This is a genomic window from Reyranella sp. GW821-FHT12G01 (assembly GCF_058806575.1).
The window spans coordinates 3,219,392-3,439,888 of sequence record NZ_JBXAPV010000001.1; the positions used below are offsets into that span (position 1 = coordinate 3,219,392).

At 66.5% G+C, this 220,497-nt stretch carries 230 protein-coding genes and 1 pseudogene (2 of these 231 only partly in view); 123 read left to right on the plus strand and 108 right to left on the minus strand.

Annotated elements, in window-relative coordinates; genetic code table 11:
* From AC1RP5_RS15495 to AC1RP5_RS15530, 8 genes are all read right to left on the minus strand, one after another.
* Positions 1 to 760, minus strand: the 5' portion of a protein-coding gene (locus AC1RP5_RS15495; protein ID WP_493111911.1) for an electron transfer flavoprotein subunit alpha/FixB family protein. It extends 176 nt beyond the left edge of the window; only the first 760 of its 936 coding nucleotides appear in the window; it begins with the start codon at positions 758 to 760; its stop codon lies beyond the left edge, outside the window.
* 1 nt (position 761) lies between these two features.
* Positions 762 to 1,511 carry an electron transfer flavoprotein subunit beta/FixA family protein gene (locus tag AC1RP5_RS15500; RefSeq protein WP_493111912.1) on the minus strand — a complete coding sequence of 250 codons (750 nt, stop codon included), beginning with the start codon at positions 1,509 to 1,511 and terminating at the stop codon, positions 762 to 764.
* A gap of 156 nt (positions 1,512 to 1,667) precedes the next feature.
* The gene (locus AC1RP5_RS15505; protein WP_493111914.1) at positions 1,668 to 2,264 is read right to left on the minus strand and encodes a cob(I)yrinic acid a,c-diamide adenosyltransferase; all 597 of its coding nucleotides are present in this window, start codon (positions 2,262 to 2,264) and stop codon (positions 1,668 to 1,670) included.
* A 3-nt stretch (positions 2,265 to 2,267) separates the two neighbouring features.
* Positions 2,268 to 2,480: a twin transmembrane helix small protein gene (locus AC1RP5_RS15510; protein ID WP_493111915.1), complete on the minus strand. Its 213-nt coding sequence runs from the start codon at positions 2,478 to 2,480 to the stop codon at positions 2,268 to 2,270.
* Between the two features lie 6 nt (positions 2,481 to 2,486).
* A complete protein-coding gene (locus AC1RP5_RS15515) occupies positions 2,487 to 3,908 on the minus strand; it encodes a flavin monoamine oxidase family protein (protein WP_493111917.1) in 1,422 nt (473 codons plus the stop codon).
* 2 nt (positions 3,909 to 3,910) lie between these two features.
* The gene (locus tag AC1RP5_RS15520) at positions 3,911 to 4,567 is read right to left on the minus strand and encodes an HAD family hydrolase (protein ID WP_493111919.1); all 657 of its coding nucleotides are present in this window, start codon (positions 4,565 to 4,567) and stop codon (positions 3,911 to 3,913) included.
* 13 nt (positions 4,568 to 4,580) lie between these two features.
* A complete protein-coding gene (locus tag AC1RP5_RS15525; protein ID WP_493111920.1) occupies positions 4,581 to 5,465 on the minus strand; it encodes a TauD/TfdA dioxygenase family protein in 885 nt (294 codons plus the stop codon).
* Between the two features lie 9 nt (positions 5,466 to 5,474).
* Positions 5,475 to 6,443, minus strand: a complete 969-nt coding sequence (locus tag AC1RP5_RS15530; RefSeq protein WP_493111922.1) for a Bug family tripartite tricarboxylate transporter substrate binding protein — start codon at positions 6,441 to 6,443, stop codon at positions 5,475 to 5,477.
* A 101-nt stretch (positions 6,444 to 6,544) separates the two neighbouring features.
* Here AC1RP5_RS15530 and AC1RP5_RS15535 point away from each other — a divergent pair, with 101 nt between their 5' ends.
* From AC1RP5_RS15535 to AC1RP5_RS15545, 3 genes are read left to right on the plus strand one after another with little or no spacing between them, the layout of a single operon-like run.
* Positions 6,545 to 7,270 (plus strand): helix-turn-helix domain-containing protein, encoded by a 726-nt coding sequence (locus AC1RP5_RS15535; RefSeq protein ID WP_493111924.1) that lies wholly within the window; start codon positions 6,545 to 6,547, stop codon positions 7,268 to 7,270.
* Between the two features lie 41 nt (positions 7,271 to 7,311).
* The gene (locus AC1RP5_RS15540) at positions 7,312 to 8,841 is read left to right on the plus strand and encodes an arylsulfatase (protein ID WP_493111926.1); all 1,530 of its coding nucleotides are present in this window, start codon (positions 7,312 to 7,314) and stop codon (positions 8,839 to 8,841) included.
* Positions 8,842 to 8,854: 13 nt separating this feature from the next.
* Positions 8,855 to 9,238, plus strand: a complete 384-nt coding sequence (locus AC1RP5_RS15545; protein ID WP_493111928.1) for a DUF1801 domain-containing protein — start codon at positions 8,855 to 8,857, stop codon at positions 9,236 to 9,238.
* Between the two features lie 113 nt (positions 9,239 to 9,351).
* On the opposite strand, the gene AC1RP5_RS15550 is transcribed toward AC1RP5_RS15545, so the two are convergent.
* Positions 9,352 to 9,783 (minus strand): hypothetical protein, encoded by a 432-nt coding sequence (locus AC1RP5_RS15550; RefSeq protein WP_493111930.1) that lies wholly within the window; start codon positions 9,781 to 9,783, stop codon positions 9,352 to 9,354.
* Between the two features lie 168 nt (positions 9,784 to 9,951).
* Here AC1RP5_RS15550 and AC1RP5_RS15555 point away from each other — a divergent pair, with 168 nt between their 5' ends.
* The 3 genes from AC1RP5_RS15555 to AC1RP5_RS15565 all read left to right on the plus strand — a co-directional run bounded on the left by AC1RP5_RS15555 (position 9,952) and on the right by AC1RP5_RS15565 (position 12,689).
* The gene (locus AC1RP5_RS15555; protein ID WP_493111931.1) at positions 9,952 to 11,226 is read left to right on the plus strand and encodes an LLM class flavin-dependent oxidoreductase; all 1,275 of its coding nucleotides are present in this window, start codon (positions 9,952 to 9,954) and stop codon (positions 11,224 to 11,226) included.
* 4 nt (positions 11,227 to 11,230) lie between these two features.
* On the plus strand, positions 11,231 to 12,010 hold the full coding sequence (locus tag AC1RP5_RS15560; protein WP_493111933.1) for an alpha/beta fold hydrolase: 780 nt from the start codon (positions 11,231 to 11,233) through the stop codon (positions 12,008 to 12,010).
* A 97-nt stretch (positions 12,011 to 12,107) separates the two neighbouring features.
* The gene (locus tag AC1RP5_RS15565; protein ID WP_493111935.1) at positions 12,108 to 12,689 is read left to right on the plus strand and encodes a hypothetical protein; all 582 of its coding nucleotides are present in this window, start codon (positions 12,108 to 12,110) and stop codon (positions 12,687 to 12,689) included.
* A gap of 58 nt (positions 12,690 to 12,747) precedes the next feature.
* Here AC1RP5_RS15565 and AC1RP5_RS15570 read toward each other — a convergent pair whose 3' ends face one another.
* The 4 genes from AC1RP5_RS15570 to AC1RP5_RS15585 are packed head-to-tail and all read right to left on the minus strand — an operon-like array spanning position 12,748 to position 14,560.
* A complete protein-coding gene (locus AC1RP5_RS15570) occupies positions 12,748 to 13,029 on the minus strand; it encodes a DUF427 domain-containing protein (protein WP_493111937.1) in 282 nt (93 codons plus the stop codon).
* 28 nt (positions 13,030 to 13,057) lie between these two features.
* Complete coding sequence (locus tag AC1RP5_RS15575) at positions 13,058 to 13,750, minus strand: DUF899 domain-containing protein (protein WP_493111938.1); 693 nt, start codon at positions 13,748 to 13,750, stop codon at positions 13,058 to 13,060.
* Positions 13,747 to 14,211: an SRPBCC family protein gene (locus AC1RP5_RS15580; protein WP_493111940.1), complete on the minus strand. Its 465-nt coding sequence runs from the start codon at positions 14,209 to 14,211 to the stop codon at positions 13,747 to 13,749. The genes AC1RP5_RS15575 and AC1RP5_RS15580 overlap by 4 nt, the downstream gene beginning before the upstream one ends.
* A complete protein-coding gene (locus AC1RP5_RS15585) occupies positions 14,189 to 14,560 on the minus strand; it encodes an ArsR/SmtB family transcription factor (RefSeq protein WP_493111942.1) in 372 nt (123 codons plus the stop codon). Before AC1RP5_RS15585 ends, AC1RP5_RS15580 begins: the two co-directional genes overlap by 23 nt.
* Before the next feature lie 151 nt (positions 14,561 to 14,711).
* Here AC1RP5_RS15585 and AC1RP5_RS15590 point away from each other — a divergent pair, with 151 nt between their 5' ends.
* Together AC1RP5_RS15590 and AC1RP5_RS15595 are read left to right on the plus strand one after the other, a co-directional pair.
* Complete coding sequence (locus tag AC1RP5_RS15590) at positions 14,712 to 15,485, plus strand: thioesterase family protein (protein WP_493111944.1); 774 nt, start codon at positions 14,712 to 14,714, stop codon at positions 15,483 to 15,485.
* An 11-nt stretch (positions 15,486 to 15,496) separates the two neighbouring features.
* Positions 15,497 to 15,805 carry a putative quinol monooxygenase gene (locus AC1RP5_RS15595; protein ID WP_493111946.1) on the plus strand — a complete coding sequence of 103 codons (309 nt, stop codon included), beginning with the start codon at positions 15,497 to 15,499 and terminating at the stop codon, positions 15,803 to 15,805.
* A gap of 35 nt (positions 15,806 to 15,840) precedes the next feature.
* Here AC1RP5_RS15595 and cysS read toward each other — a convergent pair whose 3' ends face one another.
* Positions 15,841 to 17,172, minus strand: a complete 1,332-nt coding sequence (gene cysS, locus AC1RP5_RS15600) for a cysteine--tRNA ligase (RefSeq protein ID WP_493111948.1) — start codon at positions 17,170 to 17,172, stop codon at positions 15,841 to 15,843.
* A gap of 271 nt (positions 17,173 to 17,443) precedes the next feature.
* On the opposite strand from cysS, the gene AC1RP5_RS15605 reads away from it, so the two are divergent.
* A complete protein-coding gene (locus AC1RP5_RS15605) occupies positions 17,444 to 18,418 on the plus strand; it encodes a Bug family tripartite tricarboxylate transporter substrate binding protein (RefSeq protein ID WP_493111950.1) in 975 nt (324 codons plus the stop codon).
* A 21-nt stretch (positions 18,419 to 18,439) separates the two neighbouring features.
* Here AC1RP5_RS15605 and AC1RP5_RS15610 read toward each other — a convergent pair whose 3' ends face one another.
* The 4 genes from AC1RP5_RS15610 to AC1RP5_RS15625 all read right to left on the minus strand — a co-directional run bounded on the left by AC1RP5_RS15610 (position 18,440) and on the right by AC1RP5_RS15625 (position 21,800).
* Complete coding sequence (locus AC1RP5_RS15610; protein ID WP_493111952.1) at positions 18,440 to 18,865, minus strand: hypothetical protein; 426 nt, start codon at positions 18,863 to 18,865, stop codon at positions 18,440 to 18,442.
* Between the two features lie 9 nt (positions 18,866 to 18,874).
* Complete coding sequence (locus AC1RP5_RS15615; protein WP_493111954.1) at positions 18,875 to 19,489, minus strand: hypothetical protein; 615 nt, start codon at positions 19,487 to 19,489, stop codon at positions 18,875 to 18,877.
* A 68-nt stretch (positions 19,490 to 19,557) separates the two neighbouring features.
* On the minus strand, positions 19,558 to 21,249 hold the full coding sequence (locus tag AC1RP5_RS15620; protein WP_493111955.1) for a long-chain-fatty-acid--CoA ligase: 1,692 nt from the start codon (positions 21,247 to 21,249) through the stop codon (positions 19,558 to 19,560).
* Positions 21,250 to 21,350: 101 nt separating this feature from the next.
* Positions 21,351 to 21,800 (minus strand): phasin family protein, encoded by a 450-nt coding sequence (locus AC1RP5_RS15625; protein WP_493111957.1) that lies wholly within the window; start codon positions 21,798 to 21,800, stop codon positions 21,351 to 21,353.
* 231 nt (positions 21,801 to 22,031) lie between these two features.
* On the opposite strand from AC1RP5_RS15625, the gene AC1RP5_RS15630 reads away from it, so the two are divergent.
* On the plus strand, positions 22,032 to 23,486 hold the full coding sequence (locus tag AC1RP5_RS15630) for a WS/DGAT/MGAT family O-acyltransferase (protein ID WP_493111958.1): 1,455 nt from the start codon (positions 22,032 to 22,034) through the stop codon (positions 23,484 to 23,486).
* 58 nt (positions 23,487 to 23,544) lie between these two features.
* Positions 23,545 to 24,321, plus strand: coding sequence for an esterase/lipase family protein (locus AC1RP5_RS15635; protein WP_493111960.1), 777 nt, complete (start codon positions 23,545 to 23,547; stop codon positions 24,319 to 24,321).
* 126 nt (positions 24,322 to 24,447) lie between these two features.
* Here the strand turns inward: AC1RP5_RS15635 and AC1RP5_RS15640 are convergent, their stop codons facing one another.
* The 3 genes from AC1RP5_RS15640 to AC1RP5_RS15650 are packed head-to-tail and all read right to left on the minus strand — an operon-like array spanning position 24,448 to position 29,344.
* A complete protein-coding gene (locus tag AC1RP5_RS15640) occupies positions 24,448 to 24,873 on the minus strand; it encodes a phasin family protein (protein ID WP_493111962.1) in 426 nt (141 codons plus the stop codon).
* A 17-nt stretch (positions 24,874 to 24,890) separates the two neighbouring features.
* The gene (locus AC1RP5_RS15645; protein ID WP_493111964.1) at positions 24,891 to 26,162 is read right to left on the minus strand and encodes a DUF445 domain-containing protein; all 1,272 of its coding nucleotides are present in this window, start codon (positions 26,160 to 26,162) and stop codon (positions 24,891 to 24,893) included.
* Complete coding sequence (locus tag AC1RP5_RS15650) at positions 26,147 to 29,344, minus strand: bifunctional cytochrome P450/NADPH--P450 reductase (RefSeq protein WP_493111966.1); 3,198 nt, start codon at positions 29,342 to 29,344, stop codon at positions 26,147 to 26,149. The genes AC1RP5_RS15645 and AC1RP5_RS15650 overlap by 16 nt, the downstream gene beginning before the upstream one ends.
* Before the next feature lie 95 nt (positions 29,345 to 29,439).
* Here AC1RP5_RS15650 and AC1RP5_RS15655 point away from each other — a divergent pair, with 95 nt between their 5' ends.
* On the plus strand, positions 29,440 to 30,330 hold the full coding sequence (locus AC1RP5_RS15655; protein ID WP_493111967.1) for an NAD(P)-dependent oxidoreductase: 891 nt from the start codon (positions 29,440 to 29,442) through the stop codon (positions 30,328 to 30,330).
* Here the strand turns inward: AC1RP5_RS15655 and AC1RP5_RS15660 are convergent.
* From AC1RP5_RS15660 to AC1RP5_RS15675, 4 genes are all read right to left on the minus strand, one after another.
* On the minus strand, positions 30,327 to 30,929 hold the full coding sequence (locus AC1RP5_RS15660) for an alpha/beta fold hydrolase (RefSeq protein WP_493111968.1): 603 nt from the start codon (positions 30,927 to 30,929) through the stop codon (positions 30,327 to 30,329). The two genes, AC1RP5_RS15655 and AC1RP5_RS15660, sit on opposite strands and share 4 nt — an antisense overlap.
* 2 nt (positions 30,930 to 30,931) lie before the next feature.
* Positions 30,932 to 31,579 carry a glutathione S-transferase family protein gene (locus tag AC1RP5_RS15665; protein ID WP_493111969.1) on the minus strand — a complete coding sequence of 216 codons (648 nt, stop codon included), beginning with the start codon at positions 31,577 to 31,579 and terminating at the stop codon, positions 30,932 to 30,934.
* Positions 31,580 to 31,604: 25 nt separating this feature from the next.
* Positions 31,605 to 32,864: an Nramp family divalent metal transporter gene (locus AC1RP5_RS15670; RefSeq protein WP_493111971.1), complete on the minus strand. Its 1,260-nt coding sequence runs from the start codon at positions 32,862 to 32,864 to the stop codon at positions 31,605 to 31,607.
* A gap of 113 nt (positions 32,865 to 32,977) precedes the next feature.
* Entirely contained in the window at positions 32,978 to 33,772 is a 795-nt protein-coding gene (locus AC1RP5_RS15675; RefSeq protein ID WP_493111972.1) for a phosphodiesterase, read from the minus strand.
* A 126-nt stretch (positions 33,773 to 33,898) separates the two neighbouring features.
* Between AC1RP5_RS15675 and AC1RP5_RS15680 the strand changes: the two genes are divergently transcribed.
* The gene (locus AC1RP5_RS15680) at positions 33,899 to 34,186 is read left to right on the plus strand and encodes a cell wall-binding protein (RefSeq protein WP_493111974.1); all 288 of its coding nucleotides are present in this window, start codon (positions 33,899 to 33,901) and stop codon (positions 34,184 to 34,186) included.
* Here the strand turns inward: AC1RP5_RS15680 and AC1RP5_RS15685 are convergent.
* Entirely contained in the window at positions 34,183 to 34,554 is a 372-nt protein-coding gene (locus tag AC1RP5_RS15685; RefSeq protein WP_493111976.1) for a hypothetical protein, read from the minus strand. The two genes, AC1RP5_RS15680 and AC1RP5_RS15685, sit on opposite strands and share 4 nt — an antisense overlap.
* Positions 34,555 to 34,569: 15 nt before the next feature.
* Entirely contained in the window at positions 34,570 to 36,225 is a 1,656-nt protein-coding gene (locus AC1RP5_RS15690; protein ID WP_493111977.1) for an NAD+ synthase, read from the minus strand.
* A 157-nt stretch (positions 36,226 to 36,382) separates the two neighbouring features.
* Here AC1RP5_RS15690 and AC1RP5_RS15695 point away from each other — a divergent pair, with 157 nt between their 5' ends.
* Complete coding sequence (locus AC1RP5_RS15695; RefSeq protein ID WP_493111979.1) at positions 36,383 to 37,366, plus strand: D-2-hydroxyacid dehydrogenase family protein; 984 nt, start codon at positions 36,383 to 36,385, stop codon at positions 37,364 to 37,366.
* Here AC1RP5_RS15695 and AC1RP5_RS15700 read toward each other — a convergent pair whose 3' ends face one another.
* Positions 37,367 to 38,143, minus strand: a complete 777-nt coding sequence (locus AC1RP5_RS15700; protein WP_493113375.1) for a gamma-glutamyl-gamma-aminobutyrate hydrolase family protein — start codon at positions 38,141 to 38,143, stop codon at positions 37,367 to 37,369.
* 329 nt (positions 38,144 to 38,472) lie between these two features.
* Positions 38,473 to 38,859 (minus strand): RidA family protein, encoded by a 387-nt coding sequence (locus AC1RP5_RS15705; protein WP_493111981.1) that lies wholly within the window; start codon positions 38,857 to 38,859, stop codon positions 38,473 to 38,475.
* A 48-nt stretch (positions 38,860 to 38,907) separates the two neighbouring features.
* Between AC1RP5_RS15705 and trmFO the strand changes: the two genes are divergently transcribed.
* Positions 38,908 to 40,281 carry a methylenetetrahydrofolate--tRNA-(uracil(54)-C(5))-methyltransferase (FADH(2)-oxidizing) TrmFO gene (trmFO, locus tag AC1RP5_RS15710; RefSeq protein ID WP_493111982.1) on the plus strand — a complete coding sequence of 458 codons (1,374 nt, stop codon included), beginning with the start codon at positions 38,908 to 38,910 and terminating at the stop codon, positions 40,279 to 40,281.
* Between the two features lie 6 nt (positions 40,282 to 40,287).
* On the opposite strand, the gene AC1RP5_RS15715 is transcribed toward trmFO, so the two are convergent.
* Positions 40,288 to 40,863, minus strand: coding sequence for a TetR/AcrR family transcriptional regulator (locus AC1RP5_RS15715; RefSeq protein WP_493111984.1), 576 nt, complete (start codon positions 40,861 to 40,863; stop codon positions 40,288 to 40,290).
* A 94-nt stretch (positions 40,864 to 40,957) separates the two neighbouring features.
* Between AC1RP5_RS15715 and AC1RP5_RS15720 the strand changes: the two genes are divergently transcribed.
* From AC1RP5_RS15720 to AC1RP5_RS15735, 4 genes are all read left to right on the plus strand, one after another.
* Positions 40,958 to 41,713: a hypothetical protein gene (locus AC1RP5_RS15720; RefSeq protein WP_493111986.1), complete on the plus strand. Its 756-nt coding sequence runs from the start codon at positions 40,958 to 40,960 to the stop codon at positions 41,711 to 41,713.
* A gap of 17 nt (positions 41,714 to 41,730) precedes the next feature.
* Positions 41,731 to 42,696 carry a hypothetical protein gene (locus tag AC1RP5_RS15725; protein WP_493111988.1) on the plus strand — a complete coding sequence of 322 codons (966 nt, stop codon included), beginning with the start codon at positions 41,731 to 41,733 and terminating at the stop codon, positions 42,694 to 42,696.
* A gap of 107 nt (positions 42,697 to 42,803) precedes the next feature.
* Entirely contained in the window at positions 42,804 to 43,100 is a 297-nt protein-coding gene (locus tag AC1RP5_RS15730) for an acyl carrier protein (protein ID WP_493111989.1), read from the plus strand.
* A 64-nt stretch (positions 43,101 to 43,164) separates the two neighbouring features.
* Positions 43,165 to 44,526: an MATE family efflux transporter gene (locus tag AC1RP5_RS15735; protein ID WP_493111991.1), complete on the plus strand. Its 1,362-nt coding sequence runs from the start codon at positions 43,165 to 43,167 to the stop codon at positions 44,524 to 44,526.
* Here the strand turns inward: AC1RP5_RS15735 and AC1RP5_RS15740 are convergent.
* Positions 44,518 to 45,186 (minus strand): O-methyltransferase, encoded by a 669-nt coding sequence (locus tag AC1RP5_RS15740; RefSeq protein WP_493113377.1) that lies wholly within the window; start codon positions 45,184 to 45,186, stop codon positions 44,518 to 44,520. The two genes, AC1RP5_RS15735 and AC1RP5_RS15740, sit on opposite strands and share 9 nt — an antisense overlap.
* A gap of 80 nt (positions 45,187 to 45,266) precedes the next feature.
* Here AC1RP5_RS15740 and AC1RP5_RS15745 point away from each other — a divergent pair, with 80 nt between their 5' ends.
* From AC1RP5_RS15745 to AC1RP5_RS15770, 6 genes are all read left to right on the plus strand, one after another.
* On the plus strand, positions 45,267 to 45,911 hold the full coding sequence (locus AC1RP5_RS15745; RefSeq protein WP_493111992.1) for a TetR/AcrR family transcriptional regulator: 645 nt from the start codon (positions 45,267 to 45,269) through the stop codon (positions 45,909 to 45,911).
* Positions 45,912 to 45,999: 88 nt separating this feature from the next.
* Entirely contained in the window at positions 46,000 to 47,142 is a 1,143-nt protein-coding gene (locus AC1RP5_RS15750) for a zinc-binding dehydrogenase (protein WP_493111993.1), read from the plus strand.
* Positions 47,143 to 47,148: 6 nt separating this feature from the next.
* A complete protein-coding gene (locus tag AC1RP5_RS15755; protein WP_493111995.1) occupies positions 47,149 to 48,045 on the plus strand; it encodes a polysaccharide deacetylase family protein in 897 nt (298 codons plus the stop codon).
* Between the two features lie 284 nt (positions 48,046 to 48,329).
* Positions 48,330 to 49,496, plus strand: coding sequence for an efflux RND transporter periplasmic adaptor subunit (locus AC1RP5_RS15760; protein WP_493111997.1), 1,167 nt, complete (start codon positions 48,330 to 48,332; stop codon positions 49,494 to 49,496).
* A gap of 4 nt (positions 49,497 to 49,500) precedes the next feature.
* Positions 49,501 to 52,632: a multidrug efflux RND transporter permease subunit gene (locus AC1RP5_RS15765; RefSeq protein WP_493111999.1), complete on the plus strand. Its 3,132-nt coding sequence runs from the start codon at positions 49,501 to 49,503 to the stop codon at positions 52,630 to 52,632.
* Between the two features lie 7 nt (positions 52,633 to 52,639).
* Positions 52,640 to 52,861: a hypothetical protein gene (locus AC1RP5_RS15770; RefSeq protein WP_493112000.1), complete on the plus strand. Its 222-nt coding sequence runs from the start codon at positions 52,640 to 52,642 to the stop codon at positions 52,859 to 52,861.
* Positions 52,862 to 52,872: 11 nt separating this feature from the next.
* Here AC1RP5_RS15770 and AC1RP5_RS15775 read toward each other — a convergent pair whose 3' ends face one another.
* The 4 genes from AC1RP5_RS15775 to AC1RP5_RS15790 are packed head-to-tail and all read right to left on the minus strand — an operon-like array spanning position 52,873 to position 56,864.
* Entirely contained in the window at positions 52,873 to 54,057 is a 1,185-nt protein-coding gene (locus AC1RP5_RS15775; RefSeq protein ID WP_493112002.1) for an FAD-dependent monooxygenase, read from the minus strand.
* Positions 54,054 to 55,286 (minus strand): LLM class flavin-dependent oxidoreductase, encoded by a 1,233-nt coding sequence (locus AC1RP5_RS15780; protein ID WP_493112004.1) that lies wholly within the window; start codon positions 55,284 to 55,286, stop codon positions 54,054 to 54,056. Before AC1RP5_RS15780 ends, AC1RP5_RS15775 begins: the two co-directional genes overlap by 4 nt.
* 13 nt (positions 55,287 to 55,299) lie before the next feature.
* Positions 55,300 to 56,184: an alpha/beta fold hydrolase gene (locus AC1RP5_RS15785; protein WP_493112006.1), complete on the minus strand. Its 885-nt coding sequence runs from the start codon at positions 56,182 to 56,184 to the stop codon at positions 55,300 to 55,302.
* A 20-nt stretch (positions 56,185 to 56,204) separates the two neighbouring features.
* Positions 56,205 to 56,864 (minus strand): squalene/phytoene synthase family protein, encoded by a 660-nt coding sequence (locus AC1RP5_RS15790; protein WP_493112007.1) that lies wholly within the window; start codon positions 56,862 to 56,864, stop codon positions 56,205 to 56,207.
* 159 nt (positions 56,865 to 57,023) lie between these two features.
* Here AC1RP5_RS15790 and AC1RP5_RS15795 point away from each other — a divergent pair, with 159 nt between their 5' ends.
* Positions 57,024 to 57,572, plus strand: coding sequence for a urate hydroxylase PuuD (locus tag AC1RP5_RS15795; protein ID WP_493112009.1), 549 nt, complete (start codon positions 57,024 to 57,026; stop codon positions 57,570 to 57,572).
* A 153-nt stretch (positions 57,573 to 57,725) separates the two neighbouring features.
* On the opposite strand, the gene AC1RP5_RS15800 is transcribed toward AC1RP5_RS15795, so the two are convergent.
* On the minus strand, positions 57,726 to 58,682 hold the full coding sequence (locus AC1RP5_RS15800; protein ID WP_493112011.1) for a cation diffusion facilitator family transporter: 957 nt from the start codon (positions 58,680 to 58,682) through the stop codon (positions 57,726 to 57,728).
* Positions 58,683 to 58,766: 84 nt separating this feature from the next.
* On the minus strand, positions 58,767 to 59,549 hold the full coding sequence (locus AC1RP5_RS15805) for an alpha/beta fold hydrolase (protein ID WP_493112013.1): 783 nt from the start codon (positions 59,547 to 59,549) through the stop codon (positions 58,767 to 58,769).
* Between the two features lie 39 nt (positions 59,550 to 59,588).
* Here AC1RP5_RS15805 and AC1RP5_RS15810 point away from each other — a divergent pair, with 39 nt between their 5' ends.
* Positions 59,589 to 60,335, plus strand: coding sequence for an SDR family NAD(P)-dependent oxidoreductase (locus tag AC1RP5_RS15810; protein WP_493112015.1), 747 nt, complete (start codon positions 59,589 to 59,591; stop codon positions 60,333 to 60,335).
* A gap of 129 nt (positions 60,336 to 60,464) precedes the next feature.
* On the opposite strand, the gene AC1RP5_RS15815 is transcribed toward AC1RP5_RS15810, so the two are convergent.
* From AC1RP5_RS15815 to uraD, 6 genes are all read right to left on the minus strand, one after another.
* Positions 60,465 to 61,439, minus strand: a complete 975-nt coding sequence (locus AC1RP5_RS15815) for a Bug family tripartite tricarboxylate transporter substrate binding protein (protein WP_493112017.1) — start codon at positions 61,437 to 61,439, stop codon at positions 60,465 to 60,467.
* A gap of 5 nt (positions 61,440 to 61,444) precedes the next feature.
* A complete protein-coding gene (locus AC1RP5_RS15820) occupies positions 61,445 to 62,425 on the minus strand; it encodes a Bug family tripartite tricarboxylate transporter substrate binding protein (RefSeq protein ID WP_493112019.1) in 981 nt (326 codons plus the stop codon).
* On the minus strand, positions 62,422 to 63,396 hold the full coding sequence (locus AC1RP5_RS15825; protein ID WP_493112021.1) for a Bug family tripartite tricarboxylate transporter substrate binding protein: 975 nt from the start codon (positions 63,394 to 63,396) through the stop codon (positions 62,422 to 62,424). Before AC1RP5_RS15825 ends, AC1RP5_RS15820 begins: the two co-directional genes overlap by 4 nt.
* A 58-nt stretch (positions 63,397 to 63,454) precedes the next feature.
* The gene (locus AC1RP5_RS15830) at positions 63,455 to 64,429 is read right to left on the minus strand and encodes a Bug family tripartite tricarboxylate transporter substrate binding protein (RefSeq protein ID WP_493112023.1); all 975 of its coding nucleotides are present in this window, start codon (positions 64,427 to 64,429) and stop codon (positions 63,455 to 63,457) included.
* 154 nt (positions 64,430 to 64,583) lie between these two features.
* Positions 64,584 to 66,023: an NAD-dependent succinate-semialdehyde dehydrogenase gene (locus tag AC1RP5_RS15835; protein WP_493112025.1), complete on the minus strand. Its 1,440-nt coding sequence runs from the start codon at positions 66,021 to 66,023 to the stop codon at positions 64,584 to 64,586.
* A gap of 22 nt (positions 66,024 to 66,045) precedes the next feature.
* Positions 66,046 to 66,927: a 2-oxo-4-hydroxy-4-carboxy-5-ureidoimidazoline decarboxylase gene (uraD, locus tag AC1RP5_RS15840; protein ID WP_493112027.1), complete on the minus strand. Its 882-nt coding sequence runs from the start codon at positions 66,925 to 66,927 to the stop codon at positions 66,046 to 66,048.
* Positions 66,928 to 67,000: 73 nt separating this feature from the next.
* Between uraD and AC1RP5_RS15845 the strand changes: the two genes are divergently transcribed.
* From AC1RP5_RS15845 to acdA, 9 genes are all read left to right on the plus strand, one after another.
* A complete protein-coding gene (locus AC1RP5_RS15845; RefSeq protein WP_493112029.1) occupies positions 67,001 to 68,251 on the plus strand; it encodes an ABC transporter substrate-binding protein in 1,251 nt (416 codons plus the stop codon).
* A 189-nt stretch (positions 68,252 to 68,440) separates the two neighbouring features.
* Positions 68,441 to 69,322, plus strand: coding sequence for a branched-chain amino acid ABC transporter permease (locus tag AC1RP5_RS15850; RefSeq protein WP_493112031.1), 882 nt, complete (start codon positions 68,441 to 68,443; stop codon positions 69,320 to 69,322).
* Positions 69,319 to 70,317: a branched-chain amino acid ABC transporter permease gene (locus AC1RP5_RS15855; protein ID WP_493112033.1), complete on the plus strand. Its 999-nt coding sequence runs from the start codon at positions 69,319 to 69,321 to the stop codon at positions 70,315 to 70,317. The genes AC1RP5_RS15850 and AC1RP5_RS15855 overlap by 4 nt, the downstream gene beginning before the upstream one ends.
* A complete protein-coding gene (locus tag AC1RP5_RS15860) occupies positions 70,314 to 71,045 on the plus strand; it encodes an ABC transporter ATP-binding protein (protein WP_493112034.1) in 732 nt (243 codons plus the stop codon). The genes AC1RP5_RS15855 and AC1RP5_RS15860 overlap by 4 nt, the downstream gene beginning before the upstream one ends.
* Entirely contained in the window at positions 71,042 to 71,758 is a 717-nt protein-coding gene (locus AC1RP5_RS15865; protein ID WP_493112036.1) for an ABC transporter ATP-binding protein, read from the plus strand. The genes AC1RP5_RS15860 and AC1RP5_RS15865 overlap by 4 nt, the downstream gene beginning before the upstream one ends.
* A gap of 160 nt (positions 71,759 to 71,918) precedes the next feature.
* Entirely contained in the window at positions 71,919 to 73,010 is a 1,092-nt protein-coding gene (locus AC1RP5_RS15870; protein WP_493112039.1) for a transglutaminase-like domain-containing protein, read from the plus strand.
* A gap of 61 nt (positions 73,011 to 73,071) precedes the next feature.
* Complete coding sequence (locus AC1RP5_RS15875; RefSeq protein ID WP_493112045.1) at positions 73,072 to 74,607, plus strand: adenylate/guanylate cyclase domain-containing protein; 1,536 nt, start codon at positions 73,072 to 73,074, stop codon at positions 74,605 to 74,607.
* Positions 74,604 to 76,130, plus strand: a complete 1,527-nt coding sequence (locus AC1RP5_RS15880; protein WP_493112046.1) for an adenylate/guanylate cyclase domain-containing protein — start codon at positions 74,604 to 74,606, stop codon at positions 76,128 to 76,130. Before AC1RP5_RS15875 ends, AC1RP5_RS15880 begins: the two co-directional genes overlap by 4 nt.
* A complete protein-coding gene (gene acdA / locus AC1RP5_RS15885) occupies positions 76,127 to 77,320 on the plus strand; it encodes a 3-sulfinopropanoyl-CoA desulfinase (RefSeq protein WP_493112048.1) in 1,194 nt (397 codons plus the stop codon). Before AC1RP5_RS15880 ends, acdA begins: the two co-directional genes overlap by 4 nt.
* 117 nt (positions 77,321 to 77,437) lie before the next feature.
* On the opposite strand, the gene AC1RP5_RS15890 is transcribed toward acdA, so the two are convergent.
* From AC1RP5_RS15890 to AC1RP5_RS15905, 4 genes are all read right to left on the minus strand, one after another.
* Entirely contained in the window at positions 77,438 to 78,112 is a 675-nt protein-coding gene (locus AC1RP5_RS15890; RefSeq protein WP_493112049.1) for a hypothetical protein, read from the minus strand.
* A 98-nt stretch (positions 78,113 to 78,210) separates the two neighbouring features.
* On the minus strand, positions 78,211 to 78,699 hold the full coding sequence (locus tag AC1RP5_RS15895) for a tetratricopeptide repeat protein (RefSeq protein ID WP_493112051.1): 489 nt from the start codon (positions 78,697 to 78,699) through the stop codon (positions 78,211 to 78,213).
* Positions 78,700 to 78,777: 78 nt separating this feature from the next.
* On the minus strand, positions 78,778 to 79,179 hold the full coding sequence (locus AC1RP5_RS15900; RefSeq protein WP_493112052.1) for an Rrf2 family transcriptional regulator: 402 nt from the start codon (positions 79,177 to 79,179) through the stop codon (positions 78,778 to 78,780).
* Positions 79,176 to 79,595 carry a GNAT family N-acetyltransferase gene (locus AC1RP5_RS15905; protein WP_493112053.1) on the minus strand — a complete coding sequence of 140 codons (420 nt, stop codon included), beginning with the start codon at positions 79,593 to 79,595 and terminating at the stop codon, positions 79,176 to 79,178. Before AC1RP5_RS15905 ends, AC1RP5_RS15900 begins: the two co-directional genes overlap by 4 nt.
* A 78-nt stretch (positions 79,596 to 79,673) precedes the next feature.
* Here AC1RP5_RS15905 and boxC point away from each other — a divergent pair, with 78 nt between their 5' ends.
* The 4 genes from boxC (at position 79,674) to AC1RP5_RS15925 (ending at position 84,389) form a co-directional block, all read left to right on the plus strand.
* Positions 79,674 to 81,332, plus strand: coding sequence for a 2,3-epoxybenzoyl-CoA dihydrolase (gene boxC / locus AC1RP5_RS15910; RefSeq protein WP_493112055.1), 1,659 nt, complete (start codon positions 79,674 to 79,676; stop codon positions 81,330 to 81,332).
* 18 nt (positions 81,333 to 81,350) lie between these two features.
* Positions 81,351 to 82,769, plus strand: coding sequence for a benzoyl-CoA 2,3-epoxidase subunit BoxB (boxB, locus tag AC1RP5_RS15915; RefSeq protein WP_493112057.1), 1,419 nt, complete (start codon positions 81,351 to 81,353; stop codon positions 82,767 to 82,769).
* A 69-nt stretch (positions 82,770 to 82,838) separates the two neighbouring features.
* Positions 82,839 to 83,363, plus strand: coding sequence for a hypothetical protein (locus AC1RP5_RS15920; protein WP_493112059.1), 525 nt, complete (start codon positions 82,839 to 82,841; stop codon positions 83,361 to 83,363).
* A 270-nt stretch (positions 83,364 to 83,633) separates the two neighbouring features.
* Entirely contained in the window at positions 83,634 to 84,389 is a 756-nt protein-coding gene (locus AC1RP5_RS15925; protein WP_493112060.1) for a bestrophin-like domain, read from the plus strand.
* 12 nt (positions 84,390 to 84,401) lie between these two features.
* On the opposite strand, the gene dctP is transcribed toward AC1RP5_RS15925, so the two are convergent.
* Together dctP and AC1RP5_RS15935 are read right to left on the minus strand one after the other, a co-directional pair.
* On the minus strand, positions 84,402 to 85,337 hold the full coding sequence (gene dctP, locus AC1RP5_RS15930) for a TRAP transporter substrate-binding protein DctP (RefSeq protein ID WP_493112062.1): 936 nt from the start codon (positions 85,335 to 85,337) through the stop codon (positions 84,402 to 84,404).
* A 135-nt stretch (positions 85,338 to 85,472) separates the two neighbouring features.
* Positions 85,473 to 85,934 carry a hypothetical protein gene (locus AC1RP5_RS15935; protein ID WP_493112064.1) on the minus strand — a complete coding sequence of 154 codons (462 nt, stop codon included), beginning with the start codon at positions 85,932 to 85,934 and terminating at the stop codon, positions 85,473 to 85,475.
* A 143-nt stretch (positions 85,935 to 86,077) separates the two neighbouring features.
* Here AC1RP5_RS15935 and AC1RP5_RS15940 point away from each other — a divergent pair, with 143 nt between their 5' ends.
* Positions 86,078 to 86,686, plus strand: a complete 609-nt coding sequence (locus AC1RP5_RS15940; RefSeq protein ID WP_493112066.1) for a hypothetical protein — start codon at positions 86,078 to 86,080, stop codon at positions 86,684 to 86,686.
* On the opposite strand, the gene AC1RP5_RS15945 is transcribed toward AC1RP5_RS15940, so the two are convergent.
* Both AC1RP5_RS15945 and AC1RP5_RS15950 read right to left on the minus strand, forming a co-directional pair.
* Positions 86,687 to 86,962: a hypothetical protein gene (locus AC1RP5_RS15945; RefSeq protein ID WP_493112067.1), complete on the minus strand. Its 276-nt coding sequence runs from the start codon at positions 86,960 to 86,962 to the stop codon at positions 86,687 to 86,689.
* 78 nt (positions 86,963 to 87,040) lie between these two features.
* Positions 87,041 to 87,295 (minus strand): hypothetical protein, encoded by a 255-nt coding sequence (locus tag AC1RP5_RS15950; protein ID WP_493112069.1) that lies wholly within the window; start codon positions 87,293 to 87,295, stop codon positions 87,041 to 87,043.
* 316 nt (positions 87,296 to 87,611) lie between these two features.
* Between AC1RP5_RS15950 and AC1RP5_RS15955 the strand changes: the two genes are divergently transcribed.
* On the plus strand, positions 87,612 to 87,983 hold the full coding sequence (locus AC1RP5_RS15955) for an OmpA family protein (RefSeq protein WP_493112071.1): 372 nt from the start codon (positions 87,612 to 87,614) through the stop codon (positions 87,981 to 87,983).
* 206 nt (positions 87,984 to 88,189) lie between these two features.
* On the opposite strand, the gene AC1RP5_RS15960 is transcribed toward AC1RP5_RS15955, so the two are convergent.
* Complete coding sequence (locus AC1RP5_RS15960; RefSeq protein WP_493112073.1) at positions 88,190 to 88,318, minus strand: hypothetical protein; 129 nt, start codon at positions 88,316 to 88,318, stop codon at positions 88,190 to 88,192.
* A 12-nt stretch (positions 88,319 to 88,330) separates the two neighbouring features.
* Positions 88,331 to 88,807, minus strand: a complete 477-nt coding sequence (locus AC1RP5_RS15965) for a hypothetical protein (RefSeq protein WP_493112075.1) — start codon at positions 88,805 to 88,807, stop codon at positions 88,331 to 88,333.
* A gap of 117 nt (positions 88,808 to 88,924) precedes the next feature.
* Between AC1RP5_RS15965 and AC1RP5_RS15970 the strand changes: the two genes are divergently transcribed.
* The 14 genes from AC1RP5_RS15970 (at position 88,925) to AC1RP5_RS16035 (ending at position 101,978) form a co-directional block, all read left to right on the plus strand.
* On the plus strand, positions 88,925 to 90,484 hold the full coding sequence (locus AC1RP5_RS15970; RefSeq protein WP_493112077.1) for a benzoate-CoA ligase family protein: 1,560 nt from the start codon (positions 88,925 to 88,927) through the stop codon (positions 90,482 to 90,484).
* A 155-nt stretch (positions 90,485 to 90,639) separates the two neighbouring features.
* Positions 90,640 to 91,269, plus strand: a complete 630-nt coding sequence (locus AC1RP5_RS15975) for a GNAT family N-acetyltransferase (RefSeq protein WP_493112078.1) — start codon at positions 90,640 to 90,642, stop codon at positions 91,267 to 91,269.
* A gap of 64 nt (positions 91,270 to 91,333) precedes the next feature.
* Positions 91,334 to 92,512 carry an ABC transporter substrate-binding protein gene (locus AC1RP5_RS15980; RefSeq protein WP_493112080.1) on the plus strand — a complete coding sequence of 393 codons (1,179 nt, stop codon included), beginning with the start codon at positions 91,334 to 91,336 and terminating at the stop codon, positions 92,510 to 92,512.
* A 62-nt stretch (positions 92,513 to 92,574) separates the two neighbouring features.
* Positions 92,575 to 93,489 (plus strand): branched-chain amino acid ABC transporter permease, encoded by a 915-nt coding sequence (locus tag AC1RP5_RS15985; RefSeq protein ID WP_493112082.1) that lies wholly within the window; start codon positions 92,575 to 92,577, stop codon positions 93,487 to 93,489.
* Positions 93,489 to 94,454: a branched-chain amino acid ABC transporter permease gene (locus AC1RP5_RS15990; RefSeq protein WP_493113379.1), complete on the plus strand. Its 966-nt coding sequence runs from the start codon at positions 93,489 to 93,491 to the stop codon at positions 94,452 to 94,454. Before AC1RP5_RS15985 ends, AC1RP5_RS15990 begins: the two co-directional genes overlap by 1 nt.
* Entirely contained in the window at positions 94,447 to 95,199 is a 753-nt protein-coding gene (locus AC1RP5_RS15995) for an ABC transporter ATP-binding protein (RefSeq protein ID WP_493112084.1), read from the plus strand. The genes AC1RP5_RS15990 and AC1RP5_RS15995 overlap by 8 nt, the downstream gene beginning before the upstream one ends.
* Positions 95,199 to 95,900: an ABC transporter ATP-binding protein gene (locus tag AC1RP5_RS16000; protein ID WP_493112085.1), complete on the plus strand. Its 702-nt coding sequence runs from the start codon at positions 95,199 to 95,201 to the stop codon at positions 95,898 to 95,900. The genes AC1RP5_RS15995 and AC1RP5_RS16000 overlap by 1 nt, the downstream gene beginning before the upstream one ends.
* 16 nt (positions 95,901 to 95,916) lie before the next feature.
* Complete coding sequence (locus AC1RP5_RS16005) at positions 95,917 to 97,014, plus strand: polyamine ABC transporter substrate-binding protein (RefSeq protein ID WP_493112087.1); 1,098 nt, start codon at positions 95,917 to 95,919, stop codon at positions 97,012 to 97,014.
* Between the two features lie 2 nt (positions 97,015 to 97,016).
* On the plus strand, positions 97,017 to 98,015 hold the full coding sequence (locus tag AC1RP5_RS16010) for an ABC transporter ATP-binding protein (protein WP_493112088.1): 999 nt from the start codon (positions 97,017 to 97,019) through the stop codon (positions 98,013 to 98,015).
* Between the two features lie 3 nt (positions 98,016 to 98,018).
* Positions 98,019 to 98,858 carry an ABC transporter permease gene (locus tag AC1RP5_RS16015; RefSeq protein WP_493112090.1) on the plus strand — a complete coding sequence of 280 codons (840 nt, stop codon included), beginning with the start codon at positions 98,019 to 98,021 and terminating at the stop codon, positions 98,856 to 98,858.
* A 10-nt stretch (positions 98,859 to 98,868) separates the two neighbouring features.
* Complete coding sequence (locus tag AC1RP5_RS16020) at positions 98,869 to 99,663, plus strand: ABC transporter permease (protein ID WP_493112092.1); 795 nt, start codon at positions 98,869 to 98,871, stop codon at positions 99,661 to 99,663.
* Positions 99,664 to 99,674: 11 nt separating this feature from the next.
* Positions 99,675 to 100,205, plus strand: coding sequence for a hypothetical protein (locus AC1RP5_RS16025; RefSeq protein WP_493112094.1), 531 nt, complete (start codon positions 99,675 to 99,677; stop codon positions 100,203 to 100,205).
* Between the two features lie 151 nt (positions 100,206 to 100,356).
* Entirely contained in the window at positions 100,357 to 101,541 is a 1,185-nt protein-coding gene (locus AC1RP5_RS16030) for a sulfite oxidase (RefSeq protein ID WP_493112095.1), read from the plus strand.
* On the plus strand, positions 101,538 to 101,978 hold the full coding sequence (locus AC1RP5_RS16035) for a hypothetical protein (protein ID WP_493112097.1): 441 nt from the start codon (positions 101,538 to 101,540) through the stop codon (positions 101,976 to 101,978). The genes AC1RP5_RS16030 and AC1RP5_RS16035 overlap by 4 nt, the downstream gene beginning before the upstream one ends.
* Positions 101,979 to 102,017: 39 nt before the next feature.
* On the opposite strand, the gene AC1RP5_RS16040 is transcribed toward AC1RP5_RS16035, so the two are convergent.
* Positions 102,018 to 102,344, minus strand: coding sequence for a winged helix-turn-helix transcriptional regulator (locus AC1RP5_RS16040; protein ID WP_493112099.1), 327 nt, complete (start codon positions 102,342 to 102,344; stop codon positions 102,018 to 102,020).
* Positions 102,345 to 102,430: 86 nt separating this feature from the next.
* Here AC1RP5_RS16040 and AC1RP5_RS16045 point away from each other — a divergent pair, with 86 nt between their 5' ends.
* Positions 102,431 to 102,985: a carboxymuconolactone decarboxylase family protein gene (locus AC1RP5_RS16045; protein WP_493112101.1), complete on the plus strand. Its 555-nt coding sequence runs from the start codon at positions 102,431 to 102,433 to the stop codon at positions 102,983 to 102,985.
* Here the strand turns inward: AC1RP5_RS16045 and AC1RP5_RS16050 are convergent.
* Positions 102,966 to 104,129: a benzoate/H(+) symporter BenE family transporter gene (locus AC1RP5_RS16050; protein ID WP_493112103.1), complete on the minus strand. Its 1,164-nt coding sequence runs from the start codon at positions 104,127 to 104,129 to the stop codon at positions 102,966 to 102,968. The two genes, AC1RP5_RS16045 and AC1RP5_RS16050, sit on opposite strands and share 20 nt — an antisense overlap.
* Entirely contained in the window at positions 104,130 to 105,371 is a 1,242-nt protein-coding gene (locus AC1RP5_RS16055) for a Zn-dependent hydrolase (protein ID WP_493112105.1), read from the minus strand.
* 121 nt (positions 105,372 to 105,492) lie between these two features.
* On the opposite strand from AC1RP5_RS16055, the gene AC1RP5_RS16060 reads away from it, so the two are divergent.
* Both AC1RP5_RS16060 and AC1RP5_RS16065 read left to right on the plus strand, forming a co-directional pair.
* On the plus strand, positions 105,493 to 106,665 hold the full coding sequence (locus tag AC1RP5_RS16060) for a CaiB/BaiF CoA transferase family protein (RefSeq protein WP_493112107.1): 1,173 nt from the start codon (positions 105,493 to 105,495) through the stop codon (positions 106,663 to 106,665).
* Between the two features lie 25 nt (positions 106,666 to 106,690).
* Entirely contained in the window at positions 106,691 to 107,719 is a 1,029-nt protein-coding gene (locus tag AC1RP5_RS16065; protein WP_493112109.1) for a histone deacetylase family protein, read from the plus strand.
* Positions 107,720 to 107,863: 144 nt separating this feature from the next.
* Here the strand turns inward: AC1RP5_RS16065 and AC1RP5_RS16070 are convergent, their stop codons facing one another.
* Genes AC1RP5_RS16070 through AC1RP5_RS16080 form a run of 3 tightly spaced genes read right to left on the minus strand, consistent with a single transcriptional unit; the run spans position 107,864 to position 110,914 of the window.
* The gene (locus AC1RP5_RS16070) at positions 107,864 to 108,832 is read right to left on the minus strand and encodes a Bug family tripartite tricarboxylate transporter substrate binding protein (protein WP_493112111.1); all 969 of its coding nucleotides are present in this window, start codon (positions 108,830 to 108,832) and stop codon (positions 107,864 to 107,866) included.
* A gap of 1 nt (position 108,833) precedes the next feature.
* Complete coding sequence (locus AC1RP5_RS16075) at positions 108,834 to 109,805, minus strand: Bug family tripartite tricarboxylate transporter substrate binding protein (protein ID WP_493112113.1); 972 nt, start codon at positions 109,803 to 109,805, stop codon at positions 108,834 to 108,836.
* Positions 109,806 to 109,855: 50 nt separating this feature from the next.
* Positions 109,856 to 110,914 (minus strand): TauD/TfdA family dioxygenase, encoded by a 1,059-nt coding sequence (locus AC1RP5_RS16080; RefSeq protein WP_493112114.1) that lies wholly within the window; start codon positions 110,912 to 110,914, stop codon positions 109,856 to 109,858.
* 100 nt (positions 110,915 to 111,014) lie between these two features.
* Here AC1RP5_RS16080 and AC1RP5_RS16085 point away from each other — a divergent pair, with 100 nt between their 5' ends.
* Positions 111,015 to 111,704 carry a GntR family transcriptional regulator gene (locus AC1RP5_RS16085; RefSeq protein WP_493112116.1) on the plus strand — a complete coding sequence of 230 codons (690 nt, stop codon included), beginning with the start codon at positions 111,015 to 111,017 and terminating at the stop codon, positions 111,702 to 111,704.
* Positions 111,705 to 111,798: 94 nt separating this feature from the next.
* The gene (gene poxB, locus AC1RP5_RS16090) at positions 111,799 to 113,520 is read left to right on the plus strand and encodes a ubiquinone-dependent pyruvate dehydrogenase (protein WP_493112118.1); all 1,722 of its coding nucleotides are present in this window, start codon (positions 111,799 to 111,801) and stop codon (positions 113,518 to 113,520) included.
* On the opposite strand, the gene AC1RP5_RS16095 is transcribed toward poxB, so the two are convergent.
* Entirely contained in the window at positions 113,510 to 114,328 is an 819-nt protein-coding gene (locus tag AC1RP5_RS16095; protein WP_493112120.1) for an aminoglycoside phosphotransferase family protein, read from the minus strand. The genes poxB and AC1RP5_RS16095 overlap by 11 nt on opposite strands.
* Positions 114,315 to 115,157 carry an MBL fold metallo-hydrolase gene (locus tag AC1RP5_RS16100; protein ID WP_493112122.1) on the minus strand — a complete coding sequence of 281 codons (843 nt, stop codon included), beginning with the start codon at positions 115,155 to 115,157 and terminating at the stop codon, positions 114,315 to 114,317. The genes AC1RP5_RS16095 and AC1RP5_RS16100 overlap by 14 nt, the downstream gene beginning before the upstream one ends.
* A gap of 144 nt (positions 115,158 to 115,301) precedes the next feature.
* On the opposite strand from AC1RP5_RS16100, the gene AC1RP5_RS16105 reads away from it, so the two are divergent.
* Genes AC1RP5_RS16105 through AC1RP5_RS16125 form a run of 5 tightly spaced genes read left to right on the plus strand, consistent with a single transcriptional unit; the run spans position 115,302 to position 121,736 of the window.
* The gene (locus AC1RP5_RS16105) at positions 115,302 to 116,132 is read left to right on the plus strand and encodes an ImuA family protein (RefSeq protein WP_493112124.1); all 831 of its coding nucleotides are present in this window, start codon (positions 115,302 to 115,304) and stop codon (positions 116,130 to 116,132) included.
* Positions 116,050 to 117,699, plus strand: a complete 1,650-nt coding sequence (locus AC1RP5_RS16110; RefSeq protein ID WP_493112126.1) for a Y-family DNA polymerase — start codon at positions 116,050 to 116,052, stop codon at positions 117,697 to 117,699. Before AC1RP5_RS16105 ends, AC1RP5_RS16110 begins: the two co-directional genes overlap by 83 nt.
* Before the next feature lie 14 nt (positions 117,700 to 117,713).
* Entirely contained in the window at positions 117,714 to 117,986 is a 273-nt protein-coding gene (locus AC1RP5_RS16115) for a FitA-like ribbon-helix-helix domain-containing protein (protein WP_493112128.1), read from the plus strand.
* Complete coding sequence (locus AC1RP5_RS16120; protein WP_493112130.1) at positions 117,983 to 118,423, plus strand: type II toxin-antitoxin system VapC family toxin; 441 nt, start codon at positions 117,983 to 117,985, stop codon at positions 118,421 to 118,423. Before AC1RP5_RS16115 ends, AC1RP5_RS16120 begins: the two co-directional genes overlap by 4 nt.
* 4 nt (positions 118,424 to 118,427) lie before the next feature.
* Positions 118,428 to 121,736, plus strand: coding sequence for an error-prone DNA polymerase (locus tag AC1RP5_RS16125; protein ID WP_493112132.1), 3,309 nt, complete (start codon positions 118,428 to 118,430; stop codon positions 121,734 to 121,736).
* A gap of 33 nt (positions 121,737 to 121,769) precedes the next feature.
* On the opposite strand, the gene AC1RP5_RS16130 is transcribed toward AC1RP5_RS16125, so the two are convergent.
* A complete protein-coding gene (locus AC1RP5_RS16130) occupies positions 121,770 to 122,330 on the minus strand; it encodes a dihydrofolate reductase family protein (protein WP_493112133.1) in 561 nt (186 codons plus the stop codon).
* Positions 122,331 to 122,458: 128 nt separating this feature from the next.
* Complete coding sequence (locus tag AC1RP5_RS16135; RefSeq protein ID WP_493113380.1) at positions 122,459 to 122,968, minus strand: fasciclin domain-containing protein; 510 nt, start codon at positions 122,966 to 122,968, stop codon at positions 122,459 to 122,461.
* A 271-nt stretch (positions 122,969 to 123,239) separates the two neighbouring features.
* Here AC1RP5_RS16135 and AC1RP5_RS16140 point away from each other — a divergent pair, with 271 nt between their 5' ends.
* Both AC1RP5_RS16140 and AC1RP5_RS16145 read left to right on the plus strand, forming a co-directional pair.
* Complete coding sequence (locus tag AC1RP5_RS16140) at positions 123,240 to 124,328, plus strand: mandelate racemase/muconate lactonizing enzyme family protein (RefSeq protein WP_493112135.1); 1,089 nt, start codon at positions 123,240 to 123,242, stop codon at positions 124,326 to 124,328.
* Positions 124,329 to 124,373: 45 nt separating this feature from the next.
* The gene (locus tag AC1RP5_RS16145; RefSeq protein WP_493112137.1) at positions 124,374 to 125,759 is read left to right on the plus strand and encodes an amidase; all 1,386 of its coding nucleotides are present in this window, start codon (positions 124,374 to 124,376) and stop codon (positions 125,757 to 125,759) included.
* 162 nt (positions 125,760 to 125,921) lie between these two features.
* On the opposite strand, the gene AC1RP5_RS16150 is transcribed toward AC1RP5_RS16145, so the two are convergent.
* On the minus strand, positions 125,922 to 126,926 hold the full coding sequence (locus tag AC1RP5_RS16150) for a Bug family tripartite tricarboxylate transporter substrate binding protein (RefSeq protein ID WP_493112139.1): 1,005 nt from the start codon (positions 126,924 to 126,926) through the stop codon (positions 125,922 to 125,924).
* A gap of 181 nt (positions 126,927 to 127,107) precedes the next feature.
* Between AC1RP5_RS16150 and AC1RP5_RS16155 the strand changes: the two genes are divergently transcribed.
* Entirely contained in the window at positions 127,108 to 129,204 is a 2,097-nt protein-coding gene (locus AC1RP5_RS16155; protein WP_493112141.1) for a 3-hydroxyacyl-CoA dehydrogenase NAD-binding domain-containing protein, read from the plus strand.
* A 78-nt stretch (positions 129,205 to 129,282) separates the two neighbouring features.
* Positions 129,283 to 130,473, plus strand: coding sequence for an acetyl-CoA C-acyltransferase (locus AC1RP5_RS16160; protein ID WP_493112142.1), 1,191 nt, complete (start codon positions 129,283 to 129,285; stop codon positions 130,471 to 130,473).
* Positions 130,474 to 130,539: 66 nt separating this feature from the next.
* Here AC1RP5_RS16160 and AC1RP5_RS16165 read toward each other — a convergent pair whose 3' ends face one another.
* Both AC1RP5_RS16165 and AC1RP5_RS16170 read right to left on the minus strand, forming a co-directional pair.
* Positions 130,540 to 131,334, minus strand: coding sequence for a ZIP family metal transporter (locus AC1RP5_RS16165; RefSeq protein WP_493112144.1), 795 nt, complete (start codon positions 131,332 to 131,334; stop codon positions 130,540 to 130,542).
* Between the two features lie 85 nt (positions 131,335 to 131,419).
* Positions 131,420 to 132,589, minus strand: coding sequence for an alpha-hydroxy acid oxidase (locus tag AC1RP5_RS16170; RefSeq protein WP_493112146.1), 1,170 nt, complete (start codon positions 132,587 to 132,589; stop codon positions 131,420 to 131,422).
* A gap of 74 nt (positions 132,590 to 132,663) precedes the next feature.
* Here AC1RP5_RS16170 and AC1RP5_RS16175 point away from each other — a divergent pair, with 74 nt between their 5' ends.
* The 4 genes from AC1RP5_RS16175 to AC1RP5_RS16190 are packed head-to-tail and all read left to right on the plus strand — an operon-like array spanning position 132,664 to position 136,796.
* Positions 132,664 to 133,107 (plus strand): GNAT family N-acetyltransferase, encoded by a 444-nt coding sequence (locus tag AC1RP5_RS16175; protein WP_493112148.1) that lies wholly within the window; start codon positions 132,664 to 132,666, stop codon positions 133,105 to 133,107.
* Positions 133,108 to 133,146: 39 nt separating this feature from the next.
* Positions 133,147 to 133,944 carry a phytanoyl-CoA dioxygenase family protein gene (locus tag AC1RP5_RS16180; RefSeq protein ID WP_493112150.1) on the plus strand — a complete coding sequence of 266 codons (798 nt, stop codon included), beginning with the start codon at positions 133,147 to 133,149 and terminating at the stop codon, positions 133,942 to 133,944.
* 34 nt (positions 133,945 to 133,978) lie between these two features.
* The gene (locus AC1RP5_RS16185; RefSeq protein ID WP_493112152.1) at positions 133,979 to 135,871 is read left to right on the plus strand and encodes an acyltransferase family protein; all 1,893 of its coding nucleotides are present in this window, start codon (positions 133,979 to 133,981) and stop codon (positions 135,869 to 135,871) included.
* Positions 135,852 to 136,796: a glutathione S-transferase family protein gene (locus AC1RP5_RS16190; protein WP_493112154.1), complete on the plus strand. Its 945-nt coding sequence runs from the start codon at positions 135,852 to 135,854 to the stop codon at positions 136,794 to 136,796. The genes AC1RP5_RS16185 and AC1RP5_RS16190 overlap by 20 nt, the downstream gene beginning before the upstream one ends.
* A 45-nt stretch (positions 136,797 to 136,841) precedes the next feature.
* Here the strand turns inward: AC1RP5_RS16190 and AC1RP5_RS16195 are convergent, their stop codons facing one another.
* The 10 genes from AC1RP5_RS16195 to AC1RP5_RS16240 are packed head-to-tail and all read right to left on the minus strand — an operon-like array spanning position 136,842 to position 145,954.
* Positions 136,842 to 137,963, minus strand: coding sequence for an NAD(P)/FAD-dependent oxidoreductase (locus AC1RP5_RS16195; protein ID WP_493112155.1), 1,122 nt, complete (start codon positions 137,961 to 137,963; stop codon positions 136,842 to 136,844).
* 1 nt (position 137,964) lies between these two features.
* Positions 137,965 to 139,374 (minus strand): FAD/NAD(P)-dependent oxidoreductase, encoded by a 1,410-nt coding sequence (locus tag AC1RP5_RS16200; protein ID WP_493112157.1) that lies wholly within the window; start codon positions 139,372 to 139,374, stop codon positions 137,965 to 137,967.
* On the minus strand, positions 139,371 to 139,664 hold the full coding sequence (locus tag AC1RP5_RS16205; protein WP_493112159.1) for a (2Fe-2S)-binding protein: 294 nt from the start codon (positions 139,662 to 139,664) through the stop codon (positions 139,371 to 139,373). Before AC1RP5_RS16205 ends, AC1RP5_RS16200 begins: the two co-directional genes overlap by 4 nt.
* Positions 139,645 to 140,784: an NAD(P)/FAD-dependent oxidoreductase gene (locus tag AC1RP5_RS16210; RefSeq protein WP_493112161.1), complete on the minus strand. Its 1,140-nt coding sequence runs from the start codon at positions 140,782 to 140,784 to the stop codon at positions 139,645 to 139,647. Before AC1RP5_RS16210 ends, AC1RP5_RS16205 begins: the two co-directional genes overlap by 20 nt.
* A complete protein-coding gene (locus AC1RP5_RS16215) occupies positions 140,774 to 141,583 on the minus strand; it encodes an ABC transporter permease (protein ID WP_493112163.1) in 810 nt (269 codons plus the stop codon). Before AC1RP5_RS16215 ends, AC1RP5_RS16210 begins: the two co-directional genes overlap by 11 nt.
* A complete protein-coding gene (locus tag AC1RP5_RS16220; RefSeq protein ID WP_493112165.1) occupies positions 141,580 to 142,431 on the minus strand; it encodes an ABC transporter permease in 852 nt (283 codons plus the stop codon). The genes AC1RP5_RS16215 and AC1RP5_RS16220 overlap by 4 nt, the downstream gene beginning before the upstream one ends.
* Positions 142,428 to 143,354 carry an ABC transporter ATP-binding protein gene (locus tag AC1RP5_RS16225; RefSeq protein ID WP_493112167.1) on the minus strand — a complete coding sequence of 309 codons (927 nt, stop codon included), beginning with the start codon at positions 143,352 to 143,354 and terminating at the stop codon, positions 142,428 to 142,430. Before AC1RP5_RS16225 ends, AC1RP5_RS16220 begins: the two co-directional genes overlap by 4 nt.
* Positions 143,355 to 143,981: a histidine phosphatase family protein gene (locus AC1RP5_RS16230; RefSeq protein WP_493112169.1), complete on the minus strand. Its 627-nt coding sequence runs from the start codon at positions 143,979 to 143,981 to the stop codon at positions 143,355 to 143,357.
* 18 nt (positions 143,982 to 143,999) lie between these two features.
* The gene (locus AC1RP5_RS16235) at positions 144,000 to 145,022 is read right to left on the minus strand and encodes an ABC transporter substrate-binding protein (protein WP_493113382.1); all 1,023 of its coding nucleotides are present in this window, start codon (positions 145,020 to 145,022) and stop codon (positions 144,000 to 144,002) included.
* Positions 145,023 to 145,036: 14 nt separating this feature from the next.
* Positions 145,037 to 145,954 carry an SAM-dependent methyltransferase gene (locus AC1RP5_RS16240; protein ID WP_493112170.1) on the minus strand — a complete coding sequence of 306 codons (918 nt, stop codon included), beginning with the start codon at positions 145,952 to 145,954 and terminating at the stop codon, positions 145,037 to 145,039.
* A gap of 106 nt (positions 145,955 to 146,060) precedes the next feature.
* Between AC1RP5_RS16240 and AC1RP5_RS16245 the strand changes: the two genes are divergently transcribed.
* A complete protein-coding gene (locus AC1RP5_RS16245) occupies positions 146,061 to 146,642 on the plus strand; it encodes a hypothetical protein (protein ID WP_493112172.1) in 582 nt (193 codons plus the stop codon).
* Positions 146,643 to 146,692: 50 nt separating this feature from the next.
* Here AC1RP5_RS16245 and AC1RP5_RS16250 read toward each other — a convergent pair whose 3' ends face one another.
* Complete coding sequence (locus AC1RP5_RS16250; protein ID WP_493112174.1) at positions 146,693 to 148,543, minus strand: serine/threonine protein kinase; 1,851 nt, start codon at positions 148,541 to 148,543, stop codon at positions 146,693 to 146,695.
* A gap of 84 nt (positions 148,544 to 148,627) precedes the next feature.
* On the opposite strand from AC1RP5_RS16250, the gene AC1RP5_RS16255 reads away from it, so the two are divergent.
* The 4 genes from AC1RP5_RS16255 to AC1RP5_RS16270 are packed head-to-tail and all read left to right on the plus strand — an operon-like array spanning position 148,628 to position 152,060.
* A complete protein-coding gene (locus AC1RP5_RS16255; protein WP_493112176.1) occupies positions 148,628 to 148,774 on the plus strand; it encodes a hypothetical protein in 147 nt (48 codons plus the stop codon).
* Between the two features lie 48 nt (positions 148,775 to 148,822).
* Positions 148,823 to 151,165 (plus strand): xanthine dehydrogenase family protein molybdopterin-binding subunit, encoded by a 2,343-nt coding sequence (locus tag AC1RP5_RS16260; RefSeq protein WP_493112178.1) that lies wholly within the window; start codon positions 148,823 to 148,825, stop codon positions 151,163 to 151,165.
* Positions 151,166 to 151,171: 6 nt separating this feature from the next.
* Entirely contained in the window at positions 151,172 to 151,435 is a 264-nt protein-coding gene (locus AC1RP5_RS16265) for a hypothetical protein (RefSeq protein WP_493112179.1), read from the plus strand.
* Between the two features lie 13 nt (positions 151,436 to 151,448).
* A complete protein-coding gene (locus tag AC1RP5_RS16270; protein ID WP_493112181.1) occupies positions 151,449 to 152,060 on the plus strand; it encodes a LysE family translocator in 612 nt (203 codons plus the stop codon).
* On the opposite strand, the gene AC1RP5_RS16275 is transcribed toward AC1RP5_RS16270, so the two are convergent.
* Entirely contained in the window at positions 152,028 to 152,411 is a 384-nt protein-coding gene (locus tag AC1RP5_RS16275) for a hypothetical protein (RefSeq protein WP_493112183.1), read from the minus strand. The two genes, AC1RP5_RS16270 and AC1RP5_RS16275, sit on opposite strands and share 33 nt — an antisense overlap.
* A 237-nt stretch (positions 152,412 to 152,648) precedes the next feature.
* Here AC1RP5_RS16275 and AC1RP5_RS16280 point away from each other — a divergent pair, with 237 nt between their 5' ends.
* The 3 genes from AC1RP5_RS16280 to AC1RP5_RS16290 all read left to right on the plus strand — a co-directional run bounded on the left by AC1RP5_RS16280 (position 152,649) and on the right by AC1RP5_RS16290 (position 155,230).
* A complete protein-coding gene (locus tag AC1RP5_RS16280) occupies positions 152,649 to 153,536 on the plus strand; it encodes a hypothetical protein (protein ID WP_493112185.1) in 888 nt (295 codons plus the stop codon).
* A gap of 26 nt (positions 153,537 to 153,562) precedes the next feature.
* Positions 153,563 to 154,675, plus strand: a complete 1,113-nt coding sequence (locus AC1RP5_RS16285; RefSeq protein WP_493112187.1) for a hypothetical protein — start codon at positions 153,563 to 153,565, stop codon at positions 154,673 to 154,675.
* Between the two features lie 72 nt (positions 154,676 to 154,747).
* Positions 154,748 to 155,230 (plus strand): SRPBCC family protein, encoded by a 483-nt coding sequence (locus AC1RP5_RS16290; protein WP_493112189.1) that lies wholly within the window; start codon positions 154,748 to 154,750, stop codon positions 155,228 to 155,230.
* A 37-nt stretch (positions 155,231 to 155,267) separates the two neighbouring features.
* Here the strand turns inward: AC1RP5_RS16290 and AC1RP5_RS16295 are convergent, their stop codons facing one another.
* The 3 genes from AC1RP5_RS16295 to AC1RP5_RS16305 all read right to left on the minus strand — a co-directional run bounded on the left by AC1RP5_RS16295 (position 155,268) and on the right by AC1RP5_RS16305 (position 157,504).
* On the minus strand, positions 155,268 to 155,534 hold the full coding sequence (locus tag AC1RP5_RS16295) for a hypothetical protein (RefSeq protein WP_493112191.1): 267 nt from the start codon (positions 155,532 to 155,534) through the stop codon (positions 155,268 to 155,270).
* Positions 155,535 to 155,678: 144 nt separating this feature from the next.
* Entirely contained in the window at positions 155,679 to 156,656 is a 978-nt protein-coding gene (locus AC1RP5_RS16300) for a tripartite tricarboxylate transporter substrate binding protein (protein ID WP_493112192.1), read from the minus strand.
* Positions 156,653 to 157,504 (minus strand): TauD/TfdA dioxygenase family protein, encoded by an 852-nt coding sequence (locus tag AC1RP5_RS16305; RefSeq protein ID WP_493112194.1) that lies wholly within the window; start codon positions 157,502 to 157,504, stop codon positions 156,653 to 156,655. The genes AC1RP5_RS16300 and AC1RP5_RS16305 overlap by 4 nt, the downstream gene beginning before the upstream one ends.
* A 118-nt stretch (positions 157,505 to 157,622) precedes the next feature.
* Here AC1RP5_RS16305 and AC1RP5_RS16310 point away from each other — a divergent pair, with 118 nt between their 5' ends.
* Positions 157,623 to 158,495 carry an FkbM family methyltransferase gene (locus tag AC1RP5_RS16310; protein WP_493112196.1) on the plus strand — a complete coding sequence of 291 codons (873 nt, stop codon included), beginning with the start codon at positions 157,623 to 157,625 and terminating at the stop codon, positions 158,493 to 158,495.
* Here the strand turns inward: AC1RP5_RS16310 and AC1RP5_RS16315 are convergent.
* Complete coding sequence (locus tag AC1RP5_RS16315) at positions 158,492 to 159,538, minus strand: serine hydrolase domain-containing protein (RefSeq protein ID WP_493112197.1); 1,047 nt, start codon at positions 159,536 to 159,538, stop codon at positions 158,492 to 158,494. The genes AC1RP5_RS16310 and AC1RP5_RS16315 overlap by 4 nt on opposite strands.
* 415 nt (positions 159,539 to 159,953) lie before the next feature.
* Here AC1RP5_RS16315 and AC1RP5_RS16320 point away from each other — a divergent pair, with 415 nt between their 5' ends.
* On the plus strand, positions 159,954 to 161,120 hold the full coding sequence (locus tag AC1RP5_RS16320) for a tetratricopeptide repeat protein (RefSeq protein WP_493112199.1): 1,167 nt from the start codon (positions 159,954 to 159,956) through the stop codon (positions 161,118 to 161,120).
* 10 nt (positions 161,121 to 161,130) lie between these two features.
* On the opposite strand, the gene AC1RP5_RS16325 is transcribed toward AC1RP5_RS16320, so the two are convergent.
* Positions 161,131 to 161,649, minus strand: coding sequence for a cupin (locus AC1RP5_RS16325; protein WP_493112200.1), 519 nt, complete (start codon positions 161,647 to 161,649; stop codon positions 161,131 to 161,133).
* A gap of 84 nt (positions 161,650 to 161,733) precedes the next feature.
* On the opposite strand from AC1RP5_RS16325, the gene AC1RP5_RS16330 reads away from it, so the two are divergent.
* From AC1RP5_RS16330 to AC1RP5_RS16355, 6 genes are all read left to right on the plus strand, one after another.
* Complete coding sequence (locus AC1RP5_RS16330) at positions 161,734 to 162,246, plus strand: hypothetical protein (protein WP_493112202.1); 513 nt, start codon at positions 161,734 to 161,736, stop codon at positions 162,244 to 162,246.
* A gap of 250 nt (positions 162,247 to 162,496) precedes the next feature.
* The gene (gene grrA, locus AC1RP5_RS16335; RefSeq protein WP_493112204.1) at positions 162,497 to 162,826 is read left to right on the plus strand and encodes a GrrA/OscA1 family cyclophane-containing rSAM-modified RiPP; all 330 of its coding nucleotides are present in this window, start codon (positions 162,497 to 162,499) and stop codon (positions 162,824 to 162,826) included.
* 2 nt (positions 162,827 to 162,828) lie between these two features.
* Complete coding sequence (gene grrM, locus AC1RP5_RS16340) at positions 162,829 to 164,022, plus strand: cyclophane-forming radical SAM/SPASM peptide maturase GrrM/OscB (protein WP_493112206.1); 1,194 nt, start codon at positions 162,829 to 162,831, stop codon at positions 164,020 to 164,022.
* Between the two features lie 14 nt (positions 164,023 to 164,036).
* Entirely contained in the window at positions 164,037 to 164,786 is a 750-nt protein-coding gene (locus AC1RP5_RS16345) for a hypothetical protein (RefSeq protein WP_493112208.1), read from the plus strand.
* Positions 164,787 to 164,881: 95 nt separating this feature from the next.
* A complete protein-coding gene (gene grrA / locus AC1RP5_RS16350) occupies positions 164,882 to 165,265 on the plus strand; it encodes a GrrA/OscA1 family cyclophane-containing rSAM-modified RiPP (protein ID WP_493112210.1) in 384 nt (127 codons plus the stop codon).
* Between the two features lie 56 nt (positions 165,266 to 165,321).
* The gene (locus AC1RP5_RS16355) at positions 165,322 to 166,050 is read left to right on the plus strand and encodes a hypothetical protein (protein WP_493112211.1); all 729 of its coding nucleotides are present in this window, start codon (positions 165,322 to 165,324) and stop codon (positions 166,048 to 166,050) included.
* Between the two features lie 143 nt (positions 166,051 to 166,193).
* Here the strand turns inward: AC1RP5_RS16355 and AC1RP5_RS16360 are convergent, their stop codons facing one another.
* Entirely contained in the window at positions 166,194 to 166,943 is a 750-nt protein-coding gene (locus tag AC1RP5_RS16360; RefSeq protein WP_493112212.1) for a bestrophin-like domain, read from the minus strand.
* Between the two features lie 46 nt (positions 166,944 to 166,989).
* Here AC1RP5_RS16360 and AC1RP5_RS16365 point away from each other — a divergent pair, with 46 nt between their 5' ends.
* Positions 166,990 to 168,477, plus strand: a complete 1,488-nt coding sequence (locus AC1RP5_RS16365; RefSeq protein WP_493112214.1) for an amino acid permease — start codon at positions 166,990 to 166,992, stop codon at positions 168,475 to 168,477.
* Here the strand turns inward: AC1RP5_RS16365 and AC1RP5_RS16370 are convergent.
* Both AC1RP5_RS16370 and AC1RP5_RS16375 read right to left on the minus strand, forming a co-directional pair.
* Positions 168,463 to 169,881, minus strand: coding sequence for a M23 family metallopeptidase (locus tag AC1RP5_RS16370; protein ID WP_493112215.1), 1,419 nt, complete (start codon positions 169,879 to 169,881; stop codon positions 168,463 to 168,465). The two genes, AC1RP5_RS16365 and AC1RP5_RS16370, sit on opposite strands and share 15 nt — an antisense overlap.
* Positions 169,882 to 169,998: 117 nt before the next feature.
* A complete protein-coding gene (locus tag AC1RP5_RS16375) occupies positions 169,999 to 170,616 on the minus strand; it encodes a tetratricopeptide repeat protein (RefSeq protein ID WP_493112216.1) in 618 nt (205 codons plus the stop codon).
* Here AC1RP5_RS16375 and AC1RP5_RS16380 point away from each other — a divergent pair.
* Positions 170,615 to 170,839, plus strand: a complete 225-nt coding sequence (locus AC1RP5_RS16380; protein ID WP_493112218.1) for a hypothetical protein — start codon at positions 170,615 to 170,617, stop codon at positions 170,837 to 170,839. The two genes, AC1RP5_RS16375 and AC1RP5_RS16380, sit on opposite strands and share 2 nt — an antisense overlap.
* On the opposite strand, the gene AC1RP5_RS16385 is transcribed toward AC1RP5_RS16380, so the two are convergent.
* Both AC1RP5_RS16385 and AC1RP5_RS16390 read right to left on the minus strand, forming a co-directional pair.
* Positions 170,836 to 171,027 carry a hypothetical protein gene (locus AC1RP5_RS16385; RefSeq protein WP_493112219.1) on the minus strand — a complete coding sequence of 64 codons (192 nt, stop codon included), beginning with the start codon at positions 171,025 to 171,027 and terminating at the stop codon, positions 170,836 to 170,838. The two genes, AC1RP5_RS16380 and AC1RP5_RS16385, sit on opposite strands and share 4 nt — an antisense overlap.
* Positions 171,028 to 171,035: 8 nt before the next feature.
* Positions 171,036 to 171,908 (minus strand): YihY/virulence factor BrkB family protein, encoded by an 873-nt coding sequence (locus AC1RP5_RS16390; RefSeq protein WP_493112220.1) that lies wholly within the window; start codon positions 171,906 to 171,908, stop codon positions 171,036 to 171,038.
* A gap of 102 nt (positions 171,909 to 172,010) precedes the next feature.
* On the opposite strand from AC1RP5_RS16390, the gene AC1RP5_RS16395 reads away from it, so the two are divergent.
* Positions 172,011 to 172,982, plus strand: a complete 972-nt coding sequence (locus AC1RP5_RS16395; RefSeq protein WP_493112221.1) for an ABC transporter substrate-binding protein — start codon at positions 172,011 to 172,013, stop codon at positions 172,980 to 172,982.
* Between the two features lie 111 nt (positions 172,983 to 173,093).
* Here AC1RP5_RS16395 and AC1RP5_RS16400 read toward each other — a convergent pair whose 3' ends face one another.
* The 4 genes from AC1RP5_RS16400 to AC1RP5_RS16415 are packed head-to-tail and all read right to left on the minus strand — an operon-like array spanning position 173,094 to position 177,961.
* Entirely contained in the window at positions 173,094 to 174,776 is a 1,683-nt protein-coding gene (locus AC1RP5_RS16400) for an ABC transporter permease (protein ID WP_493112223.1), read from the minus strand.
* A complete protein-coding gene (locus AC1RP5_RS16405) occupies positions 174,773 to 175,825 on the minus strand; it encodes an ABC transporter substrate-binding protein (protein WP_493112224.1) in 1,053 nt (350 codons plus the stop codon). The genes AC1RP5_RS16400 and AC1RP5_RS16405 overlap by 4 nt, the downstream gene beginning before the upstream one ends.
* Before the next feature lie 3 nt (positions 175,826 to 175,828).
* Entirely contained in the window at positions 175,829 to 176,890 is a 1,062-nt protein-coding gene (locus tag AC1RP5_RS16410; RefSeq protein ID WP_493112226.1) for an extracellular solute-binding protein, read from the minus strand.
* A 3-nt stretch (positions 176,891 to 176,893) separates the two neighbouring features.
* Positions 176,894 to 177,961, minus strand: a complete 1,068-nt coding sequence (locus tag AC1RP5_RS16415) for an ABC transporter ATP-binding protein (RefSeq protein WP_493112228.1) — start codon at positions 177,959 to 177,961, stop codon at positions 176,894 to 176,896.
* A gap of 80 nt (positions 177,962 to 178,041) precedes the next feature.
* Between AC1RP5_RS16415 and AC1RP5_RS16420 the strand changes: the two genes are divergently transcribed.
* Together AC1RP5_RS16420 and AC1RP5_RS16425 are read left to right on the plus strand one after the other, a co-directional pair.
* Positions 178,042 to 178,830, plus strand: coding sequence for an enoyl-CoA hydratase (locus tag AC1RP5_RS16420; RefSeq protein WP_493112230.1), 789 nt, complete (start codon positions 178,042 to 178,044; stop codon positions 178,828 to 178,830).
* A 111-nt stretch (positions 178,831 to 178,941) separates the two neighbouring features.
* A complete protein-coding gene (locus AC1RP5_RS16425; RefSeq protein ID WP_493112232.1) occupies positions 178,942 to 180,129 on the plus strand; it encodes a CaiB/BaiF CoA transferase family protein in 1,188 nt (395 codons plus the stop codon).
* Between the two features lie 146 nt (positions 180,130 to 180,275).
* Here AC1RP5_RS16425 and AC1RP5_RS16430 read toward each other — a convergent pair whose 3' ends face one another.
* The 4 genes and pseudogenes from AC1RP5_RS16430 to yajC form a co-directional block, all read right to left on the minus strand.
* Entirely contained in the window at positions 180,276 to 180,680 is a 405-nt protein-coding gene (locus AC1RP5_RS16430) for an Mth938-like domain-containing protein (RefSeq protein WP_493112233.1), read from the minus strand.
* On the minus strand, positions 180,677 to 181,870 hold the full coding sequence (gene secF / locus AC1RP5_RS16435) for a protein translocase subunit SecF (RefSeq protein WP_493112235.1): 1,194 nt from the start codon (positions 181,868 to 181,870) through the stop codon (positions 180,677 to 180,679). The genes AC1RP5_RS16430 and secF overlap by 4 nt, the downstream gene beginning before the upstream one ends.
* A gap of 10 nt (positions 181,871 to 181,880) precedes the next feature.
* Positions 181,881 to 183,551 (minus strand): protein translocase subunit SecD, encoded by a 1,671-nt coding sequence (secD, locus tag AC1RP5_RS16440; protein WP_493112236.1) that lies wholly within the window; start codon positions 183,549 to 183,551, stop codon positions 181,881 to 181,883.
* A gap of 124 nt (positions 183,552 to 183,675) precedes the next feature.
* A pseudogene (yajC, locus tag AC1RP5_RS16445) lies at positions 183,676 to 184,005 on the minus strand (preprotein translocase subunit YajC); the annotation flags it as partial.
* Positions 184,006 to 184,123: 118 nt separating this feature from the next.
* On the opposite strand from yajC, the gene AC1RP5_RS16450 reads away from it, so the two are divergent.
* The 8 genes from AC1RP5_RS16450 to AC1RP5_RS16485 all read left to right on the plus strand — a co-directional run bounded on the left by AC1RP5_RS16450 (position 184,124) and on the right by AC1RP5_RS16485 (position 191,189).
* On the plus strand, positions 184,124 to 184,987 hold the full coding sequence (locus AC1RP5_RS16450) for an ATP-binding protein (RefSeq protein WP_493112238.1): 864 nt from the start codon (positions 184,124 to 184,126) through the stop codon (positions 184,985 to 184,987).
* Positions 184,988 to 185,003: 16 nt separating this feature from the next.
* A complete protein-coding gene (locus AC1RP5_RS16455; RefSeq protein ID WP_493112239.1) occupies positions 185,004 to 185,594 on the plus strand; it encodes a pyridoxamine 5'-phosphate oxidase family protein in 591 nt (196 codons plus the stop codon).
* A 149-nt stretch (positions 185,595 to 185,743) separates the two neighbouring features.
* Positions 185,744 to 186,811 carry an ABC transporter substrate-binding protein gene (locus AC1RP5_RS16460; protein ID WP_493112241.1) on the plus strand — a complete coding sequence of 356 codons (1,068 nt, stop codon included), beginning with the start codon at positions 185,744 to 185,746 and terminating at the stop codon, positions 186,809 to 186,811.
* Between the two features lie 15 nt (positions 186,812 to 186,826).
* The gene (locus tag AC1RP5_RS16465) at positions 186,827 to 187,891 is read left to right on the plus strand and encodes an ABC transporter ATP-binding protein (protein WP_493112243.1); all 1,065 of its coding nucleotides are present in this window, start codon (positions 186,827 to 186,829) and stop codon (positions 187,889 to 187,891) included.
* Positions 187,888 to 188,739, plus strand: a complete 852-nt coding sequence (locus AC1RP5_RS16470) for an ABC transporter permease (RefSeq protein ID WP_493112245.1) — start codon at positions 187,888 to 187,890, stop codon at positions 188,737 to 188,739. The genes AC1RP5_RS16465 and AC1RP5_RS16470 overlap by 4 nt, the downstream gene beginning before the upstream one ends.
* Entirely contained in the window at positions 188,736 to 189,536 is an 801-nt protein-coding gene (locus AC1RP5_RS16475; RefSeq protein WP_493112247.1) for an ABC transporter permease, read from the plus strand. Before AC1RP5_RS16470 ends, AC1RP5_RS16475 begins: the two co-directional genes overlap by 4 nt.
* A gap of 10 nt (positions 189,537 to 189,546) precedes the next feature.
* The gene (locus AC1RP5_RS16480; protein ID WP_493112248.1) at positions 189,547 to 190,296 is read left to right on the plus strand and encodes an aspartate/glutamate racemase family protein; all 750 of its coding nucleotides are present in this window, start codon (positions 189,547 to 189,549) and stop codon (positions 190,294 to 190,296) included.
* Between the two features lie 5 nt (positions 190,297 to 190,301).
* Complete coding sequence (locus tag AC1RP5_RS16485; RefSeq protein ID WP_493112250.1) at positions 190,302 to 191,189, plus strand: polysaccharide deacetylase family protein; 888 nt, start codon at positions 190,302 to 190,304, stop codon at positions 191,187 to 191,189.
* A gap of 16 nt (positions 191,190 to 191,205) precedes the next feature.
* Here AC1RP5_RS16485 and AC1RP5_RS16490 read toward each other — a convergent pair whose 3' ends face one another.
* The 3 genes from AC1RP5_RS16490 to AC1RP5_RS16500 form a co-directional block, all read right to left on the minus strand.
* Complete coding sequence (locus tag AC1RP5_RS16490; RefSeq protein WP_493112252.1) at positions 191,206 to 191,874, minus strand: hypothetical protein; 669 nt, start codon at positions 191,872 to 191,874, stop codon at positions 191,206 to 191,208.
* Positions 191,875 to 192,042: 168 nt separating this feature from the next.
* Positions 192,043 to 192,516 carry a PaaI family thioesterase gene (locus tag AC1RP5_RS16495; protein ID WP_493112254.1) on the minus strand — a complete coding sequence of 158 codons (474 nt, stop codon included), beginning with the start codon at positions 192,514 to 192,516 and terminating at the stop codon, positions 192,043 to 192,045.
* A 10-nt stretch (positions 192,517 to 192,526) separates the two neighbouring features.
* Positions 192,527 to 193,018 (minus strand): MarR family winged helix-turn-helix transcriptional regulator, encoded by a 492-nt coding sequence (locus tag AC1RP5_RS16500; RefSeq protein ID WP_493112256.1) that lies wholly within the window; start codon positions 193,016 to 193,018, stop codon positions 192,527 to 192,529.
* A gap of 57 nt (positions 193,019 to 193,075) precedes the next feature.
* On the opposite strand from AC1RP5_RS16500, the gene AC1RP5_RS16505 reads away from it, so the two are divergent.
* The 7 genes from AC1RP5_RS16505 to AC1RP5_RS16535 are packed head-to-tail and all read left to right on the plus strand — an operon-like array spanning position 193,076 to position 200,328.
* Positions 193,076 to 194,113, plus strand: coding sequence for a 2Fe-2S iron-sulfur cluster-binding protein (locus tag AC1RP5_RS16505; RefSeq protein WP_493112258.1), 1,038 nt, complete (start codon positions 193,076 to 193,078; stop codon positions 194,111 to 194,113).
* On the plus strand, positions 194,110 to 195,057 hold the full coding sequence (locus AC1RP5_RS16510; protein WP_493112259.1) for an SDR family NAD(P)-dependent oxidoreductase: 948 nt from the start codon (positions 194,110 to 194,112) through the stop codon (positions 195,055 to 195,057). The genes AC1RP5_RS16505 and AC1RP5_RS16510 overlap by 4 nt, the downstream gene beginning before the upstream one ends.
* Positions 195,058 to 195,068: 11 nt before the next feature.
* A complete protein-coding gene (locus AC1RP5_RS16515) occupies positions 195,069 to 195,776 on the plus strand; it encodes a Phenylacetic acid catabolic protein (protein WP_493112261.1) in 708 nt (235 codons plus the stop codon).
* Positions 195,773 to 196,330 carry a hypothetical protein gene (locus tag AC1RP5_RS16520; RefSeq protein WP_493112263.1) on the plus strand — a complete coding sequence of 186 codons (558 nt, stop codon included), beginning with the start codon at positions 195,773 to 195,775 and terminating at the stop codon, positions 196,328 to 196,330. The genes AC1RP5_RS16515 and AC1RP5_RS16520 overlap by 4 nt, the downstream gene beginning before the upstream one ends.
* 14 nt (positions 196,331 to 196,344) lie before the next feature.
* The gene (locus AC1RP5_RS16525; protein ID WP_493112265.1) at positions 196,345 to 197,181 is read left to right on the plus strand and encodes an alpha/beta fold hydrolase; all 837 of its coding nucleotides are present in this window, start codon (positions 196,345 to 196,347) and stop codon (positions 197,179 to 197,181) included.
* Positions 197,182 to 197,190: 9 nt separating this feature from the next.
* The gene (locus AC1RP5_RS16530; RefSeq protein ID WP_493112267.1) at positions 197,191 to 198,726 is read left to right on the plus strand and encodes a M81 family metallopeptidase; all 1,536 of its coding nucleotides are present in this window, start codon (positions 197,191 to 197,193) and stop codon (positions 198,724 to 198,726) included.
* 12 nt (positions 198,727 to 198,738) lie between these two features.
* Positions 198,739 to 200,328, plus strand: a complete 1,590-nt coding sequence (locus AC1RP5_RS16535) for an ABC transporter substrate-binding protein (protein ID WP_493112269.1) — start codon at positions 198,739 to 198,741, stop codon at positions 200,326 to 200,328.
* 71 nt (positions 200,329 to 200,399) lie between these two features.
* Here the strand turns inward: AC1RP5_RS16535 and AC1RP5_RS16540 are convergent, their stop codons facing one another.
* The gene (locus AC1RP5_RS16540; protein WP_493112271.1) at positions 200,400 to 201,278 is read right to left on the minus strand and encodes a pirin family protein; all 879 of its coding nucleotides are present in this window, start codon (positions 201,276 to 201,278) and stop codon (positions 200,400 to 200,402) included.
* A gap of 39 nt (positions 201,279 to 201,317) precedes the next feature.
* Between AC1RP5_RS16540 and AC1RP5_RS16545 the strand changes: the two genes are divergently transcribed.
* From AC1RP5_RS16545 to AC1RP5_RS16580, 8 genes are all read left to right on the plus strand, one after another.
* Positions 201,318 to 202,781 (plus strand): CoA-binding protein, encoded by a 1,464-nt coding sequence (locus AC1RP5_RS16545; protein ID WP_493112273.1) that lies wholly within the window; start codon positions 201,318 to 201,320, stop codon positions 202,779 to 202,781.
* Between the two features lie 217 nt (positions 202,782 to 202,998).
* Complete coding sequence (locus AC1RP5_RS16550; protein WP_493112275.1) at positions 202,999 to 204,405, plus strand: M23 family metallopeptidase; 1,407 nt, start codon at positions 202,999 to 203,001, stop codon at positions 204,403 to 204,405.
* A gap of 128 nt (positions 204,406 to 204,533) precedes the next feature.
* Positions 204,534 to 205,556 (plus strand): amino acid ABC transporter substrate-binding protein, encoded by a 1,023-nt coding sequence (locus tag AC1RP5_RS16555; RefSeq protein ID WP_493112276.1) that lies wholly within the window; start codon positions 204,534 to 204,536, stop codon positions 205,554 to 205,556.
* 152 nt (positions 205,557 to 205,708) lie between these two features.
* A complete protein-coding gene (locus AC1RP5_RS16560) occupies positions 205,709 to 206,746 on the plus strand; it encodes an amino acid ABC transporter substrate-binding protein (RefSeq protein WP_493112278.1) in 1,038 nt (345 codons plus the stop codon).
* A gap of 131 nt (positions 206,747 to 206,877) precedes the next feature.
* Positions 206,878 to 208,068: an amino acid ABC transporter permease gene (locus tag AC1RP5_RS16565; RefSeq protein ID WP_493112280.1), complete on the plus strand. Its 1,191-nt coding sequence runs from the start codon at positions 206,878 to 206,880 to the stop codon at positions 208,066 to 208,068.
* A gap of 2 nt (positions 208,069 to 208,070) precedes the next feature.
* Positions 208,071 to 209,351 carry an amino acid ABC transporter permease gene (locus AC1RP5_RS16570; protein WP_493112282.1) on the plus strand — a complete coding sequence of 427 codons (1,281 nt, stop codon included), beginning with the start codon at positions 208,071 to 208,073 and terminating at the stop codon, positions 209,349 to 209,351.
* 20 nt (positions 209,352 to 209,371) lie between these two features.
* Positions 209,372 to 210,142, plus strand: a complete 771-nt coding sequence (locus AC1RP5_RS16575; RefSeq protein WP_493112283.1) for an amino acid ABC transporter ATP-binding protein — start codon at positions 209,372 to 209,374, stop codon at positions 210,140 to 210,142.
* A 116-nt stretch (positions 210,143 to 210,258) separates the two neighbouring features.
* Positions 210,259 to 210,558, plus strand: a complete 300-nt coding sequence (locus AC1RP5_RS16580; protein WP_493112285.1) for a hypothetical protein — start codon at positions 210,259 to 210,261, stop codon at positions 210,556 to 210,558.
* On the opposite strand, the gene AC1RP5_RS16585 is transcribed toward AC1RP5_RS16580, so the two are convergent.
* From AC1RP5_RS16585 to AC1RP5_RS16610, 6 genes are read right to left on the minus strand one after another with little or no spacing between them, the layout of a single operon-like run.
* Positions 210,555 to 211,658, minus strand: coding sequence for a DegT/DnrJ/EryC1/StrS family aminotransferase (locus AC1RP5_RS16585; RefSeq protein ID WP_493112287.1), 1,104 nt, complete (start codon positions 211,656 to 211,658; stop codon positions 210,555 to 210,557). The genes AC1RP5_RS16580 and AC1RP5_RS16585 overlap by 4 nt on opposite strands.
* On the minus strand, positions 211,655 to 212,098 hold the full coding sequence (locus tag AC1RP5_RS16590; RefSeq protein ID WP_493112289.1) for a sugar 3,4-ketoisomerase: 444 nt from the start codon (positions 212,096 to 212,098) through the stop codon (positions 211,655 to 211,657). Before AC1RP5_RS16590 ends, AC1RP5_RS16585 begins: the two co-directional genes overlap by 4 nt.
* A gap of 13 nt (positions 212,099 to 212,111) precedes the next feature.
* Positions 212,112 to 213,026 carry a DMT family transporter gene (locus tag AC1RP5_RS16595; RefSeq protein WP_493112291.1) on the minus strand — a complete coding sequence of 305 codons (915 nt, stop codon included), beginning with the start codon at positions 213,024 to 213,026 and terminating at the stop codon, positions 212,112 to 212,114.
* A complete protein-coding gene (locus AC1RP5_RS16600) occupies positions 213,023 to 213,943 on the minus strand; it encodes a DMT family transporter (protein WP_493112292.1) in 921 nt (306 codons plus the stop codon). Before AC1RP5_RS16600 ends, AC1RP5_RS16595 begins: the two co-directional genes overlap by 4 nt.
* Before the next feature lie 13 nt (positions 213,944 to 213,956).
* A complete protein-coding gene (locus AC1RP5_RS16605; protein ID WP_493112293.1) occupies positions 213,957 to 214,328 on the minus strand; it encodes a dihydroneopterin aldolase in 372 nt (123 codons plus the stop codon).
* A 2-nt stretch (positions 214,329 to 214,330) separates the two neighbouring features.
* Positions 214,331 to 215,092, minus strand: a complete 762-nt coding sequence (locus tag AC1RP5_RS16610; protein WP_493112295.1) for an SDR family oxidoreductase — start codon at positions 215,090 to 215,092, stop codon at positions 214,331 to 214,333.
* Positions 215,093 to 215,146: 54 nt separating this feature from the next.
* Here AC1RP5_RS16610 and AC1RP5_RS16615 point away from each other — a divergent pair, with 54 nt between their 5' ends.
* From AC1RP5_RS16615 to AC1RP5_RS16625, 3 genes are all read left to right on the plus strand, one after another.
* Positions 215,147 to 216,268 carry an NAD(P)/FAD-dependent oxidoreductase gene (locus AC1RP5_RS16615; protein ID WP_493112297.1) on the plus strand — a complete coding sequence of 374 codons (1,122 nt, stop codon included), beginning with the start codon at positions 215,147 to 215,149 and terminating at the stop codon, positions 216,266 to 216,268.
* Positions 216,265 to 217,095, plus strand: a complete 831-nt coding sequence (locus AC1RP5_RS16620) for an alpha/beta hydrolase (protein ID WP_493112299.1) — start codon at positions 216,265 to 216,267, stop codon at positions 217,093 to 217,095. Before AC1RP5_RS16615 ends, AC1RP5_RS16620 begins: the two co-directional genes overlap by 4 nt.
* 111 nt (positions 217,096 to 217,206) lie before the next feature.
* Positions 217,207 to 218,181 (plus strand): NAD(P)H-dependent flavin oxidoreductase, encoded by a 975-nt coding sequence (locus AC1RP5_RS16625; RefSeq protein ID WP_493112301.1) that lies wholly within the window; start codon positions 217,207 to 217,209, stop codon positions 218,179 to 218,181.
* A gap of 27 nt (positions 218,182 to 218,208) precedes the next feature.
* Here AC1RP5_RS16625 and AC1RP5_RS16630 read toward each other — a convergent pair whose 3' ends face one another.
* Complete coding sequence (locus AC1RP5_RS16630; protein WP_493112302.1) at positions 218,209 to 218,601, minus strand: hypothetical protein; 393 nt, start codon at positions 218,599 to 218,601, stop codon at positions 218,209 to 218,211.
* Positions 218,602 to 218,607: 6 nt separating this feature from the next.
* Positions 218,608 to 219,405, minus strand: coding sequence for an alpha/beta fold hydrolase (locus AC1RP5_RS16635; RefSeq protein ID WP_493112304.1), 798 nt, complete (start codon positions 219,403 to 219,405; stop codon positions 218,608 to 218,610).
* 129 nt (positions 219,406 to 219,534) lie between these two features.
* Between AC1RP5_RS16635 and AC1RP5_RS16640 the strand changes: the two genes are divergently transcribed.
* Complete coding sequence (locus tag AC1RP5_RS16640) at positions 219,535 to 219,987, plus strand: MarR family winged helix-turn-helix transcriptional regulator (protein ID WP_493112305.1); 453 nt, start codon at positions 219,535 to 219,537, stop codon at positions 219,985 to 219,987.
* On the plus strand, positions 219,984 to 220,497 hold the 5' end (the start) of the coding sequence (locus AC1RP5_RS16645; protein ID WP_493112307.1) for an MFS transporter. 722 nt of this gene lie beyond the right edge of the window; 514 of the gene's 1,236 nt are visible here — the first part of the coding sequence; its start codon is at positions 219,984 to 219,986; its stop codon lies off the right edge, out of view. The genes AC1RP5_RS16640 and AC1RP5_RS16645 overlap by 4 nt, the downstream gene beginning before the upstream one ends.

The window sequence follows — 220,497 nt, forward strand, 5'->3', positions numbered from 1 at the left end:
TGTAGAGGTCGGGCGCCACCACCTTGCCGGTCTGGCCGACCTGGTAGTCGTTCGGCACGTAACCCGCATCGACCGCGGCGCGGCTGGCGCCGAGTCCGGCGCCGAGCTTGTCGGCCAGGGTCTCGAGCATCTTGAAGTTCTCGCCGCTCTGCAGGCCACGGCCGCCGCTGACGACGATCTTGGCGCTGGTCAGCTCGGGGCGCTCGCTCTTGGAGAGCTCGGCGCCGACGAAGGACGACAGGCCCGCGGTGCCGGTGCCGGCGATCTGCTCGATCGCGGCCGAACCGCCGCCCGCCGCCGCCTTGAAGTTGGTCGGACGCACGGTGACGATCTTGATCTTGTCGGCGGTCTGGACGGTGGCCATCGCGTTGCCGGCATAGATCGGACGCACGAAGGTGTCGGGCGAGACAACCTGGATCGCCTCGGAGACCTGCGCGACGTCGAGCAGGGCCGCGACGCGCGGCGCCACGTTCTTGCCGACCGAGTCGGCCGCCATCACGACGTGGCTGTAGTTCGGCGCGAGCTTCACGACGAGCGGCGCGATGTCCTCGGCCAGCCAGTTGGCGTAGGCCGCATCTTCGGCCTGCAGCACCTTGGCGACGCCCTGGATCGCAGCGGCCGACTTGGCGGCCTCGCCGGCGTTGCTGCCAGCCACCAGGACATGAACCTCGGGGTCCATCTGGGCCGCGGCGGCCACGGCGTTGAAGACGTTGGCGCGAACGGTCTTGCCGTCATGCGCGGCGACAACGAGGACGGCCATCTCAGATCACTCCCGCTTCGTTGCGCAGCTTCTCGACCAGCTCCGCGACGGTCTTCACCTTGATGCCGGCCTTGCGCTTCGGCGGCTCTTCGACCTTCAGGGTCTTGAGGCGCGGCGCGACGTCGACACCCAGCGCGTCGGGCGCCAGCGTCTCGATCGGCTTCTTCTTGGCCTTCATGATGTTGGGAAGCGACGCGTAGCGCGGCTCGTTCAGGCGCAGGTCGGTGGTGATCACCGCCGGCATCTTGATCTTGATGTTCTCGAGGCCGCCGTCGACCTCGCGCTTCACCTCGACCGAGCCGTCGGCGACGTTCAGCTTGTTGGCGAAGGTGCCGACCGACCAGCCGAGCAGCGCGGCCAGCATCTGGCCGGTGGCGTTGGAGTCGTCGTCGATCGCCTGCTTGCCGACGATCACCAGGCCGGGCTGTTCCTTGTCGACCACCGCCTTGAGCAGCTTGGCGACGGCCAGCGGCTGCAGTTCGACGTCGGTCTGGACGAGGACGCCGCGGTCGGCGCCCATGGCGAGCGCGGTGCGGATCGTCTCCTGGCACTGGGCCGGGCCGGCGGAGAAAGCGATGATTTCGGTCGCTGCGCCCTTCTCTTTCATGCGGATCGCCTCTTCCACGGCGATCTCATCGAAGGGATTCATGGACATCTTGACGTTAGCCGTCTCGACACCCGTGTTGTCGGCCTTTACGCGGATCTTGACGTTGTAGTCGATGACCCGCTTGACCGCGACCAGCACTTTCATCGCGTTGCGCCTATCGGTGAGTTGCGGCCGGACTGTTCCCGTCCGGCGAAGGGGTTTTCGTGTAGGGGTGTTGAGCCGATCATGTCAAGGCTATGGCGCACTGCACAAAATCGCAGGGTGAAAGATTTTTCCCCTATCTTTCAACAGCTTGGCTGATTAGCGCGCGCCGCCCGGCACCCACAGCACATCTGCTGCGCCATTGTCGTTGAGCCTCCGGGCCAGCACGAAGAGGTGGTCGGACAGGCGATTGATGTACTTGATCGCCTCCCGATTGACCTCCTGCTCGATGGCCAGCCGGGTCATGCACCGCTCGGCGCGCCGCGCCACGGTCCGCGCCAGGTGCAACCACGACGCAGCCTCGCTGCCGCCCGGCAGGATGAAAGAGTTGAGCGGCTGCAACTCGGCATTCATCGCATCGATCTCGCGTTCGAGACGCTCGACCTGCGACGCGACCATGCGCAGCGCCGGCTCGTCGCGCTTGGTCTTGCCTTCCGGCGTGCACAGATCGGCGCCGAGATCGAACAGGTCATTCTGGATGCGGCCCAGCATCGCGTCAGCCTCAGCAAGACGCGCATCGCCGCCACCGGCGCGCGCGATGGCGTTGCGCGCAAGGCCGATCACGGAGTTCGCTTCGTCCGTCGTGCCATAGGCTTCGACGCGGATGTCGTGCTTGGCCACGCGCTCGCCGCGACCGAGCGAGGTCTGCCCCGTGTCGCCACCCCGCGTGTAGATGCGATTGAGCGTGACCGCCATCGCCTAGCCCCGGCTTGCAAGATACCAGAGCAGGATCAGCACAACGGTGAGCAACTGCAGGCGCACGCGCCACCACATGAACTTGTTACTGCGACGGCTGCCCTCGATGTTGCCGTCCTGGTTCTGGCTCATGTTGATGAGACCGGCGAACAGCATACCGAGCGTGGCGAACGCCGACACCAGCACGAGGACGAAAAGGACGTTGGCGAGGGTCATGGGCTTTTATCCCGCATTGTGCCGACCCGCGCCAGTACGGGCGCCCGCCCAGGGCCGCGCATCGCGCGAGGCTGCCGTGCCGGTGGCGAGGCGGAAGATCGTCTCGGCCGTCTGCTCGGCGGACCAGAGTGCTGCATGCACGGTGCCGTACTCGACCGGCTCGGTCGCCTCACCCGCGAAGAACACGCGGTTGCCGAGCGGCCGTGCATGCGCGGTGCAATCGTCGGGATCGCTGCCGACACCGGGATAGGAATATCCGCCGCGCGACCACGGATCGCTCAGCCAGCGCGGGAAGACCATCGCCTCGGGCTCGGGAATGTCGTCACCGAACATCGCGCGCAGGGATCTCATGGCAACGGCGGTCACTTCCGCGTCGCTCGCCTCGCGGTCGAGATGGATGGCGGTATGGCCGTTGCAGAAGCTCAGCAGGATCGGCAGGCCGGTCTCCTGCTGATGACTGACGAAGGTGTTGAAACCGCCGCGCCTCTCCGGCGAGTCAGGCAACCGCCCGAACCATTTCGGCGACTCCGGCCAGAAGCGATGCGGAAAGCGAAGGTAGATCTTGCCGAGTACACCGGCGCCGTAGCCGATGCGACCGATGGCGATGCGCTGCAATTCCGGCGGGAGCGGATCGAGCGCCGGCAGTCCGGCGCGCAGCAAACCGACCGGCACTGCGATCACAGCACGGTCCGCTTCGATACGCTCGCCGCTCTGCAGAATCGCCGTCACGCCGTTGCCCGTCCAGACGACGCGTTCGACGGCGGCGGCCTGACGGATGTCGAGCCCATGCGCCACGTCGTCGACGAGTTGCCGGTAGCCGCCCTTGGGCTGGGCATTGCGTTCGAGGCCCTCGGTCGGAAACCACTCCTCCGCCGCCACCGCATCCCACGGCGCACTCTGCACGCCCTCGCTCATCTCGACAAAGGTCGCGACGACCAGCCGGTCGATGACTGGCAGCCACGAAGCCGTCAGCAACGGCTCGACAGCCTCGCGCACCGAGATCGAGCGCGGACCGCGAATGCGGGTCAGCGCCTTGCTCTTCCAGCCCGCCCATTCGATGGCGGTCTTGAAGGCCATCCGGCCCAGCACCGCGCGGCGGCGCTGGCCTTCGCGCGTCGGTGAGGTCGCACGCTTGTCGATCAGCAGCCGGTCGCCCTGGTTCTCAACCAGCTCGACGCCGAGCTTCTCGCACCACAAAGTGAGCGGATTGCCATCGACGCCGTGCACCCAGGAACCGCCGAGGTCGACCGGCGCACCGACACGATCGTCGGTCCAGGTACGGCCACCGATGCGGCCCCGCGCTTCGAGTACGCTGACGACAAAGCCCGAATCGTGCAGCAGCCGCGCCGCGACCAGGCCGGCCATGCCGGCGCCGACGACGACGACCCGCTCGCCGTTGCCCGCGCCCATCGACCAGGAGCCGGTCACGCTCATATCCGCGGTGTCCAGGCCAGCATCGGCAGCGACGACATCGCGTCGAACGTCCGCCCACCGGCCGCACGCAACGTCTCGGCATCCGCATAGGGAGCGCCGACATAGGCCAGCGCGCGCATGCCCGCCGAACGCGCCGCCTGGATGCCGGGCAGCGAATCCTCGACCACCGTGCAGTCGAACGGCTGCTGGTCCATCTGGATGGCGGCGTGCAGAAAGAGATCGGGGAACGGTTTTCCGCGCGGCACGTGGCTCGAGCTGAAGATCCTTCCCTCGAAGCGCTCCCACAGGCCGGTGATGCCCAGGGTCACCCGCATCTTGTCGAGCCCGCCTGAGCTCGCGACGCAGGTCTGGAGGCCCGCCGCCTCGATCGCGTCGATCGCTTCCGCGACGCCAGGCACCGCCCGCAGCGGCGCATCGCGAAAGGCCTGCAACGTGTCGGCCTGCAGCCGGTCGACGAAATCGGCCGGCAAGGCGCGGCCAAGTTCGGCCTCGACGATCTCCACGCAGGATTTCATCGAGCGGCCCATCAGGCGGCGCATCGTGTCCTCGACACTCCAGTCGAGCCCCTCGCGACCGAGCGCGTGGGCGAAGCAGGTGTTGGCGAGGGGCTCGCTGTCGACCAGCACCCCGTCGCAATCGAATATGACCAGCACGCCCCGAGGAGTATCAGTAAGGCTTGTCGCCTGCCACCGTGACGCGGTTGCCGCTGCGGGTGTGCGGCCAGTAGTCCCACATCGCGCGATGCTGAACGCAGCGATTGTCCCAGAACGCGATGGAATTCTCCTGCCAGCGGAAGCGGCACTGGAAGAGCGGGTTTTCCATGTGTTCGTAGAGATAGCGCAGGATCGCGTCGCTCTCGTCGCGCGGCAGGCCGACCAGCGAGCGGGTGAAGCCGCGATTGACGTAGAGCGCCTTCTTGCCCGTCACCGGATGCGTCCGCACCACCGGATGCACGGCGCGCGGATACTCCGGCTTCTCGACCACGTTGAAGTTCTTGTAGAGACCGCGATAGACCGACTCGCCGTCATGGACCGCGGTCAGTCCGTCGAGATAGGTCTTCATGCGATCCGACAGCGATTCGTAGGCCGCGTACATGCTGGCGAACAGCGTGTCGCCGCCCTTGGGCGGAGCCTTCTTGATATAGAGGATGCTGCCCATCGGCGGCTCGAGATCGCAGCTCACGTCGGTGTGCCAGCCCTCGCCGTTGGCGCGCGGAGAGTCCTTGTCGGCGTGGATGATCATCAGCTCGGGCTTGCCGGGTTCGCTGGGTGCCGCGGGATGGGTGTGCAGGTCGCCGAACAGGCGGCCGAACGCCAGGTGCTGATCCTGGCTGATGTGCTGGTCGCGGAAGAAGATCACCGAATTCTCGGCCAGCGCCCGATGGATCTCGTCCTGCTGCCGGTTAGACAACGGCTTGCTGAGATCGATGCCGCCGATCTCGGCGCCGAGGATCGGCGTCAGCTTGTCGATGGTGATCGTCTCGTACGGTGCGCTCTCGTCGGCGTTGTGACGATAACGCGGGCCGGCATTGGCGCTCAGGGATCCTGCCATGGCTCTCTCCTACTCAACCTTGATGTTGGCACGACGAATGATCTGCCCCCACCGCTCCTTCTCGGAGCGCGTGAAGGCGGCAAAGTTCTCGGGGCTCATCAGCTTGGGCGTCCCGCCCAGCGCCGCGAGCCTCTCCAGCACCTCGGGCTGCGCCGCGACAGTGTGAAGGTCGGCATTGATGCGCTGCACGATCTCGCGCGGCGTGGCCCTGGGCACATAGAAGCCGGTCCAGGTCGTGAGCTGCACGTCGGGGAAACCCGCCTCGACCGCCGTCGGCATGTCGGGCACGGCGGCATAGCGCTCGCTGTCGGTGACGAACAATCCCTTCAGCGCGCCACGGTCCATCGCGATCTTGGCGTTGACCGTGTCGATCATCATGAAAGTGAGCAGGCCGCTCTGCACATCGGGGATGGCTTGCGGGTTGCTCTTGTAGCCGACATAGACCGCGTCGACACCGGCCGCCATCTTGTAGAGTTCGGACGCCACGCGCGCCGGCAACGCGCCCGCGCCGTAATTGTACTTGCCGGGTTCGGCTTTGAGTCTCGCCGTCAGTTCGGCCGCCGTGTTGATCGGGCTGTTCCTGTCGACCAGCAGCACGAAGGGCGAGGTGCCCATGCGCGAGATCGCCTGGAAATCCTCGACCGGATCATAGGGCAGCTTGTCGTAGATCGCTGGATTGACGGCCTGCGTCATCGCCGAGGTGGCGAAGATCGTGAGCCCGTCAGGCTTCGCGCGCGCCACCGACTCGGCGGCCGGAATGCCGTTGCCACCGCCCTTGTTGTCGATGACGACCGGCTGGCCCCACAGTGCCGAGAGCCGTTCGGAATAGATGCGCGCACTGATGTCGGTGGCGGCGCCCGCCGGGAACGGCACGACCATCGTGACCCGGCCCGCAGGGAATTTCTGCGCGCGTACGATCGCCGGCGCCGCGAAGGCCGCAACGCCCAGTCCCATCCCGAACCGCCGTCTGCCGAACATGCTTCCTCGTCGTTTCTTGTTGTCGTGAAGGCTAGACCCTTTTGCGGCGGCCCGCCGGGCTTAAGTCGACAGAATCCGTATTACGGAATAGCGTCCCGTGCATGGCCATCGAACCCGTCCGCCGCAGTTTCGCGATCCTCGAGGCGCTCAGCCGGCGCCCGCACGGCACGATTGCGGCTTTGGCGGACGAGACCGGCCTGCCCCGCCCCACCGTCGCCCGCCTGCTCGGCACACTCGTCGAACTGGGGTACGCGACGCAGGTGTCGCGGCTGATCGGCTACCGGCTGACCGACCGCGTGCTGGGTCTCGCCCAGGGCATCCGCTTCATCGATCGTTTCGTCGACGCGGCCGCACCGCACCTGCATCGCTTCACGCAGACGCATGGCTGGCCGCTCTATCTCGGGGCGGTCAGCCATCGGGCGATCACGATCCGCTATTCGACCGCCGCCGAGAGTCCGATGTCATTCGAGCGCACCGCGCTGCACCGGCGCAGCCCCATCCTGTCGGGCGCACTCGGCCGCGCCTGGCTCGCTTTCTCCGCAGAAGATGAGCGCCGCGCGATCCTGCGCGATCTCGGCGTGCGCTACGATGCGAAACTGGCCGCCGACTTCGCGCGCATCAAGCGCGACGGGCACGCCTTCGCGGTCCTGCCGCGGGCGGGCCGGCTGCAGGGCATCGCCGTTCCGATCCGCAAGCGCGATCGCGTGCTGGGCTGCATCTCGATGCGGTTCGTGCGTTCGGCCATGAGCGAGGCCGAAGCCGGTGCGCGTTTCGGCGCACCGCTCGCGGCACTCGCACGCGCCATCGCCACGGACGCCGCAAGCTAGTAGCTTGCGCCAAAATCATCGTCGGCACTTCTGGAGGAAACATGACGACGTTCGACGCCATCGCGACGCAGGCCGTGCGCAAAGCCGCTCATCTGGAGCCGGGCTTCGTGCACAAGGCCGACATCGAGGCCACCGCGCGCAAGCTGGCGGCTCGCAAGAAGAAGCCCAACATCCTGATCTACCTGATGGACGATGTCGGCTGGGGCGACTTCGGTTGCTACGGCGGCGGCGTGGCCGTGGGCGCACCGACGCCCAACTTCGACAAGATCGCGCGCGGCGGGCTGCAGCTCACGTCCTGCTATTCGGAACCTTCCTGCTCGCCTTCGCGCGCCACGCTGCACACCGGCCGCGTGCCCAACCGCCATGGCCTGCACCGTCCGCCGATGTATGGTGAACCCGGTGGCCTGCAGGGCGAGATCACGCTGCCGATGCTGCTCAGCCAGGCCGGCTACACGACGCAGGCCGTCGGCAAGTGGCATCTTGGAGAAAACGTCGAGAGCCAGCCGCAGCATGTCGGCTACGACGATTTCTACGGCTTCCTCTCGGTGTCCGACATGTACACCGAGTGGCGCGACCCGCATTTCTTCCCCGAGATCGTCTATTCGGAAGCGCGCACCGAGTGGATCAAGAACATGCCGTTCAATCGCTGCTTCGTACACGCGACCAAGGGCAAGGAACTGACCAACGTCGAGGAGGTGACGATCCCCGTCCTCTCCGAACTCGACGAGAAGTGGTGCAAATACTCCGAGGAGTTCATCGCCAAGCAGGCCAAGGCTGACAAGCCGTGGCTGCTCTATCACTGCACGCGCGGCGCCCACTTCGATAACTATCCGAACGAAAAGTATCTCGGGAAGTCGCCGGCAAAGCATCCCTACAAGGACACGCTGCTCGAACTGGACGAGATCATGGGCCGCCTGGTCGAGGCGCTGCGCAAGTCGGGCCAGCTCGAGGACACGCTGATCTTCATCTCGTCCGACAACGGCCCGCACATGGAGACGTGGCCGGACGCGGCCTTCACGCCGTTCCGCTGCGCCAAGGGCTCGACCTGGGAAGGCGGCGTGCGCGTTCCCGGCCTGATGTACTGGCCCGGCACGATCGACGCCGGCCGCCAGAGCGACGGGCTGTTCGACTTCAATGACATCGTGCCGACCGCACTCGGCCTCGCGGGGGCGTCGGACCTGCTGCCGTCCGACCGTTACATCGACGGCATCGACCAGAGTTCTTTCCTGCTGGCGCCCGACGGTCTCTCGAACCGCAAGTACCATTACTACTGGCTCAGCCAGACCTTCTCGGGCATGCGCTGCGGCGAATACAAGATGGTGCTGTCGGCCACGAGCGACAACGCAACCGACGCCTTTGGCACCGGCGGCTTCACCGGCGTGCTGGAACGCTACGCCTATCCGAAGCTGTTCAACCTCTATCTCGATCCGAAAGAGCAGCACAATTACCTGACGCGCAAGCTGGCCTACATCGAGGCGTTCCAGCTCGGCATGCGCAACCACCTGGGCACGTTCAAGAAGTACCCCGCGAAGAAGGTCATGGGCATCAAGGTCGCCGACAAGCGCGACTGAGGTCGTTTGCGACATGATGAAGAAGAGCACCCCGCCCGCCAGTCCCGACGCCTACGTGAAGGCGTTGCGGGGCTGGCGGCGTGAGTGCGTCGAGACACTGCGCGAAACTGTCCGCGCAGCGTCAGCCTTCGAGGAAGCCATCAAGTGGGGCCACCTCGTCTACTTCGCGCACGGCCCCGTCCTCCTGATCCGCGCCGAGGAAGAGAGAGTCCTGTTCGGCTTCTGGCGCGGAAAGCGCCTGCAAACGATCGAGCCCCGGCTGAAGCCGGGTGGAAAGTATGAAATGGCCACCCTGGAACTTCGCAAGGACGTGACCATCGATGCGAAGACGGTCCGTCACCTCGCCCTCGAGGCCAGCTCGCTCAACAAGACCTTGGGCGACCCGACCAATATCTAGGCACGTGAAACTGTCGTCCTGAGCGCGGCGAAGGACCTCACAGAGCGACCAAAGTGCTCCATTGCTGGCGTGAGATCCTTCGCTGCGCTCAGGATGACATGAGATAGACGACCTCAGAGATTGGCGGCGTCGACCACGCGGCACATGGCATTGCGGACATAGTTCGAATCCGCCGTCTGGCCGGCCTGGATCATGAAGACGGCATCGACCCGCGTGCCGCCGCCGGACTTGCGGGCGGAGATCCGCAGGGTCTGGGGACGTCCCGAACCGCTCGTCTCCTGCACGGCGGTGAGCGCGCCGGCCTCGGCATCGACGCCGATATTGCTGAAACCCTCCGCCAGCATGGCGGCGCGCAGGTTCTTGAGCGCGGCGGCCTGCGGCAGGTTGGGAAACTCCCGCCAGGTGCGGAAGTTCATCGCCGTGACGCGCGCCGTTCCCTCGACGACGAAGTTCCGCTGGCAGTCACTTTGCACCATGCCCTGTCCCCAGGCCGATACGGACGCGAAGGCAGCAACGACGGCGCAAGCGGCGGCGAACAACCTCATAAGCCCTCCAAAAACACGGCAAAAGGTTTCATCGCATAGCATGTGATTCGGGGGATAAGTGCTTCTCCGCCCTGCGGAAATCCCACATTGCCGGTCCGGCGGAGTCGCGGCACCCTTCGCAGGTAAACGGTCGTTTACCAAGCAGCTCGAGTTTAGGGAGAGCGCACCATGAAGCTCATGTGGTTCCACCTGATGCCGTACACGGAGCTTCCAGCGGACTTCAACAAGAAGCACCCGTCCGTGTGGGTCGACATCCATTCGTCGCTGTTCGACCCCAAGCGGGCGCACCACATGTACAACGACTTCATGGACGAGCTCGAATACGCCGCCGAGCTCGGCTACGACGCGATCTGCGTGAACGAGCATCATTCCAACGGCTACGGCCTGATGCCCTCGCCCAACCTGATCGCCTCCTCACTCGCGCGCCGCACAACCGACACCGCCCTCTGCGTCATGGGCAACTCGCTGGCGCTCTACAATCCGCCGACGCGGGTCGCCGAAGAGTTCGCGATGATCGACTGCATCTCGGGTGGCCGGCTGATCGCGGGCTTCCCGGTCGGCTCGCCGATGGACACCTGCTACGCCTACGGCCAGAACCCGAGCCTGCTGCGCGAGCGCTATCTCGAGGCGCACGACCTGGTGAAGAAGGCGTGGACCGAGAAGGACACGTTCGCCTTCAACGGCCGCTACAACCAGCAGCGCTACGTCAACATCTGGCCGCGCCCGATCCAGGACGACCCGCATCCGCCGATCTGGATTCCCGGCGGCGGCTCGGTCGAGACGTGGCGGTGGTGCGCTGAGATGGACTACGTCTACTGCTACCTCTCGTACTACGGCTACAAGGCCGGCCTCGCGACGATGCAGGGCTTCTGGGACGAGATGGAGAAGCTCGGCAAGGACCGCAATCCCTACCGCGCCGGCTTCCTGCAGTTCGTCGGCGTGGCCGAGAGCCGCCAGCAGGCGCTCGACCTCTATACGGAGCCGGCCGAGTATTTCTACGGCCGCTGCCTGCACATCGATCCGCGCTTCGCCCAGCCGCCCGGGTACACGACCGAGGCGACCCAGCGCGCCGGCATCCAGAGCATGGTGTCGAAGGCCGCCAACGTCGCCAATCCGGCGGCCAAGGCGGCGCTCAAGGCCACCAACATGAAGGACATCGTCGACGGCGGGTACGTCATCATCGGCACGGCCGACGAAGTGGCGGAGCAGATCCGCCACGTGGCGACCAGCCTCAACGTCGGCAACCTGATGCTGCTGCTTCAGTACGGCAACATGGGCAAGGACCTCACCAAGTACAACACGCGCCTGTTCGCCGAGCAGGTGATGCCGAAGGTGAAGGGCCTGTTCGGCGAGTGGGAAAACAAGTGGTGGCCCAAGCCGATGGCCAAGAGCCAGCGCGCCGCGATCTCGCCGTTCCGTCCGCAAACCGTCGCCGCGGAGTAGTCGCTTGTCCCAGCCTGCAACGACCACCGTCGACGTCAACGGCCACCCCTGCCGCGTCTGGACCAAGGGCAAGGGCCCCAAGCTCGGCTTCCTGGCAGGCCTCGGCGGCCTGCCGCGCTGGTTGCCGTTCCTCGACCGGCTGGCCGAAAGCCGGACCGTCATCGCGCCGTCCCTGCCCGGCTATCCTGGGGCAACCGGCCACACCGAACTCGACACGCATCTCGACTGGGTGCTGGCGGTCCGTCAGCTCGTCGACAAAGCGGGCCTCGCCGGCGCCGACCTGGTCGGCGCCTCGGTCGGCGGCGCCTTTGCCGCCGAAATGGCGGCGATCTTCCCCGGCCATGTCGGCAAGCTCGCCCTGATCGCCCCGTTCGGCCTGTTCGACGACAAGGAGCCCGCCGAGGATCCCTGGGCGCAGCGCAAGGACGTGCTGCCCGGCCTGATGTGCGCCGAGGCGGCCAACTGGCACAACCTGGTCGCCGCGCCCGACGGCGCCAATTCGGTGGAATGGCCGATTGAGATGACCCGGGCCTCCGAGGCCGCCGCGCGGGCCTTCTGGCCGCTCGGCAACACGCGGCTGGAAAAGCGGCTGGGCCTGATCGCGGCACCGACTCTGATCCTGTGGGGCGAGCGGGACGGCCTGCTGCCGCCGAGTTATGCCACGAAGTTTGCGGAGGGGATCAACGGCGCCACACGCGTCGAAACCGTCGCGAATGCCGGCCATCTGGCCTATCTCGACCAGCCCGATGCGGTCGCGAAGGCCGTGCTGGCGCATTTTGCCTGAAAACCTCACGCCCTTGGTGGTTGCTTCGCCGGTTCGGATCGCTATTGTCCGGCGCGTTAGGGGTTTTGCGAGGTACACGGCAATGACGATCCGTTCGATGAAGATGACCGCAGGCGTTTCCTTGTTCGCGGCGGTTCTGGCGATCGGCGTGGCGCTGCCCGAGCGGCAGGCGTCGGCCCAGGTGACGGCCGTGCCGCGCGAGGGCGTGGCCTTCAACAACGTGGTCACGCAGCGGGTCAAGATCGAGTCGGCCGATCCGGAAAGCCGCACCGTCGCCTTCACCATGCCGAACGGCCAGCTCGAGATCCTCCCGGTCTCCGACGCCGTCAAGAACCTGGATGCGATCGACGACGGTTCGTTTGCCAACGTCACCTACTCCGAGGTGGTGACCATGCTGAACCTGCGCCAGAAGGGCCCGGGCGCGCAGCTCGCCCGCAAGGACCAGATGGGCGCGACGAACCAGACCGACGTCGAGGCCGGCCGCTTCACGCTCACGGTCGTCGGCGTCGACCTCGGCAAGAATTCCGTCTCGGTGATCGACGGCCGCGGCGGCCCGGTCCGCACCTACACGGCCAATTCGATCGCCAAGCAGGACATGCTGAAGAAGATCAAGGTGGGCGATGTCGTGATCGGCATGACGACGCCGCTGACGATCACGTCGATCACGCCGGCGCGCTGATCGCTCCTACAGACCGAATCGAAACGGCCGGCATTCGCCGGCCGTTTTCTTTTGTGCGTCAGGCGACGTTCACGTCTTCCCAGAAGCCGATCCAGTGATCGACGGGCTTCATCTTTTCCTGGGGCGCCTCGTAGGACCAGGCGGCACGCGGGCTGCGCGTCCCACCCTCGACCACATCGTAGAACTGCACGCCGTGCGGACACTTGAGGTCGCTACCGGTCTTGGGCGTCAGCTTCAGCAGATCCATTCGCACCGTGTCGCGCGGGAAATAGCGATAGCCGTCGACCTCGAGCGTGCGATCGCTCTCGGCGATGACCTTGCCTTGCCAGATTGCCTTCATGACGACCTTCCCGTCTTGAATGTAGGTCTCAGTATTGGTCGCGCCGCCTCACCCAGCTCATCGTGAATGCAAGCCCGTCCTCGTCGCGGCCTTTCGAGGTCAGATCCAGCAGATGGTAAGTGCCGTTCAGCATGTCAACGCCGCGGGCATAGGTCGAATAGGTGTGATAGATCGCACCGTCGTCGTCCCGGCGGAAGGCGCTGAAGCCCGGCATCTCGCCGGGGCCGACCTTCATCGTCCCGAAATTGTAGTCGACGCCGTCCTCGCCCGGCCGTGAACTCACCTTGTAGTCGAAGTTGAAGTCGCTTCCGCCCGAGGACACCCAGCGGAAGGTCCAGCCCATCCGCCGGCGGTAGGCATCGAGCGTCGCCAGCGGCGCCCGTGAAACGGCGACGAAGGCCGTGTCGCGATGCGCGAGATGGATATCGATCCCGTTGAAGTTGTCGCCCCAGAAGGAGCAGCTCTTGCAGCCCTCGGTCCAGTCCGGACCGAACATGAAGTGATAGACGAGGAGCTGCCCGTGTCCGCCGAACAGGTCGGCGAGCGACACGCGCCCCTCGGCCGCCTCGAAGGCATAATCCTTCTCGACCCGCTCCCAGGGCAGCGCCCGGCGCTGGCGCGACAGCTCGTCCCGCAGCCGCGTGAATTCCTTTTCCTTCGCCAGCAGTTCGCGGCTGGCCGCGAGCCAGGCCTCGTGCGAGACGACGGGATGCGTGGTCATGCTGCCCTCCCGAGGAAAGCCACGAGCTTGTCGAACGTGCCGGCCCAGCCGCGCTGGTGATTGCCGAAGCTGTTCTCGTCGACGAACGGCCCATGGACCAGGATCAGCTCGGTGCGGCTGCCGAGGGCCCGCAGCTCGACGCGGACCGTGGTTTCATGGCCGCGCGGTTTCGCGAAATCGCCATCGGCATGATGGGCCCAGGTGAAGACGAGCCGCTCGGGCCGCACGACCTCGAGATAGACGCCCGAAGAGGAGAAGACGCCGCCGGAAAAGCGACCGTCGACCCGCCACGCGCCGCCCCGCCGGACGTCGATCTCGCAGACCGTGATCTCAACGCCGGGCGGGCACATCCACTGGACGAACAGGTCCTGCTTCGTCCACGCGTCGAACACGCGGTCGCGCGATGCATCGAAAATCCGGCTGACATGCAGCGTGTTGTTATCGAGCCTTGCGTCGGGCATGGGGCTTTCCTTTCGTCGGCTTGGGAGCGGGTTCCGGTTCGGTGCGATTCAGGAAGGCGTCGAGCCGGTCGAAGCTCGCCTCCCAGAACTTGCGGTAGTGCTCGATCCAGTCGGCCGCGGCGCGCAGCCCCTCGCCGCGCAGCTCGCAACGGCGCCATTGCGCCTCGGTGTGGCGCTCGATCAGCCCGGCATCCGTCAGCACCTTGAGATGCCGCGACACCGCCGGCAGCGACATCTCGAACGGCTCGGCCAGCTCGCCGACCGTGGCACCGCCACTGGCAAGTCGCGCGAGGATCGCGCGCCGGGTTGGGTCGGCGAGGGCTGAGAAGGTCTGGGAGAGCGCATCCATATTTAACAATTATGTTAAATACAGAAGACCGTCAAGTCATTACCCGGCACGTCGTCGACGACCGCAATCGCGTGGCACATCATTGCGACCCGCGATTGAAGGCCGCGGCGTCGACCTTTAAGAAAGCGCGCCCTGCACGGAGCTGAAGCGTATGGAGTCGATCTACCGCGTCGAAGGCGCCATTGCCGAGACGAGCACCTTTGCCGGCGGTCCGTGGAGTCCGAAACTCCAGCACGGCGCGGCGCCATCATCGCTGATCTGCTGGGCGGTCGAACGCCTGCCCTCGCCTGTGCCGATGCGCGTCGCCCGTCTCACCGTCGACCTGATGCGGCCGGTGCCGGTCGCGCCGCTCACCATCGAAACGGAGATCGTCCGCGAGGGCCGCAAGATCCAGCTCGTGTCGCTGCGCCTGCTCGCCGACGGCGCCGAGGTCGTGCGCGCGAGCGCGCTGCGCATCCGCGTCGATCCGAAGGAGATGCCGGCCATCGCCAACGGGCCGCCGGTCGAACTTCCGATGCCGGAACTCTGCGCCCCGCCCGAATTCTTCGCGACCGAGACGCCGTTCCTGAAGGGTATCGAGATGCGCACGGCGAAGGGCGGCTTCCGCATCCCCGGCCCGGCCGCCGTCTGGTATCGCGCGACGCGCCCCATCGTGGAGGGCGCGGACATCTCGCCCCTGATGCGCGCCGTAATCGCCGCCGATTTCTGCAACGGCACCTCGTCGGTCTTCGACATGAACGAGTGGACGTTCATCAATGCCGACCTGACCGTCAGCCTCGGCCGCGAGCCGGTCGGCGAATGGGTGCTGCTCGATGCCGAGACCTGGATCGGCCCCGACTCGGTCGGCATCGCCGCCGCACGACTGGCCGATTGCCAGGGCTATTTCGGCCGCGCCGTGCAGAGCATCATCTTCGAGAAGCGCTGAAGGAGGCCATCATGCTGATCGTGCTCGCCGACGCCCGGTTCGATCCCGCCCAGGCCGCCGATGTCGCGGCCGTCGCACGTCCGATGGTCGAGGCCTCGCGCGCCGAAGCCGGATGCGCCGGCTACGACTATGCCTTCGACATGCTCGAACCCGGCCTGATGCGCGTGCGCGAATGGTGGAAGGACGAGCAGGCGCTGAAGGACCATTTCGCGACGCCGCACATGGCCGTCTTCCTCAAGGCGCTGCGCGCGCTCAAGCCGAAGTCGGTCGCCATCAAGTGCCACGAGCTCGGTCCCGAGCGGCCGATGCCGAACGGCTAGTTCATATCCGTTTTGAACCAGCGCATCAGAATGCGCTAGCCCCGCTTCCAAGTCGTGCCCTTCGGCCCGTCCTCGAGGATCACGCCCTTGGCTTTGAGGTCGTCGCGAATGCGGTCGGACTCCTTGAAGTCCTTGGCCTTGCGCGCGGCCTGACGGGCGGCGATCGCGGCTTCGATCTCGGCGTCCGACGGGCCGTCGGCCGCTGCGGCCGGCGTCCAGCGGAACCATGCCTCGGGATCCTGCTGCAGCAGGCCGAGCGCCGACGCGCCGGCCTTCAGCTCCGAGGGATCGCGCAACTGGTGCAGCGCGCTGATGGCGAGCGGCGTGTTGAGATCGTCGGACAGGGCGTCCTCGACCGAGGCCGGGATAGCCTTCTCCTCCAGCGCCTTGCCGCGCATCAGCCCGTACCAGCGGTCGAGCGTGCCCTTGGCCTGGGCCAGCCCCTCATGCGTGAAGTCCAGCGGCTGGCGGTACTGCGCCGTGAGCAGCAGCAGGCGGATCACCTCGCCGGGATACTGGTCGAGCAGCTCGTGCACGGTGAAGAAGTTGCCGAGCGACTTGCTCATCTTCTCGCCGGAGATGTTCAGGAAGCCGTTGTGCATCCAGTACTTCGCCATGATGGCGTGACCGAAGGCGCTGCGGCTCTGCGCGATCTCGTTCTCGTGGTGCGGGAAGATGAGGTCGAGCCCGCCGGCATGGATGTCGAAGGTCTCGCCGAGCAGCGCGCCGCTCATGGCCGAGCACTCGATGTGCCAGCCCGGACGGCCGCGGCCCCACGGGCTCGGCCATCCCGCCTGCGCATCGGTCGAAGGCTTCCACAGCACGAAGTCGGCGGGATCCTTCTTGTAGGGCGCCACCTCGACCCGCGCGCCGGCGATCAGCTCGTCGTGCGAGCGGCGCGACAGGCGGCCATAGTCTTCCATGCTGGGCACGTCGAACAGCACGTGTCCCTCGGCAGCGTAGGCATGGCCGCGGGCGACCAGTCGCTCGATCAGCGCGATCATCTCGCCGACATATTTCGTGGCGCGCGGCTCGACGTCGGGCGACAGCGCGCCGAGGCGGCCCATGTCGCTCTGATAGGCGGCGGCCGTGCGCGCCGTCAGCGCGTCGATCGACTCCTTGTTCTCGGCGGCGCGCACCATGATCTTGTCGTCGATGTCCGTGATGTTGCGGACATAGGTGACCTTCGGATGGCGGCGCTTCAGCAGGCGGTACAGCACGTCGAACACGACGACCGGCCGCGCATTGCCGATATGGACGTAGTCATAGACCGTCGGGCCGCAGACATAGAGGCGGACATGCGACGGATCGATGGGCGCGAACGGCTCTTTCTCGCGCGACAGCGTGTTGTAAACGACGAGGGACATCGCCCCTTCTCCCGACTCAAATACGAACGAAGGCTAACAGGGCCCGCTGGGCCTCAGGCCTCGATACATCGCGCGGTGCGCGCGCCGGGAAGAAAGAACTGCGACATGGGGGCAATCTATACGATGGGTTCTTGCCGCGCAATTCGGACCCCGTGACAAGGCTTTCCAGGCCTGCCGGACCCTGGCCGCGACTTGTGGCTGCGGGTCGTTGGCGGGTCAGGCCGGCTCCGCTAGTCTCCCGCTCCAGAAAAGTTCAACGGGAGGAAATAAAATGAAGCGCCGCCAACTGATCGTCGCGGGTGCCGCCGCCTTCGCCGCGCCGAGCCTCGCCCGCGCCCAGGCCAAATTTCCCGACAAGCCGATCCGCTTCGTCATTCCGTTCGCGCCGGCCGGCCCGACCGACATCATCGGCCGCATGGCCGCCGAGAAGCTGACGGCGATCCTCGGCCAGCAGGTCATCGTCGACAACAAGGCCGGCGCCGCCGGCTCGATCGGCGCGGTCGACGTGAAGAACGCCAAGCCCGACGGCTACACGCTGCTCTGCGCGCCCTCCTCCACGCACGCCATCAACCCGACCGCCTTCGCCAAGCCGGCCTACGATGCGGTGAAGGATTTCACGCCGATCTCCTCGATCTGCGTCAATCCGCTGGTGCTGGTCGCTCGCATGGACATGCCCGACACGGTGATGGGCCTGGTCGAGCTGATGAAGAAGAACCCGGGCAAGTATTCCTACGGTTCCTCGGGCGCCGGCTCGATCATCAATCTCGCCGGCGAGTATTTTAAGCGCGAGGTCGGCGGCATGGACGTCGAGCACATCCCCTACAAGGGATCGATGCCGGCGCTGCAGGACATGATGGGCGGCCAGACCGCCTGGATGTTCGAGACCTTCAGCACGACACTGCCGCTCCACAAGGCCGGCAAGGTCCGCATCCTCGCCTATGCCTACTCCAAGCGCGCGCCGATCGCCCCGGACGTTCCGACGATGATCGAGGCCGGCGTGAAGGGCTACGAGGCCTATACGTTCAACCTGATCCTGGGACCGGCCAACGTGCCGCAGCCGGTGGTCGAGGTGCTCGACCAGGCGTCGCGCCGGATGATGAAGGATCCGGCCACCATCAAATTCCTGGAAGACATCGCGGCGGTGCCGACGACCGACACGACGCCCGAGCTCACGGCGAAGTTCATCCGCGACGAGATCGCGAAGTGGGCGCCGGTCATTCGCGACGCCGGCATCAAGATCGAATAGGGCGAGGCCTCGCCCGGAGGCTCAGCGATACCCAGCCGGCGGCGGCACATTGCCCGGCGCCGGGGTGATCGGGGCCTGCTGCGGCATTTGCGACGGCGTCGGCAGGTTCATGCTGTTGGGGCCGGTCGTCGTGCCTTCGCTGGAGGAAGCCACGCGACCCGGCGCGTTGGCACCCGTCGTGCTGATGTAATAGCCCGCGACAGCGTTGGAATTGTCGCCCGCGGTCTTGGCCGGCACGTCGATGATGCCTACGCGCTGGCCACTCTTGTCGATCCGGTAGCCTTCCGCATCGAGCTGATGGCCTTCGTTGTCGACGCGGATACCGCCCGGCTGGACCCGATAGGACGGCGGCGGCGTCGTTTCACCGTAGAGGGGCTGGGGCAGCGGATCGCAGGCCGCGAGCATCGTAACGCCAAGCGCCGCAGCCAGAATACGTCTCGCAGCCATCAAACCCCCTCATCGTGTCGTCGACTGCGGGCTGATGATGTTGCCGCTGCGGTCGAGCCGATTTCCCTGGCCATCATAGCGGAAACCATACTCGTCACGGAAGGCCTCAACGCCGGCCGGCGGGGTCGGCTGGTAGGCCGGCGCCGGGGTGCTGTAGGTGGTGGTCGAAACCGTCGTCGCCGGTCCGTAATAGGTCGGGGCGGCCGGCGGGGTCGTGTAATAGGTGGTCGTCGAATAGCCGGGCGCGGGGACAGGGCCCGGAACCGTGGTCACATAGGCCTGGTCGCGGTAGCGGCGGGCGTCGAGTTCACGACCGACGCAGCGGTCGTACATCGAGCTGCCGGGCGTCAGACCGTAGGAATAGCAGGCGTTGCGGGCATCGGAATCGAGGCTGGCGGCGGTGTAGCCGACCGGAACCCGGCCCTGGGCGCGGGCGGCGGCCTCGCGGGAAACGCAGCGATTGTAGTTGTCCGTGCCGACCCGGAAACCGTAGTCGATACAGGCCTGCTCGGAGCTGCTCACCGCATAGGGTGCGCTGGCCGTGCGGGTTTCGTAGGTGGTGCTGCTGCAGGCGGCGGCCGACACGCCGAGGGCTGCGACGGCCAAGAACTTCGGGACGTTCATGAGGGGATCCTCCAGGGAATTTCCTGGCCTCGGAACGTGCCCCGGGTACTGCAGGTTCCCTGCGCGATCTATGCCGCCTTCTTGTTGACCACCCCGTCCCTGAGTTCACGGCGCAGGATCTTGCCGACATTGGTCTTGGGCAGGTCGGCCCGGAACTCGATGTACTTCGGCCGCTTGTAGCCGGTCAGCTCCTCGTGACAGTAGGCCGCCAGCGCCTCCTTGGTGAGGGCGGGGTCCTTCTTCACCACGAACAGCATCACCGCCTCGCCCGAGTTCGCATCCGGAACGCCGACCACCGCGCATTCCAGCACGCCCGGATGGGCCGCGACGACCTCCTCGACCTCGTTGGGATAGACGTTGAAACCCGAGACCAGGATCATGTCCTTCTTGCGATCCACGATCTTGATGTAGCCGCGCTCGTCCATGATGCCGATGTCGCCCGACTTGAAGAAGCCGTCGGGCGTCATGACCTTCGCGGTCTCCTCCGGCTGCTGCCAGTAGTCCCGCATGACCTGCGGGCCGCGGATCGCGATCTCGCCCCGCTCTCCCAGCGCCACGTCCTTGCCGGCATCGTCCAGGATGCGGATTTCGACGTTGGGCAACGGCAGGCCGATCGTGCCGGTATAGGCCTCCGAGTCGGTCGGATTGCAGGTGACGCCGGCCGAGGTCTCGCTGAGACCGTAGCCTTCGCAGACCGGGCAGCCGGTGACGGCGAGCCATTTCTTCGCCACCGCCTCCTGCACCGCCGTACCGCCACCGTTCGAGATGACCAGCTCGGAGAAATCGAGCTTGGCGAACTCCGCGTTGTTGGCCAGCCCGTTGAACAGCGTGTTCACCGCCGGAAAAATGTTCAGTTTGTACTTCGCCAGGTCCTTGATGGTGCCCGCGAGATCGCGCGGATTGGGGATCAGCACGTTGAGCGCACCGGTGCGCATACCGAGCAGGCCACAGGTCACGAAGGCGAACACGTGATAGAGCGGCAGGGCGCACACGATGGTGAGCTGGCCTCTGATCTTCCTGCGCTTCAGCCCCGGTTGCATCCACGCTTCCGACGCCAGCAGGTTGGCGACCAGCGTGCGATGGAGCAGCGTCGCGCCCTTCGACACGCCGGTCGTACCGCCGGTGTACTGCAGCACCGCGACGTCATCGGGACCGAGCTGCGGCTTGGCCAGGGTCATCACGCGGCCAGCACTGACGACATCGTTGAACTTCACATGCCCCGGCAACGACCAGGCCGGCACCATCTTGCGCATCGTGCGGACGACGAAGTTGACGATCAGGTCCTTGGGGAACCCCAGCAGGTCGCCCATCGACGCGACCACAACATGCTTGATGCCGGTATGCGCGATGACTTGTTGAAGCGTCGTCGCGAAATTCTCGAGGATGATGATGGCCTCGGCGCCGGAGTCCGTCAGTTGATGCTCGAGCTCGCGCGCGGTGTAGAGCGGATTGACGTTGACGGCGATGAAGCCCGCCCGCAGCACGGCGGCGACGGCCACCGGATACTGCAGCACGTTCGGCATCATGATCGCGACGCGTGCGCCGCGCTTCAGCCCCTTGCCTTGCAGCCACGCAGCCAGCGCCGTGGACAGGGAGTCGATCTCGCCGAAGGTGAGAGCCTTGTCCATGCAGACATAGGCCTTCTTGTCGCGATGCTTGGAAAAGCTTTCCTCGAACAGTGAGACGACGCTGGGATAGGCCGACGGGTCGATGTCCGTCGGCACGCCCGGCGGATAGCTCTTGAGCCAGAAGCGGTCCATGTCGTTCCTCCCAGAACGGTATTGGACCCGACTATAGCGTCGGCTCACGAAAAAAGGCCCGTCCTTGCGGACGGGCCTTCTCTCCAGAAGATGCGAGCGTCTTAGGCCGCAGTCTTGGTGAACTTCTCGATGCGCTCTTGGACGGGGCGAACGACGTCGTCGGCCGACTTGCGGACGAACGCGCCGAGGTCCTGCGCCTGGGCGATGCGGGTCTCGAGACGGCCGCGCCAGTACTTGGCCGAGACGTCGAACGCCTCGAGCGGCGACTTGGCCGACAGGAAGTCGCGCATCGCGGCGAAGCCGGCGTCGGCGTCTTCCTTGGCGACGTCGAGGAGCTTCAGGCCGGCCTTGGTGCTGCCGTCACGGGCCTGCGTCAGCTGGGTGTTCAGCTCTTCCGACGCGGTCTGCGCGGCCTTGCTGATCTTCTCGAAGCCTTCAGTGGCCTTGCGGACGCCGATCTGGGCGAACTCGCGGACGCGCTCGTTGGCAGCCTTGGTGGTCTCGTTGGCGTGCTCGATCACGGTGTCGATGGCGGCGGTGTTGGTGGTCATGGCGTAGGGTCCTGCAATTGGTTGGTGTGGTCTCGAATGGCGATGGGGCGTATATGGGATCGCCATTGTGCGATGCAACATAAATTTGTGCGTTGCGGCGAACAAAATAGATTATTCATATATTTCAATTACTTATGATTGCCCCACGGTAGACGCCTCTTGCCTTCCGGGACCCTGCCGGAGGACAAATTGTCCAACGACGAACAACAGGCGGACCGTGGGAGGACGCCAATGGACCTGCAGCAGCTTTCCGGAATCGACGCATCGTTTCTGTATCTGGAGACGCCCGAGACCCCCATGCACGTGGCGGGGCTCACCTATTTCGAACTGCCGCCCGGCTTCGAAGGCAGCTTCTACCAGCACTTCCGGAAGTTCTTCGAAAGCCGGCTGCACACGATCCCGATCTTCTCCAAGCGCCTAGCCCCCTCGCTCTACGATCTCGACCATCCCGGCTGGGTCGACGAGGCCACGATCGACCTCGACTACCACCTGCGCGAGACGGCCCTGCCCTCGCCCGGCACCGAGGAGCAACTTGAAGAGGTGATCTCGCGGCTGCACGCCAACACTCTCGATCGCAGCCGGCCGCTCTGGCAGTTCTACGTCATCACCGGTCTCCAGAATGGCCAGGGCGTTCTCTATTCAAAGGTGCACCACGCCGCGATCGACGGCGGCGCCGGCATGGCGATCAACAAGGCGCTCTACGATGTGAGCGCCACGCCGCGCGACGTGCCGCCGCCGCCGCCCAAGGCCGCCGCGACGACCAGCGCGCCCAGTTCGCCGACGGCGGTCGATCCGCTGAAGGGCATCTCCGACATCATGGGCAACATGATGCGCCAGCAGCTGAAGATGTGGCAGGCGGCGCCCGACATCATGAACTCGATGACCAACGCCTTCCTCGGCAAGCCCGGCGAAATGCCGAAGGCATTGAGCACGCTGCAGAGCCTCGTCAGCCAGCTTCCGACGCTCAATGCGCCCAAGACGCCGTTCAACGCCACGATCACGCGCGAGCGCAGCTACGCCGCGCGCACGATCTCGCTCAGCGACACCAAGGCCATCGCCAAGGCGAGCGGCGCCAAGCTGAACGACGTGGTGATGGCGGTGTGCAGCGGCGCGCTGCGCCGTTACCTGCAGGAGAAGGGCCAGCTTCCCGACAAGCCTTTGATCGCCGGCGTGCCGATCAGCCTGCGCGAACCCGGCGACACGCGGCAGAACAACCAGGTCTCCGGCATGCTCTGCCAGCTCGCCACCGAAGTGGCCGATCCGGCGGAGCGGCTGCGCGCCATCGTGAAGTCGTCGACCGAGTCCAAGCAGATCGCGGGCACGTTCCGCGATGCCGCACCACAGGATTTCGCCTTCGTGGGCGCCCCCATCCTGTTGCAGCTCATGATGCTGGTGTACGGACGCAGCGGGCTCGCCGACAAGCTGCCGATGCCGATGAACGTCACCATCTCCAACGTGCCCGGCCCGCCGATGGCGCTCTACTGCGCCGGCGCCAAGGTGACGGCGCTGCATCCGGTTTCCATCCCCGCCCACGGGGCCGCGCTCAACATCACCGTGCAGAGCTACATGGATGCGCTCAACTTCGGCCTGACCGCCGACCGGCGCGCGGTTCCCGATGTTGCACGGCTCGGCGATTATCTCGTCGAGGCGACCGACGAGCTGAAGCGAGCGGTCGCGCCCGGTTGAAACCCTTCCGCACGCTCCCGATATGTGAAACTCTTGTGGCAACCAACAAGGAGCCAAAATGACGGCTGTCGCTGAAGCGCTGCGTCCTCCCTCGCGGACGCTGCTGTTCCTCGAAGGGCGCGCCCTTCAGGAGCTTGGTGCCTTCATGTTGCTGCGGCCGTGGCTCGCCGCCGCCCCGCGCGGCGATGGTCATCCCGTCCTCGTTCTTCCTGGCCTGATGGCCGGCGATCTCTCGACGCAGCCGCTGCGCTCCTTCCTCAAGGACCATGGCTATGCCGTGCATGGCTGGAAGCAGGGCCGCAATCTAGGCCTTCGTCCCGGCATCGAAGCCGGCATGCTGGATCGGGTCGAGGAACTCTACGAGCGTCACGGACGGCGCAAGATCAGCCTGGTCGGCTGGAGCCTGGGCGGCATCTATGCCCGCCAGCTCGCCAAGATGGTTCCCGACAAGGTGCGTTCGGTGATCAGCCTCGGCAGCCCCTTCTCGGGCAGTCCGAAGGCGACCAACGCCTGGCGCGTCTACGAATTCGCCTCGGGCCGGAGCGTCGAGGACAGCGACCACCAGATGGCGGGCGCGCTGGCCGCTCCGCCGCCGGTTCCGACCACGTCGGTGTTCAGCCGCACCGACGGGATCTGCGCCTGGCAGACCTGCATCAACGAAGAGAGCGAGCAGGTCGAGAACATCGAGGTCTATGGCAGCCACTGCGGGCTCGGCCATCATCCGGCGGCCGTCTATGCGGTCGCCGACCGTCTCGCCCAGCCGGAAGGCCAGTGGAAGAAGTTCGATCGCTCCGGCTGGAAGAGCCTCGTCTTCCCGGACTGGCGGCGGGGTTAAAACCATTTCCTCATCCTGAGGAGCCGCGCGTAGCGCGGCGTCTCGAAGGATGGGCAACGGACATGGTGCTTGTACCCACCCTTCGAGACGCGCTCCTACGGAGCGCTCCTCAGGGTGAGGTCGTGACTACGACTTCTTCTCGACGCTGGCGCGGATCTCCTCGTAGGATTCCTTCATCCGCTCCTGCACGATCTTGAAGGCTTCGGTGCTGGACTTCTGGACCAGCTCCGCGATGTCCTTGGTGTTGGCGATCGCCGCTTCCATCGCCTTCTTCGCGAACTCGGCCTGCTTGGCCATGACTTCCTGCGGATTGCCGCCCGGCTTGTAGGACTGCGCCATCTCGGCCATGTCCTTCATCGCGGCCTCGAAGATTTCCCGCTGCTTCTGCGCGATCTCGTTCGCGCCGCCGGCCATCGCCTGCCAGGACTTGGTCATGGCCTCCAGGTTCTTCTGCTGGTGCTCCATGATCTTCGTCATGTCGAAAGACGGGACCTTGAGCTGCTCGCCGAATTTCTTGAACATGTCGGTGAAGTTCTGTGCTGGATCGGCCATGCGAACCTCCTGTCAATTTAGAGGTGCAGCTTCAACCCCTGCTCCAGCGCGTGCAAGGCCAAACCGGCAAGACCACCGATCATTGCACCATTGAAACGGATATATTGCAGGTCGCGTCCGACCGTCAGCTCGATGCGGCCGATCAGCACGTCGATGTCCCACGATTTCACCTGATCGGCGATGAAGCGCCCGACGCCGCTCTTCTGACTCTGCACGAAATCTGCGAGCACCCGCACCATGCCGCGGTTGATCTCCGCACGGATCGCGGGATCGCGCGCGAGCTGGCTGCCGACATCGACCAGCATGGCTTCGAGTTGCCGGCGGACCTGGCTGTCGCCGTTGCGTGAATCCTGTTCGAGGAAGGATCGCACGCTGTCCCAGGCGCCCTCGGCCATGGTCGCGATTTCCGGCCGCGCCAGCAGGTCGCGCTTCAGGCTCTCGGCGCGGCGCGCGAAGGACTTGGAGGTGCGCAGATTGGCAATGAAGCCTGCAACAAAAGTGTCGAACTCCTGTCGCAAAGGATGGCTCTTGTCGGCGCGCGCATCCTTGATGAAGGCGGTGGTCGAGGCCACGATCTTGCGCAGCAGATAGGCATCGGCGCGATAGAGATTGAACAGTGCCGGCAGCTCCTGGCGGATCTTCTCGCGCATTGCCGCCAGCGTCTCCTCGTTGGCCAGCACCTTCTCCAGCGCCACCAGCAGCTCGTCCAACAGGCGCTGATGACGCCCCTTCTCGGTGATCGCGCTCAAGAGACCAGCCGACAGCGGCGCCAGCTCGATCCGCTCCAGCTCGGCCTTCGCGCGCTGGCCGAGGAATCCCTTGAGGCCGGACTGATCGATTGCCGACAGGGCCTGCGGCACCATCCGCAACATGAAGCCTGCCAACGCGGCGCTGCGTTCGCGATCGCTCAGCCAATCGGCCACGAGAGCGGCAAAATCGACTTCACGCAGACGCGCCTCGACCGGCTCGGGTGCCAGGAAGTTGGTCTCGATGAACTCGCCGAGATTCTCGGCGATGCGATGATGGTTGCGTGGCACGATCGCGGTGTGCGGGATCGGCAGGCCGAGCGGCCGCCGGAACAGCGCCACGATGGCGTACCAGTCTGCGAGCCCGCCGACCGTCGCCGCCGCGGCAAAGGCCGCGACGTAACCCCAGGCCCAGTGAAGCGGCTCATAATGGCGCGCCACGACGAACAGCGCGGCGGTCGCCACCAGCAGCAGGGTCGCCGCGAGCTTGACCCGTCGCAGCGAGCGTGCGCGTTCGGCGTCGCGGGTCAGCTGCTCGCCCACACGTCCAGCACGTAGCGATTGTCAGCCGCGAGCTTCGCCATCCAGGCCTCGCCCGCTGCCTCGTTGGTGCCCGTCTTCTCGCGATGCATCTCGATCAAGGTCCGCTTCACGTCCGGCTCCATTCGCCCGCCGTCGCCACAGATATAGACGATCGCGCCCTGTTCAATGAGAGCGGACACCTTTTCGGCCTGGGCTTTCAGCAGATCCTGCACGTAGGCTTTCTTTCCGTCGTGACGCGAGAAGGCGACCTGCAGGTCAACGAGGCCCGCTTCGGCCTGTTCCTTGAGTTCGTCAGCGTAGATGAAGTCCTGCTCCGGATGGCGGCAGCCGAAGAACAGCATCGCCGGTCCCAGCGCGCGGTTCTGCGCCTTGAGTGCCGCCCGCTCGCGCAGGAAGCCGCGGAACGGCGCGAGGCCCGTGCCCGGCCCGATCATGACGATCGGCGCCGCCGGATCGACCGGCAGCCGGAAGCCCACCTTCGTCTCCTTCACGAAGGCCTGCACCGTCGATCCGGCCGACTGGCGCGCCAGATGGTTGGAGCAGATGCCGTGATAGAGGCCCGAACCCGACCGCGCCGGTCCCTCGACCACCGCGACCGTCACCGAGCAGCGCGCGCCGTCGGCCGCCGGCGAGGACGAGATCGAGTAATAGCGCGGCGTCATCAGCGGCATCATTTCGAGGAACGCCGCGAACGGCAGCTCGCAGGCCGGGAACTCTTCCAGGAGGTCGAGCACCGACTTGCGCTTGGCCAGGATCTCGGGCCGGAAGCGCTCCTCCTCCAGCAACGCTTCGAGCTTGGGACGCGTGAACGGACACCGCGTGTGCAGCGCCATCGTCTGGATCTGCTTGCGCGTCGCGGGAAGCTGCAGCTCGAGATAATCGGACAGGAGGCGATGGACCGAGATCGCCTCGCCGGTCGGCAGCGAAGCGCGGCGTCCCTCGGCCGCCGCCAGTTCGACATAGGCACCCGGCGCGAAGCCAAAGCGGCGGACCGCCCGCTCGATCAGCCCGGCGCCGTTCTGGGGCACGATGCTGAGATGATCGCCGGCGCGATAGCTCACACCGTCCGGCAGCAGGACCTCGATGTGCCGGGTGCTGCGGCCCGAGGCTTCGGGGTTCTGCAGCTCGCGATTGGCGAGGACCTGCATGGGCAGCGCGCCGCTGCCGCCGATGATCGGATTGACCGGCAGCTTGTCGACCGGCTGGACTTGGTAGAGCGGTTCCTGGGCAGCACCGCTATCGGCTTCCAGTTTTACGCCGAGCTTCTCGGCCACGGCCGGCAGCATCGGCTCGTACCAGGACTGGAAGTTGCCATCGAGGTCTTCGCGGGCGTCGCCCTCGCCGCGCGCGTGCAGCCGCTCCGCGCCTCGGGCTGCCATCAGCTCGTCGATCTGGCGCGGGATCGACTGATAGGTCGAGGCCCAGTCGCGGTTGCCGCAGCCGAACACGGTATATCGCACACCTTCCAGCGCGCCCGGCGCGGCGTCCTTCAGGCTGGCCAGGAACTGCACGGCATTGTCCGGCGGTCCGCCATTGTAGGACGCGCAGACGATCGCCACCGCGCCTTCGGTCGGCAAGCGGCCCGCCATGTCGTCGAGGCCGGCCAGGGTCGTGGCGAAGCCAGCCGCCTCGGCATCCTCGGCGATCGTACGCGCGAGTTCCTCGGCCGTGCCCATGTTCGAGCCGAACAGCACGGCGAGCTTGGTGCCGTGGCTTGCGGCGGCTTTCCGCGCTGCCTTCTTCGGCGCAGGCTTGGCAGTGGCCACCGGCCGGCCGCTGCCGCGCACGATGTCGGGACGCAGCCGCACCCGCATCACCAAGCCCTCGGGCTTGATGGTGAGCGATTCCTTGATCTTGAGCTGGTAGCGCGTGTGATCGACCAGTCGGAAGCGCTGCAGGATCATGCCGAGCACGAGCGTCGCCTCGGTCATGGCGAACTGCCGGCCGATGCAAGCGCGCTGGCCGTTGCCGAACGGCTTGAAGGCATGACTCGGCATCTTGGCCTCGCGCTCGGGCGCGAAGTTGTCCGGATTGAAGACTTCCGCCTGCGGTCCCCAGACCGACTTGTCGCGATGGAGCATCGCGGTCAGCACGGTGACGAAGGTGCGCTTGCGCAGCTTGTATTTCCCGCCGATCGTCTCGTTCTGGTACGGGTAGAGGCCGAAGGCCGGTGCGGTCGGCCATAGCCGCAGCGATTCCTTCAGGATCTGGCCGATATAGACGAGCTGGTTGACCTGTTGCGCGGTGGGCTTGGCGTTCACGTCGCGGCCCAGCACACGATCGACCTCCTCGTAGGCCTTCTGCAGCACGTGCGGATTGTTCAGCAGGAAGTAGACGGCGAAGGACAGCATTCCGCTCGTGGTCTCGTGACCGGCGATCAGGAAGGTGTTCATCTGGTAGCGGATGTTGACGTCGTCGAGCCGCTCGCCGGTCTGCTTGTCGAGCCCGCTCAGCATGAAGCCCAGCAGGTCGGGCTTGGCATCGTCGTCGGCCGGGACCTCGCGGCGCTTCTTGATGATGCGGTCGGCGATGCCGTTCATGAAGCCAACATCTTCCTCGAGCTTCCTGCGGGTCTTGCGCTGGGTGATGTCCTCCAGCGGCAGGCCGCGCATCTTCATCACCGCTTCGAGCGCGCGCACCAGCGATTCGACATAGGGGTGGTTGTCGCTGCGGTAGAACGAGTTGAAGCGGTAGTTGAAGCCGCACAGGCCGATCGTGTCGAGGGTGAGCGCGGTCATGTCCCGCACCACGTCGATCTCCTCGTCGGCGTTCAGCCGCTCCCACTTGGTCACGAGCTGGTCGGCGATGTCGAGCATGCCTTCGTGATAGGTCTGCATCATGCGGTGCGCGAAGGTCGGCAGCAGGATGTTGTGCGCCTTCTGCCAGTTCGGCTCCTGCGTCTCGGCGGTGAACAGCGCGTCGCCGCCCAGCATGCGGACCCGGCGCAGCGAGCCGCGGACCGCCTTGTCGAACCGCTTCTCGTCGCACAGCTCGGCCACCAGGTCGGCGCCGGACACGACGACCAGGGGCGTGCCCATCATGTCCAGCCAGAAGATCGGCCCTTGCTCGCGGGAAATGCGCATCAGGTCCTGGACCGGCGCCCCGCCGTCGACGGTCAGCATGTTGCCGAGCAGCGGCGTGCGCGGCGGATGGGGAATCGGGTGCAGTTTGTTTCGCGCCATGAGGCGTCGTTCCTCCCAGTCTTGAGGTCCTTATAGCAAGGGACCGGGGTTTCTGTCGTATAGTCCCAGCAAATGCCTGTTCCCGGGAGGAAGCCTTGAAAGTTGGATATATCGGCGTCGGCAACATGGGTGGCCCCATGTGCCGCAACCTCATCAAGCGCAGCAATCATTCGGTCACGGTGTTCGACCTGAATCCCGAGGCCGTGAAGACCTGCACCGACCTGGGCGCGACGGCCGGCAAGTCCATCGCCGACGTGACCAAGGGCGCCGACATCGTCATGACGTCGCTGCCCATGCCGCGCGATGTCGAGGCCGTGACCCTGGGCGACAACGGTATCCTGGCGAATGCCAGCAAGGGCCAGACCTACATCGACCTCAGCACCAACGCGCCCTCGATGGTGAAGAAGATCGGCGCCGCCATGGCCGCCAAGGGCATCGCCATGCTCGACGCGCCGGTGAGCGGCGGCACGGTCGGCGCCGAGGCCGCGACCATCGCCATCATGGTGGGCGGCGACAAGAAGGTGTTCGACGACGCGCTGCCGGTGCTGCAGTCGTTCAGCGCCAACGTGATCCACATGGGCGAGCTCGGCACCGGCACGGTGGCCAAGCTGGTCAACAACATGATGGCCTTCTGCAACGCCGCGGCCGCCGCCGAAGGGCTGATGCTGGGCGTCACCGCGGGCCTCGATCCTCAGAAACTCGTGCAGGTGATCGCCAGCTCAAGCGGCAACTCCTCGGTCTTCAAGGCTTTCTCCGAGCGTGCCCTGTCGGGCAAGTTCTCGCCGCCCTCCTTCGCGCTCAACCTCGCGCACAAGGACCTGCACCTCGCGATGGAACTGGCCGACGAACTCGACGTGCCGCTGCCGCAGGGCTCCGCCACGCACAACCTGCAGCGCATGGCCCGCCGCATGGGCCTCGGCAACAACGACAGCTCGGCGATCCTGCAGGTCTACGAGTCGGTGCTGAAGAAGACGGTGAAGCCTTAAGCCAGGTGCTTCGCGATCAGGCGCGCGACGAGGTCGGCATGGGTGCTGGCCACGTCGTGATCGCCGCCCGGTACGATTTCCAGACGAGCGTCCGGCAGACGTGACGCGAGATGTTCACCCACGGCGACGGGGCTGACCGCGTCGCTGTCACCCCAGATCAGCAGGGTCGGCACCGCGATCCTCTCAACCGGCAAGGGCGCAGCCGCAACGCCGTCGGTGATCCACGCCGCGGCCTTCGGGAAGGACTTGCGGTAGTCGGCACGCCAGTCCGAGGCGCCCAGCCCCTTCATGTCGACGCCGCCCGAGGTCACGCACAGGACCAGCCGGCGCACCAGGTCCGGCCGCTCCAGCGCGATCTGCGCCGCCATCACGCCGCCCATTGACTGGGCCACGAGATCGACCGGCCCGTCCATCTTCGCCGTCACCAGCCGCTTCAGATCTTCGAGGCCGCGGATCGCCGGGTCGTGCGGCTGGGCACCGAGGCCCGGCCAGCCGAAATGTTCCTTGGGCCAGTCCGACGGTAGCGCGTTGGCGACCGGCTTCCAGAAGTTCGGCGACCCGCCGGCGCCCGGCAGGAACAGGATCTTTGGTCTGGTCATGATCAGAGCCCCAGCTTGCTCATGAAGGGCGGCAAGGTCCGCCCGATCGACAGGAGGTAGCGGCCCATCGCGCCGGCCACCTGCTTCACGGCCGGCCGCGCACTCATGCGGTCGCGCCAGACATGCAGGCGTGTCAGCTCGGCGGAAACCGGCGCGCCCATGCGTTCGCCGAAGAGCTGCGCCATGTAGAGAGCGATGTCGGCGTAGCTATAGGCGCCAGCCAGCCATTCCTGCCCGCAGATGGTGTTCTCCATCTCGGCGTAGAAGCGCGCAGCGGCGTCGTGCGCGCCGGGCGCCTTGGGATCGCTCATCAACCGGATGATGTGCGGGAAGTAGACCTCGTCGGACTTGTGCTCCAGCAGCCGCGCCCGGGCGCGCGCCCGCGGTTCGGATGGCCAGAGCGCGGGGTCACGCTTCAGCGATTCCAGATACTCGAAGATCTGCGTCGAATCGAACAGCTCCAGGTCACCGTCGATCAGCACCGGCACCTGTCGCTTGGGGTTGATGCGCACGACCTCGGGATGCTTCGGCTCGTAGAGCGTCTTCATCTCGAAGGGCACCATCTCGAGCTCGAAGGCGAAGCCCTTCTCGCGAAGGGCGATCTCGGCCTTGGCGCCGAACATGCTGAGGGGACCGGAATAAAGCTTCATGAGCCCCCTTAACGCGCGGTGATTTCTACATCAACACGAACATGCCGATCGCGGCGGCTGCCATCAGTGCTAGCGTCAACCAGCCCAGGACGCGCTGCCAGAGGCTCGCCGTGAACTCGCCCATAATCTCCTTGCGAGATGCCACGATCATCATGGCGCCGATGATCGGCACGACGATCACGCCGTTCAGCACCGCGCTCCAGATCAGCGCCTTGATCGGGTCGATCGGCAACAGCACGACACCGAGACCCGCCAGGATCGCCGCCGCGATGGTAAGGTAGAATGGCCTCGCCTCGCTGTGATGGTGTTCGAGGCCGACCTTCCAGCGCCGTACCTCGCCCAGCGCATAGGCCGCCGATCCCGCCAGCACCGGCACGGCCAGCAGGCCCGTGCCGATGATGCCCAGGCTGAACAGCAGGAAGGCCGCCTCGCCCGCGATCGGCTTCAACGCCTCGGCGGCCTGCTGCGTGCTCTCGACGTTCGTCTTGCCGTTGGCGTTCAGTGTCGCGGCCGTCGTCAGCATGATGAAGAAGGCCACCAGATTCGACATGGCCATGCCGATGCCGGTCTCCCAGCCGATGCGCGTCAGCTCGCGCGGCGCCTGCTCGGGATTGTCCTTGAGCGGCCCGGCCTCGTCGTCGCCTTCCTCTTCCTCGACTTCCTGTGAGCTCTGCCAGAAGAAGAGATAGGGGCTGATCGTGGTGCCGAGCAGCGCGACGATCAGGGTCACGGTCTCCTTGTCGAACGCGAACTTCGGCACCAGCGCACCGACGCCGACCGCGCGCCAGTCGAGATGGGCGGTGAAGACGACACCGACATAGGCGAACAGCGAGAAGGTCAGGTACTTCAGGAAGCCCACATAACGGCTGTAGGGGATGAACACGATCGCCAGCACCGAGGCGATCGCGAACGCGAACGTGAAGACCACCTGCCCCCCGCCGACCAGCATCGCCACCGCCGCGCCCATGGCGGAGAGGTCAGCACCGATATTGATCACGTTGGCGATGAACAGGAGGAGGACGGCGCCCAGCACGACAGGGCGCGGGAAGCTTCGACACATGTTGGCGGCGAGGCCGCGCCCGGTGACCCTTCCGATGCGCGCGCTGACGGACTGCACCGCGAGCATCAGCGGCCAGGTGAGGACGACAGTCCAGAGAAGCCCGAACCCGGCCTGCGCGCCCGCCTGGGAATAGGTCGCGATGCCACTGGGATCGTCGTCGGCCGCACCGGTGATGACACCGGGACCGACTCGCTTGATTAGTCCCTGCGTGTTGGTAGCAACCATGGACCCGGCAAACGCCTTGTCTGACGAATCGGTTCCGCAACCTCGACGGCAATGTCCGGAACGGTGCCATCCGGCAACACTTTTGCCTCAGTCACTCTGCATTCACTGCACTCTCAGGCGAATGGCCGCGGCCCCTCATAGTCACCGACATAGCTCACATGGGTGATCAACCCGGTGGCTGGTCGCCACAGATGAAGCGCCACGCCCGGCGGATCCATCGTCATGGAGAGCTTGGCGCCCTCGCGCAGGTCGAGCGAGGCCTGATGGGCGGTGCTGGGTGCGATCGACGCCATGGTGCCGGCCCAGCGCACCTGGATCGGCCGGTGCACGTGGCCGCACAGCACGCGCTCGACATTGCCGTGCGCCCGCACGAGCGCCTCCAGCCGCTCCCCGCCCTCGAGCAGGCGGGCCGCGTCGAGCGGTTCGATGCCGACGTCGAACGGCGGATGATGCATGAAGAGCAAGGTCGTGCGGTCGCTTTCGGCCAGCCGTGCCTCGAGCCAGTCCAGGCGTTCGTCGCAGAGCGCGCCGTGGCCCTTGCCGACGACCAGCGTATCCAGCGCGATCAACCGCAGTGGCCGGTCATCGACGGCATATTGCAGGAAACCAACGCTCGGCAGGTAGGCATGTTCGGGGAATGCCTCGCGCAAGGCGTCACGCGCATCGTGATTACCCGGGATGAGATAGAACGGCATCGAGAGCTTCGACAGCAGGCGCTTCAGGTTCGCGTATTCCGCGGGCGCGCCCTTGTCGACGAGGTCTCCCGTCACCAGCGCAATGTCGGGCCGCGGATCGAGGGCATTCACGTGCGCCACCGCGCGCTCGAGAAAGCCCTGCGTGTCGATGCGACCGTAGAGCCGTTCGCCCTCGGGCTTAATGTGAGGATCGGAGATTTGTACGATCAGCATGTCCATCCTTGGCCTGTCTTGGGCACGGTCTTGCCGGCTGGTTCTGGCCAAGACTATGTACAAGAGATGAGGCGATTCCCAGATGAGCGGTGAACGGCCGAGGGTCGCGACCGTTACGAGGCGCTCGTGCGGGAACTGGCGCGGCGGGCAGAGGATTTGCGCCGCCAGGGTATCGCACCCGAGACGATCGCGCGGACGATGCATGCCGAGCGCCGTGCGCTGTCGACCCAGTTCAAGGAGATCACGCCCGAGCCCCTGCGGACCGTGATCCATGACCGCACGGTCGCCGTCTATGGCGATCCGCTGGGACCGACCATCGAGTTCCTGAGGGCGCAGGGAAAAAGCTGGGACGAGATCATCGACGGCGCCACACGCCATGGCCCGTTGCCGGGCTCAGCGCCGGAGGACGCCTAGGCGCTGTCCTTCAGGTGGAAGGGCAAGGACGCCAGTTCCGGCGCCAGTTCCTTGACCTCGTCGAAGAACACGATGAAGTGGCGCGCCACCACCCTCTGCAGCTCGCCATCCGGCTGATCGTCGCCGTCCGCCGTCGTCATTTCCATCCCGTCCCTGGTCCGCACCCAGAGCAGGGTATTCTGCGGCGCATCCGGCAGCCCTTCGAAGCTCAGCAGCCCGAAAGCGACCGCCTGCCGCCGACGTGCGTGCTGGGCCAGCGCATTGTCCTTCAGGAGATCGCACAGGGCGAAAGCGAGCCGTCCCTGCGTGCCGTCCGTCAGGGTCACGTCATATTCGCGCGTCGCCAAACGCCCCAGCTCATCGTTCACGTCGAACTCCTGACCCTATCCCCTGAATCCGTTCACGATGGGATATCGGCGTTCGCGGCTGATATTTCGAGAGGTGATTTTGACGCCGGGCGGCGCCTGCCGGCGCTTGTATTCGGCACCCTCCAGCAGGCGCCAGACGCGATCCACGATCGCCGGATCGTGGCCCTCCTTCGCCAGCGCCGCCGTGTCGAGATCGCGCTCGATCAGCCCCTTCAGGATCGCGTCGAGCTTGGGATAGGGTGGCAGCGAATCGGAGTCCTTCTGGTCGGGCCGCAGCTCGGCCGACGGCGGCTTGTCGATGATCCGGCGCGGAATCACGACGCCGGGGCGGCCAAGCGCTCCCACCGGCAGATGCTCGTTGCGCCAGCGGCAGAGCTCGAACACCGTGGTCTTGTAGACGTCCTTCAGCACGTTGTAGCCGCCGCACATGTCGCCGTAGAGCGTGGCGTAGCCCACGGCCATCTCCGACTTGTTGCCGGTCGTCACCACCATGCCGCCCAACTTGTTCGACACCGCCATCAGGGTGACGCCGCGGGCGCGGCTCTGGATGTTCTCCTCGGTCACGTCCTCTGCGCGGTTGCCGAACAGCGGCGTCAGCATGCCACGAAAGGCCTCCATCGCCGGGCCGATGTCGACGATGTCGTAACGAATGCCGATCGCGCGGGCGCAGGCCTCGGCATCCTCCAGCGAGTCGCGGCTGGTATAGGGCGACGGCATCATGATCGCGTGCACGCGCTCGGGCCCCAGCGCGTCGGCCGCGACCGCCGCGGTGATCGCCGAATCGACGCCGCCTGAAAGACCGATCACCACCGACGGGAAGCCGGTCTTGTTCACATAGTCGCGCAGGCCCAGCACCATCGCCTGGTAGATCGATTCGAGCTGGTCGAGCTCGCGCGCGATCGGTCCTGGCTGACATTCCCAGCCGCCGGCGTCCCGCCTGAACTCAATCGTGGCGACTTCCTCGGCGAAGGAAGCGAGCTTGGCCTTGAGCGAGCGGTCGGCGCCCAGCGCGAAGGAGCCGCCATCGTAGACGACCTCGTCCTGGCCGCCCACCTGATTGAGATAGACGAAGGGCAGACCACTCTCGACGACGCGCTTCACGCCGAGCTGTACGCGCACATCGGTCTTGCCGACCTCGTAGGGCGAACCGTTGGGCACGAGCAGGATCTCGCCGCCGGTCTCGGCGATGCATTCAACCACGTCGGGCGTCCAGACATCCTCGCAGATCGGCACGCCGATGCGGACGCCCCGGAAGATCAACGGCCCGGGCATCGGGCCGGGCGAGAAGACGCGCTTGTCGTCGAAGACGCCGTAGTTCGGCAGGTCGACCTTGTAGCGCTTGCCGACGATCTCGCCTTTGTCGAGCGCGACGATGGCATTGTAGAGCTTGCCGTCCTCGCGCCACGGCGTGGTGACGAACGCCGCGGGACCGCCGTCGCGCGTGTCGGCGCGCAACGCTTCGACCGCGTCGTGGCAGGCCTGTTGGAAGGCGGGTTTCAGGACGAGGTCCTCGGGGAAGTAGCCCGCCAGCACCATCTCGGAGAAGAGCACCAGATCGGCGCCCTGTTTCGCTGCCTCCGCTCGCGCGGCCCGCACCTTGGCGAGATTGCCCGCCACATCGCCGACCTTGGGATTGAGCTGCGCCAATCCGACCTTGAGTGTGTCCGTCATATCGCAGCGAGTGTGACGCGATTCGAGGGAGCATTCATCCGCATTTCTGCTGCGCCCTCCATATACCGGGAATATGCCTTCGCGATGCGCTGCGTATTTGACGGCGGCCCGCCCTGACGGTCAGCATCCGCTCCAGTTCGATGCACGGGGGAGCGCCATGAAGATCACGATCCTGGACGACTATTTCGACACGCTGCGCACCCTGCCCTGCTTCGCCAAGCTTGCGGGCCACGATGTCACGATCTGGAACGACCACGAACAGGACGTCGACCGCCTGGCCAAGCGACTAGCCGACACCGAGGTGCTGGTCCTGTTCCGCGAGCGCACGCAGATCCGCACGCCGCTGCTGGAGCGGCTGCCCAAGCTCCGGCTGATCAGCCAGCGCAGCGTCTATCCGCACATCGACATCGACACCTGCACGCGGCTCGGCATCATCGTCTCGTCGAGCCAGCATGCCGGCACACCCTCCTATGCCGCGGCGGAACTGACCTGGGCGCTGGCGCTCGCCGCGTCGCGCCTGCTGCCGCAGCAGATCGAGGCGCTGAAGACCGGCCGCTGGCAGATGGGCGTCGGCTCGACCCTGCGCGGCAAGACCCTGGGCATCTACGGCTATGGCCGCATCGGCGCGACGGTCGCGGGCTACGGCCGCGCCTTCGGCATGCGCGTCCTCGTCTGGGCACGCGAGAAGACGTTGGCCGATGCTCGGCGCGACGGTCACGACGTGGCGCCGGACAAGCAGACGTTCTTCCGGGAATGCGACGTGCTCTCGCTGCACATGCGGCTGGTCGATGCGACCCGCGGCATCGTCACCCGCACCGACCTTGCCGAGATGAAGCCGACCGCGATCCTGGTGAATACCAGCCGCGCGCCGTTGATCGAGCCCGGCGCACTCGTCGCCGCGCTGCAGGCCGGCCGGCCGGGCATGGCCGCGGTGGACGTGTTCGAGAAGGAGCCGGTGGTCGACACCGACCATCCGCTGCTCAACATGCCCAACGTCATCGCCACGCCGCATATTGGCTACGTGTCGCGCGATGAATATGAGGTGCAGTTCACCGACATCTTCGACCAGATCGTCGACTATGCCGGCGGCGCGCCCAGCAACGTCGTCAATCCCGCCGTGCTCGCCAACGCGCGGCGCTGATCAGCTTTCGGCGTGCTCGCGCAGCGCCGTGCCGAATGCCTGGAACAAGGCACGGTTGATCGGATTGGTCTGCGGATCGTACTCGGCGTGCCACTGCACGCCGACGGCGAAGGCGGGCGCCTCCGAAATACAGATCGCCTCGATCGTGCCGTCCTCGGCCACGCCTTCGATGGCGACCCGCTTGCCGGGATCGAGGATCCCCTGCCCGTGCAGCGAATTCACGCGAATGCACTCGCAGCCCAGCAACTTCGCGAAGTAGCCATCGCGCACGAGTTGAACCTCGTGCCGGTCGGCGAACACGACCGTCGGATCGGGATGGACCTCGCCGTTCGCGAGCCGCGGCATGCGATGGTTCATGCGGCCGGGGATGTCGCGGATCTCCGGATGCAGCGAACCGCCGAAGGCCACGTTCATTTCCTGGAAGCCGCGGCAGATGCCGAAGATCGGCACGCCGCGCTCGACGCAGGCCTCGATCAGTCCGAGCGCCATCGCGTCGCGATCCTGGTCGTAGGGCTCGTGGGCGGGATGCGGTTCGATTCCGAAGCGCGTGGGATGGACATTCGCGCGCGCGCCGGTGAGCAGGATGCCATCGACCGCGCCCAGCAGGGCCTCGATATCGGTGATGTCGGGCGTGCCGGCGAACATCAGCGGCAGGGCGCCGGCCACTTCGGCGATCGCCCGCATGTTTCGCTGTCCCACGAGCTGGACATTGTGCCGGTCGTTGACGACGCCGGAGTTGCCGATCACCCCGACCACGGGCTTCTTGGTGCTGGAAATCAACGCTCGCCTACTTGGATATCGGATAGCCGATAATGGCACCGGCGTCGGCGGCGAGCGAGTCCGCTGTCACGGGTTTGCATTGACAGAGGCACCCGCTGGTGCGTGAATCACTTCACCGTATGCAGCAGGGAGGTTTAGATGCTTCCACCGAAGCAACGTGCCGCAAGGATTGCCGACGCAATCGTTCGGGCATCGGCATAGCGGCACATACGAACGGCACGGCGGGAGCGGCCTCCAGCGGGTCGCATCAGTTGGGCATGACCCCAAACCGGCCGCTCCCGGCGTTCGCTTTTTCCTGATTTCTCCAGAGACGACTTGTCGAAAGACTACTTGGCCGCCGTCACCTCGACCTCGACCAGCATCGAGGGATCGGCAAGTCCCGCCACGACCAGCAGGGTCGACGCCGGATAGGGCTCCTGCCCGACATATTTGCCGCGCACTTCCCGGAAGGCCGGGATGAAGCGGCTGTCCGTAAGGAACACGGTGAGCTTGACGATATCGCGGAAGTCCATGCCGGCGGCCTTCAGCACCTCGCCGATATTCTTCCAGACCTGCTCGCTCTGCTTTTCGATGCCGTCCTGCAGCTTTCCGGCTGAATCGACGCCGACCTGACCCGACACGTGCAGCACGCGCGCGTCCGGCGGCACCTCGACGCCGAGGCTGTATTTGCCGGCGACGGACACGGACTTGGGATTGTGGAACTTGATGGTCATGCCGGGCTCTCCATTGTAAGGGAGGCGCACGGTTTCAGGTCGGAGAGCATGGCGTCAAGCACCAAGCCCGTTCACATCATCGGCGGCGGTCTCGCGGGCAGCGAGGCGGCGTGGCAGCTCGCACAGGCGGGCGTGCCGGTGGTGCTGCACGAGATGCGGCCGGTGCGCGGCACCGAGGCTCATCTCACCGACAGCCTCGCCGAGCTGGTCTGCTCCAACTCCTTCCGCTCCGACGATGCCGCCAACAACGCCGTCGGCGTGATCCACGAGGAAATGCGCCGCGCCGGCTCGCTGATCATGCGCTCGGCCGACGCGCACAAGCTCCCGGCCGGTGGCGCACTCGCCGTCGACCGCCATGGCTTCTCGGCGGCCGTGCAGGAGACCCTGCTCGCCCATCCGCTGGTGACGCTGGAGCGCGGCGAAGTCGCGGGCCTTCCGCCCGAGGAGTGGGACAGCGTCATCGTGGCGACCGGTCCCCTCACCTCGCCGGCGCTCGCCGAGGCCATCGCCAAGATTACTGGTGAGGAATCCCTCGCCTTCTTCGACGCCATCGCGCCGATCGTCCACCACGAGAGCATCGACCAGTCGATCGCCTGGAAGCAGTCGCGCTACGACAAGGTCGGCCCCGGCAATGTCGAGGGCAGCGACGGCGCCGACTACTTCAACTGTCCGATGGACAAGCCGCAGTACGAAGCGTTCGTCGCGGCGCTGCTGGCTGGCGAGAAGACCGAGTTCAAGCAGTGGGAACACAACACGCCCTACTTCCAGGGCTGCCAGCCCATCGAGGTCATCGCCTCGACCGGGCCGCAGAGCCTGCGCTTCGGACCGATGAAGCCCGTCGGCCTGCGCGATCCGCGGACCGGCCATCGCCCCTGGGCCGTGGTGCAGCTCCGCCAGGACAATGCGCTCGGCACCCTTTGGAACATCGTGGGCTTTCAGACCAAGCTGAAGCACGGCGAGCAGACGCGCATCTTCCGCACCATTCCCGGTCTCGAGAAGGCCGAGTTCGCGCGGCTGGGCGGCCTGCACCGCAACACCTTCCTCAACAGCCCGCGCCTGCTCGACGGCATGTTGCGTCTCAAGGCGATGCCGCGGCTTCGCTTCGCCGGCCAGATCACCGGTTGCGAAGGCTATGTCGAAAGTGCCGCCGTCGGCCTGATGACCGGGAGATTTGCGGCGGCTGAGCGTCTCGGCCGCGTGCAGGCCGCTCCCCCGCCCACCACCGCGATGGGCGCCCTGCTGGGCCATATCACCGGCGGCGCCGACGCCACGACCTTCCAGCCGATGAACATCAACTTCGGCCTGTTTCCGCCCATCGCCGGCAGCTTCAAGGGCAAGGAGCGCAAGCAGGCGATGGCAGTACGGGCGCTCGCCGACTTCGATCGCTGGCTCGGCCAGCAGCACGCGCCGATCGCCGCCTGACCGGCGTCAGAGCTTGCCCGCGATGTAGCGCTGGAGGGTCGGGCCGATCAGCGCCACGATCTGCTCGCGCGTCATGACAACCACCGGCGGCACTTTTAGGACGTAGCGCGCGACCGCCAGCCCCAGAATCTGGGTGGCCACCAGGCCTGCCCGCATCGGCAACTCGGGCGACGGCACGAGGGTTGCGAGCATCGGCACCACCTGAGCAATGAAGATGGTGCGGATCTGCTGCGCCGCCGCCTCGTTCGAGGTCGCGGCCCGCAGCAGGATGACGAGACTGCCGCCGCCGCGCGGTCCCTCCCACATGTCGAGGAAGTGCGCGATCAGGGTCTCGCCGATGCGGTTCGGCTTCACGGACGCGATGTCGGGCAGCTGGAGATCGAAGGCGGCCGCCTCGGCGAACAGCCCGTCCTTGCTGCCGAAGTAGCGGATCACCATCGCCGGATCGATCGAGGCGCGGGCGGCGACATCCCGGACGGTCGTGCGGTCGTAGCCCTGCTGGGCAAAAAGGTCCCGCGCCGCGGCGAGGATCGCCGCGCGGGTCCGTTCCGATTTCGTCGGGGTCGCGGGGCCTGTCGCCATTCCCCGGATGAATGCCAACGTTCGTTGACAAACGCAATCCGGAAGCATAAGTCAACGATCGTTGACTTATTGGCTCCGACTTCTAGGGATCCTAATGACGACCGACGCCCTGCGCATCGTTCACAGCGAATTCCAGTTCCCACGCGTAAAGCTCGTCGCGCCGAGTTCCTCCGTGTTCCTGCACATCGCGGCCGAGGTCGACCGGCGGCCGGGGTTCCTGCCCGGAAGTGCTGCCAAGCGGCACCTGCTGACGGTGTGCAAGGCGGCCTGCGGGCAGCTCGCACGCGAGCCCGGCGTCGCGAGTGCCGTCGTGTTCCGCGAACTGATCGCCCCGCCCGGCCTCGGCAAATACGCCAGGGAGCGCGCCGACCGGCTGCACATCGCCCGCTTCGACGTCGCCGTGCTGATCGAGTGCGTCGATGCGGAGGCCGTGGCGGCGGTCCGGCGGCATCCCATCTACGTCGGGATGCGACGCGCGATCGATGAGGCCGCCTCCTACGTCCACGCCATCGTGGCCCGCAATACAAGGCGCATCGGCGCCGTCGATCACACGCGGCCGGGCGTCTTCCTGTTCAATCACTTCGTGGCCGACAGCCTGACGCAGAACCTTGCGGTGTGGGACTATACGGCGGGCTGGTTCCAGGCCGAGACCGGCCTCGACAACTCGACGGTGCTGCTGCCGGAGGATGGCAGCGGATCGCAGTACACCATCATCAATCACTGCCGATGGGACCGGCTCGGCGACGTGCTGCCCTCGCTGATCTTCAAGAAGAGCTTCCGCAGCTACGTGCTCGAGAACTTTGCGGCGAACAACGTCGCGGCGATGCCGATCCTGTATCGGCTGGTATAGGCAAGGAGAGACACACGATGCGCCTGATACAACCCCATCCCGCGTCAGCCCTTCTGGGGCTTCGCGCCATGAAGACCGTCGCCTCGGCGACCGGACCGATGAGCCCGGTGCGACGCGCATTGCTCGATGCCGCGCGGCGTGTCGTCCTGCGCATCGACGCCGACATCGACGGGCTCGCGCCCGTCACGCCTGCCGAGTTCGCCGCGGGTTTCGCGCAGGGCCCGCTTCGCGAGCAGTTCACCAACGGCATGATGGTGATGGCGCTCGCCGACGGTGTGCCGCCGCGCGAGATGGTGGCGGTGGTCGAGGCCTTCGCGAAGGCGCTCGGCGTTTCGACGCCGGCGCTGACCGATATCCGCCTGCTCGCCGAGCAGCACATGACGCTGTTCAAGCTCGACTTCCTGCGGCGCAGCCAGATTGCCGACATCATGAAGAACCAGCTCGAGCAGAAGGGAGCGCTGGGCCTGGCCAAGGCCGTGCTCACCCTGCGCGGCGTCCTGGAAGACCCGGCGCTCGCCGCGCGGTATCGCGCCTGGAACGATCTGCCCGAGGGAACGCTCGGCCGCGCCCTGGTCCAGTTCTATGCCAAAAACGGTTTTAGCCTGCCGGGCGAGCGCAAGGGTTTCCCCGAGGCCGGTCTCTATCACGACCTCTGCCACGTGCTGGGCGGCTACGACACGGACCCCGAGGGCGAGGTTCAGGTCGCCTGCTTCACCGCGGGGTTCAAGCAGAAGACACCGATCTTCATCATCCTGTTCGCCGTGCTGCTCTTCAGCACGGGGGTGAACGTTCGACCGTCGAACGAGGACTTCACGACAGTGGGCGTCCTGGGAAATCCCGGCATGGCCGAGCGCATGTTTGCCGCCATCGAGCGCGGCAACAAGGTCAACCAGGACCTCTCCGACAAGTGGGACTACTGGGCCTATGTAGCGCTGCCACTCGATGAGGCGCGGCGACGGCTGAACATCGTGCAGGCAGGCTGAACTGCCGAAACAATCCGTAACGTTCGGCAATGTTGGGTAACCAAACGTTATTTCACAGTCGGGCCGCGAAGGAGTGTGATGCGTCACCCCCTTCGACGGAGAAACCCATGCAGGCCGTTCAGGAACTGGTCGCCCCTCTCGCTCCCGCTACCGCGCCGTCTCTGCAGTACGACGTCATGCGCGAGATATTCACCCTGCTGTCGCCCTACTATGCCGGCGGCAAGCCGATCACCCCGCAGACCGTGATCTCCAAGGGGCTGACCGTCGATTCGCTCACGCTCATGGACGTGATCATGGAGCTCGAGGACCGGTTCGACGTCACCATCCCGATGAACGTCATCGCCGACATCGTGACCATCGACCAGCTCGCCGAGGCCGTCGTTTCGCAGCGCGCGGCGCGCTGAAAACTCCCTACCCCATGAGATAAGTTCGCGAGCACGCGGCGCGGCGCGTGCTACTTAGCCTGCAATGACTCCCGCAGAACGCCGGCAAATGATGCTGGCCGGGCCCATCGTGCCCACCATCCTCACTCTCGCCACCCCGAACGTGCTGAACGTGGCCATGCAGAGCCTCGTCAGCATCACCGACGGCTATTTCATCGGCCAGCTCGGCGTCGTCGACCTCGCCGCCCTGGCATTGGTGTTCCCGACCCAGATGACGCTCGGCATGATGTCGGCCGGGGCCATGGGCGGCGGTATCTCCTCCTCGGTGGCCCGTGCCCTGGGCTCGGGCAACAAGGCAGGCGCCGAGGCGGCGGCCGCGCATGCGCTGGCCATCGCCATCGGCATGGCGGCACTGTTCGGCATCGTGTTCGTGGGCTTCGGCCGCCAGATCTACGGCGCGCTGGGCGGCAGCGGCGCCGCCCTCGACCGCGCCGAGGCCTTTTCCACCATCCTGTTTTCGGGTTGCGTCGCCCACTGGGTCGCCAATTCGATGGCCTCGGTGCTGCGCGGCACCGGCGACATGAAAACGCCCGGCTTCGCACTGGTCGTGACGGCGGCCATCCAGATCCCTCTCACCGGCACGCTTACGCTGGGCTGGTTCGGCCTGCCGTCCTTCGGCATCCGCGGCCCGGCCATCGCCGCCGTGATCGTCTTTGCCCTTGCCGCCCTCTGGATGCTCTCGAAGCTGACCGGCGCGAAGGCGCCGTTGCGGCTGCGCTGGCCGGTCGACGGCTTCCGCTGGCGCTATTTCCGCGACATCCTGAAGGTCGGCCTGATCGCCTGTCTCGTGGTCATCCTCACGAACGGCACCGTGCTGGTCGTCACCGGCCTGATCGGGCGCGAGGGCGACGCCGCCATCGCGGGTTACGGCATCGGCTCGCGGCTGGAATACATGCTGATCCCGATCAGCTTCGGCATCGGCGCCACCCTCACCGCGCTGGTCGGCACCAATATCGGCGCCAAGCAATACGCCCGCGCCCAGCGCATGGCCTGGACCGGCGCCTTCATGGCCGGCGCCGTCGCCGCCACCATCGGCATCATCGTGGCGATCTGGCCGGACCTCTGGCTCGGCCTGTTCACCAGCAACCCGGCCGTGCTGGCCTCGGGCCGCCACTATCTCAGCATCGTCGGCCCGGCCTACGGCTTCTTCGGCCTCGCCATGGCGCTCTACTTCGCCTCGCAGGGCACCGGCGAGATGATCTGGCCGGTCGCCGCCAACCTCACCCGCATCACCATCGCGGGCGGTGGCAGCCTGCTGGCCCTCGACCATTTCGGCTGGGGCGTCTCGGGCCTCTACACCTGCGTCGCGACGGGCATCGTGGCCTTCTCGGCGGTCCTCGCCTTCTCGACCACGCGCCGCGCCTGGACGGGTCGAAGCTCAGCCTAGCCGCATCGACAGTTCGACGTCCTCGGCGAAGGGCACCGACAGGTAGCCCCGCGCCGGCGACCGGACGCGCGACAGGTATTCAGGGCTCCAGTCGGCATTGTCGGCAACGATGAGCGCGCCGGCGCGCAGGTTCGATTCCAACAGGTCGAGAACGGCCGGATAGAGGCCCTTCGCCCCGTCGAGCAGGACGAGATCGATCGCGGACGGCAAGTCCTTCGCCAGCGTTTCCAGGGCATCGCCTTCGCGAAGATCGACCAGGTCGGTCATGCCGGCGGCAGAGATGTTCGCCCTCGCTCGGGCGACCTTGGACGCCTCGAATTCGCAGGTCACGAGACGCCCGCCGCCATTGTCTCTGAGGGCCGCCGCGAGATGCAGCGTCGAGACACCGAACGAAGTGCCAAACTCGACGATGTTCCGGGCGCCGCTCGAACGCGCGAGCATGTAGAGCAACGTCCCGGTCTCGCGCGACACGGCCAGCGGGAAATCCTTCGCCCGCTCATAGAAGGCGCGATAGTTGGTCTTGCTGGCCATCATCGCAGACCGTTCTTCGGGCGACAGACTGCTCATTTCCTGGCGAACGGCTGAAACGGAAGCGGCGGCTTCGGCAAACAGCCCGTCGAGGACGGGCGCGAGCGGTGAAGAAGCGAGTGTGTTTTTCATGAGTCCTTCCGGAAGAATGTGTGTGCGGCTAAAATACGAATGATTCGTCGCATTCACCATTCGCGTTCCGGACAGTCACCATGGGCACTCGCAAAACACCCCGTATTTCCTCGCGGAAAGAGCCCCGGCAGACCCGCTCGGCGCAGCTCGTTTCCGACATCCTCGAAGCGGCGGTTCGTGTTTTGACGCGAGAAGGCGCGCGGCGTTTCACGACCGCGCGCGTGGCCGAACGGGCCGGCGTCAGCGTCGGCTCGCTCTACCAGTATTTTCCCAACAAGGAGGCCATCCTCTTCCGGCTGCAGACCGACGAATGGCGACAGACGAGCGGCCTCCTCCAGAACATGCTGGCCGACCGCAGCCTGCCGCCCACCGAACGGTTGCGTGCCGTCGTGCGCGCCTTCTTCCAATCGGAGGTCGAGGAAGCAGCTCTCCGCGTCGCACTCGCCGACGCCGCACCGCTCTATCGCGACGCCCCCGAGACGGAGGCGCACCGCAAGGCCGGCCGCCGCCAGGTGATGCTGTTCATGCGCGAGGCCTTGCCCAGGGTCTCGTCCCGGGATCGCAGCGCCGCGGCGGACATCATGATGATGTCGATGGGTGCGGTCGGCGCCCAGGTGTCGGAAGAGGCGCGCCCGGCCGCCGAGGTCGAACGGCTCGCCTCGGCGATGGGCGACATGTTCGCCGCCTATCTCGACCGGCTGAATTCCACGTCCGTATCGTCCTGAAACCAGGCACTTTGGTCCGCAGTAAGTGCTTGTTCGGCCCCAACGCCCTTGGCATCGTGCGCGCCTTCAAACCAATGGGAGATCTGAGATGAGCGACGCCAACAAACTTTCGGGACTGCAGCTTCGCTCCCTGATCTCCAAGGAAGGCCAGCTCGAACTGTCGCTCGCCCGGGTCGACATTCCGGAGCCCGGTCCCGACCAGGTCGTGGTCAAGGTCGAGGCGACTCCGATCAACCCGTCCGACCTCGGCCTGCTCACCGGCCCCGCCGACCTCAGCAAGGCCCAGTCGAGCGGCAGTGGCGAGGGCATCAAGGTGACGGCTCCGGTCTCCGCCGCGGCGTTGCCGTTCCTCGCGACCCGGCTGGGCGAGTCGCTGCCCGTCGGCAACGAAGCCGCGGGCACCGTGATCAAGGCCGGTTCTTCCGATGCGGCGCAGGCCCTCAAGGGCAAGCTGGTGTCGATGGTCGGCGGCTCGATGTACGCACAGTACCGCCTGCTGAATGCGCGCGACTGCCAGCCCCTCCCCGCCGGCACGACAGCGGCCGAAGGCGCCTCGTGGTTCGTCAATCCGCTGACGGCGCTCGGCATGACCGAGACGATGAAGCGCGAGGGCCACAAGGCGCTGGTGCACACGGCGGCCGCCTCCAACCTCGGCCAGATGCTGAACAAGATCTGCAACGAGGACGGGATCGGCCTCGTGAACATCGTGCGCAGCGCCGAGCAGGCCAAGCTGCTGAAGGACATCGGCGCCAAGCATGTCGTCGATTCGAGCGCCGCGAGCTTCAACGACGATCTGGTGCAGGCGCTGGTCGAGACCGGCGCCACGATTGCCTTCGACGCGATCGGCGGCGGCAAGCTCGCCAGCCAGATTCTTACCGCGATGGAAATCGCCATCAACAAGACGGCCACGACCTACAATCGCTACGGCTCCTCCGTACACAAGCAGGTCTATGTCTATGGCAGCCTCAGTACCGGCGCGGTCGAGCTCACGCGTAACTACGGCATGGCCTGGGGCGTGGGCGGCTGGCTGCTGACGCCGTTCCTGCAGAAGATCGGCCGCCCCGACCAGATGCGCCTGCGCGAGCGGGTGGTGAATTCGCTCAAGACGACGTTCGCCAGCCACTACACCCAGACCATCTCGCTGCCGGAAGCGCTCGATCTCAAGAACCTCACCGCCTATTCCAAGCGTGCGACCGGCGAGAAGTTCCTGATCAACCCGAACAAGGCGTAACGAGGGATGGCGCGCGAAACCGGAGACAGTGTCCGCGGCCGCGCGCCGTACCTGCCGATCCACAAGCGACCGAAGCTCGTCCTGCCGGGCGATGCGCGCGTCGCCGTCTGGACGATCGTGAATGTCGAGAACTGGAGTCCGGCCGGTGCGATGCCGCGCACCGTCCTGCCGCCCCCGATGGGCCAGCCGCTGCTGCCCGACGTGCCCAACTGGGCATGGCACGAATACGGGATGAGGGTCGGCTTCTGGCGTTTTCTCGAGACGCTGACCGCACGCAAGCTCAAGGCGACTTTTGCCGTGAACGGCACGGCCTGCGAGCTCTACCCCGAAGCCTGCCAGGCGGCGCACGAGGCCGGCTGGGATTTCATGGGCCATGGCTGGGTGCAGAAGCCGATGCACCGGGTCGAGGACCAGAAGAGCGCCATCGCCGACACGATCCGCGCCATCAAGGAGTTCACCGGCAAGCCGCCGCGCGGCTGGGAAAGCCCTGGCCTCACCGAGACCGACGAGACGCTCGATCTGCTGGCGGAAGCCGGCATCGAGTATGTCGCCGACTGGGTGATGGATGAGCAGCCGCTGCCGCTCAAGACCGCGCACGGCGAGATCGTCTCCGTGCCCTACACGGTCGAGATCAACGACGTCGTCATCAGCGCCGTGCAGCAGCAGCCTTCCGATGAAATCTATCGCCGCGGCCGCGATCAGTTCGATCGTCTCTATCTCGACGGCAAGACTGCACCGCGTGTGATGGCGATCTCGATCCATCCCTACCTCACGGGCGTGCCGCACCGGATCAAGTATCTGGAGATGCTCTACGACTACATCCTCGGCCACGAGGGTGTCGTGATGTGGACGGGCGCCGAGATTCTCGACTGGTATCGCACGCAGGTTCCGGCGAAGCCTTAGTTGTCGTCCTGAGCGCAGCGAAGGACCTGACGTAACGACCAGAAGGCTGCGTAGCCCACGCTAGATCCTTCGCTGCGCTCAGGATGACAAGAGCAGATGCACTGAAATCACATTGACGCTTTTGCCTGCGTCAATGAGCACAGCCATGTCAGCTTCGTGTAAGCGGAATGCCGCGCTGTGGCCCTCTTTGCGGCGCGGACTATCGCATGCGTCCGCCGGCTCGCATGAACGGCGAGAGCGCTTCCGCCTCGCCCAGAGAAGGCCGACCGCAAATGAAGAAATCGATGTTGGCCAAGTTCGCTGGCACAGGATTGGCAATCGTCATCGCCGTTGCGGGCTATGTGTTCCTTCATCAGAGCGGCAATACCAATGCAAGGGCATCGGTGTCCGCGCCTCCCGTGCCCGTCACCTCGGGCATCGCCGAAACCAAGGACGTGCCCGTCCTCGTGCGGGGCCTCGGTACCGTGCAGGCCTTCAAGACGGTCACCATCAAGGCGCGGGTCGACGGGCAGATCGTCAAGGTCCTGTTCAAGGAAGGCCAGGACGTCACGGCCGGTACGCCGCTCTTCCAGATCGATCCCCGCCCCTTCCAGGCAACCCTCGATTCGGCCACCGCCGCGAAGACACGCAACGAAGCGCTGCTTCTCGGCGCGCAACTCGACCTCGAACGCTACAGCAAGCTGACGGGGTCGGGCTTCCAGTCACGCCAGAGCGTCGACCAGCAACAGGCCACCGTCGACGGATTGAAGGGATCGATCGCCGTCGATCAGGCGGCGATCGACACGGCCAAGCTGAACCTCTCTTATGCCGACATCCGCGCGCCGATCGACGGCCGCACCGGACAGCTTCTCGTCGACCTCGGTAATCTCGTCCAATCTTCGCAGAGCACGAACCTGGTCAGCATCACCCAGATCAAGCCGATCTTCGTGAACTTCACCGTGCCGCAGGATTACGCGGAGGCGATCCGCCGCAACCAGGCCGTCAAGCCGCTCGCCGTCTACGCCTATGCCAGCGACGACAAGAAGCTGCTGGCCACGGGCGAGGTCTCTCTGATCGACAACCAGATCGACGTCGCCACCGGCACGCTGCGCATGAAGGGGACGTTCCAGAACACCGACGAGGCCTTGTGGCCCGGTGAGTTCGTGAACGTGCGCCTGGTCCTGTCGATGAAGAACAGCGCCGTGACCGTGCCGCAGCGCGCCATCATGCAGGGTCCGTCCGGCTACTATGCCTACGTCATCCGCCCCGACAGCACGGTGGAGCGGCGCGACGTCGAAACCTCGGGCATGCAGGACGGCGTCGCGATCATCGACAAGGGCATCTCCGCCGGCGAGAAGATCGTGGTCGACGGCCAGTACCGGCTGTCCAACGGCGCCGCCGTCAAGATCGACCCGGAGAAGCCGTCGGCGCAAACACCGCCCGCGACTCCGGCCCCGCCGAAGGCGGGCTGACGCCATGAACATTTCCGAGACCTACATCCGCCGGCCGATCGCCACGTCCCTGCTGATGCTGGGTCTGCTGGTGTTCGGTGCCGCGACCTACAATCTCCTGCCCGTGGCGGCCCTGCCCAACGTCGACTTCCCGACCATCACCGTCTCCGCAACCCTGCCCGGCGCCAGCCCGGAAACGATGGCCTCGTCGGTCGCGACGCCGCTGGAGCAGCAGTTCGCCGCGATCCCGGGCCTCGCCTCGATGAACTCGACCAGCGGCCTCGGCACCACGTCGATCGCGCTGCAGTTCAACCTCGGCCGCAACATCGACGGCGCCGCCACCGACGTACAGACGGCCATCAATGCCGCCAGCGGCCTTCTCCCGAAGGACCTGCCGAACCCGCCGACCTACAGGAAGGTCAATCCGGCCGACCGCGCGGTCCTGATCTATGCCGTCCAGTCCGACGACATGCCGATCTACAAGGTCGACGACTACGCCTTCACCATTCTGGCGCAGAAGATTTCGGCAATCCCGGGCGTGTCCCAGGTGCTGGTGGGCGGACAGCAGGATTTCGCGGTCCGCATCCAGGCCAATCCCTCCGCCCTCGCCGCCCACGGGATCGGGCTCGAGGACGTGCGGCTGGCCGTCAACAATGCGACTCTGAACCAGGCCAAGGGCAACTTCGAGAACGAGCATCAGTCGTTCACCATCGACACCAACGACCAGCTCTTCAAAGCCGACACCTACAAGCAGATCATCGTCGCCTACCGCAACGGCGCGCCGGTCAAACTCACCGACATCGGCGACGTGATCGACGCCACCAAGGCGCCGCGCAGCGGCGCCTGGTACAACGGCAAGCGTTCCGAGCTCCTCCTGGTGTTCCGCCAGCCCGGCGCCAACACCGTGGAGATCGTCGACACGATCAAGGCGCAGATGCCGCGCCTGCTCGCCTCAGCCCCCAAGGGCGTGAAGGTCGACCTGGTCTCCGACCGCTCGCAGTCGATCCGCGATTCCGTCGCCGACGTCCAGTTCACCCTGGTGCTCACCATCGGCCTGGTGGTGATGGTGATCTTCATCTTCCTGCGCCACCTGTGGGCCACGATCATCCCCAGCATCACCGTACCGCTGTCGCTCGTGGGCACCTTCGGCGTGATGTACGTCCTCGACTACAGCATCGACAATCTCTCGCTGATGGGCCTCACCATTGCCGTCGGCTTCGTCGTCGACGATGCGATCGTCATGATCGAGAACATCGTTCGCTACATCGAGGAAGGCGAGACGCCGTTCAACGCCGCGCTGAAGGGCGCGGGCCAGATCGGGTTCACCATTATCTCGATCACCTTCTCGCTGATCGCGGTGTTCATCCCGCTGCTGTTCATGGGCGGCATCGTCGGTCGCCTGTTCCGCGAGTTCGCCGTCACCGTCACGGTGGCGGTGATCATGTCGGCCTTCGTGTCACTCACCCTGACGCCCGTGATGTGCGCGCAGTTCCTGAAGCGCGAGAAGCAAGGTCACAAACGCGGCCGGCTCGACCAGATGTGCGAAGACGTGTTCGAGGCCGTCGTGCGCGGCTACGACCGCGGCCTGCAATGGGTTTTCCGCCACCAGCCGCTGATGCTGCTCGCAACCGTCGTCCTGATCGGCGTCACAGGCTACCTGTACGCGGTCATTCCCAAGGGATTCTTCCCCGAGCAGGATACCGGCTTCATCTTCGCCCAGGGCGAGGCGCGACAGGACATTTCCTTCGCGGCCATGGCCGATCTGCAGACGCAGCTCTCCGCCATCATCCAGCAGGATCCCGCGGTTTCGGGCGTCGTGGGCTTCGTCGGTTCGACCGGCGGCAATTCGTCGGAAAACACCGCCCGCATGTTCATCCAGCTAAAACCTTTCAGCGAGCGTGATGCCTCGGCGCAGGAGATCATCCAGCGGCTCAGGCCGAAGGTGGCGGCGGTCCAGGGCGTGAAATTCTTCATGCAGGCCGGCCAGGACATCAACGTGGGTGGCCGTCTCAGCAAGACCGAGTTCCAGTACACGCTGACCTCGACCGACGTCGAGGAGCTGAACCACTGGGCGCCGATCATCGAGCAGAACATGGCCAAGCTGCCGGAGCTGCAGGACGTCACCTCCGACCAGCAGATCGCCGCACCCCACATCGCGATCGACATCGACCGCGACACGGCCTCGCGGCTCGGCGTCAGCCTCGCGTTGATCGACCAGACGCTCTACGACGCCTTCGGTCAGCGCCAGGTGGCGACGATCTATACGTCGAGCACGCAGTACAAGGTCGTGCTCGAGGTCCTGCCCTCGTTCCAGGCCGACCCGGCCGCGCTGTCGCGCATCTACGTCACCAGCAACACCGGCACGCAGGTGCCGCTGGGCACGCTGGCGCGCTTCACCAACCGGGTCGCGCCGCTCACCGTCAGCCACCAGGGCCAGTTCCCCGCCGTCACCGTGTCGTTCAACCTCGCGCCCGGCGTGGCGCTGGGCGAAGCGGTCGACAAGATCAAGCAGATGCAGGCCGACCTGCACACGCCGGTCACGCTGGACGGCGCCTTCCAGGGAACGGCTCAGGCCTTCCAGTCGTCGCTGTCATCGACGCCGTTGCTGATCGCTGCGGCGATCCTGGCCGTCTACATCGTGCTGGGCATGCTCTACGAGAGCTACGTGCATCCCATCACCATCCTGTCGGCCCTGCCCTCGGCCGGCGTGGGTGCACTGGCGATGCTGATGCTGTTCCACTACGACCTCAGCGTCATCGCGCTGATCGGTATCATCCTGTTGATCGGCATCGTGAAGAAGAACGCAATCATGATGATCGACTTCGCGCTGGAGGCGGAGCGCGAACGCGGAAAGACGCCGCTGGAGGCGATCCACGAAGCCTGCCTGCTGCGCTTCCGGCCAATCATGATGACGACCTTTGCCGCCATCGGCGGCGGCCTGCCGCTCGCCATCGGCCAGGGTGCGGGCTCCGAGCTGCGCCGGCCGCTGGGCATCGCCATCGTCGGCGGCCTGCTCGTCTCGCAATGGCTGACGCTCTACACCACGCCGGTCATCTATCTCTATCTCGACCGCCTGCAGCAAAGGCTGAACGCCCGCAAACGGAAGCCAGCCAAGGACGCGGCTCCGGAAGCTCCCGGCCTGCACCCGGCCGAATGAGCCAATAATGTCCGCGGAGCAGGACCCTTTCGACCGGGAAGACGAGGAGCGCGAAGCAGCCGGACGCCGCAAGAGCCTGATCGCGCTGGCGGTGATGGCGCTTCTGCTATTGGGCGGAGTCGTGTTGACGCACGAACTGCGCAAGGCCTCGCAGCTCCAGGATTGCCTGATGACCAAGGCGACGAACTGCACCCGCATCGACGATGCTGCGCAGATCGACCCCCGCTGACGGCGGGCGCCTCAGAGATCTGCGGGCGCGCCCGCGTCGTAGTCGTAAAGCCAGGCGATGTTGTCGAGGGAGCGGTCGCCGCCGTTGGCCATCCCGGCGTCACGCGCCTCCTGGTCCGGCCCATCAGGCAGGTGGAACCGCACGCGGTTGACGGCACTCGCCTCCTGCAGGCGCGTCGCCCGCGGCTTGCGTAGCTCTTCATAGCGACGCAGCGCGCCGGGTATGTCGTCAGACTGCTTCGAGAGGATCGCCGCCAGCGTCGCGCCATCCTCGATCGCCTGCGCCGCCCCCTGCGCCATCATCGGCAGCATCGGATGGCAGGCGTCGCCCAGCAGCGCGACACGCCCCTGCGTCCATGCCGGCAGCGGCGCGCGATCGTGCAGGGCCCAGATGAAGGTCTCGGGGAAGGCCTGGATCAACCCGCGCACCGTCGGATGCCAGCCTTCGTACCGTGCTGCGACGTCGGCCACGTTGCCCTTGTCCGTCCACGACTCGCTTGTCCATGTGCCCTGCTCGACGATGCAGACGACGTTCATCAGTCGCTTCGCCGACACCCAGTAATGAACGCAGTGTCCGCCCGGCCCCATCCAGTTGTGCGAGGCGACTTCGATGTCGAGATGCGCGATGCGATCGGCCGGCACCAGGCCGCGCCACGCGACGCAACCGGTGAAGCGTGGCTTCTCCGGCCCGAAGGTGAGATGACGCACCCGGGAATGGATACCGTCGGCGCCGATCAGCAGGTCCGCCTCGGCCGACACGCCGTTCTCGAAACGCGCAACGATGCGCTCGCCCTTCTCCTCGATGCCGGCGAGGCGATGGCCGGCATGCGCCCGCTCCGGCGGCATCGCCTCGGCCAGCAGGAACGCCAGATCGCCGCGGTGGAAATGATAGTACGGCGCGCCGAACCGCTGCTCGACCTCGGGGCCCAGCGGCGCACGCTGCAGGGTGCGCCCGTCGTCCCAGCGCTTCTGATGGACGGCCAGCGGCCGCACGCCCCAGCGCTCCATCGACTCCCGGAGGCCCAGCCGGTGCAGCAGGCGCGAGGCGTTGGGGCTGATCTGCAGGCCGGCGCCGATCTCGCCGAAGCGCGGCGCCTGCTCGTAGACCTGGACGTCGAAGCCGGCTTTCAGCAGGGCGAGCCCCGCCGAGAGGCCGCCGATGCCGCCGCCGACGATCGCGATGCGCAATGCGCTCACGCGCGCTTCGCCGCGGCTTCCTTCTCGGCCATCTTCTGCTTCAGCTGCTCGGGCGTGAGACGGACGATGTGTTCGTTCTGGTGGCTGAAGATGTCGTACTTCGCGACATCGAGATCCTCGAGCACGATCTCGCGGTCGAGCACCTTCTGCTTCCAGACGAGATGCTCGGCCTCGGCGGCATGGAACTCCGGCATCACCTCGCGGGCGAAGAGGTCGAGCGAATCGCAGATGTCCTGATGGCTGGTCTTGCCGGCCTGGTTCAGCAGGATCACCTGGTCGACACGGCTCGCCTGGAACTGGCGCAGCTTGCGGCGAATCGTTTCGGGCGAGCCGATCAGACCCGATTCGAGGGCCTTCTTCTCCTCCGGTCCGCCGCGCCAGGCCTGGTACTCGTCCCACAGGTTCGAGGTGCCCGGCGCGTCGACGCCTTTGCGGCCATAATAGGAGAGCGCGAAGATGAAGAAGGTCCAGCCGGCGGCCTTGGCTTCGGCCTCCTCGTCGGTGGGTGCGCACATGAAGCCCGACACCATCGCGACGTTGGGATTGCTCGGATAGTCGGTGAGCTTCTTCGAGTTGTTCAGCAGGTTGTTGTAATACTTGTGCACCCAGGCGCGCGCCGCTTCCGGCGTCACGAAGGTGAAGCCGAGCGCGCCCATGCCCCATTCGCCGGCCTTGCCGATCGTCTGGATGTTCGAGCAGGCGACCCAGAGCGGCGGATGCGGCTTCTGGAACGGCTTGGGGATCACATTGCGCGCCGGGAAGTCGTAATACTGGCCGTGGAACTCCCAGCTCTCCTTCGAGAACATCGGGACGATGGCCTTCACGGCCTCCTCCCAGCGCTCACGCTTGTCGCGCACGCGGATGTTGAAGGGATGCAGTTCGGCCGGTCCCGCCGCCTCGCCCATACCGAGTTCGACGCGTCCACCCGACAGCAGGTCGAGCGTCGAGACCTTTTCGGCGACGCGGTGCGGGTTGTTGGTGGTGAGCTGGATCACGCCATGGCCGAGGCGGATGCGCTTGGTGCGCTGGCTGGCAGCGCCTAAAAACACTTCCGGCGCGGAGGAGTGGGAATACTCCTCCAGGAAGTGATGCTCGACCTCCCAGGCGTAATCGTAGCCAAGCCTGTCGGCGAGCTCGATCTGGGTCAGCGAGTCCTGAAGAAGCTGGTACTCGCTCTTTTCGCCCCAGGGCCTGGGGAGCTGGTGTTCGTAGAAGATGCCGAACTTCATTGGGGCGTTTCCTCTAAGCGGCTTTGCAGAAACCCGAGATGCTGTCGACGAGCCTGGGCACCATCTGCTCCGGCACGTCGTGACCCCAGCCCGGATAGGTCTCGATCTTCGCGCCCGGCACGAGGCCCGCAACGTCGCGGCCGCATTCGACCGGCAGCAGCGGATCGTCCTCGCCGTGCAGCACCAGCGTCGGCACCTTGACCGTCTTCAGCAGATCGACCCTCGGCCCCGAGGCCATGATCGCGAGGTACTGCCGCGCGGCGCCCGGCGGATAGTAGCGGCGGTCGATGTTGCGTTCGACCAGGGCGCGCACGGCGGCAGGATCGGCCGGGAAACCCGGGCTGCCGATCACGGTGCGCAGCTTGATCGCGTGCGCGATGAGCTGCTCGCGCGCCAATCCTTCCGGCTGCGACGACAGCATCGCCACCGCCTCGGGCTTGCCCATCGGCAGGCCGATGCGGCCGCTGGTCGACATGATGGAAACCAGCGAGCGCGTGCGCGCCGGATAGGTCGCGGCGATCACCTGGGCGATCATGCCGCCCATCGAGGCGCCGACCATGTGTGCGCGATCGATGTCGAGCGCATCGAGCAGGCCGATCGCGTCGGCGGCCATGTCAGGCAGCAGATAAGGTGCGTCGACCTTCTGGCCCTTCATCAGCTTGGCGAAGGCCTCCATCAGGTTGGGCACGCCCGCTTTGTCGAAATCCGTCGAGAGACCGACGTCGCGATTGTCGTAGCGCACGACGAAGAAGCCCTTGGCGGCCAATCCCTCGCACAGCGATTCCGGCCAGAGCGTGAGTTGCGCACCCAGTCCCATGATGAGCAGGAGGGCCGGATCTCCCTTCCTGCCGAACGTCTCGTACTCGATCTCGATGCCGTTAGCCTTGGTGCGCGCCACGCTTCCTCCCGGGTTATCCGTCAGTATCGCCCGCGCTTGGCCGCCCACCAATAGGCCAGCGGCCGCCGCAGCGGCCCCATGGGTTTGCCCAGCGAGAGGGCCGGCAGCAGGATCGGCAGCGCGACGGGATCGATCTTGTGGCGCAGCGCGCGGGCATCGCCCACGAGCTGGTCGCGCTCGGGCCCCTCGCCCATCAGCCAGGCTGCCGCGATCGCGTGCGCCGCCTGCCGCGAGGGCGCGTCCTCGGCGCCCAGCACCGACAGTTCGAGATCGGCCAGCGCATGTCCCGCCGTCATCACGTCGAGCGGCCCTTCGATCTCTTCCTCGCGGGCATCGATCAGTTTGACGAGGCTTTCCAACGTGAGCCCGTGCCGCCGGATGGTTTCGCTCAGCAATTCGACGATCGGCTGTGCGCGCGGCTTGCCCGTTCCGGCGGCTTCCGCCATCGCCTCGCGCCACCATTCCAGCCGGATGCGCGCCAGCATCGGCTCCCGGGTCACGCTGCGCGTGCGCGCCAGCTCGTGGTCGAAAGCCAGCAGCGACAGCAGCCCGCTGCGCTGCGGCTCCGGCGCGAACAGGGCGCCGAGAAAGCGCTCGCGGTCGGCGTCCCGCACGAGGTCGAGCACATATCGGTGCGAGGCTTCGGGGGCCTGGTAGGAGTGCGAGGGGGGTGCTGACATCGGGGGATTAAACGCTGAGGTGCGACCGTTGAACGCAGGCCGGGTTGAGTTTACAATATGACCATCGAGGATTCTTCAATCCTCTCAATAAGATAAAAGGGGATGTTCAACATGGGTGCCTTGTTTACCTCTCTTGGGCGCACCGTTTCCGCAGGTATCGTGATTCTGATTTTGATCGTGGTCGTCGCCGGCGCCGTGACCGGACAGTCGATCAAGATCGATCATGCCTATGCGACGGTCATCATGCGGTGGCTGCACGTGGTTTGCGGCGTCATGTGGATCGGACTGCTCTGGTACCTGAACTTCGTGCAGGTGCCCACCATGCCGAAGATCCAGCCGACCGAAAGCCGGACGGCGATCACCAAGTTCATCGCCCCGACCGTCCTGTGGTGGTTCCGCTACGCCGCCCTCGCCACCGTCGTGACCGGCCTGCTGCTCGCCACGATGAACAAGTACATCGTCGAGGCGCTGACGCTGCGTCCCGGCTTCATCATGATCGGCGTCGGCATGTGGATGGCGATGGTCATGGCCTTCAACGTCTGGTTCATCATCTGGCCGAACCAGCAGAAGATCCTGGGCCTCGTCGAAGCCACCGCCGAGGAGAAGGCCGCGGCGGCGCCGAAGGCGCTCTACGCCAGCCGCTTCAACACCATGTTCTCGATCGGCATGCTCTACTGCATGGTGGCGCAGCAGAACGCGCCCATCTGATCGACATCGATCGGGATCGGCTTGAGCCGGAGATGAGTTGGGCGAGAAGCGATTCCAGCCTGGGACGCTTCTGACCAACCATCTTCGGATCACTATGCTTCCTGCGTAGGGCCGGCGACCGAGTTGGCGGCGCGGTCCAGTCCGTATCGTTCCTCAGATACGTGAAACGCCTTCTGCGGCTCGCAGCGCCTGATCCTCGATCTGGATGGTGCTGTGAGACAGGCCGTACGTGTCGCGCATGGCGGCCTGCGCGGCCGCGAGAGTTTCCCGCGAACGGGCCATGTCGTCGATCACGAGGTGGCAGCTCATGGAGTCGACGCCGGACGTAATGGTCCAGACGTGAAGGTCGTGGACCGCCGTCACGCCGGGGATGGCGAGCAGCGTCTTTTCCAGCAGCGCTAGGTCGACATGGGGCGGCGTGCCTTCCATCAGGATATGGACGGCCTCGCGCAGCAGCATCCAGGTGCGCGGGATAATGAACAGACCGATGCCGGCACCGATCAGGGGATCGGCGAGCGTCCATCCGGTGAAAAGGATCACGACGGCGGCGATCAGGACGCCGAGCGATCCCAGCATGTCGCTCATCACCTCGAAGTAGGCGCCCTTGACGTTGAGGCTGTCCGACGAACCCGCCGACAGCAGCTTCATGCTGATGAGATTGACGACGAGGCCGGCGATGGCGACCGCTATCATCGGCCCCGCGAGGACCGGCGGCGGATTCAGGAAGCGATCGTAGGCCTCGTAGAGCACGAAGAACGTCACGACGAGCAGGACGACCGCGTTGGCCAGCGCCGACAGCACCTCCATGCGGATATAGCCGAACGTCTTCTGCGGCGTCGCCGGACGCTCGCCGAAGTTGATGGCCATGAGGGCAAGGGCAAGGCCGCCGGCGTCCGTCAGCATGTGCGCGGCGTCGGCGATCAGCGCCAGGCTGCCGGTGACCAGGCCACCGATCACCTCGACCAGCATGAACGAGGCCGTCAGAACCAGCGCCCACTTCAGGCGCGTCTTGTGCTGGGCGGCGGCCGATCCGCCCGCCGGCGGGCGAGAAACATGGGAATGCCCGGAGCCGTGGGAATGTCCCGAACCGTGAGAATGCCCTCCTGCCATGATCGTCTCCTCGAGGCCGGTGCTGATCTGCGTTCCGTTTAGACCAGGCTACAGGTCAGACGGATGACAGGCTCGCCCACTACCTTATCGCTTCAGATACCCGCGCAGCGCCCTCAAAAACTCCGCCGGGTGTTCGACCTGAGGCAGGTGCCCCGCTTCCGGGATCGTCACAAGCTTCGATTTCTCCAGCGACGGCCGCATCTTGTGCGCGCCGTGTTTGTCGATGACCGGCGTGCGGTCGGCCTCGCCCCAGATCAGAAGAACCGTTCCCTTCGGCGGCGGGCAGGCCACCTCCCCCGACAGAAGGACATCGAGAACGCGGTCGGCATCGTCGCGCGTGAAGCTCGCGAGCGATTGCACAATCCCGGCCGGCGCCTTGCCTTGATCATGGAAGGCGAGCGCCACGACGCCGGGGCCATAATGCTGGCGCAGCAGGTTGGCGCGGGCCATTGCTCGCATCGGCGACTTGCCGGCAAGCCAGCGCAGCATCTTCGAGTAGGCCGGCGGCTGGTAGCCGTTCACCAGCACGAGGCCGGCCGCGCGTTCGGGATACTGGCCGGCGAAGCGCCAGGCGATGGTGGCCCCCAGTGAATTGCCGACGAGCGTGGCGCGTTCGATGCCCATTGCCGTCAGCAGCTCGGCAAGCCATTCGGCGTAGGCGCCGAAGGTCGGCAGTCCCTCGGCCGAACCGATGGGCGGCAGCTCCGGCGCGACGACGAGATGCGTGCGCTCGAGATCGTCGGTGACGGTCGACCAGTAGGCTTCCGCGCCCGCCCATCCGCCATGCAGCAGCACGATTGCCTCGCCGGTGCCACCGGTCCAGACTCGCGCCGGGCGCTGTCCGAGCAGGATTGTTCTTTGCTCCAATTCACGCCCTCTGAACAATTGAAGCGGGAGATATAGAAGATGGCCACGACGCGGAGAACAGCCTTGGTGACCGGCGCAGGCCGAAATATCGGCCGGGCCTGTGTGCTGACACTCGCCAGGATGGGCTACGACGTCGTGATCAACGGCTCGTCCGACCGCAAGGCCTGCGAGTCCGTCGCCAAGGAAGCGACGGCCGCCGGCGTCGAGGCGATGGTTGCCATGGCCGATGTCGGCAGCCCCGAGGAATGCCGCCGCATGGCCCAGGAGGCGATCGCGAAGTTCGGCTCGGTCGACGTGCTGGTGAACAATGCAGCACTTCGCCCGGCCAAGCCCTTCCTGGAAATGAGCGAGGCCGACTGGCGCCGCGTGATCTCGGTCGATCTCGACGCCGCCGTGTGGCTGGCGCAGGCCTGCCTGCCCGGCATGGTGAAGAAGGGCTGGGGCCGCATCGTCAACTTCACCGGCATGAACGCCATGCACGGCTATGCCGGCCGCGCGCCGGTCTCGGTCGCCAAGCACGGCGTCTGGGGCCTCACCAAGGCGCTGGGCAAGGAATTCGGCCCCAAGGGCATCACCGTCAACGCGATCTCGCCGGGTCCGATCTCCGCCGACGTCGAGGATGACGGCGAGTCGAACCATCATCGCCTGGAGACCATGGCCAAGGTCCCGCTCGGCCGCATGGGCACTCCCGCCGAGGTCGCCTCGGTGCTCGGCATGCTGGTCTCGGACGGCGGCGCCTACGTGAACTGCCAGATGCTCCAGGTGAACGGCGGCGGGCAGACCTGACGACGCTTTGTCATCCTGAGCGGAGCGCAGCGTAGTCGAAGGATCTCTTTTCCGGCGCACGACCTGTTGAAGCGAAAAGAGGTCCTTCGACTGCGCGCCTGCGGCGCTTCGCTCAGGACGACGGGCTTCCTACTCCATCGGCAGGCCGGTGGTTCGGGCGATGGCGCTCCATCGCTCGACCTCGGCCTTCACGAAGTCGCCAAAGGCCTGGCGGCTTTCGAGATTGATGCTGGCGCCCTGCTCCTGCCAGATGCGCTTGATGTCGGGTTCTGCGAGCGCGGCCTGGACGGCGCCATGCAGCGCGTCGAGCGGCGCGGCCAGCGTCGCCTTGGGCGCGAACAGGCCGTACCAGGTGCTGACCTCGAAATCCTTTACGCCGGCCTCGGCAAAGGTCGGCACGTCGGGCAGCACGCTCTCGCGCTTGGCGGTCGCGACGGCGAGCGCGCGCAGGCGGCCCGACTGGACGTAGGAAGCGATGGTGCTGAGCGGCTGGAAGGTCGCATCGAGCTGGCCCGCCAGAAGGTCCTGCAGCGCCGGCCCGCCGCCGCGATAGGGCACGTGCATCAGCTTGATGCCGGTGCGCCGTTGCAGCAGCTCGATGGCGAGATGCGGCATGGTGCCGAGGCCCGAGGAGCCGATGTTGATCGTGTCCGGCGCCTTGCGTGCCGCCGCGAGGAAAGCGGCGAGGTCCTTCACGTCGAACTTGGCCGGATTGACCACCAGCCCGACCGGCACCTTGGCGATGTTGCTGACCGGTGCGAAGTCGCGCAGCAGGTCGAAGCCCGAGTCGGCATAGACGACGGTCGCGAAGGACTGCGCACTGTTGGCAACCAGCAAGGTGCAGCCGTCGGGACGCGCGCGCGCCACCACCATGCCGCCCAGGGTGCCGCCGGCACCGCTTCGATTCTCGACCACCACGGGCTGTCCGAGACTCTGGCTGACATGCGCCGCGACGGGCCGCGCGAAGGTGTCGTTCGAGCCGCCCGGCGGGAACGGCACGATCCAGTTCATCGACCGTGGCGGCCGCCATTGCTGCGCATGCGCGGAACCCATCGCGCTCAGAGTCAGTATCCCGCCCAGCGCGGAACGACGCGAAAGAGACATCGGCTTCACTCCATCTGGACGTTGGCGGCCTTGGCGATACGGCTCCATCGCTCGACCTCGCGGCCGATGAAGTTCGCGAAGTCGGCGCGGCTCTCGAGTTCGACCCGCGCGCCGTGCTCGGCCCACAGGCGCTTCACCTCGTCCGATCCCAGCGCTTGCTGCACGGCGGCATGGATACGATCGAGGATGGCGTCGGGTGTGCGGGCCGGCGCGAACAGGCCGAACCAGGTGGTGATGCGAAAGTCGGGCAATCCCGCCTCGTGCGCCGTCGGCACGTCCGGCAACAGGGCGTCGCGACGGCGATTGATCACCGCCAGCGCCTTGAGCTTGCCCGAGCGCACATAGCTCGCCACCGCGGTCACCAGCACGAAGGCGGCGCCGATCTGGCCGGCCAGCAGGTCCTGCAGCATCGGTGCGCCGCCGCGATAGGGAACGTGCGTCAGCTTCACGCCGGCCCGCCCCTCGAACAGGCCGATGGCGAGATGGTTGACGGTGCCGAGGCCGGCCGAGCCGATGTCGATGGCGCCGGGCGCCTTGCGGGCCATGGCGATGAAGGCTTCGAGGTTCGACGCGTCGACCTTCGACGGGTTGATCACCAGCGCGTAGGGCACGCGGCCGAAGGCGGCGATCGGTGCGAAGTCGCGCAGGAAGTCGAAACCGGCGCGCGGATAGACGGTCGGCGCATAGGCGAGACCGGTGTCGCCCACCAGCAACGTGTAGCCGTCGGGCGCCGCACGGGCCGCGACTGCGGCACCGACCGTGCCGCCGGCCCCGCTGCGATTTTCGATCACCACCGCTTCGCCGATCGAGTCCGACACGCGCGCGGCGATCGGGCGGGCGAACATGTCGGAACCGCCGCCGGCCGGGAACGGCACGATCCACGAGACGGCGCGGGTCGGCCATTCGTCGCTGGCGCGGGCCGTGCCCGCGGTTGCGGCCAGCGCACCGGCCAGGGTGGCGCGGCGTGTGATGCGGAGACCTGTCATTCCATCTGGACCTTGGCGTCGCGGGCGATGCGGCCCCAACGCTCTATGTCGAGGGCGACGAACTTGCCGAACTCCTCACGGCTTTCGAGTTCGACCCGGGCACCCTGCTCCACCCACACCTGCTTCACGTCGGGCTGCCCCAGCGCTTCCTGGAGGACGCCGTGCATGCGGTCGAGAATGGCGACGGGCGTCGCGCGCGGCGCGAACAGGCCGTACCAGGAGCTGGCGCGGAAATCGGCGACGCCCGCTTCCATGAAGGTCGGCACGTCTGGCAGCAGCGGCTCGCGACGGCGTCCCGCCACGGCCAGCACGCGGCTCTTGCCGGTGCGCACCAGCCCCGCGACCGAGGTCACCGGCATGAACAGCGCATCGACCTGGCCCGCCAGCAGGTCCTGCAGCGCGGGCGCTGAGCCACGATAAGGCACATGGTTGAGTTTTATGCTGGCGCGCGCCTGCAGCATCTCGATGGCGAGGTGCGGCACGGTGCCGAGGCCCGCCGAGGCGATGTCGATGCCGCCCGGCTTCTTCCTCGCCGCGTCGATGAACTGCGGCAGGGTCGTCACGTCGAGCCGTGCCGGGTTGATCGCCAGCACCTGGACCACGCGAGCGAAGGCGCTGATCGGCACAAAGTCGCGGCCGAAGTCGAAGCCCGCCTTGGGGTAGAGCTGCGTGGCGTAGGTCATGCCGGTGTAGCCGACCAGCATCGTGTAGCCGTCGGGTGCTGCCCGGGCGACGGCGGCCGCGGCAACGGTCCCGCCCGCGCCGCTTCGATTGTCGATCACGATCGTCTGGCCGAGCTTGGTGCCGGCATAGGCGCCGAGCGGCCGCGAGAAGGCATCGGTCGGGCCGCCCGCCGGGAACGGCAGCAGCCACGAGATCGGGCGCTCCGGCCAGCCGGCCGCACGGGCGGACGCACCGATGCCCGCCATCACCAACCCGCCCAGCAGGCTACGCCGTGCAATCCCCCTCATGCGGGCGGGAGCTTAGCGGGCGGGCGCGGCGGCGCAACACCGCCGCTCCCCTCCGGGCTTACTGCGGCTCGATCTTCGCGAGCTTGATGTACTTGGTCCAATCCTCACGTTCCTTCGCCACGAAGGCATCGCACTGCTCGATGCCCCAGTTCTGCGGCGGCGGGATGAAGCCAAGCTGCTTCACGCGCTCGAGGATCGCCGGCTCGTAGATCGCGTCCATGATGAGCCGGTTCAGCTTCTTCTTGATGTCGTCGGGCGTCTCCTTGCGCACGGAGAAGCACGAGTAGGCGATGATCACGTAGCTCGGATAGGTCTCGGCGATGGCCGGGACGTCCGGGAAGAGCGGCGAGCGCTCCTTCGAGGTGACGGCCAGCGCACGCACATAGCCCGAACGCACGTAGCTCTCGCCCACCACCTGGTCGGGGAACACGCAGTCGACGCGACCGGCGTTGAGGTCCTGGATCGAGGCGACGGCGTCGCGATAGGCGACTTCCTCGAACTTCACGCCGGTCGTCACCTCGAACAGGGCGGCCGGGACGCGCGAGGAGGCGTTGCCGTAACCGGAGAAGAGCGGCTTGGGTTGCTTCTTGGCGTACTCGACGAACTCCGCCACCGTCTTGTACGGCGCATCGGGCTTCACCAGCATGAAGTTGCCGGTCGCGCCGTTGACGGCGACCGTCGTGAAATCCGACGGCTCGTAGGTCATGGTCTTGTAGAGGCTGGGATTGGCGCCCAGCGTGCTGGTCGAGCCGAGCAGCAGCGTGTAGCCGTCGGCTGGCGAGTTCTTGACCTGCGTCGTGCCGATCATGCCGGTGGCGCCAGCCTTGTTTTCGACGACGAAGGGCTTGCCCGTAACGGTCTCGAGCTGCTTGCCGATCAGGCGGGCGATGATGTCGGTCGAGCCGCCCGGGCCGAACGGCACGAGAATTTTCACGACGCGGGCGGGATAGGCTTCCTGGGCCCGCGCACCAGTATCCAGCGCGGCGGCGACCGGAAGGCTGCCCAGCGCGGCCAGAACATTTCTACGCTTCATTCATACGCTCCTCGATCCATACGGGACCCGTATAAGTCGGGACGGACAAAAGGCGAGCTATGTTTGCCTATCGTTTCGGAGAGCGACCACTTCCACAAAAAAGCCCTCCTCCGATCGCTCGGAGGAGGGCCAATTCCCGCAAGCTGCGGAGATTTTACATGCCGAGCTGGCTGATGAACTTGGTGTTCAGGTAGGCCTCGAGCGCCTCGATGCCGCCCTCCGAACCGTAGCCCGAGTCCTTCATGCCGCCGAACGGAACTTCCGGCAGGGCGAGGCCATGATGGTTGATCGACACCATGCCGCTTTCGAAGGCGGCGCCGACCTTGGTCATGGTCTTGCTGTTGGTCGTGTAGGCGTAAGCCGCGAGGCCCCACGGCAGACGGTTGGCTTCCTTCATCACGCCGTCGAAATCCTTGAACGGCGAGATCGGGGCCAGCGGGCCGAACGGCTCGTCGTTCATGATCTTGGCGTCGAGCGGCACGTCGGTCAGAACGGTCGGCTCGTAGAAGTAGCCCTTGTTGCCCTTGCGCTGGCCGCCGGTCTGGATCTTGGCGCCCTTGGCGATGGCGTCGCTGACGAAGCCGTCGATCGCATGCAGGCGGCGCTCGGCGACGAGCGGGCCCATGCGGGTGTCGGCGTCGAGGCCGTTACCGACCTTGATGTTCTTGGCGTAGGCCGTGAACTTCTCGACGAACTCCGGATAGACCTTCTCGTGCACCAGGAAGCGGGTCGGCGCGACGCAGACCTGTCCGGCGTTGCGGAACTTGTTGGCGCCCAGGATGTTCACCGCCTGGTCGACGTCGGCATCCTCGAACACGATGGCCGGCGAATGGCCGCCCAGTTCCATGGTGACGCGCTTCATGTGCGCGCCGGCGAGAGCGGCGAGCTGCTTGCCGACCGGCGTCGAGCCGGTAAACGTCACCTTCTTGATGATCGGATGCGGGATCAGATATTCGCTGATCTCCGACGGCACGCCGTAGACGAGCTGGATGACGCCCGCCGGCACGCCGGCGTCGACGAAAGCCTTGATCAGCTGGGCGCACGATCCGGGCGTGTCTTCCGGTCCCTTGACGATGATCGAGCAGCCGGTGGCAAGTGCTGCCGAGGCCTTGCGCACCACCTGGTTGATCGGGAAGTTCCACGGCGTGAAGGCCGCGACCGGGCCGACCGGCTCCTTGGTCACGAGCTGGTAGACGTTCTCGAAGCGGGCCGGGACGATGCGGCCGTAGGTGCGGCGGCCTTCCTCGGCCATCCACTCGATGATGTCGGCGGCGAGCATGGTCTCGCCCTTGGCCTCGATCACCGGCTTGCCCTGCTCCATCGTCATGATGGGCGCGATCTCGTCGGCGCGCTGGCGGATCAGCTCGGCGGCCTTGCGCATGATCTTGTAGCGGTCGAACGGCGAGACCTTGCGCCACTGCTGGAAGCCCTTCTCCGCGGCCTCGAGCGCGCGATCGAGATCGGCCTTCTCGGCATGGGCCACCTGGCCGATGACTTCTTCCGTCGCCGGATTGATGACCGGGATCGTCCGGCCCTTGGCGCCCTTGGTCCAGGCGCCGTCGATCATCAGGGATACGTCGCTATAGCTCGTCATTCTTGGTTCTCCTCCGTCTTCTCTAACTTCCGCGATAGGTCGAATAGCTCCACGGCGTGCAGAGCAGCGGCACGTGATAATGCCCCTCCGGCTCGGCAATGGAAAAGCGTAAAGGCACGATATCGAGAAAAGGCGGGTCGCCTTGCTCTATGCCCCTGTTGCGAAAGTGGTCACCCACCGCGAACCGCAATTCGTAGCGGCCGATCGGCAGGGGCCGCCCGCCGATCAGCGGCGCATCGGTGCGGCCGTCGGCATTGGTCACTGACGTGGCGATGCGATGGGCACGGTCGCCGGTGAATTCGTAGAGCTCGATGGCGACGCCGACCGCCGGCTGTCCAGCATGGGTGTCGAGCACATGGGTGCTGAGCCGCCCGTTGACCTTGAGCGCCCCCTCCCCGCTCACCTTGGCCGCCATGCGCAGCCGCGTGATGAGCGAGATCTCCTCCAGCGCGGCGGCGAATTCGGTCTCGGCATCGTGACGCAGGCGGCGCTCGAACTGGTTCAGGATCGAATCGCGGGTGTGGCGGCGCACGCAGACGATGAAGGGGAAGTCGAACTTCTCCTTGTAGGCATCGTTCAGTCGATGGAAGCGCGCGAACTCCTCCTCCGACAAGGTGTCGAGCCCGACGCTCGCCTGCTCGTGCCGCGACTCTTCGGTCAACGCGCCGGCGCGGGCCGCCTTGCCGGCAAGGTCGGGATGCCCGCGCAGGAAATCGAGCTGGCGGTCGCGGGGTGTTGCGCGGACCACGCCCATCATCGCCTCGTGCAGCGCCGTGACGGTCGCAAAGGGTCGCTGGGCGGCGGCGGCCTCGGCGATCCAGGGCGCCAGTTCGAACGTGTCGCCGACCGCGGCCGAAAAGTCCGCAGGGACCGCGCGATTGAGGTCGTCGAGTGCGTGGATCATCCCGGCCGACCTAGCATGCCCGAAAGACCGTCTCTATAGTCCCGGCCAGCAAAATCCATTGGGAGGAGCCGCAATGACCGGCCGCAACTTCACTCGCCGTCGCCTCGGACAGACCGCTCTCGCGGGCGCCACGCTGCTCGGCGCCCATCTGCCGCTGCGCGAGGCTTTCGCCCAGGGTGCGCCGGCCAATCTCAAGGTCGGCCTGCTGCTGCCGACCTCGGGCCTCCAGGCGCAGATCGGCCAGGCCTGCAAGCGCGGCGCCGACGTCGCCAACGACGTGTTCGCCGACATGAAGCTGCCGGTGAAGCTCGACATCGTGAACTACGACACCGAGACCAAGCCGGACGTCGCCCGCACCCAGGCCGAGAAGGCGATGGACGCGGGCTGCCATATCCTCGTCGGCGCCTTCGATTCCGGCCAGACCATCGCCATCGCCCAGGTCTGCGAGCAGCGCGGCGTGCCGCTGGTCGTGAACATCGCGGCCGCGCCGCAGATCACCGAGCAGGGCTACAAGTTCGTCGTGCGCAACTTCCCGACCGCGCCGATGCTGATCACCGGCGCGCTGGCGCTGCACAAGGAGATCTTCAAGGTCTCGGGCAAGACGCCAAAGACCGCCGTGCTGATGAGCGTGAACGACACGTTCGGCACCTCGATGATCAACGGCATCAAGGCGCTCTTCCCCAAGCTCGACATGCCCTACGAGCTGGTCGACACGATCAGCTACGACGTCGGCGCCAAGGACCTCGCGGTCGAGGTCGCCAAGGCCAAGGCCACCAAGGCCGAGCTGCTGCTGCCGGTCAGCCGCCTGAACGACGCCAAGCTGCTGGTGCAGGAAATGGTGAAGCAGCGCTGGGAGCCGATGGGCGTCCTGAACCCCGGCGCGCCCGGTCTCTACGAGCAGGACTTCCTCAAGACCATGGGCAAGTACGGCGAGTTCATGATCTCGAACGTGCCGTGGCTCGATCCGAAGTCGGCGATGACCGCCTCGCTCGAGAAGCGCCACGCCGCGAAGTACCCGAACGACCAGCTCGACCTCAACGGCGGCTTCACCTTCGAGGGCATCCTGATCGCCGCGCAGGCCTGGCTCGCCGCCAAATCGACCAAGCCCGGCGACCTGATGGAGGCGCTGCGCAAGATCAAGATCGACCAGCACGTCATGGTCGGCGGTCCGATCCAGTTCGACTCCAAGGGCCAGAACGTCAACATCAAGGCCACCGCCGTCGAGAACCTGAAGCGCAAGCCGACGGTCGTGCTGCCCCTCGAATCGGCCGCCGCCCCGCTCGTCTTCCCGATGCCGCCGTGGAACGACAAGCGCCGCACCTGATCGAGCAATTGTCTCGGACGCGCTCATCCTTCCCTCTCCGCCGCGCAGCGGGGGAGAGGGCGGGGCCCATTGCGAAGCAATGGGAGGGTGAGGTGGTCTTCTCTTTGGACACCTCGCCGACGCAGCCACCTATGACCCACCTCACCCAGCCTCTCCCCCCGCTTCGCGGGCGGAGAGGAGCATGAGCTGATGACCGCCGACTTTCTTCTCTCGCTCGCCCAGGCGATCACCAAGGGCCTGTTGACCGGCATGGTCTACGGGCTGATGGCGCTTGGCCTATCGGTGATCTTCGGCGTGATGCGCGTCGTGAACTTCGCGCACGGCGAGATGATGGTCGTCGGCATGTATCTCGCCTGGATGGGCTTCGAGTACCTGCAGGTCTCGCCGATGCTGAGCCTGCCGGTGATCGCGGTGATCTTCTTCGGCGCGGGCTATGCGCTGCAGCGCACGGTGATTTCGCCGTTCATCGGCCGGCCCGAGCACCAGCAATTCCTGCTGCTGCTGGCCATCGCCATCCTGCTGGTCAATGCCTCGCTGGTGATCGCCGGGCCCGACGCGCGCGGCGTGCAGATGGACTCGCAGTTCGATTCCTACGAGTTCGGTCCCTTCGTCTTCGATGCGGTGCGCGTGCATGCGGCCCTGACCGCCATCGTCATTGCCGGGCTTCTCTGGCTGTTCTTCACCCGCACCCGCACCGGCAAGTCGATCCGCGCCGCCGCCGACAACAATCTCGGCGCGCTGGTCGTCGGCCTCGACGTGCGCCGTCTCTACGCCTTCACCTTTGGCGTCGGGGCGGCCTGCGTGGGCGCGGCAGGCGCGCTGATGATCACCATCATCCCGGTGACGCCGTTCCTCGCCGCCGAATACACGCTGCTGGCCTTCGTCATCGTGATCGTGGGCGGGCTCGGCAGCATGACCGGTGCGCTGGCCGGCGGGCTCCTGATCGGCGTCAGCGAGGCGGTGGCGGGTCTCCTGCTCCAGCCATCGCTTAAAAGCATGGTGAGCTTCGGCATCCTGATCCTCGTCCTGCTGCTGCGGCCGCAGGGCCTGTTCGGGAAGAAGGGCCCATGAGCCTGCTCGCGCGCCTCACCGACGGCGTGCCGGCCCGCTCCCTCTGGGGCCTGGGCGTGCTGCTGGTCCTGCTGCTGGTCGCGCCGGTGCTGCTCGGCAAATACGCCCTCTCGGTCTTGATCCTGGTCCTCTACTTCGCCTATGTCGGCCAGGCTTGGAACATCATGATGGGCTTCGCCGGCCAGCTCTCGCTCGGCCACGCGCTCTATGCCGGGGTCGGCGGCTACATCGCGGCCGGGCTTTTCTTCCACTATGGCCTGGGGCCCTGGGCCGGCGTGTTCGTTGCCGTGCTGGCGGCGTCGGTGGCGGGATCGATCGTCGGCTATCTCGGCTTCCGCTTCTCGCTGGCCGGCGTCTATTTCGCGCTGCTCACCATCGCCTTCAGCGAGTTCACGCGCATCGCCTTCGACCATTGGGGCTGGGCCGGCGGTTCGGGCGGCCTGTTCCTAAAAGTCGATGCCACGACCGACATCCTGAACCTGCGCGGCGGCCCGCTCCTCTTCTATTATGTGATCCTGGCGCTGGCCGTGGGCGCCTTCATCCTCTGCCGCGCCCTGCTGGAAAGCCGGCTCGGCCGCTACTGGCTCGCCATCCGCGAAGACCCGGAAGCCGCGCAAGCGGTCGGCGTTCCCGTCCTGCGCTGCAAGATGATCGCGGTCGTGATCTCGGCGGCCCTGACGGCGCTCGCGGGCGTGTGGAACGCCTTCTACTACAACAACCTCTTCCCCGAGACGGCCTTCGCCATGGGCCGTTCGATCGAGTTCACCCTGGCGCCAATCATCGGCGGGTTGGGCACGCTGTTCGGACCGGTCGTCGGCGCGGTGGTGCTGACGGGCCTCGGCGAGATCTTCACCGACCTCAGCGAGGTCTTCCACGTCTCGGGCCTGAAACAGATCTTCTATGGCCTCGCGCTGCTGGTGATCGTGATGTACCGCCCGGCCGGCGTCTGGCCGTGGCTCGCCGAACGCTTCGGCTTCGGGGAGAAGAAGCAGTGAGCGGCGCGCGGCTCGAACTCGACGGCATCGGCAAGAGCTTCCGTGGTCTCCGCGCCGTGCACGACGTCTCGTTCGACGTGCCGGCCGGCGCCATCAACGCGCTGATCGGCCCCAACGGCGCGGGCAAGACCACGATCTTCAACATGATCGCGGGTGTCTATCGCCCCGATGCCGGCAGCGTGCGTCTCGACGGAAGGCAGGTCTCCGGCCTGCGACCCGACCTCGTCTGCGATGCCGGCGTCGGCCGCACCTTCCAGATCGTGAAGCCGTTCAAGGGCCTCAGCGTGCTGGAGAACGTGACCGTGGGCGCACTGCACCGCCGCCCTCGCCTTCCCGACGCGCGCGCCTACGCCGCCGACATATTGATGCAGCTCGGCCTGCACGACCGTCGCCACCAGGCGGCGGAGAGCCTCACGCTCCCCGACCGCAAGCGCCTCGAAGTGGCGCGGGCGCTCGCCACCGAGCCCAAGCTGCTGCTGCTCGACGAGGTGATGGCGGGCCTGCGGCCGACCGAGATCGACGTGATGGTTTCCTTCCTGCAGGACCTCAACCGGCGCACCGGACTCACGGTGCTGCTGATCGAGCATGTGATGCGCGCGGTGATGGCGCTCGCCTCGAACATCGTCGTGGTGAGTTACGGCGAGAAGATCGCCGAGGGCACGCCGGCCGAGATCGCGCGGCACCAGGCCGTGCTCGACGTCTATCTCGGCGAGGCCGAGCTCGCATGAATGCGCCGCTCCTCAAGGTCGAGAACCTCGACCTCTTCTACGGCGACGCGCAGGCGCTGGCCGGCGTTTCGCTCGAGATCGCCCAGGGCGAGGTCGTTGCCATCGTCGGCGCCAACGGCGCGGGCAAGAGCTCGCTGATCCGCTCGATCCACGGCATCGAGAAGCCGGCGCGCGGCCATGTCCGTTTCGACGGCACCGACATCACCGGCTGGCCGTCCTATCGCGTGTGCGAGGCGGGCGTCGGCCATGTCGCAGAGGGACGCCAGGTCTTCCCCAATCTCTCGGTGCTGGAGAATCTCGAGATGGGCGCGACGCCCAAGCGAGCACGCTCCCTGGAGAAGCAGACGCTGGACCGCGTCTTCGCCATGTTCCCGCGCCTGGCCGAACGACGGCGGCAGGCGGCCGGCACGCTGTCGGGCGGCGAGCAGCAGATGCTGGCGATCGGCCGCTGCCTGATGGGCCAGCCGCGCCTCATCATGTTCGACGAGCCCTCGCTCGGCCTCGCGCCCACCATCGTGCAGGAGGTCTTCCGCATCGTGCGCCGGCTGAACGAGGAAGGCCTCACCATCCTGCTGGTCGAGCAGAACGTTATGGCTTCGCTGCGCGTCGCCCATCGCGGCTACGTGCTGGAAAACGGCCGCATCGAACTCGAAGGCCCCGGCGCCGACCTCCTGACCAACGACCGCGTTCGCCAAGCGTATCTCGGGCTCTGACGGGCTCTGTTGACGACACTGGCGCCGCGGCGCAGCTTGCGGTTTCCGGTACTGACGCTGTCGCGTGTCGACGCGGATCGGTCCGGGATGGCGCTGGTTCCTCCCGACGACGGGACGACCGCCCTCCCCGGCACACATTGCCAATTGGGGAAGAAACGAAATGAATCGTAGAGACATGCTCAAGGCCGGCCTCGCCGCCGGCGCTCTCGGACTCGCGCCGCGCCTCGCGTCCGCGCAGGCCGCCACCTACGCGCCGGTGCCGAAGGGCTGGCGCACCTATGTGCTTACGACACGCGTCGAGCCGACGGCCGGCGCCACCAGGGCGTGGATCCCGCTGCCGACCTTCGAGGCGCCCGACTGGCAGCGCCCCGGCAACGTCACCTGGACAGGCAATGCCCGCGTCACCGAGCGCGTGCGCGATCCCAGGTACGGCGCAGAGATGCTGCGGGTCGAATGGGCGGCCGACCAGCAGTCGCCGCTGATCGAGATCGTGGCGCAGGTCCAGGCGCAGAACCGCTCGGTCGTGCCGGGCCAGGGCAACGCCGCGCCGCTCAGCGACGCCGAGCGCAAGCTGAACCTGATGCCGACCACCTTCCTGCCGACCGACGGCATCGTGAAGGAGACCGCCGACGAGATCGTGCGCGGCAAGCAGGGCGAGGTCGCCAAGGCGCGCGCGATCTACGACTGGGTGGTCGAGAACACGTTCCGCAACGCCAAGACCCTGGGCTGCGGCGTCGGCGACATCACGACGATGATCAGGACCGGCAACCTGAACGGCAAGTGTGCCGACCTGAACGCGCTCTATGTCGGCCTCGCCCGCTCGGTCGGCCTGCCGGCGCGCGACGTCTATGGCATCCGCGTCGTGCCGTCGGAGTTCGGCTTCAAGGCGCTGGGCGCGGGCTCGGAGGTCGTGTCCAAGGCGCAGCATTGCCGCGCCGAGGTCTGGCTCAGCGGCTCGGGTTGGACGCCGGTCGATCCCGCCGACGTGCGCAAGGTCGTGCTGGAGGAGCCGCCGACGAACCTCGCGATGACCGACCCCAAGGTGGTGGCGGCGCGGCGCGCGCTGTTCGGCGCCTGGGAAGGCAACTGGCTCGCCTACAACGTCGCGCACGACGTGAAGCTGCCGGGCTCGAAGGAAGACCCGATCGCCTTCCTGATGTACCCGCAGGCCGAGAACCGCGCGGGCTTCCTCGATTCGCTCGATCCGGACAAGTTCAAGTACCGCATCACCGCGCGTGAATTGACGGCCTGAATGACATGACTGCGGTCGGGCGGGGCATTCCGCTCCGCCCCGATCCGCATTATACCGGCGCATGACCGCATCGACCGACGAGGCGCCCGCCGGATCTCTGGCCGGATCTCCGGCAAAGGCGCCCGCCAGCCTCGTGTATCGCTACTACTTCGCGATGTCGGTGCCGTTCCTGATCGACCTGTTCACCCTGGTCGTCTACTGCCTCCTGAACGACGCGCTGCAGGTCTTCCTGCCGTCCCTGGCGGTCTCGGCTCTCTTCCTGATCGTCGGTGTGGGCTTCGGCGCCTGGTTGCTGATCCGGCCGATCCGCCTGTTCATCGAGGGCCGCGCCGCCTTCGCCGACATCGAGTTCAGCCTGTCGCGGCTGCCGCGCCATTCGGCGTTCGTGATCGGCGCGACCTACGGGCCGATGATGGCGCTGCGGCTGCTGTCCCATCGCCTCGACATCACCTTCGGCGCCACGCTTCAACAGGTCGCCTGGCCGGACGTGATCGCCAACCTGACGGTCGGCACCGGCTTCCTGGTCGTGCTGACCTTCTTCCTGGTCGCGGCCTATCTCGACCATCTCTGCGAGCAGCTCTTCCGCATCCGCGGCGTCAACATCTCGCACTTCAAGGGCCGCTTCAGCCGCAAGGTGGCGATGGCGCTGCTGTTCGTCACCTTCGCCACCATGGTCCTCATCATCGCCGACGTGCTGAGTTATTCCGGCGAGCGTCTGGTCCGCGAGGTCACGTCCGACATCGCCACCTCGGCGCTGGGCGCGGCCTTCATGTATCGCTGGATCTCGCAGGCGCTGACGCGGCCGATCACGCGACTGGACATCGGCCTGCGCCGGGTTGCCGACAACGACTACTCGGTGCGCCTACCGGTGACCTCGAACGACGAGCTGGGCCACGCCGCCAGCCGCTTCAACCAGATGGTCGAAGGCCTCGCCGAGAAGGCCTATCTGCGCGACACGTTCGGCAAATATGTCAGCGAGACGGTCGCCGCCTCGATCCTGTCGAACCGCGGCAATACCGGCCGCAGCATCGACACCACCGCCGAGGCGACCCTGATGTTCACCGACATCCGGGGCTTCACCGGCCTGTCGGAAAGCCTCAAGCCCGCCGAGGTCGCGGAGGTGCTGAACGCCTATCTGCGCACCATCGTGCCGATAATCCAGCGCCATGGCGGCATCGTGAACAGCTTCATCGGCGACGGCTTGTTCGCGAGCTTCGGCCTGCCCCGGCCGCTGGAGCGCCATGCGGCGGCAGCGATCGCGGCGGCGATCGACATCCAGGTCGCGCTCGACGCGGCGGACTTCGCGCATGGCCACGACCTGCATACGCGCATCGGCATCAATACCGGCCCGGTGATCGGCGTCACGATCGGCACGGATAATCGCCTCAGCTACACCCTGCTGGGCGACGCCGTGAACGTCGCGGCACGCATCGAACAGCTCAACAAGAAGTTCGGCACGCGCATCCTTGCCGCCGAGAGCACCGTGCTGGCCGCCGGCGCGCGGGCCTCCTGCGAGCGCCTCGGCACCACCGACGTGCGCGGCCATCACGACGATATCGTCGTCTACAGGATCGGCCCGGCCGAAGATCCAGCATGAGCGACACCCTCCAGATCGTCCCGCCGACCGCCGAAGGCATCGCCGCGATCCGGCGGCGCTATCTCCTGATGGCGATCTCCTGCGCCGCGGTCGACTTCGTCTTCACCCTGCTGTTCATCTTCCTGACCGACGGCTGGTTCTTCGCGATCCGCTCCCTGGGCGCCGGCCTCCTCCTGCTGGGCGGCGTGAACTATTTCCTGGCCAACCGCCTGTTCGCGCCGATCCTGTCGTTCCTGGAAGGCCACACCTCGTTCGAGGACACCCAGCGGCGCATCACCCAGTTGCCGCTGCTCACGGCGCAGAACGTGCTGATCCTGATGGCGACCCTCACGGTCTTCCGCCTGGGATCGAGCTACCTGTTCAACGACCCGGCGGTCAGCCACATGCCGGTGCCGTCGCTCAGCGACGTGCTCACGCTCTGCGTGATCCTGCCGGTCTTCCACTTCACCTATACCTATTTCATCATCAGCGACTATCTCGGCAGTCTCTGCGGCTTCATCTTCCGCCACTACGGGCGCACGCTCGCCCTGTTCTTCGGCAGCTACGCCGTCAAGCTGATCGTGGCACTCCTGGTGATCTCGATCGCGCCGATGGCGGCGATCGTGGTCGACCTCTTCTCCTATGAAGGCGACCGGCTGCGCTTCGAGATCAGTAACGACGTGGCCGTCGCCCTGATGGGCGTGGCGCTCACGGCCTATTTCATCACGCGCTCGATGCTGCGGCCGATCCGCATCCTGACCGGTGCGATGGAAAAGGTCGCGAGCGGCGACCTCAGCCAGCGCGTTCCCGTCACCTCCAACGACGAGGTCGGCGCGCTCACCGGCCAGTTCAACAACATGGTCGAGGGCCTGCGCGAGCGCGAGCGCATCCGCGAGACCTTCGGCCGCTATGTCGACGAGAGCGTCGCCTCCACCATCCTGCGCCGCGAGGGCGAAGGCGTGCTGACCGGCGAGATGCGCGAGGCGACCGTGCTGTTCACCGACATCGCGGGCTTCACCACCATCGCCGAGCACTTGCAGCCCGACGAGCTCATCGTGGCGCTGAACGAATATCTCGAGACGGTGCTGGCGCCGATCCGCGCCCATGGCGGCACCGTCAACACCTTCATCGGCGACGGGTTGTTCGCCTCGTTCAACATGCCGCTGGCCTGCGAGGGCCATGCCGCCGCCGCGGTGCGCGCCGCGATCGACATCCAGCGCGCCGTCAACAGCCGCACCTTCGGCGACATGGGCATGGCCTTCGCGACCCGCGTCGGCATCTGCACCGGCGGCGTGATCGGCGGCTCGGTCGGCGCAGGCCAGCGCATGAGCTTCACTCTGCTGGGCGATACGGTGAACCTGGCCTCGCGGCTCGAAGAGTTGAACAAGCACCACGGCACGCGCATTCTCGTTTCGGACAGCACCTGCTCGGCCTGTGGCGACGAATTCACGTTCAACGCGCTGGGCAACGTTGCCGTTCGCGGCCGCAGCGATGCGGTCACCATCTTCAGTGTCGATCCCAACAGCCAGGCAAGAAGTTCATGACCGCATCCGGATTGTCGCCCGACCAGGTGAAGCTGCAGGCCCATGCCCGCGAACTCGCGGCAGGCCCCGTCACCAAGCGCGCCGCCGAGGTCGACCGCACCGAGCAGTATCCCTGGGACAATGTCGAGCTGCTGAAGGACGCCAAGCTGATCGGCATGACAATCCCCACGCAGTATGGCGGCCAGGGCAAGAACTGGCTCGACGCCGTGCTCGCCATCGAGGCCCTTTCCTCGGCCTGCGCCGTCACCGGCCGCATCGCCGTCGAGACCAACATGGGCGCGATCAGCGCGGTGATGGCCTACGGCTCGGAAGAGCAGAAGAAGATGTGCGCCGACATGGTGCTGGCGGGCGACAAGCCGGCCATCTGCATCACCGAGCCCGACGCCGGCTCCGACGCCAACGGCATGACCACGCGCGCCGACAAGAAGGGCAACCGCTACGTCCTCAACGGCCGCAAGCACTGGATCACCGGCGGCGGCGTCTCGCGCCTGCACCTGATCTTCGCCAAGGTTTACGACGAGAAGGGCACGTTCGAGGGCATCGGCGGCTTTTTAGCGATCCGCGACGAGACCAAGGGCCTCAAGATCACCAAGCGCGAGCCGACCATGGGCCTGCGCGGCATTCCCGAGGCGGTGATCGACCTCGAGGACATGGACGTGCCGCCGTCGGCACTGGTGATCCCGCCGCGCGGCCTGAAGAAGGGCTTCGCCGACCTGATGACGGCCTACAACAGCCAGCGGGTCGGCGCCGCCACCGTGGCGCTCGGCATCGCCGACGGCGCCTATCAGCTGGCGCTCGACTGGTCGGAGAAGCGGCACCAGTTCGGCCGCCCGATCAACGAGTTCCAGGGCCTGCAGTGGAAGCTCGCCGACATGTCGATCAAGCTCTCGGCCGCGCGCGCCCTCGTCTACAACGCCGCGCGCTCGGGCGAAGGCGGCTTCCCCGACATGCTGATGGCCGCGCAAGCCAAGGTCTTCACCTCGGAGAGCGCCATCCAGATCGTGAACGACGCCCTGCAGTTCTTCGGCGCTCGCGGCTACAGCCGTGAACTGCCGCTCGAACGCATGGCCCGCGACGTCCGCATGTTCACGATCGGCGGCGGCACCGCGGAAGTCCTGCGCAACGTCGTGGCCGGCGCGCTGCTGAAGAAGAAGCTGCCGCAGACGCGCGACGGGTGGGACAAGGCCTGATCGCGAGGACGGCGACGTCTCTTCTTGTCATCCTGAGCGCAGCGAAGGATCTCACGCCGGCGACAGAGCCGTTTGGTCGTTCGCCTAGGTCCTTCGCTTCGCTCAGGACGACCGTCGCTATCGACCGAACCTGTTCCACTGACCGTCCTTGCCCTGCATCAGGACGAACTCCTTGCCCTTCCGGCTGGTGTCGTCACGCGGGGTGCAGGCGATCGAGATCCATGACTGGAAGTCCCAGCGCGCCGAGCAGCTCTCGGTCGCGCAGGGCAGCTCGATCTCCGCTTCCGTCGCGAGACCATCGCCCGACGGCGCGAAGATCGACAACGTGCCGCGCGCCGGCTGGAGCGAGCACGCGACCGTCAGGAACCGCTTCTTGTCCGACGCCCAGACCGGCGCGCCGTGGACGGTGAACAGCCGGCCTGTGCGTTTCATCACCAGCGTCCAGGTGAAATCGTCGGCGCCCGGCGTGCGCACGACATAGAAACGGCCGGGATCGTCGTAGCGCTCGTAGAGATACTGATGGCCCGCATCGCCATAGGGACAGTCCTGCAGCTCGATCGCCTTGCCGCCATCGATCGCCAGCCGCAGCCGGTCGCCCTCGCGCGAGACGTTGGGCACGTCGGCCCGCAGGCGCGGCGCCTCCTGCGGCCATCCGCTCGTCCGGCTCTCGCGCTCATAGGCGGGATCGAGCGCACCGTTCGGCACGCAGGCTTTCGGCTTCTCACCTGCCATCTGCGCAAACGCGAGGCGCGGCAGCAGCAGGACGGCGAGACAAATCAGACGCGCGCGCATGCGAGCCTCTCAAATGGGCCGCTTCAGCATCGGCTCCAGACTGACCGAACGCAACGTCGCTTCGCCCGTTCATCCACCATAGTTCCGCGGCCAGCCGGTCAGTTCGGCTTATTGGTCGCTGCCCAAGATTCGTCGAGCAGTTGTTCCCAGAGGCGCTCGATATTAGGATTCCCTTCATCGAACGCGCGTGCCATCGCGACATCGGCGATTGCCTTGTCGATCATTCCCAAACGCCTGAAAAGTTGGCCTCGGCCTGCGTAGGCGATCGGGTTCGTCGGATTGAGATCGATAGATCGATTGAAGTCGGACAAGGCCATCTGATCTTCGCGAAGCATCGAATACAGCGCAGCGCGATTGACGAACGCTCGATCGAAAGTCGGATCCAGGCGAAGGGCCTCGTCCAGATCGCTCAATGCTTTTGCGTGCTGCTGCCCCAGAATATACCCGATGCCACGACTGACAAGCGCTTCGACCTTATAGTGTGCTTTTGATTCCAAAGCAGTTGCGACGACCGTGCAGGCTTCGATGAAGCGGTCATCGGATGAGGGTGGGCCTGAGGCGATCTGAAGGGCTTCTTCGAATTCCATGAGCTGATAATTTATAATTGTGTTTTTGATAGTCAATCGACCTTTGATTGTATTCTCATCGGCCTCCGATGTCGAAGATCAGCCAACGTGCGATGACCCGAGCAACGTCTCCAGGCTGACTGAACGCAACGTGGCCTCGGCGATTTCGTCGATCTCGGTGAGGACTCTTTGGAGCGCGGCGCCGATCTCGGTGTCCTCGCCCGCCTCCTTGGCGCGATTGCCCGGCGCAGGCTCGAACAGGGCGATGATGTCCATGAGGGTGATGCGCCGACGGTTGCCGGTGAAGCGGTAGCCGCCGGCAGCCCCGCGCCCACCCTGTACGAGACCGGCGGCGGACAACGTGCCCAGGACCTTGGCAAGCGAGTGAGTCGAGACGCCGAAGCGCTCGGCTAGATCAGAGGCGGATAGCGTGCGCGCCGGATCGCGCGCCAGTTCGAGGATGGCGTAGAGTCCCAGCCGCGTCGCCGTCTGCAACTTCACAGCAATTCCTTGTCGAGTTGCAGCGACGGACCCGCGACCATGCCTTGGGCGCGGAAGAAGGAGAGGATCAGATGGTCCTTGCGGTCGACCAGGGTGCGCACGCGCGTCACGCCCTGCTGCTTGAAGCGCGCCGCCAGCGCCTCGAACAGCGCACTGCCGACGCCTTTGAGACGCGCCTTCGGATCGACCTGGATGGCGAACACCCAGCCGGCGGCAGGCTGGCCGAATTCCCAGGCGCGGACCTCGCCGGCGATGAAGCCGGCCAGCGTCCCTTTTGCCGTCTCGGCCACCAGGAAATGCCGCTCCGGCGCCAGCATCTCGCGCCAGTAATCGGGCTTGTCGGACCCGGTCAGGCGCGCATCCAGCGCGGAAATCGCTGTCAGATTAGAGGCTTGGGCAGGGCGGATTGCGACCATGTCTGGGGAGAAGAATGACCTTGCGACGGGGAAAGTAAATAAGTATTTCAGTACCGAATTACAGAAATAGGGAATGCCATGGACCCCGCCGCCGCGCCCATCGACTTCCGCACCGATCCCTCCCGCTACAAGCACTGGAAGCTCACGCTCGAGAACGGCGTCGCCTATCTCACGATGGACGTGAACGAGGATGGCGGGCTCAAGCCCGGCTACAAGCTCAAGCTCAATTCCTACGATCTCGGCGTCGACATCGAGCTGGCCGACGCGGTGCAGCGCCTGCGCTTCGAGCATCCCGAGATCGGCGCCGTGGTGATCCGCTCCCAGCGCGACCGCATCTTCTGCTCCGGCGCCAACATCAACATGCTTGGCCTGTCGACGCATGACCACAAGGTGAACTTCTGCAAGTTCACCAACGAGACGCGTCTGTCGATCGAGGATGCGAGCGAGCATTCCGGCCAGACCTATATCTGCTCGATCAACGGCATCGCCGCGGGCGGCGGCTACGAGCTGGCGCTGGCCTGCGAGCAGATCCTGCTGGCCGACGACGGATCGAGCGCGGTATCGCTGCCCGAGCTGCCGTTGCTCGCGGTGCTGCCGGGCACCGGCGGTCTCACCCGCCTCGTCGACAAGCGCATGGTCCGTCGCGACCATGCCGACTTCTTCTGCACCACCGCCGAGGGCCTGCGCGGCAAGCGCGCCCGCGACTGGCGGCTGGTCGACCAGCTCATCGCGCCGTCGAAGCTCGTCGAGCAGACGCAGAAGATCGCCGAGGAAGTCGCCGCCAAGTCGTCACGCCCGAAGGCGGCCAAGGGCATCGCGCTGCCGGCCGTGGAGCGCCAGTTCGACGGCGACACGCTGCGCTACGGCCATCTCACCGTCGAGATCGACCGCGAGGGCCGCTCGGCGAAGTTCCGCCTCAACGGCCCCACTTCTGCCCCGCCGTCCGACGTGCACGCGGAAGGCGCCGCCTTCTGGCCGCTGGCGCTGGCGCGCGAGTTCGACGACGCGATGATGCATCTGCGTCTCAACGAGACCGAGATCGGCACCTGGGTGCTGACCAGCCAGGGCGACGCCGCGCTGGTCGAGGCTTACGACGCGTTGCTGGCGGAAGGCACCGACGACTGGCTGGTGCGCGAGATCGTGCTCTACTGGAAGCGCACCCTGAAGCGCCTCGACGTGAGCTCGCGCAGCCTGATCGCGCTGATCGAGCCCGGCTCCTGCTTCACCGGCACCCTGCTCGAGGTCGCGCTGGCGGCCGACCGCTCCTACATGCTGGACGGCGTGTTCGAGGGCTCGAACCTGCCGGCCGCCACCTTGCGGCTCACCGACATGAACTTCGGCCCCTATCCGATGGGCAACGGGCTGACGCGGCTCTCGACCCGTTTCCTCAACGATCCCGATCATGTCGAAGCGCTCAAGGACCAGAGTCGCGAACCGCTGGACGCCGCGGCGGCCGACGAGGCCGGCCTCGTCACTTTCACGCCGGACGACATCGACTGGGAGGACGAGGTTCGCCTCGCCGTCGAGGAGCGCGCCGGCTTCTCGCCCGACGGGCTGATCGGCATGGAAGCCAACCTGCGCTTCCCCGGCCCCGAGACGATGGAGACCAAGATCTTCGCGCGCCTCTCGGCCTGGCAGAACTGGATCTTCCAGCGCCCCAACGCCACCGGCCCCGAGGGTGCGCTGAAACTTTACGGCACGGGCAAGCAGAGCAAGTACGACCGCAAGCGGGCTTAAGGAACAACGGAGGCAATCATGGCCATCGACTACAGCCAGCTCATTCCCAACAACGTCGATCTCTCGTCGGACCGCCGCCTGCAGCGCGCGCTGGAGAACTGGCAGCCGCGCTTCCTCGACTGGTGGAAGGACATGGGGCCCGACGGCACCTCGGCCTTCGACGTCTATCTGCGCACCGCCATCTCGACCGATTCGAACGGCTGGGCGAACTTCGGCTACGTGAAGATGCCGGAATATCGCTGGGGCATCTTCCTCGCCGACCGCGATCCCAATCGCGAGATCGCCTTCGGCGACAACAAGGGCAAGCCCGCCTGGCAGGACGTGCCCGGCGAACTGCGCTCGACCTTGCGCCGCCTGATCGTGACCCAAGGCGACACCGAGCCCGCGTCGGTCGAGCAGCAGCGGCTGCTGGGCAAGACCGCGCCCTCGCTCTACGACCTGCGCAACCTGTTCCAGATCAACGTCGAGGAAGGCCGTCATCTCTGGGCGATGGTCTACCTGCTGCACGCCTATTTCGGCCGCGACGGCCGCGAGGAAGCGGAGGCTATGCTGGAGCGACACTCGGGGGATCCCGACAAGCCGCGCATCCTCGGTGCCTTCAACGAGGCGACGCCGGACTGGCTCTCCTTCTTCATGTTCACCTACTTCACCGACCGCGACGGCAAGTACCAGCTCGCGTCGCTGGCCGAGTCGGGCTTCGATCCGCTGGCCCGATCCTGCCGCTTCATGCTGACCGAGGAAGCGCACCACATGTTCGTGGGCGAGACCGGCGTCGGCCGCATCCTCCAGCGCACTTGCGAGCTGATGAAGGAGCACAAGACCGACGACGTGCGCAGCCTGGGCGGCATAGACCTGCCGACCATGCAGAAGTATCTCAACTTCCACTTCTCGGTGTCGCTCGACCTGTTCGGCCAGGAAGCCTCGACCAACGCGGCCAACTACTACACGCAAGGCGTGAAGGGCCGCTATCTCGAGACGCGCGTCGACGACGACCACCTGCTGACCAACGCCACCTACGAGATCGAGACCGTCGAGGACGGCCGCATCGTGAAGAAGGCGGTCCCCGCCCTGCAGGCGCTGAACGAACGGCTGCGCCAGGATTACATCGAAGACTGCGCCCGCGGCGTGCTGCGCTGGAACAAGGCGATCGAGCGCGCCGGCATCAACTTCGAGATGACCCTGCCGCACCGCGCCTTCGACCGGCAGATCGGCGCCTTCGCCGGCCTGCGCGTCTCGCCCGACGGCAAGGTCCTCTCCGAGGCCGAGTGGAATGCCAACAAGGACAGGTGGCTGCCGACCGACGAGGACCGTGCCTACGTCACCTCGCTGATGGGCGCCGCCGTGACCCAGCCCGGCCAGTTCGCCCACTGGATCGCCCCGCCGGCGCGTGGCATCAACAACCAGCCCGGCGACTTCGAGTACGTCCGCTTCAACTGAGGCCGCGCGATCGGTTGAAGGGTCGCGGTTACTGCAACATGATGACGGTTGCAGTTATGCAGGGCCGAAGTGACACGACCGACGCTGGAAGAGGTTCGAAAACGCGAGGTCTCCCGGGAATTCCGCCGGAAGCGCCGATGGTTCGGCTTCGGCCTCTCCGCTCTCACGTTCGTGTATCTGCTCGGGCTCTGGCTCTTTACCGAGTTCGGCGGCGACTCCAGCCTATCCGGGATATTTATCGTGATTTCCGGGACGGTCGGCATGTGGCCTGCCGCCGCTCTAACCTATTCGATGACCCAGAAGGACCTGCCTCCAAGTCTGCCAGTCAAGCTTCGCGATGTGGTGCGCCATGTCGTTATCGTCCCTCTCATCGCGTTCCCCGTCGCCAGCTTCACCCTGGGCTTCCTCACGAAAGGGGTCAGCCCGGATTCCATTGCCGTGGGATTGATTGTCCTCGCTGGCCTCGTGGTCAAAACCTTCAGCAGTGCCAAGATTGCGCTAACGTTGATCGCCCCCTGCCTCCTCATCACCTGCGGTTGGTCAGCGGCCTATCTCTACCTGATCCGGCCAAGATACTTCGCCGCGACCGGCTAACCTCTTTGCCCAAATAAAAGACCCGCCTGCGCTTGGGGTCGCAGGCGGGTCGGGAAGCCTCCGGGTGTGACGGAGGCTGGGAGCCGCGTGGGATGGCGGCACGGGGAGATTGTGCCTTATCGGTACGGCCGCGGTTGTGATCAGGCTGTGACGAACAACGCAGGCCCCTGCACGCTCTCCCTTCAGACGGGCTGAACCGCAAATGGATTGCGCCCGAGCCGCGGTCTGGGGCACCTTGCGCGCGAGAATTTACAGAAAGCCTGCAAGGACATGAATTTGAGCCCCATCGAGTTTGCCGCCATTGCCTTCGTCTGCATCCTGGCCAGCGCAATTAGTGGCGCCCTTCTGCGCACGCGCCTGCCCGAGGCTCATGTCAGCGGCGATTCCAAGGACGTGATCAAGCTGTCGATCGCGCTGGTCGCCACCATGTCGGCGCTGGTGCTGGCGCTGCTCTTCGCCTCGACCCGCACGTCGTTCGAGCGCACCAGCGGCCTGGTGAGCCGCCTGACCGCCGACATCGTCGAGCTCGATAGGGTGTTGAAGCACTACGGGCCGGAGGCGCAGCCGGTGCGGACGGCCTTGCGTTCGGAGATCCAGCCTATGATCGATTCGATCTGGCGCGACGAGGCCATTGCGCGTGGCGTCAAGTTCGACGACCAATCGAAGGCGCCGGAAGAGGAAGTGCTGTTCATGCTGCAGGACCTGCAGCCGACGAACTCCAAGCAGCGTGCGCTTCAGGCCCGCGCCATCCAGGTCAGTTCCGACCTCGCGCAGACCCAACTCTCACTGTTCGCCCAGCCGACGGATTCGATCTCCAACACGTTCCTGATCGTGTTGATCATCTGGCTGATGTTCATCTTCGGAATCTTCAGCATGTCGGCGCCGCCCAACCCGACACTGTTCGTCGTGATCGCGATCTGCATCCTCTCCGCGTCGGCAGCCTTCTACCTGATCCTCGAACTTGGCCTTCCGTTCGGTGGACTGATGCAGCTCTCCAACGAGCCTCTAAGGAACGCGCTCAAGTAGAACGGGCGAAGATCAGGGGCCCTTGTCGGCCTTGATGCGCTCGATGAGCGACTTGAGGCGCGGATCGGAGACGGTGGTGGCGTGCAGCGGCACCAGCGCGTCGGTGAATCCCTTGAAGTCGATGTCGTTGACGACGAGGACGCCCGCCGCCTCGGCCGTGCGTCGGGCGGCGGCCTCGTGGTCGTCCCAGAGACGACGATAATAAGCCACCGAATCGCGCGCGGCCGCGCGGATGATCGCCTTGTCGTCGGTGCTGAGCGTGTCCCAGACGCGCCGCGAGAAGAGCAGCACGCCGGGCGAACGCACATGCTCGGTCGGGCTGAACCACTTGGCCACGCGATGATGCTGCGACGCGACCAGGGACGACCAGTTCCCGTCGGCCACGTCGATGATGCCCGCGCGCATCGAGGCCTCGCCCCGGAACAGCGGCATCACGACCGGCTGCGCGCCCATCGCCCGCACCATCGGCGCCCAGTTCGAGGATTGCTGGACGCGATACTTGAGGCCGCGCAGGTCGGCCGGCGTGCGCACCGGCTTGGTCCCGTAGGTCGATCTCGGGCCGACGTCGTAGAAACAGAGGCCGATGAAACCCGCGCGCTCGAGCGAGGCCAGGATCTCGTCGCCGATCGCCCCGTCGAGCACCCGCCGCTCGTGCGCGGTCGAGCGAAAGACATAGGGCAGCGTGAGCACGACTGTGGCCGGCGCCGCGCTGTTCAGCGCGGCGAGATTGACTCGCGCCATGTCGAGCGTGCCGTTGCGGAGCTGGCCCAGCGTGTAGCTCTCGGTCTCCTGATCGTCGGCGCCGAGGTTCGACACGATCAGGCGTCCGCCGCTTCGTTCACGCACCAGGTCGCCCATGTAGGCGACGCCGCGCACGGTGGGATAATCGTTCGGGAAGATGTCCGACGAGGTGAAATCGCGGGCCAGCACCGGAAATCCGATCGCCAAGGTCGCTAGCCCAACTGCAAACGCACTGAGACGCATGAACCGCCTTGCTCCTCGAAACCCATCTGTCATCAACCGAACACACGAATAAAAGGTTGCACGCCCGGGTAAGATTTCTGCAAATAAAGTTGGGATCGCTCAGGAAGCGGGTGTGACGGGGCTGCAGGCCGCAACCTGCCGGCAGCTCTTGCCGATGTCGCCGGCACCCGGATCGGGCAGTCCGGGCACGCGCATGTTGAGGCATAGAAGCGCCTCGCGTTCGCCATCCGCGATCGCCCCGCCTATCTGCGCCCAGTCGCCGGCGCGCCTCGATTCCGGACGGCGACCGTCGTCGAGGAGGCCGTGGGCCGCGAGTGCCGCGTTCGCGGAGTCCAGGTCGCGCCTGAGGCGAGGCAACGCTCCCATCGCGAGTTGCCGCACGGCCATGCACTGGCCGGCGTCGGTGCCGCAGGGGGCCGCCGACATGTACTCGTAGGCCACCACACGGGCCTGCGCGACGCCGACGCAGTAAGCGGCGCGGGTCTCGTCGGCGGTAAGCGGGTCGGCATGGGCTCCGGCCGCGCCGCACAGCGCAAGGGCCAGGAGCAGGGTTCGTGTCACGTCCCTGACCCTAGAGCATGTCGGCGACCGCGAGATGACTATCTGCGCATACCAAGGAGAGCGGATTGCGCCGGTATCGCCCCGCGGAGCAACCATGCCATGGCCGCCCTGTTGTAGGACCGCATCCAACGAGGGAGACGGAAATGAAGACGGTGAGCCGGTCCTACGACAGCTACGCGCAGGCACGCGCGGCCGTGGACGCCATCGAGAAGGCAGGCATCCCGCCCACCGACGTGAGCTTCATCGCCAACAAATATGTCAGCGCCGACTATGACGATGTCGATGCCGTCTCCGACACCGCTGCGGGCGCGGGCATCGGCGGTGTGGTCGGCGGCGGCGCCGGCCTTTTAGCGGGTCTCGGCCTGCTGGCGATCCCAGGCCTCGGTCCCGTGGTCGCGGCCGGCTGGCTGGCGGCGACCGCCGTCGGGGCCGCTGCGGGCGTGGCGACGGGCGGCATCGTGGGCGCACTGGTCAGCGCCGGCGTCGACGAGGAACATGCGGCCGTCTATTCGGAATCGATCCGCCGCGGCGGTACGCTGGTTACGGTGCGCGTGCCCGACGACCAGGTCGCGCGCATCGAAGGGCTGATGTCCATTCATCGCCCGATCGATCCGGTCGAACGCGCGGCGGCCTATCGTCGGGAAGGCTGGACGACGTTCGATCCCGACGCGCCGGCCTATCGTCCGAACGAGAGCGAGATCGAGCGCATGCGCCGCGACTGGCGCGACGAGGGCATGGGCAAGCAGGTCTGACTAGAGCGTTCCGCCTGCGATCATGTCGAAGCGCGAACGGATTTCCGACACGGTCGGCGCCTTGTCGGCTTCCATCTCGGGATACTCCTTGGCGAGATCCACTCGGTCGAACTCGTTGAGATGAAGGTCGGCGGCCGCATGATCGTCGGGCAGCGCGTTCAGGGCATTGTGCAGATGGAAGATGTGCCAGTGCGCGGGACCGGCTAGCGCGCCGGATTCGAGATGTGCGAGCCGCGCCTGAAAGCGCTGCAGGACCTTCTTCCGTTCTTCCGACATGACATGCCTCCTGTATTCATTGGGCGCGCATCGTGCGCGACCCGCAGGTTTACGGCAAGCCGCCAGGTTCCTCAGTGATCAGCGCTTGAAGATGGCCACCGCGAGCAATGCGGCGAAGGCAACAAGACCCGAGGCCAAGCCTGCGCCGATCGTGAGCGGGATGCGACGACGCCGATGCTTCTTCGCCAGCAGGCTGAGATGCTCGCGGCGCGTCATTCCTCCGGGGAAATCATACTTGTCGGGTGGATTGTCTATGTTCTTCGTGGCCCGCCACCAGCCCCAGCCGGCGCCGCCTACGGTGAACACCGCCACGATGATCAGGATGAGATCCATTAGCCCATCGTAGCAACGCGGCTTGCATGACGCACGCGCGTTTGAATCAACAGGATATAAGGCTTCATTTTGGATGAAGCCTGTAACGGCAGCGTCTTTTCGCGGCTAGCCCTTGCGATTGTTGTAGAAAATAAGCGCCAAGGTCGTGATCCCGAATATGAAGGTCACGAGTGTCACAGTGCTCACTATGTATAGAGCTGTGTGCATGGCTTGAATCAACGTCCCATGGCACTCAGCGTTGCCCGCACTTTGCGAGAAACTTCCGGTGTGTCCTGGCGTTAACACCCCATAGACACACACGAAAGGAAACCTGCTCATGCGAAAGCTCAGCCTTGCCGTCGTGGTCGGTGGCCTCGCCCTTATGCCCCTCTCCGCGATGAGCCAGAACATCGCCTCGGCGCCGAATACGGCCGCGAACTCGGACCATATGCTGTTCATGGAAAATGGCACCACGCGCGTGCCCGCCTCCGCCATGGACACGGTTCGCAGCGCCGCCGACGCCGCCAAGGCCGCACCTGTGATGATCGAGGGCCGCGCCGACTACGCCAATGCCGTGAAGCAGGAGCTGGTCCGCCAGGGCGCGCCCGCCGAAGCCATCACCATCCGCCCGGTCGCCGTGAAGCCGCTGGCCAAAGCTGGTGACGGCGTGACCGATCCGACGGACCGCCGTGTCGAGATCAAGTTCTAGCTCATCTGGAGATTTCATCCACGAACGACGCCCGCCCGGGACGACCCGGGCGGGCGTTTTCGTTGGGAAGCGAACGGACAAAATGAAAGCCCGCCCTGGTAAACCAGGGCGGGCTCCTGCAGCCCCTCGGGGGAGAGGGACGGTTACTGGAACCGTCAAAGGCTGCGATGAGACAACGCGGCACCCGGCGGCGGGTTGCACACGAATTACAAGAACGGCATCACCAGCAAAAAAGAGCCGAATCCGACCATGGCGGTCAGGAAAATCGTGGGCGCCCAGACGATGTCGCCCTCCTGAAGGATGGGCGAGAGCACGTTGTTTTCCCGATCTTCCACGCGGGCCTCCTTTTAATCGGCCGAAACGCGGCCCTCGCGATCCACGGTCAAAACGACTTCAGTCTTTCCTCGCATCGCCCGTGCGCGCCACGTGCCGTCAGGCCCCGGTGCAATGGCTTTGACCGACCTGTAGCCGTCGGCCTCAATGGCGCTCTTGGCGAAGCGGTTCGCTTCACTATCCACAGGCTGGGCCTGGTCGCTTTGTGTGACCGGCGTTGTCACCGCCGCAGTCTCGGTAACGGCAGGGATCACCACCGGCGGACGCTCGCGCATCTGGAACGGCACGGGCGCCTGACGGGCTTCCACGACCGCGGACTTCCCGGCGACTGGCGAGGCCACAGGGATAGAAACCCCGGAACCCGAAGCAGTTGCAGCCTTTGCCGAAGATTTCAGGGGTATTCCGTCAGGCAGTGGGGCGAAGACGTGCGCCCCTGCCACGCCGGCCAAAAGAACGGTGGAAGCGAGAACGAAGAGGATGCCTTGCTTCATCGAAGTCTGTCCTTGGCGAGATTTCTGGCCTGCTTAACGCCGGAATGGCCCCCGGCGTTGCGAGTCCGCCCGCCGGTCAGCTATCGAGAGGGTCCAGGCTTTCTCGCGGGTCCCGAAATGGCGCTTCCGTCAGGTATCTCCTTCTCCCCGACCCATGCCGTCGAGCTGCCGGCGCGCTTCAACGTGGCCGTCCCGTTCATCGACCGGCATCTGGCCGAGGGCCGCGGCTCGAAGGCGGCGATCCGCACGTCGCACGAGACCGTGACCTTTGCCGAGCTGGCCGAGCGGGTGAACCGGACGGGCAATGCCCTGCTGGCGCTCGGGCTCAAGCCCGGCGACCGGCTGCTGATGGTGGTGAAGGACTGCCCGGCCTTCTTTTATCTCTTCTGGGGCGCCATCAAGGCCGGCATCGTGCCGGTGCCGCCCAACACGCTGCTGCGCGCGCCCGACTACGCCTACATGGTCGAGGATTCGGGCTGCCGCCTCGTCGTCTATTCTTCCGAGTTCGCCGGTGAAATCGAACCGGCACTGAAGCAGCTCGGAGCAAAAGCGCCGACGTCGATGACCGTCGACGCCTTCCTCGCCGAGATGGCGAACGCCTCCCCCATTCTCGAGCCGCGCCTCGCCGCGCCCGAGGACGATTGCTTCTGGCTCTATTCGTCGGGCTCGACCGGCCGGCCGAAGGGCGCGGTCCATGCGCAGCGCGACATGGTGGTGACCAGCGAGCTCTACGGCGTGCGCGTGCTGGGCGTTACGGAACAGGACATCAGCTATTCCGCCGCCAAGCTGTTCTTCGCCTACGGCCAGGGTAACGGCATGACCTTCCCGCTATGGGTTGGCGGCATCGCGATCCTCGACGATCGCCGCCCGACGCCGGACACGACCTTCACCAACATCGAGACCTTCAAGCCCACCATCTATTACGGCGTGCCGACGCTCTACGCCGCGCAGCTCGCGGTGCTGGAGACCGGCAAGCGCGACCTGTCGAGCTTGCGCGCTTGCGTCTCGGCGGGCGAAGCGCTGCCCGCCGACATGCTGCGGCGCTGGAAGGAACGGACCGGCACGACGATCCTCGACGGCATCGGCTCGACCGAGGCGCTGCACATCTTCATCGGCAACCGGCTCGACGATTTCCGCGCCGGCACCAGCGGCAAGCCGGTGCCGGGCTACGAAGTGCGCATCCTCGACGAGAACGGCGATGCCGTCGCGAAGGGCGAGAGCGGCCGGCTGTGGATCAAGGCGGAGTCGGCGGCCAAGTATTACTGGAACAAGCCCGAGAAGACGGCGGAGACGATGGTGAACGGCTGGCTCAACACCGGCGACACCTATCGCGAGGATGCCGACGGCTATTTCATCTACGAGGGCCGCAGCGACGACATGCTGAAGGTCGGCGGCATCTGGTGTTCGCCGGTCGAGATCGAGAACTGCCTGGTCGGCCATCCCGCGATCCTCGAAGCTGCCGTCGTCGGCCAGGCCGACGAACAGGCGCTGATCAAGCCCAAGGCGATCGTGGTGCTGAAGCAGCCCGGCGAGGCCGGCGCCGCCCTCACCGACGCGCTGATGGCGCACTGCAAGCAGACGCTGGCGCCGTACAAGTATCCGCGCTGGGTCGAATATGTGAGCGAGCTGCCCAAGACGGCGACCGGAAAGATCCAGCGCTTCAAGCTGCGGGGATAAGCAAATGCTCCGTCGTCTCGACCGGAGCGCGCAGCGCGGAGTGGAGAGACCTTCTCTCTACCAAAAGCCAGAAAATTGTAGAACCAAGGTCTCTCCACTCCGCCTCGCTGCGCGAGGCTCCGGTCGAGACGACGGAATTTTTTAGCGCGACTTCAGTGGCCTCCGTTCCGCAGATCCGGCCGTTCAGAGCCCCCGACCTCGACGCCTGCTACGCGATCTCGCTGGCGACCGGGCTCGCCGGCGGCGACGCCTCGCACCTCTATCGCGATCCGAAGATGATGGGGCACATCTACATTGCCCCCTATGCGACGCTCGAACCGGGCCTGACCTTCGTCGTCGAGGATGCAGAGGGCGTTGCCGGGTTCGTGGCCGGCGTCACCGACACCGTCGCGTGGGAAGAGCGGCTGGAGCGCGATTGGTGGCCAAGCCTGCGCGCGCTTTATCCCGATCCCTCCGGCCTGCCGCCGGAGTCCATAAGCCCGGATCAGCGGCGGGCGGCGATGATCCACCATCCGTCGCGAGCGCCGGCCGATATCGTGACGCGCTATCCCGGCCACCTGCACATGAACCTGCTGCCACGCCTGCAGCGTCGCGGCGCAGGATCGGCGCTGTTTGCGACCTGGCTCGAGGCGGCCCGGCACCACGGCGCGGGCCCTCTCCATGTCGGCGTCAACCGCGCCAACAACGGTGCGGTGCCGTTCTGGCAGAAGCTCGGCTTCGTAGCCCTCGACCGGCCCGCCGCGCCGCAGGAACGCACCCTCTGGATGGGCCGCGACGGCCAATAAGCCGTTGTTGGGGCCCGTATTTTCAGCTTTTATAGCGATCAAGGGAAACAGGGAGCGTCGGCTCATGAAGAACAAATTGTTTGGGACCGCAACAATTGCGGCCGTGGCGGCGCTCAGCCTGCCGGCGGCGGCCCAGAGCCCGATCAAGGTCGGTTTCGTCAGCACCTTTTCGGGCCCGCAGGCCGCGATCGGCGAGGACATGCGCCGCTCGGTCGAACTCGCCAAGGAGCATCTCGGCGGCAAGATGGGCGGCAAGCCCTTCGAGATCATCTACGAGGACGACCAGTTCAAGCCCGACGTCGGCAAGGCGCGTTCCGAAAAGCTCGTCCAGCAGGACAAGGTGAACTTCGTCGCCGGCTACATCTGGTCGAACGTGCTGCTGGCCTCGCTCAAGACCGTGGCCGACGAGGGCGACACGATCATGATCTCGGCCAATGCCGGGCCGTCGCAGATCGCGGGCGAGCTCTGCAACAAGAACTTCTTCTCGACCTCGTGGCAGAACGACCAGACGCCGATGGCGATGGGCGAGTATCTCAACACCAAGGGCGTGAAGAGCCTCTACCTGGTCGGCCCCAACTATGCCGCCGGCAAGGACATGCTCGCGGGCGTGAAGCGCACCTACAAGGGCCAGATCGTCAGCGAGGACTTCACCAAGTGGCCTGACCAGCTCGACTTCTCGGCCGAGCTGACCAAGATCGCCGCCGCCAAGCCCGACGGCATCTTCATCTTCTATCCCGGCGCGCACGGCGTTCAGTTCGTGAAGCAGTGGGCGCAGTCGGGCCTCAACAAGACCGTGCCGCTCTACCAGGTGTTCTCGATCGACGCGATCACGCTGCCGCAGCAGGGCGACCTTGCGCTCGGCACGCTCGGCGCGCAGGAGTGGGTCAACGACCTGCCGAACGAGGCCAACAAGAAGTACGTCGAGGACTTCAAGAAGAAGCACGGCGTCTACCCGTCCTACTACGGCGCGCAGAGCTATGACGCGATCATGCTGATGGCCTCGGCCGCCGAGGCGCTGAAGGGCGACCTGTCGAACAAGGACAAGGTCCGCGCCGAGATGAAGAAGGCGAACTTCAAGTCGGTCCGCGGCGACTTCAAGTTCGGCAACAACAACTTCCCGATCGAGAACTTTTACATCCAGGAAGCGGTCAAGGATCCGCAAGGCATGATGACGGTGAAGACCATCGCCACCGCCGTGAAGAACGCGGTCGATCCCTTCGCCGACAAGTGCCCGATGAAGTGAAGTTCGTCGTCGAACCAATGACGGGAGCGCGGCGACGCGCTCCCGTTTTGTTTGAGGAATAGATGGAATACCTGCTGCTCCAGGTGCTGAACGGCGTACAGCTCGGCCTGCTGATGTTCCTGCTCGCGGCCGGGCTGACCCTGACCCTGGGCATCATGGACCTGGTCAACCTGGCGCACGGCTCGCTCTACATGATGGGCGCCTACATCGCCTGGACATTGATCGGCGTCACCGATTCCTTCGTGCTCGGCACCTTGCTGGCGCTGCCGGCGACCTTCCTGCTGGGCGTCGTGGTCGAGGCCATCGTCATCCGGCGCCTCTACGCGCGCGACCATCTCACCCAGGTGCTGGCGACTTTCGGCCTGATCCTGTTCTTCAACGAGCTGGTGCGTGCGCTGTGGGGCCCCGGCGGCAAGAGCATCGCGGTGCCGCCGTTCCTCAATCGCACCATAGAAATCCTGCCGGGCGTGCCCTACCCCGCCTACCGCTTCGCCATCATCGTCGTCGGCGCGGTCGTGGCGATCCTGCTGGCCTGGCTGGTAGCGCGCACGCGGCTCGGCATGCTGATCCGCGCCGGCGCCTCCAACCGCCGCATGATCGGTGCGCTGGGCGTCAACATCGAGCTGCTTTTCACCCTGGTGTTCGGCCTGGGTGCGGTGTTCGCAGGCCTCGCCGGCCTGATGGCCGCGCCCATCGCCTCGGTGCGCATCGGCATGGGCGACGACATCCTGATCCTCGCCCTGGTCATCATCGTCATCGGCGGCATCGGCTCGATCAAAGGCGCCTTCATCGCCGCGATGATCGTCGGCCAGATCGACATCGTCGGCCGCGCCTTCCTGCCGGGCTTCCTGAAGACCTTCATGAGCTCCAGCGCCGCGTCGAGCGCCGCGCCCGCGATCTCGCAGGTGCTGGTCTACGTACTGATGGCCGCCGTGCTGGTGTGGCGGCCGACCGGCCTGTTCGGGCAGCGCCAATGATGGCGGCCCTTCGCACGCCGCGCGGGATCGCGACGGTGTTGATCCTGCTGGCGCTGGCGGCCCTGCCGATGCTGACCCAGGCCTTCGACCAGCGCTATCTCCTGTCGATCGGCACGCGCATCGTGATCTGGTCGATCGCCGCGGTCAGCCTCAACATGATCCTGGGCTATGGCGGGCTGGTGAGCTTCGGCCATGCGGTGTTCTTCGGCATCGGCGGCTATGCGGTCGGCATCCTGTCGGCGCACGGCGTCTCCAGCGGCTGGATCCAGTGGCCGGTCGCGCTGCTCGCCGCGACGGCGTGGGCCGCCCTGATCGGCGCGCTGTCGCTCCGCACGCGCGGTCTCTACTTCATCATGATCACCTTGGCTTTCGCCCAGCTCCTCTACTACGTGGCCGGCGGGCTCGAAGCCTATGGCGGCGACGACGGGCTCAATATCAGCCGCAGCCGCTTCCCCGGCCTGATCGACCTGCGCGACAAGGCGAGCTTCTACTGGCTGTGCTTGGCGCTGCTCTGCGCCAGCCTGTGGTTCTGCGGCCGCTACGCCAACTCCCGCTTCGGGCTGGTGATCCGCGGCGCCAAGTCCAACGAGCTGCGCATGACCGCGCTGGGCTTCCCGGTGTTCCGTTACCGGCTCGCCGCCTTCACCATCGCCGGCACGCTGGGTGGCCTCTCGGGCATCCTGCTGGCCAACGAGGGCGCCTATGTCTCGCCCGCCATGATGTCGTGGATGAAGTCGGGCGACCTCATCGTCATCGTCGTGCTGGGCGGCATGGGCACGGTGTTCGGCCCGCTCTACGGCACGATCGCCTTCTTCGTGCTGGAAGAGTCGCTGCCGCCGCTCCTCAACATGCTCCACAAGGGTTGGGGCGAATACTGGATGATCGTGTTCGGCCCGCTGCTGGTCCTGATCGCGCTCTACGCACGCGGCGGCATCGATTCGCTGCTGGGGCGCCACCATGACTGAGCCCCTGCTGCGCACCGAGCGCCTCGTGAAGCGCTATGGCGGCCTGTTAGCCACCGACAACGTCTCGATCGACGTGCGGCCGGGCGAGATCCACGCGCTGATCGGGCCGAACGGTGCGGGCAAGACCACGCTTGTTCATCAACTCACCGGCGTCGTCGCGCCCGATTCCGGCGCCATCCACTTCGCCGGGCAGGACGTCACGCGCGTGCCCACGCACGCGCGCGTGCGGCTGGGCCTCGGCCGCTCCTTCCAGATCACCTCGGTGCTGCGCGAGTTCACGGCGCTGGAGAACGTGGCGCTGGCGGTGCAGGGCCATGCCGGCCATTCCTTCCGTTTCCTGGCCGATGCACGCCGCGACGACAGCCTGCGCGGCCCCGCCCGCCGCCTGCTCGACGAGGTCGGCCTCGGCGACCGCGCCACCACCCTCGCCTCCTCGCTGAGCCATGGCGAGCAGCGCCAGCTCGAGATCGCCATGGCGCTGGCCGGCGATCCCACTTTGCTGCTGCTCGACGAGCCGATGGCCGGCATGGGCGTCGAGGAGAGCCAGCGGCTGATCGGCTTCCTGCGGGCGCTGAAGCAGAAGCATGCCATGCTGCTGATCGAGCACGACATGGACGCGGTGTTCCAACTCGCCGACCGCATCACCGTGCTGGTCTATGGCCGCGCCATCGCCAGCGGCACGCCCGACGACATCCGCGGCAACGCGGAAGTCCGCCAGGCCTATCTCGGCGAGGAGATGACCTGATGCTGAAGGTCCGCGACCTCGACGCCTTCTACGGGCCGAGCCAGGCGCTGTTCGGCATGGAACTCGCCATCGAGGCCGGCCAGGTCGTGACGCTGATGGGCCGCAACGGCATGGGCAAGACCACGACCGTGCACACGATCATGGGCCTGATGCCGGCGCGCCGCGGTACGGTCGAATTCGAGGGCGGCCGGGTCGACGGAATGCCCGCGTTCCGCATCGCCCGGCTCGGTCTCGGCCTCGTCCCCGAGGGACGGCAGATCTTCCCCAACCTCTCGGTGCGCGAGAACCTGCTAGCCGCCAGCGCCAACCGCACGTCCCGGCCGAACCCCTGGACCATTGCCCGCGTCTTCGAGTTCTTCCCGCGTCTGGCCGAGCGCCAGCGGAACATGGGCAATCAACTTTCGGGCGGCGAGCAGCAGATGCTGGCGATCGGCCGCGCGCTGATGACCAATCCGAAATTGCTGATCCTCGACGAGGCGACCGAGGGTCTGGCGCCGTTGATCCGGCAGGAGATCTGGTCCTGCCTCGGCCGCCTGAAGAGCGAGGGCCAGGCGATCCTCGTCATCGACAAGAACGTCTCCGCCCTGATCCCGCTCGCCGACCGCCACCACATCGTCGAGAAGGGCCGCGTCGTCTGGGCCGGTTCGTCCCAGGCGCTGGCCGGGGACAAGGACCTGCAGCACAGGTATCTTGGCGTCTGATCCCGCGGAGTTGTCGATGCGTCTGCCTGCTCTCACCCCGTTGCTTGCTTCGTTGCTCGTTCTCGCCGCTGCCAGCCCGGTTGCCGCCCAGGGCTCCGTAAACGTCTACAACTGGTCGGATTACATCGCCGAGGACCAGCTCAAGGACTTCACCAAGGACACCGGCATCAAGGTCAACTACACGACCTACGACAGCAACGAGATCCTCGACGCCAAGCTGCGCACCGGCAAGTCGGGCTACGACATCGTCGTACCGACGGCCTCGCCCTTCTTCGTGCGCCAGCTCCAGGCCAACATCTTCGCAACGCTCGACAAGTCGAAGCTGAAGAACTGGAAGAACCTCGATCCCGAGATCATGACGGCGCTGGCCACCTACGATCCCGGCAATGCCCATGCCGTTCCCTGGATGTGGGGCACCATCGGCATCGGCTACAACGTCGCGGAGATCAAGAAGCGCATGCCGGACGCGCCGGTCGATTCGCTGCGCATGGTCTTCGATCCGGCGGTCGTCTCGAAGTTCCAGGATTGCGGCGTCATGCTGCTCGACAGCGCCACCGACATGCTGCCGGCGGCGCTGAAATATCTCGGCCTCGATCCCGATTCGAAGAAGCCCGACGATCTCGCCAAGGCGGCCGACGTCATCAAGGCGGTTCGCCCCTACGTCCGCAAGTTCCATTCGTCGGAGTACATCAACGCGCTGGCCGGCGGGAACATCTGCCTCGCCTTCGGCTTCTCGGGCGACGTCTTCCAGGCGCGCGACCGCGGCGCCAAGGCCGCCAGCAAGGTCGACATCGCTTATGCCATCCCGAAGGAGGGCGCGATGCTGTGGATCGACGTCGTCGCCATTCCCAAGGACGCGCCCAACCAGGCCAACGCCTATCGCTTCCTCGACTTCATGCTGGAGGCCAAGGTTGCCGCCGCATCGAGCGAGTTGACCGGCTACGCCAACGGCAACAAGGCGGCCTTCGCCCTGCTCCCGAAGGACATTTCTGAGAACCCGCTGATCTATCCGCCGCAGAGCGTGCGCGCCAAGTTCTACACCATCACCGCCGGCACGGCCGAACAGACGCGCGAGCGCACGCGGCTGTGGACCTCGGTGAAGACGGGTCACTGATTTTGAACGCTGGCCCGATCGTCCGTATCGAGGGACTGACCAAGCGCTTCGGGCCGATCGTCGCCGTCGACAGGGTCGACCTCGAGATCGCGCGCGGCGAGCTGTTCGCACTGCTGGGCGGCTCGGGCTGCGGCAAGACCACTCTGCTGCGCATGTTGGCGGGCTTCGAGACGCCCGACGAGGGCCGCCTGTTCATCGATGGCCAGGACATGACCAACGTGCCGCCCTACCGGCGGCCGGTGAACATGATGTTCCAGTCCTACGCCCTGTTCCCGCACATGGATGTGGCGGCGAACGTCGGCTACGGGCTGCGCCGTGACGGGGTGAAAGCGCCGGAGATCGCCGCTCGGGTCGCCGAGATCCTGAAGCTGGTGCACCTGCAGGACCATGCCAGGCGCAAACCCTCGCAGCTCTCTGGCGGCCAGCGCCAGCGGGTGGCGCTCGCACGCGCGCTGGTGAAGCGGCCCAAGCTGCTGCTGCTCGACGAGCCGCTGGCCGCGCTAGACCGCAAGCTGCGCGAGGGCACGCGCTTCGAGATGGTGCGCCTGCAGGAACAGCTCGGCCTCACCTTCGTGATGGTGACGCACGACCAGGAAGAGGCCATGTCGATGGCGACGCGGCTGGCCGTGATGAATGCCGGCCGCATCGCCCAGATCGGCACGCCGCACGAGGTCTACGAGCATCCTGCCTCGCGCTTCGTTGCCGACTTCATCGGCATCGCCAACCTGATCGCGCTGCCGGGCGGCGGCTGGATAGCGCTGCGGCCGGAGAAGATCGTGCTCGCCGCCGCGCGGCCCGACCTGCCGCAGGCCGTGGCCGGCAAAATCGTCGACGTCGCCTATGAAGGCGACCGCTCGCTCTATCACGTCGCCACCGACGGCCACGGCACGATGATCGTATCGACGGCCAACATCAGCCGCACCGCCAGCGAGGCCTTTGCGCGCGGCCAGCAGGTCTGGCTCGGCTGGGCCGACGAAGCCGGCCAGAGGCTGGAGGCGTAGCGCATGCGCTTCGTCATCGCGTTACCGTTTCTCTGGCTCGGCCTCTTCTTCCTGCTGCCCTGCGCGCTGGTGCTGGCGATCGCGCTGGGCAGCATCGCGCCTGATTCGGTGCCGCCAGTCGAGCTGGGCTTCGGCTTCAAGAACTTCGCGCTACTCTTCTCCGACGATCTCTATCTCGCGGCGTGGCTCTCCTCGCTCAGGATCGCCGCGACCTCGACCCTGGTGGCGCTGCTGCTGGGCTATCCGATGGCCTACGCCATCGCGCGCGCCGCGCCCAACCGGCGGCCGCTGCTGCTGATGCTGGTCGTGCTGCCCTTCTGGACCTCTTTCCTGATCCGCATTTACGCCTGGATGGGCCTGCTGGCGGACAACGGCCTGATCGACCAGTTCCTGCGCTGGACGGGAATTGCCGACAATCCGGGCACGATCCTCGGCACCGAATGGGCGGTGCATCTCGGCATCGTCTACGCCTACCTGCCGTTCATGGTGCTGCCGCTCTACGCGACACTGGAGAAGCTCGACGACAGCCTGCTCGAAGCCGCGGCAGATCTCGGGGCCAAACCTCTGGCCGCCTTCCTCACCGTCACGCTTCCGTTGTCGCTACCGGGCATCGTCGCCGGCTGCCTCCTCGTGTTCATCCCCGCGGTCGGTGAGTTCGTAATCCCCGACCTGCTGGGCGGCACCGAGACGCTGATGATCGGCAAGGTCTTGTGGGACGAATTCTTCACCAACGGCGACTGGCCGCTCGCCTCGGCGGTCGCGGTCTGCCTGCTGGTGCTGCTGGTGGGCCCAATCGCGGTCTTCCAGCGCAACCAGGCGCGCAGCCTCGAGCGACGCACATGAGGGCGGCGCCATGAATGGCCGCGCCCGCTTCGCCTTCGGCATGCTGGCCTTCGGCTATGCCTTCCTCTACCTGCCGATCGCACTGGTGATCGTCTATTCGTTCAACGACTCGCGCCTCGTCACCGTCTGGTCGGGCTTCTCGCTGAAATGGTGGCACGCGCTTTTCGCCAACGAGGCGATGCTGCAAGCCGCCTGGCTGTCGCTGCGCATCGCCCTGGTGAGCGCCACCTGCGCCGCCCTGATCGGGCTGGCCGCCGGCTACGCGCTGGTGCGCGCGCCGCGCTTCCCCGGCCGCACCCTGTTCGGCAGCCTCGTGATCGCCCCCATGGTGATGCCCGAGGTCGTCATGGGCATCTCGATGCTGCTGCTGTTCGTCGGCTCCGAGCAGGTGTTCGGCGGGCCGGACCGCGGCTTCCTCACCATCGCCATCGCCCACACGACTTTCTCGATCGCCTTCGTGGCCATCGTCGTGCAGGCCCGCCTCACCGACTTCGACCGGGCGCTGGAAGAGGCGGCGATGGACCTCGGCGCCACGCCCTGGGTCACCTTCCGGACCATAACCCTGCCGCTGATCGCGCCGGCCGTCGGCTCGGGCTGGCTGCTCGCCTTCACATTGTCGTTGGACGATTTGATCCTGACGCAGTTCGTCGCGGGCGCGCAGTCGCAGACGCTGCCGATGCGCGTCTACTCCAGCGTCCGCCTCGGCGTCGATCCCCAGATCAACGTGCTCGCCACTATCGTGGTGACCATCGCGGCCTGTGCCCTGATCCTCTCCGGCTGGCTGACGCGCCGGCGGCCGGCATAGGGAAGACCATCATGCTCCGGTACCAGATCGCACGATTACTTGGCCTCGTGCGAAAACCAACCGTTCCCCCGGCATTCGATGAGTTCTGGTCGGCGATGCAGGACTGCGAGGCACGGATTCGTGAAATCGAGAAGTCAGCCCGGGGTATCGAGGCTGTTCTCCGGGCCTTTCAGATCCTCAAGCCAAGAGTGGACATGGAAATCGAGCCCAAGGGCGATCCGCTCGAGTCGGTGCACGTTCAACTGCCTGTCGGAGGATGGCACGATATTTCCTACCAGGACGGCCTCTATCATGATTTCTGGGCACAATTTCCCGAAACCGATCTGATCCGATATGAAAGCCTGGAACAGCTCGTCTGGAGTGTCACGGGCGTGACGATCCCCAGGATTTATCTGAGGGCCTATCGTTGGGCCGAGCGCCGCGGGCGACTGGGAATAAATCCGAAGACAGGCAAGGTTGTCGGCGTGCCGACCAACGCGATCGAAGCGGAAACCTCGAAGGAATTCGAGAAGATCGACGGGGTATGGCGGGGGAAACGCTGACGGGGCGATCGTTGCGATCTGTGCATTGATCACCGGCCGGCTGGCTGACGCGGCGGAAAGTTTGAGCTAAGAAAACCTTCTCAGGGAGGAAAAAATGCTTCGTTCGGGAACGTCCAAGCCGTCGCGTCGTAGCGTACTGAAGGGGGTCGGAATGGCCACTGTCGGTGCGTCGTTGGGAGCTTCCCTGCCGCCGGTCGGCGCCGCTCATGCTCAGGGTGCGCCGGCGGCCGCCAAGGGACCGAAGCTTCTCGAGATGGAGGGCAAGGCCAAGCTCGCGGTGCTGGGCGACAAGCCGCTCGTGGCCGAGACGCAGGCCGAGCTGCTCGACGACAACGTCACGCCGACCAACAAGCTGTTCATCCGCAACAACGGCCAGGTGCCCGACGTCACGGGCGATCCCAAAGCGTGGAAGGTGAAGATCGACGGCGAGGTCAACACGCCGCTGGAGATCACCGTCGGCGACCTGATGACCAAGTTCCCCGCCGTCACCTACCAGCTGATGCTGGAATGCGGCGGCAACGGCCGCTCCTTCTTCTCGCCCGACGCGCGCGGCAACCAGTGGACCAACGGCGGCGCCGGCTGCCCGATGTGGACCGGCGTGCGCCTGGCCGACGTGCTGAAGAGCGCGGGCCTGAAGCCCTCCGCCACCTATATCGGCAGCTACGGCGCCGACCCGACCCTGGCGGGCGAAACCGACAAGCCCTCGATCTCGCGCGGCGTGCCGATCGCCAAGGCGATGGAAGAGCACACGCTGATCGCCTTCAAGCTGAACGGCCAGGACATGCCGCTGATCCACGGCGCGCCCGTTCGCCTCGTCGTGCCGGGCTGGCCCGCCTCGACCTCGATCAAGTGGCTGAACCGCATCTGGGTTCGCGACAAGGAGCATGACGGCCCCGGCATGGGTGGCTTCTCCTACCGCGTGCCGAAGACGCCGATCGTGCCCGGCAGCAAGGGCAACGAGAAGGACATGGCGATCCTGGAATCGATGCCGGTGCGTTCGGTCATCACCTTCCCGGCCGACGGCTCCAAGCTCACCTCGCGCAAGCTCGACCTGCGCGGCCATGCCTGGGCCGGCGACTTCGACATCAAGAGCGTCGATATCTCGACCGACTACGGCGTCACCTGGAAGCCGGCCAAGGTCGATGCGCCCGCCAACAAGTTTGCGTGGCAGAACTTCAGCGCCTCGATCGATCTGCCGACCACCGGCTATTACGAGGTGTGGGCCAAGGCGACCGACAGCAAGGGCGTGACGCAGCCCTTCCAGGCCGCCAACTGGAACCCGCAGGGTTACGGCGCCAACCCGATCAACCGCATCCGGGTGCTCGTCGAATCTTGAGCCAGATCAACATCACGCATGCCGTCGTCGTCACCCTGACGGCGACGTTCCTCCTGCTCGCCTTCGACCGCGCCGGCGAACTGCGCAAGGACAAGTATGTCTACGTGCCGCCGGCGCCCAAGGTGGCGGCAGCGGCGGCCGTGGTCGATCCCGACAAGGGCAAGCCGCCGCCGCACAACGACAAGGTCGAGGACCTGCCCGAGGGCAAGAACCGCGAGCTGACGTTCTATACCTGCACGGCCTGCCACGGCGTCGCGTTGATCAAGGCGCAGGGCCTGACGCGCGAACTCTGGGACTCGACCCTCGACCTGATGGTCGAGAAGCACCGCATGCCGCCGATCAAGGCCGCGGAACGCAATGAGATCCTCGACTATCTGGCAGAGAACTTCCCGCCGCGTCGTAAAGGGCGCGGCAACGACAATCCGTTCCTGAAGTAGTCATCAAACGGACCGCGGGCCTCCAGGCCCGCCTCATGATCATGAGCGGGTCTGGAGACCCGCGGTCCGCGCCCACTTCTCCGACCAGACGTGCAGCGGCAGGAATAGCCGCAGCAGTTCGTTGCCAAGCGCCGTGAGCCGGTAGCCCACCGCCTCGTCGAGTTCGACCAGCTTGGCCTCGCGCAGCTCGGCCAGCCGCGTGTTCACGATGGTCGGGCTGGCGCCGATCAGGTCCTGCAGCTCGCGGAAGCGCCTGGGTTCCTCACGCAGCTCCCAGACGATGCGTAGGGTCCAGCGCCGGCCCAGCAGGTCGAGCAGCATCATGATCGGCCGGCCGGTCGTCGAGCCGCGCACCCGCTTCACCATCTATTACACTCCGTTACTACATTTTCTGTAGCGCCGGCCATTTGCGCCCGCTACGGAATATGTAGCATCGCGAAAGGACACCGACCATGCCCCGCATCGCTCCCGCCGAAGCGCCCTACACGCCCGACATCGCCGCCGCCCTGGCCCGCATCATGCCGGCGGGCGTGCCGCCGCTCGTCCTGTTCCGGACGATGGCGCGCAATCCCCGCATCTTCGAACGGATCTTCGCTGGCGGGCTTTTGGACAAAGGCGCGCTGTCGCTGCGTCAGCGCGAGCTGGTGATCGACCGCACGACGGCGCGGCTGGGCGCGGAATACGAATGGGGCGTCCACATCGCCTTCTTCGCCGACAAGGTCGGCCTCGATGCAACGCAGGCCGCGGCCACCGTCCACGGGCCTGCGGACGCGCCCTGCTGGACCGCCGGCGAGCAGGCGCTGCTGGCCGCCGTCGACGACCTCGTCGATCGCCGCACGATCGATGACGCGACATGGGGCGCGCTCGCCACGCATTTCGATGAAGCACAGATCCTCGAGATCATCGCGCTCGCGGGCTACTACCACACGATCAGCTTTCTCTGCCGTGCGCTGAAACTGCCGCTCGAAGCCTACGGCGCGCGCTTTCCTAGCGCTTCTTCTTCGTGAGTCGGTCGACCGTCAGGATCAGCAAGCCGAACACGAGCCCCCAGAAGGCCGAGCCGACGCCCATCAGGGTGACGCCCGAGACCGTGACCGCCAAGGTGCCTGCCGCCGCGAGCCGGTCCTGTTCGCCCGCCAGCGCGATGCCCAGCGCCCCCGCCGTCGAGCCCAGCAGCGCCGTGCCCGCCACGGTGGCCAGCAATGCTGGCGGCAACGCGCCGAACAGGCCGACCAGCGAGGCACCGAACAGCGCGATCAGGCCCCAGAACACGGCGTAGAACGGCCCCGCCTTCCAGCGCTGCGCCGGATCGGGATGCGCGTCGGGGCCGGTGCAGAGCGCCGCCGAGATCGCCGCGAGGTTCGAGGTGTGCGCGCCAAGGAACGCCGTGGCGAGCGACGCCGCGCCCGTGACGCCCAGGATCGGCTGGGTCGGCGGCTGGTAGCCCGAGCCGCGCAGCACCGCGAAGCCCGGCAGGTTCTGCGACGCCATGGTGACGAGATAGAGCGGCACGCCGAGGCCGATCAACGTCGCCACGTCCCAGGCCGGCGCGGTCACGACCAGCGTCGAAAGCCCGATCGGCGGCAACGGCTTCACCAGGCCCAGCGACCAGGCGAGCAACGCGCCCGCCACCAGCACGATCAGCGACACCAGCGCCGGATAGAAGGCGCGCGCCACCAGGAACAGCGCGATCAGCGGCAGCACAAGCAGCGGCGAGGTCGGCACATGCTCGACCATCGCCATCACCAGGCGCAGCAGGATGCCCGCCAGCATGGCGGCGGCGATGCTGCCGGGGATCTTCCCGATCAATTGCCCGATGGGACGCACCGCCGCCGTGAGCAGGATCAGCAGCGCCGCCAGAACGAAGGCGCCGACCGCCGCCGCGAAGCTCGGCACGCCCGAGGTCGAGGCGATCAGCGCGGCGCCCGGCGTCGACCAGGCGGTGATGATCGGCATGCGGTAGCGGATGCTGAGCAGCAACGCGCTCGCCGCCGTCGCGAGGCCGAGCCCCGACACCCACGAGCTCGCCTGATCGGGCGTCGCGCCGACGGCCTGCGCCGCCGCCAGCACGACCGGCAAGGTCCCGCCCACGCCGGCAATCGTCGCGACCAGCGCGGCGGCCGCAACCGAAATCAGCCCACCGGATTTCACTTATGCATTCGCCCGTTCGACCATCGCCTGCAGCAGGATCTGCGCGCCGGCGCCGACGTCGCCCTTGCTCGCATCCTCGATCTCGTTGTGGCTGACGCCGTCCTTGCAGGGCACGAACACCATCGCCGTCGGCGCGACGCGGCTCACGTAGCAGGCGTCGTGGCCGGCGCCGCTCACGATGTCCATGTGCGGATAGCCCGCCTGCTCCGCGCCGCGGCGTACTGCGTCGACCAGTTCCTTGGCGAAGGGCGACGGTGGGAAATACCAGATCTGCTCGATCTTCACTTCGAGCCGGTGACGCTTGGCGATATCGGCCGCGGCGGCGCGCATCTCGGCGTCCATCTTGGTGAGTTCGGCATCGTCGGGATGGCGGAAATCGACCGTCATGAAGACGCGGCCCGGGATCGTGTTGCGCGCCTGCGGCAGGCTGTCGATCACGCCGATGGTGGAGCGGCCATTCGGCCGGTTGCCGATGGTGCGCGCGGCCACGATCAGCTCGGCGGCGCCGACCAGCGCATCGCGGCGGCCTTCCATCGGCGTCGTGCCGGCATGGCTCTCCATCCCCGTCCAGTTGATCTCGTACCAGCGCTGGCCCTGCGCGCCCGTGACCACGCCGATCGTCTTCTTCTCGCGCTCCAGGATCGGGCCCTGCTCGATATGCGCCTCGAAGAAGGCGCCGACCGGCCGGCCGCCCACCGGCTCCTTGCCGTCATAGCCGATCTGCTTCAGCGCCTCGCCGAAGGTGACGCCGTCGCGATCCTTGATCGACAGCGCATGCTCCAGCGTGAAGGCGCCGCCGAACACGCCCGAGGCGACCATCGCCGGCGCGAAGCGGCAGCCTTCCTCGTTGGTCCAGACCGCGACCTCGATCGGCGCCTCGGTGACGTAGTTGGAATCGTGCAGCACGCGCAGCACCTCCAGCCCCGCCATCACGCCATAGGCGCCGTCGAACTTGCCGCCGGTCGGCTGGGTGTCGAGATGCGAGCCGGTCATGACCGGCGGCTTCGCCGGATCGCGGCCCTCGCGGCGTGCGAAAACATTGCCGAGCTGGTCGACCTTGATGGTGCAGCCCGCCTCCTTGGCCCAGCGCACGAACAGGTCACGGCCCTGCCGGTCGAGATCGGTCAGCGCGATGCGGCAGACACCGCCCTTTTCGGTGCCGCCGATCTGCCCGAGCTCCATCAGGCTCGACCACAGACGGTCGTGATCTACGCGGAGATTGGGGCGGTCGCTGGCGGTCATGGGCTACGGACTCCGGCTCGGGAACAAGCCGCGACCATAGCAAATGCCAGCCAGCGAAACGAAGCGCTTGAGCGGGCCTGCGTCGTCTTGCATGGGTGAGGTCCAGGAGGAATTTCATCGCATGCTTCCGCTGTCCGACACGCTCGTTCTCGACCTCACGCAAGTCATCGCCGGTCCCACGGCTGGCCAGATTCTGGGCGACATGGGCGCCGACGTGATCAAGGTCGAACCGCTGAACGGCGAGCATTTCCGGCCGCATTTCGGCGGCGCCTGGGTGCCCTCTATGAACCGCAACAAGCGTGGCCTGGCGATCGACCTGCGCAGTGAGGGCGGCAAGGACGTGCTGATGCGGCTGGTGAAGAAGGCCGACGTGTTCATGGAAGCCTTCACGCCGGGTGTGATCGACAAGCTGGGCTTCGGCTGGGACACGGTGTCCAAGGTCAATCCGCAGACGATCTATGCCTCGATCTCGGGCTACGGCCAGACCGGCCCCTACTCGCCGCGCGCCGGCTACGATCCCTGCATCCAGGCCGAGATCGGCCTGATGGATGCGACCGGGCCCTACCAGGGCGAGATGTGCCGCGTCGGCACCGCACCGATCGACTATTCGACCGGCCTCGCCTGCGCCGGCGGCATCGCCTTCGCGCTGCTGCACCGGATCAAGACCGGCAAGGGCCAGCGCCTCGACCTGTCGCTGTTCGATGTCGGCATGCACCTGATGAGCCACTGGATCACCAACCATGGGCTGACCGGCGAGAACCCGGAGCGCATGGGCACGTCGAACACGATCCTCTGCCCGCTGCGCGTCTTCCCGACCAAGACGCAGCCGGTGTTCGTGGCCGGCACCAACGATGCCTTCTGGCGCCTGCTCTGCACGGCGCTCGGCAAGCAGGACTGGCTGGCCGACAAACGCTTCAAGACCAATGCCGGCCGCGTCGCCCATCGCGGCATCGTCGAGCCGATGATCGAGGCCTACTTCCTGGAGCACACCGCCGACGAGCTTCTGGACAAGCTCATCCCCGCCGGCATGCCCTGCTCCGCGGCCTACAAGGTGAGCGACGTGATGGCCTCCGATCACGCCAGGGCGCGCGGCAGCGTGCTGGAGATCGACTATCCCGGCATCGGCCCGGTGAAGTCCGCCGCCAACCCGATCAAGCTTTCCGATGCGCCGGTCGAGACGCGGCAGAAGTCCCCCGGTATCGGCGAGCACACGGTCGAGATCATGCGCGAGGTCGGCTATAGCGATGACGAGATCGCCGCGCTGAGAAACGCCAAGGCGGTCGTGACCGCCTGACGAAGAAAACTGCGAGGTCGATGCCGTGAAGATCGTCTATTCCGAGAAGCACGCCCAGCACGACCCGCAGAACTTCATCGTGCGCGGCACCAAGCTGCGCAGCGCCGAGCAGCCCGAGCGCGCGACGCGCCTGCTGGCCGCCGCCAAGGCCTCCGGCCACACGATCCTGCCGCCGCGGTCGTATGGCCCGGCGCCGGCCGCGACGGTGCACACGCCGGAATACATCGACTTCCTGCAGATCGCCGCGCGCGAATGGGCGAAGCTGCCGGGCGCCAGCCCCGAGGTCGTGCCCAACGTCCATCCGGCCCGCGCCCATGCCTCCTATCCGAAGGCGTTGGCCGGCCGCGCCGGCTGGCACCAGGTCGACATGGCCTGCCCGATCGGCCCGCACACCTGGGATGCGGCGCTCGCCGCCACCGAGGTCGCGGCCACCGTGGCCGACATGGTGCTGGCGGGCGAAAGCCACGCCTATGCGCTCTGCCGGCCGCCGGGCCATCACGCCTATGCCGACATGGCGGGCGGCTTCTGCTTCCTGAACAACACCGCCGTCGCCGCGCAGCGCCTGCGCGGCAAACACCAGCGCGTGGCGATCTTCGACGTCGACGTGCATCACGGCAACGGCACGCAGGGCATCTTCTACGAGCGCGACGACGTGCTCACCGTCTCCATCCACGCCGATCCCGACAATTACTACCCGTTCTTCTGGGGCCACGCGCACGAGCACGGCGCCGGCAAGGGCCAGGGCTTCAACCTCAACATGCCGCTGCCGCTCGGCTCGCCCGACGCGCCGTGGCTCGAAGCCGGCGACAAGGCCCTCGCCCGCATCCGCGAGTTCCAGCCCACGGCGCTGGTCGTGGCCCTGGGCCTCGACGCCAGCGAGAGCGATCCGCTGCAGGGCCTGAAGGTCACGGGCCCGGGCTTCCATGCCATGGCCGAGAAGATCGCCCGCATGGGCCTGCCGACGGTGCTGGTGCAGGAGGGTGGCTATCTCGGCGACGATCTCGGCCGCAACCTCGTGCAGTTCCTCTCAGGCTTCGAGAAGGGGCGCGGCTAAGAAATATCCGTCGTCCTGAGCGGAGCCCCCCAGAGGGCGGCGTAGTCGAAGGACCTCTTTTCCGGCGCACGGTGTGTGGAAGCGAAAAGAGGTCCTTCGACTTCGCGCCTTCGGCGCTTCGCTCAGGACGACGGGCTTTGTAAATCAATCGACCTGCGCGCCGGCGGCCGTCACGACCTTGCGCCATTTCTCGATCTCGGCCTCGACGAAGGCCTTGGTCTCGGTGGGCGTGAGCTGGTCGCTGGCTTCGACGTTCAGCGCCTTCAGCCGTTCGCCCAGCGTCGGGTCGGCCAGCGCCTTGTAGACCGAGGCGTTGAGGCGGCGAACGATGTCGGCCGGCGTGCCGGCGGGCACCGCGATGACGTTCCAGGTGCCACCCACGAAATCGTCGAGACCCGCCTCCTTCATGGTCGGGATATCCGGCATCACTGTGCTGCGCTTGTCGGCCATCAGCCCGACCGGCACGAGCTGGCCCGCCCGCACGTGTTCCATGACCGGGCCCAGCGTGCCGAACATCAGCGCATGCCGACCGGCCAGCAGGTCCTGCAGCGCCGGACCGGTGCCGCGATAGGGAACGTGCAGGATGTCGACGCCGGTGCGCGTCTTGAACAGTTCGCCGGCGAGATGATTGGTCGTGCCGTTGCCGGACGACGGATAGCTCGCCTTGCCGGGCTCCGCCTTCAGCCTGGCGATCAGCTCCGGCAACTTGGTCGGCTGCCCCACCGGCACCAGCAAGGCCATCGGCGCGAGGCCGACGAGGGCCACCAGTTCGAAGTCCTTCACCGGATGATAGGGCAAGGTCTTGTAGAGCGAGATGTTGATGCCGTGCGTCGCGGCCGTGCCGAATAGCAGCGTGTAGCCATCGGGCTTCGACTTGGCGACCATTTCGGTTCCGACATTGCCGCCGGCGCCGCCCTTGTTGTCGATGATGACCTGCTGGCCGAGGTCGGCCGCCATGCCGACCGCGACGACGCGCGCGATCAGGTCGGTCGGGCCGCCCGGCGGGAACGGCACCACCATGCGCAGCGGCTTGTCGGGATACTGCGCGGAGGCCTGCCCGGCGGACAAAAGCGCTACGGCGCCAACGAGAAGCGAAGCGAGAACAGAACGCATATCAGTCCACCTTGGCGCCGGCAGCGCGGATGACGTCGCGCCATTTGGCGATCTCCGCCGTCACGAAGGCGCGCGTGCTGGCCGGCGTGGAATCGGTGACCGCCTCGATGCCGAGCTGCAGCAGCCGTTCCGCTACCACGGGACTGGCCAGCGCCTTGTTGATGGCGGTGTTCAACCGGTCGACGATCGGCTTGGGCGTGCCGGCCGGAACCGCCACGATGTTCCAGGTGCCGCCCACGAAGTCGGCGAGCCCCGCCTCCGCCGCGGTCGGCACGTCGGGACGCGCCTGGCTGCGCTTGTCGGCCATGATGACGACGGCATAGAGCTTGCCGGCCTTGATCTGTTCCAGCGACGTGCCGAACGAATCGAACATGAAGGTCACACGGCCGCCCATCAGGTCCTGCAGCGCCGGCCCCGACCCGCGATAGGGCACGTGTGTCGCCTCGACCCCGGCTCGCGTCTTGAACAGCTCACCGGCCAGATGGTTGGTCGTGCCGTTGCCCGACGACGCGTAGCTCGACTTGCCTTTCTCGGCCTTCAGCTTGGCGATCAGCTCGGGCAGCGTGCGCGGCTGCTCGGGCGAAACCAGCAGCACCATCGGCACGAGGCCGGCCAGCGCCACCAGCTCGAAGTCCTTCAGCGGATCGTAGGGAAGCTGGTCGTAGAGCGAGACGTTGATGCCATGCGTCGCGGCCGTGCCGAACAGCAGCGTGTAGCCGTCGGGCTTCGACTTGGCGACCTGCTCGGTACCGACGGTACCGCCGGCGCCGCCCTTGTTCTCGATCACGACCTGCTGGCCGAGCTGCTCGGACAGCGCCACCGACAGGACGCGCGCGAAGACGTCGGTCGGCCCGCCCGGCGGGAACGGCACGACAAGCTTCACCGGCTTGTCCGGATACTGCTGCGCCAGCGCGGGCGCGCACGACAGCATCAGCGCCAGCCCTCCGGCCAGCACACGCCTCGTCAACGTCATGTTTCCTCCGGTTATTCTTTTCTTGGTCGGGCACAGAGCGTGACGAGGCGTCAGTGGGTCGTCACCTCCTTCATGGTGACGAAGTTGTAGGACGGCGGACGCGGGCTGCTACGCCACTTGTCCATGTCCTCGTAGCGGTCGCGCAGCGAGGCGGGATAGTCGGTGAAGGCCGGCGTGCGCAGCCACAGGCGCAGCAGGTGCCGCCTGCGCTCCTGCTCGGCGTGATCGACGTAGGCCGTGCGCGAATGGAGCACGCAGTAATTGTTCACGAACTGGATGTCGCCGCGCTCCAGCTTCATGTCGAGGCGGAACACCGGATCCTTGCAATAGGCCGCCATCATATCGAGCGCCTCGATCTGCAGCTCGGTGAGGCGCGGCACCTCGTTGAAGCGCTGCGCGGAGTCGATGAAGGTGCGGTTGTAGCGGTTGAACATCCGGCCCTTGTGCCAGATGAAGATCGGCGTGATGTAATAGGGCTTCTGCCCCATCGACTCCTCGCCGCGCCGGTCGGCGTAGAAGGGCTGCGAGAGAACCTTCACGAGGTCGGGTCGCGAGCGCAGCATCGCATTGTAGACGGCGACCGAACTAGCGACCGCCGAGAGACCGCCGCTCTGTGCCGTCTCGAGGCAGCAGAGGCCGACGATATCGCAGGAGTCGTTGTGGAACGGCAGCAGCGAAGCGGTCTGGTAGCCGCGCGCATGCATGTCCTTGTACTGGTCGCGGCCGAGATCGCGGACATGACCCAGCACGTCGCCCTGCGCATTCTGCGCCACCGCGCGCCCGAAATGCGCGCCGATGCCCCAGTAGATCAGGCCCATCTCCTCGGCGCTGTAGCGGTCGCGCGGTAGGCCGCGGAGCAGCAGGATGCCGAGGCCGTTCTCGATCTCGGTCTGCATCAGCCGAAGCGTCCGTCCGAACTGCTTCAGCGGGAAGTCTTCCTTGCCGATGTCCGGGATCTGCTTGCCCGTCGACTGGAGATGGCGCAGCGCCGCGTCGAGTTCGGCGATCTCGGAGTCGCTCAGCCGGTAGATCCACTCGTCGCTCTTCTGCAGGTCCTGACCGAGCCAGGCCGAGCGGCCGACGACTTCCTCCAGTTCCATTTCCTTCATGGGGCCATCCTCCGTCTGAATGTCGACATTATTAATTATGGACATTCAGGCACGGAGTCGCTGGAAGCAAGAGGGAAATCCCGCTAGACGGTTCCAATCCATGGCGATGCCTATCCAGAAGACCTACGACATCTATGCCACCCTGCCCGCGCAGATCGCGGTGCGGATCGGGCAGGCCATTGTCGAGAACGAATTCAGCCCCGGCCAGAAGCTGCGCGAGGTCGATCTCGCCTCTGCCTTCGGGGTCAGCCGGGCCTCGGTCCGCGAGGCGCTGCGCATCGTCGAGCGCGAGGGGCTGGTGACGATCCTGCCTCAGCGCGGCGCGCAGGTGACGGCGCTCAGCGCCGACGAAGTCCAGGACATCTTCGACATCCGCGCCCGGCTGATGGGCCTGGCCTGCGAGCGTCTGGTGGCCGCCCTTCCCGCTGCCGGAAGACCCGAACTGGAGCGTCTGTACGCCGACCTCGAAAGAGCGTTCGACGATGCCGAGGCCTATGCCCGCGCCAGCCTGGCGATCAGCGAGTTCTGCGTGCGCAACGCCGGCAGCCGGCGGCTGGCCGACCTGGTCCTGTCCTTCGGCCGCCAGACCGCGCGCTACACCAAGCTCAGCCTCTCGACCGTCGAACGCCGCCAGCAATCGATCGCCAACTGGCGCGGCCTCGTCCAGTCGATCCTCGCCGGCAATGCCAAGGACGCCGAGGGCTTTGCCCGCCAACTCGTGTTCGACACCCGCGACACCGCGCTCAGCATGCTGGCGGACGCCACGGCCGAGGCCGCCCGACAGGGTTGATACGTTTCCCGGGGCGTGAGGCCGACGCAAACTGCGCTATGGTCGCGAGATGGCGCGCCTTGCGTCCACTTCTAGCGTGAACGGGAAACGACACATGGCACGGACGATTGCCGACCTCATGGCCGAAACCCTGCTGGCAGCAGGCGTCGAGCGCATCTACGGCGTGGCAGGCGACTCGCTGAACGGCTTCACCGACTCGCTGCGCCGGATGAAGAAGCCCGACTGGGTCCACATGCGCCACGAGGAAGCCGGCGCGTTCGCCGCCGGCGCCGAGGCACATCTCACCGGCAAGCTCGCCGTCTGCGCGGGAAGCTGCGGCCCCGGCAACATGCACCTCGTCAACGGCCTGTTCGATTGCTACCGCAGCCGCGTGCCGGTGCTGGCCATCGCCGCGCATATCCCGAGCGCCGAGATCGGCGGACACTATTTCCAGGAGACGCATCCGGAGCAGCTCTTCGCCGAGTGTGCGCATTACGTCGAGACCGTCAGCGTTCCCGAGCAGATGCCGCGCGTGCTGGAAAAGGCGATCCGCATCGCCATCGCCGAGAAAGGCGTGGCGGTCATCGTCATTCCGGGCGACGTCGCCCTGCTCAAGACGGAGGTCGAGGCCGGCAAATGGTTTGCACCCAGCCCGCCGGTCGTCCGCCCCTCCGACGCCGACCTCGATGCGCTGGCCGACCTGCTCAACGGCGGCAGCAAGGTCACCATGATGTGCGGTGCGGGCTGCGCCGGCGCCCATGATGCCGTCGTCGAACTGGCGCGCACGCTGAACGCCCCCATCGTGCACTCGCTGCGCGGCAAAGAGCATGTCGAGTACGACAATCCGTTCGACGTCGGCATGACCGGCCTGATCGGCTTCTCGTCGGGCTATGCTGCGATGAAGGAGTGCGACACGCTCCTGCTTCTGGGCACCGACTTTCCCTACCGCCAGTTCTATCCCGAGAAGGCCCGCGTCGCGCAGGTCGACATCCGGCCGGAAAGCCTGGGCAATCGCTGCCGCCTCGACATCGGCGTCGTGGGCGATGTCGGCGACACGATCGCGGCGTTGCTGCCGCGCCTCAAGGCAAGAACGGACCGTAGTTTCCTCGACGCTGCCCTCGCCCACTACCGCAAGGCGCGCGCCGATCTCGACGAACTCGCCGAAGGCCGCCCCGACGGCAAGCAGATCCATCCGCAATATGTCGCCCGCCTGCTCAGTGAGCTGGCCGACGAGGATGCGATCTTCACCTGCGACGTCGGCACCCAGTCGGTCTGGGCGGCGCGCTATCTCAAGATGAACGGCAAGCGCCGCCTGATCGGCTCGTTCAACCATGCCTCGATGGCCAACGCGATGCCGCAGGCGATCGGCGCGCAGGCGTCGCACAAAGGACGCCAGGTCGTGTCGATGTCCGGCGACGGCGGCTTCGCCATGCTGATGGGCGACTTCATCAGCCTTTCGCAGCTCGGCCTGCCGGTGAAGGTGGTGGTGCTGAACAACGGCACCCTGGGCTTCGTCGAACTGGAGATGAAGGCGGCGGGCTTCGTCGACACCGCGGTCGATCTCAAGAACCCGAACTTCGCGGCGATGGCCGAGGCGATGGGCGTAAAGGGCTTCCGGGTCGAGGACCCGGCCAGGCTCGAAGGCGTGCTGCGCGAAGCGCTGGCCCACAAGGGTCCCGTGCTGGTCGACGTGGTGAGCGCCCGCCAGGAACTCGTCATGCCGCCCAAGACCACGCTCGAGCAGGCCTACGGCTTCAGCATGTTCCTGATGCGAGCCGTGATGGACGGCCGTGCCAAGGAACTCATCGATCTCGCACGGACCAATCTCAGGATCTGAGCGCGGTCGACGCAAGCTGGGCAATCGCGAGATCGAGCCGGGGCTCGTCGCCATCGCCGAGGATCCACACGGCCGATAAACCGGTGAAGGCGAGTGTCCATTTCAGCAACCGCGTGCGATCGAGAGCGGCGGCTGTGGCGATGACCTCGACCTGTCGCGCGAAGCGGCCGGGAGCGAGAGCCGTCGCTTCGTCGGGATCGCGCAGGATGTTGACGAAATCGAAAGCGCGGTCGCCCCGCAGGCCCTTTGGATCGATGACGAGCCAGCCGCGCGGACCGGCATCCAGCACGTTCTCATGATGGATGTCGCCGTGGAGCACCACGGGCTCACGCTTCACGGCCAATAGATCGCGGGCGACGTCGCGTGCTTCGGCGATGAGGTCATCCCGGTTCGATGACTGAAGCAGTGGCTTGAACCAGATGTCGAGCGGCACGAGATCTGGCGGCAACGGCGCGCGATGATCGTGCAAGCGTCTCGTGGCCTCGCAGAGGATGCGCGTTGCCTCGTCGTCGCTGTCTCCGCCGGCGCGCGCCAACGCGGCCAGCGAGCGCGGACCTGTGGCGCGTTCGAGCAACAACACGCCGTCGTCCTCAGCCAACACGCGGGCAGCGCCATCGCCATCCCACCAGGCCATCAACCGGCAGCCGCGACGTTCTTCCGGTTCATGCGCAATCTTCAGCATGGCCGGCACGCCGTCATGTCGCACCGGCAGCAGCAGGCTGCTGTGGGTTCTCAGCAGCTCGCCGTCGGCTGAAAGATTCCAGCGTGCGAGCCAAGGTGCGGGATCGGCCGGATCAGTCGCCGCCATTCCCGCCGACGACGTAGACGGTGAGCTTCTCAGGCAGCGTGTCGTGTGCGACCTCTATGGTGCGGCTGTTGGGCCAGACGAAGACGGCGTCCTGGTCGGCCATCAGCTCCTCGAAGCGCGCGACCTGGCCGCGCCCCCAATAGTGCATGGGCAGCACGATGCGCGGCTGGACCTGGCGGATGACCTCGACCATCACCGGCAGGCCGACCGTGTAGGCACCGTCGATCGGCACCATCAGCACGTCGATGCGGCCGAGTTCGTCGAGATGTTCCTTGGTCAGCCGGTGATGCAGATGGCCGAGATGGGCGATGCAGAGATCGCCGATGGTGAAGGTGAAGATCGAGTTGCCGTTGATGCGCGCGGCGCCGCCGCCCCAGTCGCGCGCATTGGTCGGCAGGTTTGTGACCTTGAGGTCCTTCAGCGACACGTCGTGGCGCGCCTCGGTCTCGCCGTTCTCGCTGGGCCAGCCGCGCAGCACGTAGGTGATCCCGTCCTCGGGCGTGTCGGTGTAGTGCGTCGAGTGCGCGTTGTTCATCGTCACGATGTCGGGCTTGCGGCCGAAGCCGTTCAGCCCGTTGTAGTCGGTGATCGCGCGCACGCCCTGCGGCGTGTCGATCTCGAAACTGGCATGACCGAGGAAGGTGACGATGGCGCGGCTCGCCGTGTCGGCCGCCATCTGCGTCCCGTCGAGCGAGGCCATTTGCACGCCCCGCCCCTGCAGGGTGGGGCCGAGCTCGACCAGGTTCTTGGAACAGCGCGCCAGCGCCGGTCCCGCCAGCAGGGCGAAGGCGGTGGCGCAAAGAGCGGCGACGGACAAACGAAGAGTCATGGGGCCTCCGTGGCTGGACGGCAGCTTCTCCCCAGATGCAGGCGATATGCCAGCACTGACTCCCGTTGACTCTCGCCCGAAGGAGAAATAGAACAAAAGAAGAACATTCTATCCCCAATCCCATTCCAGCCTGACGAGGGGGCGATGCCGGTCATTTCCCCGAATATCCCTGCTTCCCCTGCCGCCAACGATCTGGCCGCCCCGCTGCCTGCCGCCCTGCGCGAGAAAGTGCGCCGGCTGGAGCGCTCCCACAGCGTCCAGCGACGCGGACGGGCCGCCGCGGTCCCGCTCGGTATTGCCGCCATCGACGCGCTGTTGCCCGAAGGCGGATTGCTGACGGGCGCCCTGCACGAGATCGAGGCGGGCCCGGCTCCCTCCGGCCGCGTGGCGCCACACGATGGCGCGGCCTTGGGCTTTGCCGCCCATCTGCTCGGCCGCTTCGGGCCGGGCACGATCCTGTGGTGCCGCCGTCCCACCGGCATCTTCGATGCCGCACCCTACGCCCCGGCGCTCTCTTCCTGGTTCGATCCGGCGCGTCTGCTGATGGTCACGGCGTCGCGCGATGAGGATCTCTTCTGGGCGATGGAGGAAGGGCTGCGCTGTCCCGGCATCGCAGCCGTCGTGGGCGAGACGCGCGCCGCCGATCCCACGGCCGGCCGGCGCCTGTCGCTCGCGGCCGAGAAGAACGGCGTGCCCGCCCTGCTGCTGCGCGCCCAGCCCGCACCGCCGCAAAGCGTGTGCGCGACGCGCTGGCGGATCACCTCCGCGTCGTCGTGCTCGACGCCGGGTCTCAAGGATGTCGGCGCCGCGCGCTGGCGCCTCGAACTCCGGCGCAACCGCTTCGGCACGCCGTCCGCCGATGAAACACCGTCCTGGCTCCTGGAGTGGAACGATGAAACGCATTGTCTCGCTGTGGTTCCCCAAGCTCTCCACGGACCGGCTGGCGCGCGCTTCGAAGAAAGAATGGTCGGATAGAGCCGCCGCCACCGTCGTCTGGCGCGACGGCTGCCCGCGTCTTGCCGCCCTCAATCCGCACGCGCGTGCCGCGGGCCTGCGTGCGCGCATGCGGCTGGCCGATGCGCGCGCGCTGCTGCCCGATCTCGTCACCGAAGCGGCCGAACCGCAGGCCGATCTTCGCCTGATCGAGACGATCGCGAACTGGTGCGATCGCTATACGCCCTGGGTCGCGATCGATCCGACGGGCGGCGCACTGGCCGAGGACATCGAAACCGCCTGCAGCGCCGGCGGCTTCGGCGGCGATGCCGGCCTATTGCTCGACGTGACCGGCTGCACGCATCTGTTCGGCGAGGGCGAAAGCGGCGAGCGTGCCCTGCTGGCCGATCTCGTCACGCGGCTGGCCCGCCGCGATCTTTCCTGCCGCGCCGCGATGGCCGACACGGCGGGCGCGGCTTGGGCGCTGGCGCGCTTCGCCGAACGCCAGGCCGATCTCTTCTGCCCCGCGCGTGGCCAGCGCAGCGCCCTGGCGTCCTTGCCGGTCGAGGGACTGCGTCTCGATCCTCCGATCCTGGAGACCTTCCTGAAGCTCGGACTGCGTCGCATCGGCGACCTTTATCCGATGCCGCGCGCGCCGCTCGTCCGCCGCTTCGGCGACCAGCCGGTGCGCCGCGTCGACCAGGCGCTGGGCACGCTCGACGAGCCGATCGAGCCGCGCCGCCTGCCGCCGGCCTTCCGCACGCGCCTCGCCTTTGCCGAGCCGATCGGCCGCGCCGAGGACATAACCGCCGCGACCAGCCGCCTGCTGGCTGCCCTCTGCCGGCAGTTCGAGCAGGCGGGCGTCGGCGCGCGCCAGCTCGAGATCGCGCTCTACCGCGTCGACGGTTCGGTCGATCGCACGTCGATCGGCACCAGCCGCCCCAACCGCGACAATCCCAAGCTGATGAAGCTGTTCGAGGAGAGGCTGGGCGAACTCGATCCAGGCTTCGGAGTCGAGCTGATGATCCTCTCGGCGCCCGAGGTCGAGGCGTGGAGCGGCACGCAGGACGCGCTGCCCGATCAGGATTCGCCCGGTGTCGCCGCCGGCGCGGACGGCACGATCGATCTCGCCGACCGGCTGGCGCTGCGGCTGGGCGCGGAGAATGTCGTGCGGCTGCTGACGCGCGACAGCCATCTGCCCGAGCGCGTCCAGGTCGCCGCGCCCGTTTCGATGAAGCCTGCCGCGGCGGGCGCCTGGCGGCGCGTCGCGACCCTCAAGGGCGCGCGCCCGACCCGCCTGCTGCAGCGGCCCGAGCCGGTCGAGGTGACGGCCTTCGTGCCGGACGATCCGCCGTCGCTGTTCCGCTGGCGGCGCCATGCCCATCGCATCGTGCGCGCCGACGGGCCGGAGCGGATTGCCGACGAATGGTGGCGGCCTCGCTCCGACGGCAGCCGCCCGCCGGCCGGCACCCTGCCGCTGGTGCGCGACTATTACCGCGTGGAGGACGATGACGGCGGCCGCTTCTGGCTGTTCCGCGACGGGCCCTACCAGCTCGCCGCCGACGGCAAGCCGACGGCCCGCTGGTTCCTCCACGGTTTTTGCGCCTGAAAGGGGAGAGGAAAATGGAAGCAGCAACGGAAACGGAAACGACAACGGTCAAGGCGACGAACAAGCGTGGCACCACACTCACCATCCGCGGCCTCGACGTCGCGATCATCGATCGCCTGAAAGTCCATGCGCGCGCCAAGGGCCGCTCGCTCGAATCGGACCTGCGAGACCTGCTCACCTATGCGTCGGGCCAACCGCTGGTGCTCAATGCGCTGGCCGAGGCCGACCGCATCGCCGCCATGACGCCGATGCGGACTCCCGCGCTCCAGGCCGGAGGTCGGCAATGATCGTCGTCGTCGATCCCGGCGTCGCCATCAAATGGTTCGTCGAGGAGCCGCTGCGGCCGCAGGCGCGCTCGCTGCTGGCCAACCGGCACGAGGTGATCGCGCCCGACATCCTGATCGCGGGCGTCGCCGAACTGGCCTGGAAGAAGGCGACGCGTGGCGAGATCACGGTCGAGCAGGCCGAACCGATCGTGCGCAACATCGCGCTGCCCTCGTTCGTCTCGGCCTTCGTCGAATCGCCGCAATTGCGCACGCGGGCGCTCGCCATCGCGCTCCAGTGCGGCCGGCCGGTTCATCAATGCTTCTACGCTGCTTGTGCCGAAGCCGTGAAAGCGCCGCTGGTCAGTGCCGACGAGGATTTCCTGCAGGCCCTGAAGAGTGAGGGGATCGGAGTGCATGGCGTGCCGCTTTCCCGGGCGCACGAACTCGTCGATCCCTGATGCCATGGACTACGCCGAGCTCCAGGTCACGACCAACTACAGCTTCCTGCGCAGTGGCTCGCACCCGCAGGAGCTGGTCGAACGCGCCATCGAGCTCGGCCACACCGCTATCGGTATCACCGACCGCAATACGCTGGCCGGCGTCGTGCGCGCCTTCGCGGCCTCGCGCCATGAGGAGCATCGCAAAGATCCCGGGATGGACAGGATCAAGCTTCTAGTCGGCAGCCGTCTCGAAACGCGCGACGGCTATTCGCTGCTCGTCTATCCGACCGATCTCGACGCCTACAAGCGCCTGTCCCGCCTACTGACCCTGGGCAATCGCAGAACAGAGAAAGGCCAGTGCGACATCGGCTTCGACGATCTCGTCGAGTATGCCGAAGGTCTCGTGGCGATCGTGCTGCCGCCGCGCAAACCGGAGGAGCAGGCCTTTCGTGACCGACTACGGAAGCTCGCAGAACTTTTCGAAGATCGCTGCTACCTCGCGGCCTCCATGCTCTATCGCGGTGATGATGCACGCCGCCTGGCCCAGCTCGATAACCTCGCCACGGAAGCGGGCGTCAAATTCGTCGCCACCAACGACGTGCACTATCACGTCCCCGAACGGCGGGCGCTGCAGGACGTCGTGACGGCCATTCGGCTGGGCTGCACAGTCGAGGAATTGGGCTTCCGCCGCTTCGCCAGTGCCGAGCGCCATCTCAAGGACCCGGCCGAGATGGCGCGCTTGTTCCGCCGCCATCCGCATGCGATCGCGGCCACGCAGGAGATCGCAAAGCGCTGCGGCTTCTCGCTGCGACAGCTCACCTATCAGTATCCGGTCGTCTACGAGGGTGGCGAGACGCCGATGGACAAGCTCAAGCGCCTCACCTGGGAGGGCGCGGACTGGCGTTATCCGGATGGTGTTCCTGAAGACGTGAAGAGCACGATCCGAAAGGAATTCGAACTCATCGCCCTCAAGGAAATCGCGCCTTACTTCCTGACGGTGCACGAGATCGTCATGGAAGCCCGCAGGCGCGAAATCCTTTGCCAGGGACGCGGTTCGGCGGCCAATTCCGCGGTCTGCTATTGTCTTGGCATCACTTCGGTGAATCCAAAGGAAACGAAAGTGCTGTTCGAGCGCTTCCTTTCCAATACGCGCAACGAGCCCCCCGATATCGACGTCGATTTCGAGCACGAGCGCCGCGAACAGATCATCCAGTGGATCTACGACACCAAGAGCCGTGAGCGGGCTGCCCTGGCCGCGACGGTGATCTCCTTCCGGAGTCGCAGCGCCATCCGTGAAGTCGGCAAGGTGCTGGGCCTCTCACCCGACACGGTCGGCGTGATGGCCGACACGGTGTGGGGCATGGGATCGAGCGGCGTGAAGGTCGAGCATGTGCGCGAGGCCGGCCTCGATCCGACGGACCCGCGCATCATGCTGGCGCTCGAACTGTCGGCGGCCCTGTGCGGTTTCCCGCGCCATCTCTCGCAGCATGTCGGCGGCTTCGTGCTGACCGAGGGCCGCCTCGATGAATTGGTGCCTATCCAGAATGCTGCGATGGAGAAGCGCACCGTCGTCGAGTGGGACAAGGACGATCTCGACGTGCTGAACATCTACAAGGTCGACGTGCTGGCGCTCGGCATGCTGACGGCGCTGCGCAAGGGGTTCGCCCTGATCGACAGGCATTTCGGAGAAAAGCTGTCCCTCAACATGCGGCCGGACGATCCAAAGGTCTACGAGATGCTGTGCCGCGCCGATTCGGTCGGTGTGTTCCAGGTCGAGAGCCGGGCGCAGATGTCGATGTTGCCGCGCCTGAAGCCCCGAGAGTATTACGATCTGGTCGTCGAGGTGGCGATCGTGCGGCCGGGCCCCATCCAGGGCGGCATGGTTCACCCCTACCTGAAGAACCGGGCCAATCGTGACGCGGTCATCTATCCCAAGCCGGAGCTCAAGGCTGTCCTGAAGCGGACGCTGGGGGTCCCGCTGTTCCAGGAACAGGCGATGCAGATCGCCATGGTCGGCGCGGGCTTTTCGGCGGAGAAGGCCGACGAACTGCGCCGCGCCATGGCGACGTTCCGGCACAACGGCACGATCTACAAGTTCAAGGCTCCTTTCATCGAAGGCATGAAAGGAAACGGCTACGAAGAGGAATTCGCCGAACGCTGCTTCAAGCAGATCGAGGGATTCGGCGAGTACGGCTTTCCCGAAAGCCACGCCGCGAGCTTCGCGATCCTCGTCTATGCCTCGTCCTACGTGAAGCATTACTATCCCGAGGTCTTCGCCGCGGCTTTGCTCAACTCCCAGCCGATGGGCTTCTATGCACCTGCCCAGCTCGTGCGCGACGCGGAAGAGCATGGCGTCGAGGTGCGTCCGCCCGATATCAACGCAAGCGACCACGACTGCACACTGGAGCCCGGGAAGAACAATCGCTGTGCACTTCGCCTTGGCCTACGCCAGGTGACAGGGCTTTCCGAGGAAGCGGCCAACAGGATGGTCAAACGGCGCGGCGACGAACCCTATCGAGATCCCGCCGACCTGTGGCGGCGCAGTGGCCTCACCAAGCGGCAGATCATCGCCCTGGCCCGCGCCGATGCCTTCGCGTCACTCGGCCTTACGCGGCGCGACGTGTTGTGGGCGGTGCGCGGCTTCTCGGATGGACAGTTGCCACTGCTCGACCGACAGCCGCAGATGCGCGACCTCGAACCGACCGTCACCTTGCCGGCGCTGACTCTCGGCGAGCAGGTGGTGGACGATTACAGCAGCTTCTCGATGTCGCTGCGCTCGCATCCGATGGAGCTGTTGCGGGCAACCTTTGCGACACGGGGGCTCTCCAGCACGGAAGCGTTGAAAGCCGCCGGAAACAACGACCTTCTCACGCTGGCCGGCCTCGTGCTGGTGCGACAACGACCGGGCACGGCCTCGGGCGTGGTGTTCGTTACCCTGGAAGACGAGTTCGGCATCGCCAACCTCGTGGTCTGGCCCAAGGTGTTCGACGCGCATCGTCGCATTGTGATGGGCGCACGGTTGATGGGCGTGCGCGGTCGCGTCCAATGCCAGGGGGAGAAAGATTACAAGGTGATCCATCTCGTCGCCGAGCAGGTGTGGGATCTTTCGGCCGACCTCGATTCGATCTCCGAGCTCGACCTGTTCCACTTGACCCGCGGTCGCGGCGACGAGGTCCGCACCGATCCCGGCGACCGCCGGGTGAAGGTCGCGGAAGCCAATGCCACGCGCCATCGCTCCAGCAGGAGTGCGCCATCCAAACCCGACTACGACCGCAGCCGCATCGTCCTCGACCGGCCCAAGATCCGCATCCATAGCCGGGACTTCCACTGAGTCTGACGGCCGGCCTGCTTGCGCGCGCTTTCTCTACCCCTTCGGCACCCACACCTCGACCCGCGTATTCGTCGCGGCGTCGAGCATGCGGGTTTCACGCAGCACCATCCCGTGCTTCTGCAGCACCTCTTCCGCCGTCGCGTTCTTGCCGACACCGGGGAAGACTGGCCGGCCGCGCGGCACGCTGCCCTCGGCGTGCGTCAGGTAGAAGGCGTCGTAGCCGATGTTGAGGAACAGGCCGAACACGTCAGTGCCGCCGACGACGGCCAGGGTCCCATTCTGGATGTTGAGCTTCAGCCACGCTTCCTCGAACGGCGCCGAGGCGGGATTCCACAACACGGCGTTGGTGTTGGCCGGATCGGCGATCACACGCTCGACGCGGCGCGTCAGGACGATGCGCCGGCGCGCGGCTTCTTTCGGCCCGCCCTCGGACGAATGCCGGCCGTTGGCGACCGCGGACGCGCGGTCGACCGAGTCCTGGTAGAATTTCTGGTCGGCCGGAATCTTCAGGTTCTCGGGAAACGAGCCATCCGAAGCCGCGATCATGCCCTCGCTGGAAATGATCGCGAATCCCTCGATGCGCGGTCTGGTCATGGCCTGCCCCTGAAAACACCTGATTCGCCGGGTAACGGACGCCCCGGCGAATGGATGCGGCGCAGCCTAGCGCAAATGGAAGCGGCGGGGAAAAGCCCCGCCGCCGCCACTCGCCGAAGGATGGGGCTTTAGCCCTTCGGCAGGAGGACCGTGTCGATCACGTGGATGACGCCGTTCGACTGCTTCACGTCGGCGATCGTCACCGTGGCCACGTTGCCGTTCTCGTCGGTGAGCGTGATCTTGTCGCCCATCATCTTGGCCTGCAGCACACAGCCGCCGACCGTCTTGACGGGATGCGTGCCCTTGTCGTCAGCGATCATCTTGGCAATGGCCGGCGACATCGCGTTGGCGGCGACGACATGGCAGGTCAGGATCTTGGTGAGCTTGGCCTTGTTCTCGGGCTTCACCAGCATCTCGACGGTGCCCGGCGGCAGCTTGGCGAAGGCGGCGTTGGTCGGCGCGAAGACGGTGAACGGGCCCGGGCCCTGCAGCGTCTCGACGAGGCCCGCGGCCTTCACGGCGGCGACCAGCGTGGTGTGATCCTTGGAATTGACCGCGTTGTCGACGATCGTCTTGTTGGCATACATCGGCGCGCCGCCGACCATCGGGTTGGCCGGCGCCGACGCGGCCGGAGCCATCGTCTGGGCAAAGGCGGGAGCGACCGAGAGCACGCACAGGGCCGCAGCCGCGATCAGCGTATGACGCTTGAGCATATGTTTTCTCCAGTTGGATGATTTCTTCTGTCTTGTGACCGACGACGGCGCGCTCGCCGCCGGCCCGAGAGGACTACAAGTCTTGCAGCCTCTTCACCGTGTGGTACGCCCTTGTTCCAAAGCCGGTTCATCGCGCGCCTCACACTCTTTCGTGACGGCGTCGAGAACGAATTAAGTGATCCAAGGGAGAAGCGTCATGCGCGTTACCGATCTCAGGACCGTCCTCGTCGAGGTGCCGCTCGACCGGCCGACGCGCAATTCGAGCGGCGTCAGCAACGACCGCATCGGCGCGGTGCTGATCTTCGTCGACACTGACGTTGGCGTGACCGGCGAGAGCTTCCTGTTCACCCTGGGAGGACGGCGAATCGAAGTGCTGCGCGCGATGGTCGATAGCCTGAAGCCCGCGCTGGTCGGTGAAGACATCCGCTATGCAGAGCGCTTCTGGGAGCGCATGTGGCGCGAGCTCTATTTCCTTGGCCACAAGGGCGTAACGATCTTCGGTCTCGCCGGTGTCGACACCGCTTTGTGGGACGCCAAGGGCAAGGCGCTCGGCCAGTCGGTCACCCACATGCTGGGCGCCGCGCACGAGCGTATCCCCGTCTATTCCAGCGCTGGCCTCTGGCTCTCCGCGACACCCGACGAGCTGGCGAAGGAAGCGGCCGGCTACATGGCCGAGGGTTTCGGCGGCGTGAAGATGCGGGTCGGCAAGAAGCACGTCGAGGAAGACGTCGAACGCGTCGCCGCGGTGCGCAAGGCGATCGGCCCCAGGGTCTCGCTGATGTGCGACGCCAGCCGAGGCTTCACCGCCGACCATGCGATCCGGCTCGGCCGCAAGCTCGAAGCCTTCGACCTCACCTGGTTCGAGGAGCCGGTCGCGCCCTACGACCATCGCGGCTCGGCCCGGGTCGCGGCGGCGCTCGACACGCCGATCGCCAGCGGCGAGACCGAGGCGACGCGTTACGGCTTCCGCGAGATGCTGGCGCACGGTGCGGCCGACATCTGGATGGCCGACCTCGGCAGGGTCGGCGGCGTCAGCGAATTCGTGAAGGTGGCGCATCTGGCAGCCGCGCACGACATCGCGATCTCCAACCATCTCTTCACGCAGCAGAGCATCGGCATCCTCGGAGCCTTCGCCAACACGACCTGGCTCGAATACATGCCGTGGACGTCGAAGCTCTATCGCGAGGCGATCAAGGTCGAGGACGGCTGCATCGCCGTGCCGGACCGCCCCGGCCTCGGCTTCACTTTCGATCCCGACGCGATCGAGCGCTATCGGGTGCGCTGAGATCGCGTGCTAGGGTCGACGGGAACCATAGAGGACTGATCAGCGATGACCGCGTACAAGGACTTCAAGCCGCTCACCTTCCACGACGCCGCGAAGCGATTCGCCGACGGCAGCGATACGCCGCGCGCCTATCTCGACCGCTGCCTGGAGACGGTGGCGACGCGCGAGCCGGTGGTGAAGGCCTTTACCGCGATCAACGAAGCCGGCGCCCGCGAGGCCGCAGACGCCAGCGCCGCGCGCTGGAAGGCCGGCAAGCCGCTCTCCTCGATCGACGGCATGCCGCTCGCCATCAAGGATCTGCTTGAGACCAAGGACATGCCCACGCAGATGGGCTGCGAGGCCTTCAAGGGCAATTTCCCCAAGCGCGACAACGCGGCCGTCTGGGCGCTGCGCCAGGCTGGCGCGGTGATCCTCGCCAAGGCGGTGACGGCAGAACTTGGCGGCTCGCATCCCGGCGCCACGACCAATCCGTTCGATGCCACCCGCACGCCGGGCGGTTCGTCCTCCGGTTCGGCCGCGGCCGTCGGCGCCAACATGGTGCCGGCCGCCATCGGCACGCAGGTCGGCGGCTCCATCATCCGTCCCGCCGCCTATTGCGGAAACTATGCGCTGAAGCCGACGCAGGGCGGCATCAATCGCGGCGAGCGCCAGGCCACCAGCCAGAGCACGCACGGCCCGCACGCCAACTCGCTGCAGGACATGTGGCAGGTCGCGATCGAGATCGCCAAGCGCGCCGGCGGCGATCGCGGCGAAGTCGGCCTGATGGGCCCCTCCTCGCTCCCCGCCGCCGTGAAGCCCAACCGCCTCGTGGTGCTGGAGACCGAGGGCTGGGTCGAGGTCGACGATCCTACCAAGGCGGCCTTCGACGGCGTGCTGAAGCAGCTCCGCGATGCCGGCATCGAGTTGATCCGCCGCAAGGATCATCCCTGGGTCGAGGCGCTGGAACAATCGATCGCCAACGGCCGCAACGTCTGCGGTGGCGTCACGAGCTGGGAGAATCGCTGGGGCCAGCGCGGTATCGTCGACAACAATCCGGCCGGCGTCAGCGAACGCGCCAAGGCGACGCTCGCCAAAGCCGAGAAGATGACCATGGACGACTATCGCATGGCGCTGCTGGCGCGACAGAACGCCCAGCGCATGCACGCGACCATGGCGCCGCTGGCCGATGCCGCGATCACGCTGTCCTGCCCCGGCCCCGCACCGGTCTGGGCCGGTGACGTGCCGGGCCAACCGCTGGCGCCGCGTCCCACCGGCGACTTCGTGTTCAACGCGCCGAGCTCGATGCTGTTCTCGCCGGTCGTCACCGTGCCGCTGATGAGCGTCGCCGGCATGCCGGTCGGCCTGCAGCTCATGGGCCAGCAGCACGAGGACGCCCGCATGACCGGCCTCGCCCGCTGGTTCGACGAGAACCTGAAGCGGGTCGCGGCCTGAGCCTCTTCGAGGGTGGTGGATATTCCACCACCCACCTCATGCTGAGGAGCGCTCCGCAGGAGCGCGTCTCAAAGCATGGGCATGGGCACGAGCACCGCGTCTGATGCCCACCCTTCGAGACGGCCGCTCTGCGACCTCCTCAGGGTGAGGTGGTGCGGCTAGCTACTCCGGCTTCATGCCCAGCGCGACGATGCGCGGGATGAGGGTCGCCTTCAGGCGCTCGTAGTCGATCATGACTTCCTCGTGGCCCATCGGCTTCTCCACGAGGGCAAAGCTGTCCATCATCTTCTTGCCGGGCTCGGAATCGGCGGCGGCCACCCACAGGTCGGACATCCTCTTCACGATGTCCTTGGGCGTCGCGGCGGGCGCCGCCAGCGCCAGCCAGCCGGAGACCGTGAAGGCATCGTCGTCAAAGCCCTGCTCGCGCGAGGTCGGCGTGTCGGGCAGTGCGCGGGCGCGCACTCGCGACGGCGCGGCGATGCCGCGCACGTCGCCCTTCACGATCAGCGCGTTCATCGCCTGCGGACTGCCCATGGCGGCCTGCAGCGAGCCCGCGCCCATGTCCTGCCACATCGGCGCTTCGCCTTTGTAGGTCACGATCTCCATCGTGAGCCCGTACTTCTCGTTCATCGTCTGGGCGAAAATGTGGGCCGAGGAGCCCATCGCCCACGAACCGAAGTTCACCTTGTTCTTCTTGGCGTACTCGATGAACGACTTCAGGTCCTTGACCTCGGCCGGCAGCGACTTGTGCACGACCACCGGCAACACGCCCGAGGAAGTGCCGGAGACGACGGTGAGGTCCTTGTCGGGATCGAAGCCCAGCGTCTTGAACATCACCCGGTTCTGGATGAGCGTGCTCGAGACCGAATGCAGGAAGGTGTAGCCGTCGGCCGGCGCGCGGGCGACGAGGGCCGCGCCGATATTGCCGCTGGCGCCCGGCTTGTTGTCGATCATCACCTGCTGGCCGGTCGCCTGGCTGACGGACTGGCCGAAGGCGCGCGCGATGCCGTCGGTGAGGCCGCCTGCGGGGAAATTCACGATGATGGTGATCGGCTTGTTGGGCCACGCACCACCTTGCGCACGCACGATCGACGGCGCGGCGACGAACAGGCTGGCGCCCGCACCGGCCCGCAGCAGGCCACGACGGGTGGTCGTTACGTTGGACATTTTCTCATAGCCTCCCAGTTTCGTTTTTATGCGGCGATGCATAGCGGCTGCTTTTGGGAGCGGCTAGGCTGTGTATCTGCACCTATCTCCGCACGGCGAAACCCGTGACCGCTGGGCGGCGCAGTCAGAGATTGCTAAGACCACCCGTCCAAACCGGCACTCATCAGGGAAGAGAACGCCCATGTCCGACGCTGTCATACGCTCCAAAGAGGGGCGGATCGGAATCCTCACCATCAACAATCCGCCGGTGAATGCGCTGGCCTCGGCGGTGCGCGCCGGCATCAAGGAGGGCGTCGAGGCGTTCGGCCAGGATTCCAGCGTCGATGCCATCGTGCTGATCGGCGGCGGCCGCACCTTCATCGCCGGTGCCGACATCCGCGAGTTCGGCAAGCCGCCGTCGGGCCCGAACCTGAACGACGTCATCTCCACGATGGAAAATTCGCCCAAGCTGATCGTCGCGGCCCTGCACGGCACGCCGCTGGGCGGCGGCCTCGAGACGGCGCTGGGCGCGCACTATCGCGTCGCCATGCCGACCACGCGCATGGGCCTGCCGGAAGTGCATCTCGGCCTCCTGCCGGGCGCCGGCGGCACTCAGCGCCTGCCGCGCCTGACCGGCGCCAAGTACGCGCTCGACGCCATGCTCTCGGGCCGTCACATCCCGGCCGCCGAAGCCAAGAGCAAGGGCATCGTCGACGCCATCGTCGAAGGCGATGACCTGCTGAAGGGCGCGATCGCTCATGCCGAGATGTTGCTGGCGCAGAAGGCGCCGCTGCGCCGCGTCCGCGACCTCACGGTCAACCTCGAATCGCCGGACCTGTTCGCCGAGACCGAGAAGTCGATCGCCCGCAAGGCGCGCGGCTTCAAGGCGCCGTGGAACATCATCAAGACGGTGCAGGCCGCCGTCGAACTGCCGTTCGACGAAGGCATGAAGCGCGAGCGCGAGCTGTTCACCGAACTGCTGACCTCGTCTGAGTCGGCGGCGCAGCGCTATTACTTCTTTGCCGAGCGCGAGGCCGCCAAGGTGAAGGACGTGCCGGCCGACACGCCGCAGCGCGAGATCAAGACCGGCGGCATCATCGGCGCCGGCACGATGGGCGGCGGCATCGCCATGAACTTCGCCAATGCCGGCGTTCCCGTGACGATGCTGGAGACCAGCCAGGAAGCGCTCGACCGCGGCCTCAAGACGATCCGCACCAACTACGAGAACACCGCCAAGCGTGGCGGCATGAAGGCCGAGGACGTCGAGAAGCGCATGGCGCTGATCACGCCGACCCTCGACTACAACGCGCTCAAGGACGCCGACGTCATCATCGAGGCGGTGTTCGAGACGATGGAAGTCAAGGAAGCCGTCTTCAAGAAGCTCGACGAGGTCGCCAAGCCCGGCGCCATCCTGGCCACCAACACCTCGGGTCTCGACGTCAACCAGATCGCCTCCTACACGCAGCGCCCCGGCGACGTGATCGGCATGCACTTCTTCTCGCCGGCCAACGTCATGAAGCTCCTGGAGAACGTGCGCGGCAAGGCGACCGAGAATGACGTCATCGCCACGGTCATGTCGTTCTCCAAGAAGATCGGCAAGATTCCGGTCCTCGTCGGCGTCTGCGAAGGCTTCGTCGGCAACCGCATGCTGCGGATGCGCGGCGTGCAGTCGGCCTACATGATGGAGGAAGGCGCCCTTCCCCAGCAGATCGACAAGGTGATCTACGACTACGGCTTCCCGATGGGCCCGTTCGCGATGAGCGACCTCGCCGGCAACGACGTGGGCTGGCGCATCCGCCAGGGCAAGAAGGACAAGGAAAAGCGCAACGTCCGCTACACCGGCTACGTCGCCGATGCGATCTGCGAGATGGGCCGCTTCGGCCAGAAGACCGGCGCGGGCTACTACAAGTACAATCTGCCCGACCGCACGCCGATCCCCGACCCCGAGGTCGAGAAGATCATCGAGGAGACCTCGAAGAAGCTCGGCATCACCCGCCGCGCCATCTCCGACCAGGAGATCCTGGAGCGCGCGCTCTATCCGATGGTGAACGAGGGCGCCAAGATCCTCGAAGAGGGCATGGCCCAGCGCTCGCTCGACATCGACGTTATCTGGGTCAACGGCTACGGCTGGCCGGTCTATCGCGGCGGCCCGATGTGGTGGGCCGACAATGTGGTCGGCCTCAAGACCATCCACGACGCGCTGCTGAAGTACCGCGACGCTTCCGGCGACCCGTTCTGGGAACCGGCACCGCTGCTCAAGAAGCTGGTGCAGGAAGGCAAGAAGTTCTCTAGCGTCTGACGTCAATTCGCCGGCGCCCCCTCCCTGTCGAAGGGAGGGGAAAGGCGGCACCAAGGTTCTATCTGGAAGGAAACTCAAATGGCTGATGCAGTAATCGTCTCCACCGCCCGCACGCCGATCGGCAAGGCGTTCCGCGGTATCTTCAACGACACGCACGGCGCCGACATGGGCGCGCACGTGATCAAGCATGCCGCCGAGCGCGCCAAGGTCGACCTCGGCGAAGTCGAGGACGTGATCCTGGGCTGCGCGGCGCCGGAAGGCACCACGGGCTCCAATGTCGCCCGCGTTTCCGCCATGCGCGCCGGCGCGCCGGTCAGCGTCTCGGGCGTGACCGTCAACCGCTTCTGCTCCTCGGGCCTGCAGACCATCTCGATGGCGGCCCAGCGCGTGCTGGTCGACAAGGTGCCGGTGATGATCGCCGGCGGCCTCGAGTCGGTGTCGCTGGTCCAGGGCCCTCCGGGCGGCAACAAGAACCGCCTGGTGAACCCGTGGGTGCAGGAACACGTTCCGGGCATCTATCACGCCATGATCACGACGGCCGACACGGTCGCCGCCCGTTACAAGATCAGCCGCGAGGCGCAGGACGAATACTCACTGCAGAGCCAGCTCCGCACCGCGGCCGCCCAGCAGGCCGGCAAGTTCGACGACGAGATCGTGGCGATGGAGACCACGATGCTGGTCACCGACAAGAACACCAAGGAGACCACCAAGAAGACGGTGAAGCTCGACAAGGACGAGGGCAATCGTCCCGACACGACGCTGGAAGGTCTCGCCAAGCTGCAGCCCGTCGCCGGTCCCGACAAGTGGATCACCGCCGGCAACGCCAGCCAGCTCTCGGACGGCGCCTCGGCCTCGGTCATCATGAGCGATGCCGAAGCCGCCAAGCGCGGCCTGAAGCCGCTCGGCATCTACAAGGGCCTGGTCGTCGCCGGCTGCGAGCCCGACGAAATGGGCATCGGTCCCGTCTACGCGATCCCGAAGCTCCTGAAGCGTTTCGGCCTCAAGATGGACGACATCGACCTCTGGGAGCTGAACGAGGCCTTCGCGGTGCAGGTGCTCTACTGCCGCGACAAGCTCGGCATCCCCAACGAGAAGCTGAACGTCAACGGCGGCTCGATCTCGATCGGCCATCCCTTCGGCATGACCGGCGCCCGCTGCACCGGCCACGCCCTCATCGAGGGCCGCCGCCGCAAGGCCAAGAACGTCGTCGTGACCATGTGCATCGGCGGCGGCATGGGCGCCGCCGGCCTGTTCGAGGTCGTGCAGTAAGCTTCGGCGAATAGGTTCGGAAAGAGCCTCCTCTGCTCCGGCGGAGGAGGCTTTTTCTTTGCGCGCTCAGCCCAGCATGACGTCGAGGAACATCATCAGCACGAGCCCGATCATAAGGCCGACGGTGCCGTGGTTCTCGAAGCCGCGGCGGTGGGTTTCGGGGATGATCTCGTCGCTGATGACGAAGATCATCGCGCCGCCGGCATAGGCCAGCCCCCAGGGCAGGAGCGATTGTGCGATGGTGACGGCGCCGGCGCCTAACAGGCCGCCGATCGGCTCGACCAGTCCGGTCAGCAGCGCAACGAAGAAGGCCTGCCCCTTGCTGTAGTTCAAAGTGAGCAGCGCGACGGCGACGGCCAGCCCTTCCGGCATGTTCTGGAGGCCGATGCCGATGGCCAGCGCCACCGCCTTGCCGAGATCGTCGCCGCCGAAACCGACGCCGACCGCCAATCCTTCGGGAAAGTTGTGCAGGGTGATCGCGATCACGAACAGCCAGATGCGCCGCACGCGCTGGGTCAGCGGCCCCTGCCGGCCCAGCACGAAATGCTCGTGCGGCAGGTAGCGATGGACCATCCAGAGGCTCGTCGCGCCGAACAGGATGCCGGCGATCACCAGCGTGACGGCGCCCAGCTTTGAGGCGCCCTGCTCTTGCGCCACGTCGATGCCGGGAATGATCAGCGAGAAGAACGAAGCCGCCAGCATCACGCCGGCGGCGAAGCCCAGCATGACGTCCTGTGCCTGATCCGAGAGTTTGCGGATGACGAGGATCGGGATCGCGCCGATCGCGGTGGCGAGGCCCGCCAGAAGGCTGGCCAGCGCCCCCGCCAGGATCGGTGACGACGCGGCAAATGTCGAAAACATCGGAACTCCCTCACCGACACGAAGAACGGTCTGGCGAGAGAGCGGGACCTCGCGCCGAAGCGCGATGGGAGGACTATAGCGCAGATCAGCGCCGGTTGCGGCGCAGATCCTCCTCGTCCTTCCACATCATGTATTGCGGGCCGAGATCGGAGATCTTGGTGGCGCCGATCTGCGCCATGCTGATGTCGACCTCGCGCCTGAAGATCTGCAGCGCCTTGGCCGCACCCGGGATGCCGCCCGCCGTCACGCCATAGAGCGTGGGGCGGCCGACGAACACGAACTTGGCGCCCATGCAGAGCGCGATGATGGCGTCGAGGCCGCGGCGGACGCCGCCGTCGAACATCACCGTCATCTTGTCGCCGACCGCGTCGCGGATCGCCGGCAGTACCTCGAGCGGCGACGGCGCCAGGTCGAGCTGGCGCGCGCCGTGGTTGGAGACCATGACGCCGTCGACGCCCATCGAATGGGCGCGGATCGCGTCGTCGGGATGCATGATGCCCTTCAGCACGAAGTTGCCCTTCCACAGTTCGCGGAAGCGCTCGACGTCCTTCCAGCTCATCGGCGCACGGTTCTGGTAGGCCACCATGTCGGCCACCTTGTCGGCCGAGGCGTCGGGGCCGGCATACTTCGCCCAGTTCGAGAAATAGGGCGTGCCGTGCTTCAGCCACTGCATCATCCAGGCCGGATGGGTCAGCGCCTCGAACTTGCTCTTCCAGGTGAGCTTGAGCGGGCGCGTCCAGCCGTTGCGCGTGTTGCGCTCGCGGTTGGAGCCCTCGGGCACGTCGACCGTGAAGACCAGGGTGCGCAGGCCGGCGTCGGCCGAGCGCTTGATGAGGTCTTCCGAGACGTTCTGGTCCTTGGCGGAATAGAGCTGGTACCAGCCATGGTCGGGGGCGAGCTTGCCGAGATCCTCGATCGAACCGGTGCTGGAGCCCGACATGATGAACGGCACGTTGGCGTCGCGCGCGGCCTCGGCCAGCATCAGGTCGGCGCCGTGCCGGAACAGGCCGGCGAGGCCCGTGGGGGCGATGCCGATGGGGCTGGAATAATTGCGGCCGAACAGGGTCGTGGACTGGTCGCGCACAGAGACGTCGACCAGGTAGCGCGGCACGATCCGCGCCTTGCGGAAGGCCTGCTCGTTGGTGGTGAGGCCGACCTCGTCGTCGGTACCGCCCTCGATGAAATCATAGGCGATCTTGGGCAGCCGCTTCTTCGCGAGCTTGCGCAGGTCCTCGATATTGACGACGTCTTCCATTGATTATGACTCCCGCTTGACGCCAATTTTGCCGTTCTTTGATGCTGCGGGCCAGCGGTGTTAGGGGACTCGCCATGCAAATCAGGCACGCAAGACCGGGCGACGAAGCCCAGCTCGCCTTCCTTCTGGAGGATCACGAGCGTCACTACGGCAACCCCGTCGCCGAGGGGGCGGGCGCCGCCGGGGCGTCCTTCCTGACCGCCGCGCCGCCAGGCGGCACGACGTGCCTGGTCGCGGAACGCGACGGGAAGCTCCTAGGCTTCGCCATCCTGAACCCCTTCTTCCCGGCGCCCAACCTCACCCACGGCCTGTTCCTGAAGGAGCTCTACGTGACCGGCGAGGCCCGGTCGGCCGGGGTCGGCGAGAAGCTGATCGAGGCCATCCAGGCGCTCGCCCGGGAGCGCGGCTGCTCGCGGGTGATCTGGACCACCGGCGAGGGCAACTCCGGGTCGCAGCGCTTCTACGACCGTCTCGGCATGCGGCGTGAGAAAAAGGTCTATTACGTGATGGACCCTTGAGTTAGCGTTGTCGAAACGAAACGAAACGGAGGATGCGTCATGGAGTTGACCGACCAGCAGGTCGAACAGTTCGATCGCGACGGGTTCCTCGTCTTCCCCAATCTGTTCGACCGCAACGAGGTCGCCGTCCTGCGCCGCGAGGTCGCCCGGCTCTCGGGCGTGCAGAGCGAAGAGGTCGTCCGCGAGCATACCGGCGGCGTCCGCACGATCTTCCGCGTCCATGAGGATGACGGCCCGACCCGCTCCAAACCCTTCCACGCGCTGGTCCGCACGCCGCGCCTGCTGCGGCCCGTGCAGCAGGTGCTGAAGGACGACGGCGTCTACGTCTATCACACCAAGATCAACACCAAGCCCGCCATCGAGGGCACGGTCTGGCAGTGGCACCAGGATTACGGCTCGTGGATGCGCGACGGCTGCCGCCGTCCCGACATGGCGACCTTCAACCTGATGATGACCGACACGACGGAGATGGGCGGCGCGCTCTACCTCATCCCGGGCAGCCACAAGATCGGCCGCATCGAGCCGGTCTATGACGAATCGACCTCGTACAAGTTCTGGGCGATGCCCAAGCAGCGCATGATCGAGATCCTGAAGAACTCGCCCGAGCCGATCGCCGTCACCGGCCAGGCCGGCACCTGCGTGCTGTTCCATTGCAACGTCCTGCACGCCTCCGGCCACAACCTCTCGGCCGACGACCGCTGGCACATCTACGTCTCGTGCAACACGGTCGCCAACAAGCCCGCGCTCAGCGACAACCCGCGGCCGGACTGGGTCGTGTCGCGCAACTGGAATCCCCTCCCGCTCGAGGCAGACGACGGGGTTTTGAAAGCGGCGTGATACAAGGATCGCGCCTGCAGGAAACGTCTGTAATTTGATTCGCCGCTATCTGGCCGAGATCGACACGCTCCGCGCCATCGCGGTGACACTGGTCGTCCTGTTCCACGCCTATCCGAAGCTCGTGCCCAACGGCTTCCTGGGCGTGGACATCTTCTTCGTCATCTCGGGCTACGTCATCTCGCGCGCCTACCTCTTCCCGATCCTCGAGAAGCGCGCGAGCCTGGCCGACTTCTATTCCGCCCGCTTCCGCCGCCTGGCGCCGGCGCTGTTCCTGACTGTCGGCGTCACGACCGCCGCCGCCTTCTTCCTGCTGATGCCGCGCGACCTGATGAACCTCGCGCAGTCGCTGATCGCCCAGCCGTTCTACGTCCAGAACTTCTACTACTGGAGCGTCGGCGATTACTTCTCCCTGCCGCTGCAGAAGCCGCTGCTGCACACCTGGAGCCTGGCGGTCGAGGAACAGTTCTACCTGGTCTTCGGCGGCCTCTTCCTGCTGACGGCGGGACGGCGCCGGCTGTTCTGGCCGCTGCTCATCGGCGTGCCCACTTTGTCGCTGCTCTTCTACTTCGCCGTCGACACGACCGGCCTCTCGCCGCGCACCGCCTTCTACCTCCTGCCCGGCCGGCTCTGGCAGCTCGGCCTCGGCATCCTGGCCTTCTGCATCGTGCGCAAGTATCGCGAGGGCCCGGAGCAGTCGCGGCCCCTCCTGTCCCTTCTGGCAATCGGCATCATCGCCATCGTGCCGTTCATCCCGACGGGAAAGGCCGGGCTCGCCACGACGGCACAGACGCTGGTCGCCTGCAGCGCGACCGCCTGGGCGCTGGCGCTGATCGAGCTGAACACCGGCCACTTCGCCCTCCTGCGGATCCGGGCTGTCCGCTACATCGGCAAGATCTCCTACCCGCTCTATCTCTGGCACTGGCCGCCACTCTCGCTGCTCGCCACCGTCATGGATCGTCCGCCCAATGCCTTCGAATCGACGCTGGCGATGATCCTCGCCGTCGTGCTGGCGAGCCTGACCTATCACTTCGTCGAGACGCCGATCCGCTCGCGCACCGTGATCGCCAATCGGCGCGCTTTGTTCCGCGCCTTCTGCACCGTGTCGCTCGCGACCCTGGCCGTCGGCACGGTGATCCTCGCCACCAACGGCGCGACGTTCCGCTATCCCGACCGGATCGCCGTGCTGTTCTCCGCCGAGCAGGACCGCGTCTCGGGCCGATGCCCGCTGGTCGACCAGATCCTCCATCCGCTGGAACGAATCTGCCTCGTGAACACAGCGCCTCCGGGTCCGGGCATCCTCGTCCTGGGCGATTCGCACGCCGACCAGTATCTCGACGTGCTAGCCGCCATGGGCAATTCCTATGGCGTGCCCGTCTACTACGCGCGCAAGGCCCGCAACCTCATCGGCCAGTTCGGTCCGGGCAAGTGGAGCACGCCGGCCGAATTGCAGTCGCTGCTCGAGGCGGCGAAGGCGCGCAACATCACCACCGTCATCTCGCTGTCGACCTGGACGCCGACGCCGCGCGAGGACGTGGCGGCCTTCGAAGGGAATGCCGACGCAATCCTGGCGGCCGGCCTGCGCATCGCCTTCGTCGAGCGCACGCCGATCTCCAAGACGCAGCATCCGTCGTACCGGGCGAAGGTCGCGCTGGAAGACCGCAACGCATCGACCGCGACCCTCCCGCAAAGCGACTACCGCGAACAGATCGAGGGCCTGCGCAGGATCCTGGCCGGGCTGAAGGAGCGCCATCCGCAGACCGTCACCATCCTGTCGCCCGAACCCCTGCTGTGTGCGAACGGCACCTGTGCGACCGACACCGATGGACGGCCCAACTATTTTGACGACAATCACGTGACGCAGATCGCCGCCCGGCGCATCGCCCCCATGTTCAAGGAAACCTTCGCCAGTGTCGCCGCCAAGCGTTGAGCCCCCGCGTTCCCTGATCCTCCACCAGTACGACTTCTCGAGCTTCGCGGAAAAAGCCCGCGCGATGATGGGCTTCAAGGGCCTCGCCTGGCGCGCCGTCGAGACGCCGCCCATCGCCCCCAAGCCCAAGCTGACGCCGCTGACCGGCGGCTATCGCCGCGCGCCGGTGCTGCAGGACGGCGCCGACGTGTGGTGCGATACCAAGCTGATCGCGCGCGAGCTGGAACGGCGCACGCCGCAGCCCTCGTTGTTCCCCGTCGCGACAGCGGGAACGGCGGATGTCGTTTCCTGGTGGGCCGAGCAGCAATTCATGCGGCCGACGGCGCTCTACGTGTCGGGCATCAACGCCGACAACATGCCCGAAGGCCTGCACGCCGATCGCGCCCAGGTCCATGGTGTGCCGCTTCCGTCGGTCGATGCCGTGCGCAAGGCGGCGCCCCGGAACCTCCACGTCATACGGCCGCAGCTCAAGTGGCTCGCCGGCATGCTGGCCGACGGCCGTCCTTACCTGCTGGGCGACGCGCCCTGCATCGCCGACTTCTCGGCCTACTCCGTGGTCTGGTTCCTGGGCGCGCGCCCGATCGATTGCCGGCCCGAACTCGATCCCTATCCGCGCCTGATCGCCTGGCGCGACCGCATGGCCGCGATCGGCCACGGCAACCGCACCAACATCGATGCCGACGTGGCGCTGGCCGAGGCGTGCGCCGCGACGCCTGCGACGCCGCGCCCCTCGCAGCCGCAGGACGGCGATCCCCTCCCCGGCCAGCGCGCCCGCGTGCGCGCCAACGACAATGCCAAGGACTGGATCGAGGGCGAGGTGACCTTCATCGACGCCGACGAGATCTCGCTGCTGTGCGAGAACGACGAAGTCGGCCAGGTCGCGGTGCACTTCCCGCGGCTGGGGTACGACTGGCGGAAGGCCTGATCTACCCGTCGTCCTTCGACTGCGCCGCCCTGCGGGCGGCTTCGCTCAGGACGACGGACTTTGGAACCGCTCGATGCCGAGCCCGTCGATCGGCGTGTTGGTCGAACCCGTCGCCACCAACTCCGCCATCATCGCACCGGTGCCCGGTCCGAGCTGGAAGCCGTGGGTCGAGAAGCCGAACTGGTGGAACACGCCTTCCGAGGTCGAACTCTTGCCGACGACGGGAATGCCGTCGGGCATGTAGGCCTCGATGCCCGCCCAGGCGCGCACGATGGTGGCCTCGTGCATTGCCGGGAACAGCTCCCATACGGTGCGCGCGCTGATCGCGAGCTTCTGCCAGTCGAGCACCGTCTCGTTGCTGTCGCGGTACGGCGTCGCGAGATGGCCGCCGCCGATCACGACGGTGCCGTTCTCCAGTTGCTTGAAGGAGAGCTTGCGGCCGCGAAGGATCACCACCGGCTTGATGAAGGCGGGCAGCCGACTGGTCACCATCAGCATCGGCGCCACGACGTTCAGCGGCACGGGCTCGCCCAGCATCGCGGCAATGCGGTCGGCCCAGGCGCCGGCGGCGTTGACGATCTTCGGGGCCTCGAACGCACCGGCCGACGTCTCGACCCGCCAGTTGGCGCCGACCTTCGTGAGGCCGGTGACCGTCACGCCCTCGACGACCTCCGCACCCTTCTCGACGGCGCGACGGCGAAACGCCTGCGTCGTGCGGAACGGATCGGCGGCGCCGTCGCGGCGCGAGACCACGCCACCAGGGCAATGCTCGGACACCGCCGGCACGAGGCGGCGCAGCTCGGCGGCGTCTATAAGCTCCTCGTGCACGAAGCCGCGCAAGTTGAGATCGTCGACCCGCTCGCGGAAGCCCGAAAGCTCGGCGTCGCTCTCGGCCACCAGCACGGTGCCGTGCGCCTCGAAGCCGCAATCGTCGCCGACCAGCTCCTCGATACCTTCCCAGATGTCCATCGAGGAGATCGACAGCGGGATCTCATGAATGTCGCGCGCGAGCTGGCGCACGCCGCCCGCATTCACGCCCGAGGCATGGCGGCCGGCATAGTCCTTCTCGATCAGGATCGGCTTCAGGCCGCGCAGCGCCAGGTGCAGCGCCGTCGAGCAGCCATGGATGCCGCCACCGATGATCACGACATCGGCGGTGCGGGCCATCCTAGCGCTCCACGGCCTTGCGCTCGGCTTCGCTGATCGGCAGCGAGGCGAGTTCGGCAAGCGTGATCGGCTTCACCGGCGGGCGCAGGCGGTAGTAGCCGACCTCGTCGAGGGTCGTCCCGCGCTCGGCCGCGATCAGCTCGGTGATGGTGAGACCGCACAGCCTGCCCTGGCACGGGCCCATGCCGCAGCGCAGGAACGCCTTCATCTGGTTCGGTCCCTCGCAGCCCATCCGCGCTGTGTCGCGCACCTGCTTCGCGGTGACCTCCTCGCAGCGGCAGGCGATCGTGTCGCCCTCGGGTTGGCGGAACGAGTCGGCAGGCCGGTTCAGCCAGTCGAGGAAGGAGCGCCCCATCTCCTCGCGTTGCAAGGTTTGGCGGATGGCCTGCGTGTCCGGCAGGGTCGCGTCGGGCCGCAGCGCGCGCACCGCGGCGATGGCGGCGATGCGACCGCGTTCGGCGGCGGCGGTGCCGCCCGCAATGCCGGCGCCGTCGCCCGCCACGGCAATGCCGGGCACGGAGCTGCCGAAATCCGTGTCGAGCACGGGCACGAAGCAGAGCTGACGGTCGTTCCAGACATGCGCCACGCCCGCGGCGTTGGCGAGGTTCACATTGGGCACGACGCCCTGGTGCAACAGCAGCAGGTCGACCGGCAGGCGACGCGTCTCGCCGCCGCCCGAGAACACGACCTCGCGCACCCGGTCGGTGCCGACGGCCTCGATCGAGTCGGCGCGATGGATCGGCACCTTGGCGCGGACCTCGCGCAGCAGCGCCAGCCCCTTGGCGAAATACGGCGACAGCGCGAAGTCGGGCAGATGGAACATCGCCTGCAGCCAGTTGCGCCGCGGCGTGGTGTCGAGGATGGCGTCGATCTTGCCGCCGGCGCGCAAGGTCTGCGCCGCCAGCAACCAGAGCAGTGGGCCGCTGCCGGCCATTACGGTGCGGCCCGAGGCGACCAGCCCCTGCGCCTTCAATGCGGTTTGCGCGCCACCGGCCGTCATGACACCCGGCAGGGTCCAGCCGGGAATCGGGAACGGCCGTTCCTGCGAACCGGTGGCGATGATCACGCGGCCGGCCTCGATCATGCGCGCCTTGCCCGCGATCGAGACGCCGACGATGCGCTGCCGGTCGAGGCTCCATACCGTGGCGCCGTTCACGATCAGCGCGCCGCTGGCCTTGGCCTCGTTGGCGAGCTTCGTGCCGTCCCAGTAATCCTCGCCCAGGATCGCGCGATCCTTCACGGGCGTCGACGTGATGGCGCGATAGATCTGCCCGCCGACGCCGGGATTCTCGTCGAACAGCACCGTCGACACGCCCGCGCGCGCGGCCAGCGCCGCCGCGGCGAGGCCCGCCGGGCCGCCGCCGATAACGACGAGATCGTAGGACGAAGCGAGATCGGCCGCCGCGGTCATCGCCCCGCCTCCCGGCGACCGAGTTGCGTCTCGACCTTCATGCCCTCGCGCACCGGGATCAGGCAGCTCTGCCGGCTGCCGACGCCGTCGACCGTGACGAGGCAGTCGAAGCACACGCCCATCAGGCAATAGGGCGCACGCGGCGCGCCCGTGACGGGCGTCGTGCGGCAATGGTCGATGCCCGCGGCGATCAGGGCCGCCGCGACCGTGTCGCCCGCGCGTGCCGCGACGGGTTTGCCGTCGACGGTGATGCCGACCGCAGGGCTGCTGTCAGCCAGCCGCTTGAACATGGAACCTCCGGGCACTGAAGGGAGCGACGAGCGAGGCGTCGAGGGCGCCGCGCGCGATCATCGGCGCAATGGTGAGCGCGTGGTTGGCGGCCAGGGTGACGCCGGAATGGCAGCACACGGTGAAGGCGCCGGGATGGGTCTTGGATTCGTCGTAGATCGGAAAGCCGTCCTGGGTCATGACGCGGATCGCGCTCCAGGTGCGCACGACGTTCACGTTGGCGAGCAGCGGGAACTGGCGCACCGCCCTTTCAGCCTCGGTGGCGCTGACGCCGATCGTGAGGCCGCTCGGATCGACGCTCTCTTCCTTGGAATCGCCGATCATCACCGTGCCCTCGTCGGTCTGCCGCAGCGTAACGACAGGATGATTGAGGAACGGCCGCAGCCGCTCGGTGACGACGATCTGGCCGCGCTCCGGCTTCATCGGCGCCTCGAGCCCGACCATCGGCGCCAGCCGCATGTTGGCGTTGCCGGCGGCCAGCGCGACCTTGGCGGCGCGGATCTCGCCGTGCGGCGTGGACAGCCGGAACTCGCCGCCTTCGCGGACGATGTTCTCGACCCGATGGCTCGGCAGGTAAGTGACGCCCCGTGCGTTGAGCGCGGTGTGCAGGGTGCGGAACAAGCGCAGCGAATTCACGTGGCCGTCGAGTTCGCAGAAGCTGCCACCCACCACCTCGGGCCCGATGTCAGGCAGCATCGCCTTGACCTGGTCGTGGGTCAGGATCTCGGTCTTGTAGTCGACGATGCCGGGCTGGTTGTGCAGGCGCTTCAGGTTGTTGGCGCGCGTCTCCAGTTCCTTCTCCGACAGGCAGAGATGGAAGCCGCCGGGCCGCTGGAACGAGACGTCGAGGCCAGTCTCCTGCTTGAGCAGGTCAGAGAAACCACGCCAGGCATTCGAGGACCGGATCGTCCAGCCGGCATAGGGCGCGAGGCCGAGCCCCTTGCTCTGCACCCAAACGAGCGCGAAGTTGCCGCGACTGGCACGCACCGCGCGGTCGCCCTCGTCGAGCACGACGACCTTGCAGCCCTCGCGCGCCAGGCCCCAGGCGGTGGCGACGCCGACCAGCCCGCCGCCCACCACGGCGACATCGAATTCGTCGCCTGTTCCTGCGTTAGCGGCCATGACCGGCGCTCCTTCCCACGAGCAGGCGTTCGAGGCCAAAGGCGCGGTCGAGCACCAGCAGCGCCAACACGGTGACGGCGATGACGCAGGCCGACACCGAGGTCACCAGCGGATCGATATTGTCTTGGATGTAGAGGAACATGCGCACCGGCAGCGTCTCGGTGCCGGGTGCGGCGATGAACACGGTCATCGTGACCTCGTCGAACGAATTGATGAAAGCCAGCGCCCAGCCGCTGACGAGGCCCGGCAGGACCAGCGGCAGGGTGATGCGGCGCAGGACGGTGCTTTCCGAAGCGCCGAGCGACACCGCGGCATGCTCGATCGAACGGTCGAGCCCGACCGCCGAGGCGAGCGTGAGGCGCAGCGCGAAGGGCAGCACGACCACGATGTGCGACAGAACGAGGCCAGTGAAGGTGCCGCCGAGGCCGATCTGGGTGAAGAAGCGCAGGAAGGCGATGCCCAGAACCAGATGCGGGATCATCAGCGGCGACATGAACAGCGCCGTCAGACCCTCGCGGCCCGGGAAGCGGTAGCGCGCGATGGCGAGCGCCGCCGGCACCGAGATTGCCACTGCGATCGCCGAGGAGATCGCGCCGAGCCACAGGCTGCGCCAGAAGGCCGAGATGAACTCCGGGTAGCGCGCGATCGCATAGAACCAGCGCAACGACCAGACATCCGTCGGGAACGACAGAAAGCCCTCGGGCGTGAAGGCCACCCAGCAGACGACCAGGATCGGCGCCAGCATGAAGGTCACGAACAGCGTGTGGTAGGCCAGCGCAATGGGGCCGTTGCGGCTCATGCGAAGACCTGCGCGTAGCGGCGTTCGACCAGCCGGTTGGCGCCCCAGACGATGGCGACCAGCGCCAGCAACAGCAGCACCGCGACGGCGGCGCCCAGCGGCCAGTTCAGCGTGTTCAGGAACTCGTCGTAGGCCAGCGTGGACGCGACCTTGAGACGGCGGCCGCCGATGATGGCGGGCGTGGCGAAGGCGCTGGCGGCCAGCGCGAAAACGATCACCGCACCCGAGAGGATGCCGGGCATCACCTGCGGCAACACGATGCGGCGCAGCACGGTGAAGGGCCCCGCCCCCAGCGCCACCGCCGCGTTCTCGATCTGCGGATCGAGCCGCTGCAGCGAGGCCCAGACGGCCAGCACCATGTAGGGCATCAGCACATGCGCCAGAGCGACCACGATGCCGGTCTCGGTGAACATGAAGGGCAGCGGCGCCGATATCAGCCCCATGCCCATCAGCGCCTTGTTCACCAGACCCGAATTGCCGCCGAACAGCAGCGCCCAGCCGAGCGTGCGCGCGACCACCGAGATCAGCAGCGGGCCCAGGATCACCAGCAGGAAGATGCCGCGCCAGGGGCTGCGCATGCGGTTCAGGATGTAGGCTTCCGGCGCACCGAACAGCGCCGCCAGCAGGGTCACGAAGAAGGCGATGCGGAAGGTCCGCGCGAACATCTCGTGGAAGTACGAGTCGCCCAATACCTCCTGCCAGTTCTTCAGGATGAAGACCGGCTCGATGCCCTTGTACTGGCCCCAGTCGTGGAACGAGAGCAGCACCGTCATGCCGAGCGGCACGATCACGACGCCGGCGAACAGGACCAGCGCCGGCAGGCAGAGGAAGTACGGCGCCGCCTTCACGCGCGGCCCTCCCAGCCGAGATGCACCGCATCGCCCTCGCCCGGCATCGCCTCGCCGGTGTTCTGGCGGATCACCGTCACGAGACCCGACGCGGTCTCGACCTGATAGAGCCAGTGGTTGCCCTGGAAGATGCGCGTGCGCACCGTGCCGGGAAGACCGGCGGCCGCAAACGAGATGCGCTCGGGCCGCACGGTGGCGCCGTTCACGAGGTTGGTCTTGCCGAGGAAATTGGCGACGAAGGGCGTCGCGGGACGCTCGTAGGCTTCGTGCGGCGGGCCGATCTGCTCGGCCTTGCCCTGGTTCATCACCACGATGCGGTCCGACAGCGCCATCGCCTCAGCCTGGTCGTGCGTCACCAGGATCGTCGTCGTGCCGACCGTGCGCTGGATCTGGCGCAGTTCGATCTGCATGCCCTCGCGCAATTTGGCGTCGAGGTTGGAAAGCGGCTCGTCGAGCAGCAGCACCTGCGGCCGGATCACCAGCGCGCGGGCCAGCGCCACGCGCTGCTGCTGCCCACCCGACATCTGGCGCGGAAAGCGCGTCGTGAAGGCAGCCAGCCCGACCAGTTCCAGCGTCTCGCCGACACGGGTCTTGCGCTCCGCCGCGGCGACGCCCTGCATCTCGAGGCCGAAGCCGACATTCTCCGCCACCGTCATGTGCGGAAACAGCGCATAGCTCTGGAACACGATGCCGAGGCCGCGCTTGGCGGGCTTCACCGCCAGCAGGTCCTTGCCGCCGAGGCGGATCGCGCCGGACGTCGGCTCGACGAAGCCGGCGATCATCTGGAGCGTCGTGGTCTTGCCGCAACCGGAGGGGCCGAGCAGCGCCACGAACTCACCCTTCTCGACCCCGAGCGTCAGCCCGTCGACGGCGTTGTGCGTTCCGAACGACTTGGTGAGCTTCTCGAGGTCGAGGAACGCCATCTAGTCGGCTCGATGCGAGGCGATGCGATCCATCGTCTCGCGATGCAGCCGGTAGAAGGCGTCCTGCGGCTGGTCCATGTCGAGGATCTCGGCCTCCGGTGCGCGCAGGAACAGCCCGCGGAACACACGCCCGATGGCGCCGTGCGCGAATACGGCGACCGGGCGCTGCTGCGCCAGCTCGACGATGTCGTCCAGCGCCGCCTGGGCGCGGGCCGCGGCCATGATGTAGTTCTCGCCGCCCGGCGGCTCGTAGCGCCAGCGATCGAGCCGCCGCGCCGCCATCTGTCCCGGCCAGCGCGCCTCGATCTCCGGTCCCGTCAGTCCATCCCAGTCGCCCCAGCTCATCTCGCGCAGGCGATGGTCGAAACTCTCTTCGTCGTGGCGCAGGCCCGCCTCTTCGGCGGCCAGCGCCAGGGTCTCGCGCACGCGGCCGAGCGGACTCGACCGCACGACGACATCAGCAGGCGCATGACCGGCGGCTTGCAGTTCCCTCGCGAGGGCACGGCCCATGGCGCGGGCCTGCTCACGCCCTGCTTCGGTCAGCGGTGAATCGAGAATGCCCTGTGCGCGCTTCTCGGCGTTCCAGACAGTCTCGCCATGGCGAAACACATAGACGGGATGATGCACGACGACTCTCTCTGAGGCTTAGCGCTCGACCTCGCGGTTCCAGCGCTTGGTCCAGTCGTCGCGGGCCGCGTTGATCGCGTCCCAGTCGGGCGCGATGATCAGCTTGGCGCGCTCGCCGACCGGCGCCATCTTCAGCTCCGGCATGTTGACGTCGACCTTGGTGTTGACCGGGCCGTTGCCCATTTCCTTGGCCATGCCGGTCTGCACCGGCGCCGACACCAGCAGCTTGATCATCTCGTGGGCCAGCGGATTGACCGAGGCCTTGGCGACCGGGCAGGCCGAGGCGAGCAGGATGGGCGAGCCTTCCTTCGGATAGATGAAGTCGACCGGGAAGCCGGTGTTGGCGAAGGCCTGCACGCGGCCGGTGCCCCACACCGCGATGTTGGCCTGACCCGACTGGAACAGCTCGGTCATCTTGCCGGGCGACGGCTCATAGACCAGCACGTTTGGGTTGACGTCGTTCTTCATCACCTTGAAGCCCGGCTCGATGTTCTTCTCGCCGCCGCCGTTCATGCGGGCGAACATCATCAGCGTGTAGAGCCCGTAGGTGTTGTTGATCGGCGGGATCACGAGCTGCTTCTTGAATTTCGGATCCTTGAGGTCGTTCCACGAAGTCGGGATCGGCCAGCCCTTCTCCTTGAAGACCTTGGTGTTGATCATGAAGCCGGTGCCGGTCTGGCCGACGGCGACCGCCTTGTCGTCCTTGAACAGCGCCGCGGGATAGAGCTCGCTCTTGTCCATGCCCTGGATGGGCGCACAGAAGCCGAGCTGGATCGCCTGGTACATGACGCCGTCGTCCATGATGGCGACGTCGATCACCTGGTTGCCCTTCTGGGCCTGCAGCTTGGCCAAGGTGTCCGTCGAGTTGCCGGCGACATACTCGACCTTCACGCCGTGCTTCTTCTCGAATTCGGGAAAGACTTCCTTGCGCAGGTGGCTGTCCCAGACGCCGCCATAGGCGGCCACGGTGAGCGTCTTCTGTTGCGCGAAGGCAGGCGCGGCCAGCACCATCAGCGCGGCGGCGATGCGGATGGACTTCAGCATTCCCAACTCCCTCAGTTCCCCTCTGGAAAGCATAGCATGAACGTCAGCTCGTGCTTGTTGTAATGCAGATGCAGGACTCGTGCCCCCGGCAGCGCGGCGAAGGCCGCGGCCGTCTCGTGGTCGGTCTCGCCCTGGAACTTGATGGTGCAGACGAAGTTCTTCACCAGCCCGGAGGCCCGCCACTTCTCGACCAGCCTGAACAACCGCGCCGGGTAGCAGATGATATCGGAGAACAGCCAGTCGACCGGGCCGATGCTGGCCGGTTCCAGTGCAAACGCACTCTCGCCGCGCCATTCGACACCCGGCATCGCCGCCACCTTGGGGTCGAGCGGCGCCTTGTCGATGGCAATGACGTGCGCGCCGAGCTTGGCCAGCACCCAGGTCCAGCCGCCCGGACAGGCGCCGAGATCGAGACAGCGTTCGCCCGGCTGCGGCCAGCGGCGCAGGCGCACCAGCGCCTCCCACAGTTTCAGGTAGGCGCGACTCGGCGGTCCGACCTTGTCCTCGATCAGCTCGACCTCGCCGTTGGCGAAGGGCGAGCTGCACGCAGCGGCCGCCAGCATCCGGTCGGGCGCCAGCAGGGTCCACGATCCGAGCGGCGCCGTCGGCGCGGCCGTGGGGAAGACCACCGGCTTGGCCGAGACGTGCGGCAGCTTCTCCTGGATGAGTGCCGCGCGACGATGATGGAGCGGTGCGTACATGGCCCAGTTGCGCTGGATGTCGCGTAGCGACTTCGCCGCCGTGCCGATCGAGGCGACCGGCAGCTCGATGCAGTCGTGCCAGATGTTCGCGGCCCATGCCGCTTGCACCGGCGGCGCGTCGGACAGGAGGAGACGGCCGTGCGTCGCGCGGATCTCGACGCCGTTCCGCGCCAGTTCCTCGTGCAACTGGCTCTCCAGTCCATCGACGGCGAGATAGGCCGTGGTCACGCAGTCTCTCGAAGATTGAACATAATCAATATCAATGTAACAGGCCGGCCATGGAAAATCCGTCAAACCCCATGCTAGCGTTATTCATCAACGGAGGGAGAGAGTCATGTTCACCAAACGGTTCCTGATCGCCGCCGCGCTCGCAGGGTCGCTCGCGACCGCCGGCGCCGCGTTCGCGCAGAGCCAGCCGATCGTCGGCATCTCGACGGTCACCACCTATTCCATCGACGCGACCATCACCGCGATCGACACGACCAAGCGCACCGTGACCTTCACCGGCCCGGCCGGCCGTTCACTGACGGCCAACGTCAGCCCCGGCGTCAAGATGGACACCAGCAAGGTCGGCGACGCCGTCTCGGCCGCGTTCGAGAACAAGCTGACCTTCGTGCTGTCCGGCCCGAACGCCAGCACGCCGCGCGACCGCGACATGAGCGTCACCGCCGCCGCCACGTCGAACAACAGCGCCGCCGGCGTCAAGGCCGACCAGACCGTCGCCAATTGGTGGGTGACGGGCGTCAATGCTTCGGCCGGCACGATCTCGGTCGTGAATCCCACGGGCGGCGAAGTGCAGACCTACTCGGCGGCGACGCCGGAAGGCCGCGCGCAGCTTCCCCGGGTCAAGACCGGCGACAAGCTGACCGCCATCGACACGTCGGTGCTGGTCGTGGCGATCACGCCGAAGAAGTAACGACTCAAAGAGACGGTTCTGCGCTCCCGGGGCTCACCGGCTCCGGGAGTTCAGCCGCCGCGGCGGGTCAGGCTGCCGCGCATCACGCCGCTGGTCGTGCGCAGTTCCAGCATCACACTGTCACCGGCCGCCCGGCCGGTCGCGGTGAAGGAGACCATGGAGCAATCCTGGCTCTCATAGGCTTTTCCGGCTCCGGAAATGTCGCCGTTCGGCGACACGGCGAGCGACAGTGCCGAGGTCCCGCATCCCGGATGGTTGATGCGGCCGATCAGCTGGCCGCCGGCAATACTCAGTTCCGCCGTCACCACCCCCGGCACCTCCGCCATGCCGGTCGTCGACATGCCGCCGCCATAGACCCCGTCATGCGAGCCGGTGGCCCTCGGCGCGGCTGAGGATGCTTGCGGTGCTGTCATCGAGCCAGGTGTGCGCGCACCAGGCGCGGCCGGCGCCGGAGCTTCGCGAAACAGAGCCGGGACTTGGGCCGCGGTGAGATAGCCCGTCGCGGCATGGCCTTTGGCTTTCTGCCAGGCCGCGATCATCTCTCGCGAGCGCTGGCCGAACGTGCCATCGGCGCCGCGCGTGTCGTAACCTAGCGAGGTCAGCACCGTCTGGATGCGCTGGCGGTCGGCGGTGATGAGCTGCAGCGCCTCCTCGCCCTCGCGCGCGGCCACCGCCGGATCGACTTCCGGCGTGGGCGTGGTGGCAGCCGCGGCCTGTGGCGCGGCGGGCGCGCTCTCAGCGGTCTGCTTGGGCGCGACGGCGTAGTACGCGCCCCCCAGCGCCAGCACGACGACGGCCGCCGCCGCCAGCAACGCAGGCTTCCAGCGACGCGGTGGCGTGACCGCAAGGGCCACCGGCTGGGTGGGTGACGTCGGAGGGGTGGGTGGTGTCGGCGGTGTGGGTGGCGTCGGCGGCAGCGTCGGCTGCGGCATGACCACCGTCGCCTCCGTGTCCGCCATCGCGCCGCCCAGCAATGCCCGCCACGCGGCGATCGACTGCGGCCGTTCGTCGAAGCGCACGGCCAGGCCCGCATCGATGCCAGCGAGAAGCTGCTGGGGGAACGCCGAGAGCTGGAGGCCGGTCAGCGGCTGGTAGGTGTCCTCCAGCAGGCGATCGAAAGCGCTGGGCGGCGCCTTGCCGGTGATGGCGTGATGCAGCGTCGCCGCCAGCCCGTAGATATCCGTCCACGGCCCCTGCTTGCCGGTGGTGAACTGCTCGGGCGCGGCATAGCCCGGCGTGAATATCGCCGTCATGGTCGAGGAGCGGCCGGCGATCGCCAGGCGCGCGGCGCCGAAATCGATCAAGGTCGGCACGCCGGCCTCGCTCAGCAGGAGATTGCCGGGCTTGATGTCGCGATGCAGGTAGCCGGTCGCATGGACCTGCTGCAGCCCCTCGAGCAGCGGCGGCAGGAACGTCTCGACCTCGTGCGACGAGAGCGGACCGCGGCTCTTCACCCGATCCTCGAGGGTGCCGCCACGCACCAGCTCCATCACCATGTAGGACGTGCCGTTGGCCTCGACGAAGTCGAAGACCTTCACGATCGCCGGCGCGTCATGAAGGCTGGCCAATGTCCGGCCCTCGGCCACGAAGCGCTCGCGGCCCCACGAGAAATCCTCCGCGACCTCGGTGGAACGCGGCAGGACCGACGCGCCATCCTGGCGAACCGCAAGCGCCGGCGGCAGGTATTCCTTCAGGGCCACTTCGCGGTCGAGTTGGGTGTCGCGGACGCGATAGGTGATGCCGAAGCCACCCTGCCCCAGCACTTCCAGGACCTCGTAGCGGCCGACCACCCGTCCCGGCGCCAGCGCCACATAGTCGACGACGGCTTCGGCCGGAGCGGCAGGCGACCCGGCAGGTTTATCGGCGGGCTTCTGGCCCGAATCGTCGTCCTTGATATGCATGTCACTCCTGCCCCTCACAGCAACGATCTGGGAAGGCTGGCGTTCCTCAGATACCCGCCAGAGGAAATTGCAGTGGAGTCATCCATGGCACAGGCCTTCAAGATCCTCGACGAAACCCCGGAACCCGCTCTCTACGAGTCGGAAATCCGCGTGCCTACGGCAGGAACCTGGCTCGGTCTCGGCGCCGGCATCCTCGTCGTCGTGGCCGGATTCGTCTGGACGATCCTGTAGCGACACCCCGAGAGGCGAGCTAACCTCCGGACAACACGGAGGAATTTCATGGCGAAGTTCGGTATCGGGCAGTCTGTGCGCAGGGTCGAGGACCCGCGACTTCTGACAGGCGGCGGTCGCTACACCGACGACACCAAGCTTTCGGCCCCGGCCGCCCGCGCCTACGTGCTGCGCTCGCCACATGCCCATGCCGACATCAAGAGCATCGACACCTCGGCCGCGAAGACTGCGCCCGGCGTATTGCTGGTCCTGACCGGCGAGGAGGTGAAGGTAGCCGGCTACGGAGACCTTCCCTGCCTCGTCCCCGTCACCAACCGCGACGGCACGCCCCGGGGCGAGACGCCCCGCCCGATGCTGGCCCAGGGCCGCGTCCGCCATGTCGGCGATCCGGTGGCGCTGGTCGTCGCCGAGACACTGGAGCAGGCGAAGGACGCCGCCGAGCTGATCGAGATCGACTACGCGCCGCGCCCGCACACGGTCGGCACCTTCGAATCGGCGCAGCCCGGCGCGCCGCTGGTCCACGACCACATCAAGGACAACCTCGTCTTCGACTGGGAGATGGGCGACCGCGCGCGCACCGAAGCGGCTTTCGCCAAGGCCGATCGCGTCGTGAAGCTCGAGATTGTGAACAACCGCCTGGTCGTGAATTCGATGGAGCCGCGCGGCGCCATCTGCGAGTACGACCCGGCTGACGACCGCTCGACGCTGTGGGTCTCCTCGCAGGGCGTCAGCGTCATCCGCCCCGTCGTTGCCGACATGATCCTGAAGATCGGCCAGTCCAAGCTGCGCGTTCGCACTGGCGACGTGGGCGGCGGCTTCGGCATGAAGATCTTCGTGCATCCGGAATATCCGCTGGTCGTGTGGGCCAGCCGCGCGCTGAAGCGTACCGTGAAGTGGATTCCCGATCGCCAGGAGGCGTTCCTGTCGGATGTGCAAGGCCGCGACCACGTCTCGCTGGCGGAGATGGCGCTCGACAAGGAAGCCAAGTTCCTCGGCCTGCGCGTCACCACGCATGCCGCGCTCGGCGCCTATCTCAGCCATTTCGGCGCGTTCATCCCGACCATGGCGGGCAGCGGCATGCTGGCCGGCCTCTACCAGACGCCCACGATCTACGTGAACGTGAAGGGCGTGATGACCAACACCGTGCCGACCGATGCCTATCGCGGCGCCGGCCGTCCGGAGGCCGCCTATCTGCTCGAGCGCTTCGTCGACCATATCGGCCGTGAGACCGGCTTGGGACCGGCCGAGATTCGCAAGCGCAACCTCGTGAAGCCGAACCAGATCCCGTGGAACACGGCGCTGGGCGACACTTTCGATTCGGGCGACTTCGACAACGTGATGCTGAAGGGCATGGAGAAGGCCGACTGGAAGGGCTTCCCTGCCCGCCGCGCCGCCTCACTGGCCAAAGGCAAATGGCGCGGCATGGGCATGGCGACCTATGTCGAGAAGTGCTCGGGCGGCGCGCCGGAGAGCGCCATCGCGAAGTTCAACGACGACGACACGATCACCGTGTTCGTCGGCGTGCAGACCAATGGCCAGGGCCATGAGACGGCCTTCACGCAGATCATGTCGGCGCGGCTCGGCGTCGATGCCGATCGCATCCGCATCGTGCAGGGCGATTCGGACTTCACGCCCGAGGGCATGACCGGCGGCAGCCGCTCGATCCCGGTCGCGGGTGCCGCCGTGCTGGGCGTCAGCGACAACATCATCGAGAAGGGCAAGCTGGTCGCCGCGTCGGCGATGGAAGCGGCGGCGGGCGACATCGAATATGCCGACGCCACTTTCCGCATCGTCGGCACCGACCGCACGATGAGCCTGTTCGACGTGGCGCGCGCCGCCCGCGATCCCAAGCATGTGCCGGAGGGCGGCAAGCCCGGCCTCGACGATGCGTTCACGCGTACGCCCGAGGCCGCGACCTTCCCCAACGGTTGCCATGTCTGCGAGCTGGAAGTCGATCCCGACACCGGCACGCTCGAGATCCTGAACTATTCGATCATGGACGATTTCGGCACGGCGCTTAACCCGCTGCTGCTGCAGGGCCAGGTCCATGGCGGCGTCGGACAGGGCGTCGGACAGGCGCTGACCGAGAAGACGATCTACGATCACGACTCGGGCCAGCTCATGAGCGGTTCGTTCATGGATTACGCGCTGCCGCGTGCCGACGTGGTGCCGCATGTGAAATTCGACATGCACAACAGCCTGTGCACGACCAATCCGTTGGGCGTGAAGGGCGCGGGCGAGGCCGGCGCGATCGGCGCGCCGCCGTCCGTGATCAACGCCATCGTCGACGCGATCTATCCGCACACCGGCCTGAAGCATATTGATATGCCGGTCACGGCGTCGTCTTTGTGGGCCGCCATCGATGCCCATCGTGCCAGGAAAGCAGCGTAGAAAAGCATGACCGACAAAGCGAACGACCCGACCCTCGCCTCCGCCCTCGCCGATTCGGTGAAGGCGATCGATGCCGACTACAGCGAGGAGATGCGCGAACTGCGCGCCCTCTTCGAGGAAGCGCGACTGGAAGCCGAGAAGGACGAGCCGAGCGACGTGAAGCTGAAGGCGCTACTCAACGACGCCAACGAGATGGCGCGCACCTTTGCAACGCTCGATCCGGCCTGGGGCGCCGTCCAGCGCGTCGCGCGCCTGTTCGGCATTCTCTAGCCGGCGGCTCCCGGTGTCGGTCGAATTCCTGATCACGACACTGGTCATCGTGGCCTCGCCCGGCACCGGCGTGCTCTACACGCTGGCCGCCGGCCTTTCCCGAGGACCACGCGCCAGCGTCGTGGCGGCGTTCGGCTGCACCCTGGGGATCGTGCCCCATCTCGCCGCGGCGATCCTGGGACTTGCGGCGCTGCTGCATGCCAGCGCGCTCGCCTTCGACATCTTCAAGTATGCCGGCGTCGCCTATCTGCTCTACATGGCGTGGAGCGCCTGGCGCGAACGCGGGCCGCTCAGCCTCGAAAGCAACGAGGCGCCGCGCTCGGACCTGCAGGTGACGGTTCATGCCGTGCTGATCAACCTGCTCAACCCCAAGCTCTCGATCTTCTTTTTCGCCTTCCTGCCGCAGTTCGTGCACGCCGACGATCCCAACGCGCTGCCCGACATGCTGGCGCTCAGCGGCGTATTCATGCTCGCGACGTTCGTTGTCTTCGTTATCTATGGACTGTTCGCGGCGTCGGTACGCCGTCAGGTCCTGTCGCGCCCCGCGATCGTCACCTGGATGAGGCGGACCTTCGCCGCCGCCTTCGTGGCGTTAGGCGCCAAGCTCGCCCTGACGGAGCGATAGGGCTCCGTCGAAGCCCGATCTCCGCCGTTCGATAGCACGCCGGATCGCGCGGGTCGCCTTCGCGTCGAGAAAGAAGGCGCGCTCGCTGCGATAGTTTTCGTAGCGCGCCACCTCGATCGCACCGACGGCTTTGGCGAGCCGGTCGGCGTCGATCTTGCGCTCGAAGGCGCAATGGATCGCCGGACCGCATTCATCCTCCACCGTGCGGACGGAATAGTGGCCCTGCGGTGGAAAGGTGACGATCAGGTCGTGGAGTGCACGTGCCGTCTCGACGATCGGCTGCCCGCCGTCGTCGGCCTGGCCCAGGACCAGGTAGGGACTGATGTCCTCGAGGGTGTTGCTCTCGCTCATGCAGGATCAACGATAGGTGCGCTGCAATAGTTGCGTCCATCTTGTGACTCGAAAGGCTCCGGCAACCATTCCCTGTGGTCGGCGTTCCTAAAGCGCACGAGTTGAACCGCGGATGTACCGGTGAGCTCGTAAAGGCCCGCCCGGCATATGCTGGAGCGGGTCTTTTGCGTTGCCTACGCGACTTTTTCGGCTCACTCGTCTATGACTCCGGCATCCGATTCAGCCCCGGAGTCTGCCGTGCGTACCCTCTTCCGTTCGGGCGTTCTCGCAGCCGCCCTGCTCACAAGCCTTCCCGCCGTCGCGCAGGATACCGTTTCCATCGGCGGCATGACCAAGCATGCGTTCGGCATACCCGTGTCGTTCGAGAACGGCGACACGTTCTGCCTCATCAGGTTCGAGGACGATCGCGGCCGGCCCTTCCGCGAGCCAGCGGATTTCGAACTGTGCGCGCAGGAAAAGTCGCTGAAGGGCAAGCGCCTTGCGCTCACCTACAGGGCCACGCGCGTTCAGTCGCCATCCTGCCAGGGCGACCCCGACTGCAAGAAGAGCGACATGGTCGTGCTGGTCGTCGCGGTGAAGCCGACGACGATCGGGACGAACCCGCCGCCGCCTCCGCCGCCCGCCCCTCCGGCGCCCACTCCCGCCCAGCAGGCGAACAGGCAGACATCCTTCTGCACGACGGCGGAGACGGTCGTCTTCAGTTGCTACACCAGCCCCATCAAGCTGGTGTCGGTCTGTGCCTCGAAGGATGCCGCGCCGGCCAAGGGTTACGTGCAGTACCGAACCGGCAATCCCGACGCGAAAACTCCGATCGATCTCACGCTTCCGGCCGCCCAGATCCCGCCGCCACAGGCGGCCAATGGCGACACGCTCTCCTTCTCCGGCGGCGGCGGCGCGTGGCTGCGTGTCTCGACCGCGACCATCGGCTTCGTCGTCTACACCGGTATCGGCAAGTGGGGACCGCGCGGCGAGACGCAGGAGAAGGCCGGCATGGTCGTCGAGCGCGACGGCAAGCAGGTCGCCAACCTGAAGTGCACCGGCAAGCCGACCAGCCTGCTCGGCCCCGACTGGTTCACGAAGGTCGGCATCAAGCCCGGCAACCGCGACTTCGATCTGCCCGAATGACGATCCACGTGAAGAGAGACCTCCCGATGTCCCGCCCGCTGAAGACCCTGGCCGCTGCCTTCGCGCTCTGCCTGTCGACCCTGGCCGGCGCGCAGGCGCAGGAACCGTGGCGCGCCTACGAAGGGCTGGAAGCGATCGAGATCCCGTTCGCCAATGGCCATATCTCGATGGCGCACGTGCCGCAGATCTGGCTCAGCCTGAACGGCGCCCGGCCGCGCTGGTTCGGCATGGACACCGGCTCGACCGGCATCGTGACCTCGGCCGAGCATTTCATTCCCGGCCCCAACGACGTCTCCCAGGGTCCGGGACGCCTCGTCTACAACAGCAGCGGCCGCGTTCTCGAGGGCGAGCACTGGTTGACCGACGTCGTGATCCGTCGCAACGAGCACACGCCGGTCGCCACGGCGCGCGTCCAGGTCCTGCGCGTCAATCGCATCACCTGTCTCGAACATGCGCGCGACTGTCGCCCGGAGAACGAGCCGCGCAACGTCGGCTTCATGGGCATCGGCTTCGACCGCGGCAAGGCCCAGGCCACCGCCGACAACACCTCGCCCAAAAACCCGTTCGTGAGCCTCGTCTCGCTCGCCTCCGGCCGGCCGGTGAGTTCGGTGCGGCAGGGCTATGTCATCACGCGCACCGGCGTGCATCTCGGCATGACGCCTGAGCTGACGCGCCACATGGCCTTCGTGAAGCTGACGCCCAAGGCGCATCCGGCCGGCATTCCCGACTGGAACGGCGCGCCCATGACCGTCTCGGTCAACGGCGTCACCGGTCGCGGCACCATGCTGATGGATACCGGCATCGACTACATGTTCCTGTCTCCGCCGCAGGGCACCGGGCTGGAGCGCGGCCGCCGCGCGCCCGAGGGCACGCGCATCGAGCTTTTGATGCCCGACCGCCAGCGCCCGCAACCGGCCTTCTACACCTTCCATGTCGGCCGCCGCGGCAACCCGCTCCATCCCGAGCGGGTCGAGGTGGTGCACGACGCCACCATCTTCGTGAACACCGGCCGCATGTTCCTGGAGGGCTTCGACTACCTCTACGACGCCGCCGGCGGCTATGTCGGCTACGGCTGGAACGGCCGGGTCAGCCATGAATATGGCGGCGTGACGCCGGGCTCCTACGGCCCTCGCGAATAAAATTCGACAGCAGTGTCGGGACGGGGCGACGCCGTTCGTCCTTGGGACAGAACGACCTCACAGGAGCCTGAAATGACCGCCACGCCTGCCGCCGCCGCCGCCAACGACCGCGAACTCGTCCTGACGCGCCTCATCGATGTGCCGCGCGAAAAACTCTACCGCTGCTGGACCGAGCCGGCGCTGCTGATGCAGTGGTTCGCGCCCAAGCCCTACATCACGCCCAAGGCCAAGATGGACGTGCGTCCCGGCGGCGCCAACCTGATCGTGATGCGCGGGCCCGACGGTCAGGACATGCCCAATCGCGGCATCTATCTCGAGGTCGTGCCGAACGAGCGGCTGGTGTTCACCGACGCCTTCACCGAGGCGTGGCAGCCTTCGGCCAAGCCGTTCATGACGGTGATCCTCACCTTCGAAAACAAGGACGGCAAGACGCTCTACACCGCGCGCGTCCGGCACTGGACGGTCGAGGATCGCGAGATGCACGAGAAGATGGGCTTCCATCAGGGCTGGGGCATCTGCGCCGACCAGCTCGCCGCGCTGGCCGCGACACTCTGACGGTCCATGCAACGACCGCGTCCTCCGGGGGTTGAGTTCAAAACACTCCCTCGGAGGATCCGATGATCAGGAACACCCTCATCGCCATTTTTGCCTGCGTTGCCATCGCAGGAACGGTGCACGCCCAAACGGGCGGGCCGGGTTCGAGCAGCGGCGGCATGTCGACATCGCCCGCTCCGGCCGGCACCTCACCGACCGTTCCGACGAGCCCGCCCGCCTCGCCGCCGGCCGCCTCACCGGTCAGCCCGTCGCCGACCACGCCCGGCGCACCGAGCGCAGGCCAGCCCGGCGTCGGCTCCGACACCAACCGTCAGGCACCGCCCCCGGGCACGCGCTAACTGTCGCCTTTAATTGTCGTCCTGAGCGCAGCGAAGGACCTCACAGAGCGACCAAAGGACTCCGTTGCTAGCGTTAGATCCTTCGCTACGCTCAGGATGACAGGTGCGACCTATTCCACGGTCATATTCGCTTCGCGCACGATCGCCTCGTAGCGCTTGCGTTCGGCGGTGATGAAATCGGCGAACTCGGCCGGCGTACCGGCGACCATGTCGCCGCCCTGGCTGGCGACCACCGACTTCGCGCCTTCGGTCGCGCAGGCCTTCACCGTCTCGTCGGCGATCTTCTTCACCAGTTCGGGCGGCATGCCCTTCGGTCCCAGCAACCCGTACCAGGCGACGGATTCGTAGCCGGGCACGCCCGCTTCGGCCACGGTCGGCAGCTCGGGATAGTATTGGCTGCGCTTGGCCGAGCTGACGGCCAGCGCCCGCATCTTGCCGGTGGTGATCAGCTCCTTCGAGTTGGGCTGCGTGATCATCATGTTGACGTTGCCGGCCATCAGGTCGAGCTGCCCCGGATTGCCGCCCTTGTAGGCGACATGCGTCAGGTTGAGCTTGGCCATGTGCGCGAACAGCGCGCCGGCGAGATGCTGCGAGGAGCCGTTGCCGCCCGAGGCATAGGTGAGCGGCGGCTGTGCGGTCTTCGCCAGCTCGATCAGCTCCGGCAGCGTGTTGGCCTTGACCGACGGATGCACCAGCACGAGCTGCGGGAAGGTCGCGAGCAGGCTTATGGGCGTAAAATCGTTCACGCCGTCATAGGGCAGCTTCTTGTAGATCAGCGGATTGATCGCGTGACCCATCGCCACGACGCTGAGCGTGTAGCCGTCACCCGGCGCCTTGGCGACGATCTCGCCCGCCACGACGCCGTTGGCGCCGGCGCGATTGTCGGCCACCACGGGCTGGCCCCAGGCCTGCGCGAAATGCTGGCCGACGGCGCGCGCCATCAGGTCGGTGGTGCCGCCCGCGGCGAACGGGATGACCATGCGAATCTGCTTGTCGGGGTACGCGCCCTGGGCGCGGACGATGGCGGGCGCGACCGACGGCGCGAGCGCGAGGGCGGCGGCGCCCCGCAGGAAAGACGAACGCTTCATTGCAGATAGTATCCCGACGGTGTGCCCTTGACGGTGGTGCGCTCGAGGTGGCGGATCTGGCCTTCCTGATAGTCGCCGAGCGCGATGTGCATGGTGCAGCGATTGTCCCAGAGGATGATGTCGTCCTGCTGCCACTGGTGGCGATAGACGAACTGCGGCCGGGTCGCGTGGCGCACCAGATAGTCGATCAGGGGCCGGCTCTCCTCCGGCGTCATGTCGACGAAGCACGAGACCTTCTCGCCGATATAGAGCGCCTTGCGGCCGGTCTCGGGATGCACGCGCACCACCGGCTGGGCGATCGGCGGATTGATCTTGCGCTGCTCCTTCTCGCGATCGGAGTTCGGATCGTCGACCTTGCGGCTGCCGGTATGGATGCCGTGCAGCCCCTCGACGATCTTCTTCATCCCGTCCGACAGCGTGTCGTAGGCGAGGTACATGTTGGTGAACATCGTGTCGCCGCCGACCGGCGGGATCGTGATGCCGCGCAGCAGCGAGCCGAGCGACGGCACCGGCGTGAACGACATGTCCGAATGCCACTGCTGGCCGGTATATTTCGACGCCGACTGCTTGCCGTCCTTCTCCGGGATGTTCGTCACCAGCAGCAGCTCGGGATAGTCGGGGTGCCGGTCGCGCGGCAGCGAGTCGTGATTGTCGAGTTCACCGAAGCGGCGGCTGAAGGCGATGTGCTGCTCGCGCGAGATCTTCTGCTTGCGGAACAGCAGGATGCCGCTTTCGAGGAAGGTCCGGTGGATCTGGTCGAATTCGGAGTTGCTGAGCGGCTGGGCGAGATCGACGCCCTGGATCTCCGCGCCGAGTGCGTGGGAGAGAGGCCTGACGGAGAGCGGCATGGATGGGTCCTCACCGGGAGTGAATTTTACCGACCGTGCGCCCGACGCGGCTTTGCCGTCAAGAAATCCGGCCGCGGCCTGCGGAACATGCGACGCAAACGCGCTATAGAGGCCGGGAATGATCGCGCTGCTTCACAAGACCATCGTCGGCACCATCCGTCGCCTGCCCCTGCCCGCCGCCAAGCTCTGCTTTCGCGGCTACAACAAGGTGCTGCGGATGCTGGCGCCCGAGCATCTGGCCACGACCTATTTCGGCGCGAAGATCCACTGCAATCCGAACGACCTGATCCAGCGGATGATCCTGCATTTCGGCGTGTGGGAACCCGACGTTTCCGGGGTCATCGAACAGAACCTGGCGCCGGGCGACGTGTTCGTCGATATCGGCGCCAACATCGGCTACGACACGCTCCTCGCCGCCTCGCGCGTCGGCCCCCAGGGCACGGTCATCTCGATCGAGGCCTCGCCGCGCACCTTCGCGCTGCTGCAACGGAACATCGCAGCCAATCCGTTCGCCGCCAATGTTCGCGCCGTCAACGCGGCGGTCTCCGACCAGCCCGGCACGCTCGACCTTTACGAAGTCAATGAAGCCAATATCGGCGCGGCGACCACGCTCGCATCGCGCGGCGGCAAGCTGGTGGCCTCGGTCGAGGCGCTGCCGCTGGAGCAGATTTTGGCGCCGCACGAGCTGGCCCTGCTGCGGCTGATCAAGATGGACGTCGAAGGCGCCGAGCCGCCGATCCTGCGTCACCTGCTGGACCAGATCGCGATCTATCCGCCGACCCTGGAGATCATTGTCGAAGCCAGTCCCGAGGACGACTTCGAGGCCTGGCGCGATGTCTTCGAGCAGATGCGCGCCGCGGGCTTCAACGCCTGGGCGATCGAGAACGACTACGAACTCGACTGGTACCTGCGCTGGCGCCGCCCGGCGAAGCTGCAGCGCGTCGACGCCATGCCGACACGGCAACAGGACCTCCTGTTCACGCGTCGTTAAGCCACGCTCGCCAGCACCGCTTCGCGCAGCACGCGCAGCGGTGACACCGACTGATCGGGCGTGTCGTAGTTGCCGGCGGTCACTGCCACCACGAGATCCAGACCGGGGAAGACCCAGAGGCGCTGGCCGCCGTTGCCATAGGCGCCATTGAAGCGTTCGAGCCGATTGCGGCTCCAGCCCGGGCCGGACGGAACCGTGAAGGCGATGTCACCCATGTACCACTGGTAGCCGTAGCGGCGGATTTCATCGCAGCTCACATATTGAATCGTTGCGCGCTCGACCCATTCCTTCGGCACGATTCGCCTGCCGTCGATCTCGCCGCCCTGCAGCACGAGCTGGCCGATGCGCGCCAGGTCGCGGGGCCGCAGGCGCAGACCAGAGGCTGCGAAGGGTTCGTCCCTGGCATCGGTCAGCCATTCGCTGGGGCCGAGGCCCAACGGATCGAACAATGCCTCGCGCGCGAAGTCGTGCAGCGTCCTGGCCGTGCCTTGTGCGATCATCCGGCCCAGCAGCGCCGTGGCGCCGCCAGTGTAGACCCAGCGCGTGCCCGGCTCGAACACCACCGGCCGCTCCAGCACGTAACGATACCGGTCGGGCGCGAGGTCCATCGCGACTTCGCTGTTGGCGGGACCTGTGTAGGGCACGCTGAGTTCGTCCCAGTCGGTGCCCATGGTCATCGTCAGCACATGATGCACCGTCCACTTCGCACGGTCCGGATCGGCCGCGAGGTCGGCATAGTCGGGGAACGAACGCAGCAGCGGCGCCTCGGGCGGCGGGACCTTTCCCTGCGCCAGCGCCACACCGTAGAGCAGGCCCACGATGCTCTTCGAGACCGAACGCAGGTCGTGCAGCGTGTCGGGACCGAAGGCGATGGTGCCGAGCGAGCGCCCGCGCGCCCAAACGGCTCCGTCGAAGTAGCGTTCGAGCACCAGCTTGCCGCCGCGCGCCACCACGACGCCGTGCACGTTGGAGATGCGCTTGTCGGACATCAGTGCGTCGAGCCTGCTCGGGAGATCCGGCGCGAAGCCCGATGCTTCGGGCAATTGCGTCTGCCACGACGCGGATGGGGCAGACGAAATCGACGGCGCCATGACGAGTGCTCCAAGCGATGAGAGACGGGCGGGCGATCGAGAAATCGCACCGTTACCTTTCGAACATTAGCACTCAGTGTTCAAAAAGTGCCGTTCTACGGAACCCCATCGGCATCAGATCACAGGTTTAACTCACCCTCTGCAACGGAACGATCGCTACGAATCGGTCGTTGGATACCGCAGCCGAACAGCTGGAGTAATTTTACCTATACGGAGTGTGGCAATGAAACGGGATTGGGACTGGCGGCGAACACGTGCCGCCGTATGTACGGCAGCCCTTTTCGCCCTGACGGTGCAGACAGCAGCCCAGGCACGCGAAAGCGACCAGCAGGCTGCCCTCGCAGCTTCTTCACCGGCGCCGACGTGCGTGGACAAGGCCGATACCGCCCCCGCCACCCGCATCGTCGCATGTACTCTCGCCATCGATGCAAAGAACCTGAAAGGCAGTGAGCTCGCAGCCGCCCATCTCAATCGCGGGCAGGCCTATCGCGCCGTCGGCGACCAGGCGCGCGCCGCGTCGGACTATGGCGAAGCGATCCGCCTGTTCGAAGAGTCCACCAAGACGGCGTCACTCAATTCCAACCAGTTCCTGCAGCGCGGCATCGCCTATCACGCGACCGACGATACCGAGCGCGCGCTCTCGGACTATGACGAGGCGATCCGCCTCGACACCGGTAATGCGCTGGCCCATGTCGATCGCGGCATCCTGATCGCCACGCGCAAGGCCGACATGCGCAAGGCGATCGGCGACTTCGACAAGGCGCTGGCCCTCGTGCCCGACAATGTCGATACGCTGATCCTGCGCGGCAACGCCTACACGTCGGTGGGCGAGCATGGCCGCGCGCTGGCCGATCTCGACCGCGCCGCCGAGCTGGCGCCCGACAATCCCCGTGCCTTCATGGTGCGTGGTCTGGTCAACGCCCGCCTCGGCGACATGCAGCGCGCCTTCGCCGACTACAACATGGCGCTGTCGCTCGATCCGAAATATGTCGACGCGCTGGTCAATCGCGCGGCGATCTATTCGATGAGGGGCGCCAACGACAAGGCGCTTGCCGATCTCAACCAGGCGATCGAGCTGCAGCCCGATCACGCGCTCGCCAACTACAATCGCGGCTACGCGAACTTCGCCCGTGAGGACTACGACAAGGCGATTGCGGACTACACGCGCGCCATCAAGGCCGATGGGCGCATGAGCTGGGCCTACAACAATCGCTGCCTGACTCGCATGGTCGTGGGCAAGGACCTTGCCGATGCGCTGTCGGATTGCGACGAGGCGTTGAAGCTGCAGCCCGACAATGTCCAGACTCGCGAGACGCGCGGCTTTATCTATCTGAAGCTCGGCGAGAAGGACATCGCGCTGCGCGAGTACGAGACTGCCCTGCGCAGCGATCCGGACCGTCCGCTCGCCCTCTATGGACGCGGCCTCGCCCGCGTGGCCAAGGGCGACGTGAAGGCCGGCGAGACCGACAAGGCCGCGGCGCGCGCGCTGATGCCCGCCGTCGATCGCCAATTCGCAAGCTACGGCCTGAAGTAGAGGCCGTAGCTTACGAGGCGCGCCACAGCGCCTTCAACGGACCGTCCGCTCCCGCGACGGGATCCATCTCCGGCAACGGCACCGCCGCCACCGCGCCGCGGGCCGCCTCCATCCCCATCTCGCCCGGCCGCTTCTGATCGAAGCGGCCGTTGCGCGGATAGGCGCCGATAACCAGCAGGTCGGCGCTGGCCGCGATGCGCTGGTGGCCCATGCCCGCCGGCAACACCACGACATCACCGGCCGCGACGTCGAGCACGCGGCCCGGTGCGCCACCGAAACGAACGCTTGCGTGTCCCGCGGCGATGCCCAGCACCTCATGCGTGCCGGTATGAAAATGGAGGAACGGATAGATGCCGTTGCGCCAGCCGTTGATCCATCCGTGCGCGGCGAACGTACCCTCGAACCAGCGCGTCGCGTCGTTTGCGCCGTCAGGCACCGCCGCGCGGTACACGAGTAACGGTAGCGTCGAATTGTTCGGCGTCTCGTCGTCGCCGTCGAAGCGGAATGTGGCGGGATCGGGCGTCTTCATGGGCACGGCACTCCATACCTCCGGACCGGGATTGGCAACCTTCCGCTCCCACATCGTTGACTAGGGAAGATCGAGGAGAAGGACATGCGCTACCAAGTCCAACCCGCGACCTCTGCCGACGTTGCCCATGTGGCGACCCTGCTGGAGGACGAACCCGCTTCCCTGGATTGGCCCGAGACGGATCCGAGCCATCGCCTCCTGGAAGTGTGCGCCTTCAGCACGCAGATCTGGGCGGCGCGCCGCCTGAGCGACGGTGAGACGAGCGCCCTTTGGGGTGTCACGCCGCGACTCGACAATCCCGAGATCGGCTACCTGTGGATGCTGGCCGTAGCGTCGTTCGAAGGCGATTCGCGCGAGTTCGCGATGCTCTGCCGTCTCGTCTTCACCGAAATGCTCGACCAGTTCCCGCGGCTGGAGCAGCACATCGATGCGCGCAAGGATCGGACCCTCGATCTCCTGCGAGGCTTGGGCTTTCACATCGGCCGGCCCGAGCGACAGCTCGGCTCGTCGACGACCCTGCATCACGTGTGGCTGGACTCGGACCAGTTCAGCCACCTATCGAACCGTCCAAGCGGCACGTCGGCGATGATCCACTAGTCCGAAAAATAGAAAGCCCCGCCGCCATTTCAGGCGCGGGGCCAGATTATCCGCCGTTCAGTCACCATTACATCCGTGGCTCACCCCGGCGGACGCCCGCGACCAATCTGATCGCTGGGACTGAACTAATATGGACCTGCTTTTACAGACTTCAAGGGGCCATACGCTCTGCACTTAACTTTGCCATCTCTTTTTGGTTTGCGAACGGATCGCAGGTCTGCCTAACGTGTGCCCCTTCGGGGGAGATCATATGTCGCAAAATCGTCGTTCGTTGCCCGCACTGGCCCGCCTCTTGCCGTCGGGCGCGCTGGGACTGTCGGCTGGTCTGGCTGCCGCCGATGCGGGCGCCACCGTTGCCGCGCCGGCCAACGAAAAGGCCTCGGTCGCCGAACGCCTCCAGTCACTGCGCACCGACGTATCGGGCGCCCTCGAACAGTATCGCAAGGATGGCGCGCCCTTCGTGGCCGTCGACGCCGAGCAGCAGCTTGCCTGGTGGGGCAACGGCGGCTGGCGCAACGGTGGCTGGCGCAATGGCGGTTGGGGCAACGGCGGCTGGCATAACGGCTGGCACAACTGGTGATCATGTCCACCACGCCTGAAATCGGCATGGTGGTCGTGCAGCCGACGCCCTTCTGCAATATCGCCTGCACCTACTGTTATCTGCCCGACCGCTCCAACAAGCACGTCATCGCCCAAACGACGGTGACGCGGCTGTTCGAGCAGATCTTCGCGTCGGGCTGGTCCTGTCCCGAGATCACCGTGATCTGGCACGCCGGCGAGCCGCTCGTGGTGCCGGTCTCGTTCTATCGCGAGGCCTTCGCGACGATCGAGCAGATGCGGCCGGCGACGGTCCATATCAAGCATTCGTTCCAGACCAACGGCACGCTGATCAATGCCGAGTGGTGCGCTCTCTTCAAGGAATGGGGCGTCGGCGTCGGCGTGAGCCTCGACGGGCCGCGCGAGCTGCACGATCTCCATCGCAAGAGCCGCAGCGGCAAAGGCACCTACGACAAGACGATCGCCGGCATCCGGTCCTTGCGCGAGAACAACGTGGAATTCCACGTGATCTCGGTATTGTCGCACACCAGCCTCGACCAGCCCGAAGAGCTGCTCGACTTCTACCTGTCCGAAGGCATCGACCAGATCTGCTTCAACGTCGAGGAATCCGAGGGCGATCACGTCTCGAGCCTCTTCCACGGCCCCGAACTGCGCCGACGCTACGCCGCCTTCCTGCGCACCTTCTGGCACCTCGCCCGCAAGAGCGGCCGCGTCCGCTTCGTGCGCGAGATCGACCTCGCCCTGCCGCGCATGTTCCGGCCCGAGGGCGTGCCGACGCGCAACATCCAGACCGAACCGCTGGCGATGCTGAACGTCGACAGCCACGGCAACGTCTCGAGCTTCAGCCCCGAGCTGCTCGGCCTGAAGAACAAGGACTACAGCGACTTCCTCCTGGGCAACATCAACTTCCAGTCCCTCCAGGAAATCCGCGACACCTGTCTCGCCTCGCCGCTCTACCGCGACATCGCCGCGGGCGTGCAGGCCTGCAGCAAGTCTTGCGATTATTTCTCGGTGTGCGGCGGCGGTGCGCCGGTGAACAAGCTGTTCGAGAACGGCAGCTTCGCGGGCACCGAGACGTCCTATTGCACGCTGACGCAGATGGTGCCGACCGACATCATCCTCGAAGCCTACGATCGCCTCGAGCGCAGCGCGGCCGTCGTGCCGCCGCAGACCGCCCTTTCGTTTTCGTCTGTCCAGAGCGGCGACGCAGCCGCCTAGCTATCGAGGAAACCATGGACCGTTTGAAGCTCTTCGCCCTGACCACTTTGGTGGCTGCAGGTTCGATGCTGGGCGCCGCCCAGTTGAGTGCGCAACAGCGCCCGGCGCAGGGCGGATCGGCCCCGCCGCCGCAGGCCACGCCCTCCACGCCCAAGGATGCCGGCCCGACACCGGGCGGCGGCGCACCGGGACAGGAAGGCAGCCGCCCCTTCCCCGTCATGTTCGTCACCAGCGTCGAACTGATCCGTTCGACCCGCGACGGCGGCATGGACATCATCCGCGCCCGTGGCCTCGTCACCTCCAACGGCTGGAGCGAACCGCATCTCCTGCCGATCACCCGCGGCGAAGGCATCGACGGCATGCTCGACCTGATCTTCCAGGCCGGCGCGCCGCAGGAAATGGCCCCGCTCGGCCCGTTCATGGTGGTCGAGGCGATTCTCCCCGTGGCCAACGGCCATCCCTACAAGGGCATCCGCGTTCGCTCGGGCTATAACGCCGTCACCCTGAAGACGCTTCCGGGCGTCTCCGAGGTCGCGCCGCCGAAGGAAGATTGCGCCAAGTGCCTGGGCAAGTACTTCCAGGCCAAGGGCGCCGCGGCCCCCGCCGGCCAGGCTGCCGGCAACGTCATCAAGGAACAGGATCTGCCGTACCCGCTGCGCATCATCCGCCCGGCCGACGGCATCCCGAGCTACGACTACGAGCCTAACCGTCTGACCCTCGTGCTCTCGGAGGCCGGTCAGATCATCGACGCCGCCTGGGACTGACGGCGCATCCAAGTCTTTCGCAAACGGTCATCGAAGTTTCGATTGCCAATTTTCAGGGGCTTGCGCACGCTGCAGCCCTCTCCAGGGAGATAGGAATGTCAAAGGATCGACGTACACTCCGGACACTGGCGCAGCTCCTGCCGTCGGGCGCTCTCGGCCTCTCGGTCAGCCTCGCCGCCGCCGATGCATCGGCCACCACCACCACCGGTCCCGAAGACGCCAACAAGGCGTCGGTGGCGGACCGCCTGCAGTCGATCCGGACCGATGTCCTCGGCGCAGTGGAACAGTATCGCAAGGACGGTGAGCCGTTCGTCGCCGTCGACCCCGAGCAGCAGCTCGCCTGGTGGGGCAACGGCTGGCACCGCGGCTGGGGCTGGGGCGGCTGGCGCAACGGCGGCTGGGGCAATGGCTGGCACAATGGCGGCTGGGGCAACGGCGGTTGGGGCAACGGCTGGCACAACGGCTGGCACAACTGGTAAGGCCGCCCGTCCTCACCCACCCAAATACCCTTCAGCCTTCCGCTATCGAGGACGCCATGACCGCCAAGAAGCTTTTTGCCCTCGCCTCCCTGGTCGCCGCCGGTGCCCTGCTGGGCGGCAGCCTGACCGCCAACGCGCAACAGCAGGCGCCGCAGGCCACGCCGTCGACGCCGAAGGATGCCGGCCCGACGCCGGGCGGCGGCGCACCTGGACCGGAAGGCACACGTCCCTTCCCGGTGATGTTCGTCACCAGCGTCGAACTGATCCGTTCGACCCGTGACGGCGGCATGGACATCATCCGCGCCCGTGGCCTCGTCACCTCCAACGGCTGGAGCGAACCGCATCTTCTGCCGATCACCCGCGGCGAAGGCATCGACGGCATGCTCGACCTGATCTTCCAGGCCGGCGCGCCGCAGGAAATGGCCCCGCTTGGCCCGTTCATGGTCGTCGAGGCGATCCTGCCGGTGGCCAACGGCCATCCCTACAAGGGCATCCGCGTTCGCTCGGGCTACAACGCCGTCACCCTGAAGACGCTTCCGGGCGTCTCCGAGGTCGCGCCGCCGAAGGAAGACTGCGCCAAGTGCCTCGGCAAGTACTTCCAGGCCAAGGGCGCCACGGCCCCCGCCGGCCAGGCCGCCGGCAGTGTCGTGAAGGAAGAGGACCTTCCCTACCCGCTGCGCATCATTCGCCCGACGGACGGCATCCCGAGCTACGACTACGAACCCAACCGCCTGACCCTCGTCCTTTCGGAAGCCGGTCAGATCATCGACGCCGCCTGGGACTGAGACGAAATCAGGTTCCTCCCCATTCAAATGGGGAGGTGGCGGCGTCCTACGCCGTCGAAGGGGTCATGGCGTTGCAAAGCCCATGACCCCATCGCCCCGTATGACGGGGCACTTCCCCATCCGAATGGGGAAGCAGGGAGACTTTAAATAGGCGCCAGCGCATGTCGTAGCGGGCCGCTCGACACCTGCATCAGCCCATCGAAGGGTTGGCCCAATTCCAGAATCAGATAGATCGCACTGGCCGCTGAAAGCGCGCAGAAGAAAAGCACGCTCAGCATCGTGCCGTTGGCATCCGCCGACATCGCGAAGGTGCCGAAGATGAAGCACAGCCACAGCACCAGCACGAACACGAAGGGCTTGGAGAGCGAGTCCTGCGGGTGCGAGAAAAGCGTGAGCTGGATCTGCGCCAAGGCGTTGCTGACGGTCGAGGCACGGGCCTGCAGCGAAGTCTGCAGCGGATCGCGCGGCACCAACTGACGCAGCTTGGTGATGACCTGCGCCTCGGAGGCCGAGCTCTGCGCCGGCGTCTCGCCGGGCACCGCGTCGTCGCGCCAGATCGTGTTCACGATGGCGGCAACGTCCTGGCGGAGGGCCTGCCGCAGCGCCACGCCGTCGGCGCCGTAATCCTTGAGTAGGCGATCGAGTTCGATGACGTTGGCGGTGAGCTGACCGACCTGGCTGTTGGTCGCCTCGTAGGATGCGCGCGTCGAGGCGAAGAGCAGCGCCGTCACCAGCGCGGCCATCGTGGCCACCAGCGCGGTCGCGAGCTTGATGACGTCCTTGGAATCGCCGCTCAGATGTTTCTCGGGCAGCTTGTGGCGGAGGAAGACACCGGCGGCGACACTGGTCAGGATCAGACCGAGAGCAAGTAGCGCGACTGCGACGGCACTCAACTTCTCACCTCTTACAAGCCCGGGACGTCTCGTTAATATAATCGCAATGAGCCTACCGGGGACACCTTACCAGACCGTTACGGCCGACTACTTCGCCCGCCGCGGCCTGCGTCGCTATGCCGGCGTGTTCTCGCTGTGGGCATTGGGCGTGGGCGCGGTGATCTCCGGCCACTATTCCGGCTGGAACCTCGGCCTGCTGGCCGGCGGCTGGGGCGGCTACGCGCTGGCCGGCTGCATCATCGCTGTCATGTATCTCGGCCTCGTCTTCTGCATCGCCGAGATGGCCGCGGCGCTTCCCCATACCGGCGGCGCCTATTCCTTCGCGCGCGCCTCGATGGGCCCATGGGGCGGCTTCGTCACGGGGCTCTGCGAGAACGTCGAATACGTGCTGACGCCGGCCGTCATCGTCTCGTTCCTGGCGACGTATCTCGCGGCGGTGTTCGAAACGCCGCCGGCCTGGCTGCCGGCTTACTGGGTCGCGGGCTATGCGGTGTTCGTGGCGCTGAACGTCTGGGGCGTCGAGCTTTCGTTCAGGGTCACTGTCGTCGTCACGCTCGCGTCGCTCGCCTGCCTCGCGGTGTTCTGGATCTCCGCACTGCCCGTCGCCGACTTCAGCCGCCATGCGCTCAACATCGGCGCTGCACCCGACGGCAAGCCCGTCGAACTCGCGAACGGGGGTGGGCCTCTCCTGCCCTTCGGCTTGCAGGGCGCGCTGGCGGCGCTGCCCTTCGCGGTCTGGCTGTTTCTCGCGATCGAACAGCTTCCGCTGGCCGCCGAGGAAGCGATGGATCCGTCGCGCGACATCCCGCGCGGCATCGTGGCCGGGCTGCTGACGCTCTTCGTCTCCGCCGGTCTTACGGTTTGGCTCAATTCATCGGTGGCGCCGGGCAGCTTCCAGCTCGCGAGCTCGGGCGAGCCATTGCTCGACGGCTTCCGCGCGACCTTCGGCAACGGGCTGGCCAAGCTGCTGGCGCTGGTCGCCTGCGTCGGCCTGATCGCCAGCTTCCACACCATCCTCTTCGCCAAGGGCCGGCAGATCTATTCGCTGTCGCGCGCCGGCTATTTCCCGCGCTTCCTGTCGGTCACCCATCCGCGCCACAAGACGCCGCATGTCGCGCTGATCGCCGGCTCGGCCGTGGCGCTGCTGATCATGTTCGCGCTGTGGTTCGGCATGGGCGCCGAGAAAGGCGCGGCGACCATCCAGGGCATGCTGCTCAACATGGCGGTCGCGGGCGCGATGCTCTCCTACCTGCTGCAGGCCATCAGCTTCCTGGTGCTGCGCGCGCGATTGCCGGGTCTCGCGCGCCCCTATCGCTCGCCGCTCGGATTGGCCGGCGCCGTGGTCACCATCGTCATCGCCGCCATCACGCTCGCCTATCAGCTGCTCGACCCGGTGTTCGTGTCGGGCGTGCTGGGCGTCGGCGCGTGGTTCGCGGTGGGGATCGTGTGGTTCGCGCTGGTGGGCCGGCGCCGGCTGGTCCTGTCGCCCGAGGAAGCCTTCGCCCTGAAGGCGAGCGAATCAGTCGCTGACTGAGGCGCTGGCGGCTTTCGCTTCGAGCTCGCGCTCGGCCATGCTGGCGGTGACCTGCTTGCGGAAGCGGTCGAACTCCGGCCCGCGCAACTGGGCGCGCTTCAGTTCGGGATGGGTTGTCGGATTGACCGGCTTGCCGTCGACCTGAAGCTCGAAATGCAGATGCGCGCCGGTCGAGCGGCCGGTGCTGCCGACGAAGCCGATCACGTCGCCGCGCGAGACCATCATGCCGGGCTGCAGGCCGCGGGCGAACGCGGAGAGATGGCCGTACACCGTGGCCAGCTTGCCGCCATGCTCGATGCGGATCCAGTTGCCGTAGCGTCCGTTCGGCGCGGCGCCGACGACGAGGCCGTCGGCCGCCGCCTGGACCGGCGTGCCGGACGGCGCCACCAGGTCGACGCCGTCATGCATGTAGAGCGAGCGCGACGACGAGGAGCGCGGCGTCAGCGCGAAGGACGGAACGGCCGGGCGCCCATAGGACGAACCACCGTAGGACGAGCCGCCGTATGAAGAGGCGCCCGGCGAAGGGGCGAAGCCGGTCGCGATGCTGGCGCGCGGCATGTCGAGCGCACCGCCTGTCGGCAGGCCGGGCGGCAGGCCCGGTCGCTGCAACGGGCCACCGGCGCCCTGCGGCTTGCCGCCGTAGGACGGCGGCGGTTGGTCGAACGGATCGGCGCGCAGGCCGAAGCCCGACGAGATCGAGATGCTGTCGAGCGGCAAACGGAAGGACGGCGGTGTCGCGGACTGGCCGCTCGCCATCCAGAAACGCTCGTGGCCGTCGCGGGTGCGGAAGCGATGGATCGCCATGACGCCCTTGGGCGTGCGCAGCTCCATCCAGAGGACGCGGCCGACATCGAGCGGCGCCCCACCCTGGGTGAAGGTCCGCTCGAAGCGGACATAGAACCTGTCGCCATCGCGCATTTCCTTGGTGAGGTCGACCGAGGTGGCGAGAGCCTGCATGGCCTCCAGCATGGCCGGCGCGGGAACGCCTGCAGCCGCGGCGGAGGCCTCCAGCGACCCACCGGAAATCACCCCGGCAATGCCGATCCGGCGCTCGAACGGCAGGTAGGCCTGGTAGCGCTCGTCCTCCTGCCCGTCGCCCAGCAGGGCATCGGCAACGACGCGGCCGGAGGCCTGCACTTCTTCCGGGACCGGGCCGGCCGAGACCGGCGGCGGGACGTTGTCGGCGATGGCGATGAGCGGCTGCGGCGGCGTGATCTCGATCGCCATGGCCCGCTCGAGCAACCCGGCCACCGAGGCGAGCTGCAGGAAATGAAAGTGGTCGCGCAGGGCGGCCGCGGCGGAAGGCTGGTCGTAGAGCGGCAACGGCGGCGCGCCCAGCAGCCTGTGCTCGGCAGCGTGCGCCAGCTCACCCCACGACCTGTCGCCGGCGATGCCCTGGGACATCCCGCCAAAAAGCAATGAGACGGCAAAAGCCGCAGCGACCGAGGGTCGTGACATCCAGTCCTTCTTATTAGGGCCGACGCCGGGGCATCTCTCGTGACCGCCGCGTGGTTCCGGAGTTTACCGCACTTGCGGGGCCGGTTTCCATGCCCGGACTCGCTTTTCCGCTTCCATGATTTGCGCAGGGTTCATGCGCGCAGACAGGGTCGCGAGGTCCTTTTTGGCCTGGTCGAGCCGGTCCTGGTTCTTCGCCGTGTAGCGATCGATCGACAGCTTGATCCATTTGTAGGCTTCGACATCGTCGCGGGGCGGGATGCCCTCGCCGAACCCCAGCATGAAGCCGATATTGTTCTGGGCGCGGGCATAGCCCTGCTTGGCGGCGGCAAGATAGAGGCGCGCGGCCTCGTTGAGGTTGCGCGGCACGCCCTCGCCGCTCCAGTACATCGCACCCAGCAGGGTCTGCGCCTCGGCGTTGCCTTTGCCCGCCCAGACCTTCCAGATCCGCGCGGCCGTCGCCATGTCCTTGCGCTCGTAGGCCCCCGCCGCCTGACGCATCTCTTCTTCCAGCGATTGCGCCAGCGAGGGCATCGCCAGGGCCGTGAAAAGGAGCGCGAGCAGAGCGGAAAAGACCGTTTTCATGACGCCATGATATGACTTCAAGTCAGCCGCGCTGCAAGCAACGGCGCCGCCGGGACCGGCGTTGGACCTGCAGGAACAAGCCACATGCAGGTTCGCCATGGCCACCACCATCGACACGCCCGAGATTCCCGCCCAGGAACTGCGCGAGCATCAGGAGACCTTCCACAGCTTCAGCAAGCTGGTCCTGTTCGCCGTCCTTCACATCACGTTGATCCTCGCCTGCCTGGCGCTGGGCCTGGTGGGTCACATTCCCGTGCTGGCCGCGATCCTGGGAGTTGGCGGCACGCTGGCGCTGCTCATCGGCTTCGCCATCACCAGCTAGGCGCGTTTTGACTTCGCCCGACGTGCGCTGGCGGCAAACATCTCCTTGGTCGTCGTCGGACGCTTGTGCTTCTTGAGGAGGTCGGCGACCGCCTCGTCGAAAAGTTCCTGCAAGGTCATGCTCTTGTCCGATGCCAGCAGCTCGAGGGCCGTCAGGCTCGCCGGCTCAATCTGAATCATCTTCCGCATGACATCTCCTATCGCGGAATGGGCGTGTCGCGGCGCGCGCCATAGACATGAGTCCAAGCCCGCGTGAATTCCGCGCCCAGCAGGAAGATCAGCGTCGAATAGAAGATCCACAGCAGCAGCACGATCAGCGCGCCGGCGGCGCCGAAGCTCGTGGCCACGTCGGTCTGGCCGATATAGAGCGCGATCAGGTATTTGCCGCCTTCGAACAGCCCGGTGGCCATCAGCGCGCCGACCGCGACGTCGCGCCAGCGGATCGGCGTGTCGGGCAGGATCTTGTACATCACGGCGAACATGCCGGAGATCAGCACGATCGAGACCACGATGTCGGTCGCCTGCACCGCGAACTCGGCGACGGGAAACCGGTACTTCAGGAACTTGCCCAGCGCCGTCAGCGCCGCACTCAGCGCCAGCGAGACCATCAGCACGAAGCCCAAGGTGATCACCAGGCCGAAGCTCGACAAACGTGCCCGCAGCAGGCGGGACATGGTCGAGCGTGTCGACTTCGCCTTCCAGATCGCGTTCAGCGCCGACTGCACCTCGCCGAACACGCCGCTGGCCGCGAGCAGGATGGTGAACAGCCCGATCAGGGTGGCGAGCAGGCCGGACATGCGATCGCTGGCGCTGCGGATCATCGCCTGCATCGCCTCCGCCGTGTCGCGTCCCATGAGGCCGCTCAACTGATCGACGACGGCGCCTTGCGCGGCCTCCTGGCCGAACACCAGCCCGGCGATGGCAATGACGAGCAGCAGGGTCGGCGCCAGCGAGAACAGTGTAAAATAGGCGATCGATGCGCCGCGACTGAAAGCGTCGTCGTCGATGAACCCTTCGACGGTCTCGATCAGCAGCCGCCGGATACGACCCAGGGGTGTAAGCGCTTCCACCCGCGGAAAACGCAGTTATGCGGAAATCGCTCCCACTTCCGAACGTCGTTGTGACATGTTTCGCCCGTATCCGCCGGGTACGTGTTTTTCTAGGATTTCGACATGACCCGTTCCAGCCGCCGTCTGGTCCTCGCCGCCGCCTTTGCCCTGCTCGCTCCGCTGCCCGTCCTCGCGCAGCCCGCACCTGACACGCTCCAGAAGGTCGAGATTCTGCTCGACTGGAAGGCGCTGCCGACCTTCGCGGGCTTCTATCTCGCCCGCGAGATGGGCGCCTTCGAGCGGCGCGGCCTCGAAGTCACCTTCTCGGAGACCCAGGGCGCGATCTCCTCGGCGGAGATGATCGGCGCCGGCAAGCAATACTGGATCGGTTCGTCGAGCGGCATCGCCACGGCGATCGGCCGCTCCAAGGGCGTGCCGGTCAAGAGCCTCGCGGTCTATTACGCCAAGACGCCGACCGTGATCTTCACCCGCGGCGAGGACCGCATCGCCCATCCGCGCGACCTCTACGGCAAGACGCTGGGCCTCGTGCCCGGCAGCATCACCAACGAGGAATTCCGCGCCCTGCTCGCGGCCAACAAGCTCGACCGCAGCAAGATCACCGAAACGACGGTCGCCTGGAATGCCTATGACCTCGTGGAGAAGAAGGTCGATGCCTTGATCGACTATGACGAGATGGCGCCGGCCGAGCTGATCGCCGAGGGCCGCCGCATCACCATGATCCGGCTGAGCGACTTCGGCGTGAAGGCTTATAGCCTCAACCTCATCGTCAACGACGCCGCCTGGGCCGACCCGGCCCGGCGCGAGACCGCCAAGAAGATCGCGGAGGCCGTCCAGGAAGGCTACAACATGGTGCGCGAGCGGCCGGGCGACGCCGCCTCGCATTTCTCCCGCATCTTCCCGCGCCTGGCGCCCCGCTACGTCGACCGCAGCATGGCGACCGTCTCTCAACAGCTCTCGGGTCCACCTACCGGCCAGCAGACCCGCGCCGGCTGGGAAGCGACGCTCGCGACGCTGGAGCAACTCGGCCTGCTCGCCAAGCCGATCACCGTGGATGACGTGGCGATCCTTAACTGAGAAATCGCAATCTGTCGTCCTGAGCGCAGCGAAGGACCTCACCTGGCGATCAAAGATCTACGTTGCTGGCGTGAGATCCTTCGCTTCGCTCAGGATGACAACTAGGGCCGCTTAACCCGCCGGTCGCGACTGCGGCCGGGCGTGCAGGCGGTTGGCGGCGGCGATCACGACCGTGGTGATCGCCACCATCGTGAGGCTGAGCACCGCGATGGCGCCGACGTCGCCGCTTTCCTTCAGGTCGAAGATCAGCACCGACAGGACCTTGGTCTCCGAGGTGAACAGGATCACGGCGGCCGAGAGTTCGCGGATGGTGGCCACGAAGATGAAGCACCAGGTCGCGATCACGGCCGAGCGCAGCAGCGGCGCGGTGATGTCGGCCAGGGTGCGCAGGCGCGTCGCGCCCAGCATGCGGCCCGCCTCCTCCAGCTCCGGATGCACGGCGTGGAAAGCCGAGCCGAGCTGCTGGTACGCCGCCGGCAATTCGATGGTCACGAAGGCGATCAGCAGGATCCACAGCGTGCCGTAGAGCGCGAGCGGCGGGCGCGTATAGGCGAGGAACAGGCCGACGCCCAGCACGATGCCCGGGATGGCGAGCGGCGCGGTCGCGAGGAAGCCCAGCACGCGATAGCCGCGTACCGCCTTGCGCGCCACGATGTAGGCGATCATCAGCGCCAGCAGCGCACCCAGGGTGGCCGTGGAGACGGCCAGCAGGAAGGTGTTCTTCAGCGCCGGCATCGTCGAGCTGAGTTCGAGGAAGGTGAACTTCACATTGTGCAGCGTGATCGTCTCCGGCCCGACGATGCGCGACGCGACGCGCGAGAAGGCGGAATTGAACAGCGCCGCGTAAGGCAGGAACAGCGGCATGGCGAGGACGAACAGCGCCAAGGCGACGGCCGGAATACGCAGCCAGCCCAGCCGGATCTGCCGCGGTGCGCCGTACTTGCCGCCCAGCACGGCATAGCCGCGCCGGCCGAGCGCCATCGCCTGCGCGCGCAGAAGCAGCACCGTCAGCACCAGCAGCGGCACCGAGGCCGCGGCCGCCAGTTCCGGCTTGGGCGGAAACTGGAACAGGCTCCAGATGCGCGTCGTCAGCGTGTGGAAGCCCGCGGGAATGGCGAGGATGGCGGGCGAACCGAACAGATTCAGCGCCTGCAGAAAGGCCACCAGCGCGCCGGCCAGCAACACCGGCAGCGCCAGCGGCACAGTGATCAGGCGTGCGGTCTGCCAGGTCTTGGCGCCCAGCATCGAGGAAGCGTCTTCCAGCTCGCCCGGCATGCGGTCGAGCGCATTGGCGACCAGGATGAAGACGTAGGGAAACGTGTAGCAGGAGATGACGAAGATCAGCCCGGTGAGGCTGTAGATGTCGAACAGCGCCTCGTCGGACGGCATGTCGGTCATCATGCGCCAGAGCTGGTTCAGCAGGCCCGAGTTGGGCGCGGCCAGCATTTCCCACGCAATGGCGCCGACGAAGGGCGGCGTCACCAGCGAGGCCATGACCAGGGTACGGATCGTGCGCGCGAGCGGCATGTCGGTACGCGCCACCAGCCAGCCGAGCGGCGCCGCGACCAGGCAGCAGATCGCGCTCACCGAACAGGAGATGATGAGCGTCGTGATCAGCGGGTCGACGAAGGTGGGATCGGTGAACAGCGCCACGAAGTTGGCGAGCGTGATCCCGCCGTCCTTGGCCGTCAGGCTGACGACCAGCAGCCAGCCGACCGGCAGCACGATCATCACCGCCAGGAGGGCGGCGACGGCGACCAGGACGGGGCGCGAAAGATCGAAGCTGCGCGTCATACCTTGAAGTAACGCTGGTAGCGCGTCTTGATCTCGTCCGCCTGCTTCTCGACCGCGACCGGGTCTTCCGGCAGCGTCTTGATCGACGACAGTGGCGGCCGGCCGGCCTTGGCCTTGACCAGCTTGTTGGCAGGGTACTGGCCGCTCACGTTGACGATGAACTCCTGGCCCTCGGGCGACATCATCCAGCCGACCAGCAGGCGCGCGGCGTTGGGATTGGGCGCGGCCTTGAAGATCGTCACGGGATTGGAGATCTGCGGCGTGCCCTCGACCGCATGCACGACCTCGATCGGCGAGCCGCGCTCCTTGGCCATCCAGAAGAGATAGTCGCTGCCGTCGACGGCAATGGCGCGCTCGCCCGCCTCGATGCGCTTGGGCGGCTCGGTCGCCGACTGGACCTGCAGCACCTTCTGCTTGGAGAGCTTCTCAAAATACTCCCAGCCCAGCGCTTTCGCGAGCTGCTGGGTCGCGGTCATGATCGTGCCGGAATAGCCCGGATGGCCCTTCACGAGCTTGCCCGTGTATTTGGGCCCTAGCAGGTCGACGAAGCCCTTGGGCGCGTCCTCGGGCTTGATCATGCTGGTGTTGTAGGCGATCGCCGACAGATGCGTGCGCTGATTGACGAAGGCGGCATCGGCGTCGCGCTGGTCGGCCGGCAGGTTCTCCGCCATGTCGGGCGTCAGGAACGGCTCGAGCCAGCCCTGCTGCTTCCACACGATGAAGTGCGCGGCGTCGGAGCTGTTCACCACGTCGACCCGACGGATGTTGCTGCCGACTTCCTGGCCGATGCGGTTGAACAGCCGCTCCGCGCCGGTGCGTTCGACCGCAACCTTGATGCCGGGATACTTGGCCTCGAACGCCTTGGCCATCGGCTCGCCGACCGATAGGTCCATCGCCGTGTAATAGGTGACCTTGCCTTCCTTCTTGGCGGCTTCGATCAGCTCCGGTGTGATCGCCGTGGTCGGAGGTGCGGCGGACAGGACACGCGCGCCGAACGGCGCGAGGATGGTGGAGGCCGCAGCGGCGGCGACGAATTGACGACGGCGCATGGGCTACACCTTGAAGTATTTGACGTACTGGGCCTTGATCGCGTCGGCCTGGTCGGCAACGACGCTCGCCTCTTCCTTCATCGTCTTGATGTCGGAGAACTTCTTCATGTCGGGCCGGTCCACGGCCTGCGGATGCGCCGAACGCAGCGCGCCGACATCGATGTTGAGCTGCTGCGCCTCGCGCGTCATCGACCAGGCCTGGAACAGGCGCGCGGCATTGGGGTTCGGTGCGTTGGCCATCACCGCCGACGGCCCGGTGATCAGCGGCGTGCCTTCGGTCGCGTAAACGATCTCGACCGGCTCGCCGCGCGTCTTCAGGTCCTCGACGACGTATTCACCGCCATCGGCCATGATCGCGCGTTCGCCCTGGGCCAGCTTCTTGGGCGGCTCGGTCGCCGACTGGACCTGCATCACCTTCTGCTTCGCGAGCTTCTCGAACCACGGCCAGCCGAGGTCGCGGCTGAGCTGCTGCGTCGCGGTCATGATGGTGCCGCTGTAGCCCGGATGCGCCTTCACGATCTTGCCCATCCATTTCGGATCGAGCAGGTCGGCGTAGGATTTCGGCGCGTCCTCGGCCTTCACCAGCTTGGTGTTGTAGGCGATCGGCGAGAGCGTGATGCGCCACGCGGCGTACATGCCGTCGGGGTCCTTGTGGACGGCGGGAAAGAATTGCGCCACGTCCTCCGGCACGAACGCCGCCAGCATGTTGGCGCGCTTCCACACGATGAAGTGCGCGGCGTCGGTGCTGTTCACCACGTCGCAGTTATAGATCTTGTTCTGGAACTCCTGGCCGATGCGCTGGAAGTTGCGCTCCGCGCCCGAGCGCTCGACCTTCATGGTGACGCCCGGATACTTGGCCTCGAAGGCCTTGGCGACTTTCTCGCCCAGGGTCAGGTCGACCGACGTGTACCAGGAGAACTTGCCTTCCTTCTTCGCCGCGTCGATCAGGGCTTGCGTGATCTTGGTCGGCTCCGGCGGTGCGGCGCGCACCGGCGTGATGAAGGAACTTGCGGCCATCGCCGTCGAGGCGGCGAGCACATGGCGCCGCGTCAGCTTACTCGTCATGGATCATTCCTCCGCCAATGCCCGGCATTGTTCCGCCGGCAGGTGCAGCCAGACCGACTGACCCGGCGCAATGTTGTGGCCGGGCGGCGCCGTCACGCGCAGTTCCGTCCTGTCGTCGAGCGCGACCGTGTAGTCGCGCGTCGACCCCAGGAAGACCTGCCGCGTCACCGTGCCGTGAAGGTGATTCTCCATCCCCGACGGTGGCGATTCGAGGGCGATGCCGATCTCGTGCTGGCGCACCGAGACGGCGACCGGCCGGCCGGTCACGAGCGGACGCCCGATCGTGCGCAGCACGCCGCCGGCCACTGAGACGCGGTTGTCGTCGATGGCGGTCGCGGCGAGCACGTTCGAGCCGCCGATGAAGCGCGCGACGAACTCCGAGCGCGGCCGCGCGTAGATCTCTTCCGGCGGTCCCAACTGCTCGACCTTGCCCTTGTTCATCACCGCGATGAGATCGGCCGTGGTCATGGCCTCAGACTGGTCGTGCGTCACATAGACGGTCGTGTAACGGTACTGGTCGTGCAGGCGGCGGATCTCGAAGCGCATCTCCTCGCGCAGGTTGGCGTCGAGGTTGGACAGCGGCTCGTCGAGCAGCAGCGTCTCGGGCTCCACCACCAGCGCACGCGCCAGTGACACCCGCTGCTGCTGGCCGCCCGACAGCTCGCCAGGATAGCGATCGGCCAGCGCCTCGAGGCGCGCGGTCGAGAGGATCGCCTTGAGCTTGGAGTCGATCGTCGCGCGGTCGAGCTTCCGGATCTTGAGGCCATAGGCCACGTTCTCCGCCACGGTCATGTGCGGCCACAGCGCGTAGCTCTGGAAGATCATCGACATCTTGCGGCCTTCGGGAGGCACCGTGCGGGAAGGCGAGGACAGGACCTTGCCGCCGACCAGGATTTCGCCTGCCGATGGTTCAATGAAGCCCGCGATCAACCGCAGGGTAGTGGTCTTTCCGCAGCCCGACGGGCCCAGCAGGCAGACGAGCTGGCCGTGTTCCACGCGCAGCGACACATCGTCGACCGCGACGGCAGCGCCGTAGTGCTTGGAAAGGCCTTTCAGCTCGACTGAGGCCACGATTCCTCCCTGTTCGTCACACCTTATTCAAATCGATCCGCGCGCGCTATATTCCCGGCCTCATCGGAAGGAATACCGGCATGCAGGAACAGAAAATCATCGGACGCCGCGAGGGCGCCGTCGGCCATCTCGTCTTCAACAACCCGGCCAAGCTCAACGCGGTATCCCTCGATATGTGGGAAGGCTTCGTCAACATCCTGAAGGACTTCGCCAAGGATCCCGAGATCCGCTGCGTCGTGGTGAGCGGCTCCGGCGGCAAGGCCTTCGTCTCCGGCGCCGACATCTCCAAGTTCGAGAGCGAGCGCGCCAACGCCGAGGCGCAGGTGCGCTACGACGCCATCTCCAAGGAAGGCTACGAGGCGCTCTACGACTTCCCCAAGCCGACCATCGCCAAGATCACCGGCTACTGCATCGGCGGCGGCATGAACCTCGCGGCCTGCTGCGACCTGCGCTACTCCAACGAAGGCGCGCGCTTCGGCGTGCCGGCCGCCAAGCTCGGCCTGGGCTACGGCTTCCTGCGCATCGAGCGCTTCTCGCGCATCGTGGGCCTGCCGCGCGCCATGGAGTTCCTGTTCACCGCCAAGCAGTATTCCTCGAAGGAAGCCTACGACATGGGCCTGGTGCACGGCGTCGCCGCCGATGCCGAGCTCGACGCCATGGTCGACGGCATCACCGGCGCCATCGCCCAGAACGCCCCGCTCACCATCGCGCTCGCCAAGGCCGCGGCGCGCGAGATCGCCAAGCCCGAGTCCAAGCAGGACCATGCGAAGCTCGACAAGATGGCCGAGGCCTGTTTCGACAGCGAGGACTTCAAGGAAGGCCGCCGCGCCTTCATGGAAAAGCGCCGGCCCGTCTTCAAAGGAAAATAAGCGCCGGCGCCCCGAGCGAAGCCGAGGGGCCTCTCATCGATCCCATAAGAGATCCCTCCACTCCGCTTCGCTCCGGTCGGGATGACGGAAATTTTTGAAAAGGTAAACAACATGACCGCCCTTCCCCTGTCCCACCTCACCGTCCTCGACCTCACGGCGCACCGCGCCGGCCCGACCGCCGTGCGCCAGCTCGCCGACTGGGGCGCGCACGTGATCAAGATCGAGCCGCCGCCCGCCGACGGCGGCAAGAACGATTCCATGGGCGGTGCGCGCCACGGCTTCGATTTCCAGAACCTGCACCGCAACAAGAAGTCGATGACGCTCAACCTCAAGAGCGCCGAGGGCCATGCGATCTTCATGAAGCTCGCGGCCAAGGCCGACGTCATCGTCGAGAACTACCGCTCCGACGTGAAGCACCGTCTCAAGGTCGACTACGACACCGTGGCCAAGGTCAACCCGCGCATCATCTACGGCTCGATCGCGGGCTTCGGCCAGAGCGGGCCCGACGCGGCGCGTCCCGGCGTCGACCAGATCGCCCAGGGCATGGGCGGCCTGATGTCGATCACCGGCGAGCCGGGCCGCGGGCCGATGCGCGTCGGCATTCCCATCGCCGACCTCACCTCGGGTCTGCTGCTTGCGCAAGCGATCATGCTGGCGCTGTTCACGCGCGAGCGCACCGGCAAGGGCCAGTGGGTCCACACCTCGCTGATCGAGGCGCAGATCTTCATGCTCGACTTCCAGGCCTCGCGCTGGCTGATGAAGGGCGAGGTTGCCAAACAGGCCGGAAACGACCATCCGACCAGCATCCCGACCGGCGTGTTCCCCACCAAGGACGGCTACATCAACATCGCCGCCGCCGGCGACAAGATGTGGAAGCGTGCGGCGGAAGCACTCGGCGCCAAGGCGCTGATCGACCATCCCGAGCATGCGACCCCGGCGCTGCGCTCGCAGAACCGCAAGGCGCTGAACGAGCGGCTGGCCGAGGTCACCAAGACCAACACCAGCGCGCATTGGATCGAGTCGCTGAACAAGGCAGGCGTCCCCTGCGGTCCGATCAACACGATCGACATGACCTTCGCCGAACCGCAGGTCCAGCATCTCGGCATCGCCCGCCCGGTGAAGCATCCCGCGCTGGGCGACATCAAGGTGGTCGGCCAGCCGATCAACCTCTCGGACTACCCGCAGCCCAAGTCGCTCAACCCGACGCCGGACCTCGGCCAGCACACCGACGAGGTGCTGACGGGCCTGGGCTACGACGCGAAGGCGATCGAAGGCTTCAAGTCGGGCGGCGCGGTCTAACAATCATTGGAGCGCGCCGCTGGAGTGGCTCACTCCAGGTTGGCGCACGACCATCCACGCTCGACGCCGCTGCGGTAGTTCCCGCAGCAGCGGCCGGGCGGGCTCAGTCAGGGCCGCCGCGCGAGAGCCAGACCGACGCCCGCTCCCTATAGCGGAATGAGCGCCGCCGCCACCCGCCGGCCTTCGGCCAGCAGCACGTTGTAGATGCGGCAGGCCGATCCGGTATCGACCACTTCCAACCCCATGCCGGCCGCCTTCAGGGCGGCACGCAGAGCCGGCGGCACGAACACCGCGCGCGCGCCACAGCCCAGTACAAGGAGCTCCGTCGGGATCGCCGCCTCGCGCAGCGACGCCAGGCTCTCGAGCGAGAGGTCCTCGGCGCGCGTCACGGTCCAGGGATAGGTCGCTGGCGGCGTCACCAGCACCGGCGACTGCCATTCGCGCTCGCTGATCAGGAAGCGACCGGGACCGTAGCTGCGGATGTACTGGACCTGCTTGGGGTCCGGTGTCGGCAGGCTCTTGTCGGCGGGTCCCGGGAGCGGCGGCTTCACGCCCCGGCCTGCTCCGTCTTGTCGGCCTTGTCCGCCTTGTCGTCGGCCGGGCGGAGCTGGTCGGAGCGCAGGCCGAGATAGACGAGGCCCGCACAGGCCACCCAGACCGACGAGTAGGTGCCGACGATGACGCCCCACAGCATCGCCACCGAGAAACTGTGCAGCACCGGCCCGCCGAACAGCACCAGCGCGCCCACCGCCACGAACACCGTGGCCGAGGTCATCAAGGTGCGAGACAGCGTCTCATTGATGCTGTGGTTCAGCAGGTCGAGCAGCGGCATCTTCTTGTAGCGGCGCATATTCTCGCGCACGCGGTCGAAGATCACGACGGTGTCGTTGATCGAGTAGCCCGCGATGGTCAGCACCGCGGCCAGCGCCGTGAGGCTGAAATCCAGCTGGAACAGCACGAAGATGCCGATGGTCGAGATGACGTCGTGCAGCATGGCGATCAGCGCACCGATCGCGAACTGCCATTCGAAGCGCACCCAGACGTAGATGGCGATCGCAACCATGGTCGCGATCACCGCCCAGATGCCGCTGCGCATCAGCTCGTCGCCGATCTTGGGACCGACCGACTCGGTGCCGCGCAGCTCGTAGTTGGTGCCGATCGCATCCTCGACCAGCTTGATGGCGACCTGCTGGCACCATTCGGCGCGCTGCTCGACCGACATGTCGATCTTGGCGGTATTGGTCGACCCGCGCGGAAGCTGGCGCTCCTGCAGCGTCAGGCCGGCGCGGCTGACGGCATCGCGCCAGTTGGCGGCGTCGAGCGCGGTCGGCGACGTGAACTCGACATCGCCCGTCCCGGCGGCACCCGGCTTCACCTGCCAACCCTGGCCGGCGCGCTTCTGCATCACGCGCTGGGCGCCCGCGACGCACTGGTTGTCGCCTTCCTGGCGCTGGACGCGGATCAGGACGGTGCTGGGATCGCCGAATTCCTGCAGCGACACCTCGCCGACGCCCAGGGCGCCGACGGTGTTACGCAGCTGGTCGAGCTCGGCCTTGCCGTCCTTGGCCTTGGCCTGGATGGCGATGCCGCCTTTGAAGTCGATGCCGAAGTTAAGGCCGAGCGTGAGCACGCCGACGATCGAAACGACGTTGATCAAAGTCGAGATGACCAGCGCGGCGCGGCGCTGGCCGAGGAAGTCGAACTTCTTCTTGAAGGCGAACAGGCGGACGGGCTTCCACATGACAGTCGCCTCAGATCACGAGTTCGGAGGGGCGACGCCAGCGCACCCAGACCGCGAGCAGCATGCGCGTGAAGATCGTCGAGCTGAACATCGAGGTGATGATGCCGAGCGTCAGCGTCGTGGCGAAGCCGCGGATCGGGCCCGAGCCGAAGCCGAACAGCAGGACGCCGGCGATGAGGGTCGTCAGGTTGGCGTCGATGATCGCCGACATCGCCTTCTCGTAACCCGTGGCGAGCGAACTGAACGGGGAGCGACCCAGGGCCTTCTCCTCGCGCACGCGCTCATAGATCAGCACGTTGGCGTCGACGGCGAGGCCCGCCGTCAGGACGAGGCCCGCGATGCCCGGCAGCGTGAGCGAGGCTCCGAGGATCGACATGCCCGCGAACACCATCAGCAGGTTGACCAACATAGCAAGGTTGGCGAAGCCGCCGAACACCGGGCCGTAGGCCACGAACATGAAGATCGCCACCAGCGCCGTGCCGACCAGCGCGGCGACCGTGCCGGCCTGGATGGCATCCGCACCCAGGTCGGCGCCGACGGTGCTTTCCTGGATGATGCTGAGCGTCGCCGGCAGCGCGCCGGAGCGCAGCAGCAGCGACTGCTCCTGCGTCTGCTGGGTCGTGAAGCTGCCGGTGATGATGCCGCTGCCGCCGCAGATCGCGCTCTGCACGACCGGGGCGCTGATGATCTCACCGTCGAGTTGGATCGCCAGGCGCTTGCCGATGTTGGCGCGGGTGGCGGCGCAGAAAGCGCGGCCGCCGGCCGAATTGAAGGTGAAGCTGATGATCGGGCGGCCACCCTGCTGCTGCTCGAAGGTGGCCTTCGAATCGTCGAGGTCCTCGCCGCCGACGACGACGCGCTTCAGGACCGGCAGGCACTGCGGCTGGTAACGGCGGCAGACCTGCTCCGGCGACAGCCGCGGGTTGGAGTTCTGGATGTCTTCCCAGGCCTTCGGGTTGGTGCGACGCAGTTCCTGCATGCCCTCTCGCGTCGGCACCAGGAAGGTGGTCGGCGGCACGGTCTGCGGGATGTTCTGGCCGGTCGCGGCCACGTCCTCGTTCACCAGATGGAAGGTCAGCTTGGCGGTCTGGTTGATCTTGCGCTTGAGGTCGGTCGTGTCCTTGATGCCCGGCACCTGCAGCAGGATGCGCTCGTCGCCCTGGCGCGTGATGGTGGGCTCGAGCGTGCCGGTCTCGTCGACGCGACGGCGAAGGATTTCGATCGACTGGTCGATCACTTCCTTCTTCCGCTTGGCCAGCTCCTGGTCGGAATAGGCCACGCGGATCGTGTCGCCGCTGCCGGAGACGACGAGCGACGGATCGACGGCGCGGATCGCCTCGATCGCCTTGGCGCGGCTCGCCTCGTCGCGCAGGCTGACGATCAGCGCGCGGCCGGGCTCGACGGTGACGTCCTTGATCTGCACCTGCTGCTTGCGCATCTCGGCGCGCACGGAATCGGACAAGTTGGTCAGACGCTCGTTCAGCACCGAGCGTAGGTCGGCTTCCAGCAGGAAGTGCGCACCGCCGCGCAGGTCGAGGCCGAGGTTGATGCGGCTGTTCGCATACCAGTGCGGCATGTGATCGAGCACGCTGGGCGGCAGCAGGTTCGGCAGCGCGAACAGCGCCGACAACAGCGTGATGCCGGCGATGACGAGCGTTTGCCAGCGCGGAAGATTGAGCATGCCGACCTAGCCTCTCCGGCTGTTACTTCTTGCCGCCGCCGAACAGGCTGCCCAGCAGGCTCTTGCGCTCCGGCGCGGGAGCGGGCGGAGGCAGCAGCGGCTTGTCGTCGTCTTCGCTGGACTCCTTCGGCCCGCGCACCGATTCGCCGCGCGACACGATATCCGTGATGGTCTGCTTGATGATGCGAACCCGCACGCCCTCGGCAAGTTCCACCTGGACCTCGTTGTCCGAGATCACCTTGGTGACCAGGCCGATGATGCCGCCACCGGTGACGACGCGGTCGCCGCGCTTCACGCCGGACAGCATCTCGCGCTGTGCGCGCACCTTGGCCTGCTGCGGACGGATCAGCAGGAAGTAGAAGACGACGAAGATGAGGACCAGCGGGAAGAGCTGGACGAGGAAATCCCCGCCGCCGCCACCAGCGCCCTGCGCCCACGCCTGTGAAATGAACATCTTCTGCTCCCGAATCTTCCGGCCGTCGAAAAAGCGCGCGGACTATAGCGGTCTTCCCCCGCTTTGCAACGCAAGCAGGGGGCGATAAGGTCGCCCCCCTTTCAGCGGCCCGGCGACGATGGATCAAGACCTTAAAGCCACTATTTCACGCATTGCGGCAGCCCTCGACCGTCTGGCGCCCCCGCTTCCGGCCGGCGCCGACATCAATGGAGCCGAAGCCTATGTCTGGCACGCGGTCGGTCACCGCCTGGAAGCGGTCCCCAAGGTGAACCGCGTAAACCTCGATCTCCTGGTCGGCATCGACCGCCAGAAGGAGACACTGGTCGAGAACACCCGCCGCTTCGCCAAGGGCCTGCCGGCCAACAACGCGCTGCTCTGGGGATCGCGCGGCGCGGGCAAGAGCTCGATCGTGAAGGCCGTGCACGCCCATGTGAACCGCGAGATGGGCGGACCGCCGGGGCCGCTGGCCCTGATCGAGATCCATCGCGAGGACATCCCGTCCCTGCCCGCGCTGCTCACCATGATCCGCGACTCCAGCCGTCGCTTCATCGTGTTCTGCGACGACCTCTCGTTCGACGGCCAGGACGCCGCCTACAAGTCGCTGAAGGCCGTGCTCGACGGCGGCATCGAGGGCCGGCCGGACAATGTCGTCTTCTACGCGACCTCGAACCGGCGCCACCTGATGCCGCGCGACATGATCGAGAACGAGCGCTCGACAGCGATCAATCCGTCCGAAGCCGTCGAGGAGAAGGTCTCGCTGTCGGACCGCTTCGGCCTGTGGCTCGGCTTCCACAATGCCGACCAGGACACGTTCTTCTCGATGATCGAGGGCTATTGCGAGTTCTACGGGCTCGACGTGCCGAAGGAAGAGCTGCGCAAGCAGGCGGTCGAATGGTCGATCACCCGCGGCTCGCGCTCGGGCCGCGTCGCCTGGCAGTTCATCCAGGAAATCGCCGGACGACTCGGCAAGAAACTGGGGTAGCGATGGAGCGACTGGGATGAGCGATCCCGAAGACGTGATGTTCTCGCCCGCGGTGAAGGCGGAGCAGACGCGTCTCGGGTCGCGCGCCCAGTTCGAGGGCCGGACATGGAACACGGAGATCACCGACGATCTCCGCCAGTTCCTCGGCGTCATCGACACGTTCTTCTTCGCGACGGCCAGCGCTGACGGCCGACCTTATATACAGCATCGCGGCGGGCCGCCGGGCTTTCTGAAACCGATCGGCACCAACACGCTGGCCTTCGCCGACTTTGCGGGCAACCACCAGTACATCTCCCTGGGTCATCTCCGGGAGAACGACCAGGCCCACATCTTCATCCTGCACTTCGCCACCCAGCAGCGGCTGAAACTGTGGGGCCGGGCCCGCATCATCGAGGGCGACCTCGAACTGATGGAACGCCTGGTCGACCCGCGCTACCGGGCACGGCCGATGCGGGCGATCGCCTTCACCATCGAGGCCTGGGACATCAACTGCCGCCAGCACATCGTCCCCCGCTACAGCGAGGCTGAAATCGCGCCCGCCGTCGACCAGCTCGCGAAGCGGATCAAGGAGCTGGAAGAGGAAGTGGCGCGGCTGAAAGGCCAATAAATAAAGCGCAATGTCGTCCTGAGCGCAGCGAAGGACCTAGCGGAACGACCAGACGACTCTGTAGCTGACGCGAGATCCTTCACTTCGCTCAGGATGACAAGGCTAGGCACGGTCCTTGCTTCCCCCGATTCGATTAGGGGGAACTGCCTATGAACAAGTCGTCCACGACCAAGTCCCGGACCGCCGTCCTCAATCGCCGCACCATCCTCGCGGCTGCGGGCGCCGCGACAGCCGCCCTCGCCGCACCGCGCATCCTGCGCGCGCAGGGGAAGGAACTCGTGGTCGGCGGCGCCGCCAGCCACAAGGGCTTCGTCGAAACCATCATCGCCCCGGTCGTCGAGAAGAAGTTCTCCTGCAAGGTCGTGTTCGAGGGATCGCGCTCGCTGGTCAATCTCGAGAAGATGCAGAAGAACAAGGACAAGCAGTACCTGTCGGTCGTCATGATGGACGATCCGGTCATGATCCCGGCCGTCGCCGAGGGCCTGCTCGATCCGCTGACCGCCGCCAAGGTGCCGAACCTCGCCGCCCTGAAGCCCGGCACGATCCACATGGACGGCATGTGGTGCAACTACCTCCAGCCGTGGCTGGGCATCGCCTACAATCCGCAGGCCATGAAGGTAGCACCGACATCATGGGCCGACGTCTACGATCCCAAGTACAAGGGCCGGGTCATCCTGCCGTCGCTGCAGAACACCGAAGGCCTCGCCAACCTGTTCATGGCGGCCTTCCTCGCCACCGGAAAACCGATGGCCGAGGCGCAGAAGGACATCGATGCCGGCTTCAAGAAGCTGGTGACCATCAAGCCCAACCTGCTGACCGCCTACACGCAGATGCCGCAGGCCTACAACCTGCTGGAACAGGGCGAGGGCTTCATGATCTCCAGCGCGATCTCGCAGGTGGCGCTGGAGCGCAAGGCCGCCGGCGCGCCGGTCGAGATCGCCGTGCCGAAGGAAGGCATCTTCGCCATGCCGTCGGGCGTCGCCCTGGTGAAGGGCGGGCCGCAGCCGGACCTGGCCGCCGGCTACATCAACGAGATGATCGGGCCGGAGATCCAGGCCAAGCTTTCGGCCGCCACCTACTCGCTGCCGACCAACAAGGACACGCCCGTGCCGGCCGGCGCACCGACCAACGCGACCATCTTCGGCATCGACTGGAAGTTCGTCGCCGACAATCGCGCCGAATGGGTGAAGCGCTGGGACCGCGACATGGCGATGTAGTCGACAGGCCGCATCGTGACCTCCGACTCCTTCCTCGATGTTGCCGGCGCCGAGAAATCCTTCGGCGGCGTGACCGTGCTGGGCGGCGTGGACCTCCAGGTCGCCGCCGGCGAGTTCATCTCACTGCTGGGTCCCTCGGGATGCGGCAAGACCACCCTGCTCCGCATCGTCGCCGGCCTGCTGGCGGCCGACCGCGGCGCCATCCGGCTCGATGGTGAGGAGATCGGCGCACGGCCGCCGCACCGGCGCGACGTCGGTGTCGTCTTCCAGAACTACGCCCTCTTCCCGCACCTGACGGTGGCCGAGAACATCGCCTTCGGCCTCAAGGCGCGGAAGCATCCCGCCGGCGGGATCGGTCCGACGGTGAAACGCTTCCTTTCGCTGGTCCATCTCAACGACTTCGCCGACCGCTCCGTGCGCGCCCTGTCGGGCGGCCAGCAGCAGCGCGTGGCCGTTGCACGGGCGCTTGCGGTGAAGCCCAAGCTGCTGCTGCTCGACGAACCCTTCTCGGCGCTCGACCGCAAGCTGCGCGAGAACATGCAGATCGAGCTGCGCCGCCTGCTGCGCGAGCTGGGCATCACCGCCGTCTTCGTCACGCACGACCAGGACGAGGCACTCACCATGTCCGACCGCATCGCCGTGATGAACAAGGGCGCGATCGAGCAGCTGGCGGAGCCGGCCACGATCTATCGCTCGCCCGCGACCTCGTTCGTGCTCGAATTCGTCGGTCTCTCCTCGCGTCTCAACGGCATGGTTGTGGGCCAGGACTACGACCACGTCGTCGTCGATACCGCGTTCGGTCCGCTGCGCGCGCCCGGCAGCTTCGTGGCCGGGGCCCCCGTGGTGCTCGCGGTACGTCCGGAGCGCATCAAGGTGAACACGGGCGGGGACTATGCGCTGGTCGCCCGCCTGCGCGACGCGGTGTTCCAGGGATCGAAGGTCCAGCTCCATTTCGAGGCGAAGGACGGCGACCATCTCATGGTCGAGACGGCCGATCTTTCCGAAGGATTGCCGCCGCCGGGTACCGAGATGCGCCTGGGCTGGGCGGTCGCCGACACGCTGATCTATCCGGCGCCATGACGACGAAGAGCGCGCCCTCGCCGTGGCGGGATCCGGTCGCCCTCCTCGCGGTGCCGGCCGTCCTCTACCTGCTGGTCATCTACGCCTTCCCGCTGCTCTGGCTGTTCATGAAGAGCCTGACCGGTCCCACCGGATTCACGGTCCAGCCCTATGTTTCGTTCCTGAGCGACCCCTTCAACTGGCGGGTCGTCGGCAACACGCTCAGGGTCGCCGGCTGGGTCACCCTCGTCTGCTTCCTGATCGGCTATCCCGCCGCCTTTGCCCTCGCCCGCGCAGGCTCGGTCCTGCAGATCGTGATGCTGGTCTCGATCATCCTGCCACTCTCGATCGGCGCGGTGGTCAAGGCCTTCGCCTGGCAGATCGTGCTGCGCCGCGATGGCGTGGTCGCGCAGCTCCTCGTCGGCGTCGGCATCTGGGACGAACCGCAGCGGCTCCTGTTCACCGAGACCGGACTGGTGCTGGGCGCGGCCAACATCTTCCTGCCGTTCATGATCCTGCCGATTTACTCCGTGGTGAAGCTGATCGATCCGCGCCTCAGCGAGGCCGGCGCGACCCTGGGCGCCACGCCGCTCTATCGCTTCACCCACGTCACCCTGCCGCTCACCCTGCCGGGCGTTGTCTCGGGCATCGCCTTCGTCTTTTCAATGAGCGTGTCGATGTTCGTCATTCCCTCGCTGTTGATCGGCGACCGGTTCCAGACGCTGTCGACCCTGATGGGCCGGTCCTTCCTGCTGATGCGCAACGAGCAGCTCGGCTCGACCACGGCGGTCATCCTGCTGGTGCTGGCCGTCTCCATCGTCGTCGGATCGACCTGGTTGGCGCGACGGATCGGAGGCAGCACGACATGACCGCCATCGAGCGTGCTTCGCAGTATTTCGTCTGGTTCATCGCGGGCTTCACCGTCGTCTTCCTGATGACGCCGCTCATCGTCACCGTGCTGGTGTCGTTCGGCTCGACCACGGTCTTCACCCTGCCGCCGCCCGACTGGTCGATGCGCTGGTACGAGCGGCTCGCGAACATGCGGGGCCTCCTGCCGGCATTGATCGTCTCGCTGCAGATCGCCGCCGTCTCGACGGCCATCGCCATGATCCTGGGAACCCTGTGCGCCATTGCCCTGGTGCGGGGACGCTTCCCCGGTCGCGAGACGATCTCGACCTTCCTCGTCTCGCCGCTGATGCTGCCAGGCCTCGTCATCGGCATCGCCATGCTGCAGGGCTTCAAGGCAATGGGCCTGCGCGACGTCTATGCCAGCCTGCTGGTGGCACACGTCGTCATCACGCTGCCCTACGTCGTGCGTACCGTCGTCGGCGCGCTGTCGCTGTTCGACTTCTCGCTGATCGACGCGGCGAGGACCCTGGGCTGCTCCTATCCGGCGGCGCTGACGCGCGTGCTGGTGCCCGCCCTCGCCCCGGCGTTCCTGACCTCGGGCATGTTCGCGTTCCTCGCCTCGATGGACAATTACCCGATCTCGATCTTCTTCACCGACGCCTGGACCAAGACCCTGCCGATCCAGATGCTGCAGTACGTCGAGGAGCGACCCGATCCGACAATCGCCGCGATCTCGGCCTGCCTCGTGCTGCTGGCGATCGTGGCCCTGGTGATCGGCGACCGTCTCGTGGGCTTGCGCAAGCTCGCCGACTTCTGAAGATACCCAAATGAAAATCCTCGTCGCCAATCCCAACACGTCCACCGGCGTGACCGACCGGCTGGTCGCTTCCGGCAAACTCGTCGCCAGCGCCGGCACCGAACTGCAGCCAATGACCGCGCCGCGCGGCGTGCCTTACATCGCCACGCGCGCGGAAGCCGCGATCGGCAGCGCCATGATGCTGGAAATGCTGGCCGAACGGCGCGGCACATTCGACGCCGCCATCGTCGCGGCCTTCGGCGATCCCGGCCTCGGTGGCGCGCGCGAGCTGTTCGACTTCCCGGTCGTCGGCATGGCCGAGGCCGCGATGCTGGTGGCCTGCACCCTCGGCCGGAAGTTCGCGATCGTGAGCTTCGCCAAGGCGCTCGAACCGTGGTTCGCAGAGATCGTCGACTGGCACGGCATGTCCGGCCGCTGCGCCGCCATCCGCACGCCGGACGAAGGCTTCCGTTCGATCGACGACGTACAGCACGAGAAGGAACAGGTGCTGATCGATCTCGCGCTGGGCACGGTGAAGAACGACGGCGCCGACGTCGTCATCCTCGCGGGCGCTCCCCTCGCGGGTCTCGCCAACACCATCCGCGACCGCGTGCCCGTGCCATTGGTCGACGGCATCCAGGCCGCGGTGACGATGGCCGAGGGCCTCGTGCGGCTCAATCCGCGCAAGGCGACGCAGGGCACTTACCGCCGTCCCGCCGCCAAGGATTCCAAAGGCCTATCCGGGCCCCTGGCCGACGTGATCGGCCACAAGGACTCGTAACACCGATGCGCGACCTCAAGGGCTATGGCCGCACGCCGCCCGATCCGAAATGGCCGAACGGCGCCCGCGTAGCCGTCTCCTTCGTGATCAACTTCGAGGAAGGCGCGGAGATGTCGTTGTCGGCGGGCGACGCCCACAACGAGAAGGTCTACGAGGTCACCGACGAGGTCGTGGGCGTTCCCGACCGGTGCATGGAGTCGCATTTCGAGTACGGCACCAAGGCCGCTTGGTGGCGCATCGCCGATTCGCTGGAGCGGCTCGGCGTGCCGGCGACCGTCAGCACCTGCGGGCTTGCCGCCGAACTCTCGCCCTGGCTGATCCAGGACGCCGTGGCGCGCGGCCATGAGATCTCCTGCCATGGCTGGCGTTGGGAAAAGCATGCCCACATGGAGGAGGCGAAGGAACGCGAGATCATCGCCCGCACCGTCAAGGCGCTGACCGAGATTGCAGGGACGCGCCCCGTCGGCTGGCACACGCGCTCGACGCCCTCTCCCAACACCCGTCGCCTGCTCGTCGAAGAAGGCGGCTTCCTCTACGACAGCGACGACTACTCCGACGACCTGCCCTTCCATGTCGAGGTCTCGGGCAAGCGGCACCTGGTGCTGCCCTACAGCTTCGACACCAACGACATGCACTATCACCAGGGCTTCCATCGCTTCGTGTCGGCACGCGACTTCGCCGACTACACGAGCGATGCCTTCGACACGCTGTGGGCCGAGGGCGAGCGGTCGCCGAAGATGATGTCGATCGGCCTGCACCTGCGCATGATCGGCCGGCCCGGCCGCATCGCCGCGCTCGACCGCATCGTGTCTCACATGAAGCAGAAGGGCGGCGCCTGGTTCGCCACACGCCGCCAGATCGCCGAGCACTGGCAGGCGCGGTTTCCCGCCTGACCGCGCCGCGGACGTCCTAGAACGTCGAGCAGCTCAGCTTCGCGCCGATGTACCGGCAGTGGGTCATACGCGGCTGGCCCAATCCGTTGACCATCTGCTGCTGCATGAAGATCGCCTGCTGGTTCTGCGTCCAGGCGGCCAGCGCGATGACGGCCTGCTCACGACGCGCCAGCTCGGCGGTGTCGGAGCGATCGAGGCCGCGTCCGACGGCGTCCGCCGCCGCGATCTGCTGGGCGGCGCCCTCCACCTGTGCGGCATAGCCCGCGCGCGCGAACTCGCCCCAGGTCAGCTTGCCTTCGATCAGGCCGGCCACGACGGCATCCTGCTTGGCATAGCCATCGGCGATGGCGCCAACCAGGAGCGGGTCCTGCTTCCCGGCCGTCTGCAGGCTGATCTGGCGGCAGGTCGTAAGGTCACGATGATAGGCATAGACGTTCGCGACCTCGTCCGGCGTCGCCTTCGAGGTGTTCGCCTGCTGGGCCATGGTGGGCTCGCCGTTCACAAGGAGCCCGCCCAGCACACCAACCGGGCGGCTGCCCGACACTCTGCTGAAACAGGCGTCGGCGACTTTCGTGTCCTCGGTGCCAGCCGGCCTGACGAGGCTCGAATCGGCCAGGGCGGCGGTCGCGCAAGCAACCGTCGAGATGGCAACCATCACCACAAACAGCGTCTTCGTTTCAGCCATCATTTCCCGGACAGTCCTCTCGCCGCTCCTTCAGCGCGCGCCTCTCTAGGCGAAGCAACCGCAAGAAGCACGCCGCTTCAGCAGCATGCGTGCGGGTCGGAACGACGCAGTCACCATTGCTTCTCTTTCACAAGGAAGCATCTTTCACAGCGAGTGAGATCGGGAAGGCTAAGCCTTCACCTTCGGCCGCACGATCTTGATCGTGGAGGTTGAGTGGACGATCAGGCGGCCCTTCTCGTCCTTGAGTTCGCCGTCGAGGAAGCCGACCGAGCCGCCCCAGCGCATCACGCGCCCCTCGGCATAGACGATGCCCGGCCCCATCGCCTCGAAGAAGCTGATCTTGAGTTCGAGCGTCGGCACGGCGACGCCGAGCTTGCCCTTCACGATCGCCGCGTTGGCCATCGCGGTATCGACCATGCCGGTCAGGAAGCCGCCCTGGCAGATGCGGCCCTGCGAATGGCAGAAGGCCGGCACGACCTCGAAACGGAACCGCGCATAGCCGCGCGTCGAATCGATATCGAGCAGTTCGCCGTTCAGCGTCTTCAAAGCTTCGGGCGGATTGGCGCGAAGAATCTCGAGCATCTCGGAGTCGTGCACGAAGTCCTTGGCGGCGTTCTGGAAGTCGGGATGGGCTGAGCTCATGGGGCGCGGACTATAACGAACGGGCAGACGCCCGCACCTTTTCCAGCAGGTCGATCAGCGTCCGCGTTTCGGCCGTCGAAAGGCTCGACGCGATTCGATTCTCGTGGGCGCGAACCAGCCTGACGAACCGGGCGAGCGCCTTTTCTCCAGACGCCGTCAGCGCCAGCGCATGGGTGCGCCCGTCGGTCGGAGACGGGCGGCGCACCAGGAGATCGCGCGCCTGCAAGCGGTCGAGGATCGGCACCAAGGTTGAGCGGTCGATGCCGAGCGCGCGCGCCAGTGCCATCTGGCTCAAGCCGGCATTGCGGTCGACCAATACCAGCAGGCCGAACTCGCCCGGCGTCAACGCCTCGCCCGCCTTGGCGAAGGTCGCGGCGAAGTCGGCAAAGACGGCGGACTGGGTGCGGCGCAGCGCATAGCCCATCAGCGAGGGCAGCAGGCCGCGATCGAGCGGCGCTGACCGGGCCGGCTTGTCCTTGGATGCGGGCTGTGGACGGGCCATCGCCCAAGTGGTAGACGGAGATTGTTTGGGGAGCAAACAAATTCGCCGCCGCACAAGATGAGCTTCAAGGTTCGCATTGCCTCCGCCGACCGCACGATTGACGTGCCGACCGGCGCCACCATCCTGGAAGCCGCGCTCGACGCCGGCATCTCCTATCCGTTCGGCTGCCAGTCGGGGAACTGCGGCGCCTGCAAGTCGCACCTCGTGAAGGGCGAGGTGACGATGGAGGGTTACTCCGAGTTCGCGCTCTCCGACGAGGAGAAGTCGCGCGGCCTGATCCTCGCCTGCCGCGCCGTGCCCTGGGACGAGAGCGAAGTCGCCTGGCTTGAGGAAGACGACCTGATCGTCCATCCGCGCCGCCTCCTTAGCAGCAAGGTCGTGTCGCTCGACGACGCCACGCACGACATCAAGCGCATCCGCCTCGAGATCGTCTCGGGTGGTCCCTTCGACTTCTCGGCCGGCCAGTTCGCCTCGGTCACTTTCGAAGGCTGTCCGCCGCGCGACTATTCGATGGCCAACGTGCCGGGAGATCCCATTCTCGAATTCCACATCCGCCGCACCGCCGGCGGCGCCACCAGCGCCCACGTCGCGGAGAAGCTCAAGGTCGGCGACACGGTGAGGGTCGAGGGTCCCTTCGGCCCCTCGTACCTGCGCGAGAGCCATCGCGGTCCGATCATCGCGGTGGCCGGCGGCTCGGGCATGGCGCCGATCAAGTCGGTGGTCGAGCGCGCGCTGCAGAAGGAACTGCCGCAGCACATCTATCTCTATTTCGGCGTCCGCAGCGAACGCGACCTCTACCTGCACGACCACTTTGCGGCGCTCGCGGAGAAGCACAAGAACCTGCACTTCGTGCCGGTGCTGAGCGAGGGCGACGGTCCGGGCCGGCGGCAGGGCCTCGTTCACGAGGCCGTCGCGCAGGACTTCGACGAGGTCGACGGCTGCAAGGCCTATCTCGCCGGCCCGCCGGTGATGGTCGAGGCCGCGACGCTCCTGCTGGAACAGCGCGGCATGCGCCGCATCGATATCCATGCCGACGCCTTCTACACGGCGGCGGAAATGGCAACCGCAGGCAAGAAAACGGGAGCGGAACAATGAGCGGTCTTCTGCAGGGAAGGGTCGCCATCGTCACCGGCGCCGGCCGCGGCATCGGCCGCGCCATCGCCGAGCAGCTGGTGGCCGAAGGCGCCAAGATCATTGTGGCCGACAATGGCGCGTCGATCTCGGGCGATGGCGGCGATCCAGAAGTGGCGCGCACGGCCGCCAAGGAGCTGAACGACAAGGCGGGCGCGAAGAACGCACTGGCCTTCACCGAAAGCGTCGCCTCGCCCGGTGTCGGCAAGCAGCTCGTCGACCTCGCGGTGAAGACCTTCGGCGGCATCGACATCGTCGTGAACAACGCCGCCATCCTGCGCGACGCCTTCGTCTTCCGCGCCGATCCAGCCGACTGGGACGCGGTGATCCGCACCAATCTCTCTTCGGCCTTCTACCTGATCAACGCGGCCTCCGGCGTCATGCGCGACCAGGGCAAGACCGGACGCGGCGGCAAGGACGGCTACGACTGGGGTCGCATCGTCAACATGGTCTCCTCGGCCGGCCTCTACGGCAATCTCGGCCAGGCCGCCTATGCCAGCGCCAAGGCGGGCCTGTTTGGCCTGACGCGCGTCACCGCCATGGACCTCGCGCGCGCGCAGATCACCGCCAATGCCGTGGCACCGTTCGCCCGCACCCGCGTCACCGATATCATCCAGCCCGCCAACGAGGCGCAGACGACTTACAAGGAACGCGCCCTCAAGATTGGCGCTCACCACGTCGCCAATCTCGTGACGGCGCTCTGCTCGCCGGCGGGCAAGCCCATCACCGGCCAGTTGCTGGGCGTGCGCGGCCGCGAAGTCTTCCTGTTCGGCCAGCCACGCCCGATCGCCCAGCTCGAAGCCGGTGCACCGGATGCCCTGGCCGGCGACATCGCCGGCAAACTCGGCGGCCAGTTCACCGATCTCACGACCGATCTCGAAGCCTTCAATACCGAACCTCTCGTCTGAGGAGAGCCACCGTGACCCAGTCCATCATCGTCAAGACCGTCGAAGAGCTGAAGGACGCACCCGAGGAGTATCGCGAGGCCATCGGCAAGCTTGTGATCAGCCATGCCGTGAACGAACTCTACGGCGCCCAGGTGTTCGACGAGCCGGCCATCGCCTACGCGCCGACGCCCTACGCCAAGTGGCTGACCTGCCGCGTCGCCATGGAGGAATACGGCCATCACGTGCGCTTCAAGCAGCTCGGCGTGCAGATGGGTATCCCCGAGGAGCGCATGGTGCCGGGCACGGGCAAGCGGCCGCTCTCAATCTTCGAGTTCCCGCTGAAGAACTGGCAGGAGTTCGTCGCCATCAAGCTGCTGGCCGACTTGGCCGAGATCCTGCAGGTCGAAGACCTGCTCCACTGCACCTTCCATCCGCTGCGCAACCTCGCGCGTGCGACGATGCCGGAGGAGCGCTTCCACGCGCAGTTCGGCGAGGACTTCACCGCCGAGCTGATCAAGACACCCGAAGGCAAGGCCTCGCTTCAGGCCGCCATCGACGAATACTTCCCGTATCTTCCCTCGTTCTTCGGCGGCTCGAAGTCGCGCAACAACGACATCTTCCGCAAGTGGAACATCAAGCAGCGCACCAACGACGAGATGCGCGCCGACTTCATGAACCGCGCCTCCGAGGTCACCGCCAAGTACGGCCTCACTCTGCCGGAGGTGCGGCAGGCGGCGTGACCTCGGTCGTCGCCCTGCCGCGCACCGTCCTCGACCGGCTGACGGCGGAGATTCGTGCGGCCTCGTGGTTCGCCGCTCTCGGCGAACCGCTGACCGACGGCGATCGCACCGACGCCGCATCCTATGCCGCTTCACTCGGCTTTGATGGTCTGGACAGCGGCATCGCACGGGACTGGCCGGAAGCGGAGGCGATGCTGAAGGGGCCCGACTGGTCGCCGCTCTGGTGGGATCGCGAGGAGGCCGTGCGTCGTGAGCTGCTGCAGCGCGCGGAAGCCCGCTATCCCGAGCGCGCTTTGTGGACCGCGCTCACGGAGCTCACCACCGAAGCCGGCGAACTGGTGCACGGCAAGGCGGCCACCGCGGCCGGTCGCATGGGCGACGCGGCCAAGGCGTCGGTCCATGTTGCGGCAGGTGCGGCCTCGCAGGCAGTCTATCAGCTCGCCGTTGCGCGACTGGCCGGCGAACAGGGCTCGCCCTTCGAAAGCAAGTTTCGTCTGTTCGCCGCGGGGCGCTGGCCGCTCGGCATTGTGGGGACTAGGCTGATCCTCTTCTGAAGGAGAGGCTCAGCATGAGTTCCCATACCGCGCCGTCGCGCACGGTCGGTCGGTTGAAGCGGCCGTTCGGCAATCTCTACTACGAGGTCTCGGGCAGCGGCCCGGCGCTGGTCTTCGCGCACGGGCTGGGTGGCAATCAACTGAGCTGGTGGCAGCAGGTGGCGTACTTCGCACCGAACTACACATGCGTCAGCTTCGCCCATCGCGGCTTCGCGCCTTCGGATCCCGTCGCAGCCGGCGTCGATCCCGCCGACTATGCCGGCGATCTCGCCGCGCTGATCGATCATCTCGGCTTCGCCGACGTGCGCCTCGTCGGGCAGTCGATGGGCGGCTGGACGATGCTCGAATATGCGCTGGCGCATCAGGATCGCGTGAAGGCGCTGGTGCTGAGCTCCACCTCCGGCACGATCGACCGGCGTGGCGCCGATCCATCGGGTGGCGCGAAGTACGATGCGTGGTTCGCGGCGGCCGAAGCGGCGATCGCCGCCGGCATGGCTCGCGGCATCCATCCGGCGATGGGCGAACGGGCGGCCGAGCGCTTCCCGGCCCTGCATCTTCTCTATCGCAGCGTCGACGAGATGGCGGGCACGCTCGACAAGGAGAAGCTGCGCGCGGGCCTGCGCCGCACGGCGACGCGCACCCTGACCGAGTTCAAGACGTTCCGCGTGCCGACGTTGCTGATCGCCGGTGGCGAGGACGTCGTCTTCCCGCCCTTCCTGGCAAGCGCCATCGCGACAAGCCTGCCCTGCGGCGAAGCCCACACGATTGCCGATGCCGGACACTCGCCCTATTTCGAGCAGGCCGTTAAATTCAACACGCTGGTCGACGCGTTCCTCGCGCGACAGCGCTAGGAGGTTTCGTTGTCCCAGGACAATCCGCGTATCGCCGTTCTCGGCTTCGCCATCGAGTGCAACCGCTTCTCGCCGGTGACGACGGCGGAGGATTTCGAACACGACGTCGACATCCGCGGCAATCGCATCGTGAGCGAGGCGCGCTCGGGCAAGTCGATCACCATGCCCGATCTGCCCGGCTTCTTCGACGAGATGGACCGCACCGGCAACTGGACGCCCGTTCCGTTGCGCGTGTCGCTGGCCCAGCCCGGCGGCCCGGTCGAGGAGCAGTTCTTCAAGGCGTATCTCGCCGAGATCGAGGCCGGCCTGAAGTCGGTCCTGCCGGTCGACGCGATCTTCGTCTCCTGCCATGGCGCCGCACTGGCGCAGGGCACCGACGATCCCGACGGCGACCTGTTCGAGATCCTGCGCCGCGTCGCCGGTCCCGACGTGCCGATCGTCTCGGTGTTCGACCTGCACGCCAACGTCTCGCGCCGGATGACCGATAATCTCAGCGCCTTCGTGGGCTATCTCGAGAACCCGCACATCGACATCTACGAGCGCGGCGTCGAGGCGGCCAAGCACATGCGCGAGCTGCTGACCGGCGTGAAGACGGCGATCGAGATGGTGAAGATCCCGCTGGTGCCGCCGCAGATCGCGCTGCTGACCGCGAAGGGCCCCTATGCCGACCTGATCAACTACGGCCAGACCAAGGTCGGGGGCGACATCCTGAACGTCTCGGTGATGGCGGGCTTCGCCTACAGCGACAGCCCCAAGAACGGCCTCACCGCCGTCGTCACCGCGCGCAACGGCAACCGCAAGGCGGCGGCCGACCTCGCGCTCGACATCGCCCAGCGCGCCTGGGGCATGAGGGAGCGCTTCAAGCGCGAGGCGATGACCCTGGCCGACGCGGTGCAGTTCGCGGTCTCGGTCGGCCGCGACCGCCGCCGCAAGCCGATCATCCTGGCCGACGTCGCCGACAATCCCGGCGGCGGCGGGCGTGGCAACACGACTTATCTGTTGCGGGCCCTCAAGGGCGCCAAGGCGCAGGGCGTGTATTTCGGCGTGTTCAACGACGCCGCCCTCGCCGCCCAGGCGCACGAGCTGGGCGAAGGCGCGATCTTCAACGCCTCCTTCAACACGCAAGAGCACCAGGAATTCTCCCTGCCGTTCGATTGCGAGGCGAAGGTCGTGAAGCTGTCCGACGGCCAGTATGTCGGCCGTCGCGGCGTGCTGCGGAACGTCTCTGCCGACATGGGGCCGTCTGCCCTGCTCAACCTCGGCGGCATCCTGATCGTCGTCATCAGCATCCGCTGCCAGTGCATGGACCCGCGCCAGTTCGAGATGTTTGGCTTGGACATTGCACAGGCCCGCACGGTGGTCGTGAAGAGCCGCGGCCACTTCCGCGGCGGTTTCGACGAGTTCTTCCAGCCGGGCCAGATCTACGAAGTCGATTGTCCGGGCCTGACCTCGCCGGTGCTGGCGAACTTCACCTGGACCAAGCTGCCGCGGCCCGTCTATCCGCTCGACGAGGAAACGACCTGGAGCCCGCCGGCGTCCGCTTAGGGAGTGTTGCGTATGTTGCGTCGTTCATTGCTGGCCCTCGCGGCCCTTTGCGTTCCTGTTCTCGCGATCGCGCCGGCTCATGCTCAGTCGGGTACCGCGGCCAACAAGACGCTGCGCGTCGTGATGCAGTCGGATCTGAAAATCCTCGATCCGATCTGGACGACGGCCTACATCGTCCGCAACCACGGCTACATGATCTACGACACGCTGTTCGCGCTCGACGCCAAGCTCGAGCCGCAGCCCCAGATGGTCGATAGCTGGACGCTCAGCGACGACAAGCTCACCTGGACCTTCAAGCTGCGTGACGGGCTGAAGTGGCACGACGGCCAGCCGGTGACCTCGGCCGACGTCATCCCCTCGATCAAGCGCTGGACGGAACGCGACACCTTGGGCGGCCTGCTGGCCAAGCAGACGCAGGAAATAAAGGCAATCGACGACAAGACCTTCCAGATCGTCCTGAAGGAGCCGTTCGCCATCATGCTGAAGGCGATCGGCAAGCCGAGCTCGACACCGCTGCTCATCATGCCCGAGCGCGTGGCCAAGACGCCGTCGAACCAGCAGATCTCCGACTTCACCGGCTCGGGCCCCTTCGTCTTCAAGAAGGACGAATGGAAGGCCGGCGAGAAGGTCGTCTATGTGCGCTTCGCCGACTACAAGCCGCGCGCCGAGCCGCCGTCGGGTCTCGCCGGCGGCAAGGTCGCCAAGCTCGACCGGGTCGAGTGGGTCTCGATCCCCGACACGCAGACCGCGATCAACGCACTGCAGCAGGGCGAGATCGACATGATCGAGCAACCCTCGCACGACCTGCTGCCGGTGCTCGAGAAGGACAAGAACATCGAGATCGTCAATCTCGACAAGCTCGGCAACACCTACGTGCTGCGCTTCAACTGGAAGCAGCCGCCGTTCAACGACGTCCGCATCCGCCGCGCCGCCGAGGTCGCGCTGAACCAGAAGGACTTCCTGCAGGGCGTGATCGGCGACCCGCGCTACTACCAGGTCTGCAAGGCCGTCTTCGGGTGCGGCACGCCGTTCGAGAATTCGGCCGGCATGGACGGCATCCTGGAATCGAACTTCGAGGAATCGAAGAAGATGCTGAAGGAGGCCGGCTACGACGGCACGCCGATCGTGCTGCTGCAGTCGACCGACCTCGCCGTGCTGACCAACCTCGCGCCGATCGCCAAGACGCTGCTGGAGCGCGGCGGCTTCAAGGTCGACATGCAGTCGATGGATTGGCAGACGGTCGTCAGCCGCCGCTCCAAGAAGGACCCGATCGCCCAGGGTGGTTGGAACATCTCGATGACGGCGGCGGCAGCGGTGCTGCTGATCGATCCGATCAACAACCACTATGCCGAGGCGAGCGGCGACCGCGCCCAGTTCGGCTGGCCGCTCGACGAGGAGATCGAGCGGCTGCGGATGGCCTTCACCCGCGAGAGCGATCCCGCGAAGCAGAAGGAGATCGCCGTGCAGGTCCAGAAGCGCATGATGGACCAGGGCGTGACCGTCCCGCTCGGCCAGTACCTGCAGCCGATGGCGCGCCGCAAGGGCGTGACGGGCAACCTCGAATCGCCCATCACGGTCTTCTGGAACGTCGAGAAGAAGTAGTCGGATCTTTTCGGACCGCGGGCCTCCAGGCCCGCCTCATGAGCGGGCCTGGAGGCCCGCGGTCCGAAGAACTACTTGTCCGGCAGCGGGATGAACTCGGGATCTCCCGCCACCATGGCGAAGCGCTTCTCGCGCCAGTCTTCCTTGGCCTTCTCGATGCGCTCCTTGCTCGAGGAGACGAAGTTCCACCAGATGTGACGCGGGCCATCGATCGCGGCGCCGCCCAGCAGCATCGCCTTGGCGCCGTCGGGACCGGCCAGCGCCTCGACCGTCTGGCCGGGCGCCAGCACCGCAAGGTCGCCGACACCGAACTGGCTTTCGCCCACGACGATCATGCCTTCGGCGACATAGATCGCGCGCTCCTCGTGGTCGGGCGTCACCTTCAGCGCGGCGCCCGCTTTCATCTCCACGCCGACATAGAAGATCGGCGAGAAATGCGTGGTCGGCGCGGTGCGACCGGCATAGGTGCCGACGATCAGGCGCAACGCCGAGCCTCCTTCCGTCCACGACGGCAACCTCGCCGCCTCGACATGCTCGAAGGCCGGCGCGGTCTCTTCGTGTGACTTGGGCAGCGCCACCCAGGTCTGGACGCCGTGCATGCGGAAGCCGGTCGCGCGCATCTCCGGCTCGGTCCGCTCGCTGTGCACGATGCCGCTGCCGGCGGTCATCCAGTTGACGTCGCCCGGCCGGATCGCCTGCGAATAGCCCAGGCTGTCGCGGTGATAGATGCCGCCGTCGAACAGATAGGTGACGGTCGCGAGGCCGATGTGCGGATGCGGCCGCACCTCCATGCCGCCACCTGGCGGCACGTCCATCGGCCCGAAATGGTCGAGGAAGATGAACGGCCCGACGGTGCGCCGCTTCACGCTGGGCAGCACGCGTCGGACGGCGAAGCCGCCGCCCAGGTCGTGGGCCCGCCCCTGGATCAGGAGCTCGATCGGATCGGCCATCTTGTTCTCCCTCTACGCCTGTGCTGCAACCAACGCGTCATGCCAGCACCCGCCCGCGACCTCTCGCCTTTCTTCGCCCCCAACAGCATCGCCATCGTGGGCGCCGGCGAACGGGCCACCTCCTCCGGTGGCGCGGTCATGCAGATGCTCCGTCAGGCCGGTTATGGCGGAAGGGTCGTGCCGGTCAATCCCAAGGGCGGAACGATATTCGGTTACGAATCGGTGACCTCGATCGCCGCCATCGAACCCGCGGTCGATCTCGCGGTGATCGTGATCCGGCCCGACGCGATCCTCGAGGCGGTCGGGCAAGCCGCCGACCGTGGCATTCGCAACCTGCTGATCCTGCCGGGCGGGTTTGCCGAGGCGGGCCCGGCCGGCGTGGCGCGCAACGAGGCGCTGCTGAAGCTCGCGGCCGAGCGCGGCCTGACCATCGCCGGCCCCAACTGCGCCGGCATCATCCATCTGGATCCCGCCCGGCCCTTCGCCGCCACTTTCCTGCGTGACCTGCCGCCCGGCGCGACGGCTGCTGGTGCCGGTAACGGCCTCGCCTTCATCTCCCAGTCCGGCGCACTGGCCGAGGAGTTCATCGACAAGGCCAACGCGCGCGGCTTGCCCCTCGTCTCGGTGGTCTCGGTCGGCAATGCCGTCCATCTCGGCGTCGAGGACTATCTCGGCTGGCTGGGCGAGCGGCCCGAGATCGGCACGGCGCTGCTCTACATCGAGTCGATCGAGGACCACGAGCGCTTCCGCGAGGTCGCCCGGCGCGTCTCGGCGACCAAGCCGGTGATTGCCCTGTTCGGCGGCCGCACCGAGATAGGCGGCCGGGCCGCTGCCGCCCATACCGGCGCCGTCGCCAACGACGATGCAGCCATCGACGCCTTCTGCGCCTCCTGCGGTATCGTCCGGGTCAAAAGCCTGCGGCGGCTGCTGCTGGCCGCCAAGGCGTTCGGGCGGTTCCCTCAGGGGCTGGGCCCCCGGACGCTCATCCTGTCCAATTCCGGCGGTCCGGGCGTGCTCTGCGCCGACCAGGCCGGTCTGGAGGGGCTGGAGCTCGCGGCGCTTCCTACAGCCATGGCCGACGTGCTGCGCCAGCAACTGCCGGCCGAAGCCTCGGTCGCCAACCCGATCGACCTGCTGGCGGACGCGCGCGAGGACCGGTTCGGCCTCGCCTTCGAGGCCGCCATGGCCCACGCCGCCCAGGCCTACGACATGGTCCTGATGATCCATGTCGTGCCCTTCATGGTCGACGCCCAGCCGGTCATCGCGCGGCTGGCAGAGCTGGCATCCCGGGCGCCGCTGCCGGCGATGCACAGCATGATGGGCACGCTCCCCGACAAGGAAGCGTGGTTCGCCACCATGGAGCGAGCGGGCGTCCCGATGTTCAACGACGTGGAGGAAATGGCGGAGGCCGCCGGCCTCTTAGCGCGCTACCCCGTTCTTCGCATTGCAGCAAAATTGGAAAGGTTGCCCCCTGTGACCTTTAAAGACCGCAGACGCGCCTGAGGCTGAAAGCCTAACATTTCCAACATGTTAGGTGGTTTTCACGGGTGTTGCATTTTTGCAACTTTTTGTTGGACTTGTGGATACTCCGTGGCCAAAGTGCCCCTCAAGCGGGGCACGCGGGGGGCATCGACCGGGGGAGGTCGATGGATCGCTAGTCGCCTCAAAGTCAATTTGTAGCGTTCAATGGAATGGGAGAGGCCGACCGATGACGTCCAACATGACGCGTCCCAAACGCGCCTATTGCTGGCGAACCGTCCGCACCTTCGTGGCAGCGACCTTTGCAATCTCTTCGATCTTCTGCGCCGCCGGCGCCATGGCCCAGGTGAAGGCGCCGCCCAAGAACCAGCTCAAGAAACCCGCTCCCCGGGCCGCCGCTCCGTCCACCGCCCCCAGTGAAGACGTCCAGGCCTTTTCGATCGCGGCCGACAGCTCGGTCGCCCAGCAGCTCATCCTTCTCCGCGTCGACCCGAACGACGCCCAGGCCGCCGCCGACGCGGTCGGCAAGGCGCTCAGCCAGCCCGAGGTGAAGGCCGCCAGCTCCGGACGTGCCGTGCTCGCCCCCCAGGGCGCCGGCCAGCCCAAGCGCCTCGTGTCCCTCCAGCTCTATTCCAACAAGTCGCTGGCCGTCGATCTGGCCCGCGGCAATGACGGATCGTTCGGCTTCAAGCTCGCCCCGGGTGCCACCGAGGACGACGACGAGCGCGTCTCGAGCCTGCCGGGCTCGGCGCCGTCGACGGCCGGTGCCGGCGCCCGCTCCGTGGTGGCCGATTCGGTCAAGACCATGAAGACGAGCAGCGCCACGCTCGCCACCACCCTCGCCCCGACCGGCGCCAATCCAGCGGCACTCAAGGACCTCTTCCAGGCGCTTTCCGGCTTCTCTGCCGCCGCCGCCAAGATCGACGTCGTCCAGGGCCGGACCGTCGACGGCACGCCGCGCGTCCTCGTCGCCAGCCTGGGCGAAGGCGCGGCCAAGCAATCCTTCTGGTGGTTCGCGCCGCCGAACCAGCCCGAAGGCTGGTTCGACGATCAGGGCCGCCGCCTCGGCGGCACGGCGCTGGCCAACCCGCGACCGGAAGCACGCATGTCCTCGCCGTTCGGTACGCGCCATTATTACGGCCGCAAGAGCAGCAACGCCTTCCACAACGGCCTCGATTTCGAGGGCAAGACCGGCGAGCCGATCTATTCGGCAGCCGATGGCACGATCAATCACCAGGGCTGGTACTTCAACTATGGCCGGACGGTGAAGATCAGCCACGCCGACAATTTCGAGACCCTGTACGCGCACATGTCGCGCTTCGCCGACGGCGTCGGCCCGGGCTCGAAAGTCCGCAAGGGCGACCTGATCGGCTATATCGGCTCTACCGGCCGGTCGACCGGAGCCCATCTGCACTTCTCCGTGATCGTGAACGGCCAGTTCGTCGATCCCGCGCCCTACATCTCCGAGAAGGGCGGCAACAACACGCTGGTCGGCGAGCAGCTCGTCTCCTATCGGCAGTGGCAGCAGGAGATCAAGCGCGCGTCCGATCGCGGCCGCAGCAGCAGCGGCAACCCCTATCCGGGCCTCCAGGGCGCCGAGCCGTGGTCGTCGAACCCCTTCTCGTCGCGCTCCGCCGACCGCCTCTAAGCGGCCATAGTCGGGCGCGCAGCGCCGTTGCGCGCGCCCAGTTGTTCGCCTAGGAATTGCGTCATCGATCCTGAACGGCCGCATCAATGGCCGACGGGACGTCAGAGGCAACCACGAGGGAAGGCATAATGTTCAACAAAATGATGGCCGGCATCGTCGCCGCCGGTCTGGTCGGCGTCGCCGGTACGGCGTACGCGGGCAAGGATCTCGATGCGATCAAGGCGCGCGGCCAGCTCATCTGCGGCGTCAGCACCGGTGTCGCGGGCTTCGCGGCGGCCGACAGCCAGGGCAAGTGGACCGGCATCGACGTCGATGTCTGCCGCGCCGTCGCGGCTGCGATCTTCGGCGATGCCGACAAGGTCAAGTTCGTGCCGACCACCGCCCAGCAGCGCTTCACCGCGCTCCAGTCGGGTGAGGTCGATCTCCTGGTCCGCACCACCACCTACACGCTGACCCGCGACACCGCGCTCGGCTTCGATTTCACGGGCATCAACTACTACGATGGCCAGGGCTTCATGGTGAACAAGAAGCTCGGCGTGAAGAGCGCCAAGGAGCTGAACGGCGCCACGGTCTGCGTGCAGCCGGGCACCACCACCGAGCTCAACCTCGCCGACTACTTCCGTGCCAACAAGATGACCTTCAAGCCGGTCGTCATCGAGAAGATCGAGGAGGTCCGCGCCGCCTTCTTCGCCGGCCGCTGCGACGTGTTCACGACCGACGCCTCGGGCCTCTACGCCACGCGCGCGGCGAACGCGCCGACGCCGGATGACTACATCATCCTGCCGGAAATCATCTCGAAGGAGCCGCTGGGCCCGGTCGTCCGTCATGGCGACAACCAGTTCGCCGACATCGTGCGCTGGTCGCTGTACGCCATGCTCGAGGCCGAGGAATACGGCATCACGTCCAAGAACGTCGACGAGATGCTGAAGAGCGACAACCCCTCGATCAAGCGCATCCTCGGCGTCACGCCGGGCATGGGCAAGGCGCTCGGCGTCGACGAGAAGTGGGTCTACAACATCATCAAGCAGGTCGGTAACTACGGCGAGGTCTTCGACCGCACCGTCGGCATGGGCTCGCCGCTCAAGATCGCGCGCGGCCAGAACGCGCTGTGGACCCAGGGCGGTCTGCAGTACGCCCCGCCGATCCGCTAAGCTTCCCGATACGACAACACTGCGAACCGCCGCCCGAGAGGGCGGCGGTTTTCGTTTGGGCCCTCGCCGAAGGTTATCCCGGTGCTTTGGCCTACGGCTTGCAAGCCCCCGGAAGAAGGCGGCATTGTGGTGATCCAAAAACAGGGGGTGAAATGCACAAGAAGATCGTAGCCGCAGTCGCCGGTCTGGCCGCCACTGTCTTCGGCGCCGCCGGGACGGCCCATGCGGGCAAGGACCTCGACGCCATCAGGGCGCGCGGCACGCTGAATTGCGGTGTCGGCATCGGCACGGCGGGCTTCATGCTGGCCGACAGCCAGGGCAAGTGGAAAGGCCTCTCGGTCGACGTCTGCCGCGCCGTCGCGGCCGCCATCTTCGGCGACGCCGACAAGGTCAGGTACATCCCCCTCACCTCGCAGCAGCGCTTCACCGCCGTGCAGTCGAGCGAAGTCGACATGGTGATGGGCAACGCCACCTACACGCTGACCCGCGACACGGCGCTCGGCCTCGATTTCACCGGCGTCTATTACTATGACGGCCAGGGCTTCCTGGTCCCGAAGAAGCTCGGCGTGAAGAGCGCCAAGGAGCTGAACGGCGCCACGGTCTGCGTGGCCCCCGGGACCACCACCGAACTCAACCTCGCCGACTACTTCCGCACCAACAAGATGACCTTCAAGCCGGTCGTCATCGAGAAGGTCGACGAGATCCGGTCCGCGTTCTTCTCCGGCCGTTGCGACGTCTACACGACCGACGCGTCGAGCCTCGCCGCGACCCGGGCCGCCAACGTGCCGCCGCCGCAGACCTTCGACGACTACGTCATCCTGCCGGAAATCATCTCCAAGGAGCCGCTGGGCCCGGTCGTGCGCCACGGCGACAACCAGTTCGCAGACATCGTGCGCTGGGCGTTCTACGCCATGCTCGAGGCCGAGGAATACGGCATCACGTCCAAGAACGTCGACGAGATGCTGAAGAGCGACAATCCCAGCATCAAGCGCATCCTCGGCGTCACGCCGGGCATGGGCAAGGCGCTCGGGGTCGACGAGAAGTGGGTCTACAACATCATCAAGCAGGTCGGTAACTACGGCGAGGCCTTCGACCGCAACGTCGGCATGGGCTCACCGCTCAAGATCCCGCGCGGCCAGAACGCGCTGTGGACACAGGGCGGCTTGCAGTACGCCCCGCCGATCCGTTAGTGGGTGCGATTGGGGACAAGAGACGGTGGGATTTGCCCGGTTGCGCCCGGGTAATTCCCACCTACACTGAGGGCAATATCGGGCAGATAACGCCCGCGCGGACAATCCGCATCGGGCAGGGGGAATAGCGTATGGCAGTCGAGACTCTCGGCTCTGCGCCACGTGTGAAAGTGGCTCCGTGGAACGATCCGGTCATTCGAGGCTGGGTCTTCCAGATCATCGTGGTCGGCGCCGTCGGGTTCCTTGCCTGGTATCTGGTCAGCAACACCATCGACAATCTGCAGCGCCAGAAGATCGCGAGCGGCTTCCACTATCTGGAGCGGGAAGCCGGCTTCGAGATCGGCGACACGATGATCGAGTATTCGCCGGCGAGCACCTACGCCCGCGCGATCTGGGTCGGCATCCTCAACACGCTGCGCGTCGCCGTCCTCGGCATCCTGCTCAGCACCATCCTCGGTACGCTGGTCGGCGTCGGGCGGCTCTCGCCCAACTGGCTGCTCAGCCGGATCTGCGCCTGGTACGTCGAAGCGTTCCGCAACGTGCCGCTGCTGCTGTGGCTGTTCCTCTTCTACAAGCTGATCAGCGAAGCCTTTCCCGGCCCGCGGCAGGCGATCTCGCTGCTCTGGAGCAGCGTGTTCCTCAGCAATCGCGGTGTCTATTTCCCGGTCCCGATGGCCGATCCCATCCATAAATGGATGGGCCTCGCCTTCCTGGTGGCCATTGCCGCCGCATGGGCCGTCAATCGCTGGGGCAAGAAGCGCCAGGAAGCCACAGGCCAGCCCTTCCCCGCCATTTCGGCGAGCCTCGGCATCCTGATCGGCCTGCCCTTCATCGTCTGGCTGATCGGCGGCGCGCCGCATCATCTGAGCTGGCCCGAGCTGAAGGGCTTCAACTTCTCCGGCGGCACCGTCATCCAGCCCGAGTTCACCGCGCTGCTGGTGGGTCTCGTGCTCTACACGTCCGCCTTCGTGGCCGAGATCGTCCGCTCCGGCATCCTGGCCCTGCACAAGGGCCAGAGCGAGGCTGCCGCGGCGCTCGGCCTGTCGCGCGGCCAGTCGATGCGGCTGGTGCTGTTGCCGCAGGCGCTGCGCGTCATCGTCCCGCCGATGACCAGCCAGTATCTCAACATCACCAAGAACAGCTCGCTCGCCATCGCGATCGGCTACCCCGACCTCGTCGCCTCGGTGAACGTCACGATCAACCAGACCGGCCAGGCGATCGAGAACATCCTGATCATCATGGCCGCTTACCTCTCGGTCAGCCTTTCGATCTCGGCGTTCATGAACTGGTACAATAAACGTATCGCCCTGAGGGAGCGCTGAGCATGACTGACGCAATGCCAGTCGGCGACCGCAAGCCGCTCGCCCCGCCGGTCGACGAGACCGGAGTCCTGGGCTGGGCCCGCAAGAACCTGTTCTCGAGCTGGGGCAACGGCATCACCACGGTGGTGCTGATCGCCGCCGTCGCCTGGATCCTCTCCTGGTTCCTCGAATGGGCGCTGTTCACCGCCAACTTCACGGCCTCGACCGGCGCCGAATGCCGTGGCGGGGGCGCCTGCTGGGCGCTGATCCGCGAGAAGTTCCGCTACATCTTCTTCGGCTCGTTCCCCTACGAGCAGCATTGGCGGCCGCTGTTCGCGGTCATCGCCATGCTGGCGATGCTGGTGCTGAGCGCCGACCGGCGCATGTGGAACTGGCGCCTGCTGGTCATCTGGGGCGTCGGCTCGTTCATCACCTTCATCCTGATGTTCGGCCAGATCCACATCCCGCTGAGCCTCATCCTGTTCATCGCCGCGGTCGGCGGCGGCATCGGCCTCGCCCTGCGCAGCGCGCTCGCCGAGCCCGCCGAGCGGTTCGCCTATTACGGTCTGCTCGGCATCGGCGTGCTCGGCCTGGCACTCCGGATCGTGGGTGTGCTGCCCAAGTGGAGCATCGCCATCGCGCCGTTCAGCTACGTCGAGACCAGCCTGTGGGGCGGCCTGCCGGTGACGCTGATCCTGGCCACCTACGGCCTGGTCTTCGCGTTCCCTTACGGCGTCCTTCTGGCGCTCGGCCGGCGCTCCAACCTGCCCCTGATCAAGGGCCTGTGCGTGGGCTTCATCGAGTTGATCCGCGGCGTGCCGCTGATCAGCCTGCTGATCATGGCCTCGGTCATGCTGCCGCTGTTCCTGCCTTCCGGCACGACCATCGACAAGTTCCTGCGCGCCCAGGTCGCCGTCATCCTCTTTGCAGGCGCCTACATCGCCGAGGTTATCCGCGGCGGCCTGCAGTCGTTGCCCAAGGGCCAGTTCGAGGCGGCCGACGCGATGGGCCTCAACTACCCGCAGAAGACGCTGCTGATCATCCTGCCGCAGGCGCTGCGCGTGGTGATCCCGCCGCTCATCAACACCTTCATCGGCTTCTTCAAGGACACGTCGCTGGTGCTGATCATCGGCATCTTCGACTTCCTGAACACCGCCAACCAGGCGCTGGTCGATCCCAACTGGGCAGGCTTCCCGGGCGAGGTCTACCTGTTCGCCGCCTTCGTCTACTTCATCTTCTGTTTCTCGATGTCGCGGTACAGCAAGTACCTCGAGTTCGAGCTCAACAAGGGTACGCGCCGCTAGGCGCCGTCAGGGAGCAACTCATGGCCGCAACCGCGCGCGATCTCTCGAAGCTCGAATCGGTGATCCAGCTCAAGGGCGTCAACAAGTGGTACGGACAGTTCCACGTGCTGACCGACATCAATCTCGACGTGAAGGAAGGCGAGAAGATCGTCATTTGCGGACCGTCGGGCTCGGGCAAGTCGACCCTGATCCGCTGCATCAACCGGCTGGAAGAGCACCAGCAGGGCGACATCGTGGTGCACGGCGTCACCCTGTCGAACGACGTGAAGAACATCGAGGCGATCCGCCGCGAAGTCGGCATGGTCTTCCAGTCGTTCAACCTCTTCCCGCACCTCACCATCCTCGACAACCTCACCCTGGCGCCGATCTGGGTGAAGAAGATGCCGAAGAAGGATGCCGAGGAGATCGCGATGGGCCTGCTGAAGCGGGTGCGCATCCCCGAGCAGGCGCTGAAGTATCCCGGCCAGCTCTCGGGCGGCCAGCAGCAGCGCGTGGCGATCGCCCGTGCGCTCTGCATGCGGCCCAAGATCATGCTGTTCGACGAGCCGACCTCGGCGCTCGATCCCGAGATGGTGAAGGAAGTGCTCGACGTCATGATCGAGCTGGCCCGCGAAGGCATGACCATGCTCTGCGTCACCCACGAAATGGGCTTCGCCCGCGCCGTTGCCGACCGGGTGATCTTCATGGACCGCGGCGAGATCGTCGAACAGAACGAGCCGGAAGAGTTCTTCGCCAATCCCCGGAACGAGCGCACCAAGCTCTTCCTCGGCCAGATCCTGCACAATCACTGACCGCCCCGGCGTCAGCGTCCGCTGACGCAATTGTGGCGAATTGAGGGAAGCGGCATTTCGGCCGCAACCCTGCGAACTCTCTTCGTGTTAGTCCATCAGCAACACAGGAGAGCGCCATGCGAGTCACTGGCATCATCGCGGCGGCCCTCATGGCCGCAACCGTCGCCGGCTGTGCGTCGGAATCCTACTACGGTCCGAACGGCAGCTACCCGTACCGTTCGCAGGCCTACGCCCCAGGCTACACGACCTATTATTCGTCGCCGGCGCCGAGCTATTACGCGCCGCCGGGCTCGTACCGGACCACGACGTACCAGTACAACTACGCCCAGCAGCCGACCTATTCGCAGCGCGGCTATGACGGCTACTGGGATTACCAGCGCAACTACCGCGGCATCCACGCGGCGCCGGAGCTTTAGGCTCCGAGCGTCTCGCGGATCACGCCACACACCTCGTCGACCGCTTCGACCGGCATGTGCGGTCCCATGGGCAGGCTGAGCACGGTCTCGGCCAGCTTCTCGGCGAGGGGATATGTCCCCTTGCCCTGGCCGAGGTCGGCATAGGCTTCCTGAAGATGGGGCGGGATCGGATAGTGAATGAGCGATCCGATGCCGGCCTTTTCCATCGCCTTCTGGACGTCGGCGCGACGGTTCGTGCGCACCACGTAGAGGTGCCAGACCGGCTCGGCCCATTGAGGGACATGAGGAAGGCCGAGGCTTGGAATGTCGGCGAGCTTGTCGTCGTAGCGGGCGGCGATGACGCGGCGCCGATCGTTCCATTCGTCGAGCTTGGGCAGCTTGGCGCGAAGGAACGCGGCCTGCAGCTCATCGAGGCGCGAGTTCTGCCCGCGCTCGAGGTTCACATACTTCACCCGGCTGCCGTAGTTGCGCAGCACGCGCAGCCGCTCGGCGAGCTTGGGATCGTCGGTCGTGACCGCGCCACCGTCACCGAACGCTCCGATGTTCTTGCTGGGAAAGAAGCTGTGGGCGCCGGCGTCCCCGAGCGATCCGGCCCGCCGCCCGCGCACTCGCGATCCCTGGGCCTGGGCCACGTCCTCGACGACCCTGAGGCCACGCTTGGCCGCCAGCGCCATGATCGCGTCCATGTCGGCCGGCTGACCATAAAGATGAACCGGCATGATCGCCTTGGTGCGCGGCGTCAGTGCCGCCGCGATGCGATCGGGATCGATGTTCGGGCCGCCGGGTGTCGGCTCGACCGGCACAACCTTCGCGCCGACCGCCGTCACCGCGAGCCATGTCGCGATGTAGGTGTTGGACGGCACGATGACTTCGTCGCCGGCGCCGATGTCCCAGGCGCGCAGCGTCATCTCAAGCGCCTCGAGACCGTTGCCGAGGCCGACACAATGCTTGGTGCCGCAGAAGGCGGCGTACTCGTTCTCGAAGGCCTCGACCTCCTTGCCGAGCACGAACCAGCCGGACTCCATCACGCGCGCATAGGCGGCGTCGAGCTCGGGCTTGAGCTCGGTGTAGACCGACTTCATGTCGAGGAAGGGGATCATGCGCCCCTCGCGGCCGCAGCCTCGCGCTTGAAGGCTTCGTAGTCGCGCAGGTACTCGCTCTCGTCGTACAGGGTCGAGGCGATGACCAGGATGACCGTCTGCGGCGCGAAGTGGGTCAGCTCGTGCCAGACCATCGGCCCGATGTGCAGCGCCCGTCCCGGATCGTTGAGGACGACCGTCTCCTTCACCTTGCCGTCGTCGAGATGCACCTGACAGGACCCGTTCATCACCAGCGTGACCAGATGCGACTCGCGATGGCCGTGCCGGCCACGCCATTGGTCGGGCGCGATGTCGTGCAGCCAGAAGAGGCGCCGCACCGTGAAGCCCAACTGGTGGTCGAACTCGAGGAAGTTGATCTTGCCGCGTACGTCGCCCCTGCCGGGAACCGACAGCCAGCGGCAATTCGAGATGTTGAGGTGAGGAAGGGACATGTCGGGCATGGCAGAGCCTGTCCTAGCGTTTCATCGTTTGTAGTTTTCGCCACTGCATGTAGACGACGCCGCTGAGCGCGACGAGCCCACCGGCGATCTGGTAGGCGTTGGGAATGAAGCCATAGGTCATTGACCATAATACGGCGAAAAACGGCACGAGATTGACCCAGAGCGACGCAATTGCAACACCCAGACGGCTCGCGCCGACGTTCCAGAGATAAGCGCCCATCCCGCTCGCGAAGACGGCAACCAGCAGGAGTTGCGTCCACACCCAGAGGTCGCTGACGGCAAACGGCGAATGCGCCCAGCCCAAGCCGACCAGCGTCGCACTCGCAAGCACCATCCACCCCAGCGCCGACAGCGACGCGACATAGGCCCGGTGGAGCTGGCTGGCCCGGTCGAACCAGGCCTGCGCCTTCAGGCTGTAGAGCGTCCAGAGCGCGTTGGAGGCCAGCACCACGATCTCGCCGCCGCCCAAGGTCAACGCGCCCCGGCCGAACAGGCTCCCCGCCGCCAGGATCGCTCCGCCCGTGAGTGTCAGCGCCAGCGCAACACCGAAGCCCGGATCGAAGCGCATTCCCGTCATCAGGCGGACGGTCACGGCGGCGACCAGCGGCCCCGCGACCTGCACGGCAGCCGCCGAGATCGGATTGCTGAACTTGATGCCCAGCAGGAAGATCGTGAAGAAGCCGCTCATCATCAGGCCGAGCAGCAGGAAGCGCTTCAGCCCGACCTCGATCCGGAGCTTGCCGGCGCCTTCCACCAGGACCAGCAGCAGGCCCAACACCGTCACCGCCACCAAGGTGCGAACCGTCAGCATCGGCACGATGTCGAAATGCTGCAGCATCACCTTGGAAACAGGGACGTTGGCGCCCCAGGCCAGGCCCACGAACACCATCGCGGCGAAGGCGCCCAGCATGTGCTTGTGGTCGGTCATCGCCGCGCCGCCCGCGTCTGGCGGATTTGCAGCTGGGCGATGCCCGCCAGGACGATGACGCCGCCCACCACCTGCAGCCAGCTCGGCTCACGTCCCATCAGCGCGGCGAGGCCGATGGCGAAGACGGGCGCCGAATTGGCGAACAGCGAGGCCACGGGCACGCCGACCAGCGAGACGCCGGTGTTCCAGAGCAGCACCGCCACCGCAACGCCCAGCACGCCGATCCACGCCACCATGATCCATTCGGAAGGTGTCGGCGCGCGCGTCGGCCAGGTGAGGCCGCCCAGTGCCCAGACGACCGCGCAGACCACGCCCAGCAGCACGCTCGCCACCGTGGAGGTGAGTGCCGACAGCGCGATCTGGCCGCGATCGGAGAGCCATTGCTGAGCGCGGATCGAGTACCAGCTCCAGCAGAGCTGGGCGATCACCAGCAGGATCTCACCGCCCTCGAGGCCGAAGGCGTTGGCGGCCCGGCCGGGCGTGCCGACCACGACGACGATGCCGCCGGCCACGACCAGCAGAAGCGTGAGCCCGAATCCCGACGGCGTCGTGGCCCCCAGCATCACGCGCGACAGCAGGGTCGCCCAGATCGGCCCGCACATCAGCACGATCGCCGAAGTGGCCGGATGGGCGTGCGCCACGCCGAACGTGTAGAGCACCGAGAAGGCGGTCATCGCCGTCCCCAGTTTCAGCAGCCGCCCCCAATCGAGCGGCCGCGGCGCTGCCACCGGCTTCGTGCTGAGGAACACCGCCAGCCAGAGCACGGGCAGGCCCAGGATGTAGCGCGACCAGGAGAGCAGCCAGTTGTCGTAATGCTCGGCCAGCGCCGCCAGCACCGGGATCATCGATCCCCAGATCAGCGCAGCCAGCAGCAGGACAAGGCTGGCACGCCGCAGCGCGCCGACGGATGGGCCCATCGGGTTGTGCCGCTCAGCCGGCCGTGCGCCGGCGGACGGCCTCGTAGCCGACACGGCAATCCTTGTAGACGTCGGGCTTCTCGGTCGAGACGCGCGCCTCGGCGACCTGCGGCTGGGCGAGACAGAGATCGAGGATGGCCTCGACCAGCGTCTCCTGCAGGTTGAAGTGTCGACTTGCCGCGAGCGTCGTGATGCCGTCGTGGATCAGGTCGTAGTTCAGCACGTTGGCGATATCGTCGCCGGCTTCGCGTTCGGGCTGCTTCAGCAGCAGATCGACGTTGATGACGACCGCCTGCGGCTTCTCCAGCTCGAAATCGTAGATGCCGATCGAGACCTGCAGACGCAGGTCGCGGATGAAAATGCGGCGCTCGGTCATGCCGGCCATGGTTACTTCTTCTTTTTCCTGTCGAAGGCAATGTCGCGCGGGCGACCCGTCAGATGCTCGCCGCCATCGACGATGATCGTGTCGCCGGTGTAGCTCGGCGTCGCCACGATGAAACGCAGGGCGCGGACCAGATCCTCGACCGTGACACCCACCCCCAGCGGGTTGGCGGCATGCTGCTCGGCAAAGCGCGCATCGGTCTGGCTGCCGCTGCGCAGGGTGAGGCCGGGCGCGATGCCCGCCACCCGCAGTCGCGGCGCGAAGGATTGCGCCAATAGGGTCGTCAGTCCCTGCAGTCCCACCTTGGAGAGCGTGTAGGTGAGAAAGTCCGGATTGAGGTTGAACAGCTTCTGGTCGAGCACGTTCACGACCAGGCCGGTCTCGCTCTCGGGAAGTTGCCGCGCCAGTGCCTGTGACAGCAGCAGCGGCGCCCTCAGGTTGATCGCCATGTGCAGGTCGAAATCGGCCGCGGTGGCCGTCGGCGCCCGGTCGAGCCTGAACAGCGAGGCGCTGTTCACCAGGCAGGTCAGCGTCACGCCGGGCGCCTGGCACTTGCCGATCAGCGCCTCGGTCTGCCGTGCGGACGCCAGATCGGCTTTCACCGCCTTGGCTTGGCCGCCGGCCGCCCGGATCGAAGCGACGGTCTCGCGCGCTCCGGCGGCCGAATCCTTGTGATGCACGAACACGAAGAAGCCGTCGGCCGCCAGCGCCAGTGCCAGCGCGCGGCCGATCCGTACCCCCGCCCCGGTGACCAAAGCGCCTTTCATGCTGCGACACCCGCCCTTGGTGACTGAAAGAGGCGGCGGTTCTAGCATGCGACCATGAATTCGTCCCCGTTCGAAACCGTAGACTGCGTTGTGATCGGCGCAGGTGTTGTCGGCCTTGCCGTCGCCCGCGCACTGGCCCTGGCGGGCCGTGAGGTCATCGTCGTGGAGGCCGCCGATGCCATCGGCACCGAAACGAGCTCGCGCAACTCCGAGGTCATCCACGCCGGCATCTACTACCCCAAGGGCAGCCTGATGGCGCGCTCCTGCGTCGCCGGCCGGCGCATGCTCTATGCCTATTGCAAGGACCATGGCGTGCCGCATCTCAATTGCGGCAAGCTGATCGTGGCGACCAACCAGGCCGAGAGCGAGAAGCTGGCCGAGATCAAGGGCCGCGCCGAGGCCAACGGCGTCGAGGGCATGCGCTTCCTGAGCGCCGCTGAGGCGATTGCCATGGAGCCCAACCTGCAGTGCACCGCGGCGCTGTTCTCGCCCAGCACCGGCATCGTCGACAGCCATTCCTACATGCTGGCGCTGCAAGGCGATGCCGAGAGCCACGGCGCGATGTTCGCCTTCAACAGTCCCGTCAAGAGCGGCCGCGTCGTCGACGGCGGCGTCGAGATCGAGGTCGGCGGAACCGAGCCGATGAACCTGCGTTGCCGGCTGCTGATCAATGCGGCGGGCCTGCATGCACCGACCTTGGCGAAAAAGATCGTGGGCATGCCATCCGAGCACATTCCGACCGCGTACTACGCCAAAGGAAACTACTTCACCTTGACCGGCCGCTCCCCCTTCTCCCGCCTCATCTACCCGGTTCCCGTGCCGGGCGGCCTTGGCGTGCACATCACCGTCGACATGGGCGGCCAGGCGAAGTTCGGCCCCGACGTCGAGTGGATCGACGGCATCGAATACACGGTCGATCCGCATCGCGCCGACAAGTTCTATGCCGCCGTCCGCAAGTACTGGCCCGGCATCAAGGACGGTTCGCTACAGCCCGGCTATGCCGGCATCCGCCCCAAGATCGTGCCGCAGGGTGCGCCGGCGCAGGACTTCACCATCACCGGCCCGGCCGACCATGGCGTGCAAGGCCTCATCAACCTGTTCGGCATCGAATCGCCCGGCCTCACCGCCTCGCTGGCGCTGGCCGATCAGGTTCGCGACATCGCCTCGACGGCATGACGCTGGCACGCCGAGGCCTCATCGCCAGCGTCCTCGGCCTGCTCGGCGGCTGCTCTCCCGCAGCGCTTCTGAACACGACGGTCTCGCGTCAGGGCTACAAGCTCGAAGCCGATATTCCCTACGGCCCCCTTACGCGCCAGAAGCTCGACGTCTACACGCCCGATCAGCCACGTGCAGATGGCAAGTCGGTGATCTTCTTCTACGGTGGCTCCTGGGATTCCGGCGCCAAGGGCGACTACCTCTTCGTCGGCCAGGCGCTGGCAGCGCGCGGCATCACCACCATCATTCCCGACTACCGCCTCTATCCCGAGGTTCTCTACCCGACCTTCCTCGATGACTCGGCTTCGGCGACGGCATGGGCCACCCGGAAAGTCGGCACGGAAAAACTGTTCGTCGCCGGCCACTCGGCAGGCGCCTACAACGCGATCATGATGGTTGCCAACACGCCCTATCTCGCGGCCGCCGGCGTCGACCGAATGAAGTTGGCAGGCGGCATCGGCATCGCGGGGCCCTACGATTTCCTCCCGCTGACTTCGCGCAAGCTGCAGGAGATTTTCGGCGGCGCGGATCGCCGCGAGACCCAGCCCATTACCTATGCCCGCGCGCCCCTGCCGCCGATCCTCCTCCTGCACGGCACGACGGACACGACGGTAAAACCCTTCAACAGCGAGAGGCTTGCCGAGGCGTGGCGACAGGCGGGCGGCAAGGCTGAGCTAAAACTCTATCCCGAGGTCGAACATATCGGCATTGTCGGCGCCTTCTCCGGCCTGTTGCGCGGCCGTGCGCCCACGCTCGAAGACATGATTTCGTTCATCGACCGGACCTGACCTGCGCTGGATCGCTTTGCGGAAGGGATAGCCATGGTGCGGTCTGTGGGCTGGCCGCCGCCGCGCCGGTTCGCTAATGCTTGGGAAAGTTACCCAAGAGGAAACGGCCAGATGATCAAGACGCGCTTCACCGAGATGTTCGGCATCAAGCACCCGATCGTGCAGGGCGGCATGCAGTGGGTCGGCCGCGCCGAACTCGCTTCCGCCGTGTCCAACGCCGGCGCGCTCGGCATCCTGACCGGCCTGACGCAACCGACGCCCGACGACCTGCGCAAGGAGATCAAGCGCTGCCGCGAGATGACCGACCAGCCGTTCGGCGTGAACCTCACCATCCTGCCGACGCTCGTGCCGCGTCCCTACGGCGAGTACATCGACGCCATCATCGATTCGGGTATCAAGATCGTCGAGACGGCGGGCAACAATCCCAAGCCATTCCTGCCCAAGCTGAAGGAAGCCGGCGTCAAGGTGATCCACAAGTGCACTTCGGTCCGCCACGGCATCTCGGCTGAAAAGGTCGGCGTCGATGCGATCTCGATGGACGGCTTCGAATGCGCCGGCCATCCCGGCGAGGACGACGTGCCGAATCTCGTGCTGCTGCCGGCCGCGGCCGACGTCATCAAGATCCCGATGATCGCCTCGGGCGGCTTCGCCGATGCGCGCGGCCTCGTGGCGGCGCTGGCGCTGGGCTGCGAGGGCGTCAACATGGGCACCCGCTTCATGGCGACCAAGGAAGCGCCGATCCACCAGAACGTGAAGGAGAAGATCGTCTCCTCCAACGAGCGCAGCACCTCGCTGATCCTGCGCACCATGCGCAACACCAGCCGCGTCTACGGCAACAGCATCGCCAAGAAGACGATCGAGATGGAAGGCGAAGGCAAGACCATCCAGGAGATCGGCCCGTTCGTCGCCGGCGCCAAGGGCAAGGTCGTCTACGAGACCGGCGACCTCGAGCACGGCATCTGGTCGGCCGGCACCTGCATGGGCCTGATCAACGACATCCCGAGCTGCAAGGAGCTGGTCGAGCGCATCGTCGGCGAGGCCGAGCAGATGATCCGCGGCCGCCTCGCGAAGTCGCTCGCGGCCTGAGCCACGCGAAGCGAGATCGGGCGCGACCTAGCTCGGGCGCGCCCGATGACGCTTCCAGCCACGCCAGGCGATGCCGCCGATCGGCGGCAAGAGACAAAGCGCAACGGTAATGATCGCCAGTTGCGCAATGAGGCAGGCCCAGCCGGGCCGAGGGTTCACGACGCACCCCCAGTCGAGCCCCATGAAAACGAGTGCCGCCAACAGGACAGGATTGGTGAGCACGGCAACCGCCCAGAGTTTCAGGGCCGGCGCGTCGACGCCAGGCTTCCACTGGCACACCAACGAACTCACGACCGAGCCGAGCAGCATTCCGATGCCGCAAATCAGCATGGCCTCGGGCGCGAGGAAGGCGCCTGCCCCAGCGCCCACCAGGAGGGCGCTGACGAGGTGACCCATGACGAAGGGGCGGATACGCAGCATTGATCCTCAGCCGGCGATCAGCCTGGCGACCGCTTCGGGATGGCTATCGAGCATGCCGTGGTTGGCGCCGGCAAGCGCGTCGAGGCGGGCGTTGGGCAGGAGCTTCAACAAGCCGCGGCCGATCGCCCGCACGACTTCCGGACTCCTGTCGCCACAGATCACCAGAACCGGCGGCGTGAACGCCGCGAGCTGCGAGGCCGTCACCGAGTCGTTGAAGCCGCTGCGCACGTCGAGCGCGTTGCGCGCGGCATTGGCGTCGAGATAGGCGCGCACCGGATCGGGCATCCGGGCAAAGGCCTGGTCGCCGAACCAGTAGTCGACCATCAGCCGAACGACGCCGGGCTCGCCCTCCAGGGCGCGGCGCGCATAGTCGTCGAAGTGCGCCGTCGCGGGGTCGAGCGCTTCCCGATCGTCGGTAAGCTGGAGCGCGCGGAAGAACACCGGCTCGAACAGGACCATCTTCGCGATCGTTCCGGGCGCGGCCTGCATCGCCGCCTGGATCGCGATGACTCCCCCGAAGGAATGCGCGACCAGACGAACGGGCTCGCCGGCGCTTTCGACAAGCCGGGCCACCGCCGCGCCCATCAGGGCCGCGCGGCCCACCGGCTCATCCGGCACGCCCTCCGAGCTGCCATAGCCGGGCAGGTCGACGGCCAGCAGGCGGAAGTGGTCGCGAAGATGGGGCGCGATGCGGCCCCAGGAGCGGTTGTCGCCAGGCGAGCCGTGAACCAGCACAACAGGAGGCCCGCTCCCCTCGTCGCGGTAGTTGAGCTTCTTGCCGGAGGGCAATTCGAGAAGAGGCATCAGCGAGGTCCGTTCTGTACCAGCAAGGTCACGTGCCATGTGCCAGCACCTTACCGCTGCCGGCAACAGGAGGGGCAATCAGCAGTTGCCATTTCCATGTATATACAATTATTGTAGATACATATTACGATGCCCCGAAAAGCTCAATCCCCCAAATCGTTGCGGACCGATGCCCGCGCCGCCCTCGCATCCTGCGCCGGCTGGAACGCCCGGCTGGCGGCACGGCGGATCACGCAGTTCCTCGAACAGCGCATGGAAGGCGCCGGTCTCTCCTTCGCGCAGTTCGGCCTGATGGCCGAGATCGCCTCGGCCGCCGACGACACGATCAGCGCATTGGCCGCACGCATGGGCCTCGACCAGTCAACACTGTCCCGCACCCTGCGCACACTCGAAGCCGACGGGCTGGTCGAGATCGCCGTTACCGAAGGCGACCAGCGCAAACGCATGGTCTGGCTCACCGAGACCGGCGCCCGGCGCCTGGAAGCGGCCCTCGTTTCTTGGCGGCAGGCCCATGCCGAACTGGGCAAACTCATGCCCGTCGATCTTGCGCGGCGTCTCGCGCTGGAGGCTGAAAAACTATGAGCAACTCCGCCCTTCTCGACAGCCGCACCGCCTGGATCACGGCGTCCGCGGCGCTTGCAATCCTGACGCTGTGCTACGGCGCACCGCTGGTCTCGGTGGTCGCCATGAAGCCGATCGCGGCGGAACTCGAAACCTCACGTTCGGGTCCGGCCGGCGCTGGCTCCATGGTCTATATCGGCGCGGCCTTCGGCGGCATCGTCGCGGGTTGGCTCGCGGGCAAGCTCGGCGTGCGCCGTGTCGTGATCTTCGGCGGCACCATGGTGGGCGCAGGCCTGATCCTCTCCTCGTCCGGCGGCATCTTCGAGCTCTATGCCGGGCACGGCGTGCTGATGGGCCTGTTCGGCACGGCCTGCATGTTCTCGCCGCTGATCACCTATGTGAGCCGCTGGTTCGAGCGTCGCCGAGGTGCCGCCGTGGCTCTGATCTCCTCGGGTCAGGCCGTCGCCGGCGCGATCTGGCCGCCGATCCTGCAGCTCGGCGTCGACAGCTTCGGCTGGCGCTGGACGATGG

Bases quoted from the DNA above. Each gene is read 5' to 3' on its own strand.
- AC1RP5_RS16215 (WP_493112163.1), bottom strand. From the start codon at position 141,583: ATGAGCCGCAACGGCCCCATTGCGCTGGCCTACCACACGCTGTTCGTG.
- AC1RP5_RS15705 (WP_493111981.1), bottom strand. From the start codon at position 38,859: ATGACCATCAAGTTCCACAATCCCAAGTCCGTGTCCGTCGCCGGCAAA.
- AC1RP5_RS15855 (WP_493112033.1), top strand. From the start codon at position 69,319: ATGAGCCTGCTCGCGCGCCTCACCGACGGCGTGCCGGCCCGCTCCCTC.
- AC1RP5_RS15895 (WP_493112051.1), bottom strand. From the start codon at position 78,699: ATGGAATTCGAAGAAGCCCTTCAGATCGCCTCAGGCCCACCCTCATCC.
- AC1RP5_RS15635 (WP_493111960.1), top strand. From the start codon at position 23,545: ATGACGGCTGTCGCTGAAGCGCTGCGTCCTCCCTCGCGGACGCTGCTG.
- AC1RP5_RS15990 (WP_493113379.1), top strand. From the start codon at position 93,489: ATGGCGGCCCTTCGCACGCCGCGCGGGATCGCGACGGTGTTGATCCTG.
- AC1RP5_RS16400 (WP_493112223.1), bottom strand. From the start codon at position 174,776: ATGACGCGCAGCTTCGATCTTTCGCGCCCCGTCCTGGTCGCCGTCGCC.
- AC1RP5_RS15800 (WP_493112011.1), bottom strand. From the start codon at position 58,682: ATGGCAGGAGGGCATTCTCACGGTTCGGGACATTCCCACGGCTCCGGG.
- AC1RP5_RS16575 (WP_493112283.1), top strand. From the start codon at position 209,372: ATGGCCGCAACCGCGCGCGATCTCTCGAAGCTCGAATCGGTGATCCAG.
- AC1RP5_RS15925 (WP_493112060.1), top strand. From the start codon at position 83,634: ATGAATTTGAGCCCCATCGAGTTTGCCGCCATTGCCTTCGTCTGCATC.
- AC1RP5_RS16625 (WP_493112301.1), top strand. From the start codon at position 217,207: ATGATCAAGACGCGCTTCACCGAGATGTTCGGCATCAAGCACCCGATC.
- AC1RP5_RS15950 (WP_493112069.1), bottom strand. From the start codon at position 87,295: ATGGATCTCATCCTGATCATCGTGGCGGTGTTCACCGTAGGCGGCGCC.
- AC1RP5_RS16160 (WP_493112142.1), top strand. From the start codon at position 129,283: ATGGCTGATGCAGTAATCGTCTCCACCGCCCGCACGCCGATCGGCAAG.
- AC1RP5_RS16550 (WP_493112275.1), top strand. From the start codon at position 202,999: ATGACGCGTCCCAAACGCGCCTATTGCTGGCGAACCGTCCGCACCTTC.
- AC1RP5_RS16165 (WP_493112144.1), bottom strand. From the start codon at position 131,334: ATGTTTTCGACATTTGCCGCGTCGTCACCGATCCTGGCGGGGGCGCTG.
- AC1RP5_RS15945 (WP_493112067.1), bottom strand. From the start codon at position 86,962: ATGTCGGAAGAACGGAAGAAGGTCCTGCAGCGCTTTCAGGCGCGGCTC.
- AC1RP5_RS16585 (WP_493112287.1), bottom strand. From the start codon at position 211,658: ATGATCCCCTTCCTCGACATGAAGTCGGTCTACACCGAGCTCAAGCCC.
- acdA (WP_493112048.1), top strand. From the start codon at position 76,127: ATGACCGCATCCGGATTGTCGCCCGACCAGGTGAAGCTGCAGGCCCAT.
- AC1RP5_RS16150 (WP_493112139.1), bottom strand. From the start codon at position 126,926: ATGTCCAACGTAACGACCACCCGTCGTGGCCTGCTGCGGGCCGGTGCG.
- AC1RP5_RS16285 (WP_493112187.1), top strand. From the start codon at position 153,563: ATGTCCCGCCCGCTGAAGACCCTGGCCGCTGCCTTCGCGCTCTGCCTG.
- AC1RP5_RS15835 (WP_493112025.1), bottom strand. From the start codon at position 66,023: ATGACGAGCTATAGCGACGTATCCCTGATGATCGACGGCGCCTGGACC.
- AC1RP5_RS15720 (WP_493111986.1), top strand. From the start codon at position 40,958: ATGACGACCGACGCCCTGCGCATCGTTCACAGCGAATTCCAGTTCCCA.
- AC1RP5_RS16330 (WP_493112202.1), top strand. From the start codon at position 161,734: ATGCGCTACCAAGTCCAACCCGCGACCTCTGCCGACGTTGCCCATGTG.
- AC1RP5_RS15640 (WP_493111962.1), bottom strand. From the start codon at position 24,873: ATGGCCGATCCAGCACAGAACTTCACCGACATGTTCAAGAAATTCGGC.
- AC1RP5_RS16005 (WP_493112087.1), top strand. From the start codon at position 95,917: ATGCGTCTGCCTGCTCTCACCCCGTTGCTTGCTTCGTTGCTCGTTCTC.
- AC1RP5_RS15660 (WP_493111968.1), bottom strand. From the start codon at position 30,929: ATGACCAGACCAAAGATCCTGTTCCTGCCGGGCGCCGGCGGGTCGCCG.
- AC1RP5_RS15845 (WP_493112029.1), top strand. From the start codon at position 67,001: ATGACCGGCCGCAACTTCACTCGCCGTCGCCTCGGACAGACCGCTCTC.
- boxB (WP_493112057.1), top strand. From the start codon at position 81,351: ATGGCCATCGACTACAGCCAGCTCATTCCCAACAACGTCGATCTCTCG.
- boxC (WP_493112055.1), top strand. From the start codon at position 79,674: ATGGACCCCGCCGCCGCGCCCATCGACTTCCGCACCGATCCCTCCCGC.
- AC1RP5_RS16475 (WP_493112247.1), top strand. From the start codon at position 188,736: ATGACCGCCATCGAGCGTGCTTCGCAGTATTTCGTCTGGTTCATCGCG.
- AC1RP5_RS16370 (WP_493112215.1), bottom strand. From the start codon at position 169,881: ATGTCCCAGGGCATCGCCGGCGACAGGTCGTGGGGTGAGCTGGCGCAC.
- AC1RP5_RS16175 (WP_493112148.1), top strand. From the start codon at position 132,664: ATGCAAATCAGGCACGCAAGACCGGGCGACGAAGCCCAGCTCGCCTTC.
- AC1RP5_RS16480 (WP_493112248.1), top strand. From the start codon at position 189,547: ATGAAAATCCTCGTCGCCAATCCCAACACGTCCACCGGCGTGACCGAC.
- AC1RP5_RS15985 (WP_493112082.1), top strand. From the start codon at position 92,575: ATGGAATACCTGCTGCTCCAGGTGCTGAACGGCGTACAGCTCGGCCTG.
- AC1RP5_RS16200 (WP_493112157.1), bottom strand. From the start codon at position 139,374: ATGACCGCGGCGGCCGATCTCGCTTCGTCCTACGATCTCGTCGTTATC.
- AC1RP5_RS15890 (WP_493112049.1), bottom strand. From the start codon at position 78,112: ATGCGCGCGCGTCTGATTTGTCTCGCCGTCCTGCTGCTGCCGCGCCTC.
- AC1RP5_RS16245 (WP_493112172.1), top strand. From the start codon at position 146,061: ATGTTCACCAAACGGTTCCTGATCGCCGCCGCGCTCGCAGGGTCGCTC.
- AC1RP5_RS16325 (WP_493112200.1), bottom strand. From the start codon at position 161,649: ATGAAGACGCCCGATCCCGCCACATTCCGCTTCGACGGCGACGACGAG.
- AC1RP5_RS15970 (WP_493112077.1), top strand. From the start codon at position 88,925: ATGGCGCTTCCGTCAGGTATCTCCTTCTCCCCGACCCATGCCGTCGAG.
- AC1RP5_RS16590 (WP_493112289.1), bottom strand. From the start codon at position 212,098: ATGCCCGACATGTCCCTTCCTCACCTCAACATCTCGAATTGCCGCTGG.
- AC1RP5_RS16095 (WP_493112120.1), bottom strand. From the start codon at position 114,328: ATGGCGGCGACTGATCCGGCCGATCCCGCACCTTGGCTCGCACGCTGG.
- AC1RP5_RS16525 (WP_493112265.1), top strand. From the start codon at position 196,345: ATGAGTTCCCATACCGCGCCGTCGCGCACGGTCGGTCGGTTGAAGCGG.
- AC1RP5_RS16345 (WP_493112208.1), top strand. From the start codon at position 164,037: ATGGACCGTTTGAAGCTCTTCGCCCTGACCACTTTGGTGGCTGCAGGT.
- AC1RP5_RS15750 (WP_493111993.1), top strand. From the start codon at position 46,000: ATGAGCGACGCCAACAAACTTTCGGGACTGCAGCTTCGCTCCCTGATC.
- AC1RP5_RS16485 (WP_493112250.1), top strand. From the start codon at position 190,302: ATGCGCGACCTCAAGGGCTATGGCCGCACGCCGCCCGATCCGAAATGG.
- AC1RP5_RS15565 (WP_493111935.1), top strand. From the start codon at position 12,108: ATGAAGATGACCGCAGGCGTTTCCTTGTTCGCGGCGGTTCTGGCGATC.
- AC1RP5_RS15955 (WP_493112071.1), top strand. From the start codon at position 87,612: ATGCGAAAGCTCAGCCTTGCCGTCGTGGTCGGTGGCCTCGCCCTTATG.
- grrA (WP_493112210.1), top strand. From the start codon at position 164,882: ATGTCAAAGGATCGACGTACACTCCGGACACTGGCGCAGCTCCTGCCG.
- AC1RP5_RS15505 (WP_493111914.1), bottom strand. From the start codon at position 2,264: ATGGCGGTCACGCTCAATCGCATCTACACGCGGGGTGGCGACACGGGG.
- AC1RP5_RS16075 (WP_493112113.1), bottom strand. From the start codon at position 109,805: ATGACGTTGACGAGGCGTGTGCTGGCCGGAGGGCTGGCGCTGATGCTG.
- AC1RP5_RS15620 (WP_493111955.1), bottom strand. From the start codon at position 21,249: ATGGACCGCTTCTGGCTCAAGAGCTATCCGCCGGGCGTGCCGACGGAC.
- AC1RP5_RS16380 (WP_493112218.1), top strand. From the start codon at position 170,615: ATGGCCACCACCATCGACACGCCCGAGATTCCCGCCCAGGAACTGCGC.
- AC1RP5_RS16410 (WP_493112226.1), bottom strand. From the start codon at position 176,890: ATGACGAGTAAGCTGACGCGGCGCCATGTGCTCGCCGCCTCGACGGCG.
- AC1RP5_RS16015 (WP_493112090.1), top strand. From the start codon at position 98,019: ATGCGCTTCGTCATCGCGTTACCGTTTCTCTGGCTCGGCCTCTTCTTC.
- AC1RP5_RS15615 (WP_493111954.1), bottom strand. From the start codon at position 19,489: ATGAACGTCCCGAAGTTCTTGGCCGTCGCAGCCCTCGGCGTGTCGGCC.
- AC1RP5_RS16365 (WP_493112214.1), top strand. From the start codon at position 166,990: ATGAGCCTACCGGGGACACCTTACCAGACCGTTACGGCCGACTACTTC.
- AC1RP5_RS15765 (WP_493111999.1), top strand. From the start codon at position 49,501: ATGAACATTTCCGAGACCTACATCCGCCGGCCGATCGCCACGTCCCTG.
- AC1RP5_RS16420 (WP_493112230.1), top strand. From the start codon at position 178,042: ATGCAGGAACAGAAAATCATCGGACGCCGCGAGGGCGCCGTCGGCCAT.
- AC1RP5_RS16355 (WP_493112211.1), top strand. From the start codon at position 165,322: ATGACCGCCAAGAAGCTTTTTGCCCTCGCCTCCCTGGTCGCCGCCGGT.
- AC1RP5_RS16205 (WP_493112159.1), bottom strand. From the start codon at position 139,664: ATGTTCAAGCGGCTGGCTGACAGCAGCCCTGCGGTCGGCATCACCGTC.
- AC1RP5_RS16030 (WP_493112095.1), top strand. From the start codon at position 100,357: ATGGCCACTGTCGGTGCGTCGTTGGGAGCTTCCCTGCCGCCGGTCGGC.
- trmFO (WP_493111982.1), top strand. From the start codon at position 38,908: ATGGCGTCAAGCACCAAGCCCGTTCACATCATCGGCGGCGGTCTCGCG.
- AC1RP5_RS16040 (WP_493112099.1), bottom strand. From the start codon at position 102,344: ATGGTGAAGCGGGTGCGCGGCTCGACGACCGGCCGGCCGATCATGATG.
- AC1RP5_RS15780 (WP_493112004.1), bottom strand. From the start codon at position 55,286: ATGAAGTTCGGCATCTTCTACGAACACCAGCTCCCCAGGCCCTGGGGC.
- AC1RP5_RS15540 (WP_493111926.1), top strand. From the start codon at position 7,312: ATGACGACGTTCGACGCCATCGCGACGCAGGCCGTGCGCAAAGCCGCT.
- AC1RP5_RS16290 (WP_493112189.1), top strand. From the start codon at position 154,748: ATGACCGCCACGCCTGCCGCCGCCGCCGCCAACGACCGCGAACTCGTC.
- AC1RP5_RS16045 (WP_493112101.1), top strand. From the start codon at position 102,431: ATGCCCCGCATCGCTCCCGCCGAAGCGCCCTACACGCCCGACATCGCC.
- AC1RP5_RS15665 (WP_493111969.1), bottom strand. From the start codon at position 31,579: ATGAAGCTTTATTCCGGTCCCCTCAGCATGTTCGGCGCCAAGGCCGAG.
- AC1RP5_RS16580 (WP_493112285.1), top strand. From the start codon at position 210,259: ATGCGAGTCACTGGCATCATCGCGGCGGCCCTCATGGCCGCAACCGTC.
- AC1RP5_RS15715 (WP_493111984.1), bottom strand. From the start codon at position 40,863: ATGGCGACAGGCCCCGCGACCCCGACGAAATCGGAACGGACCCGCGCG.
- AC1RP5_RS16615 (WP_493112297.1), top strand. From the start codon at position 215,147: ATGAATTCGTCCCCGTTCGAAACCGTAGACTGCGTTGTGATCGGCGCA.
- AC1RP5_RS16510 (WP_493112259.1), top strand. From the start codon at position 194,110: ATGAGCGGTCTTCTGCAGGGAAGGGTCGCCATCGTCACCGGCGCCGGC.
- AC1RP5_RS15590 (WP_493111944.1), top strand. From the start codon at position 14,712: ATGGAGTCGATCTACCGCGTCGAAGGCGCCATTGCCGAGACGAGCACC.
- AC1RP5_RS16210 (WP_493112161.1), bottom strand. From the start codon at position 140,784: ATGGCCGCTAACGCAGGAACAGGCGACGAATTCGATGTCGCCGTGGTG.
- AC1RP5_RS15690 (WP_493111977.1), bottom strand. From the start codon at position 36,225: ATGACGGACACACTCAAGGTCGGATTGGCGCAGCTCAATCCCAAGGTC.
- AC1RP5_RS15760 (WP_493111997.1), top strand. From the start codon at position 48,330: ATGTTGGCCAAGTTCGCTGGCACAGGATTGGCAATCGTCATCGCCGTT.
- AC1RP5_RS16225 (WP_493112167.1), bottom strand. From the start codon at position 143,354: ATGGCGTTCCTCGACCTCGAGAAGCTCACCAAGTCGTTCGGAACGCAC.
- AC1RP5_RS16000 (WP_493112085.1), top strand. From the start codon at position 95,199: ATGCTGAAGGTCCGCGACCTCGACGCCTTCTACGGGCCGAGCCAGGCG.
- AC1RP5_RS15745 (WP_493111992.1), top strand. From the start codon at position 45,267: ATGGGCACTCGCAAAACACCCCGTATTTCCTCGCGGAAAGAGCCCCGG.
- AC1RP5_RS15810 (WP_493112015.1), top strand. From the start codon at position 59,589: ATGGCCACGACGCGGAGAACAGCCTTGGTGACCGGCGCAGGCCGAAAT.
- AC1RP5_RS16505 (WP_493112258.1), top strand. From the start codon at position 193,076: ATGAGCTTCAAGGTTCGCATTGCCTCCGCCGACCGCACGATTGACGTG.
- AC1RP5_RS16470 (WP_493112245.1), top strand. From the start codon at position 187,888: ATGACGACGAAGAGCGCGCCCTCGCCGTGGCGGGATCCGGTCGCCCTC.
- AC1RP5_RS16640 (WP_493112305.1), top strand. From the start codon at position 219,535: ATGCCCCGAAAAGCTCAATCCCCCAAATCGTTGCGGACCGATGCCCGC.
- AC1RP5_RS16620 (WP_493112299.1), top strand. From the start codon at position 216,265: ATGACGCTGGCACGCCGAGGCCTCATCGCCAGCGTCCTCGGCCTGCTC.
- AC1RP5_RS15825 (WP_493112021.1), bottom strand. From the start codon at position 63,396: ATGAGGGGGATTGCACGGCGTAGCCTGCTGGGCGGGTTGGTGATGGCG.
- AC1RP5_RS16405 (WP_493112224.1), bottom strand. From the start codon at position 175,825: ATGCGCCGTCGTCAATTCGTCGCCGCCGCTGCGGCCTCCACCATCCTC.
- AC1RP5_RS15695 (WP_493111979.1), top strand. From the start codon at position 36,383: ATGAAGATCACGATCCTGGACGACTATTTCGACACGCTGCGCACCCTG.
- AC1RP5_RS16495 (WP_493112254.1), bottom strand. From the start codon at position 192,516: ATGAGCTCAGCCCATCCCGACTTCCAGAACGCCGCCAAGGACTTCGTG.
- AC1RP5_RS16170 (WP_493112146.1), bottom strand. From the start codon at position 132,589: ATGGAAGACGTCGTCAATATCGAGGACCTGCGCAAGCTCGCGAAGAAG.
- AC1RP5_RS15670 (WP_493111971.1), bottom strand. From the start codon at position 32,864: ATGGTTGCTACCAACACGCAGGGACTAATCAAGCGAGTCGGTCCCGGT.
- AC1RP5_RS16140 (WP_493112135.1), top strand. From the start codon at position 123,240: ATGCGCGTTACCGATCTCAGGACCGTCCTCGTCGAGGTGCCGCTCGAC.
- AC1RP5_RS16255 (WP_493112176.1), top strand. From the start codon at position 148,628: ATGGCACAGGCCTTCAAGATCCTCGACGAAACCCCGGAACCCGCTCTC.
- AC1RP5_RS15500 (WP_493111912.1), bottom strand. From the start codon at position 1,511: ATGAAAGTGCTGGTCGCGGTCAAGCGGGTCATCGACTACAACGTCAAG.
- cysS (WP_493111948.1), bottom strand. From the start codon at position 17,172: ATGTCCCTCGTCGTTTACAACACGCTGTCGCGCGAGAAAGAGCCGTTC.
- AC1RP5_RS15580 (WP_493111940.1), bottom strand. From the start codon at position 14,211: ATGCCCGACGCAAGGCTCGATAACAACACGCTGCATGTCAGCCGGATT.
- AC1RP5_RS16490 (WP_493112252.1), bottom strand. From the start codon at position 191,874: ATGGCTGAAACGAAGACGCTGTTTGTGGTGATGGTTGCCATCTCGACG.
- secF (WP_493112235.1), bottom strand. From the start codon at position 181,870: ATGTGGAAGCCCGTCCGCCTGTTCGCCTTCAAGAAGAAGTTCGACTTC.
- AC1RP5_RS16300 (WP_493112192.1), bottom strand. From the start codon at position 156,656: ATGAAGCGTTCGTCTTTCCTGCGGGGCGCCGCCGCCCTCGCGCTCGCG.
- grrA (WP_493112204.1), top strand. From the start codon at position 162,497: ATGTCGCAAAATCGTCGTTCGTTGCCCGCACTGGCCCGCCTCTTGCCG.
- AC1RP5_RS15605 (WP_493111950.1), top strand. From the start codon at position 17,444: ATGAAGCGCCGCCAACTGATCGTCGCGGGTGCCGCCGCCTTCGCCGCG.
- AC1RP5_RS16635 (WP_493112304.1), bottom strand. From the start codon at position 219,405: ATGCCTCTTCTCGAATTGCCCTCCGGCAAGAAGCTCAACTACCGCGAC.
- AC1RP5_RS16080 (WP_493112114.1), bottom strand. From the start codon at position 110,914: ATGAAGGAAATGGAACTGGAGGAAGTCGTCGGCCGCTCGGCCTGGCTC.
- AC1RP5_RS16155 (WP_493112141.1), top strand. From the start codon at position 127,108: ATGTCCGACGCTGTCATACGCTCCAAAGAGGGGCGGATCGGAATCCTC.
- AC1RP5_RS15725 (WP_493111988.1), top strand. From the start codon at position 41,731: ATGCGCCTGATACAACCCCATCCCGCGTCAGCCCTTCTGGGGCTTCGC.
- AC1RP5_RS15525 (WP_493111920.1), bottom strand. From the start codon at position 5,465: ATGGCAGGATCCCTGAGCGCCAATGCCGGCCCGCGTTATCGTCACAAC.
- AC1RP5_RS15850 (WP_493112031.1), top strand. From the start codon at position 68,441: ATGACCGCCGACTTTCTTCTCTCGCTCGCCCAGGCGATCACCAAGGGC.
- AC1RP5_RS15820 (WP_493112019.1), bottom strand. From the start codon at position 62,425: ATGACAGGTCTCCGCATCACACGCCGCGCCACCCTGGCCGGTGCGCTG.
- AC1RP5_RS15535 (WP_493111924.1), top strand. From the start codon at position 6,545: ATGGCCATCGAACCCGTCCGCCGCAGTTTCGCGATCCTCGAGGCGCTC.
- AC1RP5_RS15875 (WP_493112045.1), top strand. From the start codon at position 73,072: ATGACCGCATCGACCGACGAGGCGCCCGCCGGATCTCTGGCCGGATCT.
- AC1RP5_RS16260 (WP_493112178.1), top strand. From the start codon at position 148,823: ATGGCGAAGTTCGGTATCGGGCAGTCTGTGCGCAGGGTCGAGGACCCG.
- AC1RP5_RS15630 (WP_493111958.1), top strand. From the start codon at position 22,032: ATGGACCTGCAGCAGCTTTCCGGAATCGACGCATCGTTTCTGTATCTG.
- AC1RP5_RS15530 (WP_493111922.1), bottom strand. From the start codon at position 6,443: ATGTTCGGCAGACGGCGGTTCGGGATGGGACTGGGCGTTGCGGCCTTC.
- AC1RP5_RS15870 (WP_493112039.1), top strand. From the start codon at position 71,919: ATGAATCGTAGAGACATGCTCAAGGCCGGCCTCGCCGCCGGCGCTCTC.
- AC1RP5_RS16180 (WP_493112150.1), top strand. From the start codon at position 133,147: ATGGAGTTGACCGACCAGCAGGTCGAACAGTTCGATCGCGACGGGTTC.
- AC1RP5_RS16425 (WP_493112232.1), top strand. From the start codon at position 178,942: ATGACCGCCCTTCCCCTGTCCCACCTCACCGTCCTCGACCTCACGGCG.
- AC1RP5_RS15550 (WP_493111930.1), bottom strand. From the start codon at position 9,783: ATGAGGTTGTTCGCCGCCGCTTGCGCCGTCGTTGCTGCCTTCGCGTCC.
- AC1RP5_RS15555 (WP_493111931.1), top strand. From the start codon at position 9,952: ATGAAGCTCATGTGGTTCCACCTGATGCCGTACACGGAGCTTCCAGCG.
- AC1RP5_RS16060 (WP_493112107.1), top strand. From the start codon at position 105,493: ATGCTTCCGCTGTCCGACACGCTCGTTCTCGACCTCACGCAAGTCATC.
- AC1RP5_RS16070 (WP_493112111.1), bottom strand. From the start codon at position 108,832: ATGCGTTCTGTTCTCGCTTCGCTTCTCGTTGGCGCCGTAGCGCTTTTG.
- AC1RP5_RS16305 (WP_493112194.1), bottom strand. From the start codon at position 157,504: ATGCCGCTCTCCGTCAGGCCTCTCTCCCACGCACTCGGCGCGGAGATC.
- AC1RP5_RS15730 (WP_493111989.1), top strand. From the start codon at position 42,804: ATGCAGGCCGTTCAGGAACTGGTCGCCCCTCTCGCTCCCGCTACCGCG.
- AC1RP5_RS16145 (WP_493112137.1), top strand. From the start codon at position 124,374: ATGACCGCGTACAAGGACTTCAAGCCGCTCACCTTCCACGACGCCGCG.
- AC1RP5_RS15575 (WP_493111938.1), bottom strand. From the start codon at position 13,750: ATGACCACGCATCCCGTCGTCTCGCACGAGGCCTGGCTCGCGGCCAGC.
- AC1RP5_RS16135 (WP_493113380.1), bottom strand. From the start codon at position 122,968: ATGGCTCCGGCCGCGTCGGCGCCGGCCAACCCGATGGTCGGCGGCGCG.
- AC1RP5_RS15740 (WP_493113377.1), bottom strand. From the start codon at position 45,186: ATGAAAAACACACTCGCTTCTTCACCGCTCGCGCCCGTCCTCGACGGG.
- AC1RP5_RS15790 (WP_493112007.1), bottom strand. From the start codon at position 56,864: ATGTCAGCACCCCCCTCGCACTCCTACCAGGCCCCCGAAGCCTCGCAC.
- AC1RP5_RS16565 (WP_493112280.1), top strand. From the start codon at position 206,878: ATGGCAGTCGAGACTCTCGGCTCTGCGCCACGTGTGAAAGTGGCTCCG.
- AC1RP5_RS15815 (WP_493112017.1), bottom strand. From the start codon at position 61,439: ATGTCTCTTTCGCGTCGTTCCGCGCTGGGCGGGATACTGACTCTGAGC.
- AC1RP5_RS15570 (WP_493111937.1), bottom strand. From the start codon at position 13,029: ATGAAGGCAATCTGGCAAGGCAAGGTCATCGCCGAGAGCGATCGCACG.
- AC1RP5_RS16455 (WP_493112239.1), top strand. From the start codon at position 185,004: ATGAGCGATCCCGAAGACGTGATGTTCTCGCCCGCGGTGAAGGCGGAG.
- AC1RP5_RS16535 (WP_493112269.1), top strand. From the start codon at position 198,739: ATGTTGCGTCGTTCATTGCTGGCCCTCGCGGCCCTTTGCGTTCCTGTT.
- AC1RP5_RS15610 (WP_493111952.1), bottom strand. From the start codon at position 18,865: ATGGCTGCGAGACGTATTCTGGCTGCGGCGCTTGGCGTTACGATGCTC.
- AC1RP5_RS16460 (WP_493112241.1), top strand. From the start codon at position 185,744: ATGAACAAGTCGTCCACGACCAAGTCCCGGACCGCCGTCCTCAATCGC.
- AC1RP5_RS16125 (WP_493112132.1), top strand. From the start codon at position 118,428: ATGGACTACGCCGAGCTCCAGGTCACGACCAACTACAGCTTCCTGCGC.
- AC1RP5_RS16310 (WP_493112196.1), top strand. From the start codon at position 157,623: ATGATCGCGCTGCTTCACAAGACCATCGTCGGCACCATCCGTCGCCTG.
- AC1RP5_RS15510 (WP_493111915.1), bottom strand. From the start codon at position 2,480: ATGACCCTCGCCAACGTCCTTTTCGTCCTCGTGCTGGTGTCGGCGTTC.
- AC1RP5_RS16130 (WP_493112133.1), bottom strand. From the start codon at position 122,330: ATGACCAGACCGCGCATCGAGGGATTCGCGATCATTTCCAGCGAGGGC.
- AC1RP5_RS16250 (WP_493112174.1), bottom strand. From the start codon at position 148,543: ATGCATATCAAGGACGACGATTCGGGCCAGAAGCCCGCCGATAAACCT.
- AC1RP5_RS16055 (WP_493112105.1), bottom strand. From the start codon at position 105,371: ATGACCGCCAGCGACCGCCCCAATCTCCGCGTAGATCACGACCGTCTG.
- AC1RP5_RS16570 (WP_493112282.1), top strand. From the start codon at position 208,071: ATGACTGACGCAATGCCAGTCGGCGACCGCAAGCCGCTCGCCCCGCCG.
- AC1RP5_RS16395 (WP_493112221.1), top strand. From the start codon at position 172,011: ATGACCCGTTCCAGCCGCCGTCTGGTCCTCGCCGCCGCCTTTGCCCTG.
- AC1RP5_RS16195 (WP_493112155.1), bottom strand. From the start codon at position 137,963: ATGGCCCGCACCGCCGATGTCGTGATCATCGGTGGCGGCATCCATGGC.
- AC1RP5_RS15980 (WP_493112080.1), top strand. From the start codon at position 91,334: ATGAAGAACAAATTGTTTGGGACCGCAACAATTGCGGCCGTGGCGGCG.
- AC1RP5_RS16545 (WP_493112273.1), top strand. From the start codon at position 201,318: ATGCCAGCACCCGCCCGCGACCTCTCGCCTTTCTTCGCCCCCAACAGC.
- AC1RP5_RS16375 (WP_493112216.1), bottom strand. From the start codon at position 170,616: ATGGCGAACCTGCATGTGGCTTGTTCCTGCAGGTCCAACGCCGGTCCC.
- AC1RP5_RS16450 (WP_493112238.1), top strand. From the start codon at position 184,124: ATGGATCAAGACCTTAAAGCCACTATTTCACGCATTGCGGCAGCCCTC.
- AC1RP5_RS15585 (WP_493111942.1), bottom strand. From the start codon at position 14,560: ATGGATGCGCTCTCCCAGACCTTCTCAGCCCTCGCCGACCCAACCCGG.
- AC1RP5_RS15770 (WP_493112000.1), top strand. From the start codon at position 52,640: ATGTCCGCGGAGCAGGACCCTTTCGACCGGGAAGACGAGGAGCGCGAA.
- AC1RP5_RS16555 (WP_493112276.1), top strand. From the start codon at position 204,534: ATGTTCAACAAAATGATGGCCGGCATCGTCGCCGCCGGTCTGGTCGGC.
- AC1RP5_RS16020 (WP_493112092.1), top strand. From the start codon at position 98,869: ATGAATGGCCGCGCCCGCTTCGCCTTCGGCATGCTGGCCTTCGGCTAT.
- AC1RP5_RS16540 (WP_493112271.1), bottom strand. From the start codon at position 201,278: ATGGCCGATCCGATCGAGCTCCTGATCCAGGGGCGGGCCCACGACCTG.
- AC1RP5_RS16610 (WP_493112295.1), bottom strand. From the start codon at position 215,092: ATGAAAGGCGCTTTGGTCACCGGGGCGGGGGTACGGATCGGCCGCGCG.
- AC1RP5_RS15905 (WP_493112053.1), bottom strand. From the start codon at position 79,595: ATGGTCGCAATCCGCCCTGCCCAAGCCTCTAATCTGACAGCGATTTCC.
- AC1RP5_RS16085 (WP_493112116.1), top strand. From the start codon at position 111,015: ATGGCGATGCCTATCCAGAAGACCTACGACATCTATGCCACCCTGCCC.
- AC1RP5_RS15965 (WP_493112075.1), bottom strand. From the start codon at position 88,807: ATGAAGCAAGGCATCCTCTTCGTTCTCGCTTCCACCGTTCTTTTGGCC.
- AC1RP5_RS15995 (WP_493112084.1), top strand. From the start codon at position 94,447: ATGACTGAGCCCCTGCTGCGCACCGAGCGCCTCGTGAAGCGCTATGGC.
- secD (WP_493112236.1), bottom strand. From the start codon at position 183,551: ATGCTCAATCTTCCGCGCTGGCAAACGCTCGTCATCGCCGGCATCACG.
- AC1RP5_RS15675 (WP_493111972.1), bottom strand. From the start codon at position 33,772: ATGCTGATCGTACAAATCTCCGATCCTCACATTAAGCCCGAGGGCGAA.
- AC1RP5_RS16025 (WP_493112094.1), top strand. From the start codon at position 99,675: ATGCTCCGGTACCAGATCGCACGATTACTTGGCCTCGTGCGAAAACCA.
- AC1RP5_RS16275 (WP_493112183.1), bottom strand. From the start codon at position 152,411: ATGAGCGAGAGCAACACCCTCGAGGACATCAGTCCCTACCTGGTCCTG.
- AC1RP5_RS15880 (WP_493112046.1), top strand. From the start codon at position 74,604: ATGAGCGACACCCTCCAGATCGTCCCGCCGACCGCCGAAGGCATCGCC.
- AC1RP5_RS16100 (WP_493112122.1), bottom strand. From the start codon at position 115,157: ATGACTCTTCGTTTGTCCGTCGCCGCTCTTTGCGCCACCGCCTTCGCC.
- AC1RP5_RS15865 (WP_493112036.1), top strand. From the start codon at position 71,042: ATGAATGCGCCGCTCCTCAAGGTCGAGAACCTCGACCTCTTCTACGGC.
- AC1RP5_RS15735 (WP_493111991.1), top strand. From the start codon at position 43,165: ATGACTCCCGCAGAACGCCGGCAAATGATGCTGGCCGGGCCCATCGTG.
- AC1RP5_RS16605 (WP_493112293.1), bottom strand. From the start codon at position 214,328: ATGGCCGGCATGACCGAGCGCCGCATTTTCATCCGCGACCTGCGTCTG.
- AC1RP5_RS16630 (WP_493112302.1), bottom strand. From the start codon at position 218,601: ATGCTGCGTATCCGCCCCTTCGTCATGGGTCACCTCGTCAGCGCCCTC.
- grrM (WP_493112206.1), top strand. From the start codon at position 162,829: ATGTCCACCACGCCTGAAATCGGCATGGTGGTCGTGCAGCCGACGCCC.
- AC1RP5_RS15625 (WP_493111957.1), bottom strand. From the start codon at position 21,800: ATGACCACCAACACCGCCGCCATCGACACCGTGATCGAGCACGCCAAC.
- AC1RP5_RS15650 (WP_493111966.1), bottom strand. From the start codon at position 29,344: ATGGCGCGAAACAAACTGCACCCGATTCCCCATCCGCCGCGCACGCCG.
- AC1RP5_RS16115 (WP_493112128.1), top strand. From the start codon at position 117,714: ATGGAAGCAGCAACGGAAACGGAAACGACAACGGTCAAGGCGACGAAC.
- poxB (WP_493112118.1), top strand. From the start codon at position 111,799: ATGGCACGGACGATTGCCGACCTCATGGCCGAAACCCTGCTGGCAGCA.
- AC1RP5_RS16105 (WP_493112124.1), top strand. From the start codon at position 115,302: ATGCCGGTCATTTCCCCGAATATCCCTGCTTCCCCTGCCGCCAACGAT.
- AC1RP5_RS15595 (WP_493111946.1), top strand. From the start codon at position 15,497: ATGCTGATCGTGCTCGCCGACGCCCGGTTCGATCCCGCCCAGGCCGCC.
- AC1RP5_RS16500 (WP_493112256.1), bottom strand. From the start codon at position 193,018: ATGGCCCGTCCACAGCCCGCATCCAAGGACAAGCCGGCCCGGTCAGCG.
- AC1RP5_RS15755 (WP_493111995.1), top strand. From the start codon at position 47,149: ATGGCGCGCGAAACCGGAGACAGTGTCCGCGGCCGCGCGCCGTACCTG.
- AC1RP5_RS16265 (WP_493112179.1), top strand. From the start codon at position 151,172: ATGACCGACAAAGCGAACGACCCGACCCTCGCCTCCGCCCTCGCCGAT.
- AC1RP5_RS16110 (WP_493112126.1), top strand. From the start codon at position 116,050: ATGAAACGCATTGTCTCGCTGTGGTTCCCCAAGCTCTCCACGGACCGG.
- AC1RP5_RS16385 (WP_493112219.1), bottom strand. From the start codon at position 171,027: ATGCGGAAGATGATTCAGATTGAGCCGGCGAGCCTGACGGCCCTCGAG.
- AC1RP5_RS16600 (WP_493112292.1), bottom strand. From the start codon at position 213,943: ATGGGCCCATCCGTCGGCGCGCTGCGGCGTGCCAGCCTTGTCCTGCTG.
- AC1RP5_RS15830 (WP_493112023.1), bottom strand. From the start codon at position 64,429: ATGAAGCGTAGAAATGTTCTGGCCGCGCTGGGCAGCCTTCCGGTCGCC.
- AC1RP5_RS16120 (WP_493112130.1), top strand. From the start codon at position 117,983: ATGATCGTCGTCGTCGATCCCGGCGTCGCCATCAAATGGTTCGTCGAG.
- AC1RP5_RS16560 (WP_493112278.1), top strand. From the start codon at position 205,709: ATGCACAAGAAGATCGTAGCCGCAGTCGCCGGTCTGGCCGCCACTGTC.
- uraD (WP_493112027.1), bottom strand. From the start codon at position 66,927: ATGATCCACGCACTCGACGACCTCAATCGCGCGGTCCCTGCGGACTTT.
- AC1RP5_RS15545 (WP_493111928.1), top strand. From the start codon at position 8,855: ATGATGAAGAAGAGCACCCCGCCCGCCAGTCCCGACGCCTACGTGAAG.
- AC1RP5_RS15940 (WP_493112066.1), top strand. From the start codon at position 86,078: ATGAAGACGGTGAGCCGGTCCTACGACAGCTACGCGCAGGCACGCGCG.
- AC1RP5_RS16595 (WP_493112291.1), bottom strand. From the start codon at position 213,026: ATGACCGACCACAAGCACATGCTGGGCGCCTTCGCCGCGATGGTGTTC.